This window comes from Streptomyces sp. NBC_00210, from assembly GCF_045160975.1.
Lineage (GTDB): Bacteria > Actinomycetota > Actinomycetes > Streptomycetales > Streptomycetaceae > Streptomyces.
In genome coordinates this window covers 7,297,566-7,527,046 of record NZ_CP108120.1, presented here as the reverse complement: position 1 = coordinate 7,527,046, position 229,481 = coordinate 7,297,566, and the positions used below count along the sequence as shown (strand labels likewise).

The following is a 229,481-nucleotide window of genomic DNA, read 5'->3' as shown; positions in this document are numbered from 1 at the left end:
ACGATCCCGCTGTTCATCGCGAGCCTCTACGCGCTCTACTTCAGCCCGCTCTTCGACTTCCTCATGGAGTCGAAGACCGGGCATGTGGCGATGATGGTGCACTTCCTCGCGGTGGGCCTGGTCTTCTTCTGGCCGATCATGGGTGTGGATCCGGGCCCGCACCGGCCGGGCTATGTGATGCGGATGCTGGAGCTCTTCGCGGGCATGCCGTTCCACGCCTTCTTCGGGATCGCGCTGATGATGGCGACCGAGCCGATGATCAAGGCGTACGAGAATCCGCCGGCCTCGCTCGGCATCGACGCGCTCGCCGACCAGACCGCGGCGGGCGGTATTGCCTGGGCGTTCAGCGAGATCCCGTCCGTGCTGGTGCTGATCGCGCTGGTCTTCCAGTGGTACCGCTCCGAGCAGCGGCAGGCCAGGCGCATGGACCGGGCCGCGGACCGGGACGGCGACAAGGATCTTGCGGCGTACAACGCGTATCTCGCCTCGCTCCAGGCGCGCGGGCAGTAGCGCGCAGCCCTCCTCACGGGTGACCATGAGGGCGGCGGCCGGGGCCGTCGGAGGAGGGCGCACATGTCCGGATCCACGAAGGCGATGGGAGTGCTCACCGTCGGGACCCTGGTGGTCGTGACGGCCTATACAGCGGCACTCGGCAGCAATGGGTGGCTCTGGTTCGGCTGGGTGGTGCTCGGCCTGTTGACGATCGGGGTGGTGGCCTCGCGCAGCAACTGACCCCGCGGCCGGCGAGCGAACGCGGTCAGAACCGGAATACCTCACCGGTTGCCGCGTCCAGCGCGCACGCGTTGGCGTACGTCTTGTGCCAGGCGGTCATGCGGCCGCGCCAGGTTCCGGTGGCGTCGACCGTGACCGGGTCGAACTCCTCGGTGCACGGATGCGGATCGCCCGGCAGCCGGTCCAGATCCCCGCGCGCCGCCGCGAGCGCGCTGCATGCGGCGGCGGGATCGGGGTGCGCCCCGCCGGGCTCGGGCGAGCAGTGCAGCAGCACCCCGCGCACCCAGGTGTTCTCGCTCCCGGACACGGTGAGGAACAGGCCTCGGGGTGCCGGCTCGTCGCCGACGGCGTGTGCGGGGACAGCGCGCGCGGGGACAGCGCGCGCGGGGACAGCGGTCGCGGGGACAGCGGTCGCAGCAAGGGACATCAGGGCTGCTGCGGCGAGGACGGCGCTGCGGTGCATCCAGGGCTCCTGAGTCTGGTGGTCCGTGAGTCTTGGTGGCCCGTGAGGCTTGTGGCCCGGCGCAGGGCCGGACCACACACAGGCAAGCGCACCTGCTCACGACCGGCGTCGGCAAGGGGCCGCGCGGGCGGGTAGCGCGTACGGGCGAGGCGAATCGCCCGTACGGCTCCGCAGTCTGCAAGCAGCGGCAAGCGGTCAGCCGCTTGCCACGGCCGCGCCCACGCGATCGACGGACCGAGCCTCCAGCGGCACGGCCGGGACACCTTCGCCGTGGAGCACGGGGCTCATAGGCAGGGGCTTGAACTCAGGCACGGGCGACTTCGGGACCGGCGCTGCCCGACGGACACGCTGGACCTCCTTCACCCGACGGCTGAACCAGATCACCTTGCCCGTGGCGGTGCCGCAGGTGCCCCAGCTGTCGCTGAGAACCGCGACGGTGGCGAGTCCGCCCTTGGAGGGGCTGGAACTGGTCAGCCGAGGCATCCGGCGGTCCTTGTCCGCCACGGACGCGATCAGGTGCCGGCCCGTCCAGCGCAGTTCCACCACGCACGCCTTGTCGCCCTTCACATGCTGAACGACATTGCCGATGAGTTCGTCGACCGCCCGGCAGACCGGTGTGATGTGGTCTTCCAGGCTCCAGTACCGAAGATGCGCGGCGAGAATGCGCCGGATCTGAGGAATCCGCTCTGTCGATGCCTGCACTTCCAAGGTGTAGCGGCAGGCGGCCGTGACATGCATGACCGTTACTCCTCACCGCGACCTGGTCACCCCTTCGGCTGCTTGACCCCCGAGTGCGAAGAGTGAGCAAGTGTCGCTTCTGGGTCACCACCCAGACTGACCGCGGGTGCCCAAGACCGCAACACATCGCCCGTCCGGCGCAAGCAGACTGTCCGGTCCGAGGCGGTTACGCGGGGCGATGGCTGCACCTAAACTGACCGTTCTTGCGACGCTACTGACCTGGCACAACGCAGTCCTGACGCCGATCCGGACCAAGTGAGGAGCACCCTCAATTGTTCTATTACGTGCTCAAATACGTCATTCTGGGGCCGCTGTTGCGGTTGCTGTTCCGGCCCAGGATCGAGGGACTCGAGCACATTCCGGCAGAGGGCGCGGCGATCGTCGCCGGAAACCATCTGTCGTTCTCGGACCACTTCCTGATGCCGGCGATCATCAAGCGCCGCATCACCTTCCTGGCGAAGGCCGAGTACTTCACCGGGCCGGGACTCAAGGGCCGGCTGACGGCGGCGTTCTTCCGCAGCGCCGGGCAGATCCCGGTGGACCGCTCCGGCAAGGAGGCCGGTCAGGCGGCGATCCGTGAAGGCCTCGGTGTGCTGTCCAAGGGCGAGCTGCTGGGGATCTATCCCGAGGGCACCCGGTCGCACGACGGCAGGCTCTACAAGGGCAAGGTCGGCGTCGCCGTGATGGCGCTCAGGGCGCAGGTGCCGGTGGTGCCGTGCGCGATGGTGGGGACGTTCGAGATCCAGCCACCGGGGCAGGTCCTGCCGAAGATCAAGCGGGTGACGGTGCGGTTCGGCGAGCCGATGGACTTCTCGCGGTACGCGGGAATGGAGAACCACAAGGCGGCGATCCGCGCGGTCACCGACGAGATCATGTACGCGATCCTGGAGCTGTCCGGACAGGAGTACGTGGACCGCTATGCCGCCGACGTCAAGGCGGAGTTGGAGCAGCCGAAGAAATTCCCACGGCGAAGAAGCTGAAAGGCGCCCGGCCGCGCAGTACGCACCCCACTGCGAGCGCTTCGGGTACCCGCGGGAGGACGCGTGGCTGTGGGGACGCGGAGGCGGGAGCGAAAACCTGAGCGCCGTAGCCGAAGAAGGGGCGGCCGGAAACCGGCCGCCCCTCCCCCGTGCTGCTGGTGTGTCTTACGGCTTCGGCGTGGCGTGCGGGGTGCACGTCACATCGCTGCTGTCCAGCTTGCCGCTGAGCAGGTAGGCCTCCACCCGCTCGTTGATGCACGGGTTGACCAGGCCGGTCACACCGTGCGAACCGGCGTCCTTCTCGATGATCAGACGCGAGCCCTTGAGCCGCTTGTGCAGTTCGACGGCGCCGTCGAAGGGCGTGGCGGCGTCACGGGTCGACTGCACGATGAGCACCTGGGGCAGACCCTTGCCCGTCTTCACCCTGACCGGCGTCTGCTGCTTGGACGACCAGGTGGCACAGGGCAGGTTCATCCAGGCGTTGGCCCAGGTCATGAACGGGTAGTCCTTGTGCAGCCGGGTGTTGTCCCGGTCCCACTTCTTCCAGCTGGTGGGCCACTTGGCGTCCGCGCACTCGACGGCCGTGTAGACGGCGTTGCCGTTCTCCGAGGCGATGTTGCCCGCGGTGTCCGACAGGTCGGGCGCCGCGGCGTCGACCAGCGCCTGGGTGTCACCGGCGACGTACTTGCTCCAGGCCTTGGCGGTGGGCGCCCAGGAGGAGTCGTAGTACGGCGCGCTCTGGAAGAAGCTGATGAGCTCCGCCGGTCCGACGACCCCGCCGAGCGGGCTCTTCTTGGCGGTGGCCCGCAGCTTCAGCCACTGCTGCTCGACCTTCTCGGGGGTGTCCCCGATGTGGTAGGTCGCGTCGTTCTTGGCGACCCAGGCCTTCCAGTCGTCCCAGCGCATCTGGAAGGCGACGTCCTGGTCGAGGTTGGCCTGGTACCAGATCTTCTCCCGCGACGGGTTGACCACGCTGTCGACGATCATCCGGCGCACATGGCCCGGGTAGAGCGTCGCGTACACCGCGCCGATGTACGTGCCGTAGGAGACGCCCAGGAAGTTGAGCTTCTTCTCACCGAGAGCGGCCCGGACGACGTCCAGGTCGCGCACGGTGTTCGGCGTGGTCATGTACGGCAGCATCCAGCCGCTGCGCTTGGCGCAGCCGTCCGCGTACTGGGCGGCGAGCTTGCGCTGGGCGCGCTTGTCGGCCTCGCTGTCGGGCACCGGGTCGGCCTTCGGAGCCTTGACGAACTCCTGCGGGTCGACGCAGGAGATCGGGGCCGAGTGGCCGACACCACGCGGGTCGAAGCCCACGAAGTCGTACGCCTTGGCGGTGTTCACCCAGAGCGGGTTCTTGTTCGTGACCCGGGTCGGGAAGCGCATGCCCGAGCCACCGGGGCCGCCCGGGTTGTAGACCAGGGCGCCCTGGCGGTCGGCCGCGGTGCCGGTGTTTCCTATGCGGTCGACGGCAATCTTGATCTGCTTGCCGTTGGGCCGCGCGTAGTCGAGCGGAACGCTCACCCAGCCGCACTGAATGGGCTTGGCGAATCCCCAGTCCGCCGGACAGTCCGCCCAGTCGATGCCCTTCTTTGCGGCACGCTCGGCGGCCAACTGAGCGCCGCGAGCCTCGGAGTAGCCGCGATGGCGGCTCTCGGCGTTGGCCGCCGGAGCCGCCATCGCGCCTGCAATGAGCGTGCCCGCGATCAGAGTGCCGGCCGAGCCGAGCACTGCTGTGCGTCTCACGTAGAACTCCCCCTATCTGTTGTCGAGTTCTCCAGGGGATCCTTTCGTCTGCGGGCATGCCGAGAACAGGTCGTACTGGTGTTCTTTACCGAACCAATAACCGGTGACTCAAGTCCCGCTGAGCGGTGCAGCGTTACGGGCCCCGTCAGGGGGGTCAGCCGGGGAGTTCGGCGCGAAGCACCTCGTCCAGTACGCACCGCAACTGGCGGGCGTCTGGTGCGACGGCTGTGACCAGGAAGGCCGGGCCGGCGAGCGGAGTGAGAACCGCAGCCTCGCCGAACAGTCGCGATTCGGCCGGTTTGTCGTCCAATGCCGGGTGGACCACAAGGAGTTGGCCGACGGCACGGTGCTCGCCGAGGACGGCGCCGCCGTCCCAGCCGCCGGGCGCGCCCGGGCCGTAGCCGAGCTCCTGGTCGAGCAGCGGGCGCCCGGCGCGGCGGACCGTGAGGCGGGTGGCAAGGGTGCCGGGCTGCTCGCCGTACCGGCCGAGGATCTGCTCCTCGCGCAGCACCAGCCGTGCCGTGGCCGTCAGCTCGACCCGCGTACGCATCCGCAGGTCACTTCCGTACGCGGAGATGAGCTGTTCCGGCAGCCAGCGCAGCTCGGCGTCCTCGCCGACGGTCAGCCGCACGTCGTAGCGGGCCGGTTCGGGTGTGCGTCCGGGCAGCGCGATGGTGGCGGCCGCGGAGTCGACATGAAGCCGGGCGCCTTGACCCACCTCGGCCTCGATGGCGAGCCGGTCGCCACCGAGCGGGGCGCTCATGGCGCCGACGACGGTGACCCGGGTGTACGGGCCGGTGGCGCGGGTACGGCGCAGCGCCAGCGGTCCGTCGCTCGTCAGCTCGGGCAGTCCCTCGCGGGTGGCGACGATTCGGGCGGTGGCGTGGATGCTCATGCGGTCCAGTCGGCGAGCCGGTCGCGCACCCACTCGGCCACCGGGCCCACGCCCCCCTCGCCCTTCAGTGAGGTGAAGACGACGGGGAGTTCACCGCGCTGCTCCTTGGCATCGCGGGCCATCCGCCCGAGGTCGGAGCCGACGTACGGCGCGAGGTCCGTCTTGTTGACGACGAGCAGATCGGCGGTGGTGACGCCGGGGCCACCCTTGCGCGGGATGTCGTCGCCGCCCGCGACGTCGATGACGAAGATCTGGGCGTCGACGAGCCCCTTGGAGAAGGTGGCGGTGAGATTGTCGCCTCCGGACTCGACGAGGATCAGATCGAGCGGGCCGACGCTCTCCTCCAGCTCCTCGACGGCTTCGAGGTTGGCGGAGATGTCGTCGCGGATCGCGGTGTGCGGGCAGGCGCCGGTCTCCACGGCCTGGATGCGCTCCGGAGGCAGCACGGCGTTACGGAGCAGGAATTCGGCGTCCTCGCGGGTGTAGATGTCGTTGGTGACGACGGCGATGGACAGCCGGTCGCGCAGTGCGCTGCAGAGCGCGGCGACGGTGGCGGTCTTGCCGGAGCCGACAGGGCCACCGAGGCCGATGCGCAGGGCACGCCGGGTGCCGTCGGAACGGGTCGCATCGGCGCCGACTGCGGCCGGTCCGTCGTGGGAGTGGTCGAGGTGCATGGTGCGGCTCCTGGATGTCTTACGAGGCGAAGAGGCGTACGGGCCAGGTCGCGTGCTGCTCGGCCGTGATGTCGAGCAGCGGGGCCGACGCTGCGGGCAGGGCGTCGATGCCCTCGGCCGCGGCTGCCGCGGCGCGGGCGGCGACCTCGTCCATGTCGGGGGCGAGGCAGGCGAGTACGGCGGTGGCCTGGAAGGGGTCGAGGCTGAGCAGACGTACCGCCGCGGTGGCCGGACCGCTGACCGTCTCGTACGCGACGCAGTGCGCGGCGTCCGTCGGCCCAAGGCCGGCGGCGCGGGCGGCGAGCCCGAGGACGATCGGCTGGTGCGTGCCGCGCGGGAAAGCCGCGGCGAGCGCGTCGAGTTCGGCGCACGGCCATGCCGCCCGGGCGGCGCGCATCATCTGCCGCCCGAGCTTGCGGGCGGTGGCCCGCAGAGCCGGTGAGGGGGTACGGGCGTCCGCGGCCTCGTCGAGTGCCGTCGGATCGAGGCCGAGGGCAGCGGCGGCCGCGAGCCCCGCCGAGGTGAGCCCGGTGGTGTGCAGCCGTCCCCGGCAGAAGGCGGCCAGATCCCCGGCGTCGCGAATCCGTCCGGCCTTGACGGCCGGTTCGGCCCCACCGGAGTGGGCGTGCCCGCCGGCGGGGAACCGGCCGTCGGCGAGGACGAGCAGGGCCGCGCGCGCTCCCGGCGCGGAGCCGCCCGCGGCGGGTCCGCCGTCGCCGGCGACCGGGCCGAAGCCTCCCGCCGCGGGGGCGCGCGCAGTCGTTGCTTTGTCCATGGCTCAGAAGAGGAAGTAGCGCTGAGCCATGGGCAGTTCGGCGGCGGGCGCGGGCTCGACCGGCTCGCCGTCGATCGTCACCGTGAACGTGTCGGCGTCCACCTCCACGTGCGGCAGCGCGTCGTTCTCCCGCATGTCCGCCTTGCTGATGCGCCGCGTGCTGGTGATCGGCACGAACTTCTTGGCCAGGCCGAGGCGTTCGGGCAGATCGTCCTCGATCGCCGCCTGGGCGACGAAGTTGAACGAGCTCAGCGACGCCGCCCGCCCCAGCGCGCCGAACATCGGGCGCGGCAGCACCGGCTGCGGCGTCGGGATGGAGGCGTTGGCGTCGCCCATCTGCGCATACGCGATCTGCCCGCCCTTGATCACGAGCTGCGGCTTGACGCCGAAGAAGGCGGGCTCCCACAGCACCAGGTCGGCGAGCTTGCCGGTCTCGACCGAGCCGATCTCGCGGTCCAGGCCCTGTGCGATCGCCGGGTTGATCGTGTATTTGGCGACATAGCGACGTGCGCGGTGGTTGTCGGCACGGCCGTCCCCGGGCAGTGCGCCCCGGCGCTTCTTCATCACATGCGCGGTCTGCCAGGTGCGCATCACCACCTCGCCGACACGCCCCATGGCCTGGGAGTCGGAGGAGATGATCGAGATGGCGCCGAGGTCGTGCAGGATGTCCTCGGCCGCGATGGTGGAGGGCCGTATCCGGGACTCCGCGAAGGCCAGGTCCTCGGGCACCGCCGGGTTCAGGTGATGGCAGACCATCAGCATGTCGAGGTGTTCCTCGATCGTGTTGACGGTGTGCGGCCGGGTCGGGTTGGTGGAGCTGGGCAGCACATGGGGCTGGGAGACCACGGTGATGATGTCCGGTGCGTGCCCGCCGCCCGCGCCTTCGGTGTGGTACGCGTGGATCGTGCGGCCCGCGATGGCGGCCAGCGTGTCCCCCACGAAGCCCGCTTCGTTGAGGGTGTCCGTGTGGATGGCGAGCTGCGCGCCGGTCTCGTCGCAGACGCTCAGGCAGGCGTCGATGACGGCGGGGGTTGCGCCCCAGTCCTCGTGGATCTTGAATCCGAGCGCGCCACCGCGCAGTTGGGAGTGCATGGCCTCGCGGGACATCGTGTTGCCCTTGCCGAGCAGCCCGATGTTCACGGGCAGGGAGTCCATCGCCCCGAACATCCGGGCAAGGTGCCACGGCCCAGGGGTGATGGTGGTGGCCTTGGTCCCCTCGGCCGGTCCGGTGCCGCCGCCGACAAGTGTGGTGACGCCCGTGGCGAGCGCCTGGTCGATGATCGTCGGCGAGATGAAGTGGACGTGCGCGTCGATGGCGCCCGCGGTGACGATCTTCCCGTTGCCGGCGATGATCTCGGTCTCGGGGCCGATGACGAGGTCGGCGTGTACGCCGTCCATCGTGTCGGGGTTCCCGGCCTTGCCGATGCCGGTGATCCGGCCGTCGCGGATACCGATGTCGGCCTTGACGATGCCCCAGTGGTCGACGATGACGACACCGGTGATGACGGTGTCGGGTGCGCCTTCGGCCCGCGTCGCACGGGACTGGCCCATCGACTCGCGGATCACCTTGCCGCCGCCGAACACGGCCTCGTCGCCCGCGAGTCCGGGCCCGCCGGAGCGGTCGGCCTCGATCTCGATCAGCAGATCGGTGTCGGCGAGCCGGATGCGGTCGCCCGTGGTGGGCCCGAAGAGATCCGCGTACACGGCACGGTTGAGCTCAGGCACCTTCATCTCCTGTCGCTTCTCCGCCCACTCGGCGCGGAGGTGCGGATTTCACCTTCGGCTGCGGACCGGCGGCCTCGGGTGCGTCGCTCCCATCGAGAGCACCTCCGGTCTCGCCGCGCAGCCCGGGGACGAGCCGACGGCCGGCGAGGGGTACGAGTTCGACCTCCACGGGGATGCCGGGCTCGAAACGCACGGCGGTGCCCGCGGCGATGTTCAGCCGCAGGCCCCTGGCGGCCGCTCGGTCGAAGTCCAGACCGGGGTTGGCCTCGGCGAAGTGGTAGTGGGAGCCGACCTGGACCGGCCGGTCGGCGGCGTTGACGACGGCGAGGCGGGTGACCTCGCGCCCCTGGTTGAGGGGCACGTTCCCGTCGGCGAAGAGTATTTCTCCTGGGATCATCGGCGCGGCCCCTCTCAGACGATCGGGTCGTGGACGGTGACGAGCTTGGTGCCGTCCGGGAACGTCGCCTCGACCTGGACGTCGTGGATCATCTCGGGGATCCCGTCCATGACGTCGGCGCGGGTGAGGACCTTACGGCCCGATGCCATGAGTTCGGCGACGGTGCGTCCGTCCCTGGCGCCCTCCAGGATGTGCGAGGTGATCAGGGCGACGGACTCGGGGTGGTTCAGCTTGACCCCGCGCGCTCGGCGCTTCTCCGCCACGTCGGCGGCCACATGGATGAGCAGGCGTTCCTGCTCGTGCGGGGAGAGTTGCACGTGTCCACCTCACTGTCTTCCGGCCCAGTCCCGCCCGGGCGCAGCGGGACACCGGTTCACGTCAACACTCTGTTGACGTGCGCACGGACGTCTCGCGACCAGGGGTTGAACGTTAGGACGAAAGTTTTTCCGGCGCGTTAACTGATCTTGGGCACACATGACATCGGCGCCCGCAGAGCAGCCCGCACCGCGACAGGGGACCGGTTCGTATACGTGGCGGGCTCAGCCGCGGCGGTCGGGGCGCCGGTGCTCGGCCGTCAGACCGAAGCGGGCGCGCTCACCGGAAGCGGATCCGACCTGGCCCAGCTTGGAGACCGAGCTGATGACCTGCTCCTCGGCCGCCTCCTGATCCCCCTCCAGGCGCTCCAGGTCAGCGGCGGACACCAGCGCCACGAGCGGCTTCCCGTGCCGGGTCACGACCACCCGTTCCCCGCCGTAGACAACACGGTTGATCAGCTCGGCGAGCTCTGCGCGGGCTTGCGTCACCGGAATCTCGTAGGCCATGCCCCCAGCTTAATCCGCGGCCATGACGTCCCGGTTTTGCAGATTCCGTCCCGGATCATGTGGGTCGTCACTAGTCTGGGCCTCTCGCTGGGCCCAATTGGGGGGTGCCCGGCCTGAAATCGAGGACGCTCATGCTCCGCACCCGCACCATGGCCGTTGCCGCTGTCGCGGCATCAGCCGCAGGTCTCGCACTGCTGCCGATGCCGGCACAGGCCGCGGCCGGCTCCGTTCATCTGTACAAGATCTACTACGACAGCCCGGGTTCGGACCGGGGATCCAACGCAAGCCTGAACGCCGAGTATGTGCAGATTCGCAACACCACCTCGAAGGCCGTCAGCCTGAAGGGCTGGACGCTCGTCGACGCGTCGAACCACAGGTACGTCTTCGGCACGTACACGCTGGGCAGGGGAAAGACGGTGACGGTCCACACGGGCAAGGGGACGAACAGCACGGCGCACCGCTATCAGGGGCGCGGCTGGTACGTGTGGAACAACGACAAGGACACGGCGACGCTGAGGAAGTCGACGGGCGTCCGGGTCGACACCTGCTCCTACAACTCGACCAGGGTCGACTACAAGTTGTGCTGAGCGCCTGACCTCCCGCCCCCGCCGCCCGGGCAGCGGGGGCGCTGTCATGCCGCGGTTCAGTCGTACAGCGGTGACCGTTCGCCCTCAGCGAGCATCCGTCCCGCTTCCGGCACCTCGATCTGTACGTCCTGTACATTTTTTACAGGCCAGCGCCCGAGGAGCACGAGGAGAGGTACGTCATGAACCGCCCCGCCGCCCGCTATGTCCTGCCCGAATTCACCGAGCGCACCAGCGCGGGATCCCGCAGCCTCGATCCGTACTCGAAGCTGTTCGACGAGCGGATCATCTTCCTGGGCACCGTCGTCGACGACACCGCCGCGAACGATGTGATCGCGCAGTTCCTGCATCTCGAGTACACCGCCCCCGACCGAGACATCTCCCTCTACATCAACTCCCCCGGCGGCTCACTGAGCGCCATGTCCGCGATCTACGACACGATGCAGGTGGTCACCTGCGACGTGGAGACGACGTGTCTCGGACAGGCCGCGTCGACCGCCGCCCTGCTGCTCGCCGCCGGCGCCCCCGGCAAGCGGATGGCGCTGCCCGGCTCGCGGATCGTCGTCCAGCAGCCCGCGTTCGAGGAGCCGTTGCAGGGCCAACCCTCCGATCTGGAGATCCAGGCGCAGGAGTTGCTCCGGCTGCGTGACCAACTCGCACGGATGCTCGTGCGCCACACCGGCCAGACCTCCCAGCGGATCGCCGCCGACCTGGAGCGCGACACGATCTTCGACGCCGTCGAGGCCAAGAGGTACGGGCTGGTGGACCATGTGATCAAGAACCGCAAGACGTCATTGTCGTCCCACGGTTCGAGGTGAGCACCCCGTGCTGCCGCCCGAACTGCCGCCGCTGCCCGCGCTGACCCGCGCCGAGGGCGAACTCATCGACAGCTACCTCGAAGTGCTCGATCTGCTGGGGCGGATCAACCCGGCGCGCGGAACGCACACCTATGGTGCGCTCCGCGCCGCACAGGCGCTGGTCGGCCGGGCCAATGCGCTCAAGGACGCCCTGACGCTGATGCACATGCGCGGCGAGAGCGAGATCCATGCGACGACGCTGACCGAGGCACTCAGGGCCCTCGACGGCGAACGCCGGGCGCACCGGGTGACGATGCCGCCCGTAACGCTCAGTTGACGAACTCACCTCTTCCGTCTACGGCCATCAGGGTACTGGTCACGCTCCCCCATTCGATGTAATCACTGTCCCCCGAAGCCCTACGGACAACTTGCGCGGCACGGCTACCGATTTGGCGGAATGACTTGTTCCGCCGCTGGTGCAAGGGTCCTCGGGCGTCCCCTGCCGCCCCTCGAAACTGCCCTGTCCACCCGAACAGGTGAGTGGTGGTAAAGCTCACAAACTGCCGTTTCAGTTCGGAAATCCGGCATGAGTTGGGTCAAGATCCCTGGGACGACAAGCCCCCGCCACCGCGGCGGGGCGGTCCGGGCGGACGCCGAGTCCTGCCGCCGCACCCGGATGACTGGTCGACAGGAGTGCATCGGCAGGAGTGGAGGACCCAAGCACGACGGGGCAGCCGGAAGGTCGGCAGTCCCTTGGGGTGAAGCCGCAGCCGCGGCCGGGCATCTTCGTCCGTCCGAACCCGACAGGTCATCCTTCACAGGCGGCTGACGAAGGGTTGCGCATGACTGCGCAGATTCATGTCCCGTTTCTGATGGGCCGGGCGGGCGCCGTATCGGCCCTGACCCTCGCCGCCGTCGGCGGCTCGCTGCTGGCTCCGGGGGGAGCCTCCGAGGCATACGCGGCTACGACCCACGCGAGCAAGGCACTTCAGGTGGCCGCCTCCAAGAAGGGCGCACCGTACAAGTACGGCGCCTCGGGTCCGCGCCGGTTCGACTGCTCAGGGCTGACGCTCTATTCGTACAAGAAGGCGGGCAAGAAGCTCCCACGTACGGCCCAGCAGCAGTACAACAAGACCCGCCACATCTCGGCGTCCTCCCGGCAGCAGGGAGACCTGGTCTTCTTCCACTCCGGCAGCAGCGTCTACCACGTGGGGATCTACGCCGGCCGCAACAAGATCTGGCACTCGCCGAAGACCGGCTCCTGGGTGAAACTGGAAAAGATCTGGAGCAAGAGCGTGTGGTACGGCCGGGTGCGCTGACGGCCCGTTGACTGATGGTGCGCCGATCGCCGCTCATCACCGGCGGTCGGCGTACCGGGACCGCGGCGGGTCCGCACCCGGCGCCCGGCGCCTGGCACCCGCCAGTCGGCACCCGGCGCCCCGGCGTCAGTGCGCCAGCGGCTCGGCCAGCAGAGTCACGCCGAGCGCCGTGAGCGCCCCGCCGGTGACGCCTTCCACGGCGCGCGTGGTGCGCGGCCGACGCAGCCACTGCCCCAGACGGTCCACCAGCAGCGCCACCGCGGGGAACCAGAGCAGAGCCAGGACGACGACGATCGTGGCCAGCAGCAGAGTCCGCGGCAGCACCGGCGCACCGTCCGGCACAAACTGCGGGAGCAGGCTGAGGAACAGGACCGGCGCCTTCGGGTTGAGGACGTTGGTGAGGAACCCCTGCCGCAGACTGCGGCCCATGCCGTCGGCCGCTTCGCCCGCCGGATCCGGCACGGCGAGCGCCGGACGCAGGGCCGAGCGCACCGCCCGTACACCCAGGTACAGCACATACGCTCCACCGGCGATCTGAAGCGTGCGGTACAGCACCGGGACCGCGACCAGGACGGCGGCGAGTCCCGCGACTGCCAGCGCGGTGTGCACGAGCAGCCCCCCGGCCACACCGACGGCGCAGGCCACGCCCGTGCGCCGGGAGGCGAGCGCATTGCGTACGACGACGGTGAAGTCCGCGCCCGGCATGGCGACCATGCCCGCGGCGACCCCGGTGAAGGCAAGCAGCTGTGCGTCCATGCCGACCATCGTGGCCCGTCGCAGGGCTTAACGTGTACTTACAATCTTCTGGGTCTGCCTAAAGTGATGCTTAAGCCTGGCGGAGAGGGAGTGGCATGTACGACCCGACACGGCTGGCGGCCCTGGTGGCGGTCGCCGAGGCCGGTTCGATCACCCGCGCGGCCGCCCGCCTGGGCTACACCGCGCCCGCGCTCTCCCAGCAGCTGGCCAAGCTGGAGCGCGAGGCCGGCGCGGTACTGCTGGTGCGGCACCATCGCGGGGCGCGGCTGACGGCCGCGGGCGAGCTGCTGGCAGCGCGGGCCCGCCGGGTGCTGGACGAGATGGACCGGGCGCGTCATGAGCTGTCCCGGCTGTCCGGGCTCTCCGGAGGGCGGCTGCGGGTCGGCACCTTCACCACCGTCGGCGTCCATCTGCTGCCCCCGGTGCTGAGCGCCTTCCGCAGGGCTCATCCTGATGTGGAGCTCACCGTCGCGGAGTACGAACCACCGGACGGGGTCCTGGCGGTGGCGGCCGGCGAGGTGGATCTGGCGCTCACGCATGCGTACGAACCGGCCGAGCCCGCACCGCCGCCCGCCGGTGTGATCCTGGAGCCCCTGCTGGTCGAGGAGTTGGTACTGGTGACGGCCCCCGGCCATGCGCTGGCGGGCGGCTCGGGCCGGCTGCCGGTGGCCGAACTTGCCGGGCAGCCGCTGATCAGCAGCGCTCCCTCGCACCCGTCCCGAAAGGGTGTGGAGTCAGCCCTGGCACGGGCCGGGGCGAGTCCCGCCGTGGTGTGCGAGTCACCCGGCTATGCGCTGGTGTGCGCGCTGGTCAGCGCGGGGCTCGGGGTGGCGGTGGTACCGGAGATGGTCGCCTCGATGGCCGCGACACCGCTGGGCGTACGTCAGTTGGAGTCGGCGGGGTTCCGGCGGACGATCTCGGTGGCGCACCGTGGCGAGGTGTCGGGCCCGGCGGCCGAGTCGCTGCGGGCGCTGCTGCGGGGTGCGTTCGGCCGCGCGGGAAACTGACGGCCGGACCAAAAGCGCCGGGCCGGCCGACCGCGTCTCACCCGTCTCGATCGGCCGGGCCGAGAACGCCAGGCCGGCAAAGGATCATCGGCTCTCTGCCGGTCCTCGACCGGCCGACGCCGTGATCAGCTCTGTACAGGTACGGTCCACGGCAGGGCGATCCAGACGGTCTTGCCGCCGTCCGGAGTCGGAGTGACGGTGAGGTGTCCGCCGCACTCCGCGGTCAGGCTGCGGATGATGACCATTCCGCGGCCATTGTCCTGGCGGACGGCGGCAGGCAGCCGCTGCGGCCAGCGCGGGTGGCTGTCGGTCACGCCGATGCGCAGTTCCTCGTCCCGCTCCAGACGAAGGTCCACGGTGAAGGTCGGCGACTGGCCGAAGGTGTGCTGGACGGCGTTGGTGGCGAGTTCGGAGACGATCAGCCGGACGGTGTCGACGGCCTCGGTCTCAACCGGCAGGCCCCATTCGGAGATGACATGTGTGGCGTACCGCCGGGCCGCGGAGACCGAGGCGGGATCGCTCGGCAGAGTAACGGATGCTTCTTGGTGATCTGCCATGGCGAAGCTGTCCCTTTCCCACCGGGGCCGGGCTCCGACTCGTAGCGGAATTGCGAGGACGGCCACGGATTGTGCTTCGCGCCAGAGTGCCACTTAACACGCCGTCGGTGGCGAGGATCCACCAAGATATGCATATATCTGTCGCTCAAAGCGGTGAACTCTGCTACGCGAGACCGTATTTGGACGGCACACTCTCGCATTGATCCAGCCGGAAAGGAGCACAAGATGCGGCACGTCCCCGCGGTGCGCCGTCGCAAGCTCGCCGAGGAGCTGCGGAGGTTGCGCCTGGACGCCGGTCTCACCAGCCGGGACGCCGGCGGACTGGCCGGCTGGCACCAGTCGAAGGTGAGCCGCATCGAGACCGGCGTGAGCGGAGTCAAGGTCGCGGATGTGACGCTGCTGCTGGATGTCTACGAAGTCGCCGACCCTCAACTGCGCGTGCTGCTTCAAACCTTGGCGGACGCGGCCGACGGCTCGGGCAGCGGCTGGTGGCATGCGTACCGCGGGCTGATCCCGCCCGACTACCGGGACTTCATCAGTCTGGAGGCCCACGCCTGCGCGGCCCGCACCCTGGAGACCTCGGTCGTGCCCGGACTGCTGCAGACGCCGGACTACGCCCGTGCGGTGACCCGGGCGGCCCTGGAGGAGTTGTCCGCGGCGACCGTCAACTCGCTGGTGGACGTGCGGATCACGCGCCAGTCGGTGCTGTGGGGCGACAGGCCCCTGGAGCTGAGCGCGGTGCTCGACGAGGCGGCGCTACGACGCGAGGTGGGAGGCGGCCGGGTGATGCGGGAGCAGCTGCGTACGCTCGCGGAGACGGCACAACTGCCCCATGTGCACCTCCAGGTACTGCCGTTCTCGGTCGGCGGCTATGCAGGACTCACCACTCCTTTCGTTATCTTCTCCTTTCCGAACATTTCTGATCTGGATGTGGTTGTTCTCGACCATTTGACGAGTAGCCTCTACCTCGAGCGGAAAGAAGACCTTGAGGTGTACGGCGCCGCCTTCCAAGCGGTGCAGGCGCGCGCACTGTCACCAGCGGACTCATTGGATCTCATCGCCCGGATCAGTGACGGCGCATAGGGAGGCACCCTCCATGTCCGATTGCCTCACGCACGACGCATTACGGTGGCGGCGCAGCAGCCGCAGCACGGGGATGAACAACTGCGTCGAGGCGGCCCGGCTGCCCGACGACTCGCTCGCGGTACGCGACTCAAAGAACATCCGGCGGCACGCCCTGCGTTTCTCGCCGGGAGCCTGGAGCAGCTTCCTGACGGCCATCCGCGAGGAGGCCGTCAACTGACCACTGCCTGACGGTCAATTGACCGGCGCGGCCCCGGTGATCGTGGCGATCGCCTGGTCGATCTGCTGATCGGTGAGGTCGGCGCGTGCGGTGAGCCTGATCCGGGAGATGCCGTCCGGCACCGACGGCGGGCGGAAACAGCCGACGACAAGTCCGGCGTCCCGGCAGTCCGCGGCCCACCCCAGGGCGGCCTCCGGCGACGGCGCCCGTACGGACACCACGGCCGCGTCGGGTCGCGCAGCGGTCAGACCCTCGTCCGTGAGACGGCGGTGCAGCGTCGCCGCGACGGTACGGGCACGGTCGGCCAGCGCGGGCTCGCGGCGCAGCAGCCGCAGGCTCGCCAGCGCGGCTCCCGCGGCGGCGGGAGCCAGGCCCGTGTCGAAGATGAAGGTGCGGGCGGTGTTGACCAAGTGCTCGATCACCCGGGCGGGGCCCAGTACCGCCCCACCCTGGCTGCCCAGGGACTTGGAAAGGGTGAGCGTGGCGACGACGCCGGCGGCGCCCGCGATGCCCGCGGCGTTCAGCGCTCCGCGGCCGCCGTCGCCCAGCACGCCAAGACCGTGCGCGTCATCGACGAGCAGCGCCGCGCCGTGCTCTCCGCACGCCTGAGCGAGACCCGCCAGCGGCGCGGCGTCGCCGTCCACCGAGAAGACCGAGTCGGTGACCGCGAGGGCCCGCCGCCCGGGGTGCGCGTCGAGCGTCTTGCGTACGGCTTCCACATCGGCGTGCGGCACGATCGCGGTCTCGGCGCGCGAGAGCCGGCAGCCGTCGACGATGGAGGCATGGTTGCCCGCGTCGGAGACGATCAGTGAGCCGCGGCCGCTCAGCGCGGTCACCGCGGCAAGATTCGCGGCATAGCCGGAGGACAGCACCAGGGCGGCCTCGAAGCCGCAGAAGGCGGCGAGTTCCTGCTCGAGCTCGGCGTGCAGCGCGGTGCTGCCCGTGACCAGCCGGGAGCCGGTGGCCCCGGCGCCCCAGCGGCGGGCCGCTTCGGCCGCGGCGCCGGTGATCTCAGGACGGCGGGTGAGGCCCAGATAGTCGTTGCTGGCGAGATCCAGCAGCTCGGACTCGGCGGTGCGCGGCCGGAGCGTACGCACGAGGCCCGCGCGCTCGCGGCGGCGCGACTCGTCGTCGATCCAGTCGAAAGGATCCTGGGGCATGGTGATCCGGTCCTTTTGTAGGCAGCTCACAGACCCTAACCGGGGTCACTCGAGGAACGGATGTGGCCATGCACACACCTCAAACACGGTCTCTTGTGTGGTTCCTCCTTGGCCGCGGCGTGTGCCGTACGTCAGGATCGGCGCCATGGACCTGCTGAACACCCTGGTGGAGAAGGGGTTGCGGCGCGAGCTGCCGACCCGTGAAGAAGCGCTCGCCGTGCTGGCGACCTCCGACGACGAACTGCTCGAAGTGGTTGCGGCGGCCGGCAAGGTGCGCCGCCAGTGGTTCGGGCGGCGGGTGAAACTGAACTATCTCGTCAATCTGAAGTCGGGGCTGTGCCCCGAGGACTGCTCGTACTGCTCGCAGCGGCTCGGCTCCAAGGCCGAGATCCTCAAGTACACCTGGCTGAAGCCGGACGAGGCCTCGCAGGCGGCCGCCGCGGGTGTCGCGGGCGGCGCGAAGCGGGTCTGTCTGGTCGCGAGCGGCCGCGGTCCCACCGACCGGGACGTCGACCGGGTCTCGAAGACGATCGAGGCGATCAAGGAGCAGAACGAGGGCGTCGAGGTCTGTGCCTGTCTCGGGCTGCTCTCGGGCGGGCAGGCGGAGCGGCTGCGGGCCGCGGGCGCGGACGCGTACAACCACAACCTCAATACGTCCGAGGGGACATACGGGGACATCACCACCACCCACACCTATGCGGACCGGGTGGACACCGTGCACCAGGCGCAGGCCGCGGGGCTTTCCGCCTGCTCCGGGCTGATCGCGGGCATGGGTGAGAGCGACGAGGACCTGGTCGACGTCGTCTTCTCGCTGCGCGAGCTCGACCCCGATTCGGTGCCGGTCAACTTCCTGATCCCCTTCGAGGGCACACCGCTGGCCAAGGAGTGGAACCTCACCCCGCAGCGCTGTCTGCGGATTCTCGCGATGGTCCGTTTCGTCTGCCCCGACGTGGAGGTACGGATCGCGGGCGGTCGCGAGGTGCATCTGCGCTCGATGCAGCCGCTGGCGCTGAACCTCGCCAACTCGATCTTCCTCGGCGACTATCTGACGAGCGAGGGGCAGGCAGGCCAGGCCGACCTCGACATGATCGCGGACGCGGGTTTCGAGGTGGAGGGCACGGACACGACGACGCTGCCTGAGCACCGCGCGGACGCGCTTGCGGGTGGCTGCGGTTCGCACTCCGGCTCCGGGGGGTGTGGGCCGTGCGGTGACGGTGAGGCGGTCGCCGAGCCCGTCGCCGAGGTTCCCGCGGCGCGTACGGATCTGGTCGCCGTGCGCCGCCGTGGCGCGGGCACGGATCTCGCGCCCAATGCCTGAGTCCGTGCAGGCGTCCGGCTACGGCCCCGGCGAGCTGCTGGCGCTGGACCGGGCGCACGTCTGGCATCCGTACGGCCCGATGCCGGGCCGTACGGATCCGCTGATCGTTCAGTCCGCGTCCGGCGTACGGCTGCGGCTCGCCGAACCGGTCCACGGGCAGCGCGAGTTGATCGACGGCATGTCGTCCTGGTGGTCGGCGATCCACGGCTACAACCACCCGGTCCTCAACGAGGCGGCGCACGGCCAGCTGGAGCGGATGAGCCATGTGATGTTCGGCGGGCTCACGCACGAGCCCGCCGTGCGGCTCGCCGCCCGGCTGGTCGAGATCACACCCGAGCCGCTGCGGCATGTCTTCCTCTGCGACTCGGGCTCGGTCTCGGTCGAGGTCGCGGTGAAGATGTGCCTGCAGTACTGGCGCTCGGTCGGCCGGCCGGCCAAGCAGCGACTGCTGACCTGGCGCGGCGGCTACCACGGGGACACCTGGCAGCCGATGTCCGTGTGCGACCCCCAGGGCGGCATGCACGAGCTGTGGTCGGGGGTGCTGCCGCGGCAGATCTTCGCGGACGCGCCGCCGGTGGGCTTCGAGGAGTCGTACGCACAGCAGCTGCGCGATCTTGTCGCGCGGCACGCGGACGAGCTGGCCGCGGTGATCGTGGAGCCGGTGGTGCAGGGTGCGGGCGGGATGCGGTTCCACTCCCCCGAGTATCTGCGGGTACTGCGGGAGGCGTGCGACGAGCACGGGGTGCTGCTGGTGTTCGACGAGATCGCGACGGGGTTCGGCCGTACGGGCACGCTGTTCGCGGCGGAGCACGCGGGGGTCTCTCCGGATGTGATGTGCCTGGGCAAGGCGCTGACCGGCGGCTATCTCACGATGGCGGCGACGCTGTGCACGGCGGAGGTGGCCGACGGCATCTCACGCGGCGCGGTCCCGGTGCTGGCGCACGGCCCGACGTTCATGGGCAATCCGCTGGCCGCGGCGGTGGCCTGCGCCTCGATCGATCTGCTTCTCGCGCAGGACTGGCAGCAGGAGGTCAAGCGCCTGGAGGCGGGCCTGCGGGAAGGGCTGGCCGCGGCAAAGGGGCTGCCGGGTGTGAAGGAGGTCCGGGTGCTGGGGGCGATCGGTGTCGTACAGCTGGACCACGAGGTGAACATGGCGTCGGCGACGGAGGCGGCGGTGCGGGCGGGGGTGTGGCTGCGGCCGTTCCGGGACCTGGTGTATGTGATGCCGCCGTATGTGACGGGGGACGAGGACGTGGCCCGGGTCTGCGGGGCGGTATGCGCGGCGGCATCCGCGAGCTGACCGCGACCGGGCCCCGCCGGGGCGGAGCCCCGGTTACGGGAAGGGGCCGCAGCCCCGGCCGCAGGGCGTGGACGTGAACAGAAAGGCAGAGCGCAGCAATGGCAGTCATCGTCGTCACCGGGACCGGAACCGAGATCGGTAAAACCGTCGTCACCGCCGCCGTTGCCGCGCTCGCGCGTGGGCGAGGCTCCTCCGTCGCCGTGGTGAAACCCGCGCAGACCGGGGTTGCCCCCGGGGACGCGGGCGACGTGGACGAGGTCGTGCGGCTCGCCGGACGCGTCAGCGGGGTTGAGATCGCGCGGTATCCCGAGCCTCTCGCTCCCGCGACCGCCGCGCTGCGCGCCGGGATGGACGCCGTCCGGCCGCGGGACGTCGTCGAGGTCGTGGAGAAGCTGGCCACGGAGCATGACCTTGTTCTGGTCGAGGGCGCCGGCGGCCTGCTCGTACGGTTCGACGAGGAGGGGGCGACGCTCGCCGATGTCGCGGGACTGCTCCGCGCGCCCGTGCTCGTCGTCGTACCCGCCGGGCTGGGGACGCTCAATACCACCACGCTCACCGCGGAGGCCCTGCGCGCGCGGGAGTTGGAGCAGCTCGGCGTGGTCGTCGGGAGCTGGCCCGCCGAGCCGGACCTGGCCGCGCGCTGCAATCTCGTGGACCTGCCCGAGGCGGCCGGGGCGCCGCTCCTCGGAGCGGTGCCTGCAGGGGCCGGTGCGCTGGCTCCCGCCGACTTCCGGGCGCGGGCCGCGAGTTGGCTCGCGCCCACGCTCGGTGGCGACTGGGACGCCGAGGCGTTCACCGCCGCCGTACGCTGAGCCCATGCGAGCCCGGATCGACGAGATCGTCTTCGACTGCCACGACCCCGCCCGCCTGGTGCGCTTCTGGGCCGCCCTGCTCGGCGGGGACCCCGTCGACCGCAGCGCGGACTGGTCGTACATCGATCCCCCCGGTTTCGTACGCGTCGCCTTCCAACGCGTGCCCGAGGGCAAGGCGGTCAAGAACCGGCTCCATCTCGATCTCGACGCGGGTGATGTCGACCGGGCCGCCGACGAGGCGGTCGGTCTCGGCGCCGTACGGATGGGACCGGCCATCACCGACGACCACGGCCGCTTCCAGGTCCTGAGGGATCCCGAGGGCAACGAGTTCTGCTTCGTCTGACCGGGGGGACAATGTCGGTGAGTGCACCGCCGTCCCGAGGAGGTCGCAATGCCCCTGCGCAGCACCAGAGTGCCTCGGGACGCCGTGCACCATCCGCTCTTCGCCCGCTTCTACGCCAGATTCAGCGTGGTGGCGGACAAGAACGCCAAGATCGCCGATTACCGTAAGGAGTTGCTGTCCGGACTCTCCGGCCGGGTGATCGAAATCGGCGCGGGCAACGGGCTGAACTTCGCCCACTACCCGTCGGCCGTCTCCGAGGTCGTCGCGATTGAACCGGAGCGCAGCCTGCGGCATCTGGCCACGCAGGCCGCACGCCGCGCGGACGTCCCGGTGGACGTGGTGCCGGGCGCGGCGGAGGCGCTGCCGGTCAAGAGCGAGGCCTTCGACGCCGCGGTGGCCTCGCTCGTGCTGTGCTCCGTACGGGATCTGCCGCGGGCGCTCGGCGAGATCAGGCGGGTCCTGCGGCCCGGCGGTGAACTGCGGTTCTTCGAGCACGGGGTGGCCGAAAGCAGGGGAATGGCGCGGACCCAGCGGGCGCTGGACCGCACGGTCTGGCCGCTGCTGTTCGGTGGCTGCCACACCGCGCGGGACACCATCGCCGCGATCGAGTCCGCGGGCTTCGAGCTCGGTTCGTACCGCAGATTCCAGGTGCCGGAGGGCGGTGTGCGACTGCCCTCGTCCCCCTGTGTGCTGGGCGTGGCCCGCCGCCCCTTTGTCACGGACCCCCGCTAGCTCGTTGCCGGCCGCGGCGGCCGGCTACCTCTTCTTGTCCAGTTGGTCGGCGAACGCGCGCAGCGCGTCGGCGAGTGCCCTCTTGGTGGGCAGCTTGTCGACCTTCTTGTTGAGTTCGTCGATGCGCTTGGCGAGGTCGTTGAGGTTGGGCGGGGTGCTGGGGGAAGGAGCGGGCGACAGGATTCACTCGCTCCACTGCCGTAGCTCCGCGGCGATGGTCCGCACGTCCGCCTTGCCCTCCTTGACCAGCCGGGCAAGGTCCCGTACCTGCTCGGGCGAGGTGACGACCTTCAGTCCGCCGGCCACCAGATAGCCGTACGCGACGGCGGAGGCGAACATCGCGTTGGAGTGCTCGAGCGCGGGCACATGGAGCAGCAGCTGAAGCAGAGAGGCGGCACGGGCGTGCGGGTCGCTGTAGACGGGGATGCCGAATATCTCGGCGTCATGACGGCTGACGGCGGCGACGAGCGCGCCCCAGTCGGTGACCTGCGGATCGCCGGGGGTCTTGTGCTCGGCGACCATGAGCAGCCAGGCGAGGTCGATCTGAAGGCTCAACGGGTGCCTTCGCGTCCGCTGCCCGTACGCGCGCCGCCGCTGCCCGTGCCCGTACCGTCATCCGTGCCGAGCTCGCCGAACTCCTCGGCGAACACGGACTCGTACTGCTTCATGAAGTCCGACGCCGCCTCGACGAAGGTGCGTCCCACCTCGCCCGCGTCCTGCTTGACGAGCTCCTCGATGTAGCGGTTCACGCTCATCCCGCGCTGCATCGCCCGCTGGCGCGCGGCCTCCGCGGTTGTCTCGTCCACTCGCACGTTCAGCTGAGTCTTGGCCACACCTCAAGCTAGCGCGTCGGCGCTAGCACCGGCAAGAGGGCCCGGAGCGTGCCCGTCAACCGTCCCGTGCCCCTTACATCGACCACGAGGACCGGACCTACGAGGGATACCGAGGTGCGCAGGCACGATCTACCCTCGCATCCTGTACGGGAGAGGGAGCGGCCACGACCCGGGAGACGGCCTTGTCCACACCTGCCACAGCACCCACCCACGACCAGTCGGCCGACGCGCCGCTCGCCGCCCGGGCCCGGGGCCTGACCAAGGCGTACGGCAGCGGGGAGACGATCGTGCGTGCCCTGGACGCCGTCGACGTCGACATCGCGCGCGGCCGGTTCACCGCGGTCATGGGCCCCTCCGGCTCCGGCAAGTCCACGCTGATGCACTGCCTCGCCGGTCTCGACACCGTCTCCGCCGGTCAGGTCTGGCTCGGCGACACGGAGATCACCTCTCTGAAGGAGCGCGAGCTCACCCGGCTGCGCCGGGACCGGATCGGCTTTATGTTCCAGGCGTTCAATCTGCTGCCCACCCTGACCGCCGCCGAGAACATCACGCTCCCCATGGACATCGCCGGGCGCAAGCCGGACCGCGAGTGGGTGGAGCAGGTCATCGACACGCTCGGGCTGCGCGACCGGCTGCGCCACCGGCCCGCCCAGCTCTCCGGCGGGCAGCAGCAACGCGTCGCCTGCGCCCGCGCGCTGGCCTCCCGCCCCGAGCTGATCTTCGCGGACGAGCCGACCGGGAATCTCGATTCCCGCGCGGGCGCCGAGGTGCTCGCCTTCCTGCGCGAGGCCGTCGACCGGCTGGCGCAGACGGTGGTCATGGTGACGCACGACCCGGGCGCGGCCGCCCACTCCGACCTGGTGCTCTTCCTTGCGGACGGACGCATCGTCGATGTCATGCCGGAACCGACGGCAGAGGCGGTGCTGGAACGCATGAAGCGTTTCGACGCCCTGCGAAAGAGCTGAGGACACGGTGCTCAGAGCAACACTGCGGAGCTTCTTCGCACACAAGGGCCGGCTCCTGCTGTCGGCACTGGCGGTACTGCTGTCGGTCGCCTTCGTCAGCGGCAGTCTGATCTTCTCCGACACCGTCTCCAGTACCTTCGACCGGCTCTTCGCCTCCACATCGGCGGATGTGACCGTCGAGCCCAAGAAGGGTCTCGACGAGCGCCTGCCGACGGGAGTCGTACGGACCGTCCCGGCCTCACTCGCGGAGCGGATCGACTCGGTCGACGGCGTCAAGGCCACCCATGTCGACGCGGCCGCGGAGAACATCACCGTCGTCGACGCGACCAACAAGGCGGTCGGGCCGACGACCGGTGCGCCCACCATCGCCACCAACTGGTATGTCACCGAACGCAGTCCGGTGAAGCTGACCAGCGGGCACGCGCCGCACGGGCCCGGCGAGGCGCTGCTCGACAAGGACACGGCCGACAAGAAGAAGCTGCGCATCGGAGACACGCTGACCGTTCTCGCGCAGCCCGGCTCCTTCAAGGTCGAGATCGTCGGCATCGCCACGTTCACCACCACCAACCCCGGTGCCGCGCTGGTCTTCCTGGACACTGAGACCGCTCAGACCAAGCTGCTGGGCCGGGCGGGGGTTGCGACCGCGATCTCGGTGGACGCGGCGGACGGGGTCGACGACGCGACGCTCAAGCAGCGGATCGCGGCCGAGCTGGGTGATGCGTACGAACTCAAGACCGCGGACGAGCAGGCCAAGTCGGCGGCCGCCCAGCTGGGCGGGTTCCTCGATGTCATCAAGTGGGTGATGCTCGGCTTCGCGGGCGTCGCGGTCCTGGTCGGCATCTTCCTGATCGTCAACACCTTCTCGATGCTGATCGCCCAGCGCACCCGCGAGCTGGGACTGCTGCGGGCGCTCGGCGCGGACCGCCGCCAGGTGCGCCGCTCGGTGCTCACCGAGGCGCTGCTGCTGGGTTTTGTCGGCTCGACGCTCGGTCTGGCCGCGGGTATCGGGCTGGCGGCCGGGCTGATCGAGCTGATGGGTCTGCTCGGCATGAATCTCAGCGCCGCCGAGATGGTGGTGAAGGTCGCGACGCCGGTGTCCGCGTATGCGGTGGGGCTCGGTGTCACCTTCGTGGCCGCGTATCTGCCGGCCCGGCGGGCGGCCAAGGTCTCCCCCATGGCCGCGCTCGCCGATGCCGAAGTCGCGGGCGTGGGACGGCCGTTGACGGTCCGGGCGATCGCCGGGTCGGTGGTCGGGGCGGCGGGCGCGGCCTCCCTCGTCGGCTGCGCGGTGAGCGAGAAGACCGCGACCGCTTCCTCGCTGCTGGGCCTGGGCGTGGTGCTGACGCTGATCGCGACGGTGGTGGCGGGGCCGCTGCTGGTGCGGCCGGTGATCCGGGTGCTGGGCGGCGCGTTCCCCAAGCTGTTCGGCTCGGTCGGCCGGATGAGCCAGCGCAACGCGCTGCGCAATCCGCGGCGCACGGGCGCCACCGCGGCGGCGCTGATGGTGGGCCTGGCGCTGGTGGGCGGGCTCTCCATCGCCAGCGCCTCGATGACCAAGTCCTTCGACAACCAGATCGACAAGACGCTGGGCGCCGACTTCGTCGTACAGAACAGCAACTTCCAGCCGTTCCCGCATGAGATCACCCAGAAGGTGAAGGACGTCGACAGCGCGGGCACGGTCGTACGGCAGCGCTTCGCGCCGCTCGCGCTGAATCTGCCCGACGGGAAGCGGGTGGAGTCGACCGCCTCCGGCTACGACCCGCAACTGGACGAGGCCGCGCACATCACCTACGCGAGCGGGAACACCGCCGCCGCGCTGGCGCCCGGCAGCATCGCAATGGACCGCGGATACGCCCAGGAGCACAAGGTGCGCATCGGGTCGGTCCTGCCTGCCGAGTTCGCGGGCGGAACCAAGACCCGGCTGACGGTCGGAGCGCTCACAGACATGGACCAGAGCGGCGGGCCGGGGATGGAGGGCGGCCTGTTCATGGGGCTCGGCACGGTGGAGAAGTATCTGCCTGGCGGGCAGGACGCGGCGCTGTACGTCAACGCCGCGGGCGGCAGCGACGCCAAGGAGCTGCGCAAGGGCCTGGAGCGGGCACTCGACCCCTATCCGCAGGTGCAGGTGCGGGACCAGGCCGACTACAAGGAGCTGATCCGCCAGCAGATCGCCGTGATGCTCTATCTGGTGTACGCGCTACTGGGCCTGGCGATCGTGATCGCCGTGCTGGGCGTGGTCAACACCCTTGCCCTGTCGGTGGTGGAGCGGACCCGGGAGATCGGTCTGCTGCGGGCGATCGGTCTCTCCCGGGTCCAGCTGCGGCGCATGATCCGGCTGGAATCCGTCGTGATCGCGGTCTTCGGTGCGCTGCTGGGTCTGGCCCTGGGCATGGTGTGGGGCGTTGCGGTGCAGCAGGTGCTTGCTCTGGAGGGGCTGACGGCGTTCGCCATTCCGTGGGGGACGGTGATCGCGGTCGTGGTGGGATCGGTCGTCGTGGGTCTTGCGGCCGCGGTGCTCCCGGCGCTGCGCGCCTCGCGGATGAACGTGCTGACGGCCATCGCGCACGAGTAGCTGCGCGCCCGAATAGGCTTCGGGGCCATGATCGACCTGCAGATACGCACCGCCGGGGCCGAGGAGGCCGAGACCGTTCTCAGCTTCTGGAAGGAGGCGGCGGAGGGCATGAGCATCACGGACGATGTGGCCGGGGTCAGGGGCCTGATCGAGCGCGATTCCGAGGCGCTGATCCTGGCCGAGTCCCAGGGCCGGGTGGTGGGCTCGGTGATCGCCGGATACGACGGATGGCGCTGCTCGCTCTACCGGCTCGCCGTCCTGCCGTCGCATCGCCGGCAGGGCGTGTCGACGGCACTCCTCCAGGCCGCCGAACAGCGCTTCCTGGCGGTGGGCGGCAGGCGCGGTGACGCGATGGTGCTGGAGGCCAATGAGCGGGCCCAGCGGGCGTGGGGCGCGGCCGGGTACCACCGCGAGGACCACTGGCGGCGCTGGGTGAAGCCGTTCGCCTAGGGCTTGTCCGGCCTGATCGACCGGACAGGGCCCGGGGAGTACACCAGGCCTTTGCCCGTCCTTTACCATGGTGGACAGTTCGGCCCGGCCTCCTGCTCTTCCGCCAGGCGTCCGGGGGTTCCCCCAGCAAGACACAGTCCCGACGAAAGGCGTGAGCGTCCGCCCATGGGCGAGCCTCCCAGTAGCAGACATCGAGCATTCCTCCTGCCCCTGCCCGATCATGGGACGGAGGTGAACCGATGACCGAAGTGCTCCTCCTCTGTGTGGCAGTGCTGCTCGCGCTCGCCTGCGGCGCCTTCGTCGCGGCGGAGTTCTCCCTCACGACCGTCGAGCGCGGCCAACTCGAGCGGGCCGCCGAGCGCGGCGAGCGCGGGGCGGCCAGTGCCCTCAAGGCCGTACGCAGTCTCACCTTCCAGCTCTCCGGCGCCCAGCTCGGCATCACCGTCACCAACCTGGTCGTCGGCATGCTCTCCGAGGCGTCCATCGCCAAGCTGATCCGCGGCCCCTTGCAGGCGCTCGGCGTCTCCGCGTCGGTGGCGTCGTCAGCCGCCCTGGTCATCGGCACCGCGCTGTCCACGATCGTGCTGATGGTCGTCGGCGAGCTGGTCCCGAAGAACTGGGCCATCTCGTCCCCGCTCGCCGTGGCGAAGGTGGTGGCCCCGCCGCAGCGGGTCTTCACCGCCGCCTTCAAGCCCCTCATCAGCCACCTCAACAACACGGCCAACCGCGTTCTGCGGCGGCTCGGCATGGAGCCGACCGAGGAGCTCGCCTCCGCCCGCAGCCCGCAGGAACTGGTCGCCCTGGCCCGCCACTCCGCCAAGGAGGGCGCACTGGAGGCGGACACCGCCGAGCTGTTCGTACGCACCCTCAAACTGGCCGAGCTGACCGCCGAGAACGTGATGACCCCCAGGGTCCAGGTCACGGCCCTCGAAGTGCAGGCCACCGCCGAGGACGTTGCCAATGCCACGCGCGCGACCGGCCTGTCCCGCTTTCCCGTCTACCGGGGCAGCCTGGACACCGTCGTCGGCATAGCGCACATCAAGGACGTCCTGGCGATCCCGGCCGAACGCCGCAGGCGTCACCCGGTCTCCGAGCTGCTGCGCGAGCCACTGCTCGTGCCGGCGACGCTGACCGTGGACCGCCTCCTCGACCGGCTGTCCGGGAAGAACACGATGGCAATCGTCGTCGACGAATACGGCGGCACGGCCGGTGTCGTGACGCTGGAGGACATCGTGGAGGAGGTCGTCGGCGAAGTGCGCGACGAGCACGATCCGCACGAGACGCCGGACCTGGCTCCGGCCGGCGAGGACGCGGACGGACGCACTCTCTGGTCGGCGGACGGCGCGGCCCGGACCGACCAGCTGGAGCGGATCGGACTCCGGGTGCCGGAAGGACCGTACGAGACGCTCGCCGGCCTCATCGCCACCGAGCTCGGGCGCATCCCCGCCGAGGGCGACCGGATCGAGCTCGCGGGCTGGCGGCTCGATGTCGTGGACGCATCCGGGCGGCGTGCGGCGCGGGTGCTGCTGCATGCGCCCCTGCCGTCGGACGACGACACGGACGACACCGAGGAGGCCGGACGATGACCGCGATCCAGCTGCTCGTCGGCCTCCTTACGCTGGTGGTCAACGCCTTCTTCGTCGGCGCGGAGTTCGCCCTGATCTCCGTACGCCGCAGCCAGATCGAGCCGGAGGCGGAGGCCGGGAACCGGCAGGCGCGCAGCGTCCTGTGGGGCCTGGAGCATGTCTCCGCGCTGCTGGCGGCCGCGCAGCTCGGCATCACGCTGTGCACCCTGGTGCTGGGCATCGTCGCCGAGCCCGCCATCGCGCATCTGCTGGAGCCGGTCTTCAACGCGGTGGGCGTGCCGCACGGCCTGATCCACCCGATCTCGTTCGTGATCGCGCTGGCCGTGGCGACGTATCTGCACATGCTGCTCGGCGAGATGGTCCCGAAGAACATCTCGCTGGCCGAACCCACGCGCACCGCGCTGCTGCTGGGCCCGCCGCTGGTCGCGCTTGCGCGGGGGCTGCGGCCGGTGATCTTCACCGTCAACGCCCTCGCCAACGGCCTGCTGAAGCTGCTGCGGGTGGAGGCGAAGGGCGAGGTGGCGGCGACCTTCTCGGACGACGAGCTGGCCCGGATGGTGCGCGACGCGGACAACGCGGGGCTGCTCGACGGCCGGTCCGCCGAGCGGCTGCGCGACGCCCTGGAGCTGGGCCGCCGGCCGGTGCGGGATGTGGTGATGCCGGTCGAGCGCGTCGTGTACGCGCGCACCGAAACGACGCCCGCGCAGCTGGAGCTGCTGGCTGCCGAGTCCGGGTTCTCCCGCTTCCCGGTGGTGGACTCGGGCCGCCGGATCCTCGGGTATCTGCATGTGAAGGACGCGCTGGACGCCACCGGGCGGGACCTGCCGTTCCCGGTCACGGCGTTGCGCCCGATCGCACGGGTGCGGGCGGAGACACCGCTCGACGATGTGCTCACGGCGATGCGGCGCAGCCGTACGCACCTCGCGGCGGTGCTGGACGAGGACGGCACGCCGGTGGGCCTTGTGACGATGGAGGACGTGCTGCGCGAACTGGTGGGCATGCCCGGCTGACCGGTCGGGAGGTTCGGCCGACCGGTCGGCGGGCCCGGCTAGCTCGTTGACTGGCCCGGCTGACTCACCGTGGTTGCGGTGGCGGCCCGTTCCGTGGTCTCGGTGAGACCCGGGCCGGGCCGTCCGGCTGTTGCCGTGCCGATCGCGGTGAGTACGGCGAGAACGGCGGCCAGGCCCGCGGTGGCGAGTGCGGCCTGCCAGTCGACGTCGAAGAGGTTTGTCGCACCAGCTGTCAGCACGGCGACCAGGGACTGGGCGAAGGTGCGCACGGCGCGCTCCGCGGTGGCTTTCCAGAAGTCTGCGGTGAACATGTACTGGACATACTGCGGAACGCGCCGTAGCGACAGACCCGGCGGCGGAACTGGCTCCCGGCCTAGAACGCGGTCGCCGCCAGCCAGGCGTCGAGAACGGCGCGGTCGCCACTGATGCCGAAGCGCGCCTCGTCCGCCCGGAGGCGTCCGTACACGAGCAGCAGCAGATCGCCCGCCGTCGCCTCCACGGCCGCGGACGCCTCCCGCTCGCTCTTGGTCCAGGAGAAGCCGTCCTCGCCGAAGCCGATCGTCCAGGCGGCGCCGGTGTCCGTGGCCGTCAGCCGGACCGAGCCCTGCGCGAGAGCGGCGACCGGCTCGGCGATCCAGGTGTAGTACGGCAGGTTCTCCAGGAACTCCTCGATGCCGTCGGCGGCCGTGCCCGCCGCGATACGCGGATCGAGACCGAGGGCCAGTTCGGCGTCGGCGAGATGGACGACGGCTTCGAAGAGCAGCCGCCGCGGGTAGAAGCGCACGCGCTGGTCGGCGCCGTGGGACCACATCGGGGTTTCGGGGTCGACACTGCGCAGGGTCCGCAGCGTGACCTCTGCGCCGCGGGCCAGCCACTGCGGATACGCCGCCGGGTCCTCGGGGAGTTCGAGCGGGACGTCCCGCGACCAGACGCGCTCGGCGGCCCGGGTCCGTACGAGATGTTCCATCCAGCGGTGCGTGGTCCCGTGGTGCCTGACGAGGTCGGCGAAGGTCCAGCCGGGGCAGCTCGGCACGGGCGTGGCCGGATCCACGTCCCGTACCGTCTCGACAAATCGCTTCTCCAGCTGCTCGATGACGTCGCAGTACAGCTCGTGCTGATCGTCGTCGAGGCCGAAGCCCTCGGGGATGCGCAGCAGATCGTCCCGCCAGGCGCCCTCGGGCTGGCGCGCGGCGGCCCGGCGCACCAGCAGGGCGAGGGTCCGGCGGTCGGCGGGCGGGAGCCGGTCGAGGAGATAACCGGTCGTCTCCAGCCATTTCACCGCGGTGTCGGGGTCGAGAACATCGTCGTCGCAGGTGTCGATCGTGGTCACCAGATCGGCCAGTGCCTCGGCCAGGGCGTTCAGCAGTGCGTCACTCACAGAGCTCCCCTCCCGGTACGGAACCGAGGGACCTTACCGCGCGGTACGATCTCTCCGCCATGGAGATGAATGCCAGTTACACCAGTTTTGTCGCGGTCGGCGATTCCTTTACCGAAGGCATGTCCGATCTGTTGCCGGACGGTTCGTACCGCGGCTGGGCCGACCTGCTCGCGGGCCGGCTGGCCGCCGGTGCGCCGGACTTCCGGTACGCGAATCTCGCCGTACGCGGCAAGCTCATCGGCCAGATCGTCGACGAGCAGGTGGCCGCGGCGGCCGCCATGCAAGCCGATGTGGTCACGCTGGTGGGCGGGCTCAATGACACCCTCCGGCCCAAGTGCGACATGGGACGGGTGCGCGGGCTCCTGGAGGAGGCCGTGGAGAAGCTGCGACCGTCCTGCCACCAGCTCGTCCTGATGCGCAGCCCGGGCCGCAACGGCCCGGTGATGGAGCGGTTCCGCCCGCGTATGGAGGAGCTGTTCGGATTCGTCGACGAACTGGCCGCCCGGCACGACGCCCTGGTGGTCGACCTCTACGGCTCCGAGGTGCTCGCCGATCAGCGGATGTGGGACGTGGACCGGCTGCATCTGACGGCCGACGGGCACCGACGGGTCGCCGAGGCCGTCTGGCAGACGCTCGGCCTGGCCGCTGAGGACGACTGGCAGGCGCTGCTGCCGCCCGCGGTCCGCCCGGGCTGGGCGGCGCGGCGGGTCGGCGATCTGCGGTTCGCGCGCACGCATCTGGGGCCGTGGATAGGGCGCCGGCTGACGGGCCGCTCGTCGGGCGACGGCCGGCCGGCCAAGCGGCCCGAACTGCTCCCCTACGAGCCGCCGTCCCTCTAGGCGCGGCACCGGGCGCGGGCCCGGCCCCGTGCATCGCCGCTCTCGTAGCAACGTACAAGCCGGGCCGCGGCGCTGGCCTGCAGAAACCGCCAGTAGAATCTCGACACGTGACTGCCGTTCCTGCGAAGCCTCGCATCCCCAATGTCCTGGCCGGCCGCTACGCCTCCGCGGAGCTCGCCGTCCTCTGGTCCCCCGAGCAGAAGGTGAAGCTGGAGCGTCAGCTCTGGCTCGCGGTGCTGCGCGCTCAGAAGGACCTCGGCATCGAGGTGCCCGAGGCCGCGATCGCCGACTACGAGCGGGTGCTCGACCAGGTCGACCTCGCCTCGATCGCCGAGCGCGAGAAGGTCACCCGCCACGATGTGAAGGCGCGGATCGAGGAGTTCAACGCCCTCGCGGGCCATGAGCAGGTCCACAAGGGCATGACCTCCCGCGATCTGACCGAGAACGTCGAGCAGTTGCAGATCCGGCGCTCGCTGGAGCTGATGCGGGACCGCACGGTCGCGGTGCTCGCCCGGCTGGGCAAGCTCTCGGGCGAGTACGCCGAGCTGGTCATGGCCGGCCGCTCGCACAATGTCGCCGCGCAGGCCACCACGCTGGGCAAGCGTTTCGCGACCGCGGCCGACGAACTGCTGGTGGCGTACGGACGCCTCGAGGACCTGCTGGGCCGCTACCCGCTGCGCGGCATCAAGGGCCCGGTCGGCACCGCGCAGGACATGCTCGACCTGCTGGGCGGTGACACGTCGAAGCTCGCCGAGCTGGAGCAGCGCATCGCCGGGCACCTGGGCTTTGCGAACGCCTTCACCTCGGTCGGCCAGGTCTACCCGCGCTCCCTCGACTACGACGTGGTCTCGGCGCTGGTGCAGCTGGCAGCGGCGCCGTCGTCGCTCGCCAAGACGATCCGGCTGATGGCCGGGCACGAGCTGGTCACCGAGGGCTTCAAGCCGGGCCAGGTCGGCTCCTCCGCGATGCCGCACAAGATGAACACCCGCTCCTGCGAGCGCGTGAACGGCCTGATGGTCATCCTGCGCGGCTACGCGTCGATGACGGGCGAGCTGGCGGGCGACCAGTGGAACGAGGGCGACGTCTCCTGCTCGGTGGTGCGCCGCATTGCGCTGCCGGACGCGTTCTTCGCGTTCGACGGGCTGCTGGAGACCTTCCTCACGGTGCTCGACGAGTTCGGCGCGTTCCCCGCCGTCATCGCCCGTGAGCTGGACCGGTACCTCCCCTTCCTCGCCACGACCAAGGTGCTGATGGGCGCCGTACGGGCCGGGGTGGGCCGCGAACTCGCGCACGAGGCCATCAAGGAGAACGCGGTGGCATCGGCGCTGGCCATGCGTGAGCAGGGTGCCGAGCGCAATGAGCTGCTCGACAAGCTCACCGCGGACGAGCGGATTCCGCTGGACCGGGCGCAGCTGGACGCACTGATGGCCGACAAGCTGTCCTTCACGGGCGCGGCGGGCGACCAGGTCGCGTCGGTCGTCTCGCGCATCGAGGAGATCGTCAAGCAGCACCCGGAGGCCGCGGGCTACACCCCGGGGTCGATCCTCTGACTCCCGAAGAGCTTGAGGCCGCCCGCGACCGCATCGTTCCGGATGTGGTCGCGGGCGGTCTTTCCGTGCTGTTCTGCGGTATCAATCCCGGCCTGATGACGGCGGCGACGGGCCATCACTTCGCCCGCCCCGGCAACCGGTTCTGGCCGGTGCTGCATCTGTCGGGCTTCACGCCGCGTCAGTTCAAGCCCGCGGAGCAGCAGGAGCTGCTGGGCCTGCGGCTGGGCATCACCAATGTGGTGGCGCGGGCGACGGCGCGCGCCGATGAGGTGAGCGACGAGGAGTTCCGCGAGGGCGCACGGCTGCTGACGGCGAAGGTGGAGCGGCTGCGCCCGCGGTGGCTGGCGGTCGTGGGCATCACCGCGTACCGCACGGCCTTCGGTGAGAAGAAGGCGAAGATCGGGCCGCAGGAGCGGACGATCGGAGATTCGCAGATCTGGGCGCTGCCCAATCCCAGCGGGCTCAATGCGCACTGGACCGCACAGACGATGGCGGAGGAGTTCGCCCGGCTGCGCACGGCGGCGGAGGACGGCTCGCACTAGGGGGTGTTCCCCTGCCAGATGCGGGCGCGCGGGCCGGGTGCCGGCTAGGGCGGGTCCGTTTCGGTGACCACGGCGAGCAGTTGGGACTCGGCCAGGCCGATGCCTATCCAGCGGCCCTCTGTCCTCCACAGATGCAGCCAGCCCACCAGCCGACTGAGCCGCAGCCATGGTTCCGGCAGGTCTTCCTCCGCCGCGTCGCGCAGTTGCGTACTGGCGAGGCTGAACAGATCCGGCTCGCCCCAGCGGTCTGTCAGCCCGTCCAGCAGGTCGTCGTGCTCGACCACGCGCTGTTCCCCCTCGGCGGTCGGGTCGATGTCACCATCGCCCTCCCCGTCCCCGTCCACCCCGTCGCCGAAATGCCCGTTCAGCTCCGCTATGTGAAATCCGGGGCCTTCTGTGCCGACGTCCGAAGGGCCGAACTCCGTGGGGAAGGCCCGGGAGCGCAGCAAGTCGATGGTCTCGAGGTGCCGTGCGGTGGTCATGCACCCAGTAAACCGGCCCTCACTGACAATTGGCTCCCCGTCAGAAGGCCGAGCGACAGCGGGCTGCCCACGGTTGGCCGAGATCGTGCACGCCGTACAACCAGCGAGTACGATCCGGCAGATACGCGCTCGAGCTGGAAGGACACACAGTGGGGCAGCTGACCGGCGGAGACCCGTCGCTGCTGCGGCGGATCAACTCCGCGGTGGTACTCCATGCACTGCGGGGCGCGGACTCCCCCACGCTCACGGATCTGACTCGAATCACCGGTCTGTCCCGGCCGACCGTCGAGGGTGTGATCGAAGGGCTCATCGAGGGCGGACTGGTCGTCGAGAGCGTCCCCGAGGAGGGCGGCACGCGCCGCCAGGGACGCCCGGCCCGCCGGTTCAGATTCCGTGCCGAGGCCGGCCATCTGCTGGGTGTCGAGATCGGCGCGCACCGGGTCGCCGCACTGCTGTCGGGTCTGGACGGGCGCATCATCGGTGCCGGCTCCAAGGATGTGTCGGAGACGGCCTCCGCGGACGAGCGGCTCGAGCGGGTCCGGCTGCTCGTCGCCGATGTACTGCGCCGGGCGGGTGTCGCGCGCAGCAACCTGCGGGCCGTCGGAATCGGCTCCCCGGGGATCGTCGAGGCCGATGGAACCGTACGGCTCGGGACCGCGCTGCCGGGCTGGACCGGGCTCGCGCTCGGCGACCGGCTGCGCAGGTCGTTCCGCTGTCCTGTGCTGGTCGAGAACGACGCCAACGCCGCCGCGGTCGCCGAGCACTGGAAGGGCGCCGCGACCGAGTCCGACGACATCGTGTTCGTACTGGCAGGGCTCAGCCCGGGCGCGGGTTCGCTGATCGGCGGCCGGTTGCACCGCGGCTTCGGCGGCGCGGCGGGCGAGATCGGGGCGCTGCACCTGCTGGGCCGTGAGGCGACCCCGGAGAGGCTGCTGTCGACGACGGACGAGCCGCTGCACCCACTGGACGAGCAGGCGGTGGCCGTTGTCTTCGCCCACGCCAGGCAGGGCGACCCGCGAGCGCAGGCCGCGGTCGAGCGGTTCATCCAGCGCCTGGTGCACGATGTGGCTGCGCTGGTGCTGGCGCTGGACCCGGAGCTTGTGGTGATCGGCGGCTGGGCCGCGGGGCTCGACGGCGTACTCGATCCGCTGCGCGACGAGCTGTCCCGGTACTGTCTGCGTCCGCCGCGCGTTGCGCTGTCGCTGCTCGGCGAGGCGGCCGTGGCCACGGGTGCGCTGCGCCTGGCACTGGACCATGTCGAGGAGCAGCTCTTCGCCGTCGAGGGGACGGTGACGGCCCGCCGCTGAGCAGTGCTCGGTGCGACGGGCCGTACGACTGAGCGGACTGGCTCAGGAAGCGTGGCGCTGCTGGCCGGAGCGGACTCTCAGGAAGCGCGACGCTCCTGGTCGCCGTGGCTGATCTCCAGATCGCCCGAGTCCCCGAAGGTGAGGCGGCAGGTGTCGGCACGGTAGGTGGCGACCGAGACGGCCGCCGTCCTGCCCCCGGAGAAGTACCGGGTGGTGACGACCAGGACGGGCGCGCCCGGCAGCCGGTCGAGTTCCTTGGCGTCGTCGGCCCGTGCCGAGCCCAGCTCCACCGCGCGGTCCTGTCCCTCGAACTCGAGCCGCTGGAGCTCACGCAGTACGGCGCGGGCGCGGGCGGGCCCGGACGGCGTGTCGATGGCCGTGAGCTCGGGCAGGGACGAGGCCGGAATGTACAGCAGCTCGGCCGCGACCGAAGTGCCGTGGCTGACGCGCAGCCTGCGGACGGAGTACGTCTCCTCGTCGGCGTCGCTGTCGGTGTCGAGCAGCCGCGCGACCGCCGTCGGCGGCACCATGGTCGTGCAGTCGACAGACTGCCAGGCGTCCTGTCCGGTGCCCGGCCAGGCCTGCTGGGTGGTGGAGACATCGACACCCATGCGCGGCGGGGCGACGGTCGTACCGACGCCGCGACGGCGCTGCAACCGGCCCTCGAGTTCGAGCTGTTCGAGCGCCTGACGGAGCGTGGCGCGGGCGACTCCGAAGCGAGCGGCCAGATCGCGCTCGTTGGGCAGGATCTCCCCCACCGCGAAATCAGAGTCGAGCGCTTCGCCGATCACGGTCTTGAGGTGCCAGTACTTGGGCTCCGGCACCGATTCCAGCTGCGTGGTCCCCACCCTGATCCTCCGCAATCGCCTTGTCAGCGGCGGCTATTCCGCGCCCTTGTTTATTAAAGGTTCCTGCACTAACCACTGCGACCATAGGGCGGCACTCCCCCTTGGTCAAGACCAATCCTCTGCCGGTCACACAGCGAAACCAAGTGGTTTCGCAGAGCGTTCACAAGCCGTTCGCGCCCCCGTGAAACACAGGTAGCACAAGACCCCGCGTCCTCGCGGGACACAGGGTCTGACGTGCGACGAAAGTGGCCGGATAGGGGCCCGCCACGCCTCGGCCAACGAGGCGGGTTCGGCGGGGTTGCGCAAGCCGCGGAGGCAGTGCCGGGCGGGTGCGGCGCGCGGCACACGCTCGAACGGCGCTCCCCACTTGAACTGGAAGCTACTGAGCGGTAATTGTTACTGACGAGCCGTCTAGGTCCTGTCCGGTCGAGCAGGCCGGATCAGCGAGTGGGGGTTCCCCACGCCCCCAGGGCGTAGGGGGAGGGTCTGGCGTGGTGCATCGCAAGGCGGAGGAGGGAGTCGACGCGGAGCGTCGGCGACTGACGACAACGCAGCGAGGTGCCGTGCCAGGGCACGCGAGCCCGGCAAGATCGGCCGGACAGGACCTGAAGCGTATTCACGTGGGCGATACCAGGGAGCAGCAAGCATGGCCGCGAAGATCTCGTTCTCCATCGAAGTCCCCGAGGGCAGCCACACGCTGTCCGTCAGCTACGAGCGTGCGGGCAAGGGTGAGCCACTGCTGCTTCTGCATGGCATTGGGCACCACTGGCAGGCCTGGGAGCCGGTCATGGGCATCCTGGCCGCGGAGCGCGATGTCATCGCCATCGACCTGCCCGGCTTCGGCACGTCCCCGGCGCTGCCCCAGGGAGTCTCGTACGACCTCACCACCGTGGGCTCGGCCCTCGGCGCATTCTGCGAGGCGCTGGAGATCGACCGCCCCCATGTCGCGGGGAATTCCCTCGGCGGGCTGCTCGCCCTGGAGTTGGGCCGGGAGAAGCTCGTACGGTCGGTGACGGCGCTGTCGCCCGCCGGCTTCTGGTCGCCGGGCGAGCGGCAGTACGCCTTCGGGATGCTGCTCACCATGCGGCGCGCGGCGCGGGCGCTGCCGCTGCCGCTGATCGAGGGGCTGTCCCGGTCGGCAGCCGGACGGGCGGCGCTGACCAGCACCATTTACGCACGGCCCGGACGGCGTTCACCCGCAGCGGCCGTCGCGGAGACCCTCGCACTGCGCGCTGCCACCGGTTTCCACCAGACGCTCGCCGCGGGCCGCGACATCGTCTTCGCCGACGACATCCCCGATGTGCCCGTCACCATCGGCTGGGGTATGCAGGACCGGCTGCTGCTGCGCCGTCAGGGCATCAGGGCCAAGCACGCCATCCCGGGGGCGCGGCTGGTGCGACTTCCCGGCTGCGGCCATGTCCCCATGAACGACGACCCCGCGCTCGTCGCGCGCGTCATCCTGGACGGCAGCCGCTGAGCGCCTGCTGAACATGCCCGAGCCGAGCGCCGCGCCCGCCCCGACCAGGACGCCGCCCACCGCCTGGGCCGGACCGAACGTCCCCGTGCCGACGAGAGGGGCGGTCAGCGCGGCGGCGACGGGGATGAGGCCGGTGAAGAGCGTGGCGCGCTCGGCGCCGATCCGCTGCAGGCCCATGTACCAGGTGACGAAGCCGACGACGGTGACGACGGCCGCCTGCCACAGCAGTGCGAGCGTCTCCGCCTGGCTGGGCGTGCGCACAAAGCCCGTGCCGTCGAGGACCAGGCCGAAGACTGTGGACTCGACGGCCGCGACGCCACAGACGGTGGCGGTGAGCAGCCTGGGGCCGAGCGGGCGCAGCACCGGGGTGGCCAGCACGGCGAAGCCGACCTCGCCGGCCAGCGCTCCGACCGACCAGGCGATGCCCACCGCGTCGGTACGCCCCCACCCCTGCACCGCGAAGGCCCCGGCCGCCACGAGCAAGGCCCCGTACAGCACCGGCCGAGCGGGCCGACGAGTGTCCAGAAGCGGTACGAGCACGGCGACGATGACGGGTGCGCAGCCCACGAACACTCCCGGAACGGCAGGCTCCGAGGTGCGTTCCGCGGCCAGAATCGCCAGATTGAAGCCGACCATGCCGACCGCGGCGAGCAGGGCGAGCCGTCCCCACTGCCGGCCGCCCAGTGCGCGCAGTCGGGCCAGTGCGGCCGTCCGGGTATCGAGCAGCGGCAGCAGGAGCAGACCGGCGAGGGCGTAGCGCAGGGCCTGGCCGCCCGCGTAGGGGTAGTCGCCCAGGACGCTGTTGGCGGTGAAGGAGGCGCCGACGAGGGAGTAGGCGAAGGACACGAGGACGACCCCGCGCAGTGCGCCCGCGTTCACATGGTTCATGCAGCCGACGCTATGGAGTGGAGCGGTCCCCTTTAAGGTCCACTTTCATGACGTCATCGGGGACCAATCCGACGGCCGGCGGGCCGTCCTGGAACGCGGCCTGGGAACTGCTGCTGCCCGCGGCGGCCGCACCCGCCCGGCAGCGCGGCCGAGCGCTCCAGTCCGCCCTGCGCGACGCGGTGAGAACGGGACGGCTGGCCGCGGGCACCCGGCTGCCGTCCAGCCGTGAACTCGCCGCCGATCTGGGTGTTTCCCGCGGCCTGGTCACCGAGGCGTACGAGCAGCTGACGGCCGAGGGGTATCTGCGCAGCGACCGTGGCGCGGGCACCTGGGTCGGGGACGCGGCCCGCGCCGCTGTGCGCGGGGCGCGGGATCTGGCGCCCCGCGCCCCGGGAGCGCTGGTGGACTTCCGCCCCGGGACGCCCGATCTCTCGCTCTTCCCCCGCGCCGCGTGGGCCGCCGCGCACAAGTCCGTGCTCACCCGGCTGCCGCACCACTCGCTCGGCTATCCCGATCCGCGCGGACTCCCCCAACTGCGTACCTCGCTGGCCGCGTTGCTCACCAGGCGACGCGGTGTGGTCGCCGATCCCGAACATCTGGTGGTGTGTTCGGGCGTCGCCCAGGCGATGACGCTGCTCGGTTTCGTACTGCACGGGCATGGCCTGCGGACGGTGGGCACGGAGGATCCGGGGAGCCCCGAGCATGCACCACTGTTCGCGGCGGCCGGGCTGACCATGACTCAGCTGCGGCTCGACGGCGAAGGACTGGCGACCGGGCCGCTGGCGGCGTCGGGCGTACGTGCGGTGGTGACCACTCCGGCCCACCAGTTCCCCACCGGAATCGCCTACTCGGCGCAGCGTCGCGCCGAACTCCTCGGCTGGGCCAGGGCCGTGGACGGACTGATCGTCGAGGACGACTACGACGGGGACTTCCGCTACGACCGGGCCCCGGTCGGCGCCCTCCAGGGCCTCGACCCGGAGCGCGTCGCGTACACGGGATCGGTCAGCAAGTCGCTCGCTCCGGGGCTGCGGCTCGGCTGGCTGGTCGTGCCGTCACGCCTCGTCGAGGAGGTCGTGGAGCGCAAGCGCACCATGGATCTCGGCAATCCCGCCCTCGGCCAGGCGCTTCTCGCCGACTTCATCGACCGCGGCGGTTACGACCGGCAGTTGCGCCGCTGCCAGCGCGCCTACCGGGAGCGGCGGGACACGCTTGTCGGCGCCCTTTCGGAGCACTTCCCCGGGGCCGAGGTCAGCGGCATCGCGGCCGGTCTGCACATCATTGCGCGGCTGCCCGAGCGGTACGGACCTGAGCGGCGCTTCCAGGAACGCGCCGCCGGGGCCGGCGTGGCGGTGCGCCCGCTGGCCGACTATCGGGTGGCCCAATCCGAGGACTCCGGCGTGCGGCTGGTCCTCGGGTATGCCCATCTGGCGCCGTCAGACATCACGCGCGGGGTGCGGCTGATGGCTCGGGCAGCGGTGAACTGACTGAGTCCTCTCGGTCGTTGGACCAGCCGGGCACGCACAGGACCAGCCGCCGTTGATCCTGCGTCGCACGGCGTGGACCGGTTGTTCACGTGAGGTTCGCGCACCGGCCGCGGCGGGGCGCTAGGCATGGCTCGGCACACCCGCCCGACCTGCCCCTGGAGGCGCAGCGATGTCGCAGAGCCCGCGGATATCGTCCCCCGACCGCCGTTCCGTACTGCGTGGCACGGTCGCCGCCTCGGCGGCGCTGGCCCTTCCCACCCTGGCGACGGCGCCCGCCCTGGCGCTGTCCGGCCGCCCGGGCGCCGCCTGGGGTGTGCAGACCGGCGATGTCACCGCCTCGTCCGGCCTGGTGTGGGTGCGCTCCGACCGGCCGGCGCGGATGATCGTGGAGACCTCCGCGACCGATTCCTTCCGCCGGGCGCACCGCTGGCACGGCCCGCTGCTGGGATCCGGCACGGACTTCACCGGTACGACGTCGCTGCGCGGGCTGCCCGCGGGCGAGCAGGTGCACTACCGGGTCACGCTGGCCGACCCCGACGACCCGCGGCGTACCGGAGAGCCGGTGTACGGGACGTTCCGTACGGCTCCTTCGAAGCGCCGCGAGGGCGTGCGCTTTCTCTGGTCGGGCGATATCGCGGGCCAGGGGTGGGGCATCAACCCGGACATCGGCGGCTACCGCGCGTATGAGGAAATGCGGCGTCTCGACCCGGACTTCTTCCTGTGCAGCGGCGACACGGTCTACGCGGACGGTGTGATCCAGCCCAGCGTGACACTGCCGGACGGCCGGATCTGGCGGAACATCACCACGGAGGAGAAGTCCCACGTCGCCCAGACGCTGGCCGACTTCCGCGGCAACTTCCGCTACAACCTGCTCGACGAGAACGTCCGGCGTTTCAACGCACAGGTGCCGACGGTGGTGCAGTGGGACGACCACGAGGTGCGCAACAACTGGTACCCGGGTCAGATCCTCGACGACCCTCGCTACACCGAGAAGAACGTGGATGTGCTCGCACAGCGCTCGGTGCGGGCCTTCGGCGAGTACTTCCCGATCTCGACCCTCCATGCGCCCGGGCGCGAGGGCCGCGTCCACCGAGTGGTGCGCTACGGGCCGCTGCTCGACGTCTTCGTACTCGACATGCGTTCCTACCGGAACGCCAACTCCCCCGGCCGGCAGGCGGACGACACGCAGGGCATCCTCGGCGCCGAGCAGCTCGCCTGGCTGAAGCGAGAGCTGTCCCGGTCGCGCGCGGTGTGGAAGGTGATCGCCTCCGACATGCCGCTGGGGCTGGTCGTCGCGGACGGTGCGGCGAACTTCGAGGCGGTGGCACAGGGCGATCCCGGCGCGCCGCTCGGACGCGAGCTGCAGATCGCCGAGCTGCTGCGGTACATCAAGCACAGCCGGATCACGGGCACGCTGTGGCTCACGGCTGATGTGCACTACACCTCGGCACAGCACTACGCCCCGGAGCGGGCGGCGTTCAAGGACTTCGCACCGTTCTGGGAGTTCGTCTCGGGCCCGCTGGCCGCCGGCGGCTTCCCGGCCAATGCGCTCGACTCCACCTTCGGCCCCGAACGCGTCTTCGTCCGGGCACCGGAGCGGGCCAATGTCTCGCCGATGGAGTCCCCGCAGTACTTCGGCGAGGTCGACATCGACGGCGCCAGCGGAGAGTTGACGGTGCGGCTTCGGGCCGAGGGCGGAACGGTCCTGTTCAGCAAGGCGCTCCAGCCGGGCCGCGTCGGCCAGTGACCCCGTCGCCCGGGGCCTGAACTCTCCTTGCCCCCGCGGCGATTGTCAGTGGTGGGCTCTAGCGTCGTTGCCATGACGCGATCAGTGCAGGCACTCGCCTACGCCCGACCGTCCGCCCTCGAATCCGCAGAGGGCGGACGGCTCCTCGGTCTGGAGACCTCCGGCGGGCTCACACCGACGGGTGCCCAGGCGCATCCCCACTTCTTCTCCGGCTTCCTGGCGTCGCCGCAGACAGCGGCGCGGGGGCTGCTGGCTGTCGCGGACGTCGCGGCCGCCCGCTACGTCGACCGGACTCGGAGACCGCTGCTCGACCCGGTGGTGACGGGAAACGGCGACCGGCTGCGCTTCGAGTCGTTCTCCGGCTGCTGCGGGGTGTATGCCCGCCTCGATGTGCTGCGCGAAGGTCTGGACGGCGCGCAGACCGGGCACGGCACGACCAATGTGGATGTCAACAACCCCCTGCGCGAAGCTCTTTCGCGGATGACCGGCGACGAGCCGCTCCATCTGCGGGTCGGTCCGCAGGAGCTGGCGGTGACCACACTGGACGGCGCCGTGGTGGAGAAGAAGGTTCCCCTGCCGGACCGCTGGCTGCGAGGGTTCGCCGAGGCTCAGGTGGCGAGCGTCGCCTTCGATCTGCGGGCCGAGCTGCCCGCCGCCGAGGCGGTGCGGTTTCTGCGGTCGTTGCCCCGTGGCTCCGGCGGTGCGTCCCGCGGTGCGATGTGGGTGGTGCCGGCCGGCAAGACGCTGCGGCCGACCACCCGGCCGGTGGCGGGGGCGGTGTGCCTGCCGGGGCCCGAGCGGCTGGCCACGCTGCAGCGGGTGCTGCGGCAGGCGACGGCGCTTCGGGTGTACGGGCCCGTGGCCGACGGAGCGGCGACCGCAAGCGCCTGGGAGGTGGTGCTGCCGGGGATGCGGCTCACGCTCACCCTCTCGCCCGAGGCGTCGCGCGGGTTTTCCGGCGAGGGCGGGGTACTGGAGGCGCTGGCCACCGAAGAGGCCGCCCAAGACGCGGAGTTGATCTCCGTACTGCTGGCGTGGGAGCCACGGATCGACCCGGCCGAGCTGGCCGCGCAGTCCGGCCTGACGGTCGAGCGGGTACGAGCGGCGCTGACCCGGCTCGGCACGGCGGGCCGGGTGGGCTACGACATCGCGGACGCGGCCTACTTCCACCGGGAGCTGCCGTACGACGCGGACCGGGCCGAGCGGCACAATCCGCGGCTCGTCGCGGCCCGCGCGCTGGTTGCGGCCGGGTCGGTGGAGCTCGCCGGGGACCTGACGTCCGTCTTCTCCGGTGAGCGCAGGTACCAGGTGCGGGAGGCGGGCGGGGTGCTCAGCTGCACCTGCCAGTGGTGGTCGGACTACCAAGGACGGCGTGGCCCCTGCAAACACGCGCTGGCGGTCCGCATGGCGCGGCGCGGGGCTGCGGCGACCGGGGCGGTGGCCGATACCGGAGCGACCGGGACGAGCGCCCTCACCGCCGGAGGTGCGCGATGAAGGAGCTGCTCGCCGCCGTCCGGGAAGGGCGTTCCAGCGAGGTTCCGGGGCTGTTGAAGCCGCTGACACCGGCTGAACGCAAGGCGTGCCTCGTCGAGTTGAAGGCGCTGCGGGCCGAGCTGCGCGGCTGGGACTGGGACCGCTGGCAGGAGCGTTTCAAGGTCAGCAGGGCGCTGCTGCCCGCGGGCGCAGGCTGCCACACGGGCGCCGCGGCCGCGGCCGCCTGGATCGGTGCCCGGGATCTGCGCGACGGGGGCCGGCCACTGCACTCAATGCTGATCGACCTGCTCTCGGACCGCGACCCCCAGTGGCTCGGCGACCTCGCCCACCGCCTCGCCGGGCGCTCCTCGACCGCGGAGGAGGACTACCCGCTGATCGATGAGCTGGTGCGGCTCGCCAAGTGCGGGATTCCCACCACGGACGGCGTGGTGTACGGCTGGGCCGAGGCGGTCACCTCGGCCCGGGGCAAGGGACTCGGCAGGCTGGGCGAGGACCCTCATGTACGGACCCTGGTACCGCGGCTGTTCGAAACGCCTCAACTGGCCCGTACGCTCGCCTGGTACAACGACCCCGAAGCACCGAACCACTGGCCGACGGCGCTCACCGCTCTGGCCACGGAGGGGGTGCTCGACCGGACAGTGCTGGTGGACGCCTGCGTCGCCCGGCTGCTGCGCGGCGGACGGCCCGGTGAGATGCGGTTCTTCCTGGTCCTGCTGCGCCGCCTGGAGCTGACCCCGGCGGAGGAGGGAGCCAGGGCAGCCGACTGGATCGGCATGGCGGCCGACGGGATGTCCACGGTCGCCGCGCACGCCCAGGGCGTACTGGCCCGGCTCGCCGAGAGCGGCGAGCTCGCCGCCTCCGCCCTGGCCGAGGCGTCGGGTGCCGTTCTCTTCCGTACCGAGAAGAAGCTGGTACGAGCCCAACTGGTTTTGTTGGGCAAGGTGTTGCGACGGGACGCCGACGCCGTCGGCGAGCTGCTGCCGGTGGTCGCCGATGCCTTCGGTCACCAGGACGTGGGCGTTCAGGAGCGGGCGCTGAAGCTGGTGGGCCGGCATCTGCCCGCCGCCGACGACTGCCTGCGCAAGGAACTGGCCGCGGCCGCGAACCTGTTGAGCCCGGCGCACCGGAAGGCGGCCGTGGAGATCTTCGGCGCCCTGCCGGACGACGGGGTGCCGGGTGAATACGAGGAGACCCTGCCGCCCGCCCCGGAACCCCGGAGGCTCGCACCCGCCGCCGACTCGGTGGCCGAGCTCGTCGAGGACGTGGTGGTCCAGCTGCGGGCCGACGACGATGTGAGTGAGTTCGAGCGGACCCTGGACGGGCTCGTCCGCCTCGTCCACCGGGAGCCTGCGGCGCTGGCCGATGCGCTGCGCGCCGCGCTGGCCGATCGCTGGTGGCTCGACGACAGCTACCGCTGGGACCGGGACCAGCGCTTCTCCGGCCATCCGTTCGGCTTGGAGGTGGTGACCGCCGCCCTGCTGGAGCGGGTGTCCGTCAGGACTCTGCACAACGCTCGCGTGCCCGCGACCGCATCGGACAGCTGCGCCCACGCGGGTCTCGACGGCATCTTCAACGCGCGGATGTGGGAAGCCGCCTTCCGTGTGCGCACCCGGCCGCTGCCGTTCCTGCTCGCGACGCCCACCTGGCACACCGGCGCGCTGGACGCCGACGAACTGGTCGCCCGGCTGCGGGAGTACCGGCGGCTCGACGTGCCACCTGGTCCGGTGGACTTCGCCCAGGCGCTGTTGCGCGTGCCGCGGGACACCGGCGGCAGCGCGGCGCGGGCCGCCGCGCAACTGGGCACCACGGAGGGCGACCGGCTAGCGGCGTGGCTGACCGGGGAAGGGCCGGTCGTCCCCGCGCTCCAGAGCGGGGACGAGGCCGAAGTCCCGGCGCCGGCCACGCCCGGTCGTTGGCAGCCCGGGAGATACACGCGGCGCAGGCTCGACGAGACCAAGGGCCGGCTCGCGATCCAGCGGGAGTTCCCCCGCTCGTTCCACTGGCTGGGCCGCGCGCAGAGCAACTCCTACCGCAGCTGCTACCACTGGGCGGCTGGACGGACGCACTGGGTCGCCGCGCTGCCGCACGAACGAGAGGCGCACGCCACCTGGATGCTGCCGGGGCTGACTGCGTGCGCGCTGGAGGATCTGCCGGGTGCGACCTGGGGTCTGCCGCCGCTGGCCGAGGCGGACAGTCCCGCCGGTGCCGGCGACCCCGGGCAACCGGCAGAGCCCGCGGGGCCCGCGCTGCATCGGGCTCTTGCCACCGGTCTCGGTGCTCGTAGCCACGAGGACCGCCTTGCGGCGGTGGACGCCCTGCTGGTGCTGGCCGCGCGGGGCCGGCTGGACGGCTCACGCCTCGGCCGTGATCTGGCCGAGCTCGTCGGGCAGGGCACGGTGAAGCCCAACCGGCTGGCCGCGTCGGTCCGTACGGCCGCCGCGACCGGTGCGTACGCCACGACCTGGTCCGTACTGGCCGGGGCGCTGCCCGGCCTGCTGGGCGCGGGCCAACCTCCCCGCGGGCTCGGGGAGATACTTGCCGTGGCGGCCGAATGCGTCGAGCGCTGCGGGTCGGCCGCCGCGGTTCCGGGCAGCCCGGGCGGGGTACCCGGTCTTGTCGACCTGGCGGGACGACGGGGATCTTCCCAGCTCATCGCGCAGGCGTCCCGGCTGCTGACCGCATTGGATCACCGAGCCGAACACTCCACGCCAGAAACGGCTAAAAATAGACGATAGGGGTCCAGAACCACGCTTTACCCATCAGTCACAAAGCGTTCGTGATCACGCAACACCGTTCGGCCACAGTGATGGCATGACAGATGTGACTTCTGCGAAGAGTGCCCGCCGTCCACACCACTGGCGGCGGGATCTGGTCGAGTTGGCGGCCTTGTTCACCGCTGTGGCGGTCGCCGACGCTGTCGCGAACATGATCGGGCACGCGCCGGACGGCCCGTTCCTGCTCGTCGTCTCGGCCGTGGCCCTCGTCGCCACGGCAGCGTTCCACACATGGTGGGCACGACGCCACAGTCATGCCCCTCCGAAGCACGCCACGGATACCGCCGGCGCCACAGCTCACAGCGCTGCCGCGACCGAACCCGAGGAGGACCTGTACGAGACCATGCTGTGGCGGATGCGTACGACCGTACGGGACAGGCCCGGCAGCCTGGCCGCACTGTGCACCGCACTCGCCCGGCACCGGGTCGACATCCTCACCCTCCAGACGCACCCGCTCGCCGAGGGCACGGTGGACGAGTTCCTGCTGCGCGCCCCGGCGACGCTGCAGGCCCATGAGCTCACCCGGGAGGTCTCGACAGCGGGCGGCAGCAACACCTGGATCGAGCGCGCCGACACCCACGATCTCGTCGACACCCCGACCCGGGTGCTCGGCCTCGCCACCCGTACCGCGCTCGACGCGGCCGAACTTCCCCTCGCGCTGCGCCAGTTGCTCGGCCGCTGCACGATCCACTCGGTGCCCGCCGTCACCCTCAGCGGCCGGCCCTCGGGCGAGACGCCGCCGGTGGAGGGCGTGCTCGAGGACACCGTGATGCGGCTGCGCGACCCGAACGGTGGTGCCATCACCGTCGAGCGGCCCTATCTCCCCTTCACGCCCACGGAGTTCGCCCGGGCCAGGGCCCTCGTCGAGCTGGACGCCCGGCTCGGCCCCCGCATCCCGCGCAGCCAGGACGTCCTCACCCTCCCCGAGGGCAACGAGATCACCGTGCGCCGTGTCGACCAGAGTGACCTCGAGGCGGCCAGGGCGATGCACGAGCGCTGCTCCGACCGCACCCTGAGCATGCGCTACCACGGTCCGGTCGGCGACGCCGGCCGCTACCTCAACCACCTGCTCAGCCCGCGCTACGGCCGCACTCTCGCCGTGCAGACGGCCTCCGGCCGGCTCGTCGCCCTCGGCCACCTGCTGTGGGACGGCGACGAGACCGAGGTCGCGCTGCTCGTCGAGGACGACTGGCAGCGCCGCGGCATCGGCGCGGAACTGCTCGGCCGGCTGGTCGCCCTCGCCGTCGAGGCCGGCTGCGAGAGCGTGTACGCCGTCACCCAGTCCTCGAACACCGCCATGGTCGCGGCCATGCGCGGCCTCGGCCTGCCGCTCGACTACCAGATCGAGGAGGGCACGCTGGTGGTCACAGCCCGACTGGGCGCGACCGCCGCTCGTCCCCGCTCCCGCTTCGAACAGGCTGAGCGCTGAGTGCCTCGGTCAGATCGCGCCACAGATCCTCGACGTCCTCAAGACCGACCGACAGCCTCAGCAGCCGGTCACTGACGCCCGCCGAGCGCCGGTCTCCCTCAGCCACAATGCGGTGGCTGATGGAGGCGGGGTGCTGGATCAGCGTATCGACGCTGCCGAGGCTGACCGCGGGAGTGATCAGCCGTACGCCCGCGATCACCCGGCGCGCGTCGCCGTACACCTCGAAGGACACCATCGCGCCGCCCACCTGCGGATAGTGGACGCGGGCGACACGCGGGTCGGCGGCCAGCCGGCAGGCCAGATCGGCGGCGGTGGTGGACGCGGCCCTTATCCGCACCGGCAGGGTGGACAGTCCGCGAAGCAGCAGATATCCGGCCATGGGGTGCAAAATACCGCCGGTGGCGAAGCGGACCTGCCGCAGCAGGCGGGCGAACTCCTCGTCGCAGGCCACCACGCCGCCCATGACATCGCCGTGCCCGCCCAGATACTTCGTGGCGCTGTGCAGCACGATCCGGGCGCCGTGTTCCACCGGCCGCTGGAGCACGGGCGTGGCGAAGGTGTTGTCGACGAGCAGCGGGACGGATCCGCACGCGTGCCGCAGCGCCCGTAGATCAACCTCCGCCAGGGTCGGATTCGCCGGTGTCTCCACCATCACCAGGCCGGTGTCGGGCCGGATCGCCGCCGCGATGCCCGCCGGGTCCGTCCAGGTCACCTCGTTCCCCAGCAGCCCCGCGGTGAGCAGATGGTCACTGCATCCATACAGCGGCCGCACGGCCACCACATGGCGCAGCCCCATACTCGCCCGCACCAGCAGTACGGCGGTGAGCGCCGCCATCCCGCTGGCGAAGGCCACCGCGCTCTCGGCGCCTTCGAGCCGGGCGAGCGCGGTCTCGAAGCGGGCCGTGGTCGGGTTGTCCAGCCGGGCGTAGACGGGCGGCCCCTCCAGGCGCGCGCCGGTGGCCGCGAACTCATCGATCCGCTCCGCCTCGCCTGCGGCGTCGTACGACGGGTAGGTCGTGGAGAGGTCCAGCGGCGGGGCGTGCAGTCCGAGCTGCGCGAGGTCCTCGCGTCCGGCGTGGACTGCTTCGGTGGCCAGCGCCCGCGGGGTGTGGGCGGTGAAGGCGGTGTTTTCCATGGCGGCACTGTGAACACTGACCGGAAGGTTTTGGCCTGAGCCCGTGCTACGTTCGGCGAATGGCTGAAACTGTCGCTCTCGACCCGGTGGATCTCCAGATACTCCGCCTGCTGCAGAACGACGCCCGGACCACCTATCGCGATCTTGCGGCGGAGGTCGGAGTGGCTCCCTCCACCTGCCTGGACCGGGTGGCGAGGCTGCGCCGCTCCGGTGTGATCCTCGGGCACCGGCTGGCACTGGACCCGGCCCGGCTCGGCCGCGGGCTGCAGGCGCTGCTCTCAGTCCAGGTGCGTCCGCACCGACGTGAACTGATCGGCCCGTTCGTGGAACGCATCCGTGCGCTGCCCGAGTCGCGGGCGCTGTTCCATCTCACCGGGCCCGACGACTACTTGGTGCACGTGGCCGTGGCGGACACGGCGGATCTGCAGCGTCTGGTCGTGGACGAGTTCACCTCACGGCCCGAAGTCGCCCGTGTCGAGACCCGGTTGATCTTCCAGCAGTGGGACTGCGGCCCGCTGCTTCCGCCCGCCACGCAGGGGTGACTGACAGGCCGCTGAGATCCGATGATGGTGACGCGGGGGCCCCACTCGTATGAGGATGTGCGCATGCCAGTCACCCTCAGCAGCGCGCTGCCGCGCCAGGTCGCCGACGCGTACGTCGACGCACTCATCGAACTCGATCCGACCATCGGCACTTTTCTCGGGATCAAGGAGAGCTCGGGCCTCCTTCCCGACTACTCCCCCGCAGGTCAGGAGCGATTCGCCGAACTCGCCCGGGAGACACTGGCCCGGCTCGACGACGCCGAGAAGCTGCCGGGCGCGAAGAGCGATGCGGAGCGGCGCTGCGGCCGGTTGCTACGGGAGCGTCTGACGGCCGAACTCGCTGTTCACGAGGCGGATGAAGGGCTGCGCACGGTGAGCAATCTGCGCTCGCCCGTACATACGGTGCGCGAGGTGTTCACCGTGACACCGGCGGAGACCGAAGAGGACTGGGCGGCCATCGCGCAGCGGCTCCGTGCGGTGCCGCATGCGCTTGAGGGTTACCGGGCCTCACTGGCACTGGGACTTGAGCGCAAGTTGTTCGGCGGTCCACGTGCCACACAGACGAATATCAGCCAAATGACGGACTGGCTCGGTACCGGCCACAGCTGGTTCGAGGATTTCGTCGCGGACGGCCCCCTCACGCTCCGCGCCGAACTCGCCGAAGCGGCCCACGTGGCCACCGGTGCCCTGTCCGACCTGCGCGACTGGATGCGCGATGTCTACGCGCCGGCCGTCGCGGACGCGCCCGACACCGTCGGCCGCGAGCGTTACGCCCGCTGGTCGCGCTTCTTCAACGGAACCGACCTCGATCTCGACGAGGCGTATGCGTACGGCTGGTCCGAATACCACCGGCTGCTGGCCGAGATGAAGACCGAGGCGGACAAGATCCTGCCCGGCGCGGAGCCCTGGGAGGCACTTGCGCATCTCGACGTGCACGGCGAGCACATCGAGGGCGTCGAGGAGGTACGGGTCTGGCTGCAGAAGCTGATGGACGAGGCCATTGAGGCGCTGGACGGCACGCACTTCGAACTCGCCGAGCGGGTACGGAAGGTGGAGTCCCGGATCGCTCCGCCCGGCGGTGCGGCAGCCCCGTACTACACCGGCCCCTCGGAGGACTTCACCAGGCCCGGCCGGACCTGGCTGCCGACGATGGGCGCGACCCGCTTCCCGGTGTACGACCTGGTGTCGACCTGGTACCACGAGGGTGTGCCCGGCCACCATCTGCAGATCGCGCAGTGGGCGCATGTCGCCGATCAGCTCTCCCGCTACCAGGCGACGGTCGGCGGCGTCAGCGCCAACGCCGAGGGCTGGGCACTGTATGCGGAGCGGCTGATGGACGAGCTGGGCTTTCTGCCGGACCCGGAACGCAGGCTCGGCTATCTGGACGCCCAGATGATGCGGGCGTGTCGAGTGATCGTCGACATCGGCATGCATCTGGAGCTGCAGATTCCGGCGGACTCGCCGTTCCATCCGGGCGAGCGCTGGACTCCGGAGCTGGCGCAGGAGTTCTTCGGCAAGCACAGCGGGCGGCCCGCGGAGTTCGTGGAGAGCGAGCTGACGCGGTATCTGTCGATGCCGGCCCAGGCGATCGGCTACAAGCTGGGTGAACGGGCCTGGCTGCTGGGCCGCGAGAACGCTCGCCGGGCGCACGGCGATGCGTTCGACGCGAAGGCGTGGCACATGGCCGCGCTCTCGCAGGGTTCGATGGGGCTGGACGATCTGGTCGACGAGCTCTCCAAGCTCTGACGGTGCGAAGCTCTGACGTACGGGGCGGTGACCGGGCTCGCCCGCATGGCATGAGCCCGGCCACCGTTGCCGCCGTCGACGCCAACGGCTCGCGGATCAGCAGCCGCAGTCGTCCGCGGCGAGCGGCGCGGTCAGCGGGTCGGCCGCCCTCCTCCGTGCGCCCTCCCAGGTCTCGAACTCGAAGCCCTCACGCGCCCAGTACTCGAACCCGCCGAGCATCTCCTTGACCTGATAGCCGAGTTCGGCGAGGGCCAGCGCGGCGCGGGTCGCACCGTTGCAGCCCGGGCCCCAGCAGTACGTGACGACGGGCACCGACCTGTCCAGCAGCTGCTCTGCCTGCTCGGGGATCAGCGCGGTCGGCAGGTGGATCGCACCGGGAACGTGCCCCTGGTCCCAGGACTCGTTGGACCGGGAGTCGAGGACGACGAATCCGGGGTCGCCGCCGGCCGCCAGCGCCGAGGCGACGTCGGAGACATCGGCGTGAAAGGCCAGGTGGGCACGGAAGTAGGCGGCCGCAGCGGCGGGCGGGGCCGGCGGAACGCGAAGGACGGGGTTCGTGGTGAGCTGCGTCGTCGTCATGACGGAAAATCTACGGTCGGTGATCGCGCGGCTGAAGTGAGATTCCCCGGCAGTTGTCTTGATCGGCCGGGGATTGCGCTGCTATCTCTCTCACATGACCGGATATTCACCGGACGCCACTGACTGGCGCATCCTTCATGCCCTGCAGCACCAGGGCCGGGCCACCTTCGCCGAGCTGGCGAGGGCCGTCTCCATGTCCGCGAGCGCGGTCACGGAGCGGGTGCGGCGGCTGGAGGACGCGGGCGTCATATCGGGGTACACCGCGGTGGTCGACCAGGAGCGGCTGGGCCTGCCGGTCCTCGCGTTCGTACGGCTGCGCTATCCGCACGGCAACTACAAGCCGTTCCACGATCTGCTGGACACGACGCCCGAGATTCTTGAGGCACACCATGTGACCGGCGACGACTGCTTCGTGATCAAGGTCGCCACCCGGTCCATGAGCCATCTCGAACAGGTCGCGGGCAGGATCGGCGCGCTCGGCTCGGTGACGACGAGCGTCGTCTACTCCTCGCCACTGCCGCGCCGGCCGATCAGCCGCTGAGCGGGGCCGAGCGGAGCCGCACCACCGAACCGTGCCGCTCCTTGACGATCTCCAGCTGTGCCGGGATACGGCGGCGCAGATCGGCGACATGGCTGACGATGCCGACGCTGCGGTCCCGTTCACGCAGCGAGTCGAGTACGTCGAGCACCTCGTCCAGGGTCTGGTCGTCCAGGCTGCCGAAGCCCTCGTCGATGAAGAGGGTGTCCAGCCGTACGCCCCCGGCCTCGTCGGTGACGACATCGGCGAGGCCGAGCGCGAGGGCGAGCGAGGCGAAGAAGGTCTCGCCGCCGGAGAGCGTCGAGGTGTCGCGCTCACTGCCGGTCCAGGCGTCCACGACATGCAGCCCGAGCCCGGAGCGCTTGCCGCCGGCCCGGGCGTCGGAGTGCACGAGGGTGTAGCGGCCGGAGGACATACGCTGCAGCCGTGCGGTGGCGGCGGCCGCGACCTGTTCGAGGCGGGCCGCGAGAACGTACGACTCGAGCCGCATCTTGCGTTCGTTGTCCGCGGAGGTGCCGGCCGTGAGCCCGGCCAGCCGGGCGACCCGGTCGTACTCCTCGCGCAGCGGGCCGAGTCCGCGCACTTCCGCGACGGCCTGGCGGGACAGCCTGGCCAGTTCCGCGCACCGGTCGCGGGCCGCAGCGAGCGCGGACGCGGCGTCGCGCAGGAGACGCTCGGCCGGGTCGTGGGCCGCCCCGGCCGCCTCGGGGTCGGCGGGCGGATGCTCGGCGGCACTGCGGGTCTCCGCCTCGGCGAGCCGGTCGGCGACGGCGGCGGCCTCGGTCTGCCAGGCGTCGATACGGTGCTGCAGTTCGCGCTGTTCCGCATCGCCGACCAGCGCGGCGGAAGCGGCACGCGGCGTGTCGAACCCGGCCCGGAACGCCGCGTCGGCCAGCCGGTCGTCGGCCTCCTTCAACCGCTGCGCGGTGACGTCGAAGGCCCGCACGGCATCGACGGCCTCGCCGAGCAGCCGCACCCGGCGCTCCAACAGCGCGGCATGCTCGGCAACACTGCCGGCGCCGCCCCTGGCCAGGGCCAACTCGCCTTCGAGGGCAGTCTGTTCCCGCTCGAGTGCTTCCCGCTGCGACGTGCGGGCGGCAACCCGCCGCTCGGCCTGCTGCTGTGCGACAAGCCGCTCCTGGTGCTCACGCTCGGCCTGATCGAGGGCTTCGCGGGCAGCGTGCATACCGGAGGCGATGCGGTGGGCTTGCGAGTGCTCGATCTCCAACTGCTGGACGAGGGTGGTCAGTTCGCGCACATCGGGATCGCGATACTCAGCTGCCGCAGGGCCGCCTCCGGCGGGCCTGCCCGCCGCCTCATCGGCCGCAGGGCCGGCGCCAGGGGACGAGCCCACTCGAGGGGCCGAGCCCTCCGGCGCATCGAGCTCGTCCCCGAGCCCCGGAATGCGGCTTTCCGCGGAGCCGCCCCCGGCCACATCCACCTCACGGCTCGGCCCCGGCGCCGAGCCCTCCGCGGGCCTGGCCGCCGCAACCGAGCCCCCCGACGCCGCATCGCCTTCCGCCGCGCCGAGGTCAGCGCCCCGCGCGGCCCGCGCCTCGTTTCTCGCCGTTGTGAACGCCTCGCGCACCACCGCAAGTTCGCGTTCCGCCGCCCCCCTCGTCGCGTCCGCGCGCGTGTAGTCCGCGTACGCCGCGTCCTCCGCCGCCCGGTCCACATGACCGGCTCCCGCGCGGGCCGGCGCGGGATGGTCCGGCGAGCCGCAGACCGCGCACGGATCGCCCGGCACCAGGCCGGTCGCCAACTCCGCCGCGATGCCACGGAGTCGGCGTTCCTTGAGGTCGAGCCAGCTTTCACGGGTCGCGTTGGCGTGCTCATGGGCCGAGCGCAGCAGTTCCGCGGCCTGCTCCGTGCGGGCCGCCAGCTCGTCCCGTTCGCGGGCCGCGCGCAGTCTGCGGCGGGCGGGGTCGAGCCGGCCCGCGAGGTGTTCCGCGCGGGTGGCGGCATCCTGCGCCGCTGCGATCCGGTCCTGGTGGGTGCGGCGTACGGTCGCCCAGTTCGCCAGCCAGCCCGCCGCGTCCTGGAGGATGTCGTCGTCCGCCCGCGCCTGGCGTTCGAGGTCCGCGCGTTCGCGGGTGATCTCCGCGCTGCGTCGCTCCGCACGCCGCGCGGCGTCGAGACCACCCAGGTCCTGGCGAAGTCCCCGCTCCAGGGCCGCCAGTTGCTCGGCCCCGGCCTCGGCGAGCTCCGGCGGCAGCCCGGTGCGTGTCCGCTCGCGGTCCGCGCTCGCGACCCGCTGGTCCCGCTCGGCGTCGTCCCGCAGCCTCAGCGCGGGTTCGACGAGCTCCGCCTTGCGGGCCCGTTGCAAGGTGGCCTGCAGCTGCTCCCGCTCGGGACGCCGCACCTCCAGTGCGGCATGTCGTCGCCGGGCGTCCTCGTAGCGCTCCTGAAGGCCGGCGAGTTCCCGTTCGGCTTCCAGCGCATGGCGGGCTGCGGCCTGCCGGCTCTCGGCCGCGGCCAGCGCGCACCCGGCGATGTCCAGCCGCTCTCGCGCGCCCGCGCGGGCGACGGCCGCCCATTCCAGGACGGCCGCGGCGAGCCCGGGATCGCCCGGTTGCCGGCGCGGCGGCGGCCAGTCGCCCGCTGCCGCGCCCGCGGCCTGCTCCATCCGGTGGGCGATCGCGAGCAGCCGCTCGTCACCGGCCCGCACCTGCTGCTCGGCCCCGCGCCGCTGCTCGGCAAGGCGCTCCTCGACCGCGGCGAACCGCCGGGTGTCGAAGAGCCGCCCGAGCAGCTTGCCCCGCGCCTCCGCATCCGCACGCAGGAAGCGCGCGAAGTCGCCCTGCGGCAACAGCACCACCTGGCAGAACTGGTCCCGGCTCATCCCGACGAGCTGGGTGATCTCGTCGCCGATCTCCTGGTGGGAACGGCTGAGCGCCTTCCACTCCCCCGCTTCCCAGTCGTACTCCCGCAGCCAGCTCTGGGCCTTCTCGGTGGTGAAGCCGGCGCTCTTCTTCTTGGGGCGCGGCTGCGCGGGCCGCCGGGTGATCTCCAACCGCCGTCCGCCCACGGTCAGTTCGAGGCACACCTCGGTGTATGTCCCGGCCGCGGCATGGTCGCTGCGCAGTGACGCCCCCGGGCTCTGCCGCGCACCCGGCACCGCTCCGTACAGCGCGAAGCAGACCGCGTCGAGGACAGACGTCTTGCCCGCGCCCGTCGGCCCATGCAGGAGAAAGATCCCGGCGGCCGAGAGCGCGTCGAAGTCGACCTCCTGGCCCGAGCCGAACGGGCCGAAGGCGGTGACGCTCAGCCTGTGCAGTCTCACCCGGCCACCTCGCGCACGCCCATCTCGACCCGTACGGAGTCGAAAGCGTCGCGCAGCACCGTGCGCTCCCGGTCATCGGGTCCGCTGCCGCCGCGCACATGGGCCACGAAGTCCTCCGCGATCTGCTGGTCGTCGCGCCCCTTCAGCCGCTGCGCGTACGAGGCGGCCGCGTCGCCGTCGGAGCGCTCGGGCTCGAAGACGAGGCTCAGCGTGTACGGAAAGCGCTCGGCCAGCCGCGCCATCGGCTCGGCCGGGCGCACCGGGTCGGTGAGGGTCGCCTCGACGAACGACTGCTCGTGCGCCGCCGACGCCGGGTCCTCCAGCAGTTCCTCCAGCGTCCCGCGCAGCCGGGCGAGGGGCCGCGGCACGGGACAGTCGATTCGCTCCGCGCCGATCTCGCCCTGCGCGCCGAGGTCGATGAGCCACATCGTCTTTCGGTGCTGCGACTCCGAGAAGGAGTACGCGAGGGGCGAGCCCGAGTAGCGCACGTGCTCGTTGATGGTCTGGCAGCCGTGCAGATGGCCGAGGGCGACATAGTCGACGCCGTGGAAAACCCCTGCGGGTACGGCGGACACGCCGCCGACGGTGATGTCCCGCTCGCTGTCGCTCTCCTGGCCGCCCGCAACGAAGGCATGGGCGAGGACGACGGACCGGGTGCCCGGCTCGCGCTTCGCGAGGTCGTCCCGTACCCGCTCCATCGCCGCGCCGATGACGGCCTCGTGGTGCGCCTTCTCCGTCTTGAACTCGTCCTTCACCAGGGCGGGTTCGAGATAGGGCAGCCCATAGCAGGCGACCGGGCCGTGCGCGTCGCCGAGCAGCACGGGGGTGGCGCACCCGGCCGGGTCGGTGCGCAGATGTATGCCGGCGCGCTCGATCAGCCCGGCACCCACGCCGAGCCGCCGCGCCGAGTCATGGTTCCCGGAGATCATCACGGTCGGCACACCCGCTCCGGCGAGCCGGTGCAGCGCCTCGTCGAACAACTCCACGGCCGTGAGCGGCGGCACCGCCCGGTCGTACACATCTCCTGCGACCAGCACCGCGTCCACGTCGCGCTCGCGCACCGTCGCCACCAGGTGGTCGAGGAACGCGGACTGGGCGTCGAGCATGCTCACCCGGTGGAGCGACCGCCCCAGGTGCCAGTCCGACGTATGCAGGAATCTCATGATCCCCGAGAGTATCGGTGGGGTCGGACATCGCGGGCGGCTTCAGGCGTAAGGGCACCTTCAGGCGTAAGGGCACCTTCAGGCGTAAGGGCACCTTCAGGCGTCTCCATACGCTTCACCGCCCAGCTCCAGCCCCGCCGTGCCCGCCGTGGCGTCGGCCAACCAGCCGCGGAAGGCGTCCACATCGGCGTCGGGCAGACCGATCTCGATGGTCACGGCCTCCCCGTACCGCACCTCGCGCACATCGCGTCCGGTCGCCCGCAGATCGTTCTCCAGCCTGCCCGCCCGCTGATGGTCGACGGTGACGGTGGCGAGCCGGAAGCGCTGCCTGGTGAGGGTGCCGAGCGCGTCCAGGGCTTCGCCGACCACTCCGCCGTACGCCCTGATCAGCCCACCCGCGCCGAGTTTCACACCGCCGTAGTAGCGAGTGACCACAGCTACGACATAACGGACCTCACGCCGCATCAGCATCTGCAGCATGGGCACACCGGCCGTGCCGCCCGGCTCACCGTCGTCGCTCGCCTTCTGCACGGCCGCGTCGGCGCCGATGACGTATGCGAAGCAGTTGTGCGTGGCGGTCGGGTGCTCCTTGCGGATGCGTGCGACGAAGGCCTGCGCCTCCTCCTCCGTCGCGGCGGGCGCCAGCGCGCAGATGAAGCGCGATCTGTTGATCTCGGTCTCGTGCACACCCTCGCGGGCGACCGTCCGGTACTGCTCCTGCATCCGGCCACCCTATGCGCCGCACAGAGCGGAAGGCGCCGGGGGAATGCGCGGAAGGGAACGCGAAGGGAGGCACTCACCTGTGATCCACCGCACATCCGGCCCGCACCTGTGATGTTTCGGCGGAGGCCGGCGCTGGGTAGTGCGGGTCGCCCATGTGACGGGCGTGCCGCAAATGGACTTTCGGGAAAGGTGGGGCACTTGAGCCCGCGTACGTCGCATGCGTACAGACCACTGAGCATGAAGCGCCGAGTCTGGCTGACCGTGGGCGCCGTCGTCCTCGGCGGGGCGGGGGTGGTCACCATAGCCATGGCCAACCCGTCCGACCCGCCGAGGAAGCAGCACCAGGAGGAGCGGGCGGCGAAACTCCGCACGCTCCAGATCACCAAGGGCGCATCGAACGACAGGGAGCTGCCGACCACCGACACCGAGCCGTTCTCCCTCGTCGGCATCGGCTGGGACAGCGCCGCCGCCGAGGTCGAGGGCACGGCCCAGGTGCGTACCCGTGACGCGGAGACCGGCAAGTGGTCCGGCTGGCAGGCGCTCGAGCTGGACGCAGACCGGCCGGACTCCCCCGAGGGGAGCACGGCCCAGGGCGCGTCCGAGCCGCTGTGGGTGGGCCCGTCGACCGCGGTGCAGGTTCGGGTGAAATCAGGCAAGTCCCTCCCCAAGGGCCTCAAACTGCACATGGTCGACCCCGGCGTCAGCAAGGCCGAGGCCAAGAACCCGGCAGCTCCGCTCATGGACAGCGCCGCATTCGCCGTGGACGAGACCCCGTCCCCCTCCGCGAGCGAACCCGGCGTCCCGACGGACTCGCCGTCGCCGACCGATTCCGTGACTGCGTCCGACTCGGCCTCGCCGACGAGCGTCCCGACCGAAACGGCGGCACCATCGGCGTCGGTGACGGCTCCATCGCCGACCGCGACCCCGACGCCGACCCCCACCAAGCCGACGCCACTGCCGTCGACGGTGCAGCAGCCGCCGATCATCAACCGGGCGCAGTGGGGCGCGGACGAGTCGATGGTCGACGACCCCGCCGAGTACATCGAGAAGGTGCAGGCGGTCTTCATCCACCACACCGTCGGCTCGAACAACTACAGCTGCGCGGAGTCGGCCGCACTGGTCCGCGGCATCATGACGTACCACGTCAAGACCGAGGGCTGGAACGACCTCGGCTACAACTTCCTGGTCGACAAGTGCGGCCAGATCTTCGAGGGCCGCGCCGGCGGCATCGACCTGCCGGTCAAGGGCGCCCACACATACGGCTTCAACAGCTACTCCACCGGCATCGCCCTCCTCGGTGACTTCGAGGGCGATACCGCCACGGGCAAGCCGGCGGGTAAGCCGACCACCGCCGCGCTGCAGTCGGCCGCCCGCGTCGCCGCCTGGAAGCTCGGCCAGTACGGCGGCAACCCGAAGGGCACGGTGACACTGACCGCCCAGGGCAACACCGGCAAGTGGACCGAGGGCCAGCAGGCCACGATGAGCGTGATCTCGGGTCACCGTGACGCCTACGCGACCGCGTGCCCGGGCAAGAACCTCTACGCCAAGCTTTCCTCGATTCGCGACTTCGCGGCCGGCCCCGGCCGCAACTCCGCCATCCCGACCGCCGACTTCAACCGGGACGGCATCACCGATCTGGTCGCGGGCCTGCCGCGGGTCGCGAGCGGCGACGGCTCGGTCACGGTTCTGCCCGGCACCCTGAACGGCCCGACCGACGCCGGCCGGCGCACCCTCAACCAGGAGAGCCCGGGTGTGCCCGGCCGCTCCGAGAGCGGTGACGCCTTCGGAACCTCCTCCGCGTACGGGGACGTCAACGGCGACGGCTACGCCGACCTGGTCATCGGCGTCCCCGGCGAGAACGAGCTGGCCAGCCAGGTCGACACGGGCTCCGTCAGCGTCATGTACGGCCCGGCGTTCACCACCGGCAAGGCGTACTGGACCGATGCCGCCGTCCGTACGAACGGCGAGAAGCTGGGCACGACCGTCGCCGCGGGTGACTTCAATGCCGACGGCAAGGCGGACGTCTTCTCCGTCGCCCCCGGTGTGCCGGGCCGCTGGTGGGCGTACGACTCCGCCGGCGGCACCGCGAAGTCCGGCCTGCTGAACACCGCCGCCTACACCGGCCCCGTCGCCTACGCCGCGGCCGCCACCGGCGACTTCAACAAGGACGGGTACGCCGACGTCGCTGTCAACTTCCGTGACCCCAGCGGGATTTCCCGGCTCCTGTGGCTGAAGGGCTCCGCCTCAGGCCTCCAGCGCGTCGGCATCCTCGACGCACGAGGCGGGCGCAGCCTGGCCGCCGGCGACATCAACGGCGACGGCTACACCGACCTCGCCGTGGGCCAGCCCTCGGCCACCGAGTCCGGCACGACCGCCAAGGGAGGCGCGGTGACCGTCGTCCTCGGCTCGTCCACCGGTCTGACCTCCACCGGCCGGATCACGCTCCACCAGGACTCGACGAACGTTCCGGAAGTCGGCGAAACCGGCGACGACATGGGCGCGTCCGTATCCGTCGGCGATCTCAATCTCGACGGATACGCGGACGTCCTCACGGGCGTGCCGGGCGAGGACATCACGCGCAGTGGGTCCACTCGCGCGGACGCGGGCATGGTGATCCTGCTGCGCGGCTCGGCCGCGGGCCCGACGGGCACCGGTTCCTCCGCGTACACGCAGGACACCACCGGCATCCCCGGCGACGCCGAGGCCGGTGACCGTCTCGGTTCGTCCGTCTCGCTCACCGATCTGTCCGGCTACGGCCGCGCCGATCTGGCCATCGGCGCGGACGGTGAGGACGCGAACAACGGCACCATCCTGCAGCTCGACAACAGCGCCGGCAGCGGGATTGTCACCACCTCGGGCATCTACTACGGCACCACGGCCCTGGGTGCTCCCACCGGTGTCCGCATCGGACAGGTGCTGACGCCATAACCCGCCCAACCCCGCCCAACCCTGGCCGGCCGTACGGCCCAGGCTCCCCCACGGGGCCCGGGCCGTACGGCCGGCCTCGTTGTGCACATCCACGCGCCCCGGGGCGGGTTGGCCCTCGTCGGCACCGATGGGAGTGATAGCCGAGCCAATCCCTGAAAGCGGCACTTGCCCCTGCGCCACAATCGAACCCTCGCCCGAAGATTCATCCGTCCGGCGCCGTGACGGGGTGTTGATCAGGCACGTTCTCCGGGCACTCTCATCCCCACTGTCCCCTGAGGAGACGTCGTGGATCCCCTGCCTTCGCCTGCCATCGACCCGTGTGTGTCCGACACTTCCCGTCTCCGAAAGCAGTTGGCGTCACTCAGGCCGACGCCGCGCCCCTCGTGGTTACCGCGGCCCGGCGACGGCCGGGTCGCGAGCGTCACTCCTCCGGTCCCGGGCGGGAGTGATGCGGCGTGAAGAGGTTCTTCGGGCAGGTACGGATGACCGAGCCCGTGGTCTCCGAGGCGGAGCGGGAGCTGTTCGGGGGGCCGCTGCGGTACGACACGGGCTGGTCCGAACATGAGCGGGCCTGGCTGGACTTGACGATGCTCACAGCGATCCGGGTCATGCCGCGGCTGGTGCGCGGGACACTGCGCCGGGCCTGGCAGGCGGACCGGCCGTCGCTGCTGGGGGTGGGGGTGAGCGAGATCGGGCAGGGCATCGTGGCCGCGGTGAGCCTGCTCGCGGTCAACGCGGTGATGCACGCCCTGCTCGGCGGCGGCACCCCGGTCGAACGGCTGCATACGGCCCTGCCCGCCCTGATCACCGTCGCGGTCGTCGCGGTGGTCAACGCCGGCCTCGCGGGCTGGTCCACCTCCCGGGCCGGACGCCTGGAGCCGCTGGTGGAGCGACTGGCCACTACCGAATACCTGGCAGCGGCCACCGCGGTGGAGCTGGAGGCGATCGAGGACCCGGAGTTCCGGCGTCTGATCGACGTGGCGCAGTACGGGGCCGCCTCCGCCCGGCGCATGATCGGCGCCTGCGTCGCCGCGCTCAACGGCACGATCGCCCTGATCGCCACCGCCGGAGTCCTCACTGTCCTGCACCCGGCGCTGCTGCCGATGCTGCTGTTGATCGCCGCCCCGCGCGGGTGGGGTGCGATGCGGGTGGCGCAGGAGCGGTACGTGTCGGTGATGACCTGGGTCGAGCACATGCGGGCCAGCCGCCTGATCGGCAATCTCCTCACCGAGCGCACCGCGGCTCAGGAGGTGCGGATCCATGCGGTCGGCTCGTTCCTGCTGGACCGCTACCGAGACATGGCCGAGAGCGCCGAGGCCGAGCAGAAGCGGCTCGCCAACGACAAGGCGGTCACCGAGCTGGTGGCTGCGGCACTCTCCGGCTTCGCCATGGCCTGCACCTACGGGGTGATGGGCTGGCTCATCGTGGCCGGCCACATGGAGCTTGCGGTCGCCGGCACCGCCGTGATCGCTGTCCGGTCGGGCTCGGCGAGCCTGGGGGCGCTGGTGATGAACATCAACCAGCTGCACGAGGAGTCCTTGTACGTCCAGGACCACGACCGGTTCCTCACCGAGGCGGCGCAGCGTGCCATCCCCCAAGGAGGTGCAAGCGTGCCCGTCCGGATGGACGAGGTGGCCCTGGACAAGGTCAGCTACCAGTACCCCGACCGGGACGAACCCGCACTGGACGAGGTATCGCTGACCGTACCGATGGGCTCCGTGATCGCAGTGGTCGGCGAGAACGGCTCCGGCAAGAGCACCCTGATGAAGATCCTCGCCGGGCTGCTGCTGCCACAGAGCGGCTGCGTGCGCTGGGGCGGCGTGGAGGTGACCGATCTGGACCGGACCCATCTCTTCGAACGGGTCACCCTGCTCACTCAGGATTTCCAGCGCTGGCCGGTGACCGCCGCGCTGAACATCCAGATCGGACGCCCCCACCAAGCCGCCTCCCACGAGGAACTGGAGCCCTCGGTCGGCTATGCCGGCGCGACGCCGGTCATAGCGAAACTGCCCCGCGGGCTGAAGACCTTGCTGGCCCGGATGTTCCGCGGTGCATCGGAGATCAGCGGCGGGGAGTGGCAGAAGATCGGGCTGGCCCGCACCCACTGGCGCACCGAGACCTGCCTGGCCGACAGCATCCTGATCGTCGACGAGCCGACCTCCGCACTGGACCCCGAGGCGGAGATCGAGGCCTTCGAGCGCATCCGGCGCCTGGCCGGCCCACAGCGCGCCGTCGTCCTGGTCACCCACCGCATGTCCGGCGTGCGCCACGCCGACACCATCTACGTCCTGAACCAGGGCCGCCTGGCCGAACACGGCAGCCACGACGAACTGATCGCGGCGAACGGACGCTATGCAGCGATGTTCCACACCCAGGCCGCTCAGTACGCCCCGGCCGCCCGCCCCGGCCTGCCTCGTCCCAGCACGCCGACCGTCCCGGAGCGCTCATGAGCAAAATGTCCCGCCCGTGAACGCTGCCCGGAGCCCACGGATGCGCGAGGTGGGGGTTACGAGCGGCGACGAGGTTTGCCGCGCTTGGCGCCCTTGGCGCCGCCGGAACCGCTCCGTGGGCTCTTGCCGGTCGACTTGCCGGCTGCGGGCTTTTGCCGTGTGCTGCCTGTATCGGGGCGCTTGCGCTTCGGCTGGGCCGGCGCCGGGGCCGGGGTGCGCCCCCGAGAGCTGTTGACGGTCCGCCCGCGGACGATCCCGATGAAGTCCTCCACCAGGTCGGTGGTCTCGTCCTGCGGCCACGACAACGCGACGCGCGACTCGGGGGCGTCCGAGACCGGCCGATAGGTGAGGTCCTTGCGGTGGTGCAGGCGGGCAAGTGACTGCGGGACGACCAGTAGCCCCACTCCCGCCGCCACCAGTTCGACGGCGTCCGCCGTCGTGGCGGGGCGCTCGTTGGCGGGCCGTCCCGGCGGCTGCTCCCAGTCGAGGGTGTCGTCGAGGGGATGCAGCACGATGTCGTCGGCCAGATCCTCCGCGGACACCTCGTCGACCGCTGCCACGACATGGTCCTTCGGGACGACGACCACCGTCGTTTCGGTGTAGAGGGGGATCGCGCTGAGGTCCGTCCGGTCGATCGGCAACCGCACGAAACCCGCGTCGGCGCCCCCGCCCCGCAACACGTCGGGTGCCTCGGCGGCGGACACCGCGATGAGGGTCAGTGGGACGTCGGGCAGCCGCTCGTTCCAGATCCGCACCCACTTCGTGGGCGTCACTCCCGGGACATACGCGAGCCGGAACGAAGGGGATACTTCCGAGCCTGTCACCGCGCCAGGCTACCGGTCATGGTCAGAGGTAGCGCACACGCTCGATACTCTTGACACCATGACGTCGCACAAGACCACCCAGACGATGAAGCCCGCCACCGCGGCAAAGAAGCTGGGTGTGTACCTCGAGGCCACCCCCGCCGAGTTCCAGGAAGGTGTCGTCTCGCGCGACGAGCTGAGTGCGCTGCAGGCCGATCCGCCCGAGTGGCTGGTGGAACTGCGACGCAACGGCCCGCATCCCCGGCCGGTGGTCGCGGCGAAGCTGGGCGTCTCCATCGCGGGTCTCGCACGTGGCGGAGTCACGGACGCCCTCACCACGGAGCAGATCGACGAACTGAAGCAGGACCTTCCCGAGTGGCTGCAAAAGGAACGCGCCACCCAGGCCGAGGTCCGCAAAGAAGCCGTGCGGATCAAGGAGAAGAACGCGGAGCGAGGCGATCAGCCCCGCCAACCGCGTTCCTGACCTCCAACCCCGCCGACATCGTTCCTGACCTCTCTCGACCGCTGGAAGTCCTCGGCGTCTCACCGGGAATCACAGTCCCGTAGCCACTGTTGCCAGCCTCAGCAGCCCTTTCAGGAAGCCAGAGGAGACCGACCGTGTACGGCGACCCAGCAACGATCCGCAAGATCCTCACCGAGCTCGGCGACACCTGGGCGGTCGTGGGCCTGTCGTCGAACCAGCGCCGAGCGGCGTACGGCGTCGCCGACGTCCTCCAGCGCTACGGCAAGCGCATCGTCCCGGTCCATCCGAAAGCCGAAACGGTCCACGGCGAGCAGGGCTATGCGACGCTCGCCGACATCCCCTTCCCCGTCGATGTCGTCGATGTCTTCGTCAACTCCGCCCTGGCGGGGCAGGTCGCCGACGAAGCCGTCGCCATCGGCGCAAAGGCCCTCTGGTTCCAGCTCGGAGTGATCGACGAGGGGGCGTACGAACGCGCCCGCGCGGCCGGTCTCGACATGGTGATGGACCGCTGCCCGGCTATCGAGATCCCCCGGCTGGGCTGACCCGGGGACCGGCCGAGGGCGCTTCCGGAGCGCCCATGGCTATGTACCGCGCCCTCGGAGTGCGCCCATACTTGCCCGTATCGGTCGGAGGGGGAGGCACCAGTTGGGGCAGCTGATTCACACCCGGGACGGTCGGACTCTCGCAGTGGAGCGGCACGGGAACCCGCATGGCAGACCGGTCTTCCTGTTGCACGGCACCCCTGGCAGCCGGCTGGGACCGGCTCCCCGCAGTGCGGTGCTGTACCGGCTGGGAGTGCACCTGATCACCTTCGACCGTCCCGGCTACGGCGCGTCCGACCGATTACCGGGACGGAGCGTGGCCCATGCCGCGGCCGATGTCGAAACCATCGCCGACGAGCTCGGCATCACCGAGTTCGCCGTCGTCGGCCGGTCCGGCGGCGCCCCTCATGCGCTGGCCTGCGCCGCACTGCTGCCGGAGCGCAGCGTGCGGACGGCGGCCCTCGTCGGCCTCGCTCCGCGCGATGCACAGGGCCTCGACTGGTTCGAGGGCATGACCGAGTCCAATGTCCGCGAGTACATCAACGCGGCGGCCGGGCACCGCCAGCTGACGGCCGCGCTGGAATTCCGTACGGTGACGATCCGGGCCGACCCGATGGCCTCGGTCGCCGCCATGCGCCACGGTCTGCCCGAGTCGGACCGCGAGATCGTCGCCGACGCGGGCATCCGGGCCATGCTGGTGCGCAACTTCGCCGAGGGGCTGCGCAGTTCGGCCGGCGGCTGGATCGACGATGTGATGTCGTTCAGCACCGACTGGGAGTTCCGGCCCGAGGACATCAGAGCCAAGGTGCTGCTCTGGCACGGCGAGGACGATGTCTTCGCCCCGGTGCAGCACACCCGGTGGCTGGCCGAGCGGATTCCCGGTGCGAAGCTGGTGATCGAGCGCGGGGCAGCGCACTTCGGGGCGCTGCGGGTGCTCACGCAGGTACTGATCTGGGCCACCCGGTGAGCCGCCCGCCGCTTCCTTCCGGCCGGGTCAGACCGGCTGCGGTTCGAGGTCCCGGTTGATGCGTCGCCATGCCCGGGCCGCCTCCGTGATCGGATGCTCGACGCCCAGCTGTTTGGCGGCCGACGCCAGAATCTCGGCACGCAGCCGCTGCCCCTCCTCCTCCCGGCCTGCCGCACGCAGCGTGATCGCGAGATTGGACCGGCACGCCAGTACGTCCGGATGATCCGGCCCGTAGCGCTGCAACAGGCCTTCGAGAGCGGTCCGTTCCCACATCTCCGCGCGGTCCTGCTGCCCCAGGTCGCCATAGGCGTTGGCGAGGTTGATCGCGGTGCACAGGGTGAAGGGATGGCGCGGCCCCAGTGTCCGTTCCAGCGCCGTGCGGACTCCTTCGCCCGCTTCCGCCGCCTGCGCCGCGTCGCCCAGGCCGCGCTGATAGATGGTCACGTTGTTCCGGCAGGCCAGGGTGAAGGGGTGGTCCTCGCCCAGCGTGTCCCGGTACCCCTGAAGGATCTGGCCCGCAAGGTCCAGGGCCGCCTGTTTGTCGCCGACCGCCGAATAGTCGGCGGCCAGATTGAGGCCGCATGCCAGGGCGTCGGGCACCTTCGTTCCGTATCGCTCCCGGTAGCGGTTGTACGTCTCCTCCGTGATGCGTTTCGCCTCGTGCGGGTAGCCGGCCTTGCGCAGCGAGACCGCGAGGCTCTTGGCCGTACGCAGCACCTCGGGCACATCCGCGTTCAGCACCCGCTCGAATGCGGCCACCACCTCGCGCAGGACCTGCACCGAGGACCGGTACTCGCCGGTCTCCCTGAGGTCACGGGCGAGATGCCCTTTGGTGGTCAGGGTGAACGGGTGTTCCTCCCCGAGCAGGGCGCTGCGGCGCTCCACCGTTTCCTCGTCCAGTCGGCGCGCTCGCTCGCTGTCGCCGGTCAACCGGTAGTCGATCGCCAGGTTGTTGGCGGCGATGAGCGTCCGCGGGTGATTCTCGCCGAAGATCTGCCGTAGTCCGTGGTAGATCCGCAGGTCGCGTTCGAGCGCCTCGTCGAACCTCCCCAGGGCGCGCAGGTCGGCGGCAAGGCTGCCGGTGGTGATCAGAATGCTGGGGTGGTCGTCGTTCGGATGGTCCTCGTGGAGCACCTGGATCTGCCGTTCGAGGGTGTCCTCGTCCATCTCGCGGGCCTCTTGGTACTTGCCCTGTGCGCGCAGCGCGTTGGCAAGCTCGAAGCGGATGTTCAGGGTCTGGAGATCGTTCTCGCCCAGGTCGCGGGTCCAGGTCTGGTTCAGCTGCGAACCCAGGACTCGGGCGCTCTCCAGTTCACCCCGCTTGAGCAGATAGCGGACGCGGTCCACCATCAACTGCCGTACGTTCTCCTCATCGCAGTCGGCGATGCCGGACGCGCCCAAGTGGGGCCAGATCAGTTCGAAACTCGGCCAGCTCTTGGGGTCGTTGACCGGGTTGTCGCTGTCCACTCCTTCCGCGGGCCTGGCCTCCGCGAGAATGCGGTGCACCTCGTGCATGGCCTTCTCCCGCTCGTCCGGGGAGAGTTCGGCCCGGACCGCGGCCTGGACGAGCCGGTGGACCTGGATGCTGCTGTCCGCCGGGTCCACCTTGGCCAGGGCGAATCTGTTCAGCGTCTGGATGACCTTGCCCAGCATGTACCGTTCCCGCAGGTCGGGGTCGTAGGGAAGGAGCGACTGGAACATGGAGTCGCTGCCGATCAGACGCATCGATATCGGCTCGGCGGAGAAGAACGAGCACATTTCAAGGAGCCGTACCGCCGCCCTCGACTCCTCGCGCAGCCGATTGATGGAGATCTTCCAGGTCGCGCCGATCTGCTGCGAGTAGTCCTCGGGCGTGCCCAGCGAAAGAACCTTGGTGCTCTGCTCCTTCAGCTGCTCCACATACGAGTCCACGGGTGTGGCCGTCTCCGCGAGCCAGGCGCCCGCCACCTCCACCGCGAGCGGGAGGTCACCCACGGCCTCGGCCACCAGGTCGGCGTCCCGGGCCGGCAGCTTCGACACCCGGCGGCGCAGATGCTCCACACTCTCCGGGCGGGTGAAGACCTCCACCTCCATCGCCTCCAGCCTGGTCGACACCGGCTTGTTGCGGCAGGTGGCGAGAACGTGGCCGTACACATCGTTGGGGATGGGAGCGGTGTCGTCGGGCAGCAGATTCAGTGCTTGATCAAGATCATCCACATTGTCGAAGATCAATAACCACCGCGAGTACGGAACCCCGCGCCGTAACGCCTGCATCGCCGCCTGTGCCGCCTCGGCGAACACGTCGCCGGCCCGCAGATCCAGCTCGGCCGCCAGATCTGCCAGCGACGACACCACCTGGTCGGGCTGTTCCGCCTCCACCCACCAGACCAGGTCGTAGTCGGACCGGAACCGGTGCGCGTACTCCCGGGCCACCTGCGTCTTGCCCACGCCGCCTAGTCCGTACAGGACCTGAGGGAAGCGCTGGGCGGAGTGCGTGTCGCCGCGCAACTGGTCCCGCAGCCGGTCGAGTACGGAGGTGCGGCCGGTGAACCAGGCGTGGCGCGGCCGTACGTTCCAGACCTTGGGAACGGCGCCGGGGTAACGCGCCCCACCGGTCGCGGCCACCGGGGAAGCGGCCGACTCCCCACGGTCCAGCGCGGACAGCACCGCGGCCGCCGCGTCGGCCTCGTCGAGACGCATCAGGTCGACGACACCGCGGCTGGAGATGGGCAGGCTCAGCCGTACGTCGCCGACGCGCACCGGGACCAGCTGACGCCGGGCGCCCGAGGCGTCGAGGCTCATGAACGACTCCCACAGGTTCCCGGCCCTGCGGGAGCTGAGGAAGGCCTGCGAGACGACGGGGAGCACCCGGTAGGCCCCGCCCGCGGCGAGTTCCGTTTCGATCCTGGCCAGTTGGGCCGTACGGACGTCGACCGGAAGCACATGGAAGCCGGCGCGGGTGAGCACCGACTCCAGCCAGTCGGCCCACATCTGGTCCTCTGCCACATAGGTCAGCACCACATTCGACGGCGGGGCCGGCCGTCGCCGCGTATAGGCCATCACATGCGTGAGCCGTTCCGCCTCGTCGATCGGCGGCAGTGTGCTCACCTGACCGTCGGTGAGCACGGAGGTGAGCCGTTCGCAGGCGGTGAGCATTGAACTCGAGATGTTCGGCGCGTCTCCGAAGGTCGCCAGGATCTCCTCATAGGCGTAGAACGGGCGGTACGGAATCTCCACCGATCCCCAGTAGTTGGTCAGTTCCTCCCCGCTCAGACCGGCGGGAAGTCCGGGGAAGCGTTCCCGGGCCAGCGCACGTCCAGCGTCCGCCTTCTCCTTCTCGCCGTCGTCTATCCGCATCGGCACGGGCAGGATGCGGATGCGCTTGTCGTGGAACCGCTCCTCGATGTCGCGTGCCACGGCCGAGGCGCCGTCGATGCTCTGGTCGCTGAGCGTGAAGCAGACCACCAGGACCTGAGGCATCTGGACCGTGCAGATATCGGCGATGTCGCTGAGTCCGGTCCGACTGTCGATCAAGGTGTAGTCGTAGTGCCGTCGCATGTCGCCGCGCATCGCGTCGAAGAACTGCCCGCCGCCGAAACGCTCGTAGAAGTCGTCCCAGTCCATCCTTCCGACGGTCGACGAATAGTCGCGGTTGCGTCGGCCGGCGGAGAGGAAGTCAAGGCTGCCGCCGTGCGGAAACGCCCAGTTGAGCGACGTGGCATGCGGCCTGACCCGGGCATAGTCGCGGTGCCAGTCCGGTTCGCGTTCCGCCGCCCGCCGGGCCTCCTCCTGATATTCGGTGATCAGATTGATCAGCCCCGGAGTGGCCTCCAGATCGGAAAGGTCGAGGAACGGATGGAAGAAGCGGTGCAGTCCGGGTGCTTCAAGATCCCAGTCGACGGCCAGCACCCGGTGGCCGTTGGCCGCCAGTATCCAGGCGACATTGGCCAGCGCCATGGTGCGGCCCGTGCCACCCTTGTACGAATAAAAGGTGACAATGGTCCCTTCGCGGTTCTCTGTCACAACGATCCCTCCCCCTTGTCGGCGTTGCCCTCTGTCTGGTCCGCGTCACGGGTGGTGGATGCCGGCCCGCCGGAGACGGGGTTGCCGGAAGCCGGGTCTCCTGAGGCCGGAACTCGGGAGGCCGGGACGCCTGCGCCGTAGCCGACCCCGGACGGAAGCACTCGCGGGATCGCAGCGCTGGGCCCTTGTGGCGGATAGGTGCGTGCATGGGCCGCGTAGTGTTTCTCGGCGGCCTTGACCGCGCCCGGCAGTTCCTGGCTGAAGACCTCCAGTGTGGGGAGACCGCCGCTCGGCGACCGATGGCCGCCGCTCTCCTCCTGCCTCGGAGCCAGTGACTCATCGATGGCCGTGCGCAACTCGTCCTCGCGCAGCTGGGATTCGGGGTCCTCGCGATTCCAGGGGATCATGACGCTGATCCACGGCCGGCTCTCGGCACACAGCCGCCGCAGCAGCTCTTTGCGGTGCGGGGCTTCGAGCGCCCAGCGGTCGAGCAGCAGCAGTCCCGGTGCCTGTGGCGCGCCGGCAGCCAGCAGGCGCTCGACATCGGCCTCGAACTCCCCGACGCGCACCCGGTAGTCAAGGTTCCGGACGAGGTCGACGGCGTGGTCGGCGAGCGGCCTGGACGATTTCGGGTGGTACGGATTCCAGTCGCGCGGGCGTGGGCCGTAGCAGTCTGCGCCACGGCCCTCGGGTAAGTCGGACTGGGCACAGGCGAGTACGGAGACATCGATCTCCCGTGCGGGACCGGGCGGCCCGAACGCGCTGGGCATCGCCCCGTAGTCCTGGTGCGGGTCGCCTTCCGCGATGCGGGTCTGCTCCGCCACACTGACGATCCGCTTCGCCAGCAGATACACCGCGCGCTCGTACTGGTCCCGCAGATATCTGAGCTTGATCAGTCCGTAGAACCCCTCGCCGGCGTAGTCGTCGCCGAAGGTGGCGTGGTTGAACTGCAGCCGCTCGGCAGGCTGCGGCAGCTGCTTCGCAGGCACCGGCACCCAGAGCGCGGGGACTATCCCGCTCACCGTGCTGCCATTGCCGCGCGCCTGGTGGTGCACCGCCCGCTTGGAGAAGACAAACCATTCCCTGCCGCACTGCTCGCTCAGGAAATAGCGCGGCGAGTAGAGCGGCACAAAGACCCTGCAGCGCGCCAGCGCCTCGGAAAGCCGCTCTTGCCAGCCGTCCCCGGGCTGCATCTGCTGATCCATGAATCCCGCCGGTACTCCGGCCGGCAGCGAGGTCAGCTGCAGCACGTGGGCGCACAGATCGCGATAGAACCTCTCCACCCAGATGTTCGGGTCTTTGTCCTTCGGATGATTCTTGGGCGTATGCGCATAGCTGAGGAAAAAGTATGGTTCTGGCCCATCTCCCCCCGCCTCCATGGATCCAAGCACCAACGTCTCCCCCGGTTCAGCTGGATGGAGCCTCAGTGTAGGAAACGTCGATTACTCGGCGGAACAGCGCGAACACGCCTGATAATTGAGCTAGTTGATCGAATTCCGGGCCTGCCAGTCGGCGCGATGCCGTGCAGCCGCGCTCGTGGCCTTGGACAACGCCGCAGACGAGACGGGCTCGACCGACCATCCGTGCGCCGTGCTCGCCATCCCCGCCACGAACCGTTCGCCCAGTTCCGTCAGCGCGCCGGACCCGGCCAGCACATCGATCGCCTCGGTGGTCTGCTGACGCCAGCGTGCGAACTGCGCCTCCGCCGTCCGCGCCGCTTCGCCCTCCGCGTCCAGCCGCCGCACCCGCCAGAAGTCCGTCACCGCGATATGCGCGTACGTGCCCTGGATCAGACCCGCCAGCGGCCGCGGATCCCTGCGCCAGGGCGCGTAGAACGTGCGACAGTCCGCGGGGTCGTACAGGTCGTGCGTATCCAGGACCGCACCCAGTTTCACATGCTGAAACTCATGGATGATGAGCAGCGCCAGCTGATCGGGCGAGTCGGGCCGCGCCGCGCCGATCGCCCCGAAGGCCTCCTTGGACGCGGCACTGACCTCGCCGTCGTCCGGAGCGTGCAGCGGCGTGATGACTCGCAGACCGGCGGTCAAACCGGGTGCGTACACCGGCAGTTGACGACAGATCAGTGACCAGGCCGCCGTCAGGTCCGCCGCCCACCCCTTGGCCTCTCCGGCGGACAGCCGCCCCGCGACCGGCCACTGATGGGAGTCGCGCAGCGGGTCGGTGTCCTCCAACGCCACGGCCCAGTTCGGCAGTTCCACGACGCGTACGGGCTGCCAGTGCGGGGTGAGCCCGTCCATCCCTTCGTCCCAGCCGATCCGCAGCACCCGGCCCGCGGCCCGTACGGTGAAGTCATCGGCACCTGCGGCCACTTCGGCGTATCCGGCGTCGGCGGAGAGGGCCACGGCGCCCAGGCCCGGCAGCCTCAGCAGTCCGTCACGCACGGGAACGACGACGGTGCCCGCCTTCCGCGCCCGCAACGCCCCGGCGGCAGCGAGTTCCGCGAGCCCCGGGGCGATGGTCGCCGGTGCGCGGCCCTCCAGGATGCGCAGCGCCCAGGGCCGCGTGTACGGATGGCCCACCACCGAGTCCAGCGCTTCGGGGTGCTCCCCGTCCAGCTCGCTCAGCAGCTCCCAGGCCGCGGCCGCAATGCTGTCGTCCCGCGCGACGCGCTCGCTCACCGCGCGAAGCAGTTCACGGTTGAGTTCGAGCTGGGCCGCCGCCATCCGGGCCACGGTTTCCGCGCTGCCGAACCCCGCTGCCAGCTCGTCGAGTTCAGCGAGTTCCGCCAGCGGCACAGCGGCCACGGGCCGGGATGGTGCGGAAGTTTCGCTGTCTCGGATATTCATGATCAGTTCCATCAGGTCCGGGCAGAACACGGAAGGGTTGTCGAAGCCGTTGCCCGTCCGGTAGCGGTGGGCATAGAGGCCGCCGCCGCAGGAGGTGACCACCGGGCAGCTGCGGCACTGTTCGCTCAGCTCCTCGACTCCCCCCTGGCGGGCGAGCATTCCGGGGTGCTCAAGCACCTCGTCCAGGGAGTTCGCGATGACATCCATGCCGGTGACAGGCGCGCCGTCGTAAGCAGTTTTGAGCGAATCGGCCTGCTCGAACGAGCCGTCGGTCTCGATCACCACGAGATCGGCAGGAGCCAGGCCCATCGACTCGGTCAGGCTGCTCCGGCCATGCAGTGTGCGCAGTACGGAGTCGAAGGTACGCACCGGGACCGGTCGTCCCGTACCGTCCCAGCGGCGGTAGATGACATCGAGCCAGTCGGCATAGGGCGTGGCCGATCCGGCGGGACGGGGCGGTGGCACGTCCCAGGTCGCATGGGGCAGCAGAAAATCGATGCGTGGAGGATCAAGAGCGAGCAGTGCGTCGTACACCGCGACGGGATCGTTCTCGATGTCGATGGTGCAGAGCAGTCCCGCGAACAACGGCCGGTACTGGGGCCGGTTGAGCAGCTCCACCGCCCGCAGCACCTGCGGGTGGCTGCTCCTTCCGTCCGCGTAGCGGCGATGACGGTCGTTCGCCGCCTTGTCACCGTCGAGCGAGACACCGACTTTGATGTCCAGTTCGGCAAAGAGATCACAGAAGCGTTCGTCGAGCAGGACGCCATTGGTGTGGATGCGAAGATCCAGCGCACACACACCGGCTAACGCGCGGTTCAGCTCCGCTGCGGCTTTTCGCAGTCGAATCGGCCCCGCCAGCAATGGTTCTCCGCCATGTAATACGACGTGGACCATGGAAAGCCCGTGATTCCTGGCGTGCTCCCCAATACGGTCCGCCGTCTTTTCCATGATCTTTTCCGACATTGCCCTGGGCCGACCACGCCAGCTCGAATCTGCGTGCTCATAGACGTAACAGTGATCGCAGGCGAGATCGCAGCGGCTGTGCACCTTCAGCACAAACTGACTCAGTGATGGCAGTGGCCGGTCCATGGCCGGGGTCTGTCCGGTCACTCAGACCGACGACTGAAAGGCAGCAACAACCAACGGACTCGGCCGATCACTGGTCGACAGCAGACGACTGACCGACGCGGGCAGGTCCCCACCGGTCTGAGCGGCAGGCCGTTTGGCCAATGGCACCCTGTGGGTAGCCTGGCCACGGGGTGCTGGCCCGGGCCTGCCGACAGCGGAGACAAGAGCAGTGTCCATTGAGCGCCTTTCGGTTGTACGGACGACTCATGGCAGCGGAGATGCAGCCACGACTCTCCCTATGATGAACGAATCCAGCGATTCGGACATTTCGTCACGACATACGCCTCCCCCGCGTCAACGGGAAAACTGCCGCAAAAGTTCTGGGAGTACCCAGTCAGGCCATACTTTCGAGAGGCCATCCGGGTGACGCATACCCTATTTTGCCGCCACGCGTCCGCGCCACATTCAAGAGGCGGTCAAGCCGCCGAAATTCCAAGTCCTGCCAGGACGACGGCGCCCGGTAGCCCGGCGAAGGCCTTGCCGGGCACGATGAGCTTTCCCCGCCGTCGCCCGCTCCCGATCAGCACCCACTCCATGTCGACCACCCGCGAGTCGATCAACAGCGGCCAGTCGGCAGGCAGCCCAATGGGTGTGATGCCGCCGTACTCCATGCCGGTCTCGCCGGTCGCGGCGTCCATCGAGGCGAACGACGCCTTGCGCGCCGCCAGTTGCTTACGGACGACACCATTGACGTCGACACGTGTGCTGGACAGGACGAGGCATGCGGCGAGCGTGGACTCGGCGCCCCGCTTGCCCGCCACGACGACGCAGTTCGCCGACTGCTCGAGCAGCCCCTGCCCGTAGTGCTCCACGAAGACCGCGGTGTCCGCGATCTCCGGATCGGTGTCGACGTGGATCAGCTGCTCGACAGGGATGTCGCCGCTCCAGGCGCGCACGGCGTCGGCGACCGGGCGCACGAGCAGGTCGAGGCAGTCGACGGCGGGCCGGGCGTCGGTGAAGTTTCCGATGGGTGCGCGCATGCGCGTCACGCTAACAGCGCCGTTCCGACGGACGGTTGACCGTCTCGGAGTACGGGCGACGGCACGACCGGATCAGCGTACGGACGGGATCAGCGTACGGGTGGGATGGAAACCGCCATCGTCATCTCGACCGTCTCCTCGCCGTCGTTGCGATAGGCGTGCGCCACATTCGCCTCGAAGGTCGCCGAGGTCCCGGCCGGCATGGCGTGCGCCTCACCGTCGACGACGAGGGTGAGCTCGCCCGCAGTGACATGAAGCAGCTCGATCGTGCCGTCGGGGTGCGGGTCGGACTCGCTCCGGTCGCCGGGCATCAGCCGCCACGACCACATTTCGAGGGGCCCGCGGCCCTCGGTGCCGACCAGCAGCGTGGTGAAGCTGCCGGTCGAGGTGGACCACATGCGTACGGCCTGCTCGGGGGGCACGACGCGGACCTGCGGACCCTGCTCGTAGTCGAGGAGCGTGGTGATGCTGACGCCGAGGGCGTCGGCGAGCTTCACCGTGGTCCCGACGCTCGGATTCGTACGCGCCTGCTCGATCTGGATGATCATGCCGCGACTGACCCCGGAACGGGCGGCGAGAGCGTCGAGCGTGAGCCCCCGTTCGCCGCGCCAGCGCTTGAGATTGCGGGCGAGCGACTGCGTGAGCTGGTCGAGGTCCGACACATTCCGTCCAATATTCTGGATGACAGAGTCCAATACAGTGCACTACGGTGTGGTGCACTCAAACGTTCACTGCACTGTACTGCGAGGCTCCCCATGACCGCACTGTTCGCCCTGGCCACCAGCCTCCTGTGGGGGCTGGCCGACTTCGGCGGCGGACTGCTGACGCGACGTGCGCCGGCCCTCACGGTCGTTGTCGCCTCGCAGTCGATCGCGGTGGTCGTCCTCGGCTCGATCGTCGTGGCCACCGGCGGCTGGCAGGAGGCGGGACCCCAGCTCTGGTACGCAGTCGCGGCGGGCGCCGTCGGCCCGGTGGCAATGCTCTCCTTCTACAAGGCCCTCGCCCTCGGCCCGATGGGTGTCGTCTCACCGCTGGGCTCACTGGGTGTCGCCGTGCCCATCGGCGTCGGCCTGCTCATCGGCGAGCGGCCCGGGCTGCTGCAGTTCGCGGGCATCGCGGTGGCCGTGGCCGGCATCGTCCTTGCGGGCGGGCCCGAGCTGCGGGGCGCGCCCGTGCAGCGTCAGGCGATCCTTCTGACCCTCCTCGCCGCCTTCGGCTTCGGCGCGGTCATGAGCCTGATCGCCGAGGCCTCGACGACCATCACCGGGCTCTTCCTCGCGCTCTTCGTACAGCGCGTCACCAATGTGGCGGTCGGCGGCGCGGCTTTGTACGTCTCGGTGCGGCGCGGCGGGCGGGCGCTGCCCGAGGACGGCGGGATGCGGATCATCCTGTCCTCGCTCCCGGCGCTCGCCTTCGTCGGCCTCGCGGATGTCGCGGCCAACGGCACGTACTCCATCGCCGCGCAGCACGGTCCGGTCACCGTCGCCGCCGTACTCGCCAACCTCTACCCCGTAGTGACGGTGCTTGCCGCGCTCGTACTCCTCAAGGAGCGGCTGCGCCTGGTCCAGGCGACGGGCGCGGGGCTCGCCCTGGTGGGCACGGTGCTGCTGGCCGGCGGTTAGGGCCTGTCCGGGTCCAACTCCGCCAGCGCCAGCAGCTGTTCGGGCGTGACGCCCTCTGGAATGGGCACCGGCGCCGGCGTACGCAGCGGAGGCTGCCAGCCGCGGACCGGATCCCAGCTCCGTACGACGCGGGCGGGGGCACCGGCCACGACCGAGTGGTCGGGGACCTCTCCCCGTACGACAGCGCCCGCAGCGACCACCACATTGCGGCCCAGCCGCGCGCCGGGCAGGATCACCGCGCCCGTGCCCAGCCAGCAACCAGGGCCGATCTCCACCGGCTCGGTGCGCGGCCACTGCTTGCCGACCGGCTCGTGCGGGTCGTCGTAGCTGTGGTTGGTGGAGGTGATGTAGACGTACGGACCGCAGTACGTGTCCGAGCCGATGGTCACCCTCGTGTCGGCGATGACATGGCTGCCGCGGCCGAGTACGACGCCGTTGCCCAGCGTCAGGATGGGGTCTGCTCCCAGGTCCAGGCCCGGCATCATCCCGGCCGTGAGCGTGACCTGCTCGGCGATGATGCAGTGCTCGCCGAGCTCGATCCATGCCTCGCCGAACACCGTGCCCTGCGGAAAGGCGAGTCGGGTGCCGGAGCCGAGGCGGCGGAAGCGCAACCGTCCGGGGTGCTCGGCGGTGACGGCGCCCGCCTCCTGCACCCAGCGCCAGCCTTGGTGGACCGCGCGCGCGAGGACTCGTCGCCGCCAGCCGGCGAGCGATGAGAACGTGTTTCTGTTCTTCGGCACCCGCACACGGTAGTCGGCCCGACCTGGCCCGATCGCTCGGGCGGGCTGTGATGTTCACCCCACGCCGCGCCGATCACCGGTCGGCGGAATTCTGCCGAATACCACGGTTACCGGCCCGCAGGCAGCCGGTTCGGGCCCAAGTCCTCCGTTCTGTGGGTAGTCGGTCGCATCCGGACTCGCCGGCTCCGGCTCGCGCATAACATGAGCGCCGCATGCGCCCGGACGATCACCGTCAACTCGGTTTCACACCCGCGTATGTGTCGCCGCCACGTGCCGGTCGGCCCGTCTGTTCTTCCCGCACTCGAACAGCGAGGGATCGCGGAAATGCCTGCGCCAGTCGCCCCGAAACCGCACCGGATACGCACATCACGGCCATTACCGCTCGCCGTTCCGGCCGCCTCGCTCGCCACAGCCGCTGCCATCGGAGGCGCGGTGATCGCGGCGGCTCCGCAGGCAGCCCGCAGCTTGGTCGCGGGCACCGTCTCGGCCGCCTGGCTCTGTCTGGCCGTGACAGTGGCCGCCGCCCTGCTCACGACCCGGCGACTGCACGGCGAAGCCGCCACCACCGACGGTGAACTGCGCGCGGCGCACCGCCAGTTGGCCCAGAGGGCCGACGGTCTGGACCGGCTGACGAAGGTGACCCTGCCCGCCGCGGTCGCGCATCTGCGCCGGGGAGCGTCGGCCGAGACCGTACTCGCCGAACTGGAACGCCCCTCCGAGGCGCGGCTGCGGGCGCTGCTGGAGGCGGCGGTACGGGAGCTCGCCACCAGTGAGCGTCGTGCGGCGGCCGCCCAGGTCGCGAGCGCCAAGGCGCTGAGCCGGGTGCAGGCAAAAGCCGTAAGCATGCTCGCCGATCTGCGCGAGATGCAGGATCGTCACAGCGAAGAGGTGTTCGGGGATCTCCTCCGGCTCGACCACAACACCTCGCAGCTGGGACTGCTGACCGACCGTCTCGCCCTGCTGATGGGGGGCCGGGCGAGCCGGGCGTGGAACAAGCCGATCGGCATGGAGAGCATTCTGCGCGGCGCGGTGGGCCGGATCGCCGCCTATCAGCGGGTGCGGCTGCACTCGTCCAGCACCGCCGCGGTCGCCGGGTTCGCCGCCGAGGGCGTGATGCACCTGCTGGCCGAGCTGATGGACAACGCCGCGAACTTCTCACCGCCGATCGACGAGGTCCACGTCTATGTCGAGGAGCGCACCGGGGGTCTCGTCGTCACCGTCGAGGACAGCGGTCTGAAGATGGCCGACGCCGCCCTGCGGCGCGCCGAGGAGGCCGTCTCCGGGCGGGTCACGGACCTTGCCGCGCTGCAGGGCACCCGGCTGGGCCTGGTCGTGGTCGGCCGGCTGGCCGCCAAGTACCGCATGAGCGTCAACTTCCGGCCCTCGTCACGCGGCGGCACAGGTGTCGTGGTGCTGTTCCCGCCGCAGTTGCTCGCGCAGCCGCGCAGCACCGTCCCCGAGCCGGTCACCCGGCGGCCGGCCCCGGACCCGCCGGCTCTGGACCCGCCTGCTCTGGACGTATGGGTGCCTGACGTGCCGACCGCCTCCGGAACCGGTTCGGTCCCGCCCGGCCCCACTCCCGGGACCGAGATCCCCTCGCGGGCCGCAGGGCAGGTGGCGACCGCGAACGGGCTGCCGGTGCGGCCGCCGGGACGCACGATGGCCGCCGCCGACCGCGGCCGCCCCGAGCCTGCCGCGCCTGCCGAAGTCGGTGACTCGCCCGCCCGTGATGTCGGCGCCCGGTTCGGCGCCTTCCACCGCTCGCGCAAGGTCGCGGAGCAGTAGGACCCAGACCCCCGCCCGGCGCCCACCGGCGCCCATCCCCGTACGAGAACGTGAGACAAGGAGGCACGGGCCGGTGCCCGGACCTACCGGGCAACACCCGCCCCACGCACACGATGCAGACCACTGACAACAGCCTCACCTGGCTTCTGGAAAGCCTGTTGGAACGCACCCCCGGAACCCGGCACGCGCTGGTGCTCTCGCGCGACGGGCTGAAGCTGTGCTGGAGCGGGCATCTGACGCTCGACCAGGCCGATCAGCTGGCCGCGATCTGTTCCGGCATCCAAGCGCTCGCGCAGGGCGCCTCGATCGAGTTCGGCTACGGCAGCGGCGGCGTACGGCATTCGATGACCGAGTTCCACGGCGGACTGCTGCTCATCGTGGAGGCGGGCGACGGCGCGCATCTGGCGGTGGTGGCCGATGACGCCGCGGATCCCGGCGTGGTCGGCCACCACATGACGGAGTTGGTCGAGCAGATCGGCGAGCATCTGCGGGCGGCGCCGCGTGTGCCGTACCCGCAGAGCCCTCTCTCATGACCCGCCGCCCGGTCGACACGGGTGATCCGGACCGGCTCTACACCGTCACCGGCGGCCGCAGCCGCGCCGACGACGACTCCCTCGACCTGGTGACGCTGATCGTCAGCGAGTGCAATCCGTCGCCGGGCATGCAGTCCGAGCACGTACGGATCCTCGACATGTGCCGCCATCCGGCCGCGGTCGTCGAGATCTCCGCGGAGCTGAAGCTGCCGGTGACGGTGGTACGGATCCTCCTCGGCGATCTCCTCGCGACGGGGCGCATCACCGCACGCCATCCGCAGGACCCCCGCTCCCCAGCCTGCCTGGCCGACTCGACCCTCCTGAAGGAGGTGCTCCATGGACTCCGCAACCTCTGAGCTGCCCGCCCGTACCCCGCTGGGCGACACCGCCGAGACCGGTCTGAAGATCGTCATCGTGGGCGGCTTCGGCGTTGGCAAGACCACCCTGGTCAGGTCGGTCAGCGAGATCCGCCCGCTGAACACCGAAGAGGTGATGACGCAGGCGGGCACAGGCATCGACGAGGCGGCCGGTACGGCCGCCACCAAGACCACCACGACCGTGGCCTTCGACTTCGGCCGGATCAGCCTGAACGACCGCACGGTCCTCTACTTGTTCGGAGCACCGGGGCAGGAACGGTTCTGGTTCCTGTGGGACCGGCTCTTCTCGGGCACGCTCGGCGCCGTCGTCCTGGTCGACACCCGGCGGATGAGCGACTCCTGGTACGCCATCGACCGCCTGGAACACCACAACACGCCGTTCGTGGTCGCGGTCAACCGCTTCGGCGACGATCTGGCCGCCTTCTCGCTCGACGAGATACGCCAGGCCCTGTCGCTGCCCCGGCACATCCCGTTGATCGACTGCGACGCACGGGTCCGCTCGTCCGGCAAGTACGTCCTGATCAGCCTTGTCGACCACCTCCATGAACTGGCCATGGCCCGGGAGATGACACCGTGACCGACCCCACCGGACTGACCGGCCCCACCGCACCGACCGACCCCACCGGACCCGTTCCCGCGCCGCCGGGCTGCCCCGCCCACGCGGGCGCCGTCCCGCTCAGCGGCCTGGAGTACCAGCAGTCGCCGTCCCGGCTGTATCCCTCGATGCGCCAGGAGCACGGCGCGGTCGCACCCATCCTGCTGGACGGCGACATCCCCGCCTGGCTGGTGCTCGGCTATGCGGAGGTCACCTGTGTGACCGGCCACGACGAGCTGTTCGCCCGCGACTCCCGGCGCTGGAACCAGTGGGGCGCCATCCCCGCCGACTGGCCGCTGATGCCGTTCGTCGGTCACCAGCCCTCCGTACTGTTCACGGAAGGGGCCGTGCACCAGCGGCGCGCGGGCGTCATCACCGAGACGCTGGAGGGGGTGGACCAGTTCGAACTGGCCCACTGGTGCAGGCAGATCGCCGAGCAGCTGATCGACTCCTTCGCCGGCAGCGGCCGGGCCGAGCTGATGGCCGCGTACGCGCATGCACTGCCGATGCGGGCGGCCGTCCTGATGTGCGGAATGCCCGCCCGGGGCGCGGACACCGACGATCTGGTGCGGGACCTGCGAATCGCGCTCGACGCCGCCGAGGGCGACGACCCGGTGGCCGCGTTCGGACGGGTCCGGGAACGCATCCAGCGCCTGGTGAAGGACAAGCGTGGCACCCCGGGCCCGGATGTCACATCAAGGATGCTGGCGCATCCGGCCCCTCTCACCGACGAGGAGACCGTGCAGGACCTCGTCTCGATCATCGTCGGCGCCCAGCAGCCGACCGCCAACTGGATCTGCAACACGCTGCGTCTGCTGTTGACCGACGATCGCTTCGCGCTCAATGTGTCCGGCGGTCGCCTCAGTGTCGGCCAGGCTCTGAACGAGGTCCTGTGGCTGGACACCCCGGTGCAGAACTTCATCGGACGCTGGGCGGTGCGCGACACCCTGCTCGGCGGCCGGCAGATCCGGGCGGGCGACTGTCTGGTGCTGGGGCTCGCGGCCGCCAACACCGATCCGCAGATCTGGCCCGAGGGGTATACCGGGGCCGAGAACTGGGCCCACCTGTCCTTCGGCAACGGCGAGCACCGCTGCCCCTATCCGGCACCGTTGCTCGCGGACGTGATCGCGCGTACGGCGGTCGAGACGCTGCTGGAGCAGTTGCCCGATGTGGTGCTTGCGGTGGAGCCCGACGAGCTCAGCTGGCGTCCGTCGATCTGGATGCGTGGCCTGACCTCGCTACCGGTGCGGTTCACGCCGGTTGTGCCGTGACGGTGGGCACACCCTGAGTTGCTGTCCCCGGGGGCCGGGCCCCTCGCGCCTCAACGAGCGGCAGCCACAGCGGTGGGGGTGTGGCGCGGCACTCGCCCGGCCGTCCGGCTCCCCGGGCACAGCACCGACGCGGGCACTCGGGCTGCCGTGGTGGGAGACGGCAACGGTGCGTTCCGCTTTCGGTCCCTGGAAGCTATGACCGCATACCGAGACACGCCTATCCGTGCAAGGGATCTACGGATACGTAAAAAATTCACGTGGGACGGTTTGTCCGGGTCCGGTTGTGGGACTGCCGGGACTGCGCTTCGAGCTTGCGCCTGGCCCGGGAGACATGCTGTTCCACGGTGCGCGGCGACAGGTGCAGGGTGGCCGCGATCTCCCGGTTGGTGAGTCCCGCCGATGCCAGGTCGATGACCTCCTGCTCACGCGGGGAGAGCTGGTCACCGTAGCTGGGGCGGCCGCGAGGGCGCTGTTCGGCCGCGGGCTGGTGGGCACGGAGTGTCGCCCGTACGCGTGCGGCGTCCCATCCCGCGCCCAGGTCACTGAGCTGCTGAACGCAGTTGGCGAGATCCTCCACGGCACCGGCCGCGGATTCGCCGTCCTCCCCGGACTCCAGCACACACCGGGCGGCCGCCTCGGTGGTGAGGATGGCGGCGTACGGCCTGGGCATCTCGACATACGCGGCGGCGGCCTCGCGGAAGTGCGGCACAGCCTTGGCCGGTTCGTCCCCCGCCTCCAGCAGGACGCCACGACACCAGTGGAGTGCGGCCGTGGCGGCGGGCGCCGGATCTCCCCTCAGCCCGCTCTCGAACTCGGCGATCATCTCCTCCGCCGTCTGACGGCGGCCCGCGCGGGCGGTGGCCTCAACGGCCCAGGGCGCGAGTTCCGCCGCCCACACCCAGACACCCTTGGCGCGCAGCCTGTCCCAGGCGTCCGCCGCTTCGGAGGCGGCGGTGTCGAAGTCTCCGCGAGCCAGGGCGGTACGAACCAGCGCGCCGGCGGCAGCGGCCACATGCGGCAGCGGGGAGCCGACGGGCAGCGGATGCCCGTCGCCCGAGAGCCAGGCCGCCATCTGCTGCCATTCGCCCTGGGCCAGGGCGAGGTTGCCGAGCACGATCCTGGCGTCGGCGGCGGGCCCGGGCATGACGCCGGTCTCGGCGACGAAGGCCCGTGCCCGGCCGGACAGACCGGCCCACCGGCCGGTGATCCAGTCGAGCAGCAGGACGCTGCCCCGCCCGTCCTGTTCGACATAGGAGGCTCCGCTGCGGGTCGCCAGGTCCAGCCCCTCCGCCAGCAGTTCCGGAACGCGCTGCAGATGTCCCAGCCACAGGGCGGCGTCCGCCCCGTTCACAAGGCCCCGGGCCACGTGCGGCAGCCGGTCGGTGTGGTCGGTGTCGGTGCGCAGCCGGTCGAGGACGTCCCAGGCCGACGGATCGCCGATCTCCAGCATGACGGCGATGCAGTTGGCCGCGACGGCCGTGCGCACCTCGGCGTCGTCGCTGCGCGCCGCCACCTCCTTGACCCTCTCCAGCCAGTGCAGATTGCGTTCCAGCGGAACCGCGGACATGACGGGCATGGCAAGCGCCGACATGGCACGCGCGGCCAGCGGAGGCCGTTCCGCAAGCTCGTCGACGGCCTGCTCGAGCTCCACCCAGCCCTGCAGCCCCATGCCCGCCTGGTTGTACAGGACGAGCCCCAGGTCGAGCCGGATCTGACCGCGCACGGCAGGGGGCAGCGACTGATCGTCAAGGATCTGCCGCAGCACTTGCACCGTCTGGTCGGTGTGCAGCCCCAGCACCGCACTGTGGGCCAGCAGCGGCGCGAGGCGGGCGCGCACCTCCCGCGGGACGGCGGGATGGGACAGTGCCTGTTCCAGCAGGTCCATCGCCGTCTGGTGTTCGCCGGCTTCGGTGCACTGCAGTGCGGCCCGCTCGACGGCCTTCAGCCAGGCACGGAACTGGCCGCCGCGGTGCCGGTGTGCGGCAAGCCGCGCCCAGGGCACCGGCTGCCGGTTCGCGAGGACGGCGGCCGCGCGACGGTGCATCTCCTGCCGGAGCGGTCCGGGCAGCTCCCGGTACACGGCGGTGCCCGCTAGCGGCGAGGGGAAGGCGTACAGATCCCGGCCGGTCTCCTGCAGTACGGCTCGGCGCAGCGCGGCGACGAGGGCCTGACGGCCGGTGTCGGCGGGCAGCGCGGCCACCGCGTACAGAGCTTCCGCGCTGCTCGGCTCGTCGAGCACCGCCGCCGCGAGGACGACAGCTCGGTGCTCCTGCGGCAGCGCGGCGAGGCGGCCGAGTACCAGCTCGGCCAGCCGTACGGGGGTCCCCGTGACGTCGACGTCCCTGGCTGTGTACCGCTCCTTGGGGCCGCACACGTCCTCCAGCTGGCGCACCAGGTCGACGACGACCTGTGGGACTCCGGCGGAGCGTTCATGGATTCGGGCGACAAGATCCGGGGGGCAGGACTCGGCGCCGAGCCGTTCCTCGACCAGTTGCCGGACCTGGTCGGCGTCCAGCGCTTCGAGGCGTATGCGCAGCAGGGAGAGCCGGGCCGGATAGGTGACGGCGCGGCCCAGCACAAGACCGGGCTGGGCCAGCTCCTCGGGGCGGTAGGAAAGCACGCCGGCGAGGCCGGCGGGCGGGCGCTCGAGGAGACGCCGCAGCAGCTCCTGGCTGTCCGGTTCGGCGCGGTGGACGTCTTCGGCGATCAGCAGCACCGGGCCGTCGGAGTCCAGCAGGGCATCGAGATCCTCGGCGAGGCCGCCGGCGTCCCGGTGGACGCGCGGCGGCAGCGGCTCGTTGCGTACGCGCCCGGCGGTGCGGCCGTTGCCCACGTCGGTACGGGCCGGGTCGTTGCGGGCAGTGCGGACCGGGTGGTGCGCCAGTGCGACGCCGGAGGCGGTGAAGGTCAGCACGATGCGCGGCCAAGGACCGGTCTCCGCAGCCTCGATCAGCCGGTCGACGAGCCGGCTCTTGCCGGTTCCGGCCGGACCCTCGATCAGCAGCAGCGCCGGCTCGCGCGTGGGATGAGCGAGCGTCTGTTTCAGCCAGCGCTCCCAGGCTTGGTCACTGAGCGTACTCACCGCCTCACCCTCCTCGACATTTCCGGGCATTTCATTTCTTTAGGTATCCGTACTTCAGTCTCCCCAATTGCGCCGACAAGGCGTGACCCCGAGCGTAGAGCAGGGCTCGGGCGTCCACCTGAGCGATAAGGAGCCGTCGTGATCGCATCAGAGGAGTCATCCCACAGTCCGTCGTCCGGCCGCGTGCCGCATGGCGGAATCTCGGGTCTGGCCCAGTGTGCGATGTCGGCGACGCCGGAAGCCGCGCGCACGCTGAGACATTTCGCCCGTGCAGTGGCACGCCGGTGGCGCCTGGAGAAGGACTGCCACGACGCGCTCGCCGTGATAGTCACCGAGTTGGTCAGCAACGTGGTGCTGCACAGCGGCAGCCCGTGGGTGGCCGTGGCCATAAAGGTCACGGGCAACACCTTGACGACGGAGGTCAGGGACGGCGGTCAGTGGAAGCACCGCCCGGTGCGGCGGCAGGAGCCCCTGGACGCCCATGCCGACTGCGGCCATGGCCTCTCGATCGTCGACGCCTACGCGACCCGCATCACGACGCTCCGCCTGGAGGCGGGCAGTGTGGTGGCAGCGGAGATCGTGATGCCTCAGATGTCTCGGCGCACCGGAGCCGCGCGGGGCACGGGCGCGCGCCCGACACACTGAAGGGCTGGGTGTCGGGTTCTTCCGGCCCTCTATGTGTCGGGCTCTGGGCCCTCCGGCGCGTCGACCCTGCACGTGAGTCAGCCCTGGCCGTCGGGCTCCGACCCGGCTCAGTCGATCTGGGTCGCCTCGCGGTGACCCTTGGCCAGCTGCAGATACATCGCCGCGTTCAGCTTGATGCCCTCGCGCTCCTCCTCGGTCAGCTCGCGCTTGACCTTGGCGGGTACGCCCGCGACCAGCGAGCCCGGCGGCACACGCATCCCCTGCGGCACGAGGGCCTGCGCCGCGATCAGTGAGCCCGCGCCGATGTGCGCGCCGTTGAGGACGGTGGCGCCCATCCCTACCAGTACGTCGTCCTCGATGGTGCAGCCGTGGATCACGGCATTGTGACCGACCGACACACGCTCACCGACGGTGACCGGGAAGCCCGGGTCGACATGCACCGTGCAGTTGTCCTGGATGTTGGTGTCGGCACCGAGAACGATCGGCCCGCAGTCGGCGCGCAGCACCGTGTGGTACCAGACGCTGGCGCCCGCGGCCATGGTGACGTCGCCGATCACGACGGACGTGGGAGCGGTGAAGGCATCGGGCGCAATGCTCGGCGCCTTGCCGCCCACTGAAGCGATCAGTGCCTCTGCTGCCATCGCCTTGTCCTTTTCTCTGTTCAGCGTCCGGGCGTACGTGCCGGGCCGCTCAGTCGGCGGCCGGCACGGTCTCCGGCTCGGTCGCCGAAGAGGCCTGCGCCTGCGCGGCAGCCTTCTTGGCGCGGCTCTTGAGCACCAGCATCGAGGTGAGCCCGATCAGCACGGCCAGGACGAGACCCAGCCAGGAGAACCGCTTGAGCCATGCCTCGGCGACGACACCGACGGAGTAGATGACAGCGGTGGTGCCGCCCGCCCAGAGGATCCCGCCGAAGACATTGGCGATGAGGAACTTCCAGTACGGCATGCGCAGGACGCCCGCGAGCGGCCCGGCGAAGATGCGCAGCAGGGCGACGAACCGGCCGAAGAAGACGGCCCACATGCCCCACTTCTCGAAGGAGCGCTCGGCCATGGCGATCTGCGCCTCACCGAAGTGCTTGGGGAACTTCCCGCCGAGCCAGGCCAGCAGCGGCCGTCCGCCCTTGCGCCCGATGGCGTACCCGATCGAGTCGCCGATGATCGCGCCCGCGGAGGCGCAGGCGCCGAGGATGTACGGATTGACCTCACCGTGCTGTGAGGCGAGCAGGGCCGAGCTGACGAGGACGATCTCGCCCGGCAGCGGGATGCCGAGGCTCTCAAGGCCGATGACCACCCCCACCAGGAGGTAGATACTGACCGCGGGAACGGTCTCGAGCCACTCCTGGACGTGCAACGCCTGTTCCTCCCGTGTTCACACGGGGCCTGGCCGCCCCGGCGCGCGACCGTGCCGGTGCGCGCCGGGGCAGCCTACCTGGTGACCCGCGATCCCCGCCGTGAGGAGTGGGCCACCTCGGTGGCTCTCAGGCGTTGGGGCGCAGCGTCCAGATGATCCTCATCTCACCGGTCACCGCGCCGTCCGCGCGCTGGATGGCGATCTCGACCGGGAATTCCGGCCGCTCGCCCGCGTCCAGCTCCGCGACCACGTCGGCGATCGGGCGGCCGAGGGTGGCGGTCGCCGTGACCTCGCCCATCGCCAGCTTCTTGTAGCCGATTTCGGCCCTGACAGCGAGCGGCACGGCACGCGCCATCTGGTCGGCGAATGCCGCGATGACGATCGCGCCGCTCGCCGACTCGGCGAGCGTGAACATCGCTCCGGCGTGCGGCCCGCCGACATGGTTGTGGAAGTCGGGCTGGTCCGGCATGCGCAGGACAGCACGCTCTGCGGTGGTCTCCAGGAATTCCAGGTTGAGTGTCCGGGCCATGGGGACCGTGGCGGCGAGCATCTCGCCGACGGACATCTGATCAGCGCTCATGGCGGCGATGTTACCCACCAGTAGCACGCTTGGCCAGCCCTGTGCGGGGGCGGACGTGGCACCTGCGACGCCGCACCTCTATCGTTACTCGCCATGTGGCCAGGACAGCAGCCGCCCGGGGGCGAGCAGAACCCGCAGGACCAGAACCCGTACCAGCAGCCGGGGTACCAGCAGCCGAACCCGTATCAGCAGCCGGGTTACCAACAGCCGGGTTATCAGCAGCCCAACCCGTACCAGCAGCCGACTGTGCCGCAGTACGCCGTGCCCGGGCAGCCGCCCGGTGGGCCCCAACCGCCGCAGGACGACAGGAAGAAGACGACCATCGTCGCGATCGTCGCGGCAACGGCGGTCGTCGCGGCTGCGGTGGTCACCGGCGTCATCGTGCTGAAGGACGATGACAAGGGCGGCACTTCGGACGCGGGCTCCAAGGCCGGCGCCTCGAAAACGCCCGCATCGGACAAGGCGAGCCAGGCGCCCGCGTCGCCGACCGAGAACCCGCGCGGCGGCGACGACGCCAAGCCGGTCATCGCGGGCTGGAAGGTCGTCACCAACCCCAAGCACGGAACGCAGTTCGACGTCCCGCCCGGCTGGGAGGTCGCGGGCTCGGGCGTGAGCACGGGCTTCGAGGACGAGAAGAAGGGCGACGGCTCCCCCGTCATCGCCATGTCGGCGCCGGCGCACTTCAAGAGCAAGTGGTGCACCTTCGACTCCAACAAGGACGGCAAGCTCGAGGACTGGGGCCTGAGCACGACCGGCACCAAGGGCGGCAAGGGCGCGACCGACACCGCCACGGCGGCCTACAACGAGGCCGGCAACTGGGTGTGGGCCGGATACGCCCAGACCGCGCCCAAGGGCACGGTCAAGGTCACCAAGGCCCAGCCGTACACCACCAAGTCCGGGCTCAGCGGCAGCGTCTCGACCGCGACCGCCCTCGGCACCAAGAAGACGAACAAGTGCAGCACCGACGGCAAGTCCATCGCCTTCAGCTTCAAGAACAGCAAGGGTGACTTCGCGAGCTGGGTCCTCTACGCCAACACCGGCATCAAGGACGAGCTCCCGAACGCGACCATCCAGCAGATCCTGAGCACGGTGCGACTGGCGGGAACGCCCTGATCCGACGTACGGAACCTGACGCGCCGCACCGAGCGGATCGTGGCCGCGAAGCCGTCAGCCGATGCTGAAAGCACCGTCGGGCGGCTCGGGTGACGCCACGGCGTCCGCGTCCCGGACCGCCTTCGCATCCCCGATGAGGCGCGCCAGCGCCTGGCCGTGCTCCACCCGCGCCGGAAAGGCGTCGGAGGAGGTGCGACGGGCCAGGGCAGCGGTGTCGATGGGGGCGTGCGAGGCGAGCAGCAGCGCGTTGCCGAAGCGCCGGCCACGCAGTACGGACGGTTCGGCGATCAGCGCAAGCTCCTCGAACACCGAGGCGAACGTGGCGAGTTGGGAGCGGAGGAACGCGAAGGGCGCGCCGTCGGCGAGATTGGCGACATAGATCCCGTCGGGGCGCAGGACGCGTTCCGCCGCGCGTGCGTACTCGACCGAGGTGAGATGCGCGGGCACCCGCGAGCCGCCGAAGACATCGGCGATCAGTACGTCCACCGAGTCGGCGGAGGCCGCTTCGACCCAGGCGCGGGCATCGGCAGCGTGCACCTCGATGCCCGATCCCGTGGGGAGCGGCAGCCGCTCGGCGACCAGCACCAGCAGCCCGCGGTCGGCCTCCACGACATGCTGGCGCGAGCCCGGCCGGGTCGCGGCCACATAGCGGGGCATCGTCAGCGCCCCGCCGCCCAGGTGCAGCAGTTCGAGCGGGTCACCCTCGTCCGCGGCGCAGTCCACGACATGGGCGAGCCGCTGCGCGTACTCGAACTCGAGATGCGTGGGCGCGTCCAGGTCGACATACGACTGGGGCGCGCCGTTCACCGTCAGCAGCCAGGCCCGGTCGCGGTCGACGTCGGGCATCAGCTTGGCGGTGCCGCCGTCGACCTCGCGGATGACGGGTATCTGCTCGTTCACCGTCTCATTGTGCCCACACCGCGGCCACGGCCTCGGCGTGCGCGGCGGCCTGGGCCAGTCCCGCGCGGGCGGCGGGCGCCCGGCGCGCCGGGTCCAGCACATTGCGGCCGAAGGCCTGCTTGGCGGCGGCATCCGGGGTGATGACCTCGACGCGTGCCCCGGCCGCGGCAAGCCGTGAGGCCTGAGCGCGCGGCGAGACGAACACCTTGTTGCCTGAGGCAATGGGCGCGATGACCACGACCTGCTCGTGCCCGGCGGCCAGGTGCGCATTCGCGGTGGAGTGCACTCCCCCATCGATCCACCTGCGGCCCTCGATCGTGACGGGTGGCCACACTCCAGGGACCGCGCAGCTGGCGGCGACGGCGTCGACAATCGCAACGCCGCTCTCCCTGTCGTACGTCCTCAGCTCGCCGGTGACGGCGTCGACCGCGGTGACGAGCAGGCGCCGCTCGGGCCATTCGTGCGAAAGGAGGCGCCCGGCGATCACCTCGCGTCGGGTGGCCTCGTCCTCGGTGTGGGCGGCGAGCGCCATCCGGCCGAGCTTTTGGCCGTACGCCTGGGGGCTGCGGGACGTCAGGATGCCGAGTGTGTACTTCAGCAGCGTCGAAACGCCGAGCCCGGCCGCGATCTCTCCTTCGGGAGCAGCGAGTTGACGCTCGTACAGCTCGGCGAGGCTGAGCTTCCCGGAGGCGAGCTGGGCTGCGACGATCGATCCCGCCGAGCTGCCGACAAGGAGGTCGGCCGTGGTCAGGTCCACTCCGGCCCGGGCCAGTCCGTGCAGAATGCCGATCTCCCAGCCCACACCGGTGATTCCGCCCGCGCCCAGTACAACTGCCGTATCAGCCATGGAATTCAGTCTTGCGCACGGCGGCCGGGGCACGCGAGCCCGGCAGGATCCCCAAGACACCCCTGTGGGCCTGCCTCCCGCGGGGGCGGGAGGCAGGCCCGGGATCACACCAGTTCGGTCACCGTCCCGGCGCCGACCGTGCGGCCGCCCTCGCGGATCGCGAAGCCGAGACCGGGCTCGAGCGGGATGTCACGTCCAAGCTCGACGGTCATGGTGACCGTGTCGCCGGGCCGCGCGACCGCCGTCTCGCCGAGGTCGATGTCCCCGACGACGTCCGCGGTACGGATGTAGAACTGCGGCCGGTAGCCGCTGGCGACCGGCGTGGTCCGGCCCCCCTCGCGGGCCGACAGGACGTACACCTGCGCGGTGAAGCGCCGGCTCGGTACGACGCTGTCCGGCGCCGCCACCACGTGGCCGCGGCGGATCGCGTCGCGCGCCATGCCGCGCAGCAGCAGCGCGACGTTGTCACCGGCCTCGGCGGACTCCATCGGCTTGCCGAAGGTCTCCAGACCGGTCACTGTGCTGGTCTGCGGACCCGTGTCCGCACCGAGTACCTGGACCCGATCTCCGACGCGGACGGTGCCGCGCTCGACGGCGCCGGTGACGACCGTGCCGCGCCCCGTGATGGTGAGGACGTTCTCCACCGGGAGCAGGAACGGCGCGTCCGTGTACCTGACGGGCATCGGCACATACGTGTCGACGGCGTCGAGCAACGCCTCGATGGCGGCGGTCCAGCGTGGCTCGCCCTCCAGCGCCCTGAGCCCGGAGACCCGGACGACGGGCGCGGCGTCTCCGCCGTACCCATGGGCCGTCAGCAGTTCGCGGACCTCCAGCTCCACCAGGTCGGTGAGCTCGTCGTCACCCGCGTCAGCCTTGTTGAGGGCGACCACGATGTGGTCGACGCCCACCTGGCGCGCGAGCAGGACATGCTCGGCGGTCTGCGGCATCACGCCGTCGAGCGCGGAGACCACGAGGATCGCCCCGTCCAGCTGGGCCGCGCCGGTGACCATGTTCTTGACGTAGTCGGCATGGCCCGGCATGTCCACATGGGCGTAGTGCCGGGTGTCGGTCTCGTACTCGACGTGCGCGATGTTGATGGTGATGCCGCGCTGCGCCTCCTCCGGCGCCCGGTCGATCCGGTCGAACGGCACAAAGGTGCCGGTGCCGCGCAGGCTGAGGACCTTGGTGATGGCTGCGGTGAGTGTGGTCTTGCCGTGGTCGACATGGCCCATGGTGCCGATGTTGACGTGCGGCTTGGTGCGCACGTATGCCGTCTTGGGCATGGCTGTTCCCCTCGGAACTCGAAGCGTGTTGGGACCCCTGGGCCTTGCCGACCCTCCCCCTGTGGGGCCGCCGGACGATCCGGGAAGGGTCAGCTTCGGGCGCCGTCGAGGGGCGCTGCGGCAGCGGCTGCGGCCGCTGCGGGGAATGCGGCAGCCTTCGGCGCGTCCGCGACTGCGGACGGCGCTGCGAGGAAGGCGTACCGGAACATGCCGTTGATCATCGCCCACTGCCGTGGCCGCGTCGAATGGATTTCGGCCGACGGGTTACGGCGATCACATCCCCTTGTCGGTTAGTCTCCCCGGATGCTCGACCCCGTCCCCAGGCCGACTTCGGGCCTCGCCGTGCGCTGTACCAGGGCGCTGTTCTCGCCGTGGTCGCGGCTGTCGCTGCTTGTGGCCATGCTGCTCGCGGCGGCGGTTACGGTGGTCGTGTACGAGCCGCAGCGGCTGCTTTCGGCGGGCTGGCCGCCGCAGCTGAGCGGCGCGGCGGCGGTCGTGCTGTTCGGCGTCGCGTACGGGGCGTGCACCGCCGCCTTCGTGCCCCGGCCGCTGCTCAATCTGGCGGCGGGCGCGCTGTTCGGATCGCAGGCCGGACTCGTCTCCGCGCTCGCCGGTACGGTGCTGGGCGCGGGTATCTCCTTTGCGCTCGTCCGGCTGCTGGGGCAGGACGCGCTGCGGCCGCTGCTGCGGGGCCGCTGGCTGAAGGCGGCCGACACCCAGCTGAGCAGGCACGGCTTCCGCTCGATGCTGGCGCTGCGGCTCTTCCCCGGCGTGCCGTTCGCCGCGGCCAACTACTGCGCTGCCGTCTCCCGCATGAGCCCTGTGCCCTTTTTGCTGGCGACGGGCATCGGCTCGATCCCGAACACGGCGGCGTATGTGGTCGCGGGCAGCCGGGCCGGCTCTCCGACGTCCCCGGCGTTCCTGATCGCGATGGGCTTCATCGTGGTGACGGGGATCGCAGCGGCCGTGATCGCCTGGTGCAAGCGGCACCGGCTGCGGGGCCACCGGGCAGGCGGCGCCGGGGAGTTGGGGCACGCGGAGCCCCGGCCGCGGGTGCCTTCTGACGGGCCTCAAGGGGGCTGAGGCAGCTGAGTCATACGAGGACGCTACGCTTCCTCACAACTGGCGCATGATCGGGAACGCTACGCGCCGTCAGACCGTGCAGATCTCTTGGGTGGCGTAGTTTTCCATGTCTTGGTTCGAATCATTCATCCTCGGGCTCGTCCAGGGGCTGACCGAGTTCCTGCCCATCTCCTCCAGCGCGCATCTGCGGCTGACGGCCGCCTTCGCCGGCTGGGAGGACCCGGGCGCGGCCTTCACCGCTATCACCCAGATCGGCACGGAGACGGCCGTGCTGATCTACTTCCGCAAGGACATCGCCCGGATCATCTCCGCCTGGTTCCGTTCCCTCACGAACAAAGAGATGCGCGGCGACCACGACGCCCAGATGGGCTGGCTCGTCATCGTGGGCTCGATCCCGATCGGTGTGCTCGGCGTCACGTTCAAGGACCAGATCGAGGGGCCCTTCCGTGATCTGCGGCTGATCGCGACGACCCTCATCGTCATGGGCATCGTCCTCGGCATCGCGGACCGTCTCGCCGCCCGGGACGAGACCGGCGCCAAGCACCGCGCCATCAAGGAGCGCAAGACGCTCCAGGAGCTGAGCGTCCGGGACGGTCTCATCTACGGCGTGTGCCAGGCGATGGCCCTGATTCCCGGCGTCTCCCGCTCGGGCGCCACCATCAGCGGCGGTCTGCTGATGGGCTACACCCGTGAGGCGGCGGCCCGCTACTCGTTCCTGCTGGCTATCCCGGCCGTTCTCGCCTCAGGCGTCTTCGAGCTCAAGGACGCGGGCCAGAGCGGTCATGTGGCGTGGCCCCAGACCATCTTCGCGACGATCATCGCCTTCGTCGTGGGCTACGCGGTGATCGCCTGGTTCATGAAGTTCATCACTACGAAGAGTTTCATGCCGTTCGTGATCTATCGCATCGTGCTGGGAATCGCGCTGTTCATCCTGGTCGGAGCGGATGTGCTGAGCCCGCACGCGGGCGAGTCGGCGGGCTGACGCCCGCCGCCGAGGGGCAGACGGCCGTGCTGCCAAGGCCGTAGCCTGTCTCCATGTCCCCCTTTCCCCGCGCGACAGAAACCGCGTTGTCCGCCGCCGAGCTGAATGCCCGGATCCGTGAGCTGTGGGCGGACGGCGAGCTGCCCGACGACCGGCGCCCGGAGTACGAGGCACTGGTGGTGGAGTGGGCCGCGGCGGCTCTCGGGGACGTCGAGCGCGCGGCCTGAGCGTCGGAAACGCGGTTTGAACGTCGAGCGCGCGGCCTGAGCGTCGGCGCGCGGCCTGATCCCGGCGGCGGTGCCCCGGGGCTACCGGCATCCACGGGTAGGCGGCAGCGCGGAGCGCTCGGCTAGCCTGATTGCACAATGAACCGTTTGACGACGTCATGGGGCGCCTTCGACCTCGCCCGCTTCCCCGAGGACCCTCGCGACACGCTCCGCGCCTGGGACGCCGCCGATGAGTACCTGCTGCGGCAGCTCAAGGGAAGCGACGATGCAGGGCCCACCGATCTGACGGGCACGGTGGCCGTCGTCGGCGACCGGTGGGGCGCCCTCGCCGCCTCGCTGGCCGCGCACCACCCCGTACAGATCACCGACTCCCTCCTGGGCCGGCAGGCGACCCGGGCGAATCTGGCACGCAACGGCATCGCCGCGGACGCGGTGCGGCTGCTCTCGGTCAGAGACATGCCGCCGGAGCGGATCGACGTACTGCTGATCCGGGTGCCCAAGAGCCTCGCGCTCCTCGAGGACCAGCTGCACCGCCTCGCACCCGCCGTGCACGCGGGCACCGTCGTCATCGGCACCGGCATGGTCACCGAGATCCACACCTCCACGCTGAAGCTTTTCGAGCGGATCCTGGGTCCGACCAGGACCTCGCTGGCGGTGAAGAAGGCGCGGCTGATCTTCTGCACGCCCGACCCCGGGCTCGCCCCGGGGCCCAGCCCCTGGCCCCTTCGGTACGCGCTGCCTGCGGACGTGGGCGCGCTCGCGGGCCGGACCGTCACCAATCACGCCGGGATCTTCTGCGCCGAGCGGCTCGACATCGGCACGCGGTTCTTCCTGCGCAGCCTTCCCGAGCGCCACGGCCCGGACCGGGTCGTCGACCTGGGCTGCGGCAACGGCGTGATCGGCACGGCGGCCGCGCTCACCAACCCCGAGGCGTCGGTGACGTTCATCGACGAGTCGTTCTCGGCGGTGGCCTCGGCCGAGGCCACCTATCGCGAGAACGTCACCTCGGACGCCAAGGCGGAGTTCGTGGTGGGCGACGGTCTGTCCGGCGTGCCGGACGAGAGCGTCGACCTGGTGCTGAACAATCCGCCCTTCCACTCGCACCGGGCGACGACGGACACGACGGCCCGCCGGATGTTCGGCGAATCGCGCCGCGCCCTGCGTCCCGGCGGCGAGCTGTGGGTGGTCGGCAACCGACACCTCGGGTACCACGTGCGGCTGCGCCGCCTCTTCGGGAACTGCGAAGTCGTCGCCGCCGACCCGAAGTTCGTGGTCCTGCGGGCCGTCAAGAAGTAGCGGCTGCCCCGGACCGTCCTACCGGCCCAGGCCGTCTCCGTCCGGCCAATGCTCGTAGGGGATACGGGAGATCTCGCGTACGCCGCCGAGGGTGACCCACTCGTCCTTGCCAAGGCGGGCGAGTGGCGCCAGTTTTGTCACCTCGGGGTGCCCGTCCTCCATGACCTCCTCGCTGACCACGGCGTGCACAACGCGTCCGAAGACGACGGTCGAGTCGCCGAGACGTACGGTGCTGTGCAGTTCGCACTCCAGGGCCACCGGCGATGCCGCGACCCGCGGCGGCTTCACCCGCAGGCTCGCCTCGCGCGCGAGGCCCACCGCGTCGAACTCGCTGATGCCGCGCGGGAAATCGGTGGCGGTGGCGTTGATCTGCTCGAAGAGCGGCTCCGGCGCCACATTGACCACAAAGTGGCCCGTGTCCTCGATATTGCGCAGCGAGTCCTTCCGGCCGACCGATGTGAACTGCACGACAGGCGGTGTCACGCACGCGATCGTGAAGAAGGAGTGCGGGGCGAGATTGTCGGTGCCCCCGGCCGATGTGGTGGAGACCCAGGCGATCGGCCGGGGCACCACCACCGCGGTCAGCAGCCGGTAGAAGGAGCCCCGGTCCATGGCTTCGGGATCAAAGTCAACGCGCATGGGAGCCAGTATCCCCGCAGGTGGCCGCGTATCGTAACGCGTCGGCACAAGCCCCGGTGCGTACCGCGCAAGTTGCGGCCGAACTGGTGACCGCGCACGCTGGAACTGTGGGATGAACCCGCTCTCTCGCGAGGTGCGCCGCGCGGAGAGAGACTTGGATCGACCTGCGCCACATATTGCCGAGGCCGCTCGGGAAAACATACGGCGGTGACAATTCATGATGGCCGGAATGATTGAGGATTACGCGGTCATCGGCGATCTGGAGACCGCGGCCCTGGTGAGCAGAGACGGGTCGATCGACTGGCTCTGCCTTCCCCGATTCGATTCTCCGGCCTGCTTCGCCGCACTTCTGGGCAAGGCGGAAAACGGATGCTGGCGGATATCCCCGGCGGACCGGCGTCCGTGCAATCGCCGCGAGTACCGTGGCAACACGCTCGTGCTGGACTCATTCTGGGATTCGGTGTCCGGTGCGGTGAAGGTCACCGATTTCATGCCTCCGCGTGCCCAATTCCCGTACATCGTGCGCATCGTCGAGGGCCTGGCGGGTTCGGTCGCCATGAGCGGCGAGCTGAGGCCACGCTTCAATCACGGACGCATCGTTCCCTGGATGCGCTCCACCGGCACCTACACAGTGGCCGTTGCCGGACCCGACTCGGTGTGGCTGAGTAGCGACCAGCACGTCGAGGTCCGCTCGACCGATGAGTGCACCTCCTTCGACTTCACCGTCTCGGCAGGTCAGCGCATTGCCTTCCTGCTGACCTGGTCACCGTCGCATCTGCCCGTCCCCCTCTCCATCGATCCGAAGACCGCACTCGGGGACACCGTGGAATTCTGGGAGCGTTGGGCGGCGAAGTGCCACTACCGCGGGCCCTGGCGGGAGGCGGTGATGCGGTCATTGATCACTTTGAAGGCACTCACCTATGCCCCGACGGGCGGCATCGTCGCGGCTGTCACGACGTCCCTGCCCGAATGCATCGGCGGCGAGCGGAACTGGGACTACCGGTTCTGCTGGCTTCGCGATTCCACGCTCACCCTGTCCTGCCTCCTGCGCAGCGGTTTCCGGGAGGAGGCCGTGGCGTGGCGGGACTGGCTGCTGCGTGCGATCGCCGGCGAACCGGCGGACCTGCAGACGCTGTACGGCGTGGCCGGACAGCGACTGCTGCCCGAGGCACCGGCCAAGTGGCTGCCCGGTTACGAGGGATCGGAACCGGTGCGTTTCGGGAATGCGGCGGTGGACCAGTTCCAGTTGGACGTCTACGGCGAGGTCCTCGACACGCTGTTTGTGGCCCTGCGTTCCGGCGTTGCCATGGAACACCATGTCTGGAGCCTGGTCGACTCGTTCATGAACTACCTCGAACAGCACTGGCGCGAGCCGGACCAGGGACTGTGGGAAGTGCGCGGGCCCAGGCGGCACTTCGTCCACTCAAAGATCATGTGCTGGGTTGCCGCCGACCGTGCCCTGCGGATCGCGCACCTGGCCGGGCGCAACACCTCGGTGGCACGCTGGCGGGCGATGCGCCAAGAGGTGTACGAGCAGGTGTGCCGCGACGGCTGGGACGAGGAGCGGGGGTCCTTCGTCCAGTACTACGGGGCCGACACGCTCGATTCGTCCGCGCTGCTGATCCCCAGGCTCGGTTTCCTCCCGGTTCACGATCCCCGGGTGCTCAGCACCGTTGAGGCGATGGGGGCGCTGGATCATCACGGCTTTCAGCGCCGCTACGCGGGCACGGGCGACTCAGTGCACGCAGTGGACGGCATGCGGGGTTCGGAAGGCGCGTTCCTCGCGTGCTCCCTGTGGCTCGCCGATGCGCTCGCCATCACCGGCCGACCGCACGATGCCCGCGTGGTGTTCGAGAGAGTCCTCGACGTCCGCAACGATGTGGGGCTGCTGTCCGAAGAGTGGGATCCGGATTCAGGCCGTCAGCTCGGAAACACACCACAGGCGTTCACCCACCTGGCGCTGGTCAATACGGCCTTCGCCCTACAGGAAGCGGCCGACGGCCAGAAGCCGTCGGTTACGGGGCTCCGGAGCGTCTGACCGCTGTCAGCAGCACCATGCCGGTGTCGCCGTAGTCGGGCAGGGTGGGGTCGGAGTCGACTCTGGTGATCACGAGCCGGTCGGTGTGCGCTGCGAACGCCTCGCGGATCGCGGACCCGTCCACCGGACAGCCGGGCCACGGCGGTGCGTTGCCGATGCGGTACGTCGGCATGTTCTCCATGAAGGCGGCGACGAGGTGTCCGCCGGGCCTGACCGTCCCGATGAAGGTGCGGCAGAACTCCGCGAACTCCTCGATGTCCTCGGTAACGCTCTCGGCGACGAAGTTCATCGATGCCAGATCATAGGAGCGCAGGGGCAGGGTCCGGACGTCCCCGTGCGTCACTCGGACACGGGAGAGCGCCTCGGGGAGCGTCGTGGGCAGCGTGGTGTTGAGCTCACGGCAGAGTGCGTAGAACGCCTGCCAGCTCTGGTCGGGCCCGTTGTGGAGCTGGCCGGTCAGATAGGCGACGTTGGCACTGCTCAACTCCACGGCGTCGGCGCATCTGCTGGCAGCCGCGGCGAGCATGAGCGGGTAGAGGTTGGGACCGGCGCCGAATTCCAGGGAGCGGCCGACACTGCCCGGCGCGAACTGCCGGTAGAAGGCGGAATGGTGCCGGATGACGGCCGCGTCACTGGGGTGGACCTCACGGTAGTTCTCGGCGAGGTAGTCCAGGACCGGCCAGCCGTCCCAGTCCGCGTCCAGATTGCGAAGGGGTCTGCGTCGGTTGTTCGCGGGCGAGTTCACGGGGTGTCCATCTCCGGGCCGCGGTTGCGGCCCCGCTCAACAGCACGTACTCCGGGCAGATACAGGAAGGCCAGGGTGACCACGGAGCCGATGACACCGGCGCCGATGAATGTCCTGCGTACCCCCAGGGCGGCGGCGACGGGGGCGGCGAGGGCATAGGAGAGCGGCAGCAGAGCGAGTGAGACGAACCAGTCGACACTGGAGACCCTGCCGAGCAACTCGGCCGGCACCAGCCGCTGCTTCGCCGTCGCCCAGGCGATGATCCCGGCCGTCTCCAGCCCGTTGACCACTGCGCAGGTGATGGCGAGCTGCCAGCTGCTGGTGGCGAGGCCGTACCCGGCGACCCCCAGGGTGGCGAAGGTCCAGGTCCAGTACATGAAAGTCATGAATCGGCGAGGGAGGCCGATCTGCCCGACGATCACCGCCGCGAGGACGGCACTCACACCGCCGCTGGTGAGCACCAGCCCCAGCTCCGCCGCCGATCCGTGCAGCACGTTCTTGACCATGTACGGCAGCAGCACCTCGGTCGGGCCGAGGAAGAGCAGATACGCGAAGGTGGCCGAGACGAACGTGCCCCAGAGCCAGGTGTTGGCCCGGACATAGCTCAGACCCGCGCGCAGGTCCTTCCAGAGCGAATCCCGGTCCTGGTCGTCCTTCGGCGGCTGTGGCCGAAGAGCTGCCAGGCACGCGGCGGAGACGGTGAAGGTGAGAGCGTCGAACCCGAAGGCCCAGCCCGGCCCGACGCCGGCGACGAGCCCGCCGCCGAGAGCGGTGCCACCGATCTGCACGGCCGCCGGGCGGACAAACTGGTCGAGTGCGTTGGCCTCCACCAGCTCGGTCTTGGGGACGAGCCTGGGCACGGTGGCCTCAAATGCCGGCGGGAAGAACCCGGACGCGGCGCCGTACACCGCGACCACACAGATCACGTGCCACAGCCGCAGGGTGCCGGTCAGCGCGAGTAGCGCGAGCGCTGCCAGGCACATCCCGCGGACCAGGTCACTGGCGAGCATCACCTTGCGGCGGTCGAAGCGGTCACTGACGACACCGCCGACCAGCACCAGCGCGATCTGCGGGACGGCCAGCGCCACACCGACGACGGACATCGCGCTGGGGGTGCCGGACAGCGTGTAGACCTGCCATGCGAGCGCGACGAGCAGCACTCCGTCGCCCAGCAGCGAGACGCTCATCCCGATCCACAGGATCCGGAAGTCGCGGTGGGCAAGGGGGGCGAGCAGGCGCACCCGGCGGCCGCGACCCGCATCGTCGATGACCTGCATTCACGTCCTCTGCTGCAGCGGGAACTGCTCGGACAGGGCGGTCAGCGTCTCGTTGAGTTGGTCGACGTCCTCGTCGGTGTTCGTGGCGGTGACCTGGATGCGGAACCCGACGCGGTCGTGCGGGACGAGCGGATAGGCCGCCAGCGTGACGTAGATCCCGCGGTCCCAGAGGAACGTCGCGACCGCCTCGAGGTCCGCACTGTTGGCGAGGGGGATCTCGATGATGGGCAGCCCGTTGGAGTTCGGGGTCCGGATGCCGAGGCGGTTCAGGTGGTCCTGAATGCGCATCGTCTTGCGGTGCAGTTCGGCGCGGATGGCGTCGCCGCGCCGGTCGTTGACCTCGAGTCCGACGAGCGCGGTGGCGAGCGAAGCGGTCGGTGAGGGGCCGGAGTAGAGGTAGGGCGCGGCTGCCACCTTGAGGTGGTCCTTGAGCCAGGTCGGAAGGGCGAGGAACGCCAGCAGCGAGGAGTACGCCTTGGAGAATCCGCCCACCAGCACGATGCCGTCGTAGGTCTCGCCGAGATGACGGACGATGCTGTTGCCGCGAGTCCCGTACGGGGAGGACTCGTCGGCCCGGCGTTCGCCGACGATCCCGAAGCCGTGCGCGTCGTCGATGTACAGCACTGCGCCGTGCTCCCGGCAGACGTCCACCAGTTCCGCCAGGTTGGGCACGTTCCCGGTCATGCTGTCGACGCCGTCCATGCACACCAGGCGGGACGCGTTGGACGGCATGTCGCGCAGCATGGCCCTGAGTTCTTCGGGCCGGTCGGCGTGGAAGCGCCTCACCGTGGCGCCTTGCCCCCGGGCGAAAAGGCACCCGTCGTAGACCGTGCGGTGTGCTCCTGCTTCGACAAGGACCTGTCCCTCCCCGGCGAGCACCGGGATCACCGAGGAGTGGATGAGGGTGATGGTCGGGAGCAGCAGGGTGTCCGGCGCGTCGAGCAGTGCGGTGAGCCGCTCCTCGATCTCCGGATAGAGCCGGGGGCTGCCGACCAGCCGCGACCAGCTCGGTTGGGTGCCCCAATGACGGACCTGTGGTTCGATCGCGTCCAAGATCTCGGGGTCCATGTCGAAACCCAGGTAACTGCTCGACGCGAAGTCGACCATCCAGTGATCGCCGCTGCGGATGTGCCGGCCGCGCACCTCGTCGAAGACCGCATCGCACATCGGGCTGGACTGCCGCAGGCGTTCGAGATCGCCCCAGCGTGGATCGCGTCGTGCACCGTCGCCGACTCGCAGTGGACTGGCCACGTTTTCCTCCTTCTCCGCGCCTGCCTCCCTCTTGGCGCCCGCCTCCTTCTCCGCGCCTGCCCCTTTCTTCGCACCCGCGTCCTTCTCCGCGCCTGCCTCATTCGTCCCCGACGGCTGCGATCCCGAAAGGGCGATGCTCTGGCCAACACCACGCTGGTCAACACGAGCCCGTTGAGGCTGCACGGCGCCGCGAATCAGGCGTGGCATCTGGTGCTCATGGACGCTTCGCAGGAGTTGTTCCCCCTGGTCCGCTGTCATCGGTCGGGCGAAGAGGTATCCCTGTCCGAACCGGCAGCCCATGGCTACCAACTGGTCCCGCTGCTCCACCTCTTCGATGCCTTCGGCTATGACCTGAAGGCCGAGCGTGTCGGCGATGCGCACAATACCCTCGACCAGGGCGATCTGTTGCTCATCAACACAAATGTCGTCGATGAATGACTTGTCCACCTTGAGCACGTCGATCGGGAATTCCCGGAGATAACTGAGCGACGAGAAACCGGTGCCGAAGTCGTCGATCGCCATTCCCACGCCGAGATCCTTGACGGTCCCCATGACGGCCCGGATCTGATCGTCGCGGTGCATCAGAACGGTCTCCGTCAGCTCCAGCACCAGCGAACCGGGCGCCAGGCCGGACGTGTCGAGGACGTGGCGCACCTGGTCGAGGAAGCCCGGGTCCCGGAACTGGCGTGCGGAGACATTCACGTTGACCTTCAGCGCGTCCGGATGTGGCACCAACTCCTGCCAGCGGGCGACATGGGCGGCGGCCTGCTCCAGTACCCAGGCGCCGAGCGGCATGATGTGCCCGGTCTCCTCGGCGAGTGCGATGAACTGACCGGGGGGCACCAGGCCGCGCTGGTCGTGCGGCCAGCGAACCAGCGCTTCGAAGCCGGATATCTCGCCGGAGGCAAGCTCCACGATGGGCTGATAGCGCAGGTCGAACGACTCGGCGGCGATCGCGCTCTCGAGGCTTGCCTGGAGTTCGCGCCGCTCCAGCATTCCGGTGTGCAGACTCGCCTGATAACTGCGCCACTGCCGCTTCCCGGCCGTCTTCGCCGCGTAGAGGGCCAGATCTGCGTGTCCCAGCAGTTCTTCTCCACTGGCGCTGTCGCGTGCGGTGGCTATACCGACGCTGGCCGAGAGGCTGATCAATGCGTCCGTGAGCCGGAACGGCTGCATGAGGTCATGCACGATCTGCTCGGCGAGCACTTCCGCGTCCGCCGGCTCCTTCGCACCCTCCATGAGCACAGCGAACTCGTCACCCCCCAGACGCGCCGCCGTGTCACTGGCCCGCAGCGTCCCGGACAACCGCCGCGCCACCGCGACCAGGAGTTCGTCCCCGACCGAGTGCCCCCTGGTGTCATTGACCACCTTGAAGTCGTCCAGATCGAGGAACAGTACGCACGTGAGGGTGGAAGCCCGGCGTCCGCGCAGCAGCGCGCGCTCGATCCGCTCCAGCAGGAGCACCCGGTTCGGCAGACCGGTCAGCGAGTCATGGAAGGCACGATGCGTCAGTTCGCGCTCCAACTGCCGCTGCTCGGTGACGTCCCGCAGCGTGAGGACCAGTCCGTGGACGGTCTGGTCGTGCCGCAGGTTGTTGCACCTGACCTCCACATCGATGCGCGCGTCCCCCTGTTGCAGCACCTGCCAGTCGTCGCGGCTGTCCTGGTCGCCGCCGGAACGCATGCGGGTCAGGGTCTGCATCGCGCGGTCGCCGTCCTGGGGCGCGACGAGTTCGGTGAGCCCCACTCCGCTCAGGGACGCGCGGCCGAACATTCCCTCGGCGGACGGGCTCGCGTACCTGACGGTGTTGTCGTCGTCGACAATCAGGATCACGTCCGAGGCGTTGTGCACGAGGGTGCGGAAGTACGCCTCGCTGTTGCGGCGGTTGATCTCCTGGCTGAGGACGACGCGTTCCACCGCCAGGGCGGTCTGCGAGGCCAGCGCCTCGCACGAGGCCCACCGTTCCACCAGGCTCCTCTCACTACCCGCCACGACCAGAGCGCCGATCAGCGGGCGACCGGTCGGACGGTCCCTCAGAGCCAATGGACACAACAGCGCACTCGGCAGGCTCCCCAACTCGGCAGCCGCGGAGGCTCCGAGGTCGCCCACGCGCACGACCTGTGTTTCACCGGTCAGCAGCCCGGGCAGCCACGCGTCGGCCTTTTCGTCCGTCCAGTTGACATTCCAGTTCCACGCGCGCGACGGCGTGCGCACGGCCTTCATCCTGGTCACGCCGAAATCGGCTGTCAGCAGCACGGCACTGTGTCGCTCGCCTGTTCCGAACAACAACTCCGCCGCCTCCTGCACCGAGGCCGCGATCTCCTTCAGACTGGCCGCCGCCACCAGCGACGCGGCCGCCAGGCGCAGGCCCCGTTCGCGGTTCACCGCCTTCAGATGAACCACCACCAGGCCCGACAGGCGGGCGAGTACGAGCAGGAACAGAAGGCCCGAGAACACCGCGATCACGCCCGCGTCGGAGAGGTCGCCGCGCCGTGCCTCGTAGAGCAGCAGCACCGGTGCGACCAGTGAGGCGAGAGCCAACGCGGTGAGCCGGAGAGGGAGGATCCCGGGTTCACGCTGGGGCACCGGTTCGGTCAGTTCCACCATGGAGGGATGCAGCGCCGCCAGCCCCCAGGCGGTGAAGAACACCACCCAGCCCAGGTCCATCGAGGTGCCGACCTGCCAGGCCCCCTTGAGCTGCAGCAGTCCGTACAGGACATCGGAGACGAGGATGCCGATCGTGCCGACGGTGAGGAACTGGACGGAGCGGGTATGCACACTGCCGGGCGTGATCAACCGCGCGAGCATCGCCAGCATCAGTACGTCACCGAGCGGATAGGCGATCGAGATGGTTCGTTGAATCCATGTCGAGTCGGCGGCCTCGGCGTTGGGCGTGATGAGAAAGACCCAGGCGAGCAGCGCCAGCCCGGATGTGAGGATCAACGCGTCCAGCAGGCTCGCGAGGTCCCGCCTCGTGGTGCGGTACCGGATGAACCCGAACAGCCCGATGGCGAACAGCGGATAGGTCGCCAGATAGAAGACGTCGGCCAGCGACGGAAATGGATTCTGCTGGTCGAAGAACGTGTTGAGCACGTTGTACGTCGTATCGCCCGCCGTGAAGGTGAAGTTGGCGGCGGCCAGCACCAGCCATGGCCAACGGTGCGCCGGCCGATGCATCCGCATGCCCAGGAGAATGGCGCAGACACTGGCGAGACCGATCACGGCCCAGGTGACTGTGTGGAGTCCCGGCACCGTCAGATATACGACAGTGGGCGGGACCACGAGTACGACGTAGCCGACCATCAGGCGCTGAACGCGGGTCAATGAGAACCGCCTCCTTCCACCACCGGGCACGGAGGACAGTCCCCGTCACGGTTCGGCGAAGTCGGCCCGCCACCAGCTCTCTTCGATGGTATGTCCGGTATGCCAGAGCGGCGACCGGAGGGAATCATGCTGCTCCGGGCGGGGCCCGCGTGGGTTTCAGCCCGCGTAGCCGGTGAGGTTGAGGCGGTGGAGGCGCCAGGCGTCGCGGCACATCGCGACGAAGTCACGGGTCGCGCGCCGGCCCCATTCAAGGGGCATCGCACCGGGGTCCGCGACACGTTCCGTGACATCGCCCGGTTGGGGTTCCCCAACCTCGTACGGGGTGGTCTTGCCGGAGACTTCGCCGAATGCCATCAGGAGTTCGAAGACCGATGCGCCGGAGCCGACGCCCAGGTTGAACACGCGCAGGCCCGTGCTGTCGTCGAGGTGCTCCAGAGCGATGCGGTGGGCCTCCGCGACATCCATGACATGGATGACGTCACGGACGCCCAGGGCGTCCGCGGCGGAGCCGTCCGCGCCGGACGCCCTGAGCCGCTCGCGGCTGCCGACGGCGACCTCGGCCACGGAGGGCGTCAGGTTGTACGGCTCCCTGGGCGGGGCTTCTCCCAGCAGTCCGCTGGGGTGCGCCCCGACGGGGTTCATGTAGCGCAACGACAGCACCGTGTACTCCGGGCGGAGACGGCACACATCAGCAAGCATCTGTTCGCAGGTCCACTGCGAAGCCGCATAGGGGTTGCTGGGCCGGGTCGGGTCCTGTTCGGTCAGCGGGCCCTTGTCGGTGTCCCCGTGAATGGAGGTGGACGAGGAGAACACCAACTGGCTCACCCCGTGCTCCTGCATGGCCGCCAGCAGCGCGGTGGTCCCGCCGATGTTGACGTCGTAATACTCGATGGGTATCAGTACGGATTCCGCGACGGCTTTCTTCCCGGCGAAGTGCATCACCGCGTCCACGTGGTGGCGGTCGAACACCGACGACAGAGTTCGCCGGTCCCGCAGGTCCACTTCGTAGACGGCACCCAGGTAGCGGCCCGCCACTCGCTGGATCCGTGAGACGACCTGCGGCGAGCTGTTGGAGTAGTCGTCGACCACGATGACCTCGTAGCCGTGGCCAAGCAGTTCGACGCAGGTATGGCTGCCGATGAAACCGGCGCCACCGGTCACCATGATCGTTGAGTGGGTGGGCATGCGCTTTCTCCTTTGGGATCCGTAGAGTCGGAAGTCCTTTGGACGGCCTACTGGCTCACCGGAGAACGAAAGTGCCGCGGCACGGCGCGCGGAAGTGAGCCGGCCGGGCGAATACCGCACCTTCGGCAGTGATCAGCTCAAGGCAGACGCGAGCCGCCGGACCTCGGCCTGGCGAGCGTTCTCCTCCGGCTCGCCGGCCCGGACCAGGCGGTCGTTGCCGCCGCCGGCATCCGCTGCGAAGTGCTCCATGAAACACGCCCTGGAGATGGCGCGAGGTGGCAAAATCCCCGCAATACTCCGCTTGGCGCACGTTTACGCCGTATATGTACACCTTGGGGCAGTCTGGACGTAGAGTCAAGGAATCGGTATCACGCCGTGAGATCGAACCGCTGGAGGGCCGCCGATGGCGAAAGGGGACGGACCGAGCCGGGGCAGACGCGCCGCGGACCGCGGCCGTTACGGAAAGCTGAGCCGGGAGCGCGTCCTGGCCGCCGCTCTGGAACTCGTCGACCGCGAGGGGCTGTCGGCCCTGAGCATGCGCAGGGTGGGAGCCGAGCTCGGCGTGGAGGCCATGGCCCTGTACCGGTACGCCCCCAGCAAGGACGCACTCCTGGACGGCCTGGTCGAGGCGCTGTATCTCGAGCTCCAGGACTTCCTCGCCCACGGCGGCGCGGAGGCGACGGCTCCGGGCGACACCGCGGAGGGCCCCGAATGGCGCGCCGAGCTGCACCGGATCGCCCAGGCGACGTACCAGGTCGCGCTGGCCCACCCGCAGGTGGTGCCGCTGCTGGCCACTCGCATGCTGGCGGTCCCGCTGGCCCGGCGCCCGCTGGCGGTCCTCAAGGACCACGAGCACGTGCTGGCCCTGCTCGATCAGGCCGGCCTCGACGAGAACGAGGCCTCGCTGGCGTTCCGGGCCTTCACCAGCTGGGTGCTCGGCTACATCTTCGTGGAGCTGCGCGCCATGGTGGACAACCCCGATGAGTCCGATCCGGCATTCCGGCTCGGACTGCACCGCATGCCGGTCCAGGAGCTTCCCAGACTCCGCGAGGCCGCCCCGGCACTCGCCGAGCACGGCGGGCCGCAGGGACTGGCCGCCGGCCTGGACGCACTGCTCGGTCGCTTCACGCGGGGCGCCTCCTGACCTCGCCGTGGGACGCTGTCAGTTGACGGACCGACGGCTGCTGTGGGACGCCCGCGTCACCGCCGTGCTCGTCGGGGCACCCAGCGACCGCCGACTCGAGCAGAAGCTCGACGCGCCCGGCTGCGCGGACGCCGAACTGGCGGAGATCGACCGTTTGCTGACCCGTAGCGGGTGACTGGCGTGCACAGCTCTTGGCCTGGCGCGCTCACTGCCCGAAACTGACCCGATGACGCAGCGCGTGGATCTCGCGACGGTGATGGACCGGCTGGCCATCGACGAGTTGGTCACCAGTTACGCGGTGGCGGTGGACGATGACGACTGGGGTGCGTACCGGGCGCTGTTCGCGCGTGAGGGTCGCGCGGACTACCGCAGCTCGGGCGGGATCGAGGGCCCGGCCGCCGAGGTCGCCGACTGGCTTGCGGAGACGATGCGGCTGTTTCCGGTACGCCAGCACCTGATCGTCAACCGGCGGCTGCACATCCAGGACCTGGGCGGCTACCCCGGCGACCGGGCCGAGGTACAGGCGGACTACCTGAACCCGATGCGGCTGGAGTCGGGGGACGACCTCGTCTCGGGCGGCCGATACGCCTTCAGTTTGCTGCGCACGGACGCGGGCTGGCGGCTGCGCACGGTGGTGATTCACGAGAAGTGGCGTCGGGCCTCGGGAGCGCTCGACGGCAGCTGACGCGCCAGGTGCGCGTTCCCCGGCTGCGCGGTCCGTCGGCGTGGCTGCGGGTGCACTGTCCGACGGCGTAGCTACGGGTGCGCTGTCCGAGGGCACAGCCCGGGGGCCCACTGTCGGTGCGGGGTCCCCTCACGCACACTGGAGGGGACACTGCTCGCTGGCCCTTCGAGGCAGGACGAGGAGGCGCTGCATGCGGATTCCGGCCGACCGGCCGAAGCTGCGGGAGACGCGGGGGCGACGCGAGCGGTGGGAGCCCACGCAGTGGGTGCGGTCGTCTCCACGGGGACGGGGCGTGGCCGCGGTGGCGGCCGGTGCGCTGCCCGCGCTCGCCTTTCCCGAGCCGTCGCTTTGGTGGTTCGCGTATGTCGCCCTGGTGCCGTGGATGCTGCTCGTTCGGTCCGCGCCGACGGGCCGCCGGGCGGCGGTCGAGGGCTGGCTGGGCGGCATCGGCTTCATGATCGCCGTACATCACTGGCTGATCCCCAGCCTCCATGTGTTCATCGTGGTGCTCGCCGCGCTGCTGGGGCTGCTGTGGGCGCCCTGGGGCTGGCTGGTCAGGTCGCAGCTTTCCGGGCTGCCGTCACCGGCGCGGGTCTTCGTGGCTCTCGCGGTGGTGCCGTCCGGCTGGCTGATGATCGAGCTGGTCCGGTCCTGGGAGGGCCTGGGCGGCCCCTGGGGTCTGCTGGGAGCGAGCCAATGGGACTTCTCCCCCGCCCTGCGGGTCGCGTCGGCCGGTGGCGTATGGCTGGTGAGCCTGCTGGTGCTGGCGGTGAACACGGCGGTCACCGTGCTGGTGGCGATGCCGCATGCCCGTAAGGCGGCAGTGGGCGGCGGCGTCCTCTGTGCGCTGACCACGACCGCGGTCTGGATCTGGGTTCCGCAGCCCGAGCAGTCGGGCCGGGCCCGTATCGCGGTGGTGCAGCCGGGCGTCGTCGACGGCGTGGACGGCGCCGAGCGCCGCTTCGACCGAGGCGAGCAGCTGACCCGCGAACTGGTCGGCAAGAACATCGATCTGGTGGTCTGGGGCGAGAGCAGCGTCGGTGCGGATCTGCGCGAGCGCCCCGACCTCGCGGCCCGTATCGCCGTACTCTCGCGCGCGGTGGGCGCCGACGTACTGGTCAATGTGGACGCCCGGCGCAAGGACGGTTCGGGCCGGGCCGGGATCTTCAAGAGCTCCGTCCTGGTGGGCCCGCAGGGTCCGACCGGTGACAGCTACGACAAGATGCGGCTGGTCCCCTTCGGCGAGTACATACCGGCGCGTTCACTGCTGGGCTGGGCGACCTCGGTCGGCAAGGCCGCGGGTGAGGACCGGCTGCGCGGCACCCGCCCGGTGGTGATGGTGCTGCCCGGCGAAGGCGATGGCGGGCTGCGGCTCGGGCCCCTGGTCTGCTTCGAGTCGGCGTTCCCCGACATGAGCCGGCGGCTGACCCGCGACGGCGCGCAGCTGCTGATCGCCCAGTCGGCGACCTCGTCGTTCCAGGGGAGTTGGGCGCCGGAGCAGCATGCCTCGCTGGCGGCGCTGCGGGCCGCCGAGAGCGGCCGGCCCATGGTGCATGCGACGCTCACCGGCGTCAGCGCGGTGTACGGGCCGGACGGCAGCCGGGTCGGCCGCGCGCTGGGCACGGACAGCAATACCGCCGCCGTGTACGACGTGCCGCTGGCCAGTGGCACGACGCTGTACGTCAGGTACGGCGACTGGCCCGTGTACGGGGCGCTCGCCGTCCTCGCGGCGCTCTGCGCGGCCGAGGGCGCGCGCTTGTTCAGGCGGCCTGCTCCAGGGCTCGCAGCACCACCCGTTCGCACAGCTCGTGAGTCCTCAGCGCGTCCTGTGCGCTGAGGAACTTCCCGGCGCGCACGGCATCGACGAAGGCCAGCACGCACTGCTCGATGCCGCGCTGGCGGGCGACCGGCACCCAGTCGCCGCGCCGCCGCAGGGTCGGCTGCCCCTTGTGGTCCACGACCTCGGCGAGATTGCGGACCTCGCGCTTGGTGTCCTGCCCCGAAACCTCGAGGATCTCCTCGGTGGAGCCGCTCATCCGGTTCATCGTCCCGATGGCGGTGAAACCGTCGCCGGACAGCTGCAGCACGACATGGTGCATGAGGCCATCGACGATCCGGGCCCGTACGTCGGTGTGGTCGACGGGTCCGGGGACGAGGAAGCGCAGGGTGTCGACGACATGGATGAAATCGTCGAGCACAAGCGTGCGCGGGTCCTCGGCGAGGCCGACGCGGTTCTTCTGCATCAGGATCAGCTCGCGCGGGTGCTCCAGGCACTGGGCGTAGCCGGGCGCGAAACGGCGGTTGAAGCCGACGGCGAGGCTGGTGCCGCGCTCCTCGGAGAGTCGCACCAGCCGCTCGGAGTCGGCCAGTTCGTACGCCAGTGGCTTGTCGACATACGTCGCCACACCCGCCTCGAGGAGTCGGGTGACGACCTCGGCGTGCACGGAGGTGGGGGCGTGGACGAAGGCCGCGTCCAGGTTCTGGGCCAGCAGCGATTCGAGGTCGGCGTGGCACCGCTCGGCCGGGATGTGATGGATCGCGGCGATCCTGGCCAGTGTTGCGGGGGTGCGGGTCTGCAGATGCAGCTCGACCCCCGGCAGAGTGGTGAGGACGGGCAGGTAGGCCTTCTGCGCGATGTCGCCGAGCCCGATGCAGCCGACCTTCACAGGAGCCTCCCTAGCGCCGTGTCACTCGCCCGTGCTGTGCCTGGTCAGCATACGTGCGCCGGGGCGGCAGGCTGCTGCGCGGAATGCTCGCCGAATAAGCCCTGGCGGCGCTCCGCCCCCGTGTTCCAGGATGGCCGCCATGACCACATCCGAACGCACCGAACCCTCCACCACCGCGGGCGAGCGCGAGATGCTGGAGGGCTGGCTGGAGTACCACCGCGAGACCCTCGAGTTGAAGTGCGCGGAGCTGAGCGACGAGCAGCTTCGCGAACTGTCCGCGCCGCCTTCCGAGATATCGCTGCTCGGCCTCGTACGGCACATGGCGGAGGTCGAGCGGCACTGGTTCCGCAAGATCCTCGCCGGGGAGGACGTCGAGTGGCTCTACTCCAACGAGGACAGGGACGGGGACTGGCACATCGGCGAGCAGGACACCTATGCCGAGGCGCATGCCGCCTGGCAGGCGGAGATCACCCGGGCGCGTGAGCTGGCCGCGGCCCACGGACTCGACGACATCGGGGTGGGCAAGCACCGCGCCGGGAAGACCTTCAATCTGCGCTGGATCCTGACGCACATGATCGAGGAGTACGCACGCCACAACGGCCATGCCGACCTCGTCCGCGAGCGGATCGACGGGGCGAAGGGCCTCTGACGGTCACGGCGTCACCCGTGCGGGCCATTGTGTGCCCGTATGACTGCCAACGCGCCCCACGCACACCAGAGTTGCGCGGGTGCACCGAACAAGAACCACTACGAAGGTCCTGGTAGGGATGGCCGCCTGGGCAGCCGCGGCCGGGTGTGTGACCGTGCAGGCACGGCCCGCTCCCCCGGCGCCGCCTCCCAGCGGCCGCCCTGCCGAGGTCGTGGAGCCGCAGATCGTGCAGGGCCCGGCACACGAGGTCCTGGAACCTCCCGCCGTGGACGCGACCATCGCTCCCCCGCCGCAGCCCGCCGCCGAGCCTCTGACGCGCGAGCGGCCAGGGCCCCGGCCGGCGAAGCCGAGAGCCGCCGAGCGGCCTGCCCCGCCACCCGTGCCGCCAACGCCCCCCGTGCCACCGGCACCGGTCGTCGGGCCGGACATCTGCGCGCTGGGCGAGAGCTACGGCCACTGGCGTCCCGACAGTCCCGAGGCCCGGATCTGCCCGCAGGTCTATGCCAGGAACCGGGGGTGAGTTCACTCGCCCCGCAGGGTCCACTCCAGCCGGTCGATCGCGGCGCGGATGCCGTCTGCGTATCCGTCGTCCCCCAGGGCATCCGCCGCCGCGCGCGCCCGGTCGAGGTGGATCCGCGCGGCCCGGGGGCGCTGCAGCTTCACATAGTCGGCGGCGAGATTGAGATGGAGCGAGGGATAGAAAGCCCGCACGGCGAGTGCCGCCCGGTGCTGGGCCAGCCGCTCCTGGCTCAGCCCGTCCGCCGCGGCGAGCGCCCGCAGATCCCAGGCGAGCTCATCGCCGGGATCGTCCTGGGTGTCGGCCAGGTAGTGCGCGAGTGTGCAGCGGTGGAGCGGATCGCCCGCCTCGCCGATCTCCGACCAGAGAGCGCCGAAGCGATTGCGGGCCTCCTCGCGGTCACCGCCGTGCAGCAGCATGACCGCCTGCCCGATCCGGGTCGTCACGGCGTCCTCCGACGCCTCCTGCTGCTCCATTACTGCGGTCTCCCACGTCCGAGCGGCGCACAGCGGTCCGCGGCGTCAGCCGCTGATGTCGACGCCACGGAACACGACGCTATCCGCCGACTCCGACAATGCCGCACAGGCTCGGGCAGCGGCCCGAGCCTGTCAGCCAGGTGCGCGAACGCTCGACCGGGGACTCGGCCGGGGTCCTCAGCCCAGGTCGGGGATGCGCCAGTCGATGGGCTCGTGCCCCTGGGCCGCGACCGCCTCGTTGATCTGCGTGAAGGGGTGCGAGCCGAAGAACTTCTTCGCCGAGAGCGGCGAGGGGTGCGCGCCCTTCACGACCACATGCCGCGTCTCGTCGATCAGGGGCAGTTTCTTCTGCGCGTAGTTGCCCCACAGGACGAACACCGCCGGGTCGGGCCGCGATGCCACGGCGCTGATCACCGCGTCCGTCACCTTCTCCCACCCCTTGCCCTTGTGGGAGTTGGCCTCGCCCGCCCGCACCGTCAGCACCGCGTTGAGCAGCAGCACACCCTGCTTCGCCCACGGCATCAGATAGCCGTTGTCCGGGATCGGGTGGCCGAGCTCTGCCTGCATCTCCTTGTAGATGTTCCGCAGGGACGGCGGGGTCTTGACGCCCGGCCGCACGGAGAAGCAGAGGCCGTGCCCCTGCCCCTCTCCGTGGTACGGGTCCTGGCCGAGGATGAGGACCTTCACCTGCTCGTACGGCGTGGCGTCGAGCGCGGCGAAGACCTCCTCGCGCGGCGGGTAGACCGGCCCCTTGGCCCGCTCCTCCTCGACGAACTCGGTGAGCTCCTTGAAGTAGGGCTTCTGCAGCTCTTCGCCGAGGACGCCGCGCCAGGACTCGGGCAGCATGTCGGTGTCGGTCACGTCAACAACCTCCGGAATGGGACCAGTTCTCGAGAAGAGAACCTACCGGCGGGCACTGACAATCGGACTACCAGCTGGCCCTTCCCGCTACCAGCTGGCCTTCCGGTAGAGCTCCCACATCTGCATGACGGTCTGCGGGTCGAGGGCGAGTTCGCCGCCGCCGATCTCCTCGCTGGAGGCGACGTACAGCTTGCCCTGCCACAGCGGCAGCAGCCGTACATCGTCGACGAGGATCTCCTGCGCCCTCTCGAACTGCTTGGTGACCGCTCCGCGGTCGCTCTCGCGCCGGGACGCGGGCAGCAGCTGGTCGGTGATCTCGGGGCTGTCGTACGGAATGTTGAGCACGTTCTTCTGGCCGACGAACGGCGCCACGAAGTTGTCCGGGTCCGGGAAGTCGGGGAACCAGCCACGCCCGAAGACGGGGTACTCGCCGGCCTTGTAGCCCTTCTGGAAGTCCTTCTCGGGCCGGCCCTGCACCGTGATCTTGAACAGCCCGGAGGCGTCCAGCTGACGCTTGATCTCGGCGAACTCGGGCGTGGCGGCGGAGCCGTAACGGTCGGAGGAGTACCAGAACGTCAGCGCCACCGGCTTGCTGATGCCCGCTTCCCTGAGGATCTTGCGCGCCTTGGTCACGTTCGGCTCGCCGTACCGGTCGAAGAACTCGGTCGTGTGGCCGGAAATGCCCTTGGGGACCATGGAGTACAGCGGCTCGGCCGTACCCTGGTAGACCTTGCCGACCAGCGCGCCGCGGTCGACGACCTGGGCGATCGCGCGCCGCACGGCAAGCTTGCCCGCCATGGGGTCCTTGGTGTTGAAGACGAGGTAGCGGATGTCGGCGCCGACCGTCTCGACGAGCTGGAGACCGTCGTACTCCGGCTTCTTCGACTGGAAGTTGACGACCTCCTGCGCGGTCAGACCACGGTAGATCGCGTCGATCTGCTTCTTCTTCAGGGCTTCGACCATCGTGTCGGAGTCCCCGAAGTAACGGATGGTGACGGCCTTGTTCTTGCGCTTCGCGAACCCCTGGTACTTGGAGTTCTCAACGAGCACAGCCTGCTTGCCCTTGTCGTACGAATCCAGGACATAGGGGCCCGAACCGGTCAGCTTGCCGTCCTCGCGGAGCTTGTCCGACGGGTACTCCTTGGGCGGGACGAGGGACATGGCGGGCGTGGCCAGGATGAACGGGAACGTGGCGTCCGGCGCCTTGAGGCTGAACTTCACAATGCGGTCGCCGGTCGTCGTGACCTTGTCGAGAGAGCCGAGCAGACCGTTGGGGCCACCCTTCACATCGATCGTCTGTATCCGCTCGATGGAGTGCTTGACCGCCGCGGCATCGAGCTTGTCGCCGTTGGAGAAGCTCAGCCCCGGCTTCAGTTCGCATTCGAAGAGCTTGTTGCTGGCGTCCGTGAACCGGCAGGACTTCGCGGCGTCGGGCTGCGGCGCGGTGCTGCCGGACGGGAAGCTCAGCAGCGTCTGGAAAACATTTCGCATCAATTCCCACGAGCCGTCCCAGGCAGCGGCCGGATCGAGAGTCGTGGGTTCGCTCATCGTACCGACCGAAATCTTCTGCTCACCCTGGGTGTCCTCGTCCGAGAACACGCCACATCCGGCCAGCAGAGATATGGACGCTAGGGCTGCAGCGGCCTGCAGACTGGTCCGGTAGAACACGTGCACGCTCCTCGTTCAGCCATGGGTCGGCCGACCATACCGCAGCGCCCTGCCGGGTCAATATGGAGGCCCGGCAGGGCACTTGACACATTTAGGAACAAAACGCCCCAGGGTGCTCAATGCACTCCGGCATTGAGGAAGATACCCCCATCAACGACCAGCGTCTGCCCCGTGATCCAGTCCGACTGGTCGGAGGTGAGGAAAGCGGCTGCTCCACCGATGTCCTCGGGTACGCCGAGCCTGCCCAGCGGATAGGCCGAAGCCGCCTCGGCCTCCCGGCCCTCGTACAGCGCCTGGGCGAATTTGGTCTTGATCACCGCGGGGGCGATCGCGTTGACCCGGACGACCGGCGCGAACTCGTGCGCCAGCTGCAGGGTCAGATTGACCATGGCCGCCTTGCTCATGCCGTAGGCGCCGATGAAGGGCGAGGGGGCGATACCGGCGACGGAGGCGATGTTCACGATCGCGCCGCCGTTCTCCTTCTGCCAGGCCTTCCAGGTCTGCTGGGCGAAGCCGAGCGCCGAGATCACATTGGTCTCGTAGACCTTGCGCGCCACGTTCAGGTCGAGCTCGGCCATCGGGCCGAAGACCGGGTTGGTGCCGGCGTTGTTGATCAGGAAGTCGACCCGGCCGAACGCCTCCATGGTGCGCGCCACGGCCGCCGCCTGGTGGGCCTCGTCGTGGGCCTTGCCCGCGACACCGATCACCCGGTCCGCGCCGAGCGTCTCGACGGCCTCCTTGAGTGCGTCCTCACCGCGGCCGGTGATGCACACCCGGTCGCCGCGGGCGACGAGCGCCTCCGCGATGCCGTAGCCGATGCCCCGGCTCGCGCCGGTGACCAGCGCGACCTTCCCGCTGTCCTGTACTTCTGCAGTCATGTCCCTCGTCTCCCGATTCAGTTGAGCGGTCCGCCGGCCACGTACATGACCTGGCCGGAGACAAAGCCGGCCGCATCGCCCGTGAAGAAGGCGATGGCGTTGGCGATGTCCTCGGGGTACCCGACGCGCTGGACCGGGATCTGGGTGGCGGCCGCTGCCTGGAACTCCTCGAAGCCCATACCGACACGGGCGGCGGTCTGGCCGGTCATCTCGGTGACGATGAAACCGGGGGCAACGGCGTTGGCGGTGATGCCGAACTTGCCGAGCTCCTTGGCGAGGGTCTTGGTGAAGCCCTGCAGACCGGCCTTGACGGCGGAGTAGTTGGCCTGGCCACGGTTGCCGAGGGCGGAGCTGGAGGAGAGCGAGACGATACGGCCGAATCCGGCGTCCACCATGTGCTTCTGACAGGCCTTGGCCATCAGGAACGCGCCCTTGAGGTGCACGTTCATCACGGTGTCCCAGTCGGACTCGCTCATCTTGAAGAGCAGGTTGTCGCGCAGCACGCCCGCGTTGTTGACGAGGATCGTCGGAGCGCCGAGCTCGGCGGCGACGCGCGCAACCGCGGCCTCCACCTGGGCGCTGTCGGACACGTCGCAGCCGACCGCGATGGCCTTGCCGCCGGCTGCGGTGATCTTCTCGACGGTGTCCTTGCAGGCCGCCTCGTCGAGGTCGAGTACGGCTACGGCGCGGCCCTCGGCCGCCAGCCGCACAGCGGTGGCGGCGCCAATGCCGCGCGCCGCCCCGGTCACGACAGCGACACGCTGCTCGGTGGTGGACATGCTGGTTCTCCTCGCCCTTGGATGCGGCTCACCCCGTACGTCCCACGTCCGGGGGTGAGCGACCGCTTAGTACCTTCAGCAGACGAGACGCTAGAAGCCCTGGCACCCGGTGTCAACGGCCCACCGGGTGCCCCCGGTCACTTACTTCACCAGCAACGCGAGCAGCCGCTCCACCTCGGCCTCCGGATCGGCCGTGAGACCGGTGTGCACCGGACCCGGCTGCACGACGGTCGAGCGCGGCGCGATCAGCCAGCGGAAGCGGCGGCCCGCGTCGTCGCGGGCCGCCTGGCCCGCGTCCTCGCCGCCGCGGCAGACACCCTCGACGGCCCGCAGCGCGGCCCGTACACCTGTCACATCGGCGCGTGGGTCCAGCGCCTTGAGCTTCGTCTCGTCCAGATGCGTACGGGCGGCGACAAAGGACTTGGCGCGGCAGTAGACCACCACGCCGGCGTTGAAGTACTCGCCACGCTCGACGCGCGGCACCACGCGCAGCAGCGCGTACTCGAAGACATCGCGCTTGCTCACTTGGCGCCGCCCCTCCCGGACAGCCAGCCGGGGGCCCGCGAGGGCCTGTCCTTGGTGGGCGCGCCCAGCGTGATGCGCGTGTGGATGTCGGCCGCACGCGGCAGCAGGGCCTCGACATAGGCGCGGCGCAGGGCGTCGGTGTTCGCGAAGCCCGGCTCGTCGACCAGCCACTCGTCGGGGACGTCGGCGGCGATCTTGGTCAGCAGTTCCTCGGTGACCAGCGGCGCGAGCTCGGCGGCCGCGGCCGCGATGTCCGGCTCGAAGGGAGCCAGCGCGTGGTCCGAGGCGTCGTACGGCTTGGCGGCGGAGGCCATGGCCCCCGGCCAGTTGTGGTGCCAGATCATCGTGGCCCCGTGGTCGATGAGCCACAGGTCGCCGTGCCACACCAGCATGTTGGGGTTGCGCCAGGAGCGGTCGACGTTGTTGATCAGCGCGTCGAACCAGACGACCTTTCCCGCCTCGGCCGAGTCCACCTCGTAGGCGAGCGGGTCGAAGCCGATCGAACCGGGCAGGAAGTCCATCCCGAGGTTCAGCCCGCCGCTCGCCTTCAGCAGCTCCTGCACCTCCTGGTCGGGCTCGGCGAGACCGATGACCGGGTCGAGCTGGATGGTGACCAGCTCGGGCACCCGCAGCCCGAGCCGCCGCGCGAGCTGTCCGCAGATGACCTCGGCGACCAGGGTCTTGCGGCCCTGTCCCGCACCGGTGAACTTCATGACGTACGTACCGAGATCGTCGGCCTCGACGATGCCCGGGAGCGAGCCGCCTTCACGCAAGGGCGTGACGTAGCGGGTCGCTGTGACTTCGGAGAGCATTTCCCCACAGTACTTCGGGGCACGTCTCGTGATCGCTCGGATTTTCGCTTGTCAGGGCCTGCCCGGGCATGACAAGGATCCCCTATGGATGCCCAGGGATTTCCTCGTCAGTTAGCCCGCACCAGGCGCTTCTCGCTCGGCGTCCCCCAGCACTTGACGGTCTCGCCGGACGGCGCGCGTGTGCTGTTCGTACGGACCACGAGCGGCACGGACGCGGTGAGCCGGCTGTGGCTGTACGCACAGGGCGCGGAGCGGATGCTCGCCGATCCGGCGTCGCTGGGCGGCGAAGGGGACGTGCCCGCGGCGGAGCGGATCCGCCGGGAGCGCGCCCGGCAGACGTCCTCGGGAGTGGTGTCGTACGCGACCGACGGCCAGGCGCTGGTGGTGGCCTTCGCGCTGGGCGGCGAGCTCTGGACCGTGCGGACGGACGGCGGCGCCCCGCGCACGATCGCGACCGCGGGCCCGGTCGTCGACCCGCGTCCGTCGCCGGACGGCGCCTCGATCGCGTACGTCACCGGGGGCGCACTCCGTGTCGTACGGACCGACGGCACGGACGACCGGCTGCTGGCCGCGCCGGAGGGGCCCGAGGTGACCTACGGTCTCTCCGACCATGTGTCCGCGGAGTCGATCGGGCGGGCGCGCGGCCATTGGTGGTCGCCGGACGGGGACGCGCTGCTGGTCGCGCGGGTGGACAACTCGCCGGTGCAGCGCTGGTACCTCGCCGACCCGGCGAATCCGACGAAGCCGCCGAGGTCCATGCCGTATCCGGCGGCGGGGACGGCGAACGCGGACGTGTCCATGCACATCGTGCGGATCGACGGCGCGCGAAGCGGGACGGGCGTCCCACCGGCCGGAGGCTCAAGCCGTGTGGCGGTCGAGATCCCCGCGGTGGCGAGCGAGCACCACGTGGCCGTGGCGAGCGAGCGCCGCGTCGCCGAGTGGACCGATCCCGCCTTCGAGTACGTCACGGCGGCGTCCTGGGACAGCCACGGCCCGCTGATCTCGGTGCAGACCCGCGACCAGCGCTCCGAGTACGTCCTGGCCGTGGACCCCACGACCGGAGCGACTCAGCTGCAGCGGCACGCCCGCGACCAGGCGTGGGTGGCCCTGCTGCCGGGCACCCCGCTGCGTCTCCCGTCTGGCGCGCCCGTCATCCCCTGGTGCCGCAAGGACACGCAGGGTCTGCGCATCGGGAACCGCTTCACACCGGCCGGACTCGAAGTGCGCGAGGTGCTCGGCGCCGTGGGCGAAAGGGTCTTCTTCACGGCGAGCGAGGAGCCGACCGAGATCCATGTCTGGTCCCACGACCCCGCCACCGGCTTCGTCCGCATCAGCGACGGTCCCGGCGTCCACACCGCGGCCGTGGGCGGCGACACCATGGTCTTGGACAGCTCGACGGACGAAGGCCGGACCGTGACCGTGCTGGACGATGGCAAGCCGGCCGGGCAGATCTCCGTGCTCGCCGAGGAGCCGCTGGTCACTTCCCGGCCCCTCTTCCTGTCCCTGGGCAGGCGCGAGCTGCGCAGCCAGCTCTTCCTCCCGTCGTGGTACGAGCCCGGCTCCGACAGGCTGCCGGTGCTCCTCAGTCCGTATTCAGGACCTGCCACCCAACTTGTGGTGCGGGCGCGCGGCTGGTGGACGGCCGTCTCGCAATGGTTCGCCGAGCAGGGGTTCGCCGTACTCGTGACGGACGGCCGCGGTACCCCCGGCCGGGGCCGGTCCTGGGCGAAGGCGATCCACGGCGACCGGCTGACGCCGGTACTCCAGGACCAGATCGACGCGCTGCACGCGGCGGCCGAGCGCCATCCGGATCTCGATCTGGACGCGGTGGCGATCCGCGGCTGGTCGTACGGGGGCTATCTCGCGGCGGGCGCGGTGCTGCACCACCCGGAGGTCTTCCACGCGGCGATCGCGGGCGCCGCGCCAACCGACCGGCGACTGTACGACACCCACTGGGAGGAGCGATTCCTCGGCCACCCGGACGTACTGCCGGAGAACTACGAACGCAGCTCGCTCGTCCCGCACGCACACAAGCTCTCCCGTCCGCTGCTGCTGGTGCACGGCGTCGCCGACGACAATGTGGTCCTCGCCCATATGCTGCGTTTCTCCGCCGCGCTGCTGGCCGCGGGCCGTCCGCACAGTGTGCTGCCGCTCTCCGGAGCCACGCATCTGGTCACCCAGCAGGACCAGGCAAGCAATCTCCTGCTCCACGAGATCCGCTTTCTTGAGAATTCCCTGAGGACGTGAACTCTTCGCTCCGCCATCCCGTACAACATCAGGAACCGGCCGCTGGAGGGCCGGCCAGGGACCGTGAGAGCAAGGGAGCCAGCATGACCGGATCGCAGGGACCGTCGCGCACCGTCACGCGCCGCACCGTCGTCGCCACGGTGGGCGGAGCCAGTCTGGCTGCCGTGGCCCTGACCGCATGCGGCAGCTCGGACGACGGCGGGCAGTCGGTGGCCGACAAACCGGCCGACAAGTCGGCCGGCGGAACGGACGGCGGAACAGACAGCGGCGCCGCGGGCAAGGAGCTCGCCAAGACCGCGGACATCCCCGAGGGCGGCGGCAAGGTCATCGGCGATGTGGTGGTCACACAGCCGAAGGCGGGCGAGTTCAAGGCGTTCTCGTCCAAGTGCACGCACCAGGGCTGCGCGGTGAAGGGCATCTCGGACGGCGTCATCAACTGCCCGTGTCACAACAGCGAGTTCAGTGTGGAGGACGGCAGCGTCAAGAAGGGGCCCGCGACCTCTCCGCTGCCGCCCGCCTCGATCACTGTCGACGGCGGCTCGATCATGCTCGCGTAGTACGGCGGGGCCGTTTCCAGGCGGCCAGCACATCGTCGGTGGTGGCGATCGTGGCCACCAGGGCGAGCGTGTTGCGGACCATCGCGGGGGTGTAGTCGGCGGGCACCCCCGCGATGGCGTCATGCGGAACCACCGCCGTATAGCCGAGGTTGACCGCGTCGAAGACGGCGTTGGGGATGGCAACGTTCGCCGAGACCCCGGTGATGACAAGGGTTCGGCAGCCGAGGTTGCGCAGCAGCGCGTCGACGTCCGTGCCGGAGATGGGCGACAGACCGTGCAGCCGCCGTACGACGATGTCCTCGTCCGCGACCTCGATCGGTGGCGCGATCCGTACGGCCGTCGTGCCGGAGAGCTGCTGGACGGGCAGCCGGGCAGCCGCCGTGAAGAGGCGGGCATTGTGGTTGGCGCCGCGTCCGTCGGGACGCCGCTCGGCCACCGCGTGCATGACCTGCACATCCGCCTCATGGGCGGCCGCGACCAGCCGGGCGACCTTGTGGAGTGCGCCGGATGACCGTGCCTGCGCGGCGAGTTCGGGCAGCGCGCTGTCCTTGCCGACAACGCCTTGCTGGCACTCGACGGTGAGCAGCACCGTGGTGACCGGGTCGAGCTGCGTCGCGAGCTGTTCGAAGGACGGCACGACGTCCCCTCTCGTCAGGAAGCACGGGCGAAGCGCCGGGCGCGTGACGGTAACCGCCATTGCGCGATGACGGAAGAGCCTCCATGATTTCTGACACACAGTCAGCTTCACCGAGGGGGGCCGCGTATGACCGTCACACAGCGCCGGGGCCGTCGCATCATGATGACGCCCGCCGAGCTGGACGAATTCCTGACCCAGCAGCGCACCTGCCGCGTGGCCACCGTCTCCCCGGACGGCCGCCCGCATGTCAGCGCGCTGTGGTTCGCGTGGGACGGCACGTCACTGTGGCTGTACTCGATCACGCGCAGCCGCCGCTGGGCTCAGCTGCGGCAGGATCCACGGCTCGCGGTGGTGATCGACGCCGGGGAGGAGTACGGGGACCTGCGCGGCGTCGAGCTCTCCGGCACGGCGGTGTTCGTGGGCGAGTCACCGCGCACGGGGGAGCCGTGCCCGGAACTGGACGTGCCGGAGGCCCTGTTCGCACGGAAGAACTTCGGCCTGGACGAGATGCCCCACGACGGCAGACATGCGTGGCTACGGCTGACGCCGGACGCGATTGCGTCGTGGGACTTCAGAAAACTCGCGTCACTGTGACGTGCTGCCGCCACGGACGTCCGAATCCGGCCGCGATCCCGGCCCGACCTGTGAGGGCCATACGGCGTCAGGCGGTCTGACCGGCAGGCGGGGACGACCCCTCCCGCCCCGCCGCCCGGCGCAGCGCCGCGACCGACGCCCTGATCGACGGGCGGCGGTCGGCGTCCGTCCGCCATACCGCGTAGATGTGCCTGCGCATCAGCTGCCGTACGGGTACGAGCCGCACCCCGTCGGGCACCCAGCCCCGTCCCAGCCTGGGTGTGACACACACGCCGAGCCCCGCCTCGATGAGCGCCAGCTGTGTGTGGTGCTCCTCCGCCATGTGCGCGATCCGCGGCTCGAAGCCCTTCGAGCGCAGCGTGAACATGAGCCACTCGTAACAGAATTCACCTTCCGGCCAGGACACCCAGTCGTCGTCGGCGAACTCCTCCAGATCCACCTCCGCCCGGCCCGCCAGCGGATGATCCGCCGGCATGGCGACGTCGGGGATGTCGTCGAGGAGATGGGCCTGCGCGAGCCCGCCGGGCACCGGCAGCTTCTTGTTGCTCCAGTCGAGTACGACCGCCAGGTCGAGGTCGCCCCTGATCACTTCCCTGATCGCCTGCTCGGGTTCCAACTCACGTGAACGGACGCGCAGTTCGGGGTGGTCGCTGCGCAAGGACGTCAGTGCCGCGGGCAGCAGTCCGCGGGCGGCCGTCGGGAAGGCTCCGATCCTGACCTCGCCGACGACCTGCCCACGTTGTGCCTCGATGTCCGACTGGGCGAGCTCGACCTGGGACAGGATGCGCGCGGCATGGTCGGCGAGCAGCTGACCGGCGTCGGTGAGCCGCACCCCGCGTCCGTTCTTCGCCAGCAGCTGCTGGCCCACCTCCCGCTCCAGCTTGGCCATCTGCTGGGAGACGGCCGAGGTCGTCACATGCAGTCCGTCGGCCGCCCCGCTGACCGAGCCGTGGCGGGCCAGCGCGTCCAGTGTCCGCAGGCGCTCCAGATTCAACATGTAAGCGATACTAAGCGAATGGAGCAAATAATTCTCGCTTGTCCTACGAGATTGGAGCGGCCAGGGTAGACGGCATGAGCACCGTCGCCCCCTCCCGGGCCGCCACCTCCCCCTCCCCCGCGCCCACCGACTCCGTACGCCGTCGCCTCGACTGGCGCATCCGTTTCGCGCTGCTCTCCACCGTGTGGGGCTTCAGCTTTCTGCTCATCAAGGTCGGCACCGGCGGCTTCGCCCCCTTTCAGGTCACCTTCGGCCGGCTCTTCTTCGGGACGGCGGTGCTCGCCGTCGCGATGGTGGTGCGACGCGACCGGCTGCCGCGCGGGATCCGCACCTGGATGCATCTCGCCGTGGCCGCGTTTCTGCTCAACGCACTGCCGTTCTCGCTGTTCGCCTACTCCGAGCTGACGATCCCGTCCACGCTCGCCGGCATCTGCAACGCCACCTCGCCGCTGTGGGGCATGGTCCTGTCCCTGGTCGCGCTCTCCGAAGACCGGCCCACCCGCCGCCGGGTCGCCGGACTCGGCATCGGCTTTCTCGGCGTGCTGACCGTGCTCGGCGCCTGGCAGGGCTTCTCCGGACTCGACTTCGGCGGCACTGCGATGGCGCTGCTCGCCTCGCTGAGCTATCCGGTCGGCTGGATCTACGTCCGTCGCACCCTGGCCGGCAGCAGCCACTCCCATCTCTCACTGACGGGGGCGCAGCTGCTGCTCGCCACGGTCCAACTTGCCGTGGTAACACCGTTGTTCACCACCCTGCCGACCTCGTTCCCGCTGCTTCCGCTGCTGGCGGTTCTCGCGCTCGGCACGCTGGGTACGGGCTTCGCGCTCCTCATGCAGTACGGCCTGGTCGCCGAGGTCGGCCCGACGACCGCGCAGATGGTCACGTACTTCATTCCGGTCATCGCCACGGCGGCGGGTGTCGCGGTCCTGGGCGAGCAGCTCGGCTGGAACACCCCGGTGGGCGCGCTGATCGTCCTGGCGGGCGCGGCCCTGACCCAGAGCAGACCGAAGGCGCCCACCGTCACTGCCGCTGCAGCCGCTCAGCCGTAGCTGCGCGCGGGCCCCGGGCCGGCCGCGGCCGCCACCGCGTCGGCGACCGGCCCGATGTCGTCCATCGACAGGCCCGAGACGGTGAGCCGGACGCCCGGGGGCGCGGACATCCGGAACCGCGCCCCGGGCGCGACGGCAAACCCCGCGTGCAGCAGCCGCGCCACGGCGCCGGTCTCGTCGGGTACGGGCACCCAGACGTTCATGCCGCTGCGGCCGTGCGCCTCGATGCCGCGCTCGGCCAGTGCCCGTACGAGCGCGTCGCGCCGTTCTCCGTACGAGCGCGCGACCGCCGGCGGATCCACCGCACCCGAGGTCCACAGCTGGACGACCGCGCGCTGCAGCAGCCTGCTGACCCAGCCGGGACCGAGCCGCTGCCGTCCCATGACGCGATCGACTGTGACGGCGTCGCCGGTCAGTACGGCGACACGCAGATCGGGGCCGTACGCCTTGGCGGTGGAGCGTACGAGCGCCCAGCTGTCCGTGACCCCGGCGAGGGGGTGCAGCGGCAGGTCGACGATGGCGTGTCCGTGGTCGTCCTCGATGAGCAAGGTCCGAGGGAATCGGGCGAGCACGGCCCGCAGTTCACGCGCGCGTGCCTGGCTCACCGCGGCGCCGGTGGGGTTCTGCGCCCGGTCGGTGACGATGAGCGCGCGGGCGCCGGCCGCGAGCGCCCTTTCCACCTCGCTCGCCAGCGGCCCGTCGTCGTCGAGCGCCACGGGAACGGGCTTCAGCCCCAGCGCCGGCACCAGGTCCAGCAGACTGCCCCAGCCGGGGTCCTCGACGGCGACCATGTCACCGGGCTTGAGGTGCGCGGCGAGCACGCGCTCGATCGCGTCCAGCGATCCGGAGGTGACGGCGACCGGCCCGTCGGGCACGCCGTCGGCGTCCATTGAGGCGCGGGCGAGCCGGGCGAAGTCCGCGTCGACGGGAACCTGTCCGTACAGACCGGGTTCCTGCGCATTGCGCCGGGCCGCGGCGGCGAGCGCGTCGTGCAGCGGTGGCAGCAGCGCGGGGTCGGGATTCCCCTCACCCAGGTCCCGTACGCCGGGCGGGGCGTCGACCCGGATGGTCCCGCGCGCGGTACTGGCCGGCCGCGGGCGCACCCGGCTGCCTTTTCGTCCGGCGGTCTCGATCACTCCACGCTCGCGCAGCGTCCGGTAGGCGGACGCGACGGTGTTCGGGTTGACCCCCAGCTCTGTCGCCAACTCCCGCATGGGGGGCAGCAGTTGACCCGGTTCCAGCTCACCGGCGCCGACCGCGCGCTCGACGCTGGCGGAAATCTCCGATGCACGACGCCCAACGATCCGATACTCTCCTAGCACAAACAAGATTATGCACTAGTGCAATGGAGTACGCAATGCCGGACGCTTACGAGCCGACCGAACGCACCGTCCCCACGCGTGCGAAGGAACGCGCCGCGTACGACCGCGAGCTGGTCCACTCCATACTGGACGAGGCGTACGTCTGCCACCTCGGCTTCGTCCGCGACGGCGCGCCGGTCGTCCTGCCGACGCTCTTCGCCCGCGTCGACGACCACCTGTACGTCCACGGCTCGACGGGCTCCCGCCCCCTGCGCATGGCGGCCGAACCGGACCCGGGCCTCGCGGTCTGTCTGACGGTCACCCACGTCGACGGCCTGGTCCTGGCACGCTCGGCCTTCCACCACTCGCTCAACTACCGCTCGGTCGTGGTCCACGGCACGGCTCACCAGGTCACCGACCCGACCGAAAAGCGCACGGCTCTCGACGCCCTGGTGGACCACGTGGTCCCGGGCCGCTCCCGCGACTCCCGCCCCGCCAACGCAAAGGAGCTCGCGGCGACGGCGGTCCTGCGCCTGAACCTCACGGAGGTCTCGGCCAAGCTCCGCACGGGCGGGCCGAACGACGACCCCGAGGACACGGCGCTCCCGTACTGGACGGGAGTGGTCCCGCTGACGACCCACCAGGGAACCCCGATCCCTGCGCCTGACCTGGACGCGTCGATTGCGGTCCCGGACTACCTGCGGGCCGGCTGAGGCGATCAACGGGCGGATCAGGAAGCGGCAGAGAGTGCGGGACAAGCCCGCCACAGGCGACCTTGTCCCGCACACCTCGCTACCTTCGCGTCTCCGCCACCGCCAACCCCCCGACCGCCCCCAGCAGCAGCAAGGTCCCCCCGACCGTCGCCCCGGTCACCCGCTCACCCAGCGCCGTCACCGCGATCACCGCCGCGCTCACCGGCTCGAGCAGCATGATCACCGAGACCGTCGCGGCCCGCACCACCGCCGCACCCGCGAAGTACAGCGCGTACGCCAACGCCGTCGGCACCGCCGCCACATACGCCAGCAGCCAGACCACACGCCCCAGTTCCGCCGTGTGCGGCAGCAGCCCTTCGCCGAGGGCCATCGGCAGCAGTCCCACCGCGCCGATCGCGAACGCCCACGCCGTCGTGGCGAGCGAATCGCCACCGCCGTCCCGCCCCAGCCACCGTGTCAGCAGCGTGATCGCCGCATACCCGGCCGCCGAGAGCAGGGCGAGCGCGACGCCGAGCGGCCGTACCGTCCCGCCCTCACCGCCCAGTACGAGGACGAAGAGACCGGCCAGCGCCCCGGTGACGGCGACCACGCCGCCCCGCCCGAGCCGCTCGCCCATCGTCAGCCGCGCGCCCACCGCAATGAGGACCGGCCCAGCGCCCAGCGTGACGACCGTGCCCACCGCGAGCCCGGTCGCCTGGACGGCACCGAAGTACGCGCTCTGGAAGAGGGTGAGCCCGACGCCCGTAGCAACAATCCGCAGCAGCCGACGCCGCCGCGGCTCGGCGGACAAGGCCCCGAGGGACACGGCCCCACCGGCGGGCCCCGTACGCCGCGCCCGCACCGCCAGCGCACCCAGCAGCAGGACAAGTCCCCCGGCGCAGCGCCAGAAGGACAGCGCGAGAGGGCCGAGATCGCTCGCTTCGAAGACCAGGGAGGCAGCCGCGCCCGCGGTCCCCCACGCGACTCCGGCGAAGATCAGATAGATGAGGCTCCGCCCGACGGACACACCGACGGCAGGAGCGCAGGAAAGATTCGACACGTGACTTCTCCGTGTGAAGAACGGGATGGATGATCGCTCGGCTCCGTCACGCGGGCAGCGACGAACCGCTCGGGAACACCCCGAGCCCGGTCTTCGTCAGAGAAGGGCAGCCCGCGCTAAGCGGCAGGCGGCGGAAGTACGGTCAAATGCATGATCGCCACCCTAAGGGGCGACTTGCGGCGCCGACAACTCTTCCTCGGGGGGCGCACCCTCATACGCACCGGGCCCGCCCCCCGCCACCGGCCCCGACGCCGCCTTCGGCGCCTGTGACTGCGCGATGAACGCCCCCACCAGCACCACCGCACCGCCCAGAATCTGCGGCGCCGACAGATGCTCCCGCAGCAGCACCCACGCCAGCACCGTCGCGATCACCGCCTCCAGGCACGCGACCACACCTGCCACCTGCGGCGAGAGCCTGCGCACCGAGACGACTCCGGTGACATACGCGAGCACCGTGGCGATCAGCACGATCCAGCCGAGCAGCAGCGCCGCCGGCACCTGGGTGCCGCCCATGTCCGCGCTCCCGGCGAGCAGCGAGAAGTCCATGCCCCACGGTCGCGCCACCAGCGTCAGCACCACCGCGCCGATGAGCAGTCCGTACGCGATCACGCCCAGCGGATCCGCCGCGTCGTCGCCGTCACCGCCGTGGTCGGACAGCACGAAGTAGCCCACCTGGCAGCAGGCCGCGGCGAGCGCGAGCAGCACGCCGAAGGCGTCGAAGCCGAGCCCCGACCACACCTCGACGACGCATGCGAGACCGGCGACCGCGAGTACCACTCCGAGGGCCGCGGCACGGGTGACCGGCCTGCGCTGGACAAAGCGGACCCAGCCGAGCACCAGCGCGGGGGCGAGATATTCGATGAGCAGCGCGACGCCGACGGGTATCCGGGAGATCGCCGCGAAGTAGCAGGCCTGTACACCCGCGACGGCGAGCAGTCCGAAGCCGGCGAGCAGCGCGGGCCTGCGGAGAACCAGGTCACGGTGGCGCCAGGCCACGGGCAGCATGACGAGCGCGGAGCCCGCCACGCGCAGCCAGACCACATGCAAGGGGTCGAGACCCGCTTCGATCAGCGGCTTGGCCGCCACCCCTGACCCACCGAATGCGAAGGCCGAGCCCAGGGCGAGTCCCAGGCCGGCGCTCCTTCCCTGAGACGCGTGCATCGGCACATCATGTCAGCGCCAGTCAGGACCGTCACCCCTGTGACACATGTCGAGACGACGCGGCCAGCCGCTCGGTCAGCAGTTCCGCGTCAACTCCCGCCCGCCCGAGGACCTCCACGGCCCGGCATGCGCGGTCCGCGGCGATACAGGCGAGCAGATCGACGCCACCGGCTCGGTGGTCGCCGCGCAGCCCGGCGCGCCCGATGGCCCCCTGCAACGCGATGACCGCCGACGGCGACCACCCCGACATATCCGCATGGCTGCCACGTACGACGGCGCCACGTACGAGAGGAACCGCGCCGGAGTCCTCCACCGAGCCCTGCCAGCGCAGCCCGTATCCGATGCTGCGCTGTACGAGATAGCCGAGCACCCGCGCCACCTGCGCCACGTCGCCGAGCGCGGTCCGCACCTCGGAGTCCGTCTCGATCAGCGAGTGCAGCAGATGTGCGGTGTCGATCTGGCGGTCACCGTCGCGCAGCGCCCTTCTGCGCGCAGCCGAGACCACCGACCCCAGCTCCACGGTGAGTCTGGCGTCGATCTCCGTACGGGTTACGGGCTGCCCAGGCACCCGCGGGGTAGGGCTCTGCACGTCTTCCACCACATCAGCTTCCGCAGGCCCGGGCGTCCCCGCCGGGGCCCATTTGCACCTCCCACGGAGGTTGCGCACGCGCGACCGGTTTCTCCTCCTTACGGATGAGATCGGGACTCTCCGAGTAGACCTGACTGTTCATCAGTATTGAATGTTCGCGCAGGCACGGCTACGTTCCGCGACACCGAGACCCGACATGAAGGGGTGGTCGTATGGCCGAAGTCAGTGCCGAGGCCCGTATCGAGGCGCCGGCCGAGAAGGTCTGGGCCCAGCTGACGGACTTCACCAGCTACGGCCAGTGGAACGCCACCCACACCAGTTTCCCCAAGGGCGGACCGGCGACGCTGGAGCTGGGGGCCACCTATGAGGAGAACATGAAGCTCATGGGCTTCCCCGCCGAAGTGGCCTGGACCGTGGACGAGTTCGAGTCGGGCCGGGTGCTGGGGATCAAGGGCAAGGGGCCGATGGGCGTCAGCGTCGGCAACCGCTACACCCTCACCCCGGACGGGGACGGCACGAAGGTGCGCATCGACGGGGAGTTCACCGGCGCCGCGGTGTCACTGATGGCCGGAAAGCTCAAGGACTCGGCGACTGCCGCGCTCAATGAGTCGCTGCGCAAGCTGGGCGGCCTCGTCGCCTGACACCGGAGATACGAGGAAGGGCCCCGCGCACCTGCACGGGACCCTTCTCGCGCACGACTCAGTGTCGACAGCGTTCGTCGGCTCAGTGTTCGTCCGCTCAGTGTTCGTCGGCGAGGATCAGATAGAGCTTCTTACGGGCTTCGTTGATCACGGCGACGGCCTTCTGCCGCTGCTCGGCGCTGCCGGTCTTCCAGACCTGGCCGAAGGCTTCCATCAGACCGAAGCCGGCCTGCCGGATCTCATTGACCGTGTCCCAGTCGACTCCGCGCCCGGCCTCTTCCCACGGGGCCTCGGGCCCCGATTCGGCCTCGGTGCGCCCCGAGTCGGTGAGCGTGAACAGCTTCTTGCCGCCCTCGCTCGCGCTGGTTATCAGACCTTCGTCCTCGAGCAGCTGGAGCGTCGGGTAGACCGAGCCCGGGCTGGGCCGCCAGGCCCCGCCGCTGCGCTCGCCGATCTCCTGGATCATCTCGTAACCGTGCATGGGACGGTCCTTCAGCAGCGCCAGGATCGAGGCGCGCACATCACCGCGCCGCGCCCTTCCCCGACCGCCGCCACGACCGCGTCCGCCACCGAAAGGCCCGCCGAACGGCGGCCCGAAGGGACCGAATGCCCCCCGGCGCCCCTCGAAGTCGCCCCGACCCTGATGGCCGGGTCCGCAGTGCCCATGACCGTGCTCATGCCCCTGTCCATGTGAACGCATCGCTACGCTCCTTCCATCGTTGATCTGTCGCGATGCGTCAACGATATATCGGAACCTGTCGCCTGACAACACTCAATCGGTCCAGCGACCCCGAATTGGCCTTGGCCTGCGGCTTTGCGACACCCCTACGGTCGCTCCATGCGGATTCGAATCGTCGACGCCTTCACCGACCGTCCCTTCAGCGGCAACCCCGCCGGAGTCCTGCTGCTGGACTCCGACCACTTCCCGGACGACTCCTGGCTCCAGCACGTGGCGACGGAGGTGAACCACGCGGAGACGGCCTTCGCGCACCCGCTCCCCGCCGGCGGCGCGGCGGACTGGGCGCTGCGCTGGTTCACCCCCGCCACCGAGGTCGACATGTGCGGCCACGCCACGCTGGCCACCGCCCATGTCCTGCACACCACCGGCACCGCGAGCGGCGCGGTGCGCTTCACCGCACGCTGCGGCATCCTGACCGCCACCGCCCACGAGGACGGCACGATCACCCTCGACTTCCCGACCTCGCCGCTGACGAAGGTCGAGATCCCGGACGGCGTCGGCGAGGCGCTGGGCGCCGACGTGCTCTCGGCCCACGACACCGGACCGCACATCGGCGATCTTCTGGTCGAGCTCGCCGACGAGAAGGCCGTACGGGAACTGGCTCCGGACATCCGGGCTCTCGTGCAGCACTCCGAGCGCGGCATCATCGCCACGGCCGCCGCCGACAATCCGGACGGCGGCTACGACTTCGTCTCCCGCTGCTTCTTCCCTCGGGTCGGCATCGACGAGGACCCGGTCACCGGCAGCGCTCACACGGCTCTCGCGCCGTTCTGGTCGGCCCGCCTCGGCCGCGCCCAACTGACCGGACTGCAGGCCTCCGCCCGCTCCGGCCTGGTCCGCACCTCCCTGCAGGGCGAGCGCACCCTGCTGACCGGTCACGCCGTCACCGTCATCGACGGCGAGCTGCTGAGCGCACCCTGATCCGCACCCACCAAGGGGCGTACGGCAGCCGCCGTACGCCCCTTCTGTAAGCCCCCCCTGCAGCACGCCTTGCTCATGGCGTGGGCAGCCACCCCACCTTCCCGGCCAGCAGCGCGTAGCCGACGAAAGCCACGATGTCGAGCAGCGCATGCGCCGCCACCAGCGGCCCCACCCGCCCCCACCGCCGGTAGAGCAGCACAAAGACCGCGCCCATCACCATGTTGCCGATGAATCCGCCGATGCCCTGGTAGAGGTGGTACGAACCGCGCAGCACCGAGCTCGCCACCAGCGCCGCCATCGGCGTCCAGCCCAACTGCCCCAGCCTGCGAAGCAGATAGCCGACGACGATCACTTCCTCCACCACGGAGTTCTGGAGCGCCGAGAGGATCAGTACGGGGTACTTCCACCAGACCTCGGGCAGTGCCTCCGGCACCACCGTGAGGTTGAACCCGGAAGCACGCGCCACCAGGTAGAACGCGAGCCCGGCGCCGCCGATGCCTGCCGCGACAAGCGCACCGCGCCCCAGATCACTCCATGGCCGGCTCCGGTCGAAACCGATCGACCGCAGCCCCACACCCTCTCGCAGCAGCAGATGCGCGACGAGCAGGACAGGCACCAGGGCCGTCGCGATGTCGAACAGCTGCCAGGCGAGATCGAGCCAGGGCCGCCCGGGGGCGTACGACCCGTTCAGCGTCGCCGCCTGTTGCTTGAGCCCACCCGGTTTCGTCAGCGACCCGACAAAGCTGATCAGCGCCGACACTGCGCTCGCACCCAGCGAGAGCGCGAGTACGAGCAGTGTCTCGGATCGCAAGATCCTCCGTGACATGCCCTCTTGGGGAAGAGAATCGGCCACGCGTCCCGCCTCCGCCTGCACACCTGCCTCCAGTTGAGTAATCCCGCCTCATCCCCATCCTCGCCCCGCTAGGGTCTCGAATACAGGTGCGAAGATCGCGCGCGACAGGCCGGGGGACCAGCGTCATCGTGATGACGCGGTCCCCTTTTTCCTTGTTCATCGTTCAAGGAGGGGCACCACCGCATGGGACGTCACAGCTTGCCCGACGACGAGGCACCGGACGGCAGCAGGTCCGGTCCTAGGGTGCGCCGCCGCACGGTCGCCGTGGCCACAATGCTCGTACTCGCCGTGGCTGCGGGGACGGGCGTCGCGGCGCAGAGCGGCCTCCTGTCCTTCGCGAAGACCTGCGAGGGCTCGGCCGTACACCTTGACCTCGTCGCCTCCCCCGACATCGCCCCCTCCGTGCGCGAGATAGCCGACCGGGCCCGCAAGGAGCAGATCACCTCCGACGGGCAGTGCATGGACATCCGGGTCACCGCCCGTGAGAACCACCAGGTCGCGCAGGAGCTCGCAGAAGGCCGGGTCAAGCCCGACTACGAGCTGTGGCTGCCCGACTCCGGCGTCTGGGCCGAACAGGTCAAGGCCCTCGGGGACGGAGTGCCCCTGACGCCGGCCGGCAATGTCGCGCTCTCCCCCGTCGTCCTGGCCTCAGTGCACTCGGCGGGTACGACGCTCGGCTGGCCGGAGAAGACATACACCTGGGCACAGTTGGCGGCGGCCGGCGGCGCGCAGGGCACGGTGCGCCTCGGCTCCGCCGACCCCGCGCGCAGCGCGACCGGGCTGCTGGCGCTCGCGAGCATCTCCCAGTCCGTGGCGAAGGAGGGCCCGGACGCCGACACCAAGGTCGCGGCCACCGCCAAGCTGCTCTCGCGGCGGGTCTCCGCGGCGGACTCGCAGGTCGTACGCACCCTCGCGCCGGAAGACCCCTCGAACGGCGATTCACGGCGCAACCAAGCCGCGTTCCTCTCCGAGCAGGCCGCCTTCGCGTACAACTCCGACGCCGACGGCGCGCGCCACCTCGAGCTCTTCTATCCCGAGGACGGCACACCGCAGCTGGACTATCCGTACAACCTGGTCGACGAGAGCGAGCTGAGCACCGACGAGGGGCGGGCCGCCACGCGCTTCCTGGTGCTGCTGGGCGAGCCGGAGTCCCAGCAGACCCTTGCGTCGCACGGCTTCCGCCTGGCCGGCGAGAAGGCCGCGGAGAGTCTCGTACACACGGCGGGCGGCCGCGACCCGCAGCCGTACGCCAATCAGGTGGGCGCCGGTGACCCGTCGTCGGATGCCCTCCAGGAGACGCTCGGTATGTGGACCATCACCGTGCAGAGCGCCCGGCTGACCACGGTCGTCGATGTCTCGGGCTCGATGCAGTCGCCGGTGCCGGGCCGCGAACCCGAGAGCCGGATCGATGTCACCAAGGCCTCGCTGCTCCAGGCGCTCGACCAGTTCACGCCGGAGGACGAGATCGGACTGTGGGAGTTCGCCACCGGCCTCGACGGTGCGCACGACTACCGCAAGCTGGTGGCGACGGCCCGGCTCGGCGCCCCGGTGCAGGACGGCGGCACCCAGCGGGCACGGCTCGCCAAGGCCTTCAAGGCGCTCGCTGCCGTGCCGAACGGTGCGACCGGTCTGTACGACACGACGCTGGCGGCCTACAAGGAAGCACGGGAGACCTTTGTGAAGGGCAAGTTCAACGCCCTGGTCATCCTCACCGACGGCTCCAACCAGGACCAGTTCAGCATCTCGCGCAGTGCGCTGATCTCCCAGCTCAAGGCGCTCTCCGACACGGAGCGCCCGGTGCCGCTGATCGCCATCGCGGTCGGGCCCGACGCCGACCGGGAAGAGGTCGACCAGATCGCCAGGGCGACGGGCGGCGCGGGCTACCAGGTCAGCGACCCCGCAGACATCCAGGCCGTGATCCTGAAGGCGATCATGGCGGTCGGGCAGACAGGAGAGCCCTCCTCTCAGAACTGACACTTAGAACTGACACTCAGAATTGCGATCGGGGACAGCGCCCGAGCCCGGGGCCGCACCCGGGAAGCCGACCGGCCAGGTGTGCACCGGCTCCCCCTGGTGCATCAGCTCGCTGTAGCGCCGGGTGGTGGCTGCCAGGGCGGCCTCCCGTTCCAGACCGGCCTCCTGCGCCCGGTGGAAAGTGTCGGCCTGCCACGAGGCCCCGTTCACCCGCCGTTTGCACCGCTCCTCGATGACGCCGAGGTAGAAATCCCGGTCCGCCGGCTCGACGTGCCATGCGTCGAGCCCCGCCGCGGCCAGCGGCAGCAGTTCGTCCCGTACGAGCTTGACGGCGGGCACCCGCGAGATGCCGCCGGCCCGCCCCGGGCGCGGCCACTGGAGCTCGGCATCGATGCCGTGACGGCACGCGGTGTCGAAGTTGTCGGCCGCGGCCGCGAAGGGCAGCCTGCTCCACACCGGCCTGGCATCTTCGGCGAGAGCGCGCACCAGGCCGTAGTAGAAGGCGGCGTTGGCGACCACATCGGTGACCGTGGGCCCGGCGGGCAGCACGCGGTTCTCCACCCGCAGATGGGGCACGCCGTCGACGACTCCGTACACCGGCCGGTTCCAGCGGTACACGGTGCCGTTGTGCAGAACGAGCTCCTGGAGCCCCGGGACGCCGCCGTCGTCGAGCACCCGCAGCGGGTCCTCCTCCTCGTCGCAGATCGGCAGCAGGGCGGGGAAGTAGCGCAGATTCTCCTCGAACAGGTCGTACGCGGAGTTCACCCACCGCTCGCCGAACCAGGTACGCGGGCGCACGCCCTGTGCCTGGAGCTCGGGCGGCCGGGTGTCGGTGGCCTGCTGGAACAGCGGTGGCCTGGACTCGCGCCAGAGCTCCCTGCCGAACAGGAAGGGCGAGTTGGCGCCGACGGCGACCTGGACGGCGGCCACGGCCTGAGCGGCGTTCCACACATCCGCGAACCTCGCGGGGGTCACCTGGAGGTGCAGCTGCACCGAGGTGCAGGCGGCCTCCGGGACAATCGATGCCGAGGTGCAGGTCAGCCGCTCCACACCGTCGATATCGAGCATGAACTCCTCGCCACGGGCCGCGACAATCTGCTCGTTGAGCAGTACGTACCTGTCGACGTCCGAGAGGTTCGCGGAGACGAGATCATGCTGGGCGAGCGTCGGAAGAATTCCGATCATCACGATCCCCGAGCCGATCTCGGCAGCTTTCCGGTGGGCATATCCGAGTCCGGTGCGCAGCTCCTCTGCCAGCTGGTCGAGAACGCGCCCGCTCAGCCGGTGCGGAACGATATTTACTTCCAGGTTGAACATTCCGAGCTCGGTCTGGAAATCGCGGCTCGCGATACGCTCCAGAACCTCTGCATTCATCATCCGTGGCAGTCCGTCGGCGCCTGCGAGATTCAGCTCGATCTCAAGTCCCATGAGATTCCGGGGCCGGTCGAACCGCTTCTCGGCCAGCAGCCTCCCCAGTCCCGCGAGGCACTGCTGCAACTTCCTCCGGTACTTTTGCCGATCGGACAGGTTGAATCCTCCTGCCACGACCTTCTCCCCCATCGAAGCGTCCCTCCTCGAGTGGGCATCACGCAGCATCGGCCGCTCGCGTCACGGACGATAATGCCCAGACGAGCTGATCTGTAACGCCCCACGGGCGGTCCGCTGCGGGTAGGGTGGTGACATTGGCCTAGTGGCACATTCCCTCGGCATGATGCAGTACGCAGTTACCATTGCCCGATGCCTGGTGAAAAATACCGACACGTTTCAGCCTACCGCGCCTCCGATAAAATCCCAGGCCGGGACCTTGCGGCCATGAAGAAATCGGCAGAAACGCCGCAGCAGAAGGACCTGATACCGCCTTGCCGGAAATACGCACGAGCGCTAGCAGAAACACCGCGAGAACACGTGTCGTATAACCTTTGCTTACGAGGCAGAGAGTTGGCGCCCGGTGGCCTTTCCGGCCCCCTCTGGCCCCCAAACGCTGACAGTGCCGTCCGCACCTCCCCTTGCATCACCGTGTCTCCGAAGTGAGAGGCGACCCATCATGCCGCTGCATGTCCCCCCGGCTCCCGCGCCCGCCCTGCGTTGCGTCCTCGCGGCACTCGGTTCTCCCACGGCCGTCCACGAGGCCGCTACCCCCGCACTCAAGTCCGTCCAGGGACCTCTGAGCGCCGAACTGCCCCTTCCCGTCCATGTACTGGATCAGATCGTGCCGAGCAGCAGTACCCCATACACCCGCCTGACGGGCTGGCGCTTCCTGATCCGCAACAACGACCGCGCCGTGGCCGCGGCGGAGACCGTGCTCACTGCTGACGGCTGGACCTTCTCGCACTTCTTCGAAGGCCCCTACCTCAGCTCCACCGAGCGGGCGCTGCGCCAGGCCGAGTCGATGAGAACCCACTTCCAGCCACGGCTGCTCTCCATCCCCGAGCTCTACATGCTCACCCTCTGGCTGCACGGCGACACGGACGCCGACGCCTCGGCGGGCACCCCCCGGCCGACGGACGTACTGGTGCCGCTCGCGCCCGCGCCGCCGGGCATCGCCGCGCACCGTCCGCACCGGGTCGCCGATCTGCTGCCGGTGATGACCTTGCGACTCACACCTGCCCCGCTGCTCGGCTCACCGGCCTGAAGGAGCGCCCCTCGAACCCTCTTCGCGCCCGCCTCGAGCGCTGCTCGCGCCCCGTGACCCTTTGGTCGCGGGGCGCACTCCTGCCCCAGGTGGACTAGCCCATAACGGTCACTGTGAACCACCCGGAATGACAATGGAGTTGAGCTGAACCGTCCGCGCGGGTGATACGTCATAAACCAGTAAGTAGAGCTGCCGCGAAATCCCTGCGGATTGACGCCCGTGGGGCAACACTGGGATCCGACCAACAGATACGGGGGGCGGCCATGAACACCTCATCGAGCCGCAGGACACTCACTACATCGCAGCGAAAGAACCCACCCATGTGCCAGCACCAGCCTGCCTGCCCGACATCCGACTCACCCGACCGGGAAGCGGCGCGCCTCATGGCGCACCACCCGGAGCAGGGCTGGAGCCTGCTGTGCAACGGTGTCCTGCTCTTCGAGGACACCGGAGAGCTGCTGCCGGACGGGCAGATCATCGCGCCGCACCGGCCGCGCGAGGTGATGACGGCCGCCTAGCGCCGTCACGTACGACAAGGGGCCGGCCCGGAGACTGAATCTCCGCACCGGCCCCGACGCATGCGCGCCGCCCGTCGGTCGACGCCTGTCAGCCGTCGTACTCGTCCATCGGCGGGCAGGAGCAGACGAGGTTACGGTCGCCGAACGCACCGTCGATCCGGCGCACCGGCGGCCAGTACTTGTCCGCGGCGCTCACTCCGGCCGGGAAGACCGCCTCCTCGCGGCTGTACGGGTGAGCCCACTCGCCGCCCAGCGCCGCCGCGGTGTGCGGGGCGTTGCCCAGCGGATTGTCCTGCGCGGGCCACTCGCCGGACGCGACCTTCTCGATCTCGCCGCGGATCGCGATCATCGCGGCACAGAAGCGGTCGATCTCGTTCAGGTCCTCGCTCTCGGTGGGCTCGATCATCAGCGTGCCGGCCACCGGGAAGGACATCGTCGGCGCGTGGAAGCCGTAGTCGATCAGGCGCTTGGCGATGTCGTCGACGCTGACGCCCGTCGCCTTCGAGACCGGCCGCAGATCGACGATGCACTCGTGCGCGACCAGACCGGCCGGGCCGGTGTAGAGCACCGGGTAGTGCGGCTCCAGGCGCTTGGCGATGTAGTTCGCCGCGAGCACGGCGACCTGCGTCGCGCGCTTGAGGCCCTCGCCGCCCATGAGACGTACGTACGCCCAGGAGATCGGCAGGATGCCGGCCGAGCCCCACGGGGCGGCCGAGATCGGTCCCACGCCCGTCTCGGGTCCCGCGGTCGGCTGGAGCGGGTGGTTCGGGAGGTACGGAGCGAGGTGCGCCCGTACGCCCACCGGGCCGACGCCGGGGCCGCCGCCGCCGTGCGGGATGCAGAAGGTCTTGTGCAGATTGAGGTGCGAGACGTCGCCGCCGAACTTGCCGGGCTTGGCGAGACCCACCAGCGCGTTGAGGTTGGCGCCGTCGACGTACACCTGACCGCCGGCGTCGTGCACCTGCGCGCAGATGTCGGCGACATGCTCCTCGAACACACCGTGCGTGGACGGGTAGGTGATCATCAGGACCGAGAGCTCGTCGCGGTACTGCTCGATCTTGGCCCGCAGGTCGTCGGCGTCGACTTCGCCGTCGTCGGCGGTCTTGACCACGACGACCTTCATACCGGCCATCACGGCGCTGGCGGCATTGGTGCCGTGCGCCGAGGACGGGATGAGACAGACGGTGCGCTGGGTGTCGCCGTTGGCGCGGTGGTACGCACGCACGGCGAGCAGGCCCGCGAGCTCGCCCTGCGAACCGGCGTTGGGCTGGATGGACACCGCGTCGTACCCGGTGACCTCGGCCAGGCGCTCCTCCAGCTCATGGATGAGCGTGAGGTACCCGTCGGCCTGCTCGACCGGCGCGAAGGGGTGGATCTGCCCGAACTCCGGCCAGGTGACCGGCTCCATCTCGGTGGTCGCGTTCAGCTTCATCGTGCAGGAGCCGAGCGGGATCATGCCGCGGTCCAGCGCGTAGTCCCGGTCGGCCAGCTTGCGCAGATAGCGCAGCATCGCCGTCTCGGAACGGTGCTGGTGGAAGACCGGATGCGTCAGGTAGTCGTCGGTGCGCAGCAGCGACTCGGGCAGCGAATCCGCGGTCGCCGCGTCCAGCGCCTCGATGTCGCCCTCGACGCCGAAGGCGGCCCATACGGCGGTCAGCTGCGTACGTCCGGTGGTCTCGTCGCAGGCGATGGAGACGGTGTCGGCGTCGACGAGATGGAGGTTGACCCCGCCCACGCGGGCGGCGGCGACGACCTCGGCGGCCTTGGCGGGCACCCGGGCGGTCAGCGTGTCGAAGTACGAACCGTGCACGACCTCCACACCACCGGCCCGCAGGCCCGCGGCGAGCAGCGTCGCGTACCGGTGGGTGCGCTGCGCGATCGAGCGCAGGCCCTCGGGGCCGTGGTAGACGGCGTACATCCCCGCCATGACGGCGAGCAGCACCTGGGCGGTGCAGATGTTGCTGGTCGCCTTCTCCCGGCGGATGTGCTGCTCACGGGTCTGCAGCGCAAGCCGGTACGCCTTGTTGCCGTCGGCGTCGACGGAGACACCCACCAGCCGGCCGGGCAGGCTGCGCGCGAACTTCTCTCGTACGGCCATGTAACCGGCGTGCGGGCCGCCGAAGCCCATCGGGACGCCGAAGCGCTGCGTGGTGCCCACGGCGATGTCGGCACCCAGCTCGCCCGGCGAGGTGAGCAGGGTCAGCGCCAACAGATCGGCGGCCACGGTGACGATCGCGCCGAGCTCGTGCGCCTGCTCGATGAGGGGCTTGATGTCGCGTACGGCACCCGACGCGCCCGGGTACTGGAGCAGCACGCCGAAGACGCCGCGCTCGGCGATCTCGGCCGGGATGCCTTCGCTCAGGTCGGCGGCGACGACCTCGACGCCGGTCGGTTCGGCACGGGTCTCTATCACCGCGATGGTCTGCGGCAGGGCGTCGGCGTCGACCAGGAAGACGCCGTTCTTGACCTTGCCGACCCGGCGGGCGAGCGACATGGCCTCGGCGGCGGCAGTGGCCTCGTCGAGCAGCGAGGCGCCGGAGGTGGGCAGCCCCGTCAGCTCGGCGACCATCGTCTGGAAGTTGAGCAGCGCCTCGAGCCGGCCCTGAGAGATCTCCGGCTGGTAGGGCGTGTACGCGGTGTACCAGGCCGGGTTCTCCATGACGTTGCGCAGGATGACCGGCGGCGTGAAGGTGCCGTAGTAACCGAGGCCGATCATCGGCGCGAGCACCTGGTTGCGGTCTGCAAGAGTGCGCAGCTCGGCGAGGACGTCGGCCTCGGTGCGCGCGTCCGGGAGGTTCAGCGCCTCCGCGCTCTTGATCACATCAGGTACCGCGGCGGCGGTCAGCTCGTCGAGTGAGCCGTACCCGACGTGTGCCAGCATCTTGGCCTGGGACTCGGCGTCGGGCCCGATGTGGCGCTGCTCGAAGGGGGTGCCTCGCTCGAGCTGGGAGAGCGGAATGCGGTTGGCGGTCATTAAGGAGGCCTCCTGGTCTGACGCGACCTACGAGGGGCATCCGGCGCGGATGCCCGGACGGCCTCCCCCTCTGTCATCTCAACCTGAGAGCTTCACCGGCGCGCACGAGGCGCCCCGGCTTTCACCGTCGGTGAGAGCGGATGCCGTCCGACACCCGCTCTGCTTTCCAGAGTGACCTCGTCCGTGCGGTACAGGGGCCTGAGAGATTCCGGGGAGGATTTGCTCCTTCGGCGCCGCCGGTACGTTACCGGTGGACTCTCCCGCACGGGGTCAGCAGCCGCTTGCCAGCGTACCAGCGCGCCCCCTCGTCGATCGCTCAAGTGGCCGACACCACTGATGTGCACTTTTGTAGTATTTAATCAGCAGTTGCGACCAATTGGAGGGACCGTGCAGACCGACATCGATCCGCGCAGCCTGATCGGCCGCAAGGCGTTCGACCGCAACGGCACCAAGATCGGGACTGTGGACGAGGTGTATCTGGACGATGCTACGGGTGTGCCCGAGTGGGCGGCCGTGCGCACCGGCCTGTTCAGCAGGGACGCCTTCGTCCCGCTGGAGCCGAGCAAGGTCGTCGACGACACCCTGCACGTCCCGTACGAGCGCTCGCTGATCAAGGACGCACCGGACTTCGGCGTCGGCCGTCATCTCTCCCCCGAGCAGGAGCTGCAGCTCTACCACCACTACGGCCTCGAGCTCTCCGCGCCGCCCGAGACGCCGGCGCCCTCCTCCGGTCCCGCTCCCCCCTCGGGTTCCCCGCCCTCCTCGACTGACACCTCCTTCGGCCGCGTAGCAGGCCAGGAGGACTGAGCCGGCTCCGGCCCGGACGCGGGCAGCGGCACCAGCGGAAGCGGATCGGACAATTCCAGGTCCGGATCGTCCACCCGGAAGGTGCGCACGCGGCCGGGCGGCGACCCCGGCTCCTCGAACCGCACGGTGACCCGGCCGACGCCGCTGCCCTGCACCCATCCCGCCCCGTACTCGGCGTGCCGTACGTCGTACCCCGCCGCCCAGCGCCGCTCCGCGGGCACCACCGGCTCCGGCTCCGGCCCGGACGCCTTTTCGGCCCCCTGCGCCCCCTGTTCGGCCTCCACCGCCGCTTCTTCGGGTTTGCCCGGTACGGATTCGGCCTGCTCGTCAGCGGCGGCCTGGGCGAACAGATCCTCCTGTGTGTAGTCCGCGAGCCCGCTCACGCCGACCCCGAGCAGCCGCACCCCGCCTGTCGTGTCCACGGCCTCCAGCAGCCGCCCCGCGGCCTCCCGCACCACTGCAGGGTCGTCCGTCGGCCCGCGCAGCGTCTCCGAGCGCGTCAGCGTCGAGAAGTCGTACCTCCGTACCTTCAGCACGATCGTCCGTCCCGAGTGCCCGGACGCCCGCAGCCGCCGCACACAGCGGTCCGCGAGCCGGTCCACCTCGATCCGCACCCGCACCCGGTCGTGCAGATCCACGTCGAAGGTGTCCTCGACCGACACCGACTTGGTGTCCCGCTCGGCCACCACGGGCCGGTCGTCATACCCCCTGGCCATCCGGAACAGCGAGGTCCCGTGCGCCTTGCCCAGCAGCCGTACGAGCTCGTCCTCGCCGGCCTCCGCCAGATCGGCGACCGTGGTCATACCGGCCCGCCGCAGATGCTCCCCCGTCGCCGGCCCGACCCCGGGCAGCGTGCGTACGGACATGGGGCCGAGCAGGTCCCTTTCCGTACCGGGCACTATGAGCACCAGGCCATCGGGTTTCGCCTGCTCGGAAGCGATTTTGGCGAGCATCTTGGATCCCGCGAGACCCACGGAACCGGTCAGCCCGGTGACCGCGCGGATGTCGGCCCGCAGCCGCTCACCGGTCGCACGGGCCGAGAAGGCATCGTCTGCCGCGCCGCCCGCCTCCAGGTCGACAAAGGCCTCGTCCAGGCTCAGCGGCTCCACCAGCGGCGACAGACGCTGCAACAGCCCCATCACCTGCTCGCTCACCGCGCGGTAGATCGAGAAGCGCGGCACCAGATACGCGGCGTTCGGCGCCAGACGTCTGGCCTGTGCCATCGGCATCGCCGAGTGCACCCCGAACCGCCTCGCCTCATACGACGCGGTGGCGACGACTCCGCGCGGCCCGAGCCCGCCGACGACCACCGGCTTTCCGCGCAGACTCGGCTTCGCCGCCTGTTCGGCGGCGGCGAAGAAGGCATCCATGTCCAGATGCAGAATCGTCGGCGCAGTTCTCACAACTTCGATGCTGCCTTACGCCACTGACAACGGCGCCGAGAGCCGACAGCGCTCGCAGCGCTCAGACGGCCCGGTCGCGTCTGCGCCTGGCCAGCTCGTCCGCGGGGTTGTTCCCGACCAGGGTCTCGCCGGTGTCGATCCGCTCGCCGTGCAGCTGCGACAGCGCCGCCTCGACATCCCGCCAGACCACCCCGACGGCGATCCCGAAGACCCCCTGCCCGCCCTGGAGCAGATCGACGACCTCGTCGGGCGACGAACACTCGTAGACCGTCGCGCCGTCGCTCATCAGCGTCATGCGCTCAAGGTCCACGAAGCCCCGCGCCCGCAGATGCTGCACCGCGGCACGAATGTTCTGCAGCGCGACGCCGGTGTCCAGGAAACGCTTGACGATCTTGAGGACAACCACATCGCGGAAGCTGTAGAGCCGCTGGGTTCCCGATCCGTACGCAGGACGCACGCTGGGTTCGACAAGACCCGTGCGCGCCCAGTAGTCGAGCTGCCGATAGGTGATGCCGGCCGCCGCACACGCGGTGGGGCCTCGGTAGCCGATCGTCTCCCTGGTGGAGTCGGCCGCACTCTCGTGAAGCGGATACGGCCCGCTCTCCCCCAGACTCAGTCCGGGGGGACCCCCTGCCGCACCGTCGCCGCTGTTTCTCACGCCGACCTCCGTCCTTGACCTGCCATCTCGACGGTAGGCAGTCACCAGGGGTGCGTCAACGATCGCCACACTCGGCACGCCGAGTGATAATCACCCTGAGAGTGGTTTGCCTTGCCCCCGCTCAGGGAACAGCTAGTCGAATGTGCCCATGCCGCCCGGTCGGGCGGTCACTGACTGTTGGTGCCGAAGTCCTCGGGCGAGATCTGATCGAGGAACTCGCGGAACTTCTCCACCTCGTCCTCCTGCTCGTCCGGGATGGCGATTCCCGCGTCGTCGAGCACACCGTCGCTGCCGTAGATCGGCGTACCAGTGCGCAGGGCAAGCGCTATGGCGTCGGACGGCCTGGCGCTCACCTCGACCCCGCTGGCGAAGACCAGCTCCGCGTAGAAGACGCCTTCGCGCAGGTCAGTGATGCGGACCTCGGTGAGCTCCTGGCCCACGGCCTCCAGCACATCCTTGAAAAGGTCATGTGTCAGCGGTCTGGCCGGTGCCATGCCCTGCTGGGCGAAGGCAATCGCGGTCGCCTCCCCGGGACCGATCCAAATGGGGAGGTACCGATCGCCTCCCACTTCGCGCAGGAGCACGATCGGTTGGTTCGAGGGCATTTCGACCCGGACACCCACAACGTCGAGCTCGTTCACACAGTAACCCTAGGACGTGCCCGACCGGTTTGGGTAGTCGGGCTCCCCCATGATCAGTGCAGACGGACTCCGAGCGCGGTCTGCACAAGGGCCGCATGGAGCCGTACGGACAGTGCTGCGAGCTCCTTCGTGGTGGCCTCGGCATGTGCCCTGGTCTGCGGATTACGGTGCCGTCGCAAGGGAGCGACCAGCTGTTCCACCAGCCCGGCCTCACGGTCTGCGGCGGCTTTCATCGCGCGCAGATGGCGTGGTTCGAGACCGAATCGCCCAAGATCGGCGACAAGTCTGGCCACGGTCACCGACTCCGCGTCGTAACCGCCGTCCTCGTCCTCGGCCAGCAGGCCGTACGACTCCCACTCCTCGAGCTCGGCCTCGCTCACCTCAGCGGCCGCAATCAGCTCCGGCCGGCCCACCCGGGCGGCCGTCGGACGCTCGGCGTCGGACTCGAAAGCGCCCTCGCGCAGTTCCCGCTGGGCGCCCTGCGCAGGCAGCGGCACCTGCTCGCCACGGCTCAGGGCGTCGAGATGCTCACGGATGACTTTCAGCGGAAGATAGTGATCCCGCTGCATACGAAGCACCTGAGCCAGCCGCTCCACGTCCTCGGGGCCGAACTTGCGGTACCCGGACGGCGTGCGCCGGGGCTCGACCAGCCCTTCGGCCTCCAGAAAACGGATCTTGGAGATCGTGACTTCGGGAAACTCGTCACGCAGCTGACTGAGCACCGTGCCGATGCTCATCAGCCTCTCGCCCGCGGTGGCGGTGCCGTGACCGGCACCGCCCGTCGGTGTTCGCAGCATGAACCCTCCCTGGAGGTCCCCCCGGACGGAGTCTGGGGAGGGTCAGATGCCCCGCTGGCTCGCGTAGAAGACCAGCCGGTATTTGCCGATCTGGACCTCGTCACCGTTCGACAGGAGGACCGAGTCGATCCGCTCACGGTTGACGTACGTACCGTTCAGGCTGCCGACGTCCGCGACGCTGAACCGGCCGTCCGCGCCCCTGCGGAACTCCACATGGCGCCGCGAGACGGTCACGTCGTCGAGGAAGATGTCGCTCTGCGGGTGACGGCCGGCCGTGGTCAGGTCGCCGTCCAGCAGGAAGCGGCTGCCCGAGTTCGGACCGCGGCGCACCACCAGGAGTGCCGACCCGAGCGGCAGTGCGTCGACGGCCGCCTGGGCCTCCGGGGAGAGCGACGGAACCTGCGTCTGACCCGTCACCTCCGAGTCGTACGCCTCGAGGCCGGAAATGGAGATCGTCGAGGTCGTCTCCGACGGGCGCTCCGCCGGGACCCCGGCCCGCAGCGGCGCGCCGCAGTTGGAGCAGAACCGGCTGGCCTCGGCGTTGCGGTGCCCGCACCTCGTACAAACCAAGGCCGACATGGACGGATCCTCCTGCTGCGGCTGCCCCGCGTGGGGATTGGTCGCATACGGGTCGGGGCTAAACCCTCCACCCGCACTTGAGGTTGATGGTTCTCCGAAACCTATGCGGCCGGAACCAGCAGGGTCAACAGACGACGCGCCCCGACCGCCCGAATTGTCACCGCCCGGACCAGCGACCTCGTCCCGGAAGAGCGGCCGCTCCGCGCCCTGCTCCTCACTCTGGCCATGGCGCGGAGCGCGATGGCGGGCGTTGCCGCCGTCCTCGCGTGCGCTCTTGCCGAACAACTTCCCAAACAACTTCACGGGCGATTCCCCTTGACCGAAATAGACCCGCCCGTGGGGCAGGACGAACCCTCAATGATCACACCTGCCGACCCGGACATCCTCACAACGTCCGTAACCACCAGACAGTTTCCACCACGCCGCACGCTTGTCATGTGCCGACCCCCCGCAACCTCTTGCCCGGGTCCGCCGTACCCCATGCGCCCCCGCCTCACTGCGCTGACGACCGAGCGTAGTCAGGCCGCTTCGCGGGTCGCAAGGCGTCCACGACGATCTTCTGCGAGCCCACCACCGTGGCGGTGGCCTGCTCCTTCTCCAGTGTCTGCACCACGCCGCCCGGGATGTTGAGAGCGGGCTCAAGGTCCTGCGGCTTGCCGATGACCTTGAAGCGGTACGGAGCGGTGATCTTCTTGCCGTCCACCTGGATGTCGCCGCCGGTACCCGTGAAGTACGAGTTCGCGACCACCCTGATGTCGTTCACCTGGATCGCTTCCGCGCCGGCGGCGCGCAGTTCCTGGATCGCGTCGAGCAACATGTCCGACTCCACCGTGCCGGACGGATCATCGATGGTGAGCGTGATGCCGGGGCCCTGCGCCGCGACCGTGCCGGCCAGGATGCCCAGCTGCTGCTCCTTCTGCACCGTCTGCTTGCGTGCCTCTTCCGCCTGGTCCGAGCTGTTCTCCAGCTCGGTGCGCTGATCCTCCAGACGCTGCTTCTCGTCCTCCAGGCGCTTGGTGCGGTTGTCGAGCTCGTCGAGAATGCGCACCAGGTCCTCCTGGCGGGCGCCGCGCAACGCACTGTTGTCGCTGTTCGAGCGGACCTGGATGGCAAGCCCCAGGCCGAGGACGAACAGCAGCACGGCGACGATGAGTTGAGCGCGGGTGACCCTCGGCGGCCACAGTACGGCGACCAGTCGCTGCCTGCCGGTCCGCTCAGCGGGAGCCGGCTGCTGAGCGGGTTCGCGCGGTCCCGCCGGATCCGGCTGGGCAGCCGGTGGCGCCTTCGCCTCCGGCTCCTCGCCCTGAGGCTTGTCTTCGCTGTTCATCGGCTCGCTGTTCATTCGCCTCACGCCCGGAACACATGCCGGCGGATCGCGGCAGCGTTCGAGAAGATCCGGATGCCGAGCACGACCACCACACCCGTCGACAGCTGGGCGCCCACGCCCAACTTGTCGCCCAGGAACACGATCAGCGCTGCCACCACCACGTTCGACAGGAAGGAGACGACGAAGACCTTGTCGACGAAGATCCCGTCGAGCATGGCCCGCAGGCCACCGAAGACCGCGTCCAGAGCCGCGACGACGGCGATCGGCAGATAGGGCTCGACCACCGCCGGCACCTCGGGTCGGACCAACAGTCCGACCACGACTCCGACGACGAGGCCCAGTACGGCGATCACGATGTGCCCTTCCCTGTGTCAGCCGTGCCCTGCCCGTTGCCCTTCCCGGCGTCGGCGGTTTTCGGCTCTGCTGTACGTACGATCAAGCTCGGCGCCGCCGGCAGACGCACCTTCGCCTCGGTGGAGATGCTGGTGCGGATACCGAAGTTCTCCTGCAACGCGTGCAGATACTGCCCGTCGGCACTGTCCTGGAACGCGGTGCTCAACTTCTTCCCGTCCCCCACCGCGAGCACCGTGTACGGCGGCACCAGCGGCTTGTTGTCGACCAGTATGGCGTCGCCCGCCGCGCGGATCGCCGACAGGGCGGTCAATCTCTGCCCATTGATCGCGACTGCTTCCGCGCCCGACTCCCACAGCCCATTGACGATCCGCTGCATATCGCGGTCGCGCACCCGTCCCGTGTCGTTGAAGCCGCTGGTCTCGCGCGGTCCGCCGCCGCCCTGTTCGGTGTCCTTCGCATCGTCGACGACGAGCTTCACGCCCGGGCCCACCACCTCGGTGGCACCGGAGAGCAGTGCGACCAGTTCCCCCTGGTCCCCGCCCTGTGTCTTGAGTGCCTTGCGCTGCCGGTCACCCACCTCGTCGCGGAGCTTGTCCACGCTCCGTTCCAGCGCATCGGCGTCCGCGGTCTCCGTGTCGATCCGGTCGATGAGCTCCTGGCGCTCCTTCGCCACGACCGGTGCCGATATCCGCGCCTGCGCGGCCCCCACGGTGACGACCAGAGCAGCCAGTACGAGACCCGCCGCGAGCCCGAGCTTGGCACGCAGCGGACGGGGAAGCCCGCCGCCCTCGGCCTCCCGGCGTGCGGTGGCCTCCGCGTAACCGTCGTCCAGGCTGTGCTCCATCACATTCGTCAGCAGCGACATGGACGCATCGGGACGTGCGGGTGGAGAGCCGGTGCTCCGAACGGGGGGCTGCTGCGACATGCCGCACATCGTCGCACGTCGCGGGCGTTACCGCCGAATGGCCCCACCGGTGTGCCGGAAGCCGCCCGCAGACGACTTCCGGCACACCGGTCACACGTCAGTGACCTGCGCTGTCCACGACCGCGGCCCACTCGTCGAGCAGAGCCTGGGCCGAAGCGTCATCCGGCCCCTCTGCCCACAAATGAGTGACCGCCTCCGCGGGATCGGGCAACACCATCACCCAGCGGCCGTCGGGCTCGACCACCCGCACGCCGTCGGTCGTGTCCACATCCCTGTCCCCGGCCGCCTCGACGACCCGCCGCATGACGAGCCCCTTGACCGCCCAGGGCGTCGCCAGATCACGCTTGAGCACATGCGCCCGCGGAATCCGGGCGTCGATCTGGCTGAGTGTGAGCTGTGTACGGGCCACCAGCCCGACCAGCCGCACAAACGCTGCCGAGCCGTCGAAGACGCTGCTGAACTCCGGCACGATGAAGCCGCCCCGGCCGTCACCGCCGAAGATCGTCGTCTCCTCGCGCGCCACCCGGGTCAGATCGTCCGGCGACGTGGTCGTCCACTCCACCTGCGTGCCGTGGTACGCGGCCACCTGTTCGGCGATACGCGTGGTCGTCACGGGCAGCGCCACCCGCCCGCTGCGCCGCTCGGCCGCGACCAGGTCGAGGAGCACCAGCAGCGCGCGATCGTCCTCGACGATCCGGCCCCGCTCGTCGACCAGCGAGAGGCGCTCGCCTACGGGGTCGAAGCGCACTCCGAAGGCCGCCCGCGCCGAGGCAACGATCTCGCCGAGCCGCACCAGACCGGACCGGCGCGTGTCGGCCGACTCGGTCGGCCGCGACTCGTCGAGGCCGGGGTTGATCGTGAGGGCGTCCACGCCGAGCCGTCCGAGCAGGCTGGGCAGCACAAGCCCGGCACTGCCGTTCGACGCGTCGATGACGACCTTCAGCCCCGACTCGGCGATCCCCGAGGTGTCGACATTGCGCAGCAGGGAGCCGGTGTACGAGTCGAACACGCTGGAGGGGAAGTACAGATCTCCGATCTCGCCCGGGAACGCACGCCGGTACTCCTGGCGCGCGTACACACGGTCGAGCTTGCGCTGGCCGGCCTGCGAGAGATCCGCCCCGCGCTCGTCGAAGAACATGATGTCGACGGAGTCCGGCACACCGGGAGACGTACGGATCATGATCCCGCCGGCGCTGCCTCGTGCGGTCTGTTGCCGCGCGACAGGCAGCGGCACGTTCTCCAGATCCCGTACGTCGATGGCGCTGGTCTGCAGTGCCGAGATGACGGCCCGCTTGAGCGCACGCGCACCACGGGAGTGGTCACGGGCCGTGGTGACTGTCGCCCCCTTCTTGAGGGTGGTGGCGTAAGCACCGGCCAGCCGCACCGCCAGCTCTGGCGTGATCTCGACATTGAGAATGCCGGTCACGCCGCGGGCGCCGAACAGATGCGCCTGGCCCCGCGACTCCCAGATGACCGAGGTGTTGACGAAGGCGCCGGCCTCGATGGTCTTGAACGGGTAGACCCGCACATTGCCCTGGATGATCGATTCTTCGCCCACGAGGCACTCGTCACCGATCACGGCGCCGTCCTCGATGCGCGCGGCCCGCATGATGTCGGTGTTCTTGCCGATCACACAACCACGGAGATTGCAGTGCTCTCCGATGTAGACGTTGTCGTGGATGACGGCCTTGTGGAGAAAGGCGCCGCTCTTGACGACCACGTTTGAACCTACGACGGTGTGCTCGCGGATCTCGGCACCGGATTCGATCTTTGCGTAGTCCCCGATAAAGAGCGGGCCGCGCAGCACCGCGTCCGGATGGACTTCTGCGCCCTCTGCGACCCACACACCGGGAGAGATCTCGAACCCGTCGATTTCGACATCGACCTTGCCCTCCAGAACATCGGCCTGGGCCTTCACATAGCTCTCGTGCGTGCCGACGTCCTCCCAGTAGCCCTCGGCGATATAGCCGTAGATCGGCTTGCCTTCCTTCATGAGCTGCGGGAACACATCTCCGGACCAGTCCACCGGCACGTCGGCCTCGACATAGTCGAATACCTCGGGCTCCATCACATAGATGCCCGTATTCACGGTGTCCGAGAAGACCTGGCCCCAGGTCGGCTTCTCCAGGAATCGCTCGACCTTTCCGTGTTCGTCCACGATGGTGATGCCGAATTCCAGCGGATTCGGCACCCTGGTCAGACATACCGTGACCAGTGCGCCCTTCTCCTTGTGGAAGGAAATCAGATCGGTGAGGTCGAAGTCGGTGAGCGCATCACCGGAGATGACCAGGAATGCATCGTCCTTCAGCGCTTCCTCGGCATTCTTCACACTCCCCGCTGTGCCGAGTGGCTTCTCCTCGTTGGCATAGGTGAGCTCCATCCCGAGCTCTTCGCCATCCCCGAAGTAGTTTCTGACGAGTGAGGCGAGAAACTGCACGGTTACGACGGTCTCATTGAGCCCATGCCGCTTGAGCAGCCGCAGCACATGCTCCATGATCGGCCGATTGACCACCGGCAGGAGCGGTTTGGGCATGCTCGAAGTCATGGGGCGAAGTCGGGTTCCTTCGCCACCGGCCATCACGACGGCCTTCATGTCGGAAGCGTCCTCCTTGAAGAGACGACGGTCCAGCCGACTTCACCCGTCCAAAGAGGCCCTCTGGCGTCATGCGCGGCCTGCAACTCTGCAGGGCGCCGCATCGACGAGGTCAATCGGCCGCTGCATCCGCCTTGACGAGTCGGCGGACCTGGACCACGTAGAGGATCCCTGCCCACCAATAGAGAGTTGTACCCCATCCGGCGAACGCCCATCCGAAAATAGCAGCCAGTGACGCAAGCCACCCAGTTGAGTCACTGAGGAGGAGCAGCGGGAAGGCATACATCAGGTTGAACGTGGCCGCCTTGCCCAGGAAGTTCACCTGTGGTGGCGGATACCCGTGCCGACGGAGGATTCCCACCATCACCAGCAGCATCAGCTCCCGGGCCAATAGGGCCGCGGTGAGCCAGATGGGCAGAATCTCCCGCCACGTCAGCCCGACAAGGGTGGAGAGGATGTACAAACGGTCGGCGGCGGGGTCGAGAAGCCGCCCTAGACGGCTGATCTGGTTCCAGCGCCGGGCAAGCTTGCCGTCGAGATAGTCAGTGACGCCGCTCAGCATCAGCACGAGCAATGCCCAGCCATCGCTCTTTGGCCCGCCGAACTCGGGGCGGAGAATCAGCCACAGGAAGAGCGGCACACCGGCTAGGCGCGCCATGCTGAGGATGTTGGGGATGGTGAGTACCCGGTCCGTCTGAACGCGGGTCTCCTGGACCTCCACCCGGGGGCCTCCTGTGTGGAACGTGCCAACGATGCCTCCTGACCCTACCCTCAGCCATCGCCGGCTCGTGCACAGGGGTGGCGGGGTGGACAGCTGCCCTGAAACGCAGAAAAGCCCCGCACCAGAAGGTGCGGGGCTTTCCCACAATAATTGTTCGGCGGTGTCCTACTCTCCCACAGGGTCCCCCCTGCAGTACCATCGGCGCTGAAAGGCTTAGCTTCCGGGTTCGGAATGTAACCGGGCGTTTCCCTAACGCAATGACCACCGAAACTCTATGAAAATATTGAACTCCAGCCGGCCAAAAGGCGAGTTCGTTACTTCAGAACATACACAGTGGACGCGAGCAACTGAGGACAAGCCCTCGGCCTATTAGTACCAGTCAGCTCCACCCCTTACAGGGCTTCCACATCTGGCCTATCAACCCAGTCGTCTACTGGGAGCCTTAACCCCTCAAAGGGGGTGGGAGTCCTCATCTCGAAGCAGGCTTCCCGCTTAGATGCTTTCAGCGGTTATCCTTTCCGAACGTAGCCAACCAGCCATGCCCTTGGCAGGACAACTGGCACACCAGAGGTTCGTCCGTCCCGGTCCTCTCGTACTAGGGACAGCCCTTCTCAAGACTCCTACGCGCACAGCGGATAGGGACCGAACTGTCTCACGACGTTCTAAACCCAGCTCGCGTACCGCTTTAATGGGCGAACAGCCCAACCCTTGGGACCGACTCCAGCCCCAGGATGCGACGAGCCGACATCGAGGTGCCAAACCATCCCGTCGATATGGACTCTTGGGGAAGATCAGCCTGTTATCCCCGGGGTACCTTTTATCCGTTGAGCGACGGCGCTTCCACAAGCCACCGCCGGATCACTAGTCCCGACTTTCGTCCCTGCTCGACCCGTCGGTCTCACAGTCAAGCTCCCTTGTGCACTTACACTCAACACCTGATTGCCAACCAGGCTGAGGGAACCTTTGGGCGCCTCCGTTACCCTTTGGGAGGCAACCGCCCCAGTTAAACTACCCATCAGACACTGTCCCTGATCCGGATCACGGACCCAGGTTAGACATCCAGCACGACCAGAGTGGTATTTCAACGACGACTCCACCTGAACTGGCGTCCAAGCTTCACAGTCTCCCACCTATCCTACACAAGCCGAACCGAACACCAATATCAAACTGTAGTAAAGGTCCCGGGGTCTTTCCGTCCTGCTGCGCGAAACGAGCATCTTTACTCGTAGTGCAATTTCACCGGGCCTATGGTTGAGACAGTCGAGAAGTCGTTACGCCATTCGTGCAGGTCGGAACTTACCCGACAAGGAATTTCGCTACCTTAGGATGGTTATAGTTACCACCGCCGTTTACTGGCGCTTAAGTTCTCAGCTTCGCCACACCGAAATGTGACTAACCGGTCCCCTTAACGTTCCAGCACCGGGCAGGCGTCAGTCCGTATACATCGCCTTACGGCTTCGCACGGACCTGTGTTTTTAGTAAACAGTCGCTTCTCGCTGGTCTCTGCGGCCACCCCCAGCTCACCGAGTAAATCGGATCACCAGTGATGGCCCCCTTCTCCCGAAGTTACGGGGGCATTTTGCCGAGTTCCTTAACCATAGTTCACCCGAACGCCTCGGTATTCTCTACCTGACCACCTGAGTCGGTTTAGGGTACGGGCCGCCATGAAACTCGCTAGAGGCTTTTCTCGACAGCATAGGATCATCCACTTCACCACAATCGGCTCGGCATCAGGTCTCAGCCTCAATGTGTGACGGATTTGCCTATCACACGGCCTACACCCTTACCCCGGGACAACCACCGCCCGGGCTGGACTACCTTCCTGCGTCACCCCATCGCTTACCTACTACCACCTTGGGCCGGCGGCTCCACCACTCCCCTTCACCCGAAGGCTCCAGGGCGGCTTCACGGCCTTAGCATTAATGGGCTCGATACTGGGCGTTTCAAAGCGGGTACCGGAATATCAACCGGTTGTCCATCGACTACGCCTGTCGGCCTCGCCTTAGGTCCCGACTTACCCTGGGCAGATCAGCTTGACCCAGGAACCCTTAGTCAATCGGCGCACACGTTTCTCACGTGTGTATCGCTACTCATGCCTGCATTCTCACTCGTGAACCGTCCACAACTCGCTTCCGCGGCTGCTTCACCCGGCACACGACGCTCCCCTACCCATCCCAGCGGGCGTTGGCCCTCATGCTGGAATGACACGACTTCGGCGGTACGCTTGAGCCCCGCTACATTGTCGGCGCGGAATCACTTGACCAGTGAGCTATTACGCACTCTTTCAAGGGTGGCTGCTTCTAAGCCAACCTCCTGGTTGTCTCTGCGACTCCACATCCTTTCCCACTTAGCGTACGCTTAGGGGCCTTAGTCGATGCTCTGGGCTGTTTCCCTCTCGACCATGGAGCTTATCCCCCACAGTCTCACTGCCGCGCTCTCACTTACCGGCATTCGGAGTTTGGCTAAGGTCAGTAACCCGGTAGGGCCCATCGCCTATCCAGTGCTCTACCTCCGGCAAGAAACACACGACGCTGCACCTAAATGCATTTCGGGGAGAACCAGCTATCACGGAGTTTGATTGGCCTTTCACCCCTAACCACAGGTCATCCCCCAGGTTTTCAACCCTGGTGGGTTCGGTCCTCCACGAAGTCTTACCTCCGCTTCAACCTGCCCATGGCTAGATCACTCCGCTTCGGGTCTTGAGCGCGCTACTAAACCGCCCTGTTCGGACTCGCTTTCGCTACGGCTTCCCCACACGGGTTAACCTCGCAACACACCGCAAACTCGCAGGCTCATTCTTCAAAAGGCACGCAGTCACGACGCAAGGAACAAGTTCCCTGCGCGACGCTCCCACGGCTTGTAGGCACACGGTTTCAGGTACTATTTCACTCCGCTCCCGCGGTACTTTTCACCATTCCCTCACGGTACTATCCGCTATCGGTCACCAGGGAATATTTAGGCTTAACGGGTGGTCCCGCCAGATTCACACGGGATTTCTCGGGCCCCGTGCTACTTGGGTGTCTCTCAAACGAGCCGCATAGATTTCAGCTACGGGGGTCTTACCCTCTACGCCGGACCTTTCGCATGTCCTTCGCCTATCTATACGGTTTCTGACTCGTCTCACAGCCGGCAGACTGTGAAAGAGAGATCCCACAACCCCGCATGCGCAACCCCTGCCGGGTATCACACGCATACGGTTTGGCCTCATCCGGTTTCGCTCGCCACTACTCCCGGAATCACGGTTGTTTTCTCTTCCTGAGGGTACTGAGATGTTTCACTTCCCCTCGTTCCCTCCACACTGCCTATGTGTTCAGCAGCGGGTGACAGCCCATGACGACTGCCGGGTTTCCCCATTCGGAAACCCCCGGATCAAAGCCTGGTTGACGGCTCCCCGGGGACTATCGTGGCCTCCCACGTCCTTCATCGGTTCCTGGTGCCAAGGCATCCACCGTGCGCCCTTAAAAACTTGGCCACAGATGCTCGCGTCCACTGTGCAGTTCTCAAGCAACGACCAGCCACCCACCACCCCACCCCTTACAGGGCGAGTTCACTGGGGCCGGCATCACGAAGGGCGAGCTCACGCTCGCACCCTCAGACACCCAACAGCGCGCCCGGCACGACTCCCTGACTCTCACGTTCCACGCCGAAGCAGTACTAGTGAAGCCCTGAAACCGTGCCGAATAGTCAACGTTCCACCCATGAGCAACCACCGCAGGACATTCGCCCGCGTTATGGCTCTGGATTCCTTGCGGAATCTAGATGCTCCTTAGAAAGGAGGTGATCCAGCCGCACCTTCCGGTACGGCTACCTTGTTACGACTTCGTCCCAATCGCCAGTCCCACCTTCGACAGCTCCCTCCCTTACGGGTTGGGCCACCGGCTTCGGGTGTTACCGACTTTCGTGACGTGACGGGCGGTGTGTACAAGGCCCGGGAACGTATTCACCGCAGCAATGCTGATCTGCGATTACTAGCAACTCCGACTTCATGGGGTCGAGTTGCAGACCCCAATCCGAACTGAGACCGGCTTTTTGAGATTCGCTCCGCCTCGCGGCATCGCAGCTCATTGTACCGGCCATTGTAGCACGTGTGCAGCCCAAGACATAAGGGGCATGATGACTTGACGTCGTCCCCACCTTCCTCCGAGTTGACCCCGGCAGTCTCCTGTGAGTCCCCATCACCCCGAAGGGCATGCTGGCAACACAGAACAAGGGTTGCGCTCGTTGCGGGACTTAACCCAACATCTCACGACACGAGCTGACGACAGCCATGCACCACCTGTATACCGACCACAAGGGGGGCACCATCTCTGATGCTTTCCGGTATATGTCAAGCCTTGGTAAGGTTCTTCGCGTTGCGTCGAATTAAGCCACATGCTCCGCTGCTTGTGCGGGCCCCCGTCAATTCCTTTGAGTTTTAGCCTTGCGGCCGTACTCCCCAGGCGGGGAACTTAATGCGTTAGCTGCGGCACCGACGACGTGGAATGTCGCCAACACCTAGTTCCCAACGTTTACGGCGTGGACTACCAGGGTATCTAATCCTGTTCGCTCCCCACGCTTTCGCTCCTCAGCGTCAGTAATGGCCCAGAGATCCGCCTTCGCCACCGGTGTTCCTCCTGATATCTGCGCATTTCACCGCTACACCAGGAATTCCGATCTCCCCTACCACACTCTAGCTAGCCCGTATCGACTGCAGACCCGGGGTTAAGCCCCGGGCTTTCACAACCGACGTGACAAGCCGCCTACGAGCTCTTTACGCCCAATAATTCCGGACAACGCTTGCGCCCTACGTATTACCGCGGCTGCTGGCACGTAGTTAGCCGGCGCTTCTTCTGCAGGTACCGTCACTTTCGCTTCTTCCCTGCTGAAAGAGGTTTACAACCCGAAGGCCGTCATCCCTCACGCGGCGTCGCTGCATCAGGCTTTCGCCCATTGTGCAATATTCCCCACTGCTGCCTCCCGTAGGAGTCTGGGCCGTGTCTCAGTCCCAGTGTGGCCGGTCGCCCTCTCAGGCCGGCTACCCGTCGTCGCCTTGGTAGGCCATCACCCCACCAACAAGCTGATAGGCCGCGGGCTCATCCTTCACCGCCGGAGCTTTCAACCCCCCGAGATGCCTCGGAAGGTGATATCCGGTATTAGACCCCGTTTCCAGGGCTTGTCCCAGAGTGAAGGGCAGATTGCCCACGTGTTACTCACCCGTTCGCCACTAATCCACCCCGAAGGGCTTCATCGTTCGACTTGCATGTGTTAAGCACGCCGCCAGCGTTCGTCCTGAGCCAGGATCAAACTCTCCATGAATGTTTTCCCGTAATCGGGATGAACACCACAAGAGCGGAACGACCGGTCGGAATAAGACCGGTCGTTCACAGCGTCCTCGCTGTGTCAATGCCTACCCGCCACAATGGGCCGGCAGGACTTTCAAAGGAACCTCGAACCTGCCGAAACAGGCCGGGGTATCAACATATCTGGCGTTGACTTTTGGCACGCTGTTGAGTTCTCAAGGAACGGACGCTTCCTTCAGACCCTTTTCATCGGGCCCTCCGGGCGCTTCCCTTCGGTGTTTCCAAACTCTATCAGGCCTTTTTGCTCCTCCTGACCACCGCCCTGCGAGCATGCAGAGGTGTAGACCAGTTAGGATCGCGGCTTGATAGGTGCTGCCGACCCCCGACTCACTGTCGCGTTGGGGCCAGGCAGGGGTACGACAGTACCTGGCACCGGGAGTTGAGGCAAATCGTTCCGGTGCACCCCTAGGTCCGCCAACTGGTAACTATCGTGCGGAACTAGAACATCTCATGATTTACCCTTCTGAACAGCGCGCCGTCCGGCTCTGAGCAGCGACGGCGACTCACGAAGCTCCACCCTGGGAGGCTCCATGACCACGACCACAGTCACGTCCCCTGTTCCTGGACGTGCCATCGGACTCGCGGCCGTGCCGGACCCGGTGTTCTCCGGTGCGATGGTCGGTCCCGGTACCGCCATTGATCCCGTCCGTGAGGCGCAGGAGGCCGTCGCCCCCGTTGACGGCGTCATCGTTTCCCTGCACCCGCACGCCTTCGTCGTCGTCGACGGCCAGGGGCGCGGTGTGCTGACGCACCTCGGTATCGACACCGTTCAGCTCAATGGCCAGGGCTTCGAGCTTCTCGTCAACAAGGGCGACACGGTTCAGCGGGGACAGGCCGTGGTCCGCTGGAACCCGTCGGACGTCGAGATCGACGGCAAGTCCCCCATCTGCCCGATCGTGGCGCTCGAGGCCACGGCCGACTCCCTCTGCGACGTCCGTGAGGACGGCGACGTGAAGGCCGGCGACACGCTCTTCAGCTGGCAGTGACGCCGACGCCGCGGTGGCGGCGAGTGGGACATCCATCGCGACGGCACGGGCCGTCGCTCAAAGGGAGACGGGTCAAATGGAGACAACGCTGCGAGGCGTCGGCGTAAGCCACGGTGTGGCGATCGGCGAGGTTCGGCACATGGGCACGGCTGTGCTGGAGCCGCCGGCCAAGCAGATACCGCCACGGGATGCCGAGCGCGAACAGGGGCGCGCCCGCCAGGCCGTCGAGGCTGTGGCGGCCGACCTGATTGCGCGCGGCAATCTGGCGGGTGGCGAGGCACAGCACGTGCTCGAGGCGCAGGCCATGATGGCGCAGGACCCGGAGCTCATGGCCGACGTGGAGCGGCGCATCACCGTCGGCAGCACTGCCGAGCGTGCGGTGTACGACGCGTTCGCCGCGTACCGGGCGCTCCTGGCGAATGCGGGTGAGTATCTGGCGGGACGCGTCGCGGACCTGGACGACGTGCGGAACCGGATTGTGGCGCGGCTGCTGGGTGTGCCGATGCCGGGTGTGCCGGACAGCGACGAGCCGTACGTACTGATCGCGCGGGATCTCGCGCCGGCGGACACGGCGCTGCTCGACCCGACCCTGGTGCTCGGTTTCGTCACCGAGGAGGGCGGGCCGACCAGCCACAGCGCGATTCTGGCGCGGGCGCTCGGGGTTCCTGCGGTGGTGGCGCTGCCGGGGGCCTGCGAGCTGGCCGAGGGCACGTTGATCGCGGTCGACGGCAGCACCGGTGAGATCTTCGTCGAGCCGAGCGACGAGAAGCGGAGTGAGCTGGAGCGGGCCGCGGCGGAGCGCAAGGCAGCGCTGGCCGCTTCCAGTGGGCCGGGCGCGACGTCCGACGGGCACAAGGTGCCGCTGCTGGCCAATGTCGGCGGGCCCGGCGATGTGCCGGCCGCGGTCGAGGCCGGTGCCGAGGGTGTCGGGCTGTTCCGTACGGAGTTCCTCTTCCTTGACGACAGCAAGCAGGCGCCGTCGGAGGAGAAGCAGGTCGAGGCGTACCGCAAGGTGCTCGAGGCATTCCCCGAGGGCCGGGTGGTCGTGCGGGTACTGGATGCCGGCGCGGACAAGCCGCTCGACTTCCTGACTCCGGCCGACGAGCCGAACCCCGCGCTGGGTGTGCGCGGGCTGCGCACGCTGCTCGACCACCCCGATGTGCTGCGTACCCAGCTGACGGCGCTGTCCAAGGCCGTCAAGGGGCTTCCGGTGTACCTCGAGGTCATGGCCCCGATGGTGGCGGACCGTACGGACGCGAAGGCGTTCGCCGACGCGTGCCGTGAGGCCGGGCTGCAGGCGAAGTTCGGCGCGATGGTGGAGATCCCGTCCGCCGCGCTGCGGGCGCGTTCGATCCTGCAGGAGGTGGAGTTCCTGTCGCTGGGCACCAATGACCTCGCGCAGTACACCTTCGCCGCCGACCGTCAGGTCGGTGCGGTTTCCCGGCTGCAGGATCCTTGGCAGCCGGCGCTGCTGGATCTGGTGGCAATGTCGGCCGAGGCCGCGAAGGCCGAGGGCAAGAGCTGTGGTGTGTGTGGTGAGGCTGCCTCCGATCCGTTGCTTGCGTGTGTGCTCACCGGTCTCGGTGTGACCTCGCTGTCGATGGGTGCGGCGTCGATTCCGTATGTACGGGCGACGCTGGCGAAGTACACGCTTGCCCAGTGCGAGCGGGCTGCCCTCGCGGCGCGTGCCACGGACACCGCCGAGGAGGCCCGGGTCGCCGCGCAGGCGGTTCTCTCCGGCGAGTAGCACTTACGCGGTGGTCAACTGGTGATCGATGGGGCTTCCCGCCGGGACGGTGGGAAGCCCCATCGGCGTTCAGTGCTGGTTTTCCGGGTCGTCGGTGGTGATGTCGAAGCCCGCGCAGTACTCGACGCCGGGCTCGGGGGACAGTGGTTCGCCGGTCGCGGCGTCGGTGCAGTAGGCGCTGAACACCTCGCCCGCGGTGAGCGGGAGCAGTCGGCCCTGGTGGAGCCGCCAGCCGTGGAGGTGGTCCGGGGCGCCGTCCGTGGTCGTACGGAGAACCACTCCCCCGGCTGTCTCCAGTGCGATCCCTGTCGCCAGGACGGTGACGAACTCCGCCGCCTCCGACGCCTCCAGGTGGGCGGGCGCGTCCGTGGCTCCCTCGGCGTGGAGGACGGCGAGGAGTTGTTCGTCGGGGGCCGGGACGCTGCAGACGAGGTGGTGTCTGCCTCGTCCGGCCACTTCGAGCAGTCGCATCAGGATGCGCGATGCGCGGTCGAAGGCGGCACGGCCGATGTCCTGGCCACAGTCGGCGCACTCGCCGAGGTCGGCGAGGAGCATCGTCGCGTACTCCCAAGTGGCTTGTCGGACTGCCTTGTTGATGAGCTGGGGCAGCAGGCCGTCGAGCGGCTGTCCTGTGTACGCCAGGCTGGCGCCGCGGCCGACGATCTCGGCGGTGTAGTGGCTGCGGCTTGCGGCGGTGTCCGGGTCGAGTCCGGCTTCTGCGCAGTACTCCGCGAAGTCGTCGGGGTCGAAAAGACCGACGGTGGTATGGAGTTGGCCGGTGGCGAGGGTTTTGAGGAGGGCTTCGATCTGCCGGAGATAGCTCGGGTGGTCGTCGAAGGTGAAGGTGCGGTACTGCCGCATCGCGGTGAAGTCCTGCTCGTCGGCCAGGATGCCAACGGTGCTGGGGACTTCGCGGCGAAGGGCGCGCCGCAGGGCTGCGTCGCTCCTGGGCCGCTGACGGCTGGACTGTTTGGACGGCTTGGAGTGCTTGGACGACCTGGGTCGCTTGGGCTGCCCGGGCTGCTTGATGTACGCCATTTCTCCCCCTGGGCGTGCTGTTGATTACCGGTGACTCACCGTAATCGACGGCACTGACAATGAGGGGCGGGCGGGGCGGGGCGCGCCTGGGGCGGGCTCGTTCCCCTGCCCGCCTCTTCCCGAACTGGGGGCAAGCCCGGCGCTCCGCCCCGGACCCGCCTCAGTCGGCGGCGGGACTTGAGGTTCGCGTGCGCGCCAGGTTCTCGTAGAAGCGCAGCAGTTCGAGGTTGTCCACCGAGCCGGGGTTGACCGCCTTGGACAGGGCCGTGCCTTGGAGGAGGCGCTTCACCGGGACCTCGATGCGTTTGCCGGTCAGGGTGTGCGGGACGCCCGGGACCTCGATGATGTCGTCCGGGACATGGCGCGGTGAGAGCTGCTCGCGGATCGTCTTCTTGATGCGGGCACGCAGCGCGTCGTCGAGGGCGGCGCCTTCGGCGAGGTGCACGAAGAGCGGCATCCAGTAGCCGCCGTTCGGCTCCTCCAGGCCGATGACCAGCGATTCGCGGATCTCAGGAAGGCGCTCGACGGCCTCGTAGATGTCGGCCGAGCCCATCCGTACGCCCTGGCGGTTGAGGGTGGAGTCGGAGCGGCCGTGGATGATGACGGAGCCACGCTCGGTGATCGTGATCCAGTCGCCGTGCCGCCAGACGCCGGGGAACATCTCGAAGTAGCTGTCGCGGTAGCGGCTGCCGTCCGGGTCGTTCCAGAACCGGATCGGCATGGACGGCATGGGGTTGGTGACGACCAGTTCGCCGACCTCGCCGATGAGCGGCTTGCCCTGGGGGTCCCAGGACTGGAGATCCGTGCCGAGACAGGCGGCCTGGAGTTCGCCGATGTGTACGGGCAGGGTGGGCACCGCGCCCGCGAAGCAGCTGCACACGTCCGTGCCGCCGCTGACCGAGGCGATCCACAGGTCGTCCGCCACCTCGTCGTGGAGCCAGCGGAAGCCGTCGGGCGGGAGCGGGGAGCCGGTGGTTGCGACGCACTTGATCCGGGAGAGGTCGAAGTCCCGGGACGGGTGCACCTCGGCCTTGCGGCAGGCCATGACGTACGCCGCCGAGGTGCCGAAGAGGGTGGACTCGGTGCGCTCGGCGATACGCCACTGGGCGCCGGTGTCGGGAAAGCCCGGGCTGCCGTCGTAGAGCACGACTGTCGTGCCGGTGAGCAGGCCGGAGACGAGGAAGTTCCACATCATCCAGCCGGTCGAGGTGTACCAGAAGAAGCGGTCCTCGGGGCCGAGGTCGCAGTGCAGGCCGAGCTGCTTGAAGTGCTCCAGCAGAATGCCGCCCTGCGACTGGACGATGGCCTTGGGCAGGCCGGTCGTGCCGGAGGAGTACAGAACCCACAGCGGGTGGTCGAAGGGCACCTGCTCGAAGACGGCTTCCGCGTCGCCCGAGGTCACCGCCGACCAGTCGAGTGCGCCCTCGGGGGCCTCGGTGCCGAGCAGCGGGATGTGGATCACCGCGCGCAGGGTGGGAAGTTCGCTGCGGAGCTCGGCGACGGTCTCCGTGCGGTCGTGCTCCTTGCCGCCATAGCGGTAGCCGTCGACGGTGAACAGGACGACGGGCTCGACCTGCTGGAAGCGGTCGAGGACGCTGCGCGCGCCGAAGTCGGGGGCACAGGATGTCCACACCGCGCCGACGGCCGCGGTGGCGAGCAGAGCGGTGACGGCCTGCGGGATGTTGGGCAGATACCCGCTGATCCGGTCCCCTGGGCGTACGCCGAGAGCGCGCAGTTCGGCGGCGAGCGCGCCCACCTGGCGGCGGAGCTCGGACCAGCTGATCGGGGTCGGCTCATGTGTTTCGTCCACATGGAGCAGTGCCGGATCGTGGGGGCGGTCCTCGGCGGCGCGCAGCGCGTGCTCGGCGTAGTTGAGGGTGGCGCCGGGGAACCACCGGGCGCCGGGCATGGCGGGGTCGGCGAGGACGCGCTCGTACGGAGTGGAGAACCGGATGTCGAACCACTCGGCGACCGCCTGCCAGAAGGTCTCGAGCTCGTCGACCGACCAGCGGTGCAGCGCCGCGTAGCCGCCCTCGGCGGGTGCCCCGTGGCGCTCGGCGGCCCAGGCCTGGAAGCCGGTGATCCTGGCGGCGGCGATGCGCTCGGGGTCCGGCTGCCACAGGGGGGCAGGGTTCGCTGCTGAGGTCATGGACGGCTCCCGGGTGGCTTTACGCGGTGTCTGCGTGTGTCGCGCGCACGTGCGGGGTGTGCGCGTGACGCGGCTGACAGGGACGATGCCATGTGATCGTCTTTCGCACCAGGGCTCCCCACCCATGGTCGCGCCTTGGAATATGTGGTCTCACCACGGGTGAACGGGAGTTGAACAAACCCCATGCGACCTCGGGCGGATGGCAGGCTGATCTGCATGAACGGTCGTGGTCTGGTGCGCTCGGTGAGGATCTTCGGAACGGTGCAGGGGGTGCGCGCGGCACGCTCGGCCTGGCGGCAGCGGCGGACCGACGCCCGGGGGTTGCCGTCGAGAGGGGCGGAGCGAGCCAGAGTGCCCGGCCTGGTGAGCGGGGCCGAGCCGCTGCCGGGGGGCGGGATCGTCAGGTTCGCCCGTTCTGAACTGCTTATCCAGGTCACGGCGGGCGGCGCGGTCTTCTGGGGCTGGGACGGCGCCGGGCCCGAGCCCTCGTACGCCCTCGCAGGCGCCCCTCCGGAGCCGGATCCGCGGGCGGAGCTGGAGCCCGACAAGGACGGCGGCTGGCGCGTGGTGTCGGAACGGGTGACGGTGGAAGTGTCCCGGCACGGCGCCGTGGAGATCCGCACGCCGGGGGGTGTCGTGCTGCGCCGGGATCTGCCGCCCCGCTGGTGGGAGCCGGTGCAGGGCGGGCCGGCGCGGTGGGTGCAGCGGACCCAAGTGCCCGCGGACGCACGCTTCTTCGGGCTCGGCGGCCGGGCGTCCGGTCCCCGCCTGCGGAACGGCAGCTACCGGCTGTGGAACACCGATCCCCGGGGCGCGTTCGGCCCCGACGACGATCCGCTGTACATCACCATGCCGGTCCAGCTGGTGGTGGCCGACGCGGGCACGCATCTCGCCTTCCACGACAACTCCTGGGACGGCCGGGTCACCCTGAGGGAGGGCGAGGAGGGCGCCGGCTCCGGGCACGACCGGTCCGGCACCAGCGAGGTGCGTATGGACGGCGGGCCGCTGCGCTGCTGGGTGGTGGTGGGCACGCCTGCGCGGGTGCTGCGCGGCTGGACCCGGCTGACGGGCGCGCCCGCGGTGCCACCGTCCTGGGCGCTCGGCCCGCAGCACGCGCGGTGGGGGTTCGGCAGCGAGCGGGAAGTCCGCCGGATCGCGGCCGGCTACCGGGAACGGGAGCTGCCGCTGACCGCGATCCATCTCGACATCGACCACTACGACGGGTTTCAGGTCTTCACCGTGGACCGGGAGCGCTTCCCCGACCTGCCGGGGATGGCGAAGGATCTGCGCGAAGAGGGGGTGCGGCTGGTCTCGATCGTGGACCCGGCGGTGAAGGCGGAGCGCGGGAACGAGGTGTACGACAGTGGGTCCGCGGCGGGGGCGTTCGTACGGGACGCGGACGGGCGGGAGGTGCGGGGCGTCGTGTGGCCGGGCGACTGCGTCTATCCGGACTTCACCGATCCGGCGGTGCGCCGGTGGTGGGGCGAGCGGTACGAGGAACGGCTCGCGCAGGGCTTCTCCGGGGTGTGGCACGACATGAACGAGCCGGTGTCCTTCACTCCCTTCGGCGACATGACGCTGCCGCGGTCCGCCCGGCATGCACTGGACGGGAAGGGCGGCGACCACCGGGAGGCGCACAATCTGTACGGCCTCTCGATGGCGCGTGCGGGGTACGAGGGACTGCGGCGGCTGCGTCCCGAGCAACGGCCGTTCCTCTTCTCCCGCTCCGGCTGGGCGGGTATGCAGCGGTACGGGGGCACCTGGTCCGGCGATGTGTCCACCGGCTGGCCCGGGCTGCGCGCCTCGCTCTCGCTGGTACTCGGGCTCGGGCTGTGCGGCGTGCCGTACTCCGGTCCCGATATCGGCGGGTTCGACGGCAGTCCGTCGCCCGAGCTGTATCTGCGCTGGTTCCAGCTGGGGGCGCAGCTGCCGCTGTTCCGTACGCATGCGGCGATCGACGCGGGGCGCAGGGAGCCGTGGGAATTCGGGCCCGAGGTGCTCGCCCATGCGAGGGCCGCGCTCGTCGAACGGGAGCGGCTGCTGCCCTACTTCGTCACACTGGCGCACCTGGCCCGGTTGACCGGGGCGCCCTATGCGCGGCCGCTGTGGTGGAGCGCCCCGCAGGACAGGGTGCTGCGCGACTGCGAGGACGCGTTTCTGCTCGGGGACGCGCTGCTGGTCGCGCCGGTGCTGGAGCCCGGCACGGACCGGCGGGCGGTGCGGCTGCCGCGGGGGCGGTGGTACGACACGGCGACGGAGCGGGCGTACGACGGACCCGGGCAGGTGCTTGTGGACGCGCCCCTGTCACGTATCCCGGTACTGGCTCGGGGTGGTGCGGTGATTCCGGTGCGGGGCGCGGACGGCGCGATGGAGCTGGAGGTCTGGGCGCCTGCGGAGGGGCGCAAGGGCGGGGGCCTGGTGGTCCCGGACGCGGGCGACGGCTGGGAGGCGGCGGAGGTGGAGCCGTATACGACGCGTCTGGTGGACGGCCGGGTCGTGGTGAAGCACAAGCGGCCGGAGGGCTCGGGGCCGCCGCGTTGGCGGGTGAGGGTGCGGGGGTTGGGGGCGGGGAGCTAGGGGTGGGGGCGCGGTCCGGTAGCGGGCGCCCCCGGGTGCGGGGTGCCGTGGCTCGGCTGGGGGGATTTCCCCCACCCCGCCCCTTCCCGAAACTGGGGGCGGCGCCCCCAGACCCCGGGAGAAGGAGCCGCAGGGGCTGCGCCCCAGCACCCCGGGCAGCGGCAGCTTCGCGCCGCCCAGCCACCGCCCCGCGGCTCGCCCGCGCTGCAAGGGCGGCAAACAGTTAGCCGGCTCGCTCGCGAAACCACCCACCGAGCAGCAACCACCAACGCCCCCTGGCCCACGGCAACCACGAACCAGGAGGACTTGAGCAACCACCAACGCCCCCTGGCCCACGGCAACCACGAACCCGGTGACTACTCGTAGCGTCCCTCGAACCATCGCCTCGCCGCGATCGTGTGCAGCGGGAACGTCAACTCCTTCGGCCCTTGCAGCAGGTGCCAGCCCGTCGTCTCATCCGTCGGGCGCGGGGGCGGCAGTGTCGTCGCGTCCCGTTCCGGCAGCAGGCCGAACAGGAGCAAGTGGCCGTCCGGGGAGCTCAGGGCGTCCGCGAGGCGGACCTCGTCGGGGGACGCCTCGATGCCGGTCTCCTCCTTGAGTTCCCGGACGACCGCCCGCTGCCAGTCCTCGGCATGGTCGATGAAGCCGCCCGGCAGCGCGACGCCTCCGCGTCCGGGGTCGATCGTGCGGGTGATGACGACCAGTCCGGTTCCGTCCGCCGACCGCGCGGGCAGTAGCGCGACAGCGACGGGCAGTGGATTGCGGTAGGCCGTGTCGCCGCAGGCAGCGCAGGTGCGGGGCCAGTCCGTGACCGGGCCGTACGACGCTCCGCAGTTGCCGCAGTGGGAGTCCTTGGGCACGCGCGGACTGTATCCGATCGCCCTTTCCCGCGGGGCCGGGAACTGATAGACGGTGTGCACATGACAGGACTTGCTTCCGCCTTCCGCACCCTCGTCGCGACGGCCGCCGCCCTGCTCGCCGTCACCGCGTCCACCGCCGCGGCCCCCGCCGCCCGGGCCCACTCGGAGCCCACGGCCCCTCGCGAGTTCGTGGCGCTGCGCACCGTCGACCGGACGATCATTCAGGAGATGCGCTACACCACCCCGCACAACTTCGTGGGCGAGCGGATCGACGGCTATCGCCAGCCACTCTGCATCCTCACGCTGCCTGCCGCGCAGGCGCTCCACCGTGCGCAGCAGACGCTGCTCAGGCAGGGCTACTCGCTGAAGGTGTACGACTGTTACCGGCCCCAACGGGCCGTCGACCACTTCGTACGGTGGGCCAAGGACCTCGAGGACGAGGCCATGAAAAAGGAGTTCTATCCACACGTCGACAAGTCGCGTCTGTTCGCCGACGGTTACATCGCCGAGAAGTCCGGACACAGCCGTGGCAGCACGGTCGACCTCACCGTCGTCGAGCTCCCGGCACTGCCGACCAGGCCGTACATCCCGGGTGAGCCCCTCATCCCCTGCTATGCCCCCAGGTCCGCACGCTTCCCGGACAATTCCGTGGACATGGGGACCGGGTTCGACTGCTTCGACACGCTGTCACACACCGACGACCCCAGGATCCAGGGCGAGCAGCGCGCCAACCGGCAGCTCCTCAAGAGCACGCTGAGCGCGGTCGGCTTTGTGAATCTGCCTGAGGAGTGGTGGCACTTCACCTACAAGCCGGAGCCGTTCCCGGACACCTTCTTCGACTTCCCCGTCTCTTCGCGGTCGGTCGCCGGAAATCACCGATCCGTGGCACACTTCTGACGTATCGTCAGATCACTGTGCCGGGGAGGGACCTTGACGCGCACGCCGCAGCGGCCCGTGGTGGCCGGATGGTTCACACAGGACGGCGGTGAGGAGGGCTTCCGGCTGCTCGGCACCCGCTGCACGGCCTGTTCGTCCGTCTTCTTCCCGCGCGAGGACTCCTTCTGCCGCAACCCGGCATGCGGGGGCGGGGAACTGGTGGAGGTACCCCTGTCCAAGCGGGGCCGGGTGTGGTCGTACACGGACGGGCGCTACCGCCCGCCCGCGCCGTACGTCTCCGATCCGGCCGTCGAGTGGGAGCCGTACACGCTCCTCGCCGTCGAACTCGAGGCCGAGCGCATGGTGGTCCTCGGGCAGGCCGTGCCCGGTGTGACGGTCGCCGATCTCGCGGTCGGGATGGAGGTCGAGATCGTGCCGGGCGTACTGAACGAGGACCCGGACACCCTCTGGACGACCTGGCACTGGCGGCCCGTGGGGGTGGCTTCATGACCGGCGATGTGGCAGTCCTCGGGGCCGGAATGCACCCCTGGGGCAAATGGGGCCGCAGTTTCGTCCAGTACGGGACAGCGGCGGCCAGAGCCGCGCTCGCCGACGCGGAAATCGACTGGCGGCAGGTGCAGTCGGTCATCGGCGCGGATACCGTGCGCTGCGGCTATCCGGGGTATGTGGCGGGGGCGACCTTCGCGCAGGCACTGGGCTGGCAGGGGGCACGCGTCACCAGCGTCTACGCGGCCTGCGCCTCCGGAGCGCAGGCGATCAGCACTGCACGCGCGCAGATCCTGGCCGGCCTGGCCGACGTCGTCCTGGTGGTGGGCGCGGACTCGGCACCCAAGGGCTTCTTCGCGCCGGCCGGAGGCGAGCGGCCAGACGATCCCGACTGGCTGCGCTTCCGGCTGCTCGGCGCGACGAACCCCGCCTACTTCGGGCTGTACGCGCGCCGCCGCATGGCCCTGTACGGCGACTCCCCCGAGGACTTCGCGCTGGTCAAGGTGAAGAACGCGGCGGCCGGCGCGCTCAACCCCAACGCCCGCTACCGCACAAGGGTCTCGGCCGAGGACGTCGCCGCCTCCGCGGTCGTCGCCGATCCGCTGCGGCTGCTCGACATCTGCGCGACGTCCGACGGCGCGGCCGCACTGGTGCTGTCGAGCATGGACTTCGCGCGCCGGCACGGTGCCGCCGACCCCGTCCGTATCCGCGCGGTCTCCACCGTCACACCGACGTATCCGAAGGCCGTACTCGATCTCCCGGACATCGCGACCGACTCGGCAGCCGTCGTGGCGCCGTCACCGGACTCCTTCCGGGCCTCGATCGCCCGGGCCGCGTACGAGGAGGCCGGCATCGGCCCCGAGGACCTCTCGCTCGCCGAGGTGTACGACCTCTCCACCGCGCTCGAGCTGGAGTGGTACGAGGACATCGGCCTGTGCGGGACCGGCGAGGGCGCCAAGCTGGTGCACGAGGGCGCCACCGCGCTCGGCGGCCGCATCCCGGTGAACGCCAGCGGCGGCCTCGCCTCCTTCGGCGAGGCCGTGCCCGCCCAGGCCATCGCCCAGGTCTGTGAGCTGACCTGGCAGTTGCGCGGTACTGCCGGAGAGCGGCAAGTGCCGGGTGCCCGCACCGGAATCAGCGCGAACCAGGGGCTTTTCGGCCATGGTTCGGCGATCGTGGCCATTCGCTGAAGAACCTTCGAGGCGTACTCCCACTGCCTTACGTTCCCCGCTAGCGTGTCAAACGCATCGGCCGTGAACTGCACTTGATGTCAACGACCTTGACGACCCATCACGTCCGGTGAACACTGCCTCTTCGTCGGCATCGCCGCACACTTCGGCACGCTCACCATGCTCGTCACGGACGCCGGGCAGGGCGCGGATTCCGCTGCCTCCGGCTCCGTAGCCATGGCATGCCATGGAGCAAGCACCCTGCACTGAGTACCGGGGCCGGGCCCCGGGCGAGGGCCTAGGAGCCGCCATGAGCAACGGAGACATTTTCGTCGGTGAGGTCATCGGCACCGCGATACTCATCCTCTTCGGCGCGGGCGTATGCGCCGCCGTCACGCTCCATCACTCCAAGGCAAAGGCCGCGGGCTGGGTCGTCATCGCCTTCGGCTGGGGCTTCGGCGTGCTGGCGGGCGCGTACACCGCCGCACCGCTGTCGGGCGGGCATCTCAATCCGGCCGTGACACTCGGCGTCGCCGTCGACACCGGGGAGTGGAGCAAAGTCCCGCTCTACATCCTGGCGCAGATGGTCGGCGCGATCCTCGGCGCCGTACTGGCCTATCTCGTCTACTTCGCGCAGTTCCGGGCCAATGCGGACACGGCGAACGCACAGCCCACGCTCGGGATCTTCTCGACCGGTCCGGAAATCCGTAATCCCGTGGCCAACCTGATCACCGAGATCATCGCGACGATCGGCCTGGTGCTGCCGATTCTCGCCTTCGGCAAGAACGACGGCATCGGCATCGGCCAGATACCCGGGCAGGACGCCGGGATCTACGGCTCGGGCATCTCCATCCTGCTGGTGTCGCTACTGGTCGTGGGCATCGGTCTGTCGCTCGGCGGACCGACGGGTTACGCCATCAACCCGGCCCGTGACCTGGGACCACGCATCACCCACGCACTGCTGCCGATCCCCAACAAGGGCACCTCCGACTGGGGTTACGCCTGGGTGCCGGTGGCCGGACCCGCTATCGGCGGGCTGCTGGCCGGCCTCATCTTCAACGCAGCCTTCTAGGCCTTCCGGCCTCATTGACAAGGGGATGTCATGACGGACAAGTTCGTCGCCGCAATCGACCAGGGCACCACGTCCAGCCGCTGCATCATCTTCAACCAGGACGGCGCGATCGTCGCCGTCGACCAGCGTGAGCACCGTCAGATCTTCCCCAAGCCGGGCTGGGTGGAGCACGACGCCACCGAGATCTGGTCCAAGGTGCAGGCGGTGGTGGCGGGGGCGATCGCCAAGGCGGGGCTGCGCGCCGACCAGCTCAGCGCGCTCGGCATCACCAACCAGCGGGAGACGACGGTCCTTTGGGACCGGTCGACCGGAAAGCCGGTGCACAACGCGATCGTCTGGCAGGACACCCGTACCTCCGGGCTCTGCAACGAGCTGGGGGGCACGGACGGGCAGGACCGTTTCCGCGACGCGACCGGGCTGCCGCTCGCCAGCTACTTCTCCGGGCCCAAGGCGGCCTGGCTGCTGGACAATGTGCCCGGGCTGCGCAGCCGGGCCGAGCGCGGCGAGATCGCCTTCGGCACCATCGACTCCTGGCTGATCTGGAACCTCACCGGCGGCACGGAGGGCGGGGTCCATGTCACCGATGTGACCAACGCGTCGCGCACCATGCTGATGAATCTCCAGACCCTCGAGTGGGATCCGGCGATCCTCTCCGCGATGAACGTCCCGCAGGCAGTGCTCCCGGAGATCAGGTCGTCGGCAGAGGTGTACGGGACGGCGGTCGGCCAGCTCGCGGGCGTGCCGGTGGCCTCGGCGCTCGGCGACCAGCAGGCCGCGATCTTCGGACAGGCCTGCTACGACACGGGCACGGCCAAGAACACATACGGCACCGGCAGCTTCCTGCTCCTGAACACCGGCAACCGGCCCGTGCCGTCCAAGAGCGGACTCATCACCACGCTGGGCTACAAGATCGGCGACGAGGCACCGGTCTACTGTCTGGAAGGCTCGATCGCCATCACCGGTGCGCTGGTGCAGTGGTTCCGGGACCAGTTGGGCATCATCCGCAGCGCCGACGAGATCGAGACCTTGGCGGCGAGCGTGGACGACAACGGGGGTGCATACATCGTGCCCGCCTTCTCCGGGCTCTTCGCCCCGTACTGGCGCTCCGACGCGCGCGGTGTCATCACCGGCCTGACCCGGTACGTCACCAAGGGGCATCTGGCGCGAGCGGTGCTCGAGGCCACGAGCTGGCAGACGCGCGAGGTCGTCGACGCGATGTACCAGGACTCCGGCGTGCAGATCACCACGCTCAAGGTCGACGGCGGTATGACGGCGAACAATCTGCTGATGCAGCATCAGGCGGATGTGCTGGGGGTGCCGGTGATCCGGCCGAAGGTCTCCGAGACGACGTGTCTGGGGGCTGCGTACGCGGCCGGGCTCGCCACCGGCGTCTGGTCGGACCTCGACGAGCTCAAGGCGCACTGGCGGCGCGATGTGGAGTGGTCGCCGCGGATGGAGGCGCAGATCCGCGAGCGCGAGTACCACAACTGGCGCAAGGCGGTGGAGCGGAGCTTCGGCTGGCACGAGGAGGACGGGACGTGACCTCGTAGACCCCCCACGCCACCTCGTGAGCATGCAAGGCGGAGCTCGTAAGCATGCAACGCGGACCTCGTAGGCCTGCAACGCCGAAAGGCTCACGGCCCGTACCCCTGTCGGTGGGGGTACGGGCCGTGTCTTGCTCTGTCTGCCGCGTCAGGTCGTGGCGTGCTCGCGCTGCCGGTCGGCGCGGGCCAGCGCATGCTCCACCACCGCGACCAGCACCTCCTTGGCGGACTCGCGCTCGCGCGCGTCGCACATCAGCAGCGGCACCTCGGAGTCCAGGTCGAGGGCGGCCCGTACCGTCTCACCGGGGAAACGGCCTGCGCCTTCGAAGCAGTTGACGGCGACAGTGAAGGGAATGGCACGGCGTTCGAAGTAGTCGATGGCCGCGAAGGAGTCCTCCAGGCGGCGGGTGTCCGCGAGCACGACCGCGCCCAGCGCCCCCTGCGCAAGCTCGTCCCAGAGGAACCAGAAGCGGTCCTGCCCCGGTGTGCCGAAGAGATAGAGCACCAGGTCCTCGCGGAGCGTGATGCGCCCGAAGTCCATGGCCACCGTGGTGGTCGTCTTGCTCTCGACGCCCTCGATGTCGTCGACTGGCCGGCCCGCCTCGCTCAACGCCTCCTCGGTGCGCAGTGGTCGTATCTCGCTGACCGCACCCACCAGGGTCGTCTTGCCGACGCCGAACCCGCCCGCGACCAGGATCTTCAGGGTCACCGGCTCGACAAGCGGCTTTCGGCGGCTAGAGCGCCCGAAGACCATTGATCACCTCGCGGAGAATGCTCACGTCCGGCAGTTCGGCCGGCGGAACGGGACGGGTTACGTGGACCAGCGCGTCCTCGACGAGATCGCCGACCAGGACGCGTACCACTCCGACCGGGAGGTCCAGGGTGGCCGCGAGTTCGGCGATCGACTGTGGGGTGTCACCGCACCGCTCGACGATCTCCACATGCTCCGGCGAGAGCGACTGGTCGCGGCCGGGGTCGTCGGCCGCGACCTCCGGTACCACCAGGGCGATCAGATCCAGGCGGTGGCGGGTCGCGGTGCTCGTCCGGCCGCGGGTCATCGCGTACGGACGGACCACCGGGCCCGCGTCGGCGTCGAAGAAGTGGTGCTGTTGCTGAGCGTGCTGAGCCGAGTCACTCATGCCCCACACTCACCCTCCGGCGGTCTGACCGGTCCGTGGCGCGGTGGACAGGTGGACTCCGACCCGCTTGACCATCAGCGTCATCTCGTACGCCACCAGGCCGACGTCGGAGTCCGCGTCGGCGAGGACGGCCAGACAGCTGCCGTCGCCCGCCGCCGTGACGAAGAGGAATGCCTCGTCCAGCTCCACCACGGTCTGGCGGACCTGGCCCGCCTCGAAGTGGCGGCCGACACCCTTGGCGAGGCTGTGGAATCCGGAGGCCACGGCGGCGAGATGCTCGCCGTCCTCGCGGGTCAGGTCACGGGAGGTGCCGGTGGCGAGGCCGTCGCCGGAGAGCACCAGTGCTTTGCGGATGGTGGCCACCCGGTCGACGAGTTCGTCGAGAAGCCAGTTGAGCTCGCCGGCTCCCTTGGCGGTCGGCGGGGCGCCAAGGGCGCCCGGTGCTGCGGCATGCGGTGCGGTCATCGACCGTCCCCCTCGAAAGTCGTTCCTGGTGCGGTCTCGCCGGGGCCGGCGGCCTGGTCGGTGGTCGCGGCCTCTTCGGCGTTCTGGCGGCGGCCGCGCTGCCAGCCTCGTTGCATGGAAGCCATACGGTTGCGTACTTGTTCCGCGTCGCGCTCGATGTCCTGCCCCGCGGCCGGGGCCGACGTCTGGTCGGCGGCGGTGCCCTCCCTGAGCTGGGGGGCGAGGCTGGCCTGGCGGACTCGACGGGGCAGGCCGTCGAGCGGGGCGGGCTCGGATGTGGGTGCCTGGTCGGTCAATGGAGCCTTCTTGGGCGCGGGCGCGGGCGCGGGGGCCGCCGGGGCCGGTGCGGGCCAGGGCGCATGGCGCGGCTCGGCACGTGGTTCCGGACGTGGCTCCGGGGCGGGCGCGAGCGCGGGTTCGTCGGCGTGGCCCGGTCCGGGCGCCGGAGCCGGGTGCGTACGGCCCCGTTCGTCCACCCTGCGGCCGTGGTCGGTGACCAGGGTCGGCGGCTTGCGGCGGGGCAGTGGCACCGGTCCCGGCAGCCGCTCGGGCATCTGGTCCAGCGCCTGTTGGTGCTGCTCGTCCGGGGCCTGACGCCGCCGGTCGCGGGCCCGGGCCCGGAAGATTCCGCCACGCTCGCTCTCGGTGTCCTCGATGTCGCCGTCCCCGCTGATCGCGTCGACACCGGTCATGGAGTCGACACCGCCGAGCACCGTCCGGTCGTCGAAGCCCAACGCGCCTACGGGCGGCTCCAGTTCGACGGGCCCGTCGAGCAGCGCCGAGCCGCCGAGACCGGTGGGCACCTTGGCGAGCGCCGAGAGCTTGCCGTCACTGCCACGCCGTCCGGCAGCACTCTCGCTCTTGCGGTCGAGGCGGAAGCCGGTGCCCTGGGTCTCGGGGGCCTCGGTGAGCAGGGCCGCGGGTATGAAGACGACCGCCGTGGTCCCTCCGTACGGCGAAGGCTGCAGCGAGACGCGGACGTTCTGCCGCTGGGCGAGCCGGCTGACGACGAAGAGACCGAGCCGGTCGGTGTCCGAGAGCTCGAACTCGGGGGTCTCCGCGAGCCGCAGATTGGCGTCGAGGAGTACTTCGGGAGCCATGCCGAGACCGCGGTCGTGGATTTCGAGGGTGAAGCCGTTGGCGACCCGCTCGCCGTGCACCTGGACACCGGTGTGCGGGGGCGAGAACACCGTGGCGTTCTCCAGGAGTTCGGCGATGAGGTGGGTGAGGTCGGCGACGGCCGGGCCGCCGACGCCGATGCGCGGCAGTCGGCGCACCTCGATGCGCTCGTAGTCCTCGACCTCGGCGACCGCCGCCCGTACGACGTCCATCAGCTGGATCGGCTTGCGCCACTGGCGGGACGGGGCGGCACCGGAGAGGATCACCAGGCCTTCGGCGTGCCGCCGCATACGGGTGGTGAGGTGGTCGAGGCGGAACAGGTCCGCGAGCTCCTCGGTGTCCTCCGTGCGGCGCTCCATCGTGTCGAGGAGCGTCAGCTGACGGTGCAGCAGCACCTGGTTGCGGCGGGCGAGGTTGACGAAGACCTCGGAGACTCCGCGCCGCATGTCGGCCTGCCGGACGGCTGCCTCGACCGCGGCGCGCTGAAGGGTGTTGAGCGCCTGGCCCGCCTGGCCGATCTCGTCCGAGTCGTAGTCGAGGCGCGGCGCCTCGGTCTCGACGTCGACCTGCTCACCCGCGGCGAGCCGCCGCATCACGCTGGGCAGCCGTACACCGGAGACCTCGTGGGCCTCCTTGCGCAGCCGGGAGAGGTCGCGCACAAGGTCACGGCCGATGCGTACGGAGACGATCACCGAGACGAGGAGAGCGAGGAAACCCAGCACGCCGGCGACCCCGGCCTTGACGAAGACGCTGTACGCGGCGGGCTTGAAGCGGTCCTGGTAGCGCACGCCCGCGTCCTTGGCCTCGCGGCCGAGGTCGTCGATGACGGGGGTGGCGGCCGCCTGCCAGCGCGAGGCCTCCGATGCGCCCGTCTCCTCGACCGGGCCTGCGGTGATGAGGCGTTCCTCGGCGTCGCGCAGGGGGGCGGTCTTGGGGCTGCGCCAGTACTGCCTGTAGATCTCGCGTTCGCCGGCGGGCAGGACTTCGAGATTGGTCTCGTAGTACAGCTCGCGCTTGGCGACGAAGTCGGAGAGCGCGCGGATCTCGGCTGCCGTGACATTGCGTGTGACGAGGGAGGAGGCGATCAACGCGTCCTCACGGGAAAGCATTTCGAGAGCGCGGACGAGGCCGACGAGGGCTCGGGCCTGCCGTTCCATCTCCGCGTTGTCGAGTGCGTGGAGCGTCAGCAGGAAGCTGTAGCAGGGGTCGACGAGGCGGTTGTAGTACTCCAGCGCCTGAGTGCGGGAGACGGTGCCCGTCTCGACCGAGCGGCGCAGGGCGCCAAGACCGTCGAGTGCTTCGAGAAGCGAGTTGAGTTCATGGGAGCTGTCGGAGCGCATGTCGTCGCGGACTCCGGGCTTCCCCATATTCGTTTTGATCTTGGCGATGGCCTTGTCGGTCGCCTCGCGCTCGCGACGCAGATTGGGCAGCGCGTCCGAAGCGCGGCGGTCCGCAAGGTAGATGAGCGTCTGGCGACGTTCTTTCTGGATGACGCCGACGGTGTCCGCGACCGGATTACCGACTTCTTCCACAACGGAAGTGACGTCGAGAAGCTGATTGGCCTCCCGACCGGTCAGTACGGTGGCGAAGCCCCAGAGGGCGGTGAGGGAGACAAGCGGCACCAGCAACAACGCCACGATCTTCCGGCGGATGGACTTCCCGCGAAAGCGCATGGCCTCCCCCTGCTCAAACCCGCCCGGTGCGGGTGGCGTTCCTCCGTCAACAAACGGCGTGAGCCTACTACTGTCACACTGACAACTCGAAGGCACGTCCGGACTATTTTCGGCCGACGACAGACGTGTTGATCATGGGTTGTCCTGGTATTCGGGGAGATGGCATTCCCGGCAGCCCCACAGCACACCTGGCGGCACGTCATCTTTCGGACCGTCGTAGATGGCTGGAATTCTTCGCTCCGCGGGAATCATCCGACCCGGTCAATCGTCCTTGTGTACGGGGGCTGTGTACGTCGGCAGGGGCACGGGGGTTCGCCGCATTCGATGCGGGGCCGCCGCGGCCGGAGTAAGGCAGCGGATTGCGGGCAGCCACCCTGAAGTCGGACAGAGGTGGGAGTGACAGGGTCCATGGACACGGACGAGCGTCGCAGCAAGGTGCAGGCGGCGGGTTATGCGGAAGTCCCGCGTCAGCTCTGGGTGGAGGAGCCGGCTGTGCGACGGCGCATGGCCGATCCGGTCCGTACGGCGGCCGTGCGGGCGGTGATCATCGCATCGCTGACGATGATTCAGGCGATGATCGCGTTCCTCTGCACGCTGGCGGGGTCGTGGCTGGCGTTCCCGATGGTGCTCAGTGGTGTGGCCAGCACGGTGGTGGCGACGTGGGCGGTGCTGGATGTGTGGGTGACCCGCCAGGTGTGGAATCAGCGCAATGGCGTGGTGTCCATGCCCAGCAGCACGGCGCGGCAGTTGCGCCGGGAGCGCCGCAGGGCGCGGAAGACGGCGCGAGCGGCTGCGCGTGAGAGTGCGCGGATACGGCGAAGGGAGCCGGGCAGGCGGCTGTCGGCGACGGGCTGACGTCCGGGCCCGGGGCGCGGGTGGTTTGTCAACGGTGACGGCGGCGCCCAGCTTCTCGACGAACGCCGCACCCTTCAGGCCGTCGAAGCCGCGCTTCACGACCTCGGTCCCGTACCGCAAGAACGCGGCGACACGTTCGTCGGCCCCCTGGCGACAAGGCTCGGCATCCGCCCAGCAACTCCCGCTGATCGTCGCTCAATCAGCGGTAGCCGATGACGCGGTACCGCGTCACCGAGCGGGCTCCGCCGTCGCGGTCCTCACCGTCACCGCTGCTGACTGAAACCCGACTTGTCCTAACAGGCAGTGCCCCAACAACCAATAGATTCACGACCGTTGAAGCGCATAGCGTGCTCGCCTCACGGACGGCAGCCCCGACGCGGTGCCGTCCCTCCGCCAACGAGGGGACACACACATGCGCATCAGCGCGCCAAGAAAAGCCGTCATAGGTGCCGCTCTCGGCACCCTCGTCCTCACCGGCATCAGCGCCGCAACCGCGCAGGCCGCACCGGCGAAGTACAGCGTCACCGTCGCCCAGGCCCCGGCCGTCAAGACCGTCTACGCCAACACGGACGCCGCCGCGAGCTGCAAGCTCAACACCATCACCATCACCCGCACCAGCATGTGCATGGACGTCGGCGCCCGCGTCGACCTGCGCAAGAACGGCAGGCCGGTCGGCTCGGCCACCTTCGACATCAAGCACTCCATGACGCTGAAGACCAACAAGCTGAAGTGGGGAGAGAGCTTCACCGTCGGCAAGGCCAGGCTCGTCAACGCCGGCGGCATCCACATCAACGTCTCCGTCGGCGGCGGCAAGGGCGTCAAGACCGCCGTCAAGTTCCCGCAAGGGTCCACCCTCGGCGCAGCCCACAAGGGAACCGTCGGCTACGCAGCCAGCGTCGGAAAGATGAAGCAGCTCGCCAGCCCGGCCTCCTACCGGTTCACCTTCACCAAGCCCGGCTACACGGCGGGCGGCTTCACCTACAAGTCCGCCAAGTACCGCTGCGACGACACGTTCTGGGGCCCCAAGAAGCGCACCAAGAACCCCGGCTGCGTCTTCCCGTCCGTCTCCCCCGTCTTCACCCTCTCCCGCAGCGACGCGAAGGTGAGGCAGTCCGCCAACCACATCCTCGACGCCCAGCGCAGGATCGCCGGTCACCCGGGCGCCTCCACCCCGCTGCACCGCATCACCAACGAGAAGACCATCAACGCCCACCGCAAGGCCATGTGCGCGAAGGTGCACAACCCGGACCCCAAGAAGTACGACTGCGACGAGTACCCGTTCGCTGCCAGCAAGGAGGGCGGCAACCCGGCCCGCGGCAGCACCCGCATCATCTCCGCCGGTGACAACCGCAGCGCGGGCGCCCGCCTCGGCGGCTTCTACAAGACCCAGCGCGTCCTCAACGGCGACGGCTACTACGTCCGTATCAAGTAAGGCGCGCAACGGGCCTGCCACAGGTCCCGTCTACCCTTCCAGGACGTAACCGGCAGGCACAGCATGCACGATGGGGGTTCTCCATGCAGCGTTCCAACTGGCCGCTCCTTGACGGCCGCACCCGGCCGCTCAAGATGAAGGAGTGGGGCGACCTGGCCGTCATGGACCCCGACGCCGGCAAGCAGCCGCGCGGACGCGGGTTCCTGGCGGCCGAGAAAGACTGGCTGCACATCGACGCCGGAAGCGCCCTGGAGAACCCCATCGTCACCCTCTACGCCGGAGATGACCCGGGAGCAGAGAGCGGCTGGGACGAGGTCGAAGAGATCACCGTGATCTCCACGACCGGCTTCCTCGCCCTGTGCGACAGCGGATACGAGCCGCTGCGCAAACAGAATCTCGCCACCGCAGGAGTCGGCCCCTACCTGATCCGCGTCCATGCCGGTGACCGGTCGTCGGACGGCAAGAAGCCCCGCTTCCTCATCCAGGTCATCCCCGGCGAGCGTACGGGGGCCGAGCCCGAGCCGCCCTCCTCCACGATCGAGGAGTCCGCCGGTCCGCTCCTGGTGCGGACGTCCTTCGAGCAGCCAGATGAGTGGGCACGCCTGCTCCAGGCCCTCGAAGGAGGCTCGGAGCACTACGAGTCGATCACCGTCATCGACAACCGCGCCTATGCGGGCTTCACGGCGGATCAGATCCAGGCGCGGATCGGGCGGGATGACGAGGACTGGCCCGACAGTACTCTCGTCCTCATCGCCGACGAGCGGGCACTGGCCTCCGCAGAGTTCCCGTTGCTGGCCGTGAACAACCTGCCCGACGATGACGACGATCCGTTCAGGATCACCCTCGCGGCGGCCGGTTCCTTCGTCGTCAACATGGAGCTGGCGAACACGAGCTTTGGTGAGTGGGGCTCTGGTGTCGACGCCGACGGCGTCTACCGGGAAGAGCACTACTGACAGTGCTGAGGGGGCGCACACCACGTGGTGTGCGCCCCCTCAGCACTGTCGTCTACTTGTGCCCCGTAGCGGCCCCCAGGCCCGCGCCCGCAGACCTGGGCGCGCCCCGACCGCGACGCGGACCCGCGGGCCCGGGCACCCCGGACACGCCCAAGGCCCGCACTGCGGACGGGGCGTGCCCGAAACCCGCACCCCGGGCTGCGGTTACCGCTTGAACATGCGCGTCGCGGTGATTTCGCCGTGGACCGTCTCGCCCGTCGGATCCTGCTGCGGCAGACCGGGCCGCAAGTGTTCCTCGACGCTGATGTACTTCAGGCCCGCGCGCAGGTCCGCGTCATTGCGCAGCCGGATGACCAGCGGGAACTCGGCCAGGGCCGTAGTGTCGAAGAGGCCCGTCGTATAGAGCAGTTGGACGCCCAGCGCATCCGAGACCGCCCGCTGAAGCTCCAGCAGATACGTCGCGTTGGCGCGACCGATCGGGTTGTCGAGGAAGAGCGTGCCGGCGTGCCGGTGCTTGTCCCGGCCTCGGTCGTTGCTGCGGAGCGCGGCCATCGTGCAGTACAGGGCGATTGCCGCGGTGAGCAGCTGGCCGCCGGAGAAGACGTCGCCCATCTGCCCGACCGGGACCCGCTCCGCCCGCAGCACCGCGTCCGGCTTGAGGATCTCCACCGCGATGCCCTTCGGCTGCAGCGCCGCCTGAACGCCGCGCAGCAGCAGGGACATCCCGTCCCGGCGCCCCTCTCCGTACGCCGCCGCGGAGTTCTTCTTCACGGCAGCCCGGGTCGCCTCGTCGATGACCTCGCCAAGCCGCTCGGCGAGCGTCGTCTGGTCCGGCTCCTCGAAGCGGATCCGCAGGAACTCCTGCCCCGACCACTCACCGAGCCCCTCCGGCAGACGGGACAGCCGTTGCGCCGAACGGAGCGTCGTCAGCGCGGACTCCACCAGGCCGCGCAACCGGTCCACGATCGTGTCGCGGTTGCGCTCCAACTGCTGCAGTTCGTCGGTCAGCACCCGCAGCCGGGGGGCGAATGCCTCCGCCCATTTCGCGGCGTGCTCCGGCAGCGCCGTGGCGGGCAGCTCCCGGATCTGCTGGCGCGCGGGGGTGCGCACCTGCTCGTACCGGCTGGAGTTGGCGTGCCGTACGAGGATGTCGCTCGCTTCCCGCACGGCGGCCTCGGCGGCGGACAGATCGGTGGCGCAACCGCGCAGTGAGCGGCGGGCCTCGGCGGCCGAGTGGCGCGCCTCCTCCAGCGTGCCGGGGTAGGGCTCGGGCGCTTGAGGACCCTCCTCGTCGTGGTGCTCCCGCAGCAGGTCCCGCAGGAGCGCGGCGGTCTCGTCGAAGCCGCCTGCCGCGTCCTCGGCGACCCGGTGCGCCTGGAGCAGTCCGGCGTGGGCGGCCCGGGCCGTCTCCAACGCATCGGTCCGCGACGCCAGTTCCGCCGTGGCAGTACGCAGCAGGACCTGCGCCCGCTCGGCGTCGGCCGGCACCAGCTCCTCGGGGAGCTCCGTGTGCGACTCGCCGTCGGCAGGGGCCAGTCGCTCGGCCTCGCCGCGGAGCCGGCCCAGCTTCTCGCTCGCCTCCGACGCACGCGACTCCAGCATCTGTACAAGCGACTCCGCACGGGCGGCTGCCGCCTGGCGGGACGGCCCGTCGGCCCCGTCGGTGCCCTCCAGGAGCTGGGCGGCCCGGGTGCGGACCTTGTTGGTGAGCCGGTCGAGTTCGGCGAGGGCGGCGCTCTCGTCGCTCTCGGCTCTGGCCTGCTCGGCCCGCAGGTCGGCGCCGACTCCCACCTTTTCGTACAGCTGCGACGCGGCCCGGTACGCCTCGCGCAGGGCGGGCAGCGCGGCACGCGGTGCGTTCTCGTCAGCCTCGGGCAGTGTCTCGGGCGCACCGGCGATCTCGGCACGCTCGGCGCGCAGCGCGCGGGCGGTGCGACGGGCGTCGTCCCCGGCGCGCTGGGCGGCCCGGCGGTCCTCGTCGGCGGCCTTCGCCCGCTCCAGGCAGGTCGCGGCCCGGGCCTCGGACTCGGCCGCGTCGTCGGCCAGTTCACGCAGCTTCAGCTGCCAGCCCGCGCGCTCGCGGAGCCGGAAGGCCAGGCCCGCGAGCGCGTCGGCGGCCCGCCGGGCGCGCTGGGCCGCGTCCTGTCGCTCGTCGCGGACTCGGGCGGCGTCGGCCGCGGCCTCGTCCACCTCGGCGCGCACGGTACGGGCCTCGGCGAGCGCTGCCTCTGCTTCTTCGGCGGCTTCACGCGCGGCCTGCGCACCCTGTGCGAGCTCGGCGAGCATGCCCGGCGGACAGTCCGCCCGCCACGAGCCGAGGCGGGCGGCGAGCGAACGGTCCCCGGCGAGCCGCGCCGCGAGCGCACGGATCTCCTCGTCCCGCGCGGTGGCCCGGGCCCGCAGCGCGTGCCGCTCCTCGTCGGCCGCGTGCTCGTCGTGCATGGCCGGGTTCGGCGGTACGAGGAACACCTCCCCGTCGCCTGCGCCGCCCGTGCCGGGTCCGGGCACCGGCGCGAGCAGCGCGGCGGCCGTGCCGACGGCCACGGTGGAGCGGGGCAACAGCGCGGCCCCGGCAAGGATGTCGCGTGCGCGGGCGTGCGAGGCCGGATCGGTGATCACCACACCGTCGACGAGTTCGGGGCGCGCGGCCAGCACCGCGGCGTGGTCGGCCGGGTCGACCGCCTGCGCGAGGTAGCGCCAGCCGGGGAGGGCGGGGATGCCGTGCTCACCGAGGTACTCGACGGTCGCGAGGACGTCGGGCCCGGGCGGCAGAAGGCCACCGTCGCCGAGCGCTCCGAGGATGCGGGCGTCGTCGGCGGCAGCGGTGCGCAGGTCGAACAGCTGGCGCTCGGCGGAGGCGACGTGCTGGTCGAGGACCTCGCGCAGCTCGTCGGCGTACCGGTCCAACTCCTCGGCGGAGAGAGGCTCTTCGGCGGCACGGAGGGGGGTGTTGGGGCGTGGCCCACCGTGCACGGAGTCCGGCCCCTCGCCGGTACGAGCCGTTCGACCGCTCGCGATGACGGCGTCGCGCCCGTCGCCCGTGCCGTCCGCGAGGCCGCCACCCGACGCATCAGCCGCCTCGGCGGCGTCCTCGCCCGTCGGGCGCTCCTGCCCGAGGTCCTCCGGCGACAGGCCGTCCGCCCCCGCCCCCGCGCCCCGGCGTGGCGACGGCACCGAAGCCTGCACCGTCGGCGGCAGGCTCAGCAGTTCCGCCAGGCGTTCGTCCTGGGCGATCGAGTCCGCCGCGCGGCGCTCCGCCTCGTACGCGTTCTCCGCCGCCAGCGCCGCGTCCGACGCACGAGCCGCCGCCAGTTCCGCGCGAGCCTCTGCCGCGGCCGCGTCCTTCGCGCGGTCCGCCGTCGTGCGCGCGGCCTCGCGGGCCGCGTCCCACGCCACGACCGCGGTCTTCTCCGCGTCGCTCGCCGCCAGCGCGGCCCTCGCCGGGTCGGCGTCCGGCGCCGTGTCGTCCAGCCAGCCCGCCCGTACCGCCTCGGCCGTCTCCTGCTCGACCTCGCTCAGCCGCTGCCGCAGATGACCGATCTCGCTGCGGGCGCGCTGCGCCTCCGTGGCCGCGGCCGTCGCATCACGGTGGGCGGCCTCGCCCGCCTCCTGGAGAGCGGCGGACCGCTCCTCCTCCTCATTGGCCACCCGCTCGCCGTCCTCCGCCGCGCAGTGCAGCGCGCGGACCAGGTCGGCGGCGGCCTTGGCGCGGGCGGCGAGCGCCGGGGCGGCGTCCCGCTCGGCCTCGCGGATCGCCGCGGCGACCCGCGCGGAGCGGTCCCCGGCGGCGCGGTGGCGCAGTACGGCCTCCGCGGCCTGCCAGGCGGAGTGCAGCGTCCGCGCGTCGCTCAGTTCGCGGCGCTGTGCGCTCGCACCCTTCTCCGCGACGGTCAGCGCCAACGAGGCGTGCCGGTAGGCCAGTTCCGCGGCGATGAGCGAGCTGCGGCCGCGGGCCTGCTCGGCCTCGGTCACGGTATGCGCGGCGGCTGTGACCTGCTGGGCGAGCTCGGCCGTACGCCCCCGCTCCTCGACGGCACGGGCCGAGAGCCGGCGCGCGAGCGTACGCGTACGGCGCTCCGCGCCCGCGTGGATGTCCCGCGCCTTGCTCCGGGCCTCGGCCGCCTCCACGATCCGGCCGAGCAGATCGACCGAACCGGCCGTGAAGTCGCGCTCGGCGGTCAGTTCGGCGCGGCGGCCGAGCTTGTTGCCGAAGCTGCCGATGAGATCGGCGAGCCCGTCCGTGTCGCGCGTGTCGGTGACGGCGCGCAGCAGCAGATCAGTGAAGTCGGAGTCCTTCTTCACCGCGAAGAGCCCTGCCGCCTCGCCCTCGTCGGCGTTCATCTCCCGCTGGTATCGGAAGAGTTCGGGGTCGAGACCCACGTCGCCCAGGTGCTCGTTCCAGCGGTCGTGGATCTCCTCCCAGTACACATCGAGGTGCGGATACGCCTTGCCCGCCTCGGTGATGGCGTCCCGGAAGCCCTTCATCGTGCGGCGACGGCCCTGCGCGCCCGAGGCGCCATCCACGGGCGGGCGGACGGCCGTGGACTCGGCGACGGGCAGCGAGTCGAGGCTGAGCCCGGGGCCCGGCCGGAAGGAGTACCAGGCTTCGGCGAACTTCCGCGGGTCGTTGGAGACCTGGCGCCCGCGCCATTCGCTGACCTTGCCGACCACGACCAGCTCGCCGGTGAGCGTGTGCTGCCACTCCAGGGCGACATGGCCGCAGTCGTCGGCGAGCAGGAACTTGCGCAGCACGCCGGAGCTGGCGCCGCCGAGGGTGTTGCGGTGGCCCGGGAGCATCACCGAGAAGATCAGCTTCAGCAGTACGGACTTACCGCCGCCGTTCTCCAGGAAGAGCACGCCGGCGGGCGCGGGGCGACGCGGCGGGCCGACCGGCTCCTCCTCGAAGAACTCCGCCTGGGTGGGGGCGGGGTGGGGCACCGGTTCGCCGACTCCGCGCAGGTCCAGCACGGTGTCGGCATAGCGCGCACCGGCGGGCCCGATGGAGTAGAGGCGTACCCGGGACAGCTCGTACATGGCGGCGGACTCTCGTAGGCGGCAGACGTGCGGGGCAGATACGGGGGATCAGGCGTGGAAGGGCAGGCCGGCGTCGGCAGCCAGTTCCAGGTCGTCGGTGTCGGGCGGCGGAACCAGGGTGGCGGTGCCGTCGCTGACCGGCACGACGCCGAGCTCCAGGAGCTCGGCCATGGCCGCACTGCCGGCCATGTCGCGCACCTGCAACTGGTAGCGGGCGGTGGTGCGGTACGCGCCTCCGGCGTCGTCGCCGGTCCGCTGGACAAAGCCGGAGTCGGTGAGGAAGGCGACGGCCTTGCCGATGATGCCGGTGGTGGATCCCGCGAGGCGCCGCGCGTCCTTGGTTGCGCCGGTGGCGCTGCGCCGTGCGTAGATCCGCCAGGCGGCCTCCAGGCCGGGCACCTCGGTGGCCGGGTCGGTGTTCTCGCCCTGTTCGTCGGCACGCTCTTCGAGGCGGCGGCAGGCCTGACGTACGAAGGCGTCGACGCCGTTGACCGTGATCCGGCCGATGTATCCGTCGTCGGCGAGGTCTTCGGGGCGGGGGAACGCCATCGCGGCGACGGCGAGATGGGCCAGGCCGTGCAGGAAGCGGTCCGCGGAGTCGGCGGATGCGCGGCGGGCGTAGTCGCCCATCCGGACGGCGAAGACGGAGTCCTCACCGGCGGCCACGGCCATGCCCGCGCGCGGGGAGACTTCGAGCACGACGAGCCCGAGGCCGGTGGCGACGGCGTCGGCGAGCCGGGCGAAGGCGGGTTCTTCGCGGTAGCGGCGCAGCAGTTCGGCGTACTCGGCGTCGCGGGCGGGGAGCAGCTTGGGTTGCAGGCCGAAGGAGACGAGGCGGGCGGCGTCGGCGGCGTCGGCGGGCGTGACGGCGGCGGGGGTGGCCGGGACCGACGCGTCATGGGCGTCGGCCTCACGCCAGGCGTGGTGCTCGGCGGGGTGGTCGGTCACGGGTGCTCCTGCGGAAGGTCTGGGCTGAGAGGGGTGTGGTGCGGGTCGGGACGGAGCGCGTGGGCGAGCCTCTCCCCTACCCTCCCCCTACGCCCTGGCGGGCGTGGGGGGACCCCCATTTCCCGTAACTGCGGCGCCGCCCCAGGCCCCGCGCCTCAAACGCCGGCGAGGCTGGAAATATGCGGCCTGCCCGCACAATCAAGGACCTCCGGCGATTGAGGAGCTGGGGGTCCCCCCACGCCCGCAGGGCGCAGGGGGCGGGGCAGGGGACTCCGCCCCCGAGCGGGGTCCGGGGGCGGAGCCCCGGCGTGATGGTCACGCCGCCTCCGTGCGTGCCGCCGCCATGCCCGCCGCGTCCAGCAGCGCCGTGCCCACGATCAGGTCCGCGCCGCCGAATTCCGGGTCGTGCAGTTCGGTGCCGTCGTCGACGGCGAACAGGAGGCGCTCCTCGCCCTGGCGGTAGGCCGTGCCGACCGGGGGGCTTGCGGCGTGGATCGCCAGCAGGGCGACCAGGTACGGCAGTTCGGGGTCGCGGCGGCGGGCCTCGGCCAGCAGGCCCGAGAGGCGGCGCGGCGCGTCATGTTCCAGGTCGAGCAGTTCCATCGCGCTCGCCAGCTGCTCCTCGCTGAAGCGGCTGTCGTCGGGCGTGGCGATCAGATCGGGCTCGGGCATCTCCGCGCCCAGATGCTCGCGCTCCACCGGCGGGGTCAGCAGCATCTCGACCAGGTCCCCGACCCGTACCGACGCGGGCGTGCGCAGGCCGGTGCCGCGGGCGAAGAACGCGTCCGTGACACGGATCGCGCCCTCCACGGCAAGCGGCAGGAGCGGGGCGACCAGCTGCCCGTACAGATCGAGCCCGGTCCGCGCCGAAGGTCCGGCAAAGGCCTGGCGGTCCTGTTCGGCGCGGAAGAGCGGGCCTGCCTCGAGCAGGCGGGACTGCAGCTGTGTGTGGCGGCGGATGCAGTCCTTGACTATGTCGACGAGCTCGGCCGCGCGCCGCTTGTGCTCGGGGTCCTCCGCTTCGTCGCGTGCCTTGCGGATGTTCGTCAGGATCGCGTTCTCATGGCGGTAGCGGTCGGCCACATGGTCGAGCGCCTCGGCGATCATGTCGGGCACCGCGTTGAGCCAGTCGACGGCCCGGACATTGCGCCGGGTCGCCTCCAGCGTCCTGCGCAGCGTCTCCGCGTACTGCACGGTGCGGTACCTGGCCTGTTCGGCCGCGAGCTGCGCATCGGCCAGCCGGCCCCGGTTGATCAGGACCTCAAGCTTCACCTCGGCCGCGATCTGTGCGCTGGTGACGTCCGTGTCGAGCGCGCCCACCAGGACGTTGACCGCTTCGTCCGTCGTACGCAGATAGACGCTTCCGCCGTATCCCGGCACTTCCTCGATCAGCTTGAAGTCGTAGTCACGACGGGTGTAGACGCCGTCGGGTCCGAACGTGCCGTACACCGCGCGGAAGCCGCGGTCCACGCTGCCCACATTGATCAGGTTCTCCAGGACCCAGCGGGCGACCCGCTCATGCTCGGCGACCGGGCGCTGCGGGGCCTGGGCGGCAACCCGAGGAAGCAGCCTCGCCACTATCTGGTCGTGGTCGGCACCGGTGTCGAAGTCCATGTTGAGCGTGACGAGGTCGATGGCCGCGAGGGCGACCTCCGCCATCGCGTACACCGTGTACTGACCCGCGAGATTCGCCTTGCGGGTGTCGAGGTCGTGCAGCGGGGCGGTGCACGCGAGCGCGCGCAGCCGCCGCGCGAGCCCTTCGTCGGCGGCCGGGCCCTGCGCGGGCCGCGGCCCCGCGCTGAGCTGGTGCGGAACGAATTCCGTCGGGGCAGTCGAGACAGGCGAAGTCACGCTGCACAGATTAGGTCCTCCCACTGACAACGGTCGAAACGGCGCAGAAGCGACCGCGCGGCTACGGTGCGTTCCATCGGCCCCGGGCACGGTCGCCCCACCCGTGCGGGGCCTCCCCGCCCGCGTCGAGCCCGCCACGCCGGCCTGCCCCCGGCGCATGGCCGTGCCCGCCGGGTCTGCCGACTACGGCTCCGAAGTGCCGTATCCCCCGCCGCCCGGGGTCTTCATCACCAGCACATCCCCGGGCCCGACGTCCACCGAGTCCACGCCGTGCAGCTGCGTCACACTCCCGTCGGCCCGCTCCACGAGGTTGTGGCCGAGCGCGCCCGTTTCGCCGCCCGCCATGCCGTACGGCGGGACGCGGCGGTGCCCGGTGAGCAGCGCCACCGTCATCGGTTCCAGGAAGCGGATTCTGCGGACCACTCCGCAGCCGCCGCTCCAGCGCCCCCGGCCGCCGCTGCCGTCCCGTACCGCGAAGGCGTCCACGCGCACCGGATAGCGCCACTCCAGCACTTCGGGGTCGGTCAGGCGCGAGTTGGTCATATGGGTCTGCACGGCGTCCGCGCCGTCGAAGCCGTCGCCCGCGCCGGAGCCGCTGGCCACCGTCTCGTAGTACTGCACCCGGTCATTGCCGAAGGTCAGATTGTTCATCGTGCCCGAGCCCTCGGCCTGGACGCCGAGCGCGGCGTACAGCGCGCCGGTGACTGCCTGCGAGGTCTCCACATTGCCGGCGACGGTTGCCGCGGGGTAGGCGGGCGCGAGCATCGAGCCGTCCGGCACGCGTACCTCCAGCGGCTCCAGGCTGCCGCTGTTGAGGGGGATGTCGTCGCTCACCAGCGTGCGGAACACGTACAGCACCGCCGCCATGACGACGGACGTGGGGGCGTTGAAGTTCCCCGGCTGCTGCGGCGATGTGCCGGTGAAGTCGATGACGGCGCTGCGCGCCTCGCGGTCCACGCGCAGGGCAACCTGGATGACGGCGCCGTTGTCGGTCTCGTAGCGGTACTCGCCGTCGTTGAGATCGGCGACGATCCGGCGCACCGACTCCTCGGCGTTGTCCCGCACATGCCGCATATACGCCTTGACCACGTCGAGCCCGAACTCGTCGACCATGCGGCGCAGTTCGGCGATGCCCTTCTCGTTGGCGGCGATCTGGGCGCGCAGGTCGGCGAGGTTGGTGTCGGGCGCGCGGGACGGATGGACGGCGGTGGTCAGCAGTTCCCGCGTCTCGGCCTCGCGCAGCCGCCCGTCCCGCACGAGCAGCCAGTTGTCGAAGAGCACGCCCTCTTCGTCGATGGTTCTGCTGAAGGCGGGCATGGAGCCGGGGGTGATGCCGCCGATCTCGGCGTGGTGCCCGCGCGAGGCCACCAGAAAGCGCAGCTCGTCCCCCTCGAACACGGGCGTCACGACGGTCACATCGGGCAGATGCGTGCCGCCGTGGTAAGGATCGTTGATCGCGTACACATCGCCCGGTCGCATGGCGCCCCCGTCCTTGTTGCGCCGCAGCACCTCCTTGATGGACTCGCCCATCGAGCCGAGATGTACGGGGATATGGGGCGCGTTGGCGATCAGGTTGCCGTGTTCGTCGAACAGGGCACAGGAGAAGTCGAGCCGTTCCTTGATGTTCACGGAGTGAGCGGTGTTCGCCAGCCGTACGCCCATCTGCTCGGCGATGGCCATGAAGAGGTTGGTGAAGACCTCCAGGAGGACCGGGTCGACATCGGTGCCGACGGCCGTCCTCCCGGGGCGTGGGCGTACCCGCGTCAGCAGCAGCTGCCCGTTCTCGTCGGCGGCGGCGCGCCAGCCGGGGTCGACGACGGTGGTGGCATCGGCTTCGGCGATGATCGCAGGCCCTTCGACGCCGTCGCCGGGGCGCAGATCCCGCCGCCGGTACAGGGGCGTCTCGCGCCGCTCGCCGGCCACGAACATCCGCACCATGGCGCGCGGAGCGAACTCGCCCTCCCTCTCGATCTCGTCGACGACGTACGCGCCGACCTCACCCGCCGTGCCGACGGCTTCGACCGAGACGGCCTCGATGACAAGGGGCTTGTCCATGGCGAACGCGTAACGCGCGCGGTGGGTCGTCTCGAATTCCTCCTTCATGGCGGTGACGGTGTCCAGCTGCACGGGCAGGCTCGCGTCCGTTCCCGCGTAACGGATCAGCACGCGCGCGTGCGTGCTGATCGCGTCGTCCGGGATGTTGTCGGCGCGCAGTTCGGCGCGGGTGCGGCCGGCGAGCTCCGCGCAGAGTGTGCGCACGCGCGTGACCGCTTTCTCGTCCAGCTCCGCCTCCACGGACTGCTCGCGCATGGCGGTCGCGTCCGCGAGACCGATGCCGTACGCGGAGAGCACTCCGGCCAGCGGCGGCACGAGCACGGTGTTGACGCCCAGGGCGTCGGCGACCGCGCAAGCGTGCTGGCCACCCGCGCCGCCGAAGGAGGTGAGGGCGTAGCGGGTGATGTCGTGGCCGCGCTGCACGGAGATCTTCTTGACCGCGTTCGCCATGTTGAGGACGGCGATCTCCAGGAAACCGGCGGCGACTTCCTCGGGGGTGCGCTGCGTGCCGCTCTCCCTGCGCACCTCCTCGGCGAGCGCGACGAAGCGCTCGTGGACGATTTCGCCGTCCAGGGGCTGATCGCCGTCGGGTCCGAAGACGGCGGGGAAGTGGTCGGGCTGGATGCGGCCGAGCATCACATTGGCGTCAGTGACGGTGAGGGGGCCGCCGCGGCGGTAGCAGGCGGGTCCGGGCACGGCGCCCGCGGAGTCGGGGCCGACACGGTAGCGGCGGCCGTCGAAGTGGAGCACGGAGCCGCCACCCGCCGCGACGGTGTGGATGTTCATCATGGGCGCGCGCATGCGGACGCCGGCGACCTGGGTGCCCAGCTCGCGCTCGAACTCGCCCGCGTAGTGCGACACATCGGTGGAGGTGCCGCCCATGTCGAAGCCGATGACCCGGCCGAAGCCGGCCTGCTCGGAGGTACGGGCCATGCCGACGACGCCGCCGGCGGGTCCCGACAGCACGGCGTCCTTCCCGCGGAAGTGGGCGGCTTCGCGCAGACCGCCGTTGGACTGCATGAACATCAGGCGGATGCCCTCGAGTTCGGCGGCGACCTCTTCGACGTACCGCCGCAGGATCGGTGACAGATAGGCGTCCACGACGGTCGTGTCGCCGCGGGGTACGAGTTTGATCAGCGGGCTGACCTCGTGGGAGCAGCTGACCTGGGTGAAGCCGAGGTCACCGGCGACTTCGGCGATCCGGCTCTCGTGGGCGGGGTGGCGGTAGCCGTGCAGCAGTACGACGGCGGCGCTGAGGAAGCCGTCGGCGCGGGCGGCCTTCAACTGCTCGGTGACGGCTGCCAGATCGAGCGGCCGGACGGTCTCGCCGTGCGCGTCGAGGCGTTCGGGGACCTCGATGACACGCTCGTACACCGCCTCGGGCAGCACGATCCGGCGGTCGAAGAGCCGGGGCCGGTTCTGGTAGGCGATGCGCAGGGCGTCCCGGAAGCCCTCGGTGATGACGAGGACGGTCGGCTCACCACGGCGCTCCAGCAGCGCGTTGGTGGCGACGGTCGTGCCCATCTTCACGCTGTCGACCCGGTCGGCCGGGATGGGCTCGTCCGGGCCGACGCCGAGCAGCAGCCGGATCCCGGCGACGGCCGCGTCCCGGTACCGCTCGGGATTGTGCGAGAGCAGTTTCCGGCTCACGAGCCGTCCGTCGGGGCGTTTGCCCACGATGTCGGTGAAGGTGCCGCCACGGTCGATCCAGAACTCCCAGCGCCCGCTCATTCCCCCATTCTGGCAAGGGAAGCGTCCAGGGACACCGCAGCGAGCGCGGCCGAAAGCGCGTGTTCGGCGCTGCGGTCGAGCCGGGCGCTGGTGCCGCGCGCCCAGTGGCGCACCTCGGCGCCCGCCAACTGCAGCAACTGCGGCAGCAGGTCGGTGCAGCGGCGCGCCACCCAGCCGGTGCCCGCCGTGGCGAGCCACAGCAGGGACGCGGAGCGGGTCGGCGCGGGCTGCTCGGGCTCGCACCCGGGCGCGGTCCCGTGGGCGAGGCCACGCTCGACCAGCAGCTCGTGGAAGCGCCGGGCGATCATCCGGTGCCCCCGCTCACCCGGGTGCAGCCGGTCGGCGCTCCACATGGCCCGGTCGGCGACCCAGGCGGCGTCCGCGGCATGCAGATGGACGGCGTCGTAGCGGGCGGACAGGGCGTGTACGACGGCGTTGACGGCCCGCTGCCGCCTGGCGAGGGGCCGGGCCAGCGGCAGGGGCAGCCCGAGCATGCCGCCGGGGTCGGGCAGACAGGCGGTCAGCAGTACGGTGCCGCGGGCCGTGAGCTGTGCGCAGACGCTGTCGAGCCGCCGGGTGAGGGCCTCGATGTCGAAGGTGCAGCGCAGGGTGTCGTTGACCCCGACGAGTACGGAGGCGATGTCGGGTTCGAAGGCCAGCGCCTCGGGCAGCTGCCGCTCGGCGACGTCCTCGGTGAGGGCACCGCTGACCGCAAGCTTGAGGAACTCGGCGGGCGCGTCGTCACCCCCGATCCCCCCTGCGAGCAATGAGGCCCACCCGCGCCACCCGTCCCCGACACGATCGCCGACGCCTTCGGTGAGGGAGTCCCCGAGCGCGACGAAGCGGGGCGCGCGGGAGGGGCCCCACGAACCCGCATCACCGTCACGGACGGCGAACCTCGCCGCCTCGCACGCCTCGGCGAGGGCCGCTCCCACGCCGAGGGACGGTGGTCCCCCTTCGGGGACCACCCCCGTACCGCCAGGAGTCGCCCGCGCGTCGAGCTCCGCGTCGCCCGGCTCGTCCACCGGCGCAGTCCCGGTCGTCACGCCCGTATCCCCTCTCCCCGGGTCCGTGCGCGCAACGGCGGGGCGTCGTGGGCGGACAGGAACGCGTCCACGGATCGCTGCCAGTCGAAGAGTTCGGCCCGCGCCCTTGCCGCCTCGCGGCGGTCGGGCTCCGGGCGGGCGAGCAGCTTCTCCACCGCGTCGGCGAAGTCCTCCGGCGTGTCCACGGCGGCCGCTCCCGCGTCGCCCACCACCTCGGGAAGTGCCGACGACGCGCTTGCGACGACCGGGGTGCCGCAGGCCAGCGCCTCCAGGGCCGAGAGGCCGAAGGTCTCCGCGGGCCCCGGTGCCAGGCACAGGTCGGCCGATGCCTGAAGGTCGGCCACCGCTTCGCGGTCGCCGACATAGCCGAGGAAGACCGCGGGCAGCCCTTCCGCGCGGGCCCTGCGGGTCAGCGCGATCCGCAGCGGGCCGTCGCCCGCGACCACCAGGGACGCCCGCACGCCGCGCCCGCGCAGCTCGGCGAGCGCGTCCAGGGCCATGCCAGGGCGCTTCTCCACCGACAGGCGGGAGCAGAGCAGCAGCAAGACTTCCGCCCCGGCGGCGTACTTCGCGCGCAGGACCGTGCTGCGGCGCCCCGGCCAGCACCGGCGCAGATCGACGCCGAGCGGCGCGCGCACCACATTGCGCGCCCCGATGCGTACGAACTCCCGCTCCGCCCACTCCGTCGTGCAGACGATCCTCGAGTACGCCCACGCCGTACGGCGGTTGAGCCGGTCCGCGGTCCGGCCCGCGAGCGACTCGGACAGACCCCACGTGCGCAGCACCCCGTCCGCCGTCTCGTGCGAGACCATCACCGACGGGATCCTCCGGCGCCGCGCCCATTCGCCGGTCCACCGCAGCGTGGTGCGGTCGGAGACCTCCAGCCGGTCGGGCTCGAGGATCTCCAGGACGTCCCGCAGCCGCCGCCGGGCGGCCAGCACGCGGTAGCCGCCCGTGCCGGGCAGCTCGGGTCCCGGCAGGGTGATCACCCGCCCCTGCGGCGTGAACCGGTCGCTCTCCACATCGCCCGGCACGATCAGCACGGGCTCGTGACCCGCGGCCAGATACCCCTTGCCCAACTCGCGCAGCGCCGTGCGCAGGCCACCGGAGGCCGGGGTGACGAAGTTGGCAAGACGTACGATCCGCAGCGCGCTCATGCCGCCACCGCCGTACGCGCACCGAGCACCTCGGCGTAGTGGTCGAGGAGCAGATCCCCGATCACCGCCCAGGTCCGGCCCTCGACCGCGGCCCGGCCTGCCCGGCCGTACGCGGCCCGCAGCTCCGGGTCGGCCGCCAGCGTGGCAAGGCCCGTCCGCACCGCGTCGGCGCACAGCGGCTCGACCAGCAGCCCGGTACGCCCGTGGTCGACCAGGTCGAGCGGCCCGCCCGCAGCGGGCGCGATGACCGGCACCCCGCTGGCCATGGCTTCCTGCACGGTCTGGCAGAACGTCTCGTACGGACCGGTATGGGCGAAAACGTCCAGCGAGGCGAAGATCCGGGCGAGGTCGTCGCCGGTCCGGCGGCCGAGGAAGACAGCCCCGGGCAGCGCGGTGCGCAGCGAGGTCTCGCTGGGCCCGTCGCCGACGACCACGACCCGTACACCGGGCGTGGCGCACGCTTCGGCGAGCAGTTCCACATGCTTCTCGGGGGCGAGCCGGCCCACATAGCCGACGATCAGCTCGCCGTCGGGGGCGAGCTGACGCCGCAGTTCCTCGTCCCGCAGTTCGGGCCTGAAGCGTGCGGTGTCCACGCCGCGCGGCCACAGCCGCACCCGTTCGACCCCGTGCTCCTCCAGATCGCGCAGGGCAGCGCTGGAGGGCGCGAGCGTACGGTCCGCGGCGCTGTGCACCGCGCGGATGCGCCGCCAGGCGGCGTTTTCGCCCGCGCCGACGTACGTACGGGCGTATCCGGCCAGGTCGGTCTGGTAGACGGCGAGGGCCGGCAGACCGAGCTTGGCCGCGGCGGCCATGCCGCGCACACCGAGCACGAACGGGCTGGCAAGGTGCACCAGCTCGGCCCGGTGCGCGGCGATCGCGGCAGCCACCCGTCGGCTGGGGAGAGCCACCCGTACCTGGGGATATCCGGGCAGCGGCAGGGAGGGTACGCGCACCACGGGGCAGGGCGCGCTCTGGTCGGAGCCGTCCGCGGCCCCGGCGACCGCCGGGGCTATGACGAGCGGGTCATGACCGCGCGCGGCGAGATGCCGGGCGGTCTGCAGGGCGCAGTGCGCCACACCATTGACGTCGGGCGGGAAGGATTCGGTGACGATGACGACTCGCATACCCGTGTTGTCGTCTGGTCCGGGGTGGCTGCGCCAACGTGGATCTTTCCGCTGGTGGAACGTCCCATGAGCGTTTGTGGCGGGGCCCCCGTGACACCCCTGCACAACGTCCGAAATGTCATACCGCGGGCATGTCCGGCCCGATTCTGCTCCGTACCGCGGTCTGCACCTCGGCCTCCTCGGCGGGATCCGCGGCCAGTCGGCGCAGCCGCTCGGCGACGCGCACATCGCCGGTCTCGGCGTGCAGCGCGGCGACCTCTCTGGTGGTCTCCTCGCAGTCCCACAGGCATTCGACGGCGAATCCGGTGGCGAAGGAGGCGTCGGTGGCCGCCAACGCCTGGGCCGCGCGCCCGCGCAGCTGCGAGGACGTGGTCTCCCGGTACACATGGCGCAGTACGGGTGCGGCGCAGCCGATGCCGAGCCGTCCGGCCCCGTCGACGAGCCTCCACAGCAGCGGCGCGTCGGGGCCGTCTGCCCGTACGGTCTCGCGCAGCGCGCCGAGGACCAGCTTGGCGTCCTCTGCGGTGCCCCGGCAGGCGAGCACACCCGCCGCCGAAGCCCCGAGCGCATCGGGCCGGTGGACCCAGCCGCGGGCCCGGTCGACGGCCTCGTCGCCGCACATCCGCTCGAAGGCGGAGACAGCGGCGTCGGCGACTGCCCGAGAGGCGTCGGCCGCGGCGGCCTCGATCAGATCGAGGACGACGGGGTCACGTGACTCGGCGAGATAGTGCAGCGCGGCGCAGCGCGCGCCGTCGGAGCCCTCGCGTGCGGTCTCGACTATGGCGGGCCGGTCCTCGGGTCCGGCGACCGCGGACAGGCAGCGGGCCGCGGGCACATGGAGGGCGCTGCCGCGCTCCATGCCCTGGTCGGCCCAGTCGAAGACGGCCTGGACGCTCCAGCCGGGACGGGGCCCGGTGGGTCGCATCTGGCGCTGCCAGCGGTCGAAGGAGCCTGCCTCCCGGGCCGCCCGCACCCGGGCGCCGATCGCGTCCCGCTGGTCCTCCGCCCACAGCCGCCACGGCCGCGGTTCGAAGGCATCGCGGACGGCGACGGCCAGTTCGGCGTCACCCTCCGGGGTGGCCGGGAAACGGGCGAGGACCGGCGCGGCCAGCGCCCGCAGGCCGCTGTCGTCGTCGCGCAGGGCGAGCTCGTCGAGGGCCCAGGCCCAGTTGGCGCCGCTCGCGGCGTACCGCCGCAGCAGTGCGAGGGCGTCCTGCCTGCCGTAGGAGGCGAGGTGCCCGAGCACCGCGAGCGAGAGACCGGTCCTGGCCTCGTCGGTGTCGAGACAGTCGTCGGTGTCGCAGAGGTGCCGCTCGATCTCCTCGAGACCGCCGTGGAGATCCAGGTAGAGGCGTGCGTAGTACAGGGAGCGGTTCTCGACCTGCCAGTCGTGGCGGGGGTCGTTCAGTACGCAGTGATTGAGGGCGGCGAGCGCTTCGGCGCGGGGCGCGGCGAGCGCGTGCAGCGTGCCGTCACCGCGGCCCCTTTGCAGCAGGCCGAGCAGCGTGCCGCTCGGCGCTATGACTGGATCGAACATGGGGAAAGCCTCACATCAAGCTGTCGACGCAACCGGGGAGTGGAGATGCCTAGGCCGCGCAGCAACATGTAGGGCCGCCCGTCGTCTTCCGCTTGGTGTAGACCATCTTCCTCTGCCTCTCGTCGGTGGCCCCAGGGGAACTCCCGGATGAAGTCCGGGATAGGGCTCGACGTCATGATGACCCACCCATTTCGCCACCGCGACCACATTTACGGCGCCCTTCCCAACGGCCTCTCAGCGACCGCTCAATGGCCGCCGAACAGCTCCAAGAGCTCTGTCTTCCCAAACATCCGCGCCGTATCCATCGCGGACGGCGTGCCCGCTTCCGGGTCGGCTCCGCCGGCCAGCAGTGCACGGATGACGGCGTCCTCGCCCTTGAAGACGGCGCCGGCGAGCGGCGTCTGGCCGCGGTCGTTGGCCCGGTCCGGCTCCGCACCGCGGGCGAGCAGCGCCTCCACGGCCGGGGCGTGCCCGTGGTAGGCGGCGAGCATGACGAGGGTGTCGCCGCGGTCGTTGGTGAGGTTCGCGGGAACACCGGCGTCGATGTACGCGGCGAGCGCCTCGGTCTCTCCCTGCCGCGCCAGGTCGAAGACCTTGGTCGCGAGTTCGATCACCTCGGGATCCGGGGCTTCGCTCATTCGGAGGGACCGCCTTTCACTGCGTTGACCTGGGGCGCACGGCAAGAGCAGCCGTACGAGTGAATCGACAGGGTACTGCCCGTGCAGCAACATGACGCGGCGCGGCCGCGGCAAGGATCACCGCGAGCCCGGTGGGCGGGAGGCACTGTGCCGCGCAACCGCGCAGTGTGCCCCCCGGCCGGGGACCCGCCGTCCTCCAGTGCAGTGAAAGACCGGGAAGTTCACCCATTTGCACCTTTTATCACATAGATACTTCCTGTGAGCATGGAAGTACTCATGGTGACTGTCCCCTCAACCAGGAGAACCTCTCATGATCCTCTCCATCTCAGGCGTCGTCCTGCTCGGAATCGTCGTCTTCCTCTTCTTCAAGAAGGACGGGCTCAAGGGGTCCCACGCAGTCGTCTGCGGACTCTTCGGCTTCTTCGTCTCGGGCACCGCGATCGCCCCCAGCATCAAGGCCGGCAGCGCGAGCCTCGCCAGCCTCTTGGGCGGAATCAAGTTCTGACACCCGCAGCCCCAGACAGCGCAACACCTCAGCACCATCAACACCATCAGCACCCTCGGCACCTTCAGGAGACCGATGTGGCCCGGCGACCACTCCCCCGCATTCTGCGCAGCGGCAGCGCACAGATCGCCCGGAGCCGCGAGATCGCGCGCACGGCCGCCGACAGCGCCACGGATGTCCTCCAACCGCTGATCACGGTCACCCGTGGTCTGCGGCGGCTGGCCGCCATCGCCGGGCACAAATGGACCGCAACGCCCAAGGAACGGCGCGGTCCCACGCTGTTCCTGGTCGCGTCGATCGTCCTGGTGGTCGCGGTCATCCCGTACGGGCCGCTGGTCGCCCTGATCTCGGTGATGGCCGCGGCGGCCTGGACGGGCCGGGTGCGCACCCCCGCGAGGACCGGCCCCGACGAGGCGGAGACCGCGCGGCTGAAGGCGCTGTACGAAGCGCTCGTGCCGTACTTCTCGGTCGCCGAGGACCCGGCTCCGCTGTTCGCCCACGGCGGGGAGTGGAACAAGGCGTTCAGCGACTACGAGTTCGACGGCAACGGTCGGCTGACCCGGCTTCGGGTGACGTACCCCGCGTACTTCACCGACGGGGAGGCCGAGGCCCGCACCCGTATCGAGCAGCTGCTGCACGCCAAGTCCGGGCGCGGCCGCGAGTACCTCTTCAGCTGGGACGAGGAGGGCAACCAGCTCGTGATGAGCGTGCTGCCGGCACTGTCCACCGCCATCGCCGCCCAGCGTTTCGTCACCGTCCCCGGCGAGACCGTGCTGGGCTTCACCGACACCGGCGCGGTGCAGCGCACCGTGCCGGTGTCGGAGGGCGAGGAGACCCGCGACGCGCCGCCTGTCGTCTGGCGCACCGGGCCCCGCTCCACCGAGCCGCATCTGCTGGCGGTCGGCGAGCCCGGCAGCGGCACCACGACCCTGCTTCGATCGATCGCCCTCCAGGCCCTGCAGCACGGAGACGTGCTGATCGTGGAGGGCAGCGGAACCGGCGAGTACGCCTGCCTGACGGGGCGCGCGGGCGTACTCGCCGTCGAATGCGGTCTCGCCGGGGCGCTGGCCAGCCTCGAGTGGGCGGCGCACGAAACCGAACGGCGGCTGATCGCCGCCAACCGTGCCAGGCAGGCCGGCCACCCCGCGCCCGACGACACCAAGCGGCCGCTGTGGATCCTGCTGGACCGGCCGAGCATCCTCGGCCATATCGCGGCGGCCGACGGTCGGGCCGATCCGCAGCAGCTGCTGCCGGTGCCGCTGCAGCACGGCAGGGCCGCGCAGGTCACGGTGGTCGTGGCCGAGCAGTTCGACAGCGTCGAGTCGCTGACGGAGACGGTACGGACGCACACGCGTGCCCGCGTGGTGCTGGGCCCCGCCAGTTTCGAGCAGGTGGAGTCCGTACTGGGCAGGGAGCCGCACACCACGCCGACGCCCGACGTGCCGCCGGGCCGCGGATACGCCCGGCTCGGCACGGGTCCGGTGCTCAGGCTTCAGGTGCCCGCGACGCCGGACCCGTACGACGAGGCCACCAGCGAGGCGCACCGGCAGGCGGTGCTGGAGCTGCTGCCGGAACGGCAGGAGCTGGTCGAGGCGGCAGCACCCGAGCCCGCGCCCGCGCCCGCCGTCGTGGCCGCCCCCGTGCCCGCGGAGGGCTGAGGCCACCGGTCGGGCCACCGGCATCGCAGGCGCACCCAATCCCGCGCCCGACCCGCGCTGACGCCGCCCGTCAGGCGACGAACGTCCGTGGCGCTTCCGTCCCGGTGCTCGCGCCCGTCTCGACAAGGCGCGCAGCCGCCGCGAGCCGTGCCGCCGCCTCGTCCGCGACCGGACCGCCGACCGTGAACGGCAGCCGTACATAGCCCTCGAAGGCCCCGTCGACTCCGAAGCGGGGCCCCGACGGCACCCGCACCCCCACCCGTTCGCCGACTTCGGCGATCCGGGAGCCGGAGAGACCTCCCGTGCGCACCCAGAGCGTGAGCCCGCCGCTCGGCACATCGAACTCCCAGTCGGGCAGCTCCCGGCGCACCGCCGCGACCAGCGCGTCACGGTTCTCGCGCGCCTGGGCCCGCCGGATGGCGACGGCCTGCTCCCACCCGCCGGTCTGCATCAGCCAGTTGACACCGAGCTGTTCCAGGACGGGGGTGCCCAGGTCGGCGTACGCGCGCGCCGCGACCAGCGAGCGGATCACGTCCGGCGCCGCACGCACCCAGCCGATGCGCATGCCCGCCCAGAACGCCTTGCTGGCCGAGCCGACCGTGAGGACCGTGCTGCCCGCCGGGTCGAAGGCGCAGACGGGCCGCGGCATCTCGATGTTCTCGTCCAGGTGGAGCTCGGACATGGTCTCGTCGACGACGAGGACCGTGCCGGCCGAACGCGCGGCGTCGACCAGGCGGCGGCGCTGGTCCTCGTCGGCCAGCGCGCCGGTCGGGTTGTGGAAGTCGGCCACCACATACGCGAGCCGGGGCGCCGCGTCGCGCAGCACCTGTCGCCAGCGCGGCAGGTCCCAGCCGGTGAGTCCTTCGGCCATGGCCACCGGTACGAGCCGGGCCCCGGCCTCACGCATCAGCTGCAGGATGTTGGCGTAGGAAGGGGATTCGACGGCGATGCGCTCGCCGCGTCCCGCGAAGAGATGGCAGATGGCGTCGATCGCGCCCATCGCGCCCGTGGTGACCATGATCTGCTCGGGCATGGTGGGGATGCCGCGCTCGGTGTAGCGGTCGGCGAGCATCTGACGCAGCGCGGGCAGACCCGCCGGGTAGTCGCCGTGCGTGTGGGCGTACGGCGGCAGTTCCTCCAGTGCGCCCTGGACTCCCCGGGTGAGCCAGGGCTCGGGCGCGGGCAGGGCCGCACAGCCGAGATCGATCATCGAGCCGAGCGACTCGGGCGGCAGGGGTTCCAGGCCGCGAGCGGGCAGCGGGTTCCCGGCCGGCACCGCGGTCCAACTGCCCGCTCCCCTGCGGGACTCCAGGAAGCCTTCGGCGCGCAGCGCCTCGTACGCCGCCGCGACGGTCGTGCGGCTGACGGACAGCGACAGCGCGAGTTCGCGTTCGGCCGGCAGCCGGGCGGCGACGGGGACTCGCCCTTCGAGGACGAGCAGCCGGATGCCGTCGGCGAGGGCACGGTAGGCGGGGGGCTTGCGGGTGCCGGGCCCGGCCGGGCGCGGCTGCTGGGAGGTGAGCTGCCGGGCGAGCTGGGCCGCGCCCACCGCCGAGGTCCACTGAGTCATGGAAATCAGTCCACCTTCCTCGAATTGGCCATGGTTGACGCTTGTTCTATAGCCACAGAGTGTCATGCGTCAGTCCACTACCACCAGAGGGGGGCGTCATGGTGACCGCTCGGTCCGCGCATCTCACCCGCAGGGTGCTGCAGCTCTACATCGGTCTGGCGCTCTACGGAGTGAGCTCCGCGCTCCTTGTGCGCGGCGGGCTCGGGCTTGAGCCGTGGGGGGTGCTGCATCAGGGTCTGGCCGAGCGGACGGGGCTGACCATCGGCGTCGTGTCGATCATCGTCGGCGCGCTCGTGCTCCTGCTGTGGATCCCGATCCGACAGCGCCCGGGGCTCGGCACGGTCTCCAATGTCTTCGTCATCGGCATCGCGATGGACGGCACGCTCGCGCTGGTCCCGGACGTGCACGGGCTCGGGGCGCAGATTCCGGTGATGATCGTGGGCATCGTGCTCAACGGCGTGGCGACGGGCCTGTACATCTCCGCCCGCTTCGGCCCGGGCCCGCGCGACGGCCTGATGACGGGTCTCCACCGGCTCACCGGCCGTTCGATCCGGCTGGTCCGTACGGCGATCGAGGTGGCCGTGGTCGCGACCGGTTTCGTACTCGGCGGTTCGGTGGGAGTCGGAACGGTCGCCTACGCCCTGGCCATCGGGCCGCTGGCGCAGCTGTTCCTGCGCGTCTTCGCCATCCCTGATCAGCACGGCGGCAGCACGGTCGTCGCCCGCGGGACACCTGAGCAGGCGATACTACGGGGGTGACCCGCGTACTCCACCGTTATCTGGACCATCCCTCCACGCTCGCCTTCGCCCATCGCGGCGGCGCTGCGGACGGGATCGAGAACACCGCGGCCGCCTTCCGGCGGGCCGCCGGTCTCGGCTACCGCTACTTCGAGACCGATGTGCACACCACGGCGGACGGCAAGCTGGTCGCCTTCCACGACACGACACTGGACCGGGTCACGGACGCGCGCGGCAAGCTCGCGGAGCTGCCCTGGAGCGAGGTACAGCAGGCCAGGGTCGGGGGCAAGGAGCCGCTCGCGCTCTTCGAGGACCTCCTCGACGAGTTCCCGGACGCCCGCTGGAACGTGGACATCAAGGCGGAGCCCGCGCTGGTCCCGCTGGTCGATCTGATCCGCCGGGCGGGCGCCTGGGACCGGGTGTGCATCGGCTCGTTCTCGGAGGGCAGGGTGACGCGGGCGATGCGCCTCGCGGGCCCGCGGCTTGCGACCTCGTACGGCGTACGCGGTGTGGTGGGCCTGCGGCTGCGCTCGTACGGCATCCCGGCGGCCCTTCGGATGGGCGCCGTCTGTGCACAGGTCCCGGAGTCCCAGGGCGGCATCCGGGTGGTCGACCGGCGCTTTGTGCGCGCGGCGCACGCGCGGGGTCTGCAGGTCCATGTCTGGACCGTGAATGAAGCGGATCGGATGGCCGCACTCCTGGACCTGGGCGTGGATGGCATCATGACCGATCATCTGGAGACGTTGCCCACGGTATTGACCGACCGGGGAGTCTGGGTCTGAACCCCGCGCGTCTGCACAACGGGACGAGCGAGGGGGCGCGGGGTGACGATCGACACCGCGGACCGGACGACCGGGACGAATGAGCGCAGGCGCGAGCAACACGGCTGGTATTTCTACGACTTCGCCTGCTCGGTCTATTCGACGAGTGTGCTGACGGTCTTCCTGGGGCCGTATCTGACGTCCGTGGCGAAGGCCGCGGCGGATGCCGAGGGCTTTGTGCATCCGCTGGGCATTCCCATACGCGCGGGCTCGGTCTTCGCGTACGCCGTGTCGATCTCGGTGGTGCTCGCTGTGCTGGTGATGCCGCTGGCGGGCGCGGCGGCGGACCGTACGGGCCGCAAGAAGCCACTGCTGGCTGCGGCGGCGTACGTGGGAGCGACCGCGACGGCGGGGATGTTCTTCCTGGACGGTGACCGGTATCTGCTCGGCGCGTTCCTGCTGATCGTCGCGAACGCGTCCCTGTCGGTGTCGATGGTGCTCTACAACGCGTATCTGCCGCAGATCGCGGAGCCGGACGAGCGTGACACGGTGTCCTCACGGGGCTGGGCGTTCGGGTACACATCGGGCGCGCTGGTGCTGGTGCTCGATCTGGTCCTGTACTCGGGCCACGATTCGTTCTCGCTCTCCGAAGCGGCGGCGGTACGGATCTGTCTGGCGTCGGCCGGACTGTGGTGGGGGGCTTTCACCTTGGTGCCGCTGCGGCGTCTGCGGGACCGGCAGACGGCGCCGAGCGGCGAGGGCGCGGTGGGCTCCGGCTGGCGACAGCTGCTGGCCACGCTGCGGGACATGCGCAGGCATCCGCTGACGCTGTCGTTCCTGCTGGCGTATCTGATCTACAACGACGGCGTTCAGACGGTGATCTCACAGGCGTCGATCTACGGCTCCGAGGAGCTGGACCTCGATCAGACGACACTGATCACCGCGGTGCTGCTGGTGCAGGTGCTGGCGGTGGTGGGCGCGCTGGGCATGGGGCGGCTGGCCAGGACCCATGGCGCCAAGCGCACCATCCTCGCTTCGCTCGCCCTGTGGACGCTGATCCTGGCGGCGGGATACTTCCTGCCGGCCGGGGCGCCGGTCTGGTTCTTCGCGCTGGCCGGCGCGATCGGGCTGGTGCTGGGCGGCAGTCAGGCGCTGTCGAGGTCGCTGTTCTCACATTTGGTGCCGCGCGGCAAGGAGGCGGAGTACTTCTCGGCGTACGAGATGAGCGACCGCGGGCTGAGCTGGCTGGGGCCGCTGGTGTTCGGCCTCGCGTACCAGCTGACCGGCAGTTATCGCGATGCGATCATCTCTTTGGTGGTCTTCTTCGCGCTCGGATTCGTGCTGCTTGCGCGGGTGCCGGTGAGGCGCGCGGTGGCCGCCGCGGGCAACCCGGTGCCGGAGCGGATTTAGACGTTGAAGTGAAAGGCCGGTAGTGTACGCCTTTGGCCTGCCAGGCGGACCGTTACTGCGCGCTGAAGAAGTGAAATCACTGGGTGACACTTTCTGTCAGATGTGACAAACCGGGCACTGGTGGGTACCCAAACCCTGGATAAGCAGCGGCACGACGGGCGACGCATGACCCGGAACGGGAATCTTTACTGCCGACCGGACGTTGACCGGATGACGACGACAGCGACACCTGTCCTGTGGGCGACAAGCCCGGGAGGCACGATTCATGAGTGAGCGAGCTCTCCGCGGTACGCGCCTCGTGGTTACCAGCTACGAGACGGACCGCGGCATCGATCTGGCCCCGCGCCAGGCGGTGGAGTACGCATGCCAGAACGGACATCGTTTTGAGATGCCGTTCTCGGTAGAGGCGGAGATTCCGCCGGAGTGGGAGTGCAAGGCGTGCGGCGCCCAGGCACTCCTGGTGGACGGGGATGGCCCCGAAGAGAAGAAGGGCAAGCCGGCGCGAACGCACTGGGACATGCTCATGGAGCGGCGCACCCGCGAGGAGCTGGAGGAGGTGCTGGCCGAGAGGCTGGCGGTCCTGCGCTCCGGCGCCATGAACATCGCCGTGCATCCGCGCGACAGCCGGAAGTCCGCCTGACCGCGTAACACCGCACGTACAGCGTCATACGACAACGACACAACAGCCGCGGGCCGTCTCACAGCGAGTGTGAGACGGCCCGCGGCTGTTGTGTGCGGCTTCCCGGTGCGCTCGCCGTCAGTCCCCGCGCTCCCCCTCAGGGAGTCAGCGGCGGCCTGGGGCCCTCGGCCTCGTAGTTGCGCGGCGGAGGCGTCCCGTCCGGCCGGATGACCTCACCCTGCACGATCTTTCCGTCCGGCCGGTGAATGCGGGCTTGCTGGAAGGCGTCTCCCAGGCTGCCCGGCGCCGCGGCGCGCATACGGCGCTGCAGCGACCGTTCCGTGTACCGCCCGAGCGCCGCACGTACCGGCGGCAGCAGAAGCAGCAGACCCGCCGCGTCGGAGATCAGGCCGGGCAGCATCAGGAGCAGTCCGCCGAGCATCAGGAAGCCGTTGCCCGTGCTGCCCTTGTCCGAGTTTGCCTTGCCCGCGCCGGAGTCGGCAGCCGGGCTCTGGCCGGCCTGCTGTTGCTGCAGGGTCTCGGTCAGACTGCGGAAAGCCCGGCGACCGGCCCGCTTGATGACGGCGGCGCCGAGGATTGCGCCGCCGACCAGCAGGGCGAGGACGGTGAGTCCGCCGGCCTCTCCCGCGACGAGGGTGAGCAGCCAGACCTCGAGCACCAGCCAGGCGGCTATGCCGAGCGGGACGAGGTTGCGGGCGCATGAGCGCTTCGGGGCTGTCGGGGTCGGTGCGCCGGTCGTCATGCTCCCAGTGTGCCTGGGCGCCCGCTGGAGCGGCGTAAGCGGCCGATCAGTAAGGGGCCGGTCAAGGAGACTGCTTGCGCCCGAGCAGACGATTCGCCCGGTCTCCCACTCCCCAGGCGGTGACCCGCCACAGCGCCTCCACGACGATGTCCCGGTTCATTTTGGAGTCGCCGAGTTCGCGCTCGACGAAGGTGATCGGGACTTCCACGACGTGGTATCCGGCGGCGACGGCCCGGCGGGCGAGGTCGACCTGGAAGCAGTAGCCCTGGGAGGCCACTTCGGCAAGACCGAGGCCTTCGAGGGTCTCGGCCCGGAAGGCGCGGAAGCCGCCGGTGACGTCCCGGATGGGGACGCCGAGCAGGAGCCGGGAGTAGGTGCTGCCGCCGCGGGAGAGGAACTCGCGGTGCTTGGGCCAGTTGACCACGCGGCCGCCGGGGACCCAGCGCGAGCCGAGCACCAGGTCCGCACCCTTGAGGGCGGTCAGCAGCCGCGGCAGTTCCTCCGGCTGGTGTGAGCCGTCGGCATCCATTTCGACGAGTACGCCGTAGCCGTGCTCGATCCCCCAGGCGAAGCCCGCGAGGTAGGCCGCGCCCAGGCCCTCCTTGCCCTTGCGGTGCAGGATGTGCACCTGCTGGTCCTGGGCCGCGATCTCATCGGCGATCTTGCCAGTGCCATCAGGGCTGTTGTCGTCGGCGACGAGAATGTCCGCATCGGGCACGGCCGCGCGCACCCGGGAGACGATCGGCTTGATGTTCTCGGCCTCGTTGTAGGTCGGGATGATCACCAAGGCTCTGCCGAGCGGGCCGTACCGCCGCTGACCGCCGTCATTCACTGCTGCCCCTTAAAGTCCGTGCACAGAGCCCCACCATAGCGAGCGCACGGTGCGGGGATACGGCGGCACGGACCTGGGATGTCGTGTGCCGGGTGACGGGGTGTGGGCAAGGCCCCTTGGGCCGCGGATCAGGACCCGGCGTCCTTCGGGCCGACCTGGGGCCCGCTGGCTGCGGGTCGACCGAGAGCCGTTGTCTACTGAACGCCGGGCCCCACCCGGGTCTCACCTGCCGACCGGCTGAAACCTTCCCTCGGCCCCCGAGGCGCGGGCGCTGAACCTGGCTCCCAGTGGCAGTGGGCCGGTGCGGCACACTGCCCCATGACCCAGCGGCGTTCGACGACTGCGTGGAGGTTTGCCGGTCGGACGTCCTGCGGTGGACTCGGCCGAACCTACCGGCCGGTGGGCGCTCTGTGTCAACAGTCGCCTGATCTGCGAGGTTTGCCCAAATCAGCAGGTCAGCACGGAAGATCCGCAGGTCGCGGCCGAGCGTGGGGAGCAACGATCGGCCGTACGAAATATCCGCACGTCACTCGTTCGGCCGCGCAAAGACGGTTTGTCCGAAGACCACTGTCCGCAGGCAGACGGGCAGTTCGGCGCCGGGGGTGAGGTCGGGCAGGCCGGGAGTGCCGGAACGCGGGTCGGTGGACCAGCGGGCGACGCGGTCGTCGGGTGCCTGGACGACAAGTTCCTCGGTGCGCCACACGGCGTAGTCGGCAGGTGCGCCCGGGACCAGGACGCCGGCGTCGTCGCGGCCGATGGCACGCCAGCCGCCGCGCGTGTGGGCGGTGAAGGCGGCCCGCGCGGAGACCCGGTGCTCGGGGGTGCGGTGGAAGGCCGCGGCTCGAACGGTGCCCCAGGGGTCCAGCGGCGTCACGGGGCTGTCCGAGCCGAAGGCGAGGGGAACTCCGGCGCGCAGTAGCGCGGCATACGGGTTCAGAGTGCGAGCCCGCTCGACGCCCAGGCGCTGCGCGTACATCCCCTCGTCGCCGCCCCAAGCTGCGTCGAAGGCGGGCTGCACGGAGGCCGTGAGGCCGAACTCCGCGAAGGCCGCGATGGTTTCGGGGGTGAGCATTTCGGCGTGCTCGACGCGGTGCCGGGCGGCGCGGACGCGGGCGAGGCCGAGTGCGTCGGCGGCGGCCCGGACGCCGTCGACGACCGCGGTGAGCGCCGCGTCGCCGATGGCGTGGAAGCCGGCCTGCAGTCCGGCCTCGGTGCAGGCGGTGACATGGGCGGCGACGGCGGCCGCGTCGAGGTGGGCGGTGCCGGTGTGTACCGCGTCCGCGTACGGGGTGTGCAGGCAGGCGGTGTGCGAGCCGAGGGAGCCGTCGACGAAGAGATCACCGGCGGCGCCGATCGCGCCGAGTTCGCGGATGCGCTGGGCGTCCTTCGCATTCGCGACCCGTTCGGCCCAGTAGCCGAAGACCCGGGGGCCCGGCTCGGCCTCGGCCAGTGCCAGCAGGGACGTGAAGTCGTCCTCGTCACAGATGTCGGGCCCCGCGCACTCATGGACGGTGCCGATGCCGAGCGATGCGGCCCGCCGGAGGGCTGCACGCTGGGCGGCGGCGCGCTGGGCGGGGGTGATCGCGCCATGGGCGGCGGCGCGCACGGCGTGGTGTGCAGCGCCGGTCAGCGGCGCCTCGGGGTGGTGGCCGTCGAGCCCGGTGACGCCGGGGACGCGGTCGAGCAGGGCGGTGGTGACCACGGCCGAGTGGACGTCGATCCTGGGCAGATAGAGAGGACGGCCGCCGCTCGCCACGTCGAGTTCGGCGCGGGACGGTGGGCGCTGCTCGGGCCAGCGCGAGGCGTCCCAGCCGTGACCGAGGAGAACCGTGTCGCCGGGGTGTGCGGCGCTGTGCTCCCGTACGAGAGCGAGAGCGTCGGCCAGGGTGCGGGCGCCGGACAGGTCGAGGCCGGTGAGGGCGAGGCCGGTCGCCGTGGTGTGCACATGTGCGTCGGTGAACGCCGGGGTGACCAGAGCCCCTTCGAGGTCGATCACCTCGTCGACCCCGGTGGCGAAGGCGTCGGCGGCGCCCTCGGAGCCCACCCAGGCGACATGTCCTCGTTCGACGACCATCGCCGTGGCGAAGGGGTCGGCGGGGCTGTGGACTTCTCCACCGCGCAGCAGCACGGTGCCGTGTTCACTCTGGGGGGCGGGGCTCTCGGTCATGGGGACCAGCCTAGATTCGCGGCGGGCGTGCCTCGTACGGGGTGGAGAGCACGACCGTCGTGCGCGTGGAGACCCCGGACAGCGAGCGGATGTGGGTGAGCAGGTGCTCCAGCTCCAGCGGGGTCGCGACCCGCACCTTGAGGATGTAGTTCTCGTCGCCCGCGACGCTGTGGCAGGCCTCGATCTCGGGTACGTCGGCGAGACGTTCTGCGATGTCGTCGGGCGCGCTCGGGTCGAAGGGTTTGACGGAGATGAACGCCGTCAGCGGCAGCCCGACGGCCTCGGGGTCGACGACGGCGGCATAGCCGCGGATGACGCCACGCTGTTCCAGGCGGCGGACGCGCTGATGCACCGCCGAGGTGGACAGGCCGGTGGCCTTGCCCAGGTCGGTGTAGCTCATCCGCCCGTCCTTGACGAGCAATTCCACGATCTGTCTGTCCAGCTCCTCCATGCGGATCAACCTATTGCCCCAGGTCGCTTCCGGCACAGTCCTTGCGGCCCGCGGAGGCACCTGCGGCGGGCATGTGACGAATGCCACAGGCTCGCCGCACGGTCCGTCGTGACCGCACGGTTACCCGCCGGGCGGGTGGGGAATTGCTTGCTGTGGTCGAGGCCGCAAGTGCCTGGTCGGCCCACCCGAGGGGGAGATTCTCCATGCAGAGTGTCAAGAACACCGGACGTACCGAACCGGAGCCTGTCGATTCGGCCGAACAGGCTGATATCGAAGAGCTCGACGCGTACGACACCTTTGAGATGTACCGGGTCATCTGCCCGGACTGCGCACAGCCCATCGCACTCCTCGCGGACGAGGACGTCCTGCCGGAGCATGCGCTGTGCCCCACGCCGTGGAACCCGTTCGGGCTCACCGTCTGCGCCGGCACCGGCCGTACCGCCGCGCAGGCCCGCCCTGCCGACGAGACACTCGAGGTCCAGGAGCAGGACACCGCACTGCTGCTGACCCTTCCTCAGGGGCTCGACTGGCGGACGCAGCCCTTCTCGCATGTCGGCGGCCCGGGCTCGCGCCCGGTGCGGGTGCCGCATCCGCGGCGCCACGCCGCGTAGGTCCGGACAGGGCCTGGATCCTAGGTCCAGTAGCTTCCCTGCACCATGGCGGCGAGACTGCCGTGGTGCAGGATCAGGCTGTCGGGGTCCCGTGGGACCTGGACCTCGCCGAAATGGACCTGGCGGTAGGCGACGCGCAGCATGACGATCCCGTGCCGCAGGGCCGCGTACAACGTGTAGAAGTCCATGTCCCGCGGCGTGTGGCCGGTGTGTTCGGCATAGCGCCGTTCGATGGCGTCGCGGCGCAGGAAGTCCGGCAGGCCACGCTGCCCGAAGCTCACGGTCAGGTCCTGGAAGAAGCGGTGCAGATAGACCGTCCAGCCGAGGTCGACCTCGCGCGGTGCGTAGGCAGCCATCTCCCAGTCGAGTACGGCCGCGGGCTCGAAGCCGTCGTAGATGATGTTGCCGATGCGGGCGTCGCCCCAGTTGAGGACCGTCTCGCCCTCGTCCGCCGGCCAGTGCGCGTCGAGCCAGTCGAAGGCGGTCTCGATGAGCGGTGAACGTGGCAGGCCCTCCACCACCCAGGCGTAGTACGCCCGTTGGGCATCCACGTGGCGGCGCAGCGCGCTGCCTTCGACCGGCCCGACCGGGTGCTGGTCGTGCAGTCGGGCGATGAGGGCGACAGTGGACTCCTCCAGGGCGGCACGTTCCGTGTCGCTCGCTGCGTGCAGCCAATTGCCCTCGTACGTATAAGGCATGACGTCGGGCGGCACTCTGCCCTCGACGCGCTCCATCACGAAGAACGGCGCCCCGAGCGGCCCGGGATCCTCCTCCAGCCACAGCACGCGCGGGACCGGGATGTCGGTGTGCTCGGCGACGCCGCGCATGGTGCGGTACTGCAGCGCCATGTCGTAGACCGGGAAGATCGTGTACGCGGCGGGGTCGGCGGCGAGACGCAACGCACAGGCCCTTACGGGCGGTTCGGGGTGCTCGATGTCGAAGAGCAGCGTCTCGCTCGACATTCCGTTGGACTCCGGGACCCGTACGCCGCACACCTCGGCGCCGGGCAGCCGGGCGTCCAGCCAGGCGGTGAGACGGCGCGCGAGCTCTTCGGGGTCACGAGTGGTGGTGCGGGGGCGTGGTGCCGTGGCCATGGCGATCCTCCTCGCTGGTGGACGTGACGCCGGCGACGGAGTCATAGCCGGTGAAGCCGCTCGGGTCGTGCCGGCCGAAGCTGCCGTGCTCGAAGATCCCGTGGCCGACCCTGCCGTCCAGCGTGAAGCGGGCGGAGTGGTCGATGACGCCGAAGGCGGCCATGGGGTGCGCGGCGGGGTCGGCGAGGTCGTAGCTCCGCCGGTCCGTCCAGCCCCGGCCCTGCCAGCTGCCGTGCTGCCAGTCGGTCGCGGGCGGGTAGCCGGCGCCGATGGCCAGCGGCGAGGAGGCAAGGATCTCGACGCCGACCTCCAGGGGTCCCCGTGCCGGATCGGTGAGATGCAGGACCGCGCGATCGGGGTGGCGGGTGCCGGGGCGGTAGGTGATGTCGGCCCGGGGCCAGCCGAGTTGAAGGTCGCGTCGGCCGTTGCGTACGAGCAGCGCCTCGTTGAGGGTGCGGTAGCCGTCGGCGTCCTCCTGCGCGATCACCATCAGGAAGCGGTCGTCGAAGCGGACGGGGATCCAGAGCCAGTGGAAGCCCTCGGGCCGCAGCTCGTCAGCGGCGCGGCCGCCCTCCTCGCCGGGTATGGGCCGCACACCCCAGCTGCGGTCGCGGGTGCCGGTCCACTCCCCCGCGCTCACCGGTATCTCCTCGCCGGCGACGCGGATCGAGCCGGTGCAGCTGCCCGCCTGGACGAAGCGGCGCCCTTCGAGCATCAGGCGGTCGCCGCGGCGCTGGATGTGGTGCGGTTCCCAGACCGCCGGGAAGTCCGCGCTCCAGGTGATGTCGTACGAGAGTGAGCCGGGGTCGTCCGGGTCGGCGTCGCAGTGCAGGGTGAGGGTGCGCAGCGGCTCGTCGACGGTGATCCGCAGCGGTCCGACCGTGAGGTTCATACGGTCGTCGGTGAGGGCGTCGGACGCGCGCACCGCGTACAGCGTCTCCCCGAGGCGCAAAGTGGCGTAGGCGTCGATGACTCCGGTGTTGGGGTAGACGCCGAGGCCGACGATGAGCAGCGCGCGGCCCGCGTGGTCGAAGACCTGGAAGATGCACCGGTCGTAGGCGTTGCGGTCGCCGGTGACCAGGTGCTTCATCGACAGTGGCGCCTGGTGGACCGGGTATTCGTCGAGGGCGATCGGGCGGTCGTCGGACACGGCTGACCTCCTGGGCAAGGGAATTGACGGTACGTCAGAAACCCACCCGAAGACCAGACCGGAACGCCATGCCCCGCGGGCCGCGCGGGGAAAGGCGGCGAACTGTTAGCCGGTTCGCCCGCGAAACCACCCACCGAGCAGCAACCACCAACGCCCCCTGGCCCACGGCAACCACGAACCAGGAGGACTGAGCTCCCTGGCCCACGGCAACCACGAACCAGGAGGACTGAGCGTCAGCGAGTCTCAGGTCCGGCCAAGTGACGTGCGATAACCATCCGCTGGATCTGGTTGGTGCCCTCCACGATCTGGAGCACCTTCGCCTCGCGCATATAGCGCTCGACCGGGAAGTCCAGGGTGTACCCGTAGCCGCCGAGCACCTGGACGGCGTCGGTGGTGACGCTCATCGCCGTGTCCGTGCAGAACAGCTTGGCCATTGCCGCCTGCTGGGAGAACGGCCGGCCCGCATCACGCAGCCGGGCCGCGGCGAGGTAGAGCGCACGGCCCGCCTCGATCCGGGTGGCCATGTCGGCGAGCATGAAGCGCAGCCCCTGGAAGTCGGCGATGGGCCTGCCGAACTGCTGACGCCCGGTGGCATACGAGACGGCCTCGTCGAGGGCCGCCTGGGCGACGCCGATGGCGCAGGCAGCGATGCCGAGCCGCCCCGAGTCGAGGGCGGAGAGCGCAATCGCGAAGCCCTGGCCCTCGTCGCCGATCCGGCGGGAGTCGGGAACACGCACGCCGTCGAAGTGCAGCTGGGCGGTGGGCGAGCCCTTCATGCCCATCTTCTTCTCGAGTGCGGCGGCGTTCAGCCCCGGCACATCTCCGGGGACCAGGAAGGCAGTGATGCCGCGGGCGCCTTCCCCGCCGGTGCGGGCCAGCACCGTGTAGAAGTCGGCGATCCCGCCGTGGGTGATCCAGGACTTGGTGCCGGTGATCACCCAGCTGTCGCCGTCGCGCACCGCCTTGGTGCGCAGTGATGCGGCGTCCGAGCCGGATGCGGGCTCGGAGAGGCAGTACGCGCCGAGCAGGCCGCCGCCGAGCATGGCGGGCAGATGCTCCCCCTGCTGCTCCTTGGAGCCGTAGCCGGCGAGCGCATGGCAGGCGAGGGAGTGGACGCTGACACCGAGGCCGACGGTGAGACGGGCCCCGGCGAGCTCTTCGAGTACCTGGAGATAGACCTCGTACGGCTGATCTCCGCCGCCGTACTCGGAGTCGTACGGCAGGCCGAGCAGTCCGGACTCGGACAGGAGCGAGAACACCTCGCGCGGGAAGCGCCCGGAGTCCTCCTCCTCGGCCGCCCGGGGAGCGATCTCCCGCTGGATGATGTCGTGTACCAGGGCGATCAGATCCCTGGACTCCTCGGTGGGCAGTTGACGATCCACCGGCTGCGGGGCGCGGTCGGGCATTGCGGCGCTCTCCTCCCTGTCGGGCGCTGCGGCGGTCGCGCGCGAAGGGTGTGGGCGCGCCGCCGGTCTTACTGCCAGGCCGATGCTGCCCTTCCGGATCACGAAAGAGGCTCGACGGCGGCTGTGGCGCGTTGAGTATGCCCGATCAGCGGACTTACGTCACGGGCGGACCGTCCGACCCCCCTTACCTGGCGGCGCGCGGGAAATTGGTCCGAACCATTGACCCAATGGTCTAGTCCTTCTACCGTTTCCCTTCAGCGCATGGCCGCGTTCATGCCAAAGAAGCCCGACGGTCCACCGCATGTCCCCCACTCGCTCTCCCCCTCCCCCACGAGGAGACCTGATGCTCGGACTCCACCGCCGCCCCCGCGCCCGGCTGAAGGCGCTCATCGCCGCCGCCTGTACCGCCGCGATCGGCGCGACCCTGTTCACCGGCGCCCACTTCGCCTCCGCCGCAAAGCCGACCGCGCAGGCCGCCGCCGCGCCGAAGGCCGGCAGCAAGGTGGTCGGCTACTTCACCGAATGGGGCGTTTACGACCGCAACTACCACGTCAAGAACATCCAGACCTCCGGGTCGGCGAACAAGCTCACCCACATCAACTACGCCTTCGGCAACGTTCAGGGCGGCAAGTGCACGGTCGGCGACTCCTTCGCCGACTACGAGAAGACCTACACCGCCGCACAGAGCGTCGACGGCGTCGCAGACACCTGGGACCAGCCGCTTCGAGGCAGCTTCAACCAGCTGCGCAAGCTGAAGAAGCTGCACCCGGGCCTCAAGGTGCTGTGGTCCTTCGGCGGCTGGACCTGGTCCGGCGGCTTCGGTCAGGCCGCGGCCAACCCCGCCGCCTTCGCCCAGTCCTGCTACAACCTGGTCGAGGACCCCCGCTGGAAGGATGTCTTCGACGGCATCGACATCGACTGGGAGTACCCCAACGCCTGCGGTCTGAACTGCGACACCAGCGGGCGCGAGTCCTTCAAGAACCTGCTGTCCGCGCTGCGCTCGAAGTTCGGCAGCTCCAACCTGGTGACCGCGGCAATCACCGCGGACGCCTCGTCCGGCGGCAAGATCGAGAAGGCGAACTACGCGGGCGCTGCCCAGTACGTCGACTGGTACAACCCGATGACGTACGACTTCTTCGGCGCCTGGGCGGCGCAGGGGCCCACCGCCCCGCACTCGCCGCTCACCTCCTACACCGGCATTCCGCAGCAGGGCTTCAACACGGACGCGGCGATCAAGAAGCTCAAGGGCCTCGGCATCCCGTCCTCGAAGCTGCTGCTCGGGATCGGCTTCTACGGACGCGGCTGGACGGGCGTGACACAGAAGGCGCCCGGCGGGACCGCGACGGGCGCCGCGCCCGGCAAGTACGAGCCGGGCATCGACGACTACAAGGAACTGAAGTCCAAGTGCCCGGCCAACGGGACGGTCGCCGGGACGGCGTACGCGCACTGCGGTAACCAGTGGTGGAGTTACGACACCCCCTCCACGATCGCCGGAAAGATGACCTACAAGAACCAGCAGGGTCTGGGCGGAACCTTCTTCTGGGAGCTCAGCGGTGACACCTCGAACGGAGAGCTGATCAAGGCCATCAACTAGGTCCTGACCGGTCGAAGACGGTGATGCGAGGGCGGGCGGCCGACGCGGTCGCCCGCCCTCGTCTCATGCTTCGAACGATGCGCGCCTCACACCTCGGCCGGGGCCCGCCTCACGCCTCGACCGGCGCGCGCACAGAATCGGTAAGGGCCACGGGCAGCGGCTCGTTCGGCGGTTCCGGGCACTCCGGCTCGAACTCCGCGATCGTTCGCACCGTGCCGCGCAGCAACCGCATCAACAGCGCGCACACGGTCTCCCGCTTCAGCTCCTGGCTCCCCAGCCAGTCGAGCGTGATCCCCTCGACGCTGCTGAGCCAGCCGAGCAGCGCGAGCCGGGCGAGCATGGGGATGTCGCGCCTGCCGTACGCGCCGTCGGCGATGGTCGCGATCAACTCCTCGCGCACCGCGTCCCGTATGGACTGCACCTGGGTGTCGAAGCCGACGCCGCCGGTGACGATCGTGCGGAACGCCGCCTGGTGACTCTGCGCGTAGCGGAGATAGCCGTCGACCGTGCGGTACACGCGCTCGGCGCGCGGCAGCTCGGTGTCCTGGGCGGCGCGCGAGACGAGTTCGGCCACCGAGTCCTCGATGATGGCGAGGTAGTAGCCGCGTTTACTCTCGAAGTAGTAGTAGATCAGGCCCTTGGCGACCCCGGCATGGTTGGCGATGTCGTCCATCGAGAGCACGTCGTAGGAAGTGTCGGCGAACAACTTCCGTCCGGTTGCGATGAGTTCACCACGGCGCGCCTGGGATCTTCCGGTCACGCCACGCTGTTGACTACTATTCAAATTTGAGCCCTAGTCTCCAACTGCCACAGGATCACCGCAGTATGGCAGACCAGTGTGGAGCCGCTTCGGCGGACGGCGGAGGCCGTCCGGCGGGCTCTGCTCAGAGAAGGCCGAGCTGGGTCACGAGCATGGCGAGGACGACGACGAGGGTCCAGCCGAGGATGTGCTCGAGCACCTTGGAGCCGTCGTCGGGGCCGCCCGTGCGGGTGCCGGGCTCGACTCGGTCGGCGGTGGCAACGTTCGAAGTCATCGTGTCTCTCGCAGTCGTCCGGTAGGTGTGGCGCGTCCCCCGCTGACCCGTTCACAGTGCCAGCGACAACGGCCCCGGGTCAGTGACGCCCGTCACTGACCCGGGGGCGCGGGCCGGTGTCTCACTGGACGCCGAAGGCCGCCAGAGCCTTGCGCTGGGCGGCCGTGGGCCGGGCGGGCCAGTAGAGGTAGCAGACGCCGCCTGTGCCGGACACCACTTTGCCGGTGGCGTTGTAGCGCTTGGTGCGGAGCCAGATCTTCTCCCACTCGGCGCGCTTGTAGATACGGCGCACGGCCTCGTTGCTGGGCGACGCGGGATCGTTGGCGATCACATCGCCGCCCGCTGTGAAACCGATCACGGTCATCAGGTGGCCGGATGTGCCGTACCCCGCCCCGGTCAGCTCCTCCTTGAGGAAGGACTGCGACGTTATGGCCGGGATGCCGGCCCGGATCAGCGACTCCAGGTCGGTGAGCGAGGACAGCCGGGTGACGACCGCGTTCATGTCCGCGTACGTGGCCGCGTAGGCGGCGTTGAAGGGCCAGTTTCCGCAGCCCTTGTACTGGTGGTCGAAGGTGAAGCGTGCGGCATGACAGACCTGCGGGTCGGCGAAGGCCGGGTTCACCCAGGCCAGGTCGGCCGCGCTGGGCCCCCGGCCCCAGTACTCGATGATCATCTGCGAGGACGTGGGGCTGCACCAGGCCTCGCCGCCGTTGTCGTATTCGGGGTACTGGCCGGCGTGCGTGTTCTGCGAGTACCGCGGCACGGGCAGCTCGCGCGCGAGCCCCGGCGTCGAGGCGGGCACGGTGAAGCGGTCCGGGACGTCGGAAGCCATCGCGCCGAGCCGCCGGACGGTGGGCGTGAGGCTCGTTCCCGGCCTGCGGTAGAGGGTCAACCGCAGCTGGTACGAGTTCAGCCGCAGCCCGCTCGCCCCCTCCTGAGCAGCCGCAGTGTCGATCGAGAAGGTGTCGGTCCAGATGCTTGCCCTGCCGTCGCTCTGGTCGTCGAGCGAGGTGCGCCGGATGTCGCCGTCGCCCGCCGCCCAGCGGCCCATCACGAACCAGGGGGTCGAGGTCGCGTCGGAGTAGCGGCCCCGCAACTCGACCTGGAGCCAGGTGCCGGCGGGGGTGGACGCGTTCCAGGAGGCGACGACTTCCGTGGCGGGCACCCGGGAGATGTGGACGGGCGAGGTCCAGGTGCCGTACTCCCAGGTCGCGGTCCGCCCGGTGTGCGGGTCCGTGTAGTCGGTGCGGCCCGACGGAGCGGAGATGACGAGCCCGGGGCGGCTGCCCGCGACCGCGCGGGTGCCGGCGGCCGCGCCGGAGCGCCAGTCGGTGTACGAGGTCCAGAAGTGGTTGTCGATCCCCGAGGCGGGCACGACGCGTCCAGCGGGGTCTGCGGCCGGGACGGCGGCCGGTGCCGCTGCGGCCGGGACGGCGGCCGGTGCCGCTGCGGCCGGGACGGCGGCCGGTGCCGCTGCGGCCGGGACGGCGGCCGGTGCCGCTGCGGCCGGGACGGCGGAGGGGGAGAGCGCGCCGGTACCCGCCGCGGCCGCGATCGCGGCCCCCAGCACGGTCCTGCGCGAAGTCGGTCTGGCCATGGGACCCCCAAGTCAGGTGCGCGGCAGTGGGGCAACTATCGCCGGTCCTGGCGGGCTTCTGCCAGCGTCAGGAGGCGCGTCGCCACAGCAATATTGGTCTTGTCCACTGGGGGTCCCGCCGTAGGGAGAGTGACCTACGCCGGGGGCGCGCGGCCCTCGTAGGCTGGCGGGATGGACGACCTCGATCGGCATGCCGTGACCCTGCGCGCGCTCCCGCCCTCCTGCGGGCCGGTGCGGCTGATCGCGGTGGACGGCCACGCCGGGTCGGGGAAGAGTACCTTCGCCGCCCGGCTCGCGGCGGCCCTCGGCGACGGCGTGCCGGTGCTGCACCTCGACGATCTGGCCAGCCATGAGGAACCCTTCGCCTGGACGGACCGGATGCTTTCCGAGGTGATCGCACCCCTCGCGCAGGGCCGCACCGCGCACTATCACCCGTACGACTGGAATCTGCGTCGCTTCACCTCCTCGCGTGCCCTCGAAGCGGCTCCCCTCGTGCTGATCGAGGGGGTTGGGGCGGGGCGACAGGTGTTGCGCCCGTATCTGGCGTGGCTGCTGTGGATGGAGAGAGAGGCCGAAGAGTCCTGGCAGCGGGGCCGCCGACGCGACGGAAACGAACTGTCCACTTTCTGGGACGGCTGGACGGTGGCGGAGACACGCCATTTCGCCGCGGACCCTTCTCGTCCGTTCGCGAATGCCCTGGTGCGTGAGTGCCAGGAGGGGTACGAGTGGCTGCCGGGACCTCCTGCGACAGCGCGACCGAACCGACTCATCACACAGGGTGACCGCCTTCCCCCGGTATCCTGAGCTCCATACTGAGCAGTCGGGATTCCGCCTCAAGAGTGCCTGAAGTCTTCTTGACCGACGGGGCGCACAGGTCTTACGTTCTCAATGTGCGGCTTTCCGGAGCCGCCGCAGACGCGAAGCCCCCGGTTGTTCCCCCGTGATCGGGGGCTTCGTTCTGCCCTCACCCCCCACTTCGGCGGCGCGGCCACATGCCCCCGCTCACCCTGGGTCACCGCCACCGGATCGCTCGCGGCACCCTTAGTGGCAACCCCTTTGCGCAGGTACGATGCACCTCGGTGGGGTCAATTCCCGTCCACGGCAAGGCGTTTATGTACGCTGCGGTCGGGCGTCCGCCCGGCGGGATCACGCACGTTTGTGGGGGATCTGATGGACATCGGCACGCAGGGCGCACCGGCCCCGGCCGACCTCGCCTGGGTGCGCGGCGTGGACGCCTACACGATGGGTGCGTATCCGCAGGCGGAGGAGGAGTTCCGGACCGCGGTGCGGCTCGATCCCGGAATGGCCGACGGCTGGCTCGGGCTGCATGCGCTGCGCGTCGACACCACGACCGCGTTACTGCGCATGTACCGGGCCCGCGAGCGCTTCGGTGAGCAGCGCGCCCGGCACCGCCGCACCCTGAACTCCTGGTACTGGCTGGGCTGGTGGGTTCAGCCGGTCCTGGAGAGCCGACGCGATCTGCTCCTCGCGCACGCCTCTCACTGGCTGGACGGCCGCCATGTGCCCGAGCTGGACCGGGCGCTCGCCGCGCTGCCGCCGGTGGACGCCGATCCCCAGGTGCGCTTTCTGCACGCCTGCCGGGCATACCTGGTCAAGGACTGGGAACAGCTCGTACGCCACACCGAGCCGCTGGTCAACGATCCGCTGCTGGGCATCGAGGCCGGGCTCTTCGGCGGCATGGCGCGGGTGCGCCTGGAGATGTACGGGCAGGCCGAGCCGCTGCTCTCCGCCGCCCTGATGCGCTGCCGCAGCGAGCAGCCGCAGCGCAAGGAGCTGCGCTACTGGCTGGCGCGGGCGCACGAGGGCACCGGCCGCAGCGCGGCCGCCCTGCCGCTGTACCGGGCGGTGCACCGGATCGACCCCGCGTTCATGGACACCTCCGCGCGCCTCGCCGCGATCGCGGAGTACGACGGCATCGACGGGTACGACGAGGCCGCAGGGTTCGCGGCCGTGTCCCTGGCAGGCGTCGGGCAGGACGTGGTGGACGCGCAGGCCGAGGGTGAAGGGCCGCTCGCGGCCGAGGCACGCATCGGAGTCGATCCGCAGACCCAGCTCCCGGGCTCGGTGCCGAGCTCCCCGCCCGAGGGCGTACGGCACAAGGCGGTGGTCCCCGCGCAGCCGCCTCCCCCGGCCTTCCCCGCGGGCCCCACCGATCCGGTGCTGCTCGCCGAGGCACTTGCGCAGTTGGAGCGGATGGTCGGCCTGGAGCCGGTCAAGCGGCAGGTCAAGGCCTTGTCGGCGCAGCTGAAAATGGCCCGGCTACGGGCCGGCCAGGGCCTTCCGGTCCAGCCGCCGAAACGGCACTTCGTCTTCTCCGGCCCCTCGGGCACCGGCAAGACCACCGTGGCGCGGATTCTCGGCCGGGTCTTCTACGCGCTCGGGCTGCTCGGCGGCGACCATCTGGTCGAGGCCCAACGGGCGGATCTGGTGGGCGAGTTCCTGGGCCAGACCGCGGTGAAGGCCAATGAGCTGATCGACTCGGCGCTCGGCGGCGTGCTGTTCGTGGACGAGGCGTACAGTCTCTCCAACTCCGGCTACACCAAGGGCGACGCGTACGGCGACGAGGCCCTGCAGGTCCTCCTCAAGCGCGCCGAGGACAACCGCGACCATCTGGTGGTCATCCTGGCCGGCTATCCGGAGGGCATGGACCGGCTCCTCGCCACCAACCCCGGACTGTCGTCGCGCTTCACCACCCGGGTCGACTTCCCCTCGTACCGCCCTCTCGAGCTGACCGCGATCGGTGAGGTGCTGGCCGCCGAGAACGGCGATGTGTGGGACGACGAGGCCCGCGAGGAGCTGCGCTCGATCAGCGGCCATGTGGTCGACCAGAGCTGGATCGACGAGCTCGGCAACGGCCGCTTTCTGCGCACGCTGTACGAGAAGAGCTGCGCCTACCGCGATCTGCGGCTGTCCGGTTACCCGGGTACACCGACCCGCGAGGACCTTGCCACGCTGCGGCTGCCCGATCTGATGCAGGCGTACGGCGAGGTCCTGTCGGGTCGCGGTCCGGTGGACCGCGACCCGCAGGATCCTCCGGGCTGAGTCAGCCGACCAGGGCGGAGTCCAGGGCCGCCTGCGGTGCCCGGGGCACGGTCACCCGGTGGGACGGGTCGCGGACCTCGCCGACCAGCATCTCCAGCACGTCCTCCAGGGCCACCAGACCCAGCACCCGGCCCGATGCGTCGGCGACCTGGGCGAGGTGCGTGGCCGCGCGGCGCATCACGGTGAGGGCGTCGTCCAGGGGAAGCTCGGCCCGCAGAGTCGCCATGGGGCGCCAGATCTGCTGGGGTACGGCCCGTGTGCCGTCCTCCATGTCGAGTACGTCCTTGACGTGGAGGTAGCCCATATAGGGACCGCCGCCCTCGGCACAGACCGGGAAACGGGAGAAACCGGTGCGTACCGTCAACTCCTCGATCTGCCGCGGAGTGACCGAAGGCGGCACCGTCACCAGCGTGGAGCGCGGGATCAGCACATCGGTCACCGGACGGCTGCCCAGCTCCAGGGCGTCCTCAAGACGCTCCTGCTCAGCCGGTTCGAGCAGCCCCGCCTGGCCGGAGTCCTCGACCAGGCGCCCCAGCTGCACGCTGGTGAAGGCCGCCTCCACCTCGTCCTTGGGCTCGACGCGGAAGGCCTTCAGCACCAGCCGGGCACACGCTCCCAGCCCCACCGTGACCGGGCGGCACAGCCGGGCGAAGCCGACCAGACCGGGGCCGAGCCAGAGCGCGGTCTTCTCGGGGGCGGCCATGGCGAGGTTCTTCGGGACCATCTCGCCGATGACGAGATGCAGGAAGACGACCACGGCCAGGGCGATGACATAGCCCAGCGGATGGATCAGCCCTTCGGGCACATGAGCCGCGTGGAAGACTGGCTCCAGCAGATGCGCCACGGTCGGTTCGGCCACCGCGCCGAGCGTCAGCGAGCAGATGGTGATGCCGAACTGCGCGGCGGCCATCATCTGCGGCAGATTCTCCAGACCGTGCAGCACCTGCCGGGCCCGCGACGAGCCCTGCGTGGCGAGTGGATCGATCTGGCTGCGGCGTACGGAGACGAGGGCGAACTCGGCTCCGACGAAGAAGCCGTTGGCGAGCACCAGGAGCACCGCGAACAGCAGTTGGATCAGGCTCATCGCACTGCCTCCGGCACGGCCGGGGCGTCGGCGGTGCGCACCAGGCGGACCCGCTCGGCGCGGTAGCGCTCCACCTGGCGCACCGAGAGGCGCCAGCCAGGCAGTTCGGCCCGGTCGCCGGGCGCCGGGATGCGTCCCAGCAGATCGGCGACGAGCCCGGCCACCGTCTCGTACGGCCCGGCGGGCACCTCAAGGCCTATCCGGCGCAGCGTGAGGACCCGGCAGCTGCCGTCGGCCTCCCAGGCGGGCCGGCCCTCCTCCGGAGCGGCGGGGGCGAGTTCGGGCCGGGCGTCGGCCTCGGCGTCGTGCTCGTCGCGTACCTCGCCGACGAGTTCTTCGACGATGTCCTCGAGCGTGACGACACCGGCGGTGCCGCCGTACTCGTCGACCACCACGGCGATGGGCTGCTCGCTGCGCAGCCGTTCCAGGAGCTGCTGCACGGGCAGCGTCTCGGGCACCAGCAGCGGCGGCACGGCGACCCGCTCCACCGGGGTGCGCAGCCGCTCGTCGACGGGGACCGCGAGGGCGTCCTTGAGGTGCACCATCCCGACGATCTCGTCGATGCGCTCCCGGTAGACGGGAAAGCGCGAAAGGCCGGTCGCCCGGGTGAGGTTGAGGACGTCCGCCGCGGTGGCGTCGCTCTGCAGGGCGCTCATCTTCACCCGGGGGGTCATCACATGCTGTGCCGTGAGATGCCCGAGCGAGAGCGTGCGTACGAACAGATCGGCTGTGTCCTGCTCCAGCGCGCCGGCCTGCGCCGAGTGGCGGGCCAGCGCCACCAGCTCGCCGGGGGTGCGGGCGGATGCCAGCTCATCGGCCGGTTCGACGCCGAGAAGCCGCACGAGCCGGTTGGCGACGGTGTTGAGCAGGGTGATGACCGGCCGGAACACCTTCGAGAACAGATGCTGCGGACCGGCGACGAACCGGGCTACCTGCAACGGCCGGGAGACCGCCCAGTTCTTGGGCACGAGCTCGCCGATCACCATCTGGACGGCGGAGGCGAGCAGCATCCCGACCACCACGGCGATCCCGGAGACGGCCCCTTCGGGCAGGCCGGTCGCGGTCAGCGGCCCGTCGAACAGCCGGGCCAGCGCCGGTTCGGCGAGCATGCCGACGACGAGCGAGGTAATGGTGATACCGAGCTGGGTGCCGGAGAGCTGGAAGGACAGCTCCCGCAGGGAGGTGACGACGCGGCGGGCGCGGCGGTCTCCCTCGGCGGCCGCGCGCTCGGCGTCCGCACGCTCCACGGTGACGAGGCCGAACTCGGCCGCCACGAAGAAGCCGTTGGCGAGGATCAGAAGGAAGGCTGCGGCGAGCAGCAACAGGGGGACAATCATGCCGCCGCCTCCTGGGAGGGGGCGGCGCAGGTACTACCGGACGATCCGTCCATTGCTGGAGGGAGTCACTCCTCGGGTCGCAGGTGGCCCCGCGGGCCGCTGGCGGCCCGGTGGTGCGGGACGGGGCGCGCTTGGCGCCACCGCCACCAGAGTAACGTTCAGTCCTCGTCCGGGCGTGTCCCCCGGCTCTCCGCGAGCGCCCGCAACGCGCGGGCGTCACGGACGGCGTGCTCCCTGGCGATGCCGGGCTGGATGCCCAGCACCGGCAGGCTGGTGCCGTCGCTGAGGTCGAGGAAGACCCAGGGGTCACCCGGGCGGAGGTTGACCCGCACGATCTCCGCCCACTCGAGACGGCGCATACGAGTGAGATTGACGACAGTGACGCCCGTCTCGTCGGCGACCACCTTGGGCCTGCTCAGCAGGGCCAGTACACCGAAGAAGAGCAGCGCGGTGAAGACGAAGCTGCTCCGCTCCCCCGCACTGAGGTTCTCCAGCAGCAGTGCGATCGCGGTGATCACGAAGAACATCGCCGCGCCCACGGTCAGCAGGACGATCCGGGTACGGGTCGGCCTGAATGTGACCGGCAGCGCGGGGACTTCGGGCGCATCTGCGGGCATGGTGGCGGGCATCCCTCAGAGCCTGCAGGCGTGGATGGCCGTGGTGAGGATCGCCCGCGCACCGAGGTCGTACAGATCGTCCATGATCCGCTGCGCCTCCTTGGCCGGGACCATGGCGCGCACGGCGACCCAGCCCTCGTTGTGCAGCGGCGAGATGGTCGGTGACTCCAGGCCCGGGGTGAGGGCGACGGCCTGCTCGAGGTGCTCGGCCCGGCAGTCGTAGTCCATCATCACGTAGCTGCGGGCGACCAGGACGCCCTGGAGACGGCGCAGGAACTGCTGCATCTTCGGGTCGTCGGACTCCGCGCCGATGCGGCGGATGACGACGGCCTCCGATTTCATGATCGGCTCGCCGATGACCTCCAGGCCGGCATTGCGCAGGCTGGTGCCGGTCTCCACGACGTCCGCGATGACCTGCGCGACGCCCAGCTGGATCGCCGTCTCGACCGCGCCGTCGAGGTGCACGACGGAGGCGTCGATGCCTTCGTCGGCGAGGTGCTTGGCGACGATGCCCTCGTAGGAGGTGGCGATCGTCATTCCGCCGAAGTCGCCGACGCCTGCGGCCGTGCCCGGCTTGGTCGCGTAGCGGAACGTGGAGCGGGCGAAGCCGAGCTCGAGGATCTCCTCGGCGTTCGCGCCGGAGTCCAGCAGCAGATCACGGCCGGTGATGCCGATGTCGAGCTTGCCGGAGCTGACGTAGATCGCGATGTCGCGCGGGCGGAGGTAGAAGAACTCGACCTCGTTCTCGGGGTCCACGAGCACCAGCTCCTTGGACTCCTTGCGCTGCTGGTAGCCGGCCTCATGGAGCATCGCCGACGCAGGTCCGGACAGTGAACCCTTGTTGGGGACAGCGATGCGCAGCATGAGACGGGCTTCCTTTGTTCGCGTGTACGTGTTCGCGGCTACGGAGATGCTGGTGCGGGTGATCAGAGGTGGGCGTATACGTCGTCGAGGGAGATTCCCCTGGCGACCATCATCACCTGGACGTGGTAGAGCAGCTGAGAGATCTCCTCGGCTGCGGCTTCCTTGCCCTCGTACTCGGCGGCCATCCAGACCTCGGCGGCCTCCTCGACGACCTTCTTGCCGATGGCATGCACACCCTTGTCCACCAGTTCGGCGGTGCGGGAGGTGGCAGGGTCGCCGTTCTTCGCCTTGAGCTGCAGCTCGGCGAAGAGCTCTTCGAAGGTTTTGTTCGCCATGATGGTCCCCAGGGTAAGGGGTGCGACCCCGGGACTCAGCGCCAGGGTTCGCTGACGGTGCGCAGCGTGGCGGCGGTGGAGAGTGCCGCGGTGACCGCCTCGTGCCCCTTGTCCTCGTTCGAGCCCTCCAGGCCCGCCCGGTCCAGCGCCTGCTCCTCGGTGTCGCAGGTCAGCACGCCGAAGCCGATCGGGACTCCGGTGTCCACGGAGACCTTGACGAGGCCCTCGGTGACGCCCTGGCACACATAGTCGAAGTGCGGGGTGCCGCCCCGGATGACGACGCCGAGCGCGACGATCGCGTCGTAGCCGCGGCCCGCGAGTACCTTGGCGACCACCGGGAGCTCGAAGCTGCCGGGGACCCGCAGCACCGTCGGCTCGTCGATGCCCAGCTCGTGCAGTGCCCGCAGAGAACCGTCTACGAGGCCGTCCATGACCTTCTCGTGCCACTGGGCCGCGATCACTGCCACCCGCAGGTCACCGCAGTTGCGTACGGACAGTTCGGGTGCACCCTTGCCGCTCATGTCTCTCCCTTGCCGCTTACTGACTTACTGGTTGCCGCAGGCCGACGCGCTGGAGGCGTCGAGCCAGGGCAGGTCGTGTCCCATCCGGTCCCGCTTGGTGCGCAGATACCGGAGATTGTGTTCACCCGCCTGGACGGGCATCGGCTCGCGGCCGTGGACCGTGAGGCCGTGCCGGACGAGCGCGGTTTCCTTTTCGGGGTTGTTGGTCATCAGCCGGAGGCTGCGTACCCCGAGGTCCTCGAGAATCTGGGCGCCTGCCGCGTAGTCGCGGGCGTCGGCGGGCAGTCCGAGTTCGAGGTTGGCGTCGAGCGTGTCGCGTCCGCGCTCCTGGAGTTCGTACGCGCGCAGCTTGGACAGCAGGCCGATGCCGCGCCCCTCGTGGCCGCGCAGATAGACGACGACGCCGCGGCCGGTCTCGGTGATGTGTTCCATGGAGGCCTGCAGCTGGGGGCCGCAGTCGCAGCGCAGCGAGTGGAAGATGTCGCCGGTCAGGCACTCGGAGTGCATCCGGACGAGGACGTCCTCACCGTCGCCGATCTCGCCGTGGACGAGCGCGACATGTTCTATGCCGTCGACGGTGGAGCGGTATCCGTAGGCGGTGAACTGACCGAAGGAGGTGGGCAGATTGACCGCGGCCTCGCGCTTGACGGTCGGCTCCGAGGAGCGGCGGTAGGCGATCAGGTCCTCGATGGAGATGATCGTCAGGCCGTGCTTGCGGGCGAACGGAATGAGCTCGGGCAGCCGCAGCATCACCCCGTCCTCGCCCGCGATCTCGACGATCGCACCGGCAGGACGCAGGCCCGCGAGGCGGGCGAGGTCGACGGCGGCCTCGGTGTGGCCGTTGCGCACCAGCACTCCGCCGGGCTTGGCACGCAGCGGGAAGATATGGCCGGGGCGTACGAAGTCGGAGGCCTGGGTCTCGCCGCCGGCGAGCAGTTGCAGGGTGGTCGCCCGGTCGGCGGCCGAGATGCCGGTGGTGACGCCGTACGCGGGGCCCGCGTCGACGGAGACCGTGAAGGCCGTCCGCATCGACTCGGTGTTGTGCTCGACCATCTGCGGCAGGTCGAGCCGGTCCAGTTCCTCACCCTCCATGGGGGCGCAGATCAGACCGCGGCACTCGCTCATCATGAAGGCGACGATCTCGGGCGTGGCCTTCTCGGCGGCGATGACGAGATCGCCCTCGTTCTCGCGGTCCTCGTCGTCGACGACCACGACCGGGCGTCCGGCGGCGATGTCACGGATGGCCTGCTCGACCGGGTCGAGGGCCAGATCCTCGACGTTGTCGGTGGAGTACCAAGTGGGCAGTGCGGTCATGCCGCCGCTCCTTCCAGGACGGGCTGGGCGCTCTTGCGGGAGCGCAGCCACCAGTCGCGCATGCCCCACAGCACGAGCGCGAAATAGATCACGTAGACCAGTCCGGAGAAGGCCAGGTCACTGTTGAAGGCCAGCGGCACGCCGACAACGTCGACGAGCAGCCAGGCGAACCAGAACTCGACCAGACCACGCGCCTGGGCGACCATCGCGACGAGCGTCCCGATGAAGATGTACGCGTCGGCCCACGGGCTCCAGGACAGCGACGGGTAGAGCGTGAACAGCCCGCCGACGGCCAGCGTGCCGACGGCCGCACCGGCGACGAGCACTCCGCGCTCGCGCCAGGAGGCGAAGCGCACGGCGATGGTGCCGTCCTGGGTCTGCTGCTTGCCGCGGGTCCACTGCCGCCAGCCCCACACGGCGACGCCGATGACCAGGAGCTGCTTGCCGACTCCGCCGCTGAGCTGGGCGGAGGCGTACGCGGCGACGAGGATGACACCGGAGGCGAACTGGGCGGGCCAGGTCCATATCGAACGCCGCCAGCCCAGCGCGAGCGCGATCAGGCCGACGATGTTGCCGATCATGTCGGACCACTTGATGGGCTGTTCGAAGGCTGTGAAGGCCACCGAGTTCAGCCAGGACAGGGCGCTCACTTGGCTGTCTCCTTGGCGTCCGGGCCGAGCAGCCGCTCGACGTACTTGGCGATGACGTCGACCTCGAGGTTGACCGGGTCGCCGGGCTGCTTGATGCCGAGCGTGGTCAGCGCGAGCGTGGTCGGGATCAGGCTGATGGTGAAGTAGTCGGGGCCCGCGTCGACGACCGTGAGGCTGACGCCGTCGACCGTGATGGACCCCTTCTCGACGACATAGCGCGTCAGGTCGGCGGGGAGCGAGATCTTGACGATCTCCCAGTTCTCGGACGGCTTGCGCTCAAGGACCGTGCCGACATTGTCGACATGGCCCTGGACGATGTGCCCGCCGAGCCGGTCACCCACAGCCATCGGCCGCTCCAGGTTGACACGGGAGCCTTCCTGGAGCGCGCCGAGACTGGAGCGGTTGAGCGTCTCGGCCATCACATCGGCGGTGAACTCGCCGTCGCCGAAGTCGACGACGGTGAGGCAGACGCCGTTGACGGCGATGGAGTCGCCGTGCTTCGCGCCTTCGGTGACGAGGGGACCGCGCAGTCGGAAGCGGGAGGAGTCGCCGAGGTTCTCGACGGCGGTGACCTCACCCAGCTCTTCAACGATTCCGGTGAACACTCAGCGCTCCTTGGGGGATGTTGCGGGGATGGCACTCATACGCAGATCGGGGCCGATGCGCACGGTCTCGGTCAGCTCGAGCCGCAACGCTTCGGTGATGGTGGAGATTCCGGCGTCGGCGAGGGCGGCGGGGCCCGCGCCGAGCAGTACGGGGGCGAGATAGCCGACGACCTTGTCGACGGCTCCCGCAGCGACGAAGGACCCGGCGAGGGTCGGGCCGCCTTCGAGGAGTACGGAGCGGACACCGCGCCGGTACAGGTCCTCCAGCAGGGCCGGTACGGACAGGCCGTGCGCCGCACGGGGCAGCCGTACGACCTGTACGGCGTCGGGCAGTTGGGGCTCGGCATCCTCGGCGACCGCGATCAGCGTGGGCGCGGCGTCGTCGAGGACCCGGGCGCCGGGCTTGACGGCGGTGGCGTTGGTGTCGACGACGACCCGCAGCGGCTGAACGACGCCTGCTGTCCCGCGGACCGCGAGGTGCGGGTCGTCGGCGCGGGCCGTGCCGGATCCGACGATCACCGCGTCGGCCTCGGCGCGCAGCCGGTGGACGTCGGCACGCGACTCGGGCGAGGTGATCCAGCGGCTGGTGCGGTCCTGCGCGGCGATGCGTCCGTCGAGGGTGGCGCCGTACTTCCACAGGACGTAGGGCCGGCCGAGACGTACGGAGGTGAGCCAGGCGATGTTGCCCGCCTCGGCCTCTTCGGCGAGCAGGCCGGACTCGACCTGGACACCGGCGGCGCGCAGGGTGTCTCCGCCGCCGGTGGCCTGCGGGTTCGGGTCGCTGACCGCGTACACGACGCGGCTGATACCGGCCTCGATCAGCGCCTGGGCGCAGGGGCCGGTGCGACCGGTGTGGTTGCAGGGTTCGAGGGTGACGTACGCGGTGCCGCCGCGGGCGCGCTCGCCCGCCTCGAGCAGGGCGTGGACCTCGGCATGCGGGCCGCCGGCCCGCTGGTGGTAGCCCGCGCCCACCTGATGTCCGGAGGCATCGAGGACGACGCACCCGACGACCGGGTTGGGGCTGGTGGAGCCGAGTCCGCGAGCGGCGAGCCGGATCGCTCGGCGCATGGCGTCTGTGTCGGCTGCGGTGGCCACCGGGTTCTCCTGCCTCTTCGGGCACGAACTCCGGGGCCTGTCGATGACGACAGAACGTACGAGCAACGACACCGAGAGCAACGCCGAATGTGGCCTGCCTCAAGGACAAGCCGACGGCGGCGTGCAGGGTGCCCGCCCGCCGCGCACTGCCTCCCATCCGGACTTTAACCGTCGGTCCAGGAATTTCACCTGGTCAACCGGCCACTGGATGCGGCCGGGTCGCGGACTGTAACCGCCGGTTCGGACTTTCACCGACCCCGGAGTGCGCTGCTTCTGGTACAGAGTCAGTGTGCCACGACTGATCGTCGGCCATGCGAGTGAATATATGTGGGCTGTCTCACGCCGATCGGCATTCCCTGGACAGCCGACCCCGAGAGGAGCCTTGATGACCACAATCCTTGTGACCGGCGCCACCGGAACGCTCGGCCGGCCGGTGACGGACCTGCTGCGCGCGGACGGGCACGAGGTGCGGGCGCTGAGCCGCCATTCCCAGCCGTACGCAGTCGATCTGCGCGAGGGGACTGGGCTCGACGCGGCGGTCCAGGGTGTGGATGCCATAGTCCACTGCGCGACCAGCCCGCGCGGCGGCGACGAGGGGGCGGCCGGGCATCTGATCGAGGCCGCGCGGCGGGCCGGGGTGCCCCATCTGGTCTATATCTCGATCGTGGGCGTGGACCGTTTGCCGCTCGGCTACTACAAGAGCAAGCGCGCGGTCGAGCGCATGGTGGAGGACTCGGGTCTGGGCTGGACCGTGCTGCGGACGACACAGTTCCATGATCTGGCGCTGCAGATACTGGCGTCGTCGGCGAAGCTGCCGGTCATGCCGCTGCCGGCAGGCGTGAGCGTGCAGCCGATCGACGCGGCCGAGGTCGCCGGGCGGCTGGCGGAGCTGGCGGTGGGCAGGCCCGCGGGTTTTGTCGCCGAGATGGGCGGTCCGCAGGTCCGGACGATGCCGGAGCTGGCTCGCGCCTATCTGCGGGCGACGGGCCGCAGGCGGCCGATCGTCCCGGTACGGCTGGCGGGCAAGGCGTACGCGGGGTTCCGCGCCGGGAGGCATCTGACGCCGGAACGGGCCGTGGGTAAGCGGACGTTCGAGGAGTTCCTCGACGAGCGCTTCGGCGGGGGCGGGGAGGGGCGCGCGGGCGGGATGCGATAAGCGCGTACGGAGCGGTTTGGGCACGGGCACGGGCGCGTGAGCCCGGTGGGGCGCGGATGGCTTCGTGAGGTCTCGGCCTCCTGGCCGCCGCGCTGCCGCCGTTCAACCCGATGAACCCGTGCTCCGCCCGCTGTCCGCGGGGCCGCGCTCATCGCGCTGCCGTGGCCCAGCCTGTGCGGTTCGCAGGCGGGAAGAGCTCCTCCTGCGCCGCCTCGCGCGCGGTGATCAGCGCGCCGCTCAGGACCCCCGCGCCGCCCAGTGCTCCGGCACGTACCTCCGTACGCAGCGGGGAGAGCGGGGCCAGCAGTGACTCCACCCTGGCGGCCAGCTCCGCGCCGCCCGCATGGCCGACCTCGCCGCCGAGGACCACGCAGCCCGGGTCGAGCACGGCGGCGACCGCGGCCGCGCCCAGCGCAAGACGCCCGGCGAGGGCGTCCAGGAACTCGTCGTGCCCGGCTGCCACCGCCGCACGCACGAGCGCCGCGGCCGCGGGCTCCTGGGCCCCGTCCGCCTCGATGCCGTATTCCGCGGCGAGCGCGCAGATCGCGCCGGACCCGGCCAGCGAGTGGAAACCGCCCTCACAGTCGACCGCGGACGGCACGCCCCTCGTGCCGGGCACCGGCAGGAAGCCGATCTCCCCCGCGCCGCCGGAGGCTCCGCGGCGGAGCCTGCCGTCCAAGAAGAGCGCGGCCCCGACCCCGTGTCCCAGCCAGAGGAAGACGAAGGTGTCCCGGTCGCGGGCCACCCCGAGGCGCTTCTCGGCGACGGCCGCCAGATTGGTCTCGTTCTCGACGACGACACGGGCCGGCAGCCGCTCCTGGAGCGCGGCGACGAGGCTGCGGTGCCAGGCGGGCAGGCCGCTGGTGTCGCGCAGTTCGCCGCTGACCGGATCGATGAGTCCCGGCGCGCCGATGCCGACGCTGTGCAGCCGGGCCGCGCCCGCCTCCCGCGCGGTCCGCTCGACCAGCGCGACCGCCCGCTCGACGGCGGGCTCGGTACCGGTGTCGCTGCCGATGGGCAGTGCGGCCTCGGCGAGGGTGGCGCCGAGCAGATCGGCGACGACGACGGTCACGCTCTGGGTCCGTACGTCGAGGGCGGCGAGATGCGCGCGGTCGGCGACGATCCCGTAGACGCGGGCATTGGGCCCGCGCCGCTCGGCGCCCGCCTCGCCGACGATCTGGATCAGGCCGGAGCCCTGCAGCCGTTCCACCAGATCGGCGACGGTGGGACGGGAGAGTCCGGTCATGGTCTTCAACTGCCCTGCCGTCAACGGGCCTTCCTGCTGCAGCAGTTGGAGTGCGAGCCGGTCGTTGATGGCCCGGGCGGTGCTAGGGGATGCGGGCATGCCGGAATCCTTCCAGATGCCTGCCGCCACTATTTATCAGGCAGGGTTCCTGATAGTTTACTCAGAAGGTCGACGGGAGGGGCATCGACATGGCATACGAAGTCGTCTTCAGCACTGGACAGTTGAAGCGGGCTCGGTATGCCGTCGCTGCCGTTTTCTGCGTGCACGGCGCGGTCACCGGCAGCCTCGCCACGCGTATCCCCTGGATCCAGGACCATGCCGGGGTCGGCGCCGGACAGCTCGGGCTGGCGCTCGCCTTCCCCGCGCTGGGCGCGTCCGTGGCGATGCCGCTGGCCGGCGCGGTCAGCCACCGCTTCGGCGCGCGCAACGCCCTGCGCGGTCTGCTCGCTCTGTGGACCCTCTCGCTGATCCTGCCGTCCTTCGCGTCGAATCCGCTCACGCTCTGCGGCGCGCTCTTCGTGTACGGGGCGACGGCGGGAATGTCGGATGTGGCGATGAACGCGCTGGGCGTCGAGGTCGAGAACCGGCTCCACCGCTCGATCATGTCCGGGCTGCACGGGATGTGGAGCGTCGGCGCGCTGATCGGCTCGGCGGGCGGCACGCTCGCCGCGCATCTGGGCAGCGACGCCCGCCTGCACCATGTCATAGCCGCCGCGACGCTCACAGCCCTCGGGCTGATCGCCTGTCAGGGCGTACTGGACCTGCGCAGCGCACCGGACGAGGCGCCGCCGCCGAGGTTCGCACTGCCGCCGAAGTCGGCGCTGCTCATCGGCGCGGTCGGATTCTGCGCGGTATTCGCGGAGGGTGCGAGTCTGGACTGGTCGGCGGTCTATCTGCGCGATGTGATGGACACATCGGCCGGGCTGGCGGCCGCTTCCACCGCGACCTTCGCACTGACGATGGCGGTGGCGCGGCTGGTGGGCGACCGGATCGTGGACCGCTTCGGATCGGTGCGCACGGTTCGGGTGGGCGGCGTGCTGGCGACCGCGGGCGGTCTCCTGGTGGTCCTGGCGCCGTATCCGGCGGTGGCGATGACCGGCTTCGCCTTCATCGGGCTCGGTGTCGCGGTCGTCGTACCCCTGGCCTTCGCGGCGGCGGGGCGCAGCGGCCCCAACCCGAGCCAGGCCATCGCGGGCGTCGCCACGATCACGTACACGTCGGGCCTGATCGCCCCCTCGGCGATCGGCGCGGTGGCGG

At 70.0% G+C, this 229,481-nt stretch carries 198 protein-coding genes, 3 rRNA genes, 4 pseudogenes and 3 riboswitches (2 of these 208 cut by a window edge); of the genes and pseudogenes, 92 read left to right on the top strand and 113 right to left on the bottom strand.

Features of this window, described 5'->3' with window-relative positions; translation table 11 throughout:
• Together OG729_RS34135 and OG729_RS34130 are read left to right on the top strand one after the other, a co-directional pair.
• Nucleotides 1-510: the 3' portion of a cytochrome c oxidase assembly protein gene (locus OG729_RS34135; RefSeq protein ID WP_405809772.1), read on the top strand. 441 nt of this gene lie to the left of the window's left edge; only the last 510 of its 951 coding nucleotides appear in the window; its start codon lies off the left edge, out of view; the stop codon is at nt 508-510.
• A 63-nt stretch (nt 511-573) separates the two neighbouring features.
• Entirely contained in the window at nt 574-732 is a 159-nt protein-coding gene (locus OG729_RS34130; RefSeq protein WP_360870767.1) for a hypothetical protein, read from the top strand.
• 25 nt (nt 733-757) lie between these two features.
• Here the strand turns inward: OG729_RS34130 and OG729_RS34125 are convergent, their stop codons facing one another.
• Together OG729_RS34125 and OG729_RS34120 are read right to left on the bottom strand one after the other, a co-directional pair.
• Entirely contained in the window at nt 758-1,195 is a 438-nt protein-coding gene (locus OG729_RS34125) for an SSI family serine proteinase inhibitor (protein ID WP_405809770.1), read from the bottom strand.
• 195 nt (nt 1,196-1,390) lie between these two features.
• Nucleotides 1,391-1,933 (bottom strand): ATP-binding protein, encoded by a 543-nt coding sequence (locus OG729_RS34120; RefSeq protein WP_360870761.1) that lies wholly within the window; start codon nt 1,931-1,933, stop codon nt 1,391-1,393.
• 272 nt (nt 1,934-2,205) lie between these two features.
• Between OG729_RS34120 and OG729_RS34115 the strand changes: the two genes are divergently transcribed.
• Complete coding sequence (locus OG729_RS34115) at nt 2,206-2,913, top strand: lysophospholipid acyltransferase family protein (RefSeq protein ID WP_360870758.1); 708 nt, start codon at nt 2,206-2,208, stop codon at nt 2,911-2,913.
• 165 nt (nt 2,914-3,078) lie between these two features.
• Here the strand turns inward: OG729_RS34115 and OG729_RS34110 are convergent, their stop codons facing one another.
• From OG729_RS34110 to OG729_RS34075, 8 genes and pseudogenes are all read right to left on the bottom strand, one after another.
• Nucleotides 3,079-4,641, bottom strand: coding sequence for an alpha/beta hydrolase (locus OG729_RS34110; RefSeq protein WP_405811380.1), 1,563 nt, complete (start codon nt 4,639-4,641; stop codon nt 3,079-3,081).
• A gap of 169 nt (nt 4,642-4,810) precedes the next feature.
• Nucleotides 4,811-5,551, bottom strand: coding sequence for an urease accessory protein UreD (locus OG729_RS34105; protein ID WP_405809768.1), 741 nt, complete (start codon nt 5,549-5,551; stop codon nt 4,811-4,813).
• Nucleotides 5,548-6,225: an urease accessory protein UreG gene (gene ureG / locus OG729_RS34100; protein WP_405809766.1), complete on the bottom strand. Its 678-nt coding sequence runs from the start codon at nt 6,223-6,225 to the stop codon at nt 5,548-5,550. The genes OG729_RS34105 and ureG overlap by 4 nt, the downstream gene beginning before the upstream one ends.
• A 19-nt stretch (nt 6,226-6,244) precedes the next feature.
• Nucleotides 6,245-7,000, bottom strand: a complete 756-nt coding sequence (locus OG729_RS34095) for an urease accessory protein UreF (RefSeq protein ID WP_405809764.1) — start codon at nt 6,998-7,000, stop codon at nt 6,245-6,247.
• Nucleotides 7,001-7,003: 3 nt separating this feature from the next.
• Nucleotides 7,004-8,725: an urease subunit alpha gene (locus OG729_RS34090; protein ID WP_405809763.1), complete on the bottom strand. Its 1,722-nt coding sequence runs from the start codon at nt 8,723-8,725 to the stop codon at nt 7,004-7,006.
• Nucleotides 8,726-8,816: 91 nt separating this feature from the next.
• A pseudogene (locus OG729_RS34085) lies at nt 8,817-9,122 on the bottom strand (urease subunit beta); the annotation flags it as partial.
• Nucleotides 9,123-9,136: 14 nt separating this feature from the next.
• Entirely contained in the window at nt 9,137-9,439 is a 303-nt protein-coding gene (locus OG729_RS34080) for an urease subunit gamma (protein ID WP_360870740.1), read from the bottom strand.
• A 222-nt stretch (nt 9,440-9,661) separates the two neighbouring features.
• Nucleotides 9,662-9,943, bottom strand: a complete 282-nt coding sequence (locus OG729_RS34075) for a type II toxin-antitoxin system Phd/YefM family antitoxin (RefSeq protein ID WP_360870736.1) — start codon at nt 9,941-9,943, stop codon at nt 9,662-9,664.
• Nucleotides 9,944-10,074: 131 nt separating this feature from the next.
• On the opposite strand from OG729_RS34075, the gene OG729_RS34070 reads away from it, so the two are divergent.
• The 4 genes from OG729_RS34070 to OG729_RS34055 all read left to right on the top strand — a co-directional run bounded on the left by OG729_RS34070 (nt 10,075) and on the right by OG729_RS34055 (nt 12,643).
• Nucleotides 10,075-10,530, top strand: coding sequence for a lamin tail domain-containing protein (locus OG729_RS34070; protein WP_360870733.1), 456 nt, complete (start codon nt 10,075-10,077; stop codon nt 10,528-10,530).
• 179 nt (nt 10,531-10,709) lie between these two features.
• The gene (locus OG729_RS34065) at nt 10,710-11,345 is read left to right on the top strand and encodes an ATP-dependent Clp protease proteolytic subunit (RefSeq protein ID WP_405809761.1); all 636 of its coding nucleotides are present in this window, start codon (nt 10,710-10,712) and stop codon (nt 11,343-11,345) included.
• A 7-nt stretch (nt 11,346-11,352) separates the two neighbouring features.
• A complete protein-coding gene (locus tag OG729_RS34060; RefSeq protein WP_360870727.1) occupies nt 11,353-11,661 on the top strand; it encodes a hypothetical protein in 309 nt (102 codons plus the stop codon).
• Between the two features lie 317 nt (nt 11,662-11,978).
• A riboswitch (cyclic di-AMP (ydaO/yuaA leader) is annotated at nt 11,979-12,163 on the top strand.
• A 3-nt stretch (nt 12,164-12,166) separates the two neighbouring features.
• Nucleotides 12,167-12,643 (top strand): C40 family peptidase, encoded by a 477-nt coding sequence (locus tag OG729_RS34055; protein WP_360870724.1) that lies wholly within the window; start codon nt 12,167-12,169, stop codon nt 12,641-12,643.
• 126 nt (nt 12,644-12,769) lie between these two features.
• On the opposite strand, the gene OG729_RS34050 is transcribed toward OG729_RS34055, so the two are convergent.
• A complete protein-coding gene (locus OG729_RS34050) occupies nt 12,770-13,399 on the bottom strand; it encodes a LysE family translocator (protein ID WP_360870721.1) in 630 nt (209 codons plus the stop codon).
• Nucleotides 13,400-13,494: 95 nt separating this feature from the next.
• Between OG729_RS34050 and OG729_RS34045 the strand changes: the two genes are divergently transcribed.
• Complete coding sequence (locus OG729_RS34045; protein WP_360870718.1) at nt 13,495-14,406, top strand: LysR family transcriptional regulator; 912 nt, start codon at nt 13,495-13,497, stop codon at nt 14,404-14,406.
• Between the two features lie 125 nt (nt 14,407-14,531).
• On the opposite strand, the gene OG729_RS34040 is transcribed toward OG729_RS34045, so the two are convergent.
• Entirely contained in the window at nt 14,532-14,963 is a 432-nt protein-coding gene (locus OG729_RS34040) for an ATP-binding protein (protein WP_360870715.1), read from the bottom strand.
• A 225-nt stretch (nt 14,964-15,188) separates the two neighbouring features.
• Here OG729_RS34040 and OG729_RS34035 point away from each other — a divergent pair, with 225 nt between their 5' ends.
• Nucleotides 15,189-16,046, top strand: coding sequence for a helix-turn-helix transcriptional regulator (locus OG729_RS34035; protein ID WP_360870712.1), 858 nt, complete (start codon nt 15,189-15,191; stop codon nt 16,044-16,046).
• 13 nt (nt 16,047-16,059) lie between these two features.
• On the top strand, nt 16,060-16,266 hold the full coding sequence (locus OG729_RS34030) for a DUF397 domain-containing protein (protein ID WP_405809758.1): 207 nt from the start codon (nt 16,060-16,062) through the stop codon (nt 16,264-16,266).
• 14 nt (nt 16,267-16,280) lie between these two features.
• On the opposite strand, the gene OG729_RS34025 is transcribed toward OG729_RS34030, so the two are convergent.
• A complete protein-coding gene (locus OG729_RS34025) occupies nt 16,281-17,426 on the bottom strand; it encodes an 8-amino-7-oxononanoate synthase (protein WP_405809756.1) in 1,146 nt (381 codons plus the stop codon).
• A gap of 145 nt (nt 17,427-17,571) precedes the next feature.
• Here OG729_RS34025 and bioB point away from each other — a divergent pair, with 145 nt between their 5' ends.
• The 5 genes from bioB to OG729_RS34000 all read left to right on the top strand — a co-directional run bounded on the left by bioB (nt 17,572) and on the right by OG729_RS34000 (nt 21,931).
• Nucleotides 17,572-18,744: a biotin synthase BioB gene (gene bioB, locus OG729_RS34020; protein WP_404726942.1), complete on the top strand. Its 1,173-nt coding sequence runs from the start codon at nt 17,572-17,574 to the stop codon at nt 18,742-18,744.
• Nucleotides 18,737-20,044 (top strand): adenosylmethionine--8-amino-7-oxononanoate transaminase, encoded by a 1,308-nt coding sequence (locus OG729_RS34015; protein WP_405809754.1) that lies wholly within the window; start codon nt 18,737-18,739, stop codon nt 20,042-20,044. The genes bioB and OG729_RS34015 overlap by 8 nt, the downstream gene beginning before the upstream one ends.
• Before the next feature lie 98 nt (nt 20,045-20,142).
• A complete protein-coding gene (bioD, locus tag OG729_RS34010; protein WP_405809752.1) occupies nt 20,143-20,856 on the top strand; it encodes a dethiobiotin synthase in 714 nt (237 codons plus the stop codon).
• 4 nt (nt 20,857-20,860) lie between these two features.
• Nucleotides 20,861-21,199 carry a VOC family protein gene (locus OG729_RS34005; protein WP_360870695.1) on the top strand — a complete coding sequence of 113 codons (339 nt, stop codon included), beginning with the start codon at nt 20,861-20,863 and terminating at the stop codon, nt 21,197-21,199.
• 48 nt (nt 21,200-21,247) lie between these two features.
• Nucleotides 21,248-21,931, top strand: coding sequence for a class I SAM-dependent methyltransferase (locus OG729_RS34000; RefSeq protein WP_360870692.1), 684 nt, complete (start codon nt 21,248-21,250; stop codon nt 21,929-21,931).
• A gap of 183 nt (nt 21,932-22,114) precedes the next feature.
• On the opposite strand, the gene OG729_RS33995 is transcribed toward OG729_RS34000, so the two are convergent.
• Both OG729_RS33995 and OG729_RS33990 read right to left on the bottom strand, forming a co-directional pair.
• Nucleotides 22,115-22,486, bottom strand: coding sequence for a fic family toxin-antitoxin system, toxin component (locus OG729_RS33995; protein WP_360870689.1), 372 nt, complete (start codon nt 22,484-22,486; stop codon nt 22,115-22,117).
• Nucleotides 22,483-22,764, bottom strand: coding sequence for an antitoxin (locus OG729_RS33990; protein ID WP_405809751.1), 282 nt, complete (start codon nt 22,762-22,764; stop codon nt 22,483-22,485). The genes OG729_RS33995 and OG729_RS33990 overlap by 4 nt, the downstream gene beginning before the upstream one ends.
• A gap of 182 nt (nt 22,765-22,946) precedes the next feature.
• Here OG729_RS33990 and OG729_RS33985 point away from each other — a divergent pair, with 182 nt between their 5' ends.
• From OG729_RS33985 to OG729_RS33965, 5 genes are all read left to right on the top strand, one after another.
• A complete protein-coding gene (locus tag OG729_RS33985) occupies nt 22,947-23,729 on the top strand; it encodes an ABC transporter ATP-binding protein (protein WP_405809749.1) in 783 nt (260 codons plus the stop codon).
• 7 nt (nt 23,730-23,736) lie between these two features.
• Nucleotides 23,737-26,301 carry an ABC transporter permease gene (locus OG729_RS33980; RefSeq protein ID WP_405809747.1) on the top strand — a complete coding sequence of 855 codons (2,565 nt, stop codon included), beginning with the start codon at nt 23,737-23,739 and terminating at the stop codon, nt 26,299-26,301.
• A 27-nt stretch (nt 26,302-26,328) separates the two neighbouring features.
• Entirely contained in the window at nt 26,329-26,751 is a 423-nt protein-coding gene (locus tag OG729_RS33975) for a GNAT family N-acetyltransferase (protein WP_405809745.1), read from the top strand.
• 239 nt (nt 26,752-26,990) lie between these two features.
• Nucleotides 26,991-28,337, top strand: a complete 1,347-nt coding sequence (locus tag OG729_RS33970) for a hemolysin family protein (RefSeq protein ID WP_405809743.1) — start codon at nt 26,991-26,993, stop codon at nt 28,335-28,337.
• Nucleotides 28,334-29,347, top strand: a complete 1,014-nt coding sequence (locus OG729_RS33965; protein ID WP_360870672.1) for a hemolysin family protein — start codon at nt 28,334-28,336, stop codon at nt 29,345-29,347. The genes OG729_RS33970 and OG729_RS33965 overlap by 4 nt, the downstream gene beginning before the upstream one ends.
• Nucleotides 29,348-29,385: 38 nt before the next feature.
• Here the strand turns inward: OG729_RS33965 and OG729_RS33960 are convergent, their stop codons facing one another.
• Together OG729_RS33960 and OG729_RS33955 are read right to left on the bottom strand one after the other, a co-directional pair.
• The gene (locus OG729_RS33960) at nt 29,386-29,658 is read right to left on the bottom strand and encodes a holin (RefSeq protein ID WP_360870669.1); all 273 of its coding nucleotides are present in this window, start codon (nt 29,656-29,658) and stop codon (nt 29,386-29,388) included.
• A gap of 62 nt (nt 29,659-29,720) precedes the next feature.
• Nucleotides 29,721-30,725 (bottom strand): maleylpyruvate isomerase family mycothiol-dependent enzyme, encoded by a 1,005-nt coding sequence (locus tag OG729_RS33955; protein WP_405809741.1) that lies wholly within the window; start codon nt 30,723-30,725, stop codon nt 29,721-29,723.
• A 59-nt stretch (nt 30,726-30,784) separates the two neighbouring features.
• Here OG729_RS33955 and OG729_RS33950 point away from each other — a divergent pair, with 59 nt between their 5' ends.
• The 3 genes from OG729_RS33950 to mug all read left to right on the top strand — a co-directional run bounded on the left by OG729_RS33950 (nt 30,785) and on the right by mug (nt 33,656).
• The gene (locus OG729_RS33950; protein WP_405809740.1) at nt 30,785-31,564 is read left to right on the top strand and encodes an SGNH/GDSL hydrolase family protein; all 780 of its coding nucleotides are present in this window, start codon (nt 30,785-30,787) and stop codon (nt 31,562-31,564) included.
• A 107-nt stretch (nt 31,565-31,671) separates the two neighbouring features.
• The gene (gene purB, locus OG729_RS33945) at nt 31,672-33,114 is read left to right on the top strand and encodes an adenylosuccinate lyase (protein WP_405809738.1); all 1,443 of its coding nucleotides are present in this window, start codon (nt 31,672-31,674) and stop codon (nt 33,112-33,114) included.
• A complete protein-coding gene (gene mug / locus OG729_RS33940) occupies nt 33,111-33,656 on the top strand; it encodes a G/U mismatch-specific DNA glycosylase (protein ID WP_405811378.1) in 546 nt (181 codons plus the stop codon). The genes purB and mug overlap by 4 nt, the downstream gene beginning before the upstream one ends.
• Nucleotides 33,657-33,700: 44 nt before the next feature.
• Here the strand turns inward: mug and OG729_RS33935 are convergent, their stop codons facing one another.
• Nucleotides 33,701-34,138 carry a hypothetical protein gene (locus tag OG729_RS33935; protein WP_405809737.1) on the bottom strand — a complete coding sequence of 146 codons (438 nt, stop codon included), beginning with the start codon at nt 34,136-34,138 and terminating at the stop codon, nt 33,701-33,703.
• Between the two features lie 149 nt (nt 34,139-34,287).
• Between OG729_RS33935 and OG729_RS33930 the strand changes: the two genes are divergently transcribed.
• Nucleotides 34,288-35,445 (top strand): ROK family transcriptional regulator, encoded by a 1,158-nt coding sequence (locus OG729_RS33930; RefSeq protein ID WP_405809735.1) that lies wholly within the window; start codon nt 34,288-34,290, stop codon nt 35,443-35,445.
• A 77-nt stretch (nt 35,446-35,522) separates the two neighbouring features.
• Here OG729_RS33930 and OG729_RS33925 read toward each other — a convergent pair whose 3' ends face one another.
• Nucleotides 35,523-36,293 carry a GntR family transcriptional regulator gene (locus OG729_RS33925; protein ID WP_360870653.1) on the bottom strand — a complete coding sequence of 257 codons (771 nt, stop codon included), beginning with the start codon at nt 36,291-36,293 and terminating at the stop codon, nt 35,523-35,525.
• A 646-nt stretch (nt 36,294-36,939) separates the two neighbouring features.
• Between OG729_RS33925 and OG729_RS33920 the strand changes: the two genes are divergently transcribed.
• Complete coding sequence (locus OG729_RS33920) at nt 36,940-37,770, top strand: alpha/beta fold hydrolase (RefSeq protein WP_360870650.1); 831 nt, start codon at nt 36,940-36,942, stop codon at nt 37,768-37,770.
• 36 nt (nt 37,771-37,806) lie between these two features.
• Here the strand turns inward: OG729_RS33920 and OG729_RS33915 are convergent.
• Nucleotides 37,807-38,658 (bottom strand): annotated as a pseudogene (locus tag OG729_RS33915) (DMT family transporter); the annotation flags it as partial.
• Between the two features lie 47 nt (nt 38,659-38,705).
• On the opposite strand from OG729_RS33915, the gene OG729_RS33910 reads away from it, so the two are divergent.
• From OG729_RS33910 to OG729_RS33890, 5 genes are all read left to right on the top strand, one after another.
• Complete coding sequence (locus OG729_RS33910; protein ID WP_405809733.1) at nt 38,706-40,142, top strand: PLP-dependent aminotransferase family protein; 1,437 nt, start codon at nt 38,706-38,708, stop codon at nt 40,140-40,142.
• A 169-nt stretch (nt 40,143-40,311) separates the two neighbouring features.
• Nucleotides 40,312-41,889, top strand: coding sequence for an alkaline phosphatase D family protein (locus OG729_RS33905; protein WP_405809731.1), 1,578 nt, complete (start codon nt 40,312-40,314; stop codon nt 41,887-41,889).
• Between the two features lie 72 nt (nt 41,890-41,961).
• Entirely contained in the window at nt 41,962-43,383 is a 1,422-nt protein-coding gene (locus OG729_RS33900) for an SWIM zinc finger family protein (RefSeq protein WP_405809730.1), read from the top strand.
• Nucleotides 43,380-46,118: a DUF6493 family protein gene (locus OG729_RS33895; protein WP_405809728.1), complete on the top strand. Its 2,739-nt coding sequence runs from the start codon at nt 43,380-43,382 to the stop codon at nt 46,116-46,118. Before OG729_RS33900 ends, OG729_RS33895 begins: the two co-directional genes overlap by 4 nt.
• Nucleotides 46,119-46,194: 76 nt before the next feature.
• Nucleotides 46,195-47,586 (top strand): GNAT family N-acetyltransferase, encoded by a 1,392-nt coding sequence (locus OG729_RS33890; RefSeq protein WP_360870638.1) that lies wholly within the window; start codon nt 46,195-46,197, stop codon nt 47,584-47,586.
• On the opposite strand, the gene OG729_RS33885 is transcribed toward OG729_RS33890, so the two are convergent.
• Entirely contained in the window at nt 47,522-48,721 is a 1,200-nt protein-coding gene (locus tag OG729_RS33885) for a trans-sulfuration enzyme family protein (protein WP_405809727.1), read from the bottom strand. The genes OG729_RS33890 and OG729_RS33885 overlap by 65 nt on opposite strands.
• Before the next feature lie 59 nt (nt 48,722-48,780).
• Here OG729_RS33885 and OG729_RS33880 point away from each other — a divergent pair, with 59 nt between their 5' ends.
• Both OG729_RS33880 and OG729_RS33875 read left to right on the top strand, forming a co-directional pair.
• Nucleotides 48,781-49,263: an Lrp/AsnC family transcriptional regulator gene (locus OG729_RS33880; RefSeq protein ID WP_360870632.1), complete on the top strand. Its 483-nt coding sequence runs from the start codon at nt 48,781-48,783 to the stop codon at nt 49,261-49,263.
• A gap of 63 nt (nt 49,264-49,326) precedes the next feature.
• Nucleotides 49,327-51,009 carry a DUF885 domain-containing protein gene (locus tag OG729_RS33875; RefSeq protein WP_405809725.1) on the top strand — a complete coding sequence of 561 codons (1,683 nt, stop codon included), beginning with the start codon at nt 49,327-49,329 and terminating at the stop codon, nt 51,007-51,009.
• 96 nt (nt 51,010-51,105) lie between these two features.
• On the opposite strand, the gene OG729_RS33870 is transcribed toward OG729_RS33875, so the two are convergent.
• The gene (locus tag OG729_RS33870) at nt 51,106-51,588 is read right to left on the bottom strand and encodes a rhodanese-like domain-containing protein (protein ID WP_405809724.1); all 483 of its coding nucleotides are present in this window, start codon (nt 51,586-51,588) and stop codon (nt 51,106-51,108) included.
• Nucleotides 51,589-51,682: 94 nt separating this feature from the next.
• Here OG729_RS33870 and OG729_RS33865 point away from each other — a divergent pair, with 94 nt between their 5' ends.
• Nucleotides 51,683-52,129: an Lrp/AsnC family transcriptional regulator gene (locus OG729_RS33865; protein ID WP_405809723.1), complete on the top strand. Its 447-nt coding sequence runs from the start codon at nt 51,683-51,685 to the stop codon at nt 52,127-52,129.
• Here the strand turns inward: OG729_RS33865 and OG729_RS33860 are convergent.
• From OG729_RS33860 to OG729_RS33850, 3 genes are all read right to left on the bottom strand, one after another.
• Complete coding sequence (locus OG729_RS33860) at nt 52,119-55,409, bottom strand: AAA family ATPase (protein ID WP_405809722.1); 3,291 nt, start codon at nt 55,407-55,409, stop codon at nt 52,119-52,121. The genes OG729_RS33865 and OG729_RS33860 overlap by 11 nt on opposite strands.
• Nucleotides 55,406-56,572: an exonuclease SbcCD subunit D gene (locus OG729_RS33855; RefSeq protein WP_405809720.1), complete on the bottom strand. Its 1,167-nt coding sequence runs from the start codon at nt 56,570-56,572 to the stop codon at nt 55,406-55,408. The genes OG729_RS33860 and OG729_RS33855 overlap by 4 nt, the downstream gene beginning before the upstream one ends.
• Before the next feature lie 96 nt (nt 56,573-56,668).
• The gene (locus OG729_RS33850; protein ID WP_360870615.1) at nt 56,669-57,295 is read right to left on the bottom strand and encodes a YigZ family protein; all 627 of its coding nucleotides are present in this window, start codon (nt 57,293-57,295) and stop codon (nt 56,669-56,671) included.
• A gap of 237 nt (nt 57,296-57,532) precedes the next feature.
• On the opposite strand from OG729_RS33850, the gene OG729_RS33845 reads away from it, so the two are divergent.
• Nucleotides 57,533-60,223, top strand: coding sequence for an FG-GAP-like repeat-containing protein (locus OG729_RS33845; protein ID WP_405809719.1), 2,691 nt, complete (start codon nt 57,533-57,535; stop codon nt 60,221-60,223).
• 482 nt (nt 60,224-60,705) lie between these two features.
• Nucleotides 60,706-62,673 (top strand): ABC transporter ATP-binding protein, encoded by a 1,968-nt coding sequence (locus tag OG729_RS33840; RefSeq protein WP_405811377.1) that lies wholly within the window; start codon nt 60,706-60,708, stop codon nt 62,671-62,673.
• A 56-nt stretch (nt 62,674-62,729) separates the two neighbouring features.
• Here OG729_RS33840 and OG729_RS33835 read toward each other — a convergent pair whose 3' ends face one another.
• Nucleotides 62,730-63,497, bottom strand: coding sequence for a LysR substrate-binding domain-containing protein (locus OG729_RS33835; RefSeq protein ID WP_405809718.1), 768 nt, complete (start codon nt 63,495-63,497; stop codon nt 62,730-62,732).
• Nucleotides 63,498-63,555: 58 nt separating this feature from the next.
• Here OG729_RS33835 and OG729_RS33830 point away from each other — a divergent pair, with 58 nt between their 5' ends.
• The 3 genes from OG729_RS33830 to OG729_RS33820 all read left to right on the top strand — a co-directional run bounded on the left by OG729_RS33830 (nt 63,556) and on the right by OG729_RS33820 (nt 65,469).
• Nucleotides 63,556-63,960 (top strand): DUF5997 family protein, encoded by a 405-nt coding sequence (locus OG729_RS33830; protein ID WP_360870607.1) that lies wholly within the window; start codon nt 63,556-63,558, stop codon nt 63,958-63,960.
• Between the two features lie 134 nt (nt 63,961-64,094).
• On the top strand, nt 64,095-64,502 hold the full coding sequence (locus OG729_RS33825) for a CoA-binding protein (protein ID WP_405809715.1): 408 nt from the start codon (nt 64,095-64,097) through the stop codon (nt 64,500-64,502).
• A 103-nt stretch (nt 64,503-64,605) separates the two neighbouring features.
• Complete coding sequence (locus OG729_RS33820; protein WP_360870601.1) at nt 64,606-65,469, top strand: alpha/beta hydrolase; 864 nt, start codon at nt 64,606-64,608, stop codon at nt 65,467-65,469.
• A gap of 27 nt (nt 65,470-65,496) precedes the next feature.
• On the opposite strand, the gene fxsT is transcribed toward OG729_RS33820, so the two are convergent.
• From fxsT to OG729_RS33795, 5 genes are all read right to left on the bottom strand, one after another.
• A complete protein-coding gene (gene fxsT / locus OG729_RS33815; protein ID WP_360870598.1) occupies nt 65,497-69,471 on the bottom strand; it encodes an FxSxx-COOH system tetratricopeptide repeat protein in 3,975 nt (1,324 codons plus the stop codon).
• Complete coding sequence (locus OG729_RS33810) at nt 69,468-70,850, bottom strand: TIR-like protein FxsC (protein WP_405811376.1); 1,383 nt, start codon at nt 70,848-70,850, stop codon at nt 69,468-69,470. The genes fxsT and OG729_RS33810 overlap by 4 nt, the downstream gene beginning before the upstream one ends.
• Nucleotides 70,851-70,952: 102 nt before the next feature.
• Nucleotides 70,953-73,367 (bottom strand): FxsB family cyclophane-forming radical SAM/SPASM peptide maturase, encoded by a 2,415-nt coding sequence (locus OG729_RS33805; protein WP_405809714.1) that lies wholly within the window; start codon nt 73,365-73,367, stop codon nt 70,953-70,955.
• Between the two features lie 455 nt (nt 73,368-73,822).
• Nucleotides 73,823-74,386 carry a YbaK/EbsC family protein gene (locus tag OG729_RS33800; RefSeq protein ID WP_405809713.1) on the bottom strand — a complete coding sequence of 188 codons (564 nt, stop codon included), beginning with the start codon at nt 74,384-74,386 and terminating at the stop codon, nt 73,823-73,825.
• A gap of 89 nt (nt 74,387-74,475) precedes the next feature.
• Nucleotides 74,476-75,048: an XRE family transcriptional regulator gene (locus OG729_RS33795; protein ID WP_360870590.1), complete on the bottom strand. Its 573-nt coding sequence runs from the start codon at nt 75,046-75,048 to the stop codon at nt 74,476-74,478.
• Nucleotides 75,049-75,141: 93 nt separating this feature from the next.
• Here OG729_RS33795 and OG729_RS33790 point away from each other — a divergent pair, with 93 nt between their 5' ends.
• On the top strand, nt 75,142-76,008 hold the full coding sequence (locus OG729_RS33790) for an EamA family transporter (RefSeq protein ID WP_405809710.1): 867 nt from the start codon (nt 75,142-75,144) through the stop codon (nt 76,006-76,008).
• Here OG729_RS33790 and OG729_RS33785 read toward each other — a convergent pair.
• Entirely contained in the window at nt 76,005-76,748 is a 744-nt protein-coding gene (locus OG729_RS33785) for an acyltransferase (protein WP_405809709.1), read from the bottom strand. The genes OG729_RS33790 and OG729_RS33785 overlap by 4 nt on opposite strands.
• Before the next feature lie 324 nt (nt 76,749-77,072).
• Here OG729_RS33785 and OG729_RS33780 point away from each other — a divergent pair, with 324 nt between their 5' ends.
• The 5 genes from OG729_RS33780 to OG729_RS33760 all read left to right on the top strand — a co-directional run bounded on the left by OG729_RS33780 (nt 77,073) and on the right by OG729_RS33760 (nt 81,309).
• Nucleotides 77,073-78,533: a sensor histidine kinase gene (locus tag OG729_RS33780; protein ID WP_405809707.1), complete on the top strand. Its 1,461-nt coding sequence runs from the start codon at nt 77,073-77,075 to the stop codon at nt 78,531-78,533.
• Nucleotides 78,534-78,646: 113 nt separating this feature from the next.
• Nucleotides 78,647-79,066 carry a roadblock/LC7 domain-containing protein gene (locus tag OG729_RS33775; protein ID WP_405809705.1) on the top strand — a complete coding sequence of 140 codons (420 nt, stop codon included), beginning with the start codon at nt 78,647-78,649 and terminating at the stop codon, nt 79,064-79,066.
• Complete coding sequence (locus OG729_RS33770) at nt 79,063-79,422, top strand: DUF742 domain-containing protein (protein WP_405809703.1); 360 nt, start codon at nt 79,063-79,065, stop codon at nt 79,420-79,422. Before OG729_RS33775 ends, OG729_RS33770 begins: the two co-directional genes overlap by 4 nt.
• Nucleotides 79,403-80,020 carry a GTP-binding protein gene (locus tag OG729_RS33765; RefSeq protein WP_405809701.1) on the top strand — a complete coding sequence of 206 codons (618 nt, stop codon included), beginning with the start codon at nt 79,403-79,405 and terminating at the stop codon, nt 80,018-80,020. The genes OG729_RS33770 and OG729_RS33765 overlap by 20 nt, the downstream gene beginning before the upstream one ends.
• A 14-nt stretch (nt 80,021-80,034) precedes the next feature.
• Nucleotides 80,035-81,309 (top strand): cytochrome P450, encoded by a 1,275-nt coding sequence (locus tag OG729_RS33760; RefSeq protein ID WP_405811375.1) that lies wholly within the window; start codon nt 80,035-80,037, stop codon nt 81,307-81,309.
• A gap of 253 nt (nt 81,310-81,562) precedes the next feature.
• Here the strand turns inward: OG729_RS33760 and OG729_RS33755 are convergent, their stop codons facing one another.
• Nucleotides 81,563-84,391, bottom strand: coding sequence for a LuxR C-terminal-related transcriptional regulator (locus tag OG729_RS33755; RefSeq protein ID WP_405809699.1), 2,829 nt, complete (start codon nt 84,389-84,391; stop codon nt 81,563-81,565).
• Between the two features lie 138 nt (nt 84,392-84,529).
• Here OG729_RS33755 and OG729_RS33750 point away from each other — a divergent pair, with 138 nt between their 5' ends.
• Entirely contained in the window at nt 84,530-85,036 is a 507-nt protein-coding gene (locus OG729_RS33750; protein WP_360870566.1) for an ATP-binding protein, read from the top strand.
• A 107-nt stretch (nt 85,037-85,143) separates the two neighbouring features.
• Here the strand turns inward: OG729_RS33750 and OG729_RS33745 are convergent, their stop codons facing one another.
• From OG729_RS33745 to OG729_RS33735, 3 genes are all read right to left on the bottom strand, one after another.
• Nucleotides 85,144-85,677 carry a gamma carbonic anhydrase family protein gene (locus tag OG729_RS33745; protein ID WP_405809697.1) on the bottom strand — a complete coding sequence of 178 codons (534 nt, stop codon included), beginning with the start codon at nt 85,675-85,677 and terminating at the stop codon, nt 85,144-85,146.
• Nucleotides 85,678-85,726: 49 nt separating this feature from the next.
• Nucleotides 85,727-86,386: a DedA family protein gene (locus tag OG729_RS33740; protein ID WP_360870560.1), complete on the bottom strand. Its 660-nt coding sequence runs from the start codon at nt 86,384-86,386 to the stop codon at nt 85,727-85,729.
• A gap of 127 nt (nt 86,387-86,513) precedes the next feature.
• Nucleotides 86,514-86,951 (bottom strand): DUF4442 domain-containing protein, encoded by a 438-nt coding sequence (locus OG729_RS33735; protein ID WP_360871007.1) that lies wholly within the window; start codon nt 86,949-86,951, stop codon nt 86,514-86,516.
• A 108-nt stretch (nt 86,952-87,059) separates the two neighbouring features.
• On the opposite strand from OG729_RS33735, the gene OG729_RS33730 reads away from it, so the two are divergent.
• A complete protein-coding gene (locus OG729_RS33730) occupies nt 87,060-88,079 on the top strand; it encodes a hypothetical protein (protein ID WP_405809695.1) in 1,020 nt (339 codons plus the stop codon).
• A gap of 54 nt (nt 88,080-88,133) precedes the next feature.
• Here the strand turns inward: OG729_RS33730 and OG729_RS33725 are convergent, their stop codons facing one another.
• The 3 genes from OG729_RS33725 to tuf form a co-directional block, all read right to left on the bottom strand.
• Entirely contained in the window at nt 88,134-88,979 is an 846-nt protein-coding gene (locus OG729_RS33725; RefSeq protein ID WP_405809693.1) for a spermidine synthase, read from the bottom strand.
• Between the two features lie 4 nt (nt 88,980-88,983).
• Nucleotides 88,984-89,826: a patatin-like phospholipase family protein gene (locus OG729_RS33720; protein ID WP_405809691.1), complete on the bottom strand. Its 843-nt coding sequence runs from the start codon at nt 89,824-89,826 to the stop codon at nt 88,984-88,986.
• Nucleotides 89,827-89,930: 104 nt separating this feature from the next.
• Nucleotides 89,931-91,109, bottom strand: coding sequence for an elongation factor Tu (gene tuf / locus OG729_RS33715; protein WP_405809690.1), 1,179 nt, complete (start codon nt 91,107-91,109; stop codon nt 89,931-89,933).
• 303 nt (nt 91,110-91,412) lie between these two features.
• On the opposite strand from tuf, the gene OG729_RS33710 reads away from it, so the two are divergent.
• The 4 genes from OG729_RS33710 (at nt 91,413) to OG729_RS33695 (ending at nt 94,697) form a co-directional block, all read left to right on the top strand.
• Nucleotides 91,413-92,192, top strand: a complete 780-nt coding sequence (locus OG729_RS33710) for a TVP38/TMEM64 family protein (RefSeq protein WP_405809688.1) — start codon at nt 91,413-91,415, stop codon at nt 92,190-92,192.
• A 106-nt stretch (nt 92,193-92,298) separates the two neighbouring features.
• Nucleotides 92,299-93,174 (top strand): undecaprenyl-diphosphate phosphatase, encoded by an 876-nt coding sequence (locus OG729_RS33705; RefSeq protein ID WP_360870544.1) that lies wholly within the window; start codon nt 92,299-92,301, stop codon nt 93,172-93,174.
• 53 nt (nt 93,175-93,227) lie between these two features.
• Complete coding sequence (locus OG729_RS33700) at nt 93,228-93,401, top strand: hypothetical protein (RefSeq protein ID WP_360870541.1); 174 nt, start codon at nt 93,228-93,230, stop codon at nt 93,399-93,401.
• Nucleotides 93,402-93,539: 138 nt separating this feature from the next.
• Nucleotides 93,540-94,697 (top strand): methyltransferase, encoded by a 1,158-nt coding sequence (locus OG729_RS33695; protein ID WP_405809687.1) that lies wholly within the window; start codon nt 93,540-93,542, stop codon nt 94,695-94,697.
• An 18-nt stretch (nt 94,698-94,715) separates the two neighbouring features.
• On the opposite strand, the gene OG729_RS33690 is transcribed toward OG729_RS33695, so the two are convergent.
• Nucleotides 94,716-95,336, bottom strand: coding sequence for a flavin reductase family protein (locus tag OG729_RS33690; protein WP_405809685.1), 621 nt, complete (start codon nt 95,334-95,336; stop codon nt 94,716-94,718).
• Nucleotides 95,337-95,556: 220 nt separating this feature from the next.
• Between OG729_RS33690 and OG729_RS33685 the strand changes: the two genes are divergently transcribed.
• On the top strand, nt 95,557-97,374 hold the full coding sequence (locus OG729_RS33685; protein WP_360871004.1) for a glycoside hydrolase family 15 protein: 1,818 nt from the start codon (nt 95,557-95,559) through the stop codon (nt 97,372-97,374).
• Here the strand turns inward: OG729_RS33685 and OG729_RS33680 are convergent.
• The 4 genes from OG729_RS33680 to galE all read right to left on the bottom strand — a co-directional run bounded on the left by OG729_RS33680 (nt 97,352) and on the right by galE (nt 105,156).
• Nucleotides 97,352-98,119, bottom strand: a complete 768-nt coding sequence (locus tag OG729_RS33680) for a class I SAM-dependent methyltransferase (RefSeq protein ID WP_360870532.1) — start codon at nt 98,117-98,119, stop codon at nt 97,352-97,354. The two genes, OG729_RS33685 and OG729_RS33680, sit on opposite strands and share 23 nt — an antisense overlap.
• Entirely contained in the window at nt 98,116-99,396 is a 1,281-nt protein-coding gene (locus tag OG729_RS33675; protein ID WP_360870529.1) for an MFS transporter, read from the bottom strand. Before OG729_RS33675 ends, OG729_RS33680 begins: the two co-directional genes overlap by 4 nt.
• Complete coding sequence (locus tag OG729_RS33670; RefSeq protein WP_405811374.1) at nt 99,397-103,950, bottom strand: aminotransferase class I/II-fold pyridoxal phosphate-dependent enzyme; 4,554 nt, start codon at nt 103,948-103,950, stop codon at nt 99,397-99,399.
• A 177-nt stretch (nt 103,951-104,127) separates the two neighbouring features.
• Nucleotides 104,128-105,156: a UDP-glucose 4-epimerase GalE gene (galE, locus tag OG729_RS33665; RefSeq protein ID WP_405809683.1), complete on the bottom strand. Its 1,029-nt coding sequence runs from the start codon at nt 105,154-105,156 to the stop codon at nt 104,128-104,130.
• 403 nt (nt 105,157-105,559) lie between these two features.
• Between galE and OG729_RS33660 the strand changes: the two genes are divergently transcribed.
• The 4 genes from OG729_RS33660 (at nt 105,560) to lnt (ending at nt 108,822) form a co-directional block, all read left to right on the top strand.
• Nucleotides 105,560-106,300: a TetR/AcrR family transcriptional regulator gene (locus OG729_RS33660; RefSeq protein ID WP_405809681.1), complete on the top strand. Its 741-nt coding sequence runs from the start codon at nt 105,560-105,562 to the stop codon at nt 106,298-106,300.
• Nucleotides 106,301-106,322: 22 nt separating this feature from the next.
• A complete protein-coding gene (locus OG729_RS33655; protein WP_405809680.1) occupies nt 106,323-106,475 on the top strand; it encodes a hypothetical protein in 153 nt (50 codons plus the stop codon).
• Between the two features lie 51 nt (nt 106,476-106,526).
• Nucleotides 106,527-106,985, top strand: coding sequence for a nuclear transport factor 2 family protein (locus OG729_RS33650; RefSeq protein WP_360883318.1), 459 nt, complete (start codon nt 106,527-106,529; stop codon nt 106,983-106,985).
• Between the two features lie 190 nt (nt 106,986-107,175).
• The gene (gene lnt / locus OG729_RS33645) at nt 107,176-108,822 is read left to right on the top strand and encodes an apolipoprotein N-acyltransferase (RefSeq protein ID WP_405809678.1); all 1,647 of its coding nucleotides are present in this window, start codon (nt 107,176-107,178) and stop codon (nt 108,820-108,822) included.
• Here lnt and OG729_RS33640 read toward each other — a convergent pair.
• The gene (locus OG729_RS33640; protein WP_405809677.1) at nt 108,746-109,651 is read right to left on the bottom strand and encodes a Gfo/Idh/MocA family protein; all 906 of its coding nucleotides are present in this window, start codon (nt 109,649-109,651) and stop codon (nt 108,746-108,748) included. The two genes, lnt and OG729_RS33640, sit on opposite strands and share 77 nt — an antisense overlap.
• A 130-nt stretch (nt 109,652-109,781) precedes the next feature.
• Here OG729_RS33640 and OG729_RS33635 point away from each other — a divergent pair, with 130 nt between their 5' ends.
• Both OG729_RS33635 and OG729_RS33630 read left to right on the top strand, forming a co-directional pair.
• Nucleotides 109,782-110,300 (top strand): DinB family protein, encoded by a 519-nt coding sequence (locus OG729_RS33635; RefSeq protein ID WP_405809675.1) that lies wholly within the window; start codon nt 109,782-109,784, stop codon nt 110,298-110,300.
• 118 nt (nt 110,301-110,418) lie between these two features.
• The gene (locus OG729_RS33630) at nt 110,419-110,820 is read left to right on the top strand and encodes a hypothetical protein (protein WP_405809673.1); all 402 of its coding nucleotides are present in this window, start codon (nt 110,419-110,421) and stop codon (nt 110,818-110,820) included.
• A gap of 2 nt (nt 110,821-110,822) precedes the next feature.
• Here OG729_RS33630 and OG729_RS33625 read toward each other — a convergent pair whose 3' ends face one another.
• The 7 genes from OG729_RS33625 to OG729_RS33595 all read right to left on the bottom strand — a co-directional run bounded on the left by OG729_RS33625 (nt 110,823) and on the right by OG729_RS33595 (nt 116,816).
• Nucleotides 110,823-111,293 (bottom strand): hypothetical protein, encoded by a 471-nt coding sequence (locus OG729_RS33625; protein ID WP_360883303.1) that lies wholly within the window; start codon nt 111,291-111,293, stop codon nt 110,823-110,825.
• 177 nt (nt 111,294-111,470) lie between these two features.
• The gene (locus tag OG729_RS33620) at nt 111,471-112,154 is read right to left on the bottom strand and encodes a uracil-DNA glycosylase (RefSeq protein WP_404728063.1); all 684 of its coding nucleotides are present in this window, start codon (nt 112,152-112,154) and stop codon (nt 111,471-111,473) included.
• 87 nt (nt 112,155-112,241) lie between these two features.
• The gene (locus tag OG729_RS33615) at nt 112,242-113,822 is read right to left on the bottom strand and encodes an ABC transporter substrate-binding protein (protein ID WP_360883297.1); all 1,581 of its coding nucleotides are present in this window, start codon (nt 113,820-113,822) and stop codon (nt 112,242-112,244) included.
• Between the two features lie 116 nt (nt 113,823-113,938).
• Complete coding sequence (locus OG729_RS33610; RefSeq protein ID WP_360883294.1) at nt 113,939-114,700, bottom strand: SDR family oxidoreductase; 762 nt, start codon at nt 114,698-114,700, stop codon at nt 113,939-113,941.
• Between the two features lie 17 nt (nt 114,701-114,717).
• Nucleotides 114,718-115,479, bottom strand: coding sequence for a 3-oxoacyl-ACP reductase FabG (gene fabG / locus OG729_RS33605; protein WP_360883291.1), 762 nt, complete (start codon nt 115,477-115,479; stop codon nt 114,718-114,720).
• A 141-nt stretch (nt 115,480-115,620) separates the two neighbouring features.
• The gene (locus OG729_RS33600; RefSeq protein ID WP_405809670.1) at nt 115,621-116,004 is read right to left on the bottom strand and encodes a DUF3037 domain-containing protein; all 384 of its coding nucleotides are present in this window, start codon (nt 116,002-116,004) and stop codon (nt 115,621-115,623) included.
• Complete coding sequence (locus OG729_RS33595; RefSeq protein WP_405809668.1) at nt 116,001-116,816, bottom strand: HipA family kinase; 816 nt, start codon at nt 116,814-116,816, stop codon at nt 116,001-116,003. Before OG729_RS33595 ends, OG729_RS33600 begins: the two co-directional genes overlap by 4 nt.
• Nucleotides 116,817-116,900: 84 nt before the next feature.
• On the opposite strand from OG729_RS33595, the gene OG729_RS33590 reads away from it, so the two are divergent.
• Nucleotides 116,901-119,063 (top strand): prolyl oligopeptidase family serine peptidase, encoded by a 2,163-nt coding sequence (locus OG729_RS33590; protein WP_405809667.1) that lies wholly within the window; start codon nt 116,901-116,903, stop codon nt 119,061-119,063.
• An 83-nt stretch (nt 119,064-119,146) separates the two neighbouring features.
• Entirely contained in the window at nt 119,147-119,620 is a 474-nt protein-coding gene (locus OG729_RS33585; protein ID WP_405809665.1) for a Rieske (2Fe-2S) protein, read from the top strand.
• Here OG729_RS33585 and OG729_RS33580 read toward each other — a convergent pair.
• Nucleotides 119,607-120,257 (bottom strand): isochorismatase family protein, encoded by a 651-nt coding sequence (locus tag OG729_RS33580; RefSeq protein WP_405809663.1) that lies wholly within the window; start codon nt 120,255-120,257, stop codon nt 119,607-119,609. The two genes, OG729_RS33585 and OG729_RS33580, sit on opposite strands and share 14 nt — an antisense overlap.
• 126 nt (nt 120,258-120,383) lie before the next feature.
• Between OG729_RS33580 and OG729_RS33575 the strand changes: the two genes are divergently transcribed.
• Complete coding sequence (locus tag OG729_RS33575) at nt 120,384-120,851, top strand: pyridoxamine 5'-phosphate oxidase family protein (RefSeq protein ID WP_405809661.1); 468 nt, start codon at nt 120,384-120,386, stop codon at nt 120,849-120,851.
• Nucleotides 120,852-120,918: 67 nt separating this feature from the next.
• On the opposite strand, the gene OG729_RS33570 is transcribed toward OG729_RS33575, so the two are convergent.
• Nucleotides 120,919-121,848 (bottom strand): LysR family transcriptional regulator, encoded by a 930-nt coding sequence (locus OG729_RS33570; protein ID WP_405809660.1) that lies wholly within the window; start codon nt 121,846-121,848, stop codon nt 120,919-120,921.
• 74 nt (nt 121,849-121,922) lie between these two features.
• On the opposite strand from OG729_RS33570, the gene OG729_RS33565 reads away from it, so the two are divergent.
• Complete coding sequence (locus tag OG729_RS33565) at nt 121,923-122,897, top strand: DMT family transporter (protein ID WP_405809658.1); 975 nt, start codon at nt 121,923-121,925, stop codon at nt 122,895-122,897.
• Here OG729_RS33565 and OG729_RS33560 read toward each other — a convergent pair.
• On the bottom strand, nt 122,888-124,219 hold the full coding sequence (locus tag OG729_RS33560; RefSeq protein ID WP_405809656.1) for an aminotransferase class I/II-fold pyridoxal phosphate-dependent enzyme: 1,332 nt from the start codon (nt 124,217-124,219) through the stop codon (nt 122,888-122,890). The two genes, OG729_RS33565 and OG729_RS33560, sit on opposite strands and share 10 nt — an antisense overlap.
• A 23-nt stretch (nt 124,220-124,242) precedes the next feature.
• Between OG729_RS33560 and OG729_RS33555 the strand changes: the two genes are divergently transcribed.
• Nucleotides 124,243-124,911 (top strand): pyridoxamine 5'-phosphate oxidase family protein, encoded by a 669-nt coding sequence (locus tag OG729_RS33555; protein WP_405809655.1) that lies wholly within the window; start codon nt 124,243-124,245, stop codon nt 124,909-124,911.
• Between the two features lie 79 nt (nt 124,912-124,990).
• Here OG729_RS33555 and OG729_RS33550 read toward each other — a convergent pair whose 3' ends face one another.
• The 3 genes from OG729_RS33550 to OG729_RS33540 all read right to left on the bottom strand — a co-directional run bounded on the left by OG729_RS33550 (nt 124,991) and on the right by OG729_RS33540 (nt 127,700).
• On the bottom strand, nt 124,991-125,950 hold the full coding sequence (locus OG729_RS33550) for a DMT family transporter (protein WP_405809654.1): 960 nt from the start codon (nt 125,948-125,950) through the stop codon (nt 124,991-124,993).
• A 162-nt stretch (nt 125,951-126,112) separates the two neighbouring features.
• Entirely contained in the window at nt 126,113-127,111 is a 999-nt protein-coding gene (locus OG729_RS33545; RefSeq protein WP_405809653.1) for an EamA family transporter, read from the bottom strand.
• Nucleotides 127,112-127,142: 31 nt separating this feature from the next.
• Nucleotides 127,143-127,700, bottom strand: coding sequence for a Clp protease N-terminal domain-containing protein (locus OG729_RS33540; RefSeq protein WP_405811372.1), 558 nt, complete (start codon nt 127,698-127,700; stop codon nt 127,143-127,145).
• Between the two features lie 212 nt (nt 127,701-127,912).
• Here OG729_RS33540 and OG729_RS33535 point away from each other — a divergent pair, with 212 nt between their 5' ends.
• Nucleotides 127,913-128,341 carry an SRPBCC family protein gene (locus OG729_RS33535; protein WP_360883254.1) on the top strand — a complete coding sequence of 143 codons (429 nt, stop codon included), beginning with the start codon at nt 127,913-127,915 and terminating at the stop codon, nt 128,339-128,341.
• Between the two features lie 97 nt (nt 128,342-128,438).
• Here OG729_RS33535 and OG729_RS33530 read toward each other — a convergent pair whose 3' ends face one another.
• The gene (locus tag OG729_RS33530) at nt 128,439-129,041 is read right to left on the bottom strand and encodes a PadR family transcriptional regulator (protein ID WP_360883251.1); all 603 of its coding nucleotides are present in this window, start codon (nt 129,039-129,041) and stop codon (nt 128,439-128,441) included.
• Nucleotides 129,042-129,179: 138 nt separating this feature from the next.
• Between OG729_RS33530 and OG729_RS33525 the strand changes: the two genes are divergently transcribed.
• Nucleotides 129,180-130,001, top strand: a complete 822-nt coding sequence (locus OG729_RS33525) for a PhzF family phenazine biosynthesis protein (RefSeq protein WP_405809651.1) — start codon at nt 129,180-129,182, stop codon at nt 129,999-130,001.
• A gap of 73 nt (nt 130,002-130,074) precedes the next feature.
• On the opposite strand, the gene OG729_RS33520 is transcribed toward OG729_RS33525, so the two are convergent.
• Nucleotides 130,075-130,854 (bottom strand): CPBP family intramembrane glutamic endopeptidase, encoded by a 780-nt coding sequence (locus OG729_RS33520; RefSeq protein WP_360883245.1) that lies wholly within the window; start codon nt 130,852-130,854, stop codon nt 130,075-130,077.
• A 183-nt stretch (nt 130,855-131,037) separates the two neighbouring features.
• Between OG729_RS33520 and OG729_RS33515 the strand changes: the two genes are divergently transcribed.
• Entirely contained in the window at nt 131,038-132,828 is a 1,791-nt protein-coding gene (locus tag OG729_RS33515) for a substrate-binding domain-containing protein (RefSeq protein ID WP_405809650.1), read from the top strand.
• Between the two features lie 3 nt (nt 132,829-132,831).
• Here the strand turns inward: OG729_RS33515 and OG729_RS33510 are convergent, their stop codons facing one another.
• Nucleotides 132,832-134,388 carry a glutamate-cysteine ligase family protein gene (locus OG729_RS33510; protein ID WP_405809648.1) on the bottom strand — a complete coding sequence of 519 codons (1,557 nt, stop codon included), beginning with the start codon at nt 134,386-134,388 and terminating at the stop codon, nt 132,832-132,834.
• A gap of 484 nt (nt 134,389-134,872) precedes the next feature.
• Here OG729_RS33510 and OG729_RS33505 point away from each other — a divergent pair, with 484 nt between their 5' ends.
• Together OG729_RS33505 and OG729_RS33500 are read left to right on the top strand one after the other, a co-directional pair.
• A complete protein-coding gene (locus OG729_RS33505) occupies nt 134,873-135,460 on the top strand; it encodes a hypothetical protein (RefSeq protein WP_360883236.1) in 588 nt (195 codons plus the stop codon).
• Between the two features lie 320 nt (nt 135,461-135,780).
• Complete coding sequence (locus OG729_RS33500) at nt 135,781-135,978, top strand: DUF5999 family protein (protein WP_360883233.1); 198 nt, start codon at nt 135,781-135,783, stop codon at nt 135,976-135,978.
• 88 nt (nt 135,979-136,066) lie between these two features.
• Here the strand turns inward: OG729_RS33500 and gcvP are convergent, their stop codons facing one another.
• Nucleotides 136,067-138,952: an aminomethyl-transferring glycine dehydrogenase gene (gene gcvP / locus OG729_RS33495; protein WP_405809647.1), complete on the bottom strand. Its 2,886-nt coding sequence runs from the start codon at nt 138,950-138,952 to the stop codon at nt 136,067-136,069.
• A gap of 176 nt (nt 138,953-139,128) precedes the next feature.
• Nucleotides 139,129-139,225: riboswitch (glycine riboswitch) on the bottom strand.
• Nucleotides 139,226-139,339: 114 nt separating this feature from the next.
• Between gcvP and OG729_RS33490 the strand changes: the two genes are divergently transcribed.
• Nucleotides 139,340-139,759 carry a PRC-barrel domain-containing protein gene (locus OG729_RS33490; RefSeq protein WP_360883228.1) on the top strand — a complete coding sequence of 140 codons (420 nt, stop codon included), beginning with the start codon at nt 139,340-139,342 and terminating at the stop codon, nt 139,757-139,759.
• Here the strand turns inward: OG729_RS33490 and OG729_RS33485 are convergent.
• The 13 genes and pseudogenes from OG729_RS33485 to OG729_RS33425 all read right to left on the bottom strand — a co-directional run.
• Nucleotides 139,642-141,162: pseudogene (locus tag OG729_RS33485) on the bottom strand (DNA polymerase IV); the annotation flags it as partial. The gene OG729_RS33490 and the pseudogene OG729_RS33485 overlap by 118 nt on opposite strands.
• A 61-nt stretch (nt 141,163-141,223) precedes the next feature.
• Nucleotides 141,224-141,820, bottom strand: a complete 597-nt coding sequence (locus OG729_RS33480) for a MerR family transcriptional regulator (protein ID WP_405809645.1) — start codon at nt 141,818-141,820, stop codon at nt 141,224-141,226.
• A 167-nt stretch (nt 141,821-141,987) separates the two neighbouring features.
• Complete coding sequence (locus OG729_RS33475) at nt 141,988-142,461, bottom strand: bifunctional nuclease family protein (RefSeq protein WP_006123076.1); 474 nt, start codon at nt 142,459-142,461, stop codon at nt 141,988-141,990.
• 53 nt (nt 142,462-142,514) lie between these two features.
• Nucleotides 142,515-143,258, bottom strand: a complete 744-nt coding sequence (locus OG729_RS33470) for a MerR family transcriptional regulator (protein WP_405809643.1) — start codon at nt 143,256-143,258, stop codon at nt 142,515-142,517.
• Nucleotides 143,259-143,300: 42 nt separating this feature from the next.
• Nucleotides 143,301-144,182, bottom strand: a complete 882-nt coding sequence (locus OG729_RS33465; RefSeq protein WP_360883324.1) for an FHA domain-containing protein — start codon at nt 144,180-144,182, stop codon at nt 143,301-143,303.
• 148 nt (nt 144,183-144,330) lie between these two features.
• Nucleotides 144,331-145,164, bottom strand: a complete 834-nt coding sequence (locus OG729_RS33460; protein ID WP_405809642.1) for a DUF881 domain-containing protein — start codon at nt 145,162-145,164, stop codon at nt 144,331-144,333.
• 20 nt (nt 145,165-145,184) lie between these two features.
• Nucleotides 145,185-145,517 carry a small basic family protein gene (locus tag OG729_RS33455; protein WP_003970459.1) on the bottom strand — a complete coding sequence of 111 codons (333 nt, stop codon included), beginning with the start codon at nt 145,515-145,517 and terminating at the stop codon, nt 145,185-145,187.
• Nucleotides 145,514-146,443: a DUF881 domain-containing protein gene (locus tag OG729_RS33450; protein WP_360883219.1), complete on the bottom strand. Its 930-nt coding sequence runs from the start codon at nt 146,441-146,443 to the stop codon at nt 145,514-145,516. The genes OG729_RS33455 and OG729_RS33450 overlap by 4 nt, the downstream gene beginning before the upstream one ends.
• A gap of 97 nt (nt 146,444-146,540) precedes the next feature.
• Nucleotides 146,541-149,036: a mannose-1-phosphate guanyltransferase gene (locus OG729_RS33445; RefSeq protein WP_360883216.1), complete on the bottom strand. Its 2,496-nt coding sequence runs from the start codon at nt 149,034-149,036 to the stop codon at nt 146,541-146,543.
• 112 nt (nt 149,037-149,148) lie between these two features.
• Nucleotides 149,149-149,757, bottom strand: a complete 609-nt coding sequence (locus tag OG729_RS33440) for a CDP-alcohol phosphatidyltransferase family protein (RefSeq protein WP_360883213.1) — start codon at nt 149,755-149,757, stop codon at nt 149,149-149,151.
• Between the two features lie 152 nt (nt 149,758-149,909).
• Nucleotides 149,910-150,026 (bottom strand): 5S ribosomal RNA (gene rrf / locus OG729_RS33435).
• A gap of 80 nt (nt 150,027-150,106) precedes the next feature.
• A 23S ribosomal RNA gene (locus OG729_RS33430) occupies nt 150,107-153,229 on the bottom strand.
• Nucleotides 153,230-153,527: 298 nt separating this feature from the next.
• Nucleotides 153,528-155,052 (bottom strand): 16S ribosomal RNA (locus OG729_RS33425).
• Together the 16S, 23S and 5S rRNA genes form the textbook arrangement of a ribosomal RNA operon.
• A gap of 574 nt (nt 155,053-155,626) precedes the next feature.
• On the opposite strand from OG729_RS33425, the gene OG729_RS33420 reads away from it, so the two are divergent.
• On the top strand, nt 155,627-156,082 hold the full coding sequence (locus tag OG729_RS33420; protein WP_360884673.1) for a PTS glucose transporter subunit IIA: 456 nt from the start codon (nt 155,627-155,629) through the stop codon (nt 156,080-156,082).
• 76 nt (nt 156,083-156,158) lie between these two features.
• Nucleotides 156,159-157,829: a phosphoenolpyruvate--protein phosphotransferase gene (ptsP, locus tag OG729_RS33415; RefSeq protein WP_405809639.1), complete on the top strand. Its 1,671-nt coding sequence runs from the start codon at nt 156,159-156,161 to the stop codon at nt 157,827-157,829.
• A gap of 69 nt (nt 157,830-157,898) precedes the next feature.
• Here ptsP and OG729_RS33410 read toward each other — a convergent pair whose 3' ends face one another.
• The gene (locus OG729_RS33410; RefSeq protein ID WP_360884667.1) at nt 157,899-158,867 is read right to left on the bottom strand and encodes a hypothetical protein; all 969 of its coding nucleotides are present in this window, start codon (nt 158,865-158,867) and stop codon (nt 157,899-157,901) included.
• A 160-nt stretch (nt 158,868-159,027) separates the two neighbouring features.
• Nucleotides 159,028-161,016 (bottom strand): acetoacetate--CoA ligase, encoded by a 1,989-nt coding sequence (locus OG729_RS33405; RefSeq protein WP_405809638.1) that lies wholly within the window; start codon nt 161,014-161,016, stop codon nt 159,028-159,030.
• A 216-nt stretch (nt 161,017-161,232) separates the two neighbouring features.
• Here OG729_RS33405 and OG729_RS33400 point away from each other — a divergent pair, with 216 nt between their 5' ends.
• Nucleotides 161,233-163,593 carry a glycoside hydrolase family 31 protein gene (locus OG729_RS33400; protein ID WP_405809636.1) on the top strand — a complete coding sequence of 787 codons (2,361 nt, stop codon included), beginning with the start codon at nt 161,233-161,235 and terminating at the stop codon, nt 163,591-163,593.
• A gap of 356 nt (nt 163,594-163,949) precedes the next feature.
• Here the strand turns inward: OG729_RS33400 and OG729_RS33395 are convergent, their stop codons facing one another.
• Nucleotides 163,950-164,453 (bottom strand): NUDIX domain-containing protein, encoded by a 504-nt coding sequence (locus OG729_RS33395; RefSeq protein WP_360884660.1) that lies wholly within the window; start codon nt 164,451-164,453, stop codon nt 163,950-163,952.
• Nucleotides 164,454-164,513: 60 nt separating this feature from the next.
• Between OG729_RS33395 and OG729_RS33390 the strand changes: the two genes are divergently transcribed.
• From OG729_RS33390 to glpK, 5 genes are all read left to right on the top strand, one after another.
• The gene (locus OG729_RS33390) at nt 164,514-165,350 is read left to right on the top strand and encodes a M15 family metallopeptidase (protein ID WP_405809635.1); all 837 of its coding nucleotides are present in this window, start codon (nt 164,514-164,516) and stop codon (nt 165,348-165,350) included.
• A gap of 57 nt (nt 165,351-165,407) precedes the next feature.
• On the top strand, nt 165,408-165,839 hold the full coding sequence (locus OG729_RS33385) for a Zn-ribbon domain-containing OB-fold protein (protein ID WP_405811370.1): 432 nt from the start codon (nt 165,408-165,410) through the stop codon (nt 165,837-165,839).
• On the top strand, nt 165,836-167,026 hold the full coding sequence (locus tag OG729_RS33380; RefSeq protein ID WP_360884655.1) for a lipid-transfer protein: 1,191 nt from the start codon (nt 165,836-165,838) through the stop codon (nt 167,024-167,026). Before OG729_RS33385 ends, OG729_RS33380 begins: the two co-directional genes overlap by 4 nt.
• Before the next feature lie 289 nt (nt 167,027-167,315).
• Nucleotides 167,316-168,077, top strand: coding sequence for an MIP/aquaporin family protein (locus tag OG729_RS33375; protein WP_360884652.1), 762 nt, complete (start codon nt 167,316-167,318; stop codon nt 168,075-168,077).
• 30 nt (nt 168,078-168,107) lie between these two features.
• Nucleotides 168,108-169,619, top strand: coding sequence for a glycerol kinase GlpK (gene glpK / locus OG729_RS33370; RefSeq protein WP_360884649.1), 1,512 nt, complete (start codon nt 168,108-168,110; stop codon nt 169,617-169,619).
• 150 nt (nt 169,620-169,769) lie between these two features.
• Here glpK and OG729_RS33365 read toward each other — a convergent pair whose 3' ends face one another.
• From OG729_RS33365 to OG729_RS33350, 4 genes are read right to left on the bottom strand one after another with little or no spacing between them, the layout of a single operon-like run.
• Nucleotides 169,770-170,375, bottom strand: coding sequence for an ATP/GTP-binding protein (locus OG729_RS33365; protein WP_360884646.1), 606 nt, complete (start codon nt 170,373-170,375; stop codon nt 169,770-169,772).
• The gene (locus tag OG729_RS33360; protein WP_360884644.1) at nt 170,356-170,760 is read right to left on the bottom strand and encodes a DUF742 domain-containing protein; all 405 of its coding nucleotides are present in this window, start codon (nt 170,758-170,760) and stop codon (nt 170,356-170,358) included. The genes OG729_RS33365 and OG729_RS33360 overlap by 20 nt, the downstream gene beginning before the upstream one ends.
• 9 nt (nt 170,761-170,769) lie before the next feature.
• Nucleotides 170,770-171,225, bottom strand: coding sequence for a roadblock/LC7 domain-containing protein (locus OG729_RS33355; RefSeq protein WP_360884641.1), 456 nt, complete (start codon nt 171,223-171,225; stop codon nt 170,770-170,772).
• Entirely contained in the window at nt 171,222-174,017 is a 2,796-nt protein-coding gene (locus OG729_RS33350; protein ID WP_405809633.1) for a nitrate- and nitrite sensing domain-containing protein, read from the bottom strand. The genes OG729_RS33355 and OG729_RS33350 overlap by 4 nt, the downstream gene beginning before the upstream one ends.
• 408 nt (nt 174,018-174,425) lie before the next feature.
• Between OG729_RS33350 and OG729_RS33345 the strand changes: the two genes are divergently transcribed.
• The 4 genes and pseudogenes from OG729_RS33345 (at nt 174,426) to OG729_RS33330 (ending at nt 177,257) form a co-directional block, all read left to right on the top strand.
• On the top strand, nt 174,426-174,872 hold the full coding sequence (locus tag OG729_RS33345; protein WP_405809631.1) for a hypothetical protein: 447 nt from the start codon (nt 174,426-174,428) through the stop codon (nt 174,870-174,872).
• A 45-nt stretch (nt 174,873-174,917) separates the two neighbouring features.
• Nucleotides 174,918-175,052, top strand: a pseudogene (locus OG729_RS33340) (MerR family transcriptional regulator); the annotation flags it as partial.
• Nucleotides 175,053-175,284: 232 nt separating this feature from the next.
• The gene (locus OG729_RS33335) at nt 175,285-176,304 is read left to right on the top strand and encodes a NucA/NucB deoxyribonuclease domain-containing protein (protein WP_360884633.1); all 1,020 of its coding nucleotides are present in this window, start codon (nt 175,285-175,287) and stop codon (nt 176,302-176,304) included.
• Nucleotides 176,305-176,387: 83 nt separating this feature from the next.
• The gene (locus OG729_RS33330; protein ID WP_360884630.1) at nt 176,388-177,257 is read left to right on the top strand and encodes a DUF6924 domain-containing protein; all 870 of its coding nucleotides are present in this window, start codon (nt 176,388-176,390) and stop codon (nt 177,255-177,257) included.
• A gap of 204 nt (nt 177,258-177,461) precedes the next feature.
• On the opposite strand, the gene OG729_RS33325 is transcribed toward OG729_RS33330, so the two are convergent.
• The 9 genes from OG729_RS33325 to OG729_RS33285 all read right to left on the bottom strand — a co-directional run bounded on the left by OG729_RS33325 (nt 177,462) and on the right by OG729_RS33285 (nt 194,378).
• The gene (locus OG729_RS33325) at nt 177,462-182,291 is read right to left on the bottom strand and encodes a hypothetical protein (protein ID WP_405809629.1); all 4,830 of its coding nucleotides are present in this window, start codon (nt 182,289-182,291) and stop codon (nt 177,462-177,464) included.
• A gap of 48 nt (nt 182,292-182,339) precedes the next feature.
• Nucleotides 182,340-183,239 carry a hypothetical protein gene (locus OG729_RS33320; RefSeq protein WP_405809627.1) on the bottom strand — a complete coding sequence of 300 codons (900 nt, stop codon included), beginning with the start codon at nt 183,237-183,239 and terminating at the stop codon, nt 182,340-182,342.
• A gap of 315 nt (nt 183,240-183,554) precedes the next feature.
• Nucleotides 183,555-185,090, bottom strand: a complete 1,536-nt coding sequence (locus OG729_RS33315) for a hypothetical protein (RefSeq protein ID WP_405809626.1) — start codon at nt 185,088-185,090, stop codon at nt 183,555-183,557.
• A 183-nt stretch (nt 185,091-185,273) separates the two neighbouring features.
• Nucleotides 185,274-188,876 carry a hydantoinase B/oxoprolinase family protein gene (locus tag OG729_RS33310; protein WP_405809624.1) on the bottom strand — a complete coding sequence of 1,201 codons (3,603 nt, stop codon included), beginning with the start codon at nt 188,874-188,876 and terminating at the stop codon, nt 185,274-185,276.
• Nucleotides 188,873-189,922, bottom strand: coding sequence for an SGNH/GDSL hydrolase family protein (locus OG729_RS33305; protein WP_405809623.1), 1,050 nt, complete (start codon nt 189,920-189,922; stop codon nt 188,873-188,875). Before OG729_RS33305 ends, OG729_RS33310 begins: the two co-directional genes overlap by 4 nt.
• On the bottom strand, nt 189,919-191,079 hold the full coding sequence (locus OG729_RS33300) for a glycosyltransferase (protein WP_405809622.1): 1,161 nt from the start codon (nt 191,077-191,079) through the stop codon (nt 189,919-189,921). The genes OG729_RS33305 and OG729_RS33300 overlap by 4 nt, the downstream gene beginning before the upstream one ends.
• The gene (locus OG729_RS33295) at nt 191,076-192,203 is read right to left on the bottom strand and encodes a glycosyltransferase family 4 protein (RefSeq protein ID WP_405809620.1); all 1,128 of its coding nucleotides are present in this window, start codon (nt 192,201-192,203) and stop codon (nt 191,076-191,078) included. The genes OG729_RS33300 and OG729_RS33295 overlap by 4 nt, the downstream gene beginning before the upstream one ends.
• 118 nt (nt 192,204-192,321) lie before the next feature.
• Nucleotides 192,322-193,740 carry a HEAT repeat domain-containing protein gene (locus tag OG729_RS33290; protein WP_405809618.1) on the bottom strand — a complete coding sequence of 473 codons (1,419 nt, stop codon included), beginning with the start codon at nt 193,738-193,740 and terminating at the stop codon, nt 192,322-192,324.
• A gap of 245 nt (nt 193,741-193,985) precedes the next feature.
• A complete protein-coding gene (locus OG729_RS33285; RefSeq protein ID WP_360884767.1) occupies nt 193,986-194,378 on the bottom strand; it encodes an ankyrin repeat domain-containing protein in 393 nt (130 codons plus the stop codon).
• Between the two features lie 310 nt (nt 194,379-194,688).
• On the opposite strand from OG729_RS33285, the gene OG729_RS33280 reads away from it, so the two are divergent.
• Complete coding sequence (locus OG729_RS33280; RefSeq protein WP_360884770.1) at nt 194,689-194,883, top strand: hypothetical protein; 195 nt, start codon at nt 194,689-194,691, stop codon at nt 194,881-194,883.
• 77 nt (nt 194,884-194,960) lie between these two features.
• Nucleotides 194,961-196,541 (top strand): hypothetical protein, encoded by a 1,581-nt coding sequence (locus OG729_RS33275; RefSeq protein WP_405809616.1) that lies wholly within the window; start codon nt 194,961-194,963, stop codon nt 196,539-196,541.
• 70 nt (nt 196,542-196,611) lie between these two features.
• On the opposite strand, the gene OG729_RS33270 is transcribed toward OG729_RS33275, so the two are convergent.
• Nucleotides 196,612-198,111 carry a PLP-dependent aminotransferase family protein gene (locus OG729_RS33270; protein WP_360884775.1) on the bottom strand — a complete coding sequence of 500 codons (1,500 nt, stop codon included), beginning with the start codon at nt 198,109-198,111 and terminating at the stop codon, nt 196,612-196,614.
• 98 nt (nt 198,112-198,209) lie between these two features.
• On the opposite strand from OG729_RS33270, the gene OG729_RS33265 reads away from it, so the two are divergent.
• From OG729_RS33265 to OG729_RS33250, 4 genes are all read left to right on the top strand, one after another.
• Complete coding sequence (locus OG729_RS33265; protein WP_405809614.1) at nt 198,210-198,869, top strand: YitT family protein; 660 nt, start codon at nt 198,210-198,212, stop codon at nt 198,867-198,869.
• On the top strand, nt 198,866-199,630 hold the full coding sequence (locus OG729_RS33260; RefSeq protein ID WP_405809612.1) for a glycerophosphodiester phosphodiesterase: 765 nt from the start codon (nt 198,866-198,868) through the stop codon (nt 199,628-199,630). Before OG729_RS33265 ends, OG729_RS33260 begins: the two co-directional genes overlap by 4 nt.
• 42 nt (nt 199,631-199,672) lie before the next feature.
• Nucleotides 199,673-201,019, top strand: a complete 1,347-nt coding sequence (locus tag OG729_RS33255; protein ID WP_360884783.1) for an MFS transporter — start codon at nt 199,673-199,675, stop codon at nt 201,017-201,019.
• Nucleotides 201,020-201,284: 265 nt separating this feature from the next.
• Nucleotides 201,285-201,659 (top strand): RNA polymerase-binding protein RbpA, encoded by a 375-nt coding sequence (locus tag OG729_RS33250; protein WP_003959706.1) that lies wholly within the window; start codon nt 201,285-201,287, stop codon nt 201,657-201,659.
• A 136-nt stretch (nt 201,660-201,795) separates the two neighbouring features.
• Here the strand turns inward: OG729_RS33250 and fxsA are convergent, their stop codons facing one another.
• The 4 genes from fxsA to OG729_RS33230 all read right to left on the bottom strand — a co-directional run bounded on the left by fxsA (nt 201,796) and on the right by OG729_RS33230 (nt 205,851).
• Nucleotides 201,796-202,401: an FxsA family membrane protein gene (fxsA, locus tag OG729_RS33245; protein WP_405809610.1), complete on the bottom strand. Its 606-nt coding sequence runs from the start codon at nt 202,399-202,401 to the stop codon at nt 201,796-201,798.
• Nucleotides 202,402-202,462: 61 nt separating this feature from the next.
• Nucleotides 202,463-203,233, bottom strand: a complete 771-nt coding sequence (locus OG729_RS33240; RefSeq protein WP_360883617.1) for a polyprenol monophosphomannose synthase — start codon at nt 203,231-203,233, stop codon at nt 202,463-202,465.
• 526 nt (nt 203,234-203,759) lie between these two features.
• Nucleotides 203,760-205,400 carry an amidohydrolase gene (locus OG729_RS33235; RefSeq protein ID WP_405809608.1) on the bottom strand — a complete coding sequence of 547 codons (1,641 nt, stop codon included), beginning with the start codon at nt 205,398-205,400 and terminating at the stop codon, nt 203,760-203,762.
• A gap of 10 nt (nt 205,401-205,410) precedes the next feature.
• Nucleotides 205,411-205,851 carry an Lrp/AsnC family transcriptional regulator gene (locus OG729_RS33230; protein WP_360883610.1) on the bottom strand — a complete coding sequence of 147 codons (441 nt, stop codon included), beginning with the start codon at nt 205,849-205,851 and terminating at the stop codon, nt 205,411-205,413.
• Between the two features lie 203 nt (nt 205,852-206,054).
• Between OG729_RS33230 and OG729_RS33225 the strand changes: the two genes are divergently transcribed.
• A complete protein-coding gene (locus OG729_RS33225; protein ID WP_360883607.1) occupies nt 206,055-206,462 on the top strand; it encodes a hypothetical protein in 408 nt (135 codons plus the stop codon).
• Between the two features lie 20 nt (nt 206,463-206,482).
• Here the strand turns inward: OG729_RS33225 and OG729_RS33220 are convergent, their stop codons facing one another.
• The 3 genes from OG729_RS33220 to OG729_RS33210 all read right to left on the bottom strand — a co-directional run bounded on the left by OG729_RS33220 (nt 206,483) and on the right by OG729_RS33210 (nt 210,112).
• Entirely contained in the window at nt 206,483-207,556 is a 1,074-nt protein-coding gene (locus OG729_RS33220) for a phosphotransferase family protein (protein WP_405809606.1), read from the bottom strand.
• The gene (locus OG729_RS33215) at nt 207,519-208,646 is read right to left on the bottom strand and encodes a hypothetical protein (protein ID WP_405811369.1); all 1,128 of its coding nucleotides are present in this window, start codon (nt 208,644-208,646) and stop codon (nt 207,519-207,521) included. Before OG729_RS33215 ends, OG729_RS33220 begins: the two co-directional genes overlap by 38 nt.
• A gap of 293 nt (nt 208,647-208,939) precedes the next feature.
• On the bottom strand, nt 208,940-210,112 hold the full coding sequence (locus OG729_RS33210) for an acyl-CoA dehydrogenase family protein (RefSeq protein ID WP_405809604.1): 1,173 nt from the start codon (nt 210,110-210,112) through the stop codon (nt 208,940-208,942).
• A gap of 343 nt (nt 210,113-210,455) precedes the next feature.
• Here OG729_RS33210 and OG729_RS33205 point away from each other — a divergent pair, with 343 nt between their 5' ends.
• A complete protein-coding gene (locus tag OG729_RS33205) occupies nt 210,456-211,706 on the top strand; it encodes a glycoside hydrolase family 18 protein (RefSeq protein ID WP_360883596.1) in 1,251 nt (416 codons plus the stop codon).
• 109 nt (nt 211,707-211,815) lie between these two features.
• Here OG729_RS33205 and OG729_RS33200 read toward each other — a convergent pair whose 3' ends face one another.
• The 3 genes from OG729_RS33200 to OG729_RS33190 all read right to left on the bottom strand — a co-directional run bounded on the left by OG729_RS33200 (nt 211,816) and on the right by OG729_RS33190 (nt 214,337).
• A complete protein-coding gene (locus OG729_RS33200; protein ID WP_405809603.1) occupies nt 211,816-212,490 on the bottom strand; it encodes a TetR/AcrR family transcriptional regulator in 675 nt (224 codons plus the stop codon).
• 100 nt (nt 212,491-212,590) lie between these two features.
• A complete protein-coding gene (locus tag OG729_RS33195) occupies nt 212,591-212,740 on the bottom strand; it encodes an SCO1431 family membrane protein (protein ID WP_360883590.1) in 150 nt (49 codons plus the stop codon).
• 121 nt (nt 212,741-212,861) lie between these two features.
• A complete protein-coding gene (locus OG729_RS33190; protein ID WP_405809601.1) occupies nt 212,862-214,337 on the bottom strand; it encodes a peptidase C39 family protein in 1,476 nt (491 codons plus the stop codon).
• A gap of 171 nt (nt 214,338-214,508) precedes the next feature.
• On the opposite strand from OG729_RS33190, the gene OG729_RS33185 reads away from it, so the two are divergent.
• Nucleotides 214,509-215,141 carry a uridine kinase gene (locus OG729_RS33185; RefSeq protein WP_405809600.1) on the top strand — a complete coding sequence of 211 codons (633 nt, stop codon included), beginning with the start codon at nt 214,509-214,511 and terminating at the stop codon, nt 215,139-215,141.
• A 366-nt stretch (nt 215,142-215,507) separates the two neighbouring features.
• Entirely contained in the window at nt 215,508-217,400 is a 1,893-nt protein-coding gene (locus tag OG729_RS33180) for an AAA family ATPase (RefSeq protein ID WP_360883582.1), read from the top strand.
• 1 nt (nt 217,401) lies between these two features.
• Here OG729_RS33180 and OG729_RS33175 read toward each other — a convergent pair whose 3' ends face one another.
• From OG729_RS33175 to ribD, 10 genes are all read right to left on the bottom strand, one after another.
• Nucleotides 217,402-218,484 (bottom strand): hemolysin family protein, encoded by a 1,083-nt coding sequence (locus OG729_RS33175; RefSeq protein ID WP_360883579.1) that lies wholly within the window; start codon nt 218,482-218,484, stop codon nt 217,402-217,404.
• A complete protein-coding gene (locus tag OG729_RS33170) occupies nt 218,481-219,821 on the bottom strand; it encodes a hemolysin family protein (RefSeq protein WP_405809598.1) in 1,341 nt (446 codons plus the stop codon). The genes OG729_RS33175 and OG729_RS33170 overlap by 4 nt, the downstream gene beginning before the upstream one ends.
• Nucleotides 219,822-219,979: 158 nt before the next feature.
• The gene (locus OG729_RS33165; RefSeq protein ID WP_405809596.1) at nt 219,980-220,450 is read right to left on the bottom strand and encodes a PH domain-containing protein; all 471 of its coding nucleotides are present in this window, start codon (nt 220,448-220,450) and stop codon (nt 219,980-219,982) included.
• A gap of 3 nt (nt 220,451-220,453) precedes the next feature.
• Complete coding sequence (gene hisG / locus OG729_RS33160) at nt 220,454-221,302, bottom strand: ATP phosphoribosyltransferase (RefSeq protein ID WP_360883573.1); 849 nt, start codon at nt 221,300-221,302, stop codon at nt 220,454-220,456.
• Nucleotides 221,303-221,364: 62 nt separating this feature from the next.
• A complete protein-coding gene (locus OG729_RS33155) occupies nt 221,365-221,637 on the bottom strand; it encodes a phosphoribosyl-ATP diphosphatase (protein ID WP_142215995.1) in 273 nt (90 codons plus the stop codon).
• A gap of 35 nt (nt 221,638-221,672) precedes the next feature.
• A complete protein-coding gene (gene ribH / locus OG729_RS33150) occupies nt 221,673-222,158 on the bottom strand; it encodes a 6,7-dimethyl-8-ribityllumazine synthase (RefSeq protein ID WP_360883570.1) in 486 nt (161 codons plus the stop codon).
• A gap of 24 nt (nt 222,159-222,182) precedes the next feature.
• Nucleotides 222,183-223,472 carry a bifunctional 3,4-dihydroxy-2-butanone-4-phosphate synthase/GTP cyclohydrolase II gene (locus OG729_RS33145; RefSeq protein ID WP_360883567.1) on the bottom strand — a complete coding sequence of 430 codons (1,290 nt, stop codon included), beginning with the start codon at nt 223,470-223,472 and terminating at the stop codon, nt 222,183-222,185.
• Nucleotides 223,469-224,122 (bottom strand): nicotinamide riboside transporter PnuC, encoded by a 654-nt coding sequence (locus tag OG729_RS33140; protein WP_405809594.1) that lies wholly within the window; start codon nt 224,120-224,122, stop codon nt 223,469-223,471. The genes OG729_RS33145 and OG729_RS33140 overlap by 4 nt, the downstream gene beginning before the upstream one ends.
• The gene (locus OG729_RS33135; protein ID WP_360883562.1) at nt 224,119-224,727 is read right to left on the bottom strand and encodes a riboflavin synthase; all 609 of its coding nucleotides are present in this window, start codon (nt 224,725-224,727) and stop codon (nt 224,119-224,121) included. The genes OG729_RS33140 and OG729_RS33135 overlap by 4 nt, the downstream gene beginning before the upstream one ends.
• Nucleotides 224,728-225,822, bottom strand: coding sequence for a bifunctional diaminohydroxyphosphoribosylaminopyrimidine deaminase/5-amino-6-(5-phosphoribosylamino)uracil reductase RibD (gene ribD, locus OG729_RS33130; RefSeq protein WP_405809592.1), 1,095 nt, complete (start codon nt 225,820-225,822; stop codon nt 224,728-224,730). It lies immediately after the preceding gene.
• A gap of 139 nt (nt 225,823-225,961) precedes the next feature.
• A riboswitch (FMN riboswitch) is annotated at nt 225,962-226,092 on the bottom strand.
• A 115-nt stretch (nt 226,093-226,207) separates the two neighbouring features.
• Between ribD and OG729_RS33125 the strand changes: the two genes are divergently transcribed.
• A complete protein-coding gene (locus OG729_RS33125; protein WP_405809591.1) occupies nt 226,208-226,978 on the top strand; it encodes an SDR family oxidoreductase in 771 nt (256 codons plus the stop codon).
• Between the two features lie 148 nt (nt 226,979-227,126).
• Here OG729_RS33125 and OG729_RS33120 read toward each other — a convergent pair whose 3' ends face one another.
• Nucleotides 227,127-228,323 (bottom strand): ROK family transcriptional regulator, encoded by a 1,197-nt coding sequence (locus OG729_RS33120; RefSeq protein ID WP_405809589.1) that lies wholly within the window; start codon nt 228,321-228,323, stop codon nt 227,127-227,129.
• Between the two features lie 89 nt (nt 228,324-228,412).
• Between OG729_RS33120 and OG729_RS33115 the strand changes: the two genes are divergently transcribed.
• Nucleotides 228,413-229,481, top strand: partial view of an MFS transporter gene (locus OG729_RS33115; protein ID WP_405809588.1) — the 5' portion only. 143 nt of this gene lie beyond the right edge of the window; the window shows 1,069 of its 1,212 coding nt (coding positions 1-1,069); its start codon is at nt 228,413-228,415; its stop codon lies beyond the right edge, outside the window.

Bases quoted from the DNA above. Each gene is read 5' to 3' on its own strand.
- OG729_RS34045 (WP_360870718.1), top strand. From the start codon at position 13,495: ATGTACGACCCGACACGGCTGGCGGCCCTGGTGGCGGTCGCCGAGGCC.
- OG729_RS34055 (WP_360870724.1), top strand. From the start codon at position 12,167: ATGACTGCGCAGATTCATGTCCCGTTTCTGATGGGCCGGGCGGGCGCC.
- OG729_RS33270 (WP_360884775.1), bottom strand. From the start codon at position 198,111: ATGACTCAGTGGACCTCGGCGGTGGGCGCGGCCCAGCTCGCCCGGCAG.
- OG729_RS33700 (WP_360870541.1), top strand. From the start codon at position 93,228: ATGTCCCCCTTTCCCCGCGCGACAGAAACCGCGTTGTCCGCCGCCGAG.
- fxsA (WP_405809610.1), bottom strand. From the start codon at position 202,401: ATGACGACCGGCGCACCGACCCCGACAGCCCCGAAGCGCTCATGCGCC.
- OG729_RS33960 (WP_360870669.1), bottom strand. From the start codon at position 29,658: ATGTTCACCGCAGACTTCTGGAAAGCCACCGCGGAGCGCGCCGTGCGC.
- OG729_RS34065 (WP_405809761.1), top strand. From the start codon at position 10,710: ATGAACCGCCCCGCCGCCCGCTATGTCCTGCCCGAATTCACCGAGCGC.
- OG729_RS33545 (WP_405809653.1), bottom strand. From the start codon at position 127,111: ATGCACGCGTCTCAGGGAAGGAGCGCCGGCCTGGGACTCGCCCTGGGC.
- OG729_RS33170 (WP_405809598.1), bottom strand. From the start codon at position 219,821: ATGATTGTCCCCCTGTTGCTGCTCGCCGCAGCCTTCCTTCTGATCCTC.
- OG729_RS34035 (WP_360870712.1), top strand. From the start codon at position 15,189: ATGCGGCACGTCCCCGCGGTGCGCCGTCGCAAGCTCGCCGAGGAGCTG.
- OG729_RS33445 (WP_360883216.1), bottom strand. From the start codon at position 149,036: ATGAAGGCCGTCGTGATGGCCGGTGGCGAAGGAACCCGACTTCGCCCC.
- OG729_RS33730 (WP_405809695.1), top strand. From the start codon at position 87,060: ATGTGGCCAGGACAGCAGCCGCCCGGGGGCGAGCAGAACCCGCAGGAC.
- OG729_RS33470 (WP_405809643.1), bottom strand. From the start codon at position 143,258: ATGCTGCGAACACCGACGGGCGGTGCCGGTCACGGCACCGCCACCGCG.
- ptsP (WP_405809639.1), top strand. From the start codon at position 156,159: ATGGAGACAACGCTGCGAGGCGTCGGCGTAAGCCACGGTGTGGCGATC.
- OG729_RS33120 (WP_405809589.1), bottom strand. From the start codon at position 228,323: ATGCCCGCATCCCCTAGCACCGCCCGGGCCATCAACGACCGGCTCGCA.
- OG729_RS33790 (WP_405809710.1), top strand. From the start codon at position 75,142: ATGACCGCACTGTTCGCCCTGGCCACCAGCCTCCTGTGGGGGCTGGCC.
- OG729_RS34050 (WP_360870721.1), bottom strand. From the start codon at position 13,399: ATGGACGCACAGCTGCTTGCCTTCACCGGGGTCGCCGCGGGCATGGTC.
- OG729_RS33890 (WP_360870638.1), top strand. From the start codon at position 46,195: ATGACAGATGTGACTTCTGCGAAGAGTGCCCGCCGTCCACACCACTGG.
- OG729_RS33800 (WP_405809713.1), bottom strand. From the start codon at position 74,386: ATGCGCGCACCCATCGGAAACTTCACCGACGCCCGGCCCGCCGTCGAC.
- OG729_RS33390 (WP_405809635.1), top strand. From the start codon at position 164,514: ATGACAGGACTTGCTTCCGCCTTCCGCACCCTCGTCGCGACGGCCGCC.
- OG729_RS33570 (WP_405809660.1), bottom strand. From the start codon at position 121,848: ATGTTGAATCTGGAGCGCCTGCGGACACTGGACGCGCTGGCCCGCCAC.
- OG729_RS33400 (WP_405809636.1), top strand. From the start codon at position 161,233: ATGAACGGTCGTGGTCTGGTGCGCTCGGTGAGGATCTTCGGAACGGTG.
- OG729_RS33780 (WP_405809707.1), top strand. From the start codon at position 77,073: ATGCCTGCGCCAGTCGCCCCGAAACCGCACCGGATACGCACATCACGG.
- OG729_RS33290 (WP_405809618.1), bottom strand. From the start codon at position 193,740: ATGTTCGATCCAGTCATAGCGCCGAGCGGCACGCTGCTCGGCCTGCTG.
- OG729_RS33970 (WP_405809743.1), top strand. From the start codon at position 26,991: ATGACCGAAGTGCTCCTCCTCTGTGTGGCAGTGCTGCTCGCGCTCGCC.
- OG729_RS33210 (WP_405809604.1), bottom strand. From the start codon at position 210,112: ATGCCCGACCGCGCCCCGCAGCCGGTGGATCGTCAACTGCCCACCGAG.
- OG729_RS33195 (WP_360883590.1), bottom strand. From the start codon at position 212,740: ATGACTTCGAACGTTGCCACCGCCGACCGAGTCGAGCCCGGCACCCGC.
- OG729_RS34040 (WP_360870715.1), bottom strand. From the start codon at position 14,963: ATGGCAGATCACCAAGAAGCATCCGTTACTCTGCCGAGCGATCCCGCC.
- OG729_RS33895 (WP_405809728.1), top strand. From the start codon at position 43,380: ATGAAGGAGCTGCTCGCCGCCGTCCGGGAAGGGCGTTCCAGCGAGGTT.
- OG729_RS33965 (WP_360870672.1), top strand. From the start codon at position 28,334: ATGACCGCGATCCAGCTGCTCGTCGGCCTCCTTACGCTGGTGGTCAAC.
- OG729_RS33840 (WP_405811377.1), top strand. From the start codon at position 60,706: ATGACCGAGCCCGTGGTCTCCGAGGCGGAGCGGGAGCTGTTCGGGGGG.
- OG729_RS33850 (WP_360870615.1), bottom strand. From the start codon at position 57,295: ATGCAGGAGCAGTACCGGACGGTCGCCCGCGAGGGTGTGCACGAGACC.
- OG729_RS33910 (WP_405809733.1), top strand. From the start codon at position 38,706: ATGACGTCATCGGGGACCAATCCGACGGCCGGCGGGCCGTCCTGGAAC.
- OG729_RS33460 (WP_405809642.1), bottom strand. From the start codon at position 145,164: ATGAACAGCGAAGACAAGCCTCAGGGCGAGGAGCCGGAGGCGAAGGCG.
- OG729_RS33670 (WP_405811374.1), bottom strand. From the start codon at position 103,950: ATGGTCGGCTACGTCGTACTCGTGGTCCCGCCCACTGTCGTATATCTG.
- OG729_RS33310 (WP_405809624.1), bottom strand. From the start codon at position 188,876: ATGAGCGGGCGCTGGGAGTTCTGGATCGACCGTGGCGGCACCTTCACC.
- OG729_RS33225 (WP_360883607.1), top strand. From the start codon at position 206,055: ATGCAGAGTGTCAAGAACACCGGACGTACCGAACCGGAGCCTGTCGAT.
- OG729_RS33190 (WP_405809601.1), bottom strand. From the start codon at position 214,337: ATGGCCAGACCGACTTCGCGCAGGACCGTGCTGGGGGCCGCGATCGCG.
- bioD (WP_405809752.1), top strand. From the start codon at position 20,143: ATGGCAGTCATCGTCGTCACCGGGACCGGAACCGAGATCGGTAAAACC.
- OG729_RS33610 (WP_360883294.1), bottom strand. From the start codon at position 114,700: ATGACTGCAGAAGTACAGGACAGCGGGAAGGTCGCGCTGGTCACCGGC.
- ribH (WP_360883570.1), bottom strand. From the start codon at position 222,158: ATGAGCGGCAAGGGTGCACCCGAACTGTCCGTACGCAACTGCGGTGAC.
- OG729_RS33185 (WP_405809600.1), top strand. From the start codon at position 214,509: ATGGACGACCTCGATCGGCATGCCGTGACCCTGCGCGCGCTCCCGCCC.
- OG729_RS33350 (WP_405809633.1), bottom strand. From the start codon at position 174,017: ATGCGCTTTCGCGGGAAGTCCATCCGCCGGAAGATCGTGGCGTTGTTG.
- OG729_RS33595 (WP_405809668.1), bottom strand. From the start codon at position 116,816: ATGCTCTCCGAAGTCACAGCGACCCGCTACGTCACGCCCTTGCGTGAA.
- OG729_RS33330 (WP_360884630.1), top strand. From the start codon at position 176,388: ATGCAGCGTTCCAACTGGCCGCTCCTTGACGGCCGCACCCGGCCGCTC.
- OG729_RS33420 (WP_360884673.1), top strand. From the start codon at position 155,627: ATGACCACGACCACAGTCACGTCCCCTGTTCCTGGACGTGCCATCGGA.
- OG729_RS34025 (WP_405809756.1), bottom strand. From the start codon at position 17,426: ATGCCCCAGGATCCTTTCGACTGGATCGACGACGAGTCGCGCCGCCGC.
- OG729_RS34015 (WP_405809754.1), top strand. From the start codon at position 18,737: ATGCCTGAGTCCGTGCAGGCGTCCGGCTACGGCCCCGGCGAGCTGCTG.
- OG729_RS33295 (WP_405809620.1), bottom strand. From the start codon at position 192,203: ATGCGAGTCGTCATCGTCACCGAATCCTTCCCGCCCGACGTCAATGGT.
- OG729_RS33505 (WP_360883236.1), top strand. From the start codon at position 134,873: ATGCCGCTGCATGTCCCCCCGGCTCCCGCGCCCGCCCTGCGTTGCGTC.
- OG729_RS33590 (WP_405809667.1), top strand. From the start codon at position 116,901: ATGGATGCCCAGGGATTTCCTCGTCAGTTAGCCCGCACCAGGCGCTTC.
- OG729_RS33300 (WP_405809622.1), bottom strand. From the start codon at position 191,079: ATGAGCGCGCTGCGGATCGTACGTCTTGCCAACTTCGTCACCCCGGCC.
- OG729_RS33220 (WP_405809606.1), bottom strand. From the start codon at position 207,556: ATGGCCACGGCACCACGCCCCCGCACCACCACTCGTGACCCCGAAGAG.
- hisG (WP_360883573.1), bottom strand. From the start codon at position 221,302: ATGCTGCGCATCGCTGTCCCCAACAAGGGTTCACTGTCCGGACCTGCG.
- OG729_RS33525 (WP_405809651.1), top strand. From the start codon at position 129,180: ATGCGGATTCGAATCGTCGACGCCTTCACCGACCGTCCCTTCAGCGGC.
- OG729_RS33675 (WP_360870529.1), bottom strand. From the start codon at position 99,396: ATGCAGGTCATCGACGATGCGGGTCGCGGCCGCCGGGTGCGCCTGCTC.
- OG729_RS33365 (WP_360884646.1), bottom strand. From the start codon at position 170,375: ATGGTCTTCGGGCGCTCTAGCCGCCGAAAGCCGCTTGTCGAGCCGGTG.
- OG729_RS33125 (WP_405809591.1), top strand. From the start codon at position 226,208: ATGACCACAATCCTTGTGACCGGCGCCACCGGAACGCTCGGCCGGCCG.
- OG729_RS33235 (WP_405809608.1), bottom strand. From the start codon at position 205,400: ATGACCGAGAGCCCCGCCCCCCAGAGTGAACACGGCACCGTGCTGCTG.
- OG729_RS33745 (WP_405809697.1), bottom strand. From the start codon at position 85,677: ATGGCAGCAGAGGCACTGATCGCTTCAGTGGGCGGCAAGGCGCCGAGC.
- OG729_RS33865 (WP_405809723.1), top strand. From the start codon at position 51,683: ATGACCGGATATTCACCGGACGCCACTGACTGGCGCATCCTTCATGCC.
- ureG (WP_405809766.1), bottom strand. From the start codon at position 6,225: ATGCACCTCGACCACTCCCACGACGGACCGGCCGCAGTCGGCGCCGAT.
- OG729_RS33855 (WP_405809720.1), bottom strand. From the start codon at position 56,572: ATGAGATTCCTGCATACGTCGGACTGGCACCTGGGGCGGTCGCTCCAC.
- OG729_RS34125 (WP_405809770.1), bottom strand. From the start codon at position 1,195: ATGCACCGCAGCGCCGTCCTCGCCGCAGCAGCCCTGATGTCCCTTGCT.
- OG729_RS33905 (WP_405809731.1), top strand. From the start codon at position 40,312: ATGTCGCAGAGCCCGCGGATATCGTCCCCCGACCGCCGTTCCGTACTG.
- OG729_RS33360 (WP_360884644.1), bottom strand. From the start codon at position 170,760: ATGAGTGACTCGGCTCAGCACGCTCAGCAACAGCACCACTTCTTCGAC.
- OG729_RS33950 (WP_405809740.1), top strand. From the start codon at position 30,785: ATGGAGATGAATGCCAGTTACACCAGTTTTGTCGCGGTCGGCGATTCC.
- OG729_RS33530 (WP_360883251.1), bottom strand. From the start codon at position 129,041: ATGCGTTCACATGGACAGGGGCATGAGCACGGTCATGGGCACTGCGGA.
- OG729_RS34105 (WP_405809768.1), bottom strand. From the start codon at position 5,551: ATGAGCATCCACGCCACCGCCCGAATCGTCGCCACCCGCGAGGGACTG.
- OG729_RS33375 (WP_360884652.1), top strand. From the start codon at position 167,316: ATGAGCAACGGAGACATTTTCGTCGGTGAGGTCATCGGCACCGCGATA.
- OG729_RS33500 (WP_360883233.1), top strand. From the start codon at position 135,781: ATGTGCCAGCACCAGCCTGCCTGCCCGACATCCGACTCACCCGACCGG.
- OG729_RS34030 (WP_405809758.1), top strand. From the start codon at position 16,060: ATGTCCGATTGCCTCACGCACGACGCATTACGGTGGCGGCGCAGCAGC.
- OG729_RS33705 (WP_360870544.1), top strand. From the start codon at position 92,299: ATGTCTTGGTTCGAATCATTCATCCTCGGGCTCGTCCAGGGGCTGACC.
- OG729_RS33735 (WP_360871007.1), bottom strand. From the start codon at position 86,951: ATGTCCGTCGGCGAGATGCTCGCCGCCACGGTCCCCATGGCCCGGACA.
- OG729_RS33205 (WP_360883596.1), top strand. From the start codon at position 210,456: ATGCTCGGACTCCACCGCCGCCCCCGCGCCCGGCTGAAGGCGCTCATC.
- OG729_RS33805 (WP_405809714.1), bottom strand. From the start codon at position 73,367: ATGGACCGGCCACTGCCATCACTGAGTCAGTTTGTGCTGAAGGTGCAC.
- OG729_RS33935 (WP_405809737.1), bottom strand. From the start codon at position 34,138: ATGACCACCGCACGGCACCTCGAGACCATCGACTTGCTGCGCTCCCGG.
- OG729_RS33885 (WP_405809727.1), bottom strand. From the start codon at position 48,721: ATGGAAAACACCGCCTTCACCGCCCACACCCCGCGGGCGCTGGCCACC.
- OG729_RS33515 (WP_405809650.1), top strand. From the start codon at position 131,038: ATGGGACGTCACAGCTTGCCCGACGACGAGGCACCGGACGGCAGCAGG.
- OG729_RS34070 (WP_360870733.1), top strand. From the start codon at position 10,075: ATGCTCCGCACCCGCACCATGGCCGTTGCCGCTGTCGCGGCATCAGCC.
- OG729_RS33685 (WP_360871004.1), top strand. From the start codon at position 95,557: ATGGCCGGAATGATTGAGGATTACGCGGTCATCGGCGATCTGGAGACC.
- OG729_RS33635 (WP_405809675.1), top strand. From the start codon at position 109,782: ATGGCCGCCATGACCACATCCGAACGCACCGAACCCTCCACCACCGCG.
- OG729_RS33230 (WP_360883610.1), bottom strand. From the start codon at position 205,851: ATGGAGGAGCTGGACAGACAGATCGTGGAATTGCTCGTCAAGGACGGG.
- OG729_RS33710 (WP_405809688.1), top strand. From the start codon at position 91,413: ATGCTCGACCCCGTCCCCAGGCCGACTTCGGGCCTCGCCGTGCGCTGT.
- OG729_RS33265 (WP_405809614.1), top strand. From the start codon at position 198,210: ATGGTGACCGCTCGGTCCGCGCATCTCACCCGCAGGGTGCTGCAGCTC.
- OG729_RS33175 (WP_360883579.1), bottom strand. From the start codon at position 218,484: ATGAGCCTGATCCAACTGCTGTTCGCGGTGCTCCTGGTGCTCGCCAAC.
- OG729_RS33975 (WP_405809745.1), top strand. From the start codon at position 26,329: ATGATCGACCTGCAGATACGCACCGCCGGGGCCGAGGAGGCCGAGACC.
- gcvP (WP_405809647.1), bottom strand. From the start codon at position 138,952: ATGACCGCCAACCGCATTCCGCTCTCCCAGCTCGAGCGAGGCACCCCC.
- OG729_RS33325 (WP_405809629.1), bottom strand. From the start codon at position 182,291: ATGTACGAGCTGTCCCGGGTACGCCTCTACTCCATCGGGCCCGCCGGT.
- OG729_RS33535 (WP_360883254.1), top strand. From the start codon at position 127,913: ATGGCCGAAGTCAGTGCCGAGGCCCGTATCGAGGCGCCGGCCGAGAAG.
- OG729_RS33900 (WP_405809730.1), top strand. From the start codon at position 41,962: ATGACGCGATCAGTGCAGGCACTCGCCTACGCCCGACCGTCCGCCCTC.
- tuf (WP_405809690.1), bottom strand. From the start codon at position 91,109: ATGCCCAAGACGGCATACGTGCGCACCAAGCCGCACGTCAACATCGGC.
- OG729_RS33280 (WP_360884770.1), top strand. From the start codon at position 194,689: ATGATCCTCTCCATCTCAGGCGTCGTCCTGCTCGGAATCGTCGTCTTC.
- fabG (WP_360883291.1), bottom strand. From the start codon at position 115,479: ATGTCCACCACCGAGCAGCGTGTCGCTGTCGTGACCGGGGCGGCGCGC.
- OG729_RS33920 (WP_360870650.1), top strand. From the start codon at position 36,940: ATGGCCGCGAAGATCTCGTTCTCCATCGAAGTCCCCGAGGGCAGCCAC.
- OG729_RS33335 (WP_360884633.1), top strand. From the start codon at position 175,285: ATGCGCATCAGCGCGCCAAGAAAAGCCGTCATAGGTGCCGCTCTCGGC.
- OG729_RS33575 (WP_405809661.1), top strand. From the start codon at position 120,384: ATGACCGTCACACAGCGCCGGGGCCGTCGCATCATGATGACGCCCGCC.
- OG729_RS33380 (WP_360884655.1), top strand. From the start codon at position 165,836: ATGACCGGCGATGTGGCAGTCCTCGGGGCCGGAATGCACCCCTGGGGC.
- OG729_RS33625 (WP_360883303.1), bottom strand. From the start codon at position 111,293: ATGGAGCAGCAGGAGGCGTCGGAGGACGCCGTGACGACCCGGATCGGG.
- OG729_RS33775 (WP_405809705.1), top strand. From the start codon at position 78,647: ATGCAGACCACTGACAACAGCCTCACCTGGCTTCTGGAAAGCCTGTTG.
- OG729_RS33880 (WP_360870632.1), top strand. From the start codon at position 48,781: ATGGCTGAAACTGTCGCTCTCGACCCGGTGGATCTCCAGATACTCCGC.
- OG729_RS33355 (WP_360884641.1), bottom strand. From the start codon at position 171,225: ATGACCGCACCGCATGCCGCAGCACCGGGCGCCCTTGGCGCCCCGCCG.
- OG729_RS33165 (WP_405809596.1), bottom strand. From the start codon at position 220,450: ATGCCCGCCACCATGCCCGCAGATGCGCCCGAAGTCCCCGCGCTGCCG.
- OG729_RS33565 (WP_405809658.1), top strand. From the start codon at position 121,923: ATGAGCACCGTCGCCCCCTCCCGGGCCGCCACCTCCCCCTCCCCCGCG.
- OG729_RS33765 (WP_405809701.1), top strand. From the start codon at position 79,403: ATGGACTCCGCAACCTCTGAGCTGCCCGCCCGTACCCCGCTGGGCGAC.
- OG729_RS33585 (WP_405809665.1), top strand. From the start codon at position 119,147: ATGACCGGATCGCAGGGACCGTCGCGCACCGTCACGCGCCGCACCGTC.
- OG729_RS33650 (WP_360883318.1), top strand. From the start codon at position 106,527: ATGACGCAGCGCGTGGATCTCGCGACGGTGATGGACCGGCTGGCCATC.
- OG729_RS34130 (WP_360870767.1), top strand. From the start codon at position 574: ATGTCCGGATCCACGAAGGCGATGGGAGTGCTCACCGTCGGGACCCTG.
- OG729_RS34120 (WP_360870761.1), bottom strand. From the start codon at position 1,933: ATGCATGTCACGGCCGCCTGCCGCTACACCTTGGAAGTGCAGGCATCG.
- OG729_RS33555 (WP_405809655.1), top strand. From the start codon at position 124,243: ATGGAGTACGCAATGCCGGACGCTTACGAGCCGACCGAACGCACCGTC.
- OG729_RS33830 (WP_360870607.1), top strand. From the start codon at position 63,556: ATGACGTCGCACAAGACCACCCAGACGATGAAGCCCGCCACCGCGGCA.
- lnt (WP_405809678.1), top strand. From the start codon at position 107,176: ATGCGGATTCCGGCCGACCGGCCGAAGCTGCGGGAGACGCGGGGGCGA.
- OG729_RS33870 (WP_405809724.1), bottom strand. From the start codon at position 51,588: ATGACGACGACGCAGCTCACCACGAACCCCGTCCTTCGCGTTCCGCCG.
- OG729_RS33810 (WP_405811376.1), bottom strand. From the start codon at position 70,850: ATGGAGGCGGGGGGAGATGGGCCAGAACCATACTTTTTCCTCAGCTAT.
- OG729_RS33410 (WP_360884667.1), bottom strand. From the start codon at position 158,867: ATGGCGTACATCAAGCAGCCCGGGCAGCCCAAGCGACCCAGGTCGTCC.
- OG729_RS33770 (WP_405809703.1), top strand. From the start codon at position 79,063: ATGACCCGCCGCCCGGTCGACACGGGTGATCCGGACCGGCTCTACACC.
- OG729_RS34005 (WP_360870695.1), top strand. From the start codon at position 20,861: ATGCGAGCCCGGATCGACGAGATCGTCTTCGACTGCCACGACCCCGCC.
- OG729_RS33690 (WP_405809685.1), bottom strand. From the start codon at position 95,336: ATGCGCGTTGACTTTGATCCCGAAGCCATGGACCGGGGCTCCTTCTAC.
- OG729_RS33180 (WP_360883582.1), top strand. From the start codon at position 215,508: ATGGACATCGGCACGCAGGGCGCACCGGCCCCGGCCGACCTCGCCTGG.
- OG729_RS34095 (WP_405809764.1), bottom strand. From the start codon at position 7,000: ATGGACAAAGCAACGACTGCGCGCGCCCCCGCGGCGGGAGGCTTCGGC.
- bioB (WP_404726942.1), top strand. From the start codon at position 17,572: ATGGACCTGCTGAACACCCTGGTGGAGAAGGGGTTGCGGCGCGAGCTG.
- OG729_RS33695 (WP_405809687.1), top strand. From the start codon at position 93,540: ATGAACCGTTTGACGACGTCATGGGGCGCCTTCGACCTCGCCCGCTTC.
- OG729_RS33845 (WP_405809719.1), top strand. From the start codon at position 57,533: ATGAAGCGCCGAGTCTGGCTGACCGTGGGCGCCGTCGTCCTCGGCGGG.
- OG729_RS34000 (WP_360870692.1), top strand. From the start codon at position 21,248: ATGCCCCTGCGCAGCACCAGAGTGCCTCGGGACGCCGTGCACCATCCG.
- OG729_RS33720 (WP_405809691.1), bottom strand. From the start codon at position 89,826: ATGGCTGATACGGCAGTTGTACTGGGCGCGGGCGGAATCACCGGTGTG.
- galE (WP_405809683.1), bottom strand. From the start codon at position 105,156: ATGCCCACCCACTCAACGATCATGGTGACCGGTGGCGCCGGTTTCATC.
- glpK (WP_360884649.1), top strand. From the start codon at position 168,108: ATGACGGACAAGTTCGTCGCCGCAATCGACCAGGGCACCACGTCCAGC.
- OG729_RS33450 (WP_360883219.1), bottom strand. From the start codon at position 146,443: ATGTCGCAGCAGCCCCCCGTTCGGAGCACCGGCTCTCCACCCGCACGT.
- OG729_RS33660 (WP_405809681.1), top strand. From the start codon at position 105,560: ATGGCGAAAGGGGACGGACCGAGCCGGGGCAGACGCGCCGCGGACCGC.
- OG729_RS33630 (WP_405809673.1), top strand. From the start codon at position 110,419: ATGGCCGCCTGGGCAGCCGCGGCCGGGTGTGTGACCGTGCAGGCACGG.
- OG729_RS33405 (WP_405809638.1), bottom strand. From the start codon at position 161,016: ATGACCTCAGCAGCGAACCCTGCCCCCCTGTGGCAGCCGGACCCCGAG.
- OG729_RS33285 (WP_360884767.1), bottom strand. From the start codon at position 194,378: ATGAGCGAAGCCCCGGATCCCGAGGTGATCGAACTCGCGACCAAGGTC.
- OG729_RS33345 (WP_405809631.1), top strand. From the start codon at position 174,426: ATGGACACGGACGAGCGTCGCAGCAAGGTGCAGGCGGCGGGTTATGCG.
- OG729_RS33875 (WP_405809725.1), top strand. From the start codon at position 49,327: ATGCCAGTCACCCTCAGCAGCGCGCTGCCGCGCCAGGTCGCCGACGCG.
- OG729_RS33215 (WP_405811369.1), bottom strand. From the start codon at position 208,646: ATGAAGCACCTGGTCACCGGCGACCGCAACGCCTACGACCGGTGCATC.
- OG729_RS33155 (WP_142215995.1), bottom strand. From the start codon at position 221,637: ATGGCGAACAAAACCTTCGAAGAGCTCTTCGCCGAGCTGCAGCTCAAG.
- OG729_RS33250 (WP_003959706.1), top strand. From the start codon at position 201,285: ATGAGTGAGCGAGCTCTCCGCGGTACGCGCCTCGTGGTTACCAGCTAC.
- OG729_RS33510 (WP_405809648.1), bottom strand. From the start codon at position 134,388: ATGGGGGAGAAGGTCGTGGCAGGAGGATTCAACCTGTCCGATCGGCAA.
- OG729_RS34075 (WP_360870736.1), bottom strand. From the start codon at position 9,943: ATGGCCTACGAGATTCCGGTGACGCAAGCCCGCGCAGAGCTCGCCGAG.
- OG729_RS33145 (WP_360883567.1), bottom strand. From the start codon at position 223,472: ATGACCGCACTGCCCACTTGGTACTCCACCGACAACGTCGAGGATCTG.